Here is a 225,765-nt window from a genome sequence, read left to right as displayed (position 1 = left end):
CGCGGTGATCTCGCGCTGCTCGAGCCCCTCGGTGGTCTTGGGGTCGGTGCGGGGTGCGCGGATGCCGGCGGCGAGGGTGAGCACGCTGCCGAGCGTACGAGCCCGGCTCAGCGGTTCTTCGGCGGGCGGCCAGGCGTGCCCCACCGATCGGCCTGCCAGGTTTCGATCGTCGAGCGGAGCCAGAACGGCGTGCGGGCGTCGTGACGTCCGTCGGCCGCCGGCGCCGTCCCCCGCGCCACGTAGTCGCGCCACGTGCCGGGGACGACGCCGATCAGCTCGGCCACCTCCCTGGTGGTCAGGCGATCGTCGGGGCTCACGCGCGCACCCAGCTGGTCAGCGGGCCGACGAGCACCAGGCACACGTCGCACAGCTCGAAGTCGTCGCACTCGTAGACGGCGGCGCCGTTGCGGAGGTCGGCGCCGCAGGGCGCGGAGGCCGAGCCGCCCTGGTGGATCGCGGCCGGCTTGGCGGCGGGTCGAGCCAGCACGATCGCGGGAGCAGCGATCACCTCGGCGGTGATGGTGCGGACCGCGGTCTGCTGCTCGACGTCGTCCTGGCGGCGAGCGTGGGCGGCGCAGACGGCGAAGGGGCCGTCGAAGGCGGTGGCCTCGGCGGTGCAGGTGACGGCGGGACGTCCGGTGCGGCGGTCGCCGAGGTCGGTGTGGGTGCAGGTGCGGGAGGCGGTGGAGGTGGTCATGGCTCAATTAAACACTGCGCTACCGCAGTAATACAAGGCCCCGGACGCAACTTTCTCGACCCGGACACGAGAACGCCCCGCCCCTCCGTGGTGGAAGAGGCGGGGCGATGGTTCGGCGCCGGCAAGGCGCGGGGCGCGGCCGACGGTACGTGCGGGAGGCGGCGCTGCGCCTCCGTCCTGCTGGCTACCTGGTGCCGCGCAGGTCACGCTCCCGGCGGACCAGGTCGACTGACTCGTCGACTTCGGCGTCGGTGCTGTACGCGCTGCCGAACTGCACGTCGCCGTCGGGCTTGTGCTGGACGACGACCTCGGCGGACGGGGTGACGACGTAGCGGAGCGCGCCGATGCTGGCGGCAACGACCCCGAGGGCGACGGTGGCGCCGGCCTCGGTGAGCACGCCGGTGCCGGTGAGCACGGCGAACACAGCGGTGGCGAGGGCGAGCAGCGCTGCGGGTTCGCGCTGGATGCGCTCGAGGATGGTCATGGTCAGTCTCCTTCGTTGGTGAAGTGCGGGGTCGGGCACTTCGGGTCGTCGCAGTCGTGGGTGAAGTCGTGTCGGGAGTTGAACGAGACGTCCTCGCCAGCGTCGTAGCAGGAGTAGTCGTGCATCCGCCGATCGGTGCAGTGGGCGTCGCCAGGGCCGGGCTCGGCGCAGGTGCCGGGTCGGACGCGGCTCACCCGGGCACCTCGCGGAAGCGGGGGTCGTCGGTGCCCAGGCGGATCTGCCAGGGGCGCCAGGTGAGGCGGTAGACGGTCCAGGTCCACCAGTGGTCGAAGCCGGGCAGCCGGCCCATGACGACGGTGGGCTGGCTGGTCTCGACGTCGGTGAGCTCGGCGTCGATGACCCGGCCGCCGCGGTGCGTGCGCACCAGGCGCTTCGCGGCGACGCGGAGGTTCGGCCACCGGGAGCGGAGGTAGAGCACGGCCCACCCGAGCGCGAGGTGGATGTTCCAGTCGGCGCCGTAGGAGCGGCCGACGATGCGCCGGCGGATCTCCTTCGGCAGGCTGCGGCGCCACTTCCGCAGGGCTCGGGCGGCGCCGGCGGTCATCGCGCGGTGGACCTTGGACGGCCAGCCGCCTCGAAACCCGCCGGGGGTGGAGACCCGGGCGGGGGTGTGCATCTCGGCGATGAGCACCACCTGGCCGGTCTTGGTGACCTCGACGGCGGCGGCGAGCACGGTGAGCGGGGCGTCGCGGGAGGTGCGGAGCCGCATGTGGGTGGTCTCGAGCGCGTCGGCGCGCAGGAGGCGGGTGGTGCCGCGTCGGCCGAGGAGCGCGCACTCGCCTTCGCCGCGGCCGCGAGCGTGGAAGAGCCACCAGCCGTTGGCGCGGGCCCACTCCACGAGGGCCTGGCGGTGGGCGGGTGAGCCGACCTCGGTGAGCCGGAGGACGTCGGCCGGGCGCTCGCCACGGCCGTTGGCCATCGTCAACAGCGCGGCCTTGAGCTCGGCGGGGGTGGCGTCGTAGCGGCCGGAGATCCGCGCGGAGGCGAAGTGGGCGACGTCGTCGGCGGTGCGGGGCTCGCCGCAGCGGCGGCCCCAGCTGCGCACGGTGTGGAGCGCGGTGCCGATGGTGGTCACGGCCGCCGGCCGACCAGCGCGGTGACGCGGTCACGGATCGCGGCCATCCGGTTGCGGGTCGCGTCGCAGGGGCAGTCCTTCGCGGCGAACAGGCTGTGCGGGACGTAGTCGAAGCCCGGGGTGATGGCGCCGGCGTCGACATGGGCGGCGAGGAGCTCGCCGATCGCCATCTCGGCGCGCGGGGAGAGCCGGGTGCCGGGCTGGCCGATGACGGCGATCGCGCGGGCGACGAGGTTCTGGTCCTTGCTGTAGCCGGGCACGCCCTTGTCGTTGACGGTGTGGGTGCCCTTGGAGTCGAGCGGCTGGCCGGCGCAGACCTCGCCGGTGGTCATGTCGACGAGCCAGTTGTAGGAGACCCCGGAGCCGAAGCGCTCCATGCCGATCTGCTCGACGGTGCGGGCGTCGGCCCGGACGTCGCCGGAGGGGGTGGTGACGGTGATGTGCTGCACGACGGTGTCGGCGGGCTGGATGAAGCGGCCCCAGCGACCGCGGGCGGTGTCGCGGCGCCGGTCGGCGTAGACGCGGCCTTGACGGGAGCCCCACTGGCCGCGGCTGTAGACGGTGACGCCGCGGCGCCGGGCGGCACGGATGACGCGCTGGGTCGGGGTGCCGCGCAGCAGGCGCGAGACCGCGCCGGCGACGCGTGTGGCGATCTTGGGCATGACGAGTCCTCTCGGGTGGGCGTGCGTGTGGACCCGCCGTGGTGTGGGGCGGGCTGCTGTGGATGAGCGGGGGCGGGCGGCGGCCGGCGGGCGTACCGTCGCCGGGCGTGAGACCAGACAGCCCGTTCCGGTTTCCGCCGGGCCCCGAGCGGCGGGAGGCGCTGACGGCCGAGGGCTGGAACGTCTCCGACGTCGACTACACCGACGAGGAGCTCGACGAGTCGCGGCGCAGGGCGGACGCGATGTTCGCGCGGATGGACGCGCGGCGGCGGGCCCGTGGTGACGCCGTCGACCTCGCCTGAGTCCCGGCGCGAGCAGGAGGATCCGACGTAGGGTCCGGGGCGTGGACGAGAGCCGGACGAGCCTGCTGTGGCCCGTGCTTGGCGTCGTGGCGATGACCGTGCTCGCGCTGTTCACGCTCATCGCGGCGCTGGACGGCGAGTGGGGCGTCGCGGTCGTCGACGGCATCCTGGCCGGCCTCATCGCGGCAGCGCTCGTCCGACCGCGATGACCTGGACCCTCGCCGCAGGCCTGCTGCTCCTCCTGGCTAGCCCGGCGCTGCTACGACGGCGGTACGACCAACAGTGGCTGATGCGCCCCGTGTCCTGGCTGGCACTGACCGCCGTCGGCTACCAGGGCGTCTCCGAGGTCGTCATCCGGCTAACCGACGCCGACCAGCTCGTCGCTTACCGGCCGAGCCGCGCCGCCGTCGACAACGGGATGGTGGTCGCCGGGCTGGCGCTGCTCGCGCTGACCATCGGGTACCTCGTCGCGCACCCGCCCGCGCCGGTCGAGGTCGACGTCGACACCGGTGACCTCGCCCGAGCTCTCGACTGGCGGATCTTCGCCGTGCTCACCGTGCCGCTCGTCCTGACGACGGCCAGCGGCCGCGGCTACTCCAGCGGGCAGCCACTCGACACCCAGGGCGCGATCGACGCCGGCGGACTCGGGTCGCAGTTCTTCGTTCCGATGGTGATCCTGACCGCCTTCGCCTACCTGCTCCGACACCCCCGGCAGTACGCCTTCGTGCTCGTGGCGCAGAGCATCGGCCTGGCGGTCGCCGGGCAGCGGCTCGAGGTGCTGGTTGCCGCTGCGGCGCTCACCGCGCTGGCCATGCGCGTCGGACTTCGACCCGGCCGCCGCCAGCTGGTCGTCACGGTGGCCGTGGCCCTGGCCGCCGTCGTCGCGATCAACTCGGTGCGCACCACGGCCGGCCGCGAGGTGTTCCAGTCAGACTCCGGGTTCGCCGCCCGCTTCGACGCGCTCCGCGAGGGCCTGACGAACCCGACCGCGACCTCGGACCTTGGGCCCGGGGCGCTCGCCGAGGCCGCCCTACGACTGGACAGCGCGTCGTGGACGGGCGCGGTCTACGAGGCACTGCACGAGCCCGGGGTGAAGCCCGCCGGGGCGCACCTGATCCGCGGTGCCGTCCTCACGTCGGTGCCGAGCGTGCTGTTCCCGAGCAAGACGACGGTGCTGACCGAGCTCGATCGCAGCCCCGAGGCCGCGACGATCGTGGCCTTGCGCATGGAGCGGGTCGACTACCTCCCGGGCCACCTGACCCTCTTCTACGGCGCGCTCGGCCTGTGGGGTCTGCTGCTGTTCAACCTGCTGGTCGGCATGGCACTCGGGCTCCTCGAGCGTGCCGCGCTTCGCCGGGCCTCGCCGGTGGCGATCGTCGGACTGCTCACCCTGCTGCAGTCGGCGCTGTTCTACGAGCGTGGCATCGACTACTACCTGCTCGCCGGACGGTCCTTCTTCGTGCTCGCCGTGCTGGTCTACGTGCTCGGCGCGGTGGTCGGGTACCGAGCTGGCCCGAGAGCACAAGACCCCGGTCGCCTCGGGCCTACTGGATCGCCACGACGTCCCACACCAGCAGTGCGCCGACCGTCGGTACGGCCGCGGTCGTGATGTAGATGTTCGACGCGTTGGACTTCATCGGGATGTAGGCGTTCAGCGCAGCGGCCGCTGGGGTTCGTGGCGTGAGCGAGAACTTGGGGGTCGCGGCCCAGTTGATGCCGGGCGCCACGACCATCACGTCGCCAGCGGTGACGCCGGCGGCAGGGGTGACCGAGACCTGGAAGGCTGTGTCCGTCCCGGTAGCGGTAGCAGGCTCGAAGGCGGCTGCGGCGAGCCCCGTGGCGTTGCCGATGGCTCCCTTGCTGATCAGGTGTCGGCGGGAGACGCCGATCTCGACGACAGACCCGGCCTCGCCATCGATCGAGCCCCAGGAGAACGTGACCCCGGTCGCGGTCGCGGTGGCGAGCGCGGACAGTTCGACGCTCGTGGCCGAGATGTAGCGGGCGATCAGGGTGCCTGCCGGGATGCCGGCGCCCTTGATCGGCATGAACTCGTGCTGCCGGTTCCAGCCCGCGGTGGCCGAGGTGATGATCGGGCTCCCGCTGGTGGTCGCGCCGTTGGTCACGCTCTTGGCGGGAGCCGTGCGGAAGGCGACCTCCGGGAACGGTCCCCCCAGCGTCTCGATGATGCCTGCATCGCCTGAGGGAGCGAGGTTGGCGAAGCCCTGACCGAAAGCGCTGATCGCCATGATCGGGCCGCGGTGCACGGCGGTCTGCGGGTTGTAGGAGGCTCGCGCCTGGTTGGGCGTGATGACGGTGTTGTCGACCTTCGCCGGGCCGGCGGTGATGGGGTACTCGTCGGACTGAGCGCCGGAGACGACGAGGTTGAACTGGGCGCCGTCGTCGAGGTAGACCCCTGCCTTGGTGACGGCGGGGTTGGCGTCGTAGATGTTGTTGTGGCTGATCGTGCAGTTGATCGCATGGTGCAGCCTCACGGCGTACACGTAGCTGCCCACCATCTCGATCAGGTTGCCGGTGATGACGTTGCCGAGCGCGGACTGACCGCCGGTGCCGCTGGGCTGGCCGTCGATCTCGAAGGCTGCGCCACCAGGGAGGTCGGTGCCGCACTGGTTCCAGACGGTGTTGTCACGGATGACGACCCCGTTGAAGAACGCTCGGCCGTAGACGGCGCGGCGGATGTTGTTGAAGAAGCAGCCGGTCACGGTCGACCCGTAGCCCTGGAACCCGTCGTCCCAGCCGGCGCCGCCCTCGACCTGCTGGGTGCCCCCGCCTACGAACACGTCCTGGTCGCAGGCGGTGTGGGAGTTGCCGCCGATGAAGGACACGGTGTCGACGGCTCGGAACACGGTGTTGGTGACGTGGATGAAGTGGCCGTTGTCGACCTGCATCGTGAGGTCGTCGAGCTGGAACAGGCCGACGCCGTTGCCGCGGATGGCCGCGTGCGCGCCGGCGGGCCCGGTGAAGTGGAGCACCGTGCCGCCCTGCGGGTCGATCGCGCCGCGGGACGCCCACTGCGACCCCTGCCCTCGCAGCCTGAGGCTGTTCATCTTCGGCACGGGAGTCGCGCCGTCGGTTGGCAGGGTCAGGTCGTTGGAGGCGATGGTGACCGTGCCCGCGGGTAGGACCAGTGTTCCGCCGCCGGCCGCCTCGAGAGCGGTGAGTTCGGCGAGCAGCGTGGCGCGCTGGTTGGTGCCGTTGGTCTTGACCTTGGATCGAACCTCGCCGCCGCTCGTGAAGGCGGCGTCGAGCTGCTCGCGCGTGTCGCTGTTGGGTGAGGCGACGTAGGACGCGACTCCGGCGTCGGATCCGCCCGGCCCGACGGGCAGGTCGCCGGCGATGAACTCGCTGCCGTCCTTGAAGTCGAAGGCGAGCTTGCCGGCGGCGACTCGGATGTCGTCGATGGCGATGGGTACCTGCGGTGGCGGCGTGACCGGTCCGTCGGTCACGACGGTGACGGTGACCAGGAGCGGGTCGGCGCCAGCGGCGGTGATCTGGACTCCGTAGTTGCCGACCTGCTCGGTGGCCCAGGTCGCGGTCCAGACGCCGCCACCAGCGCTCGACGCCTTCAAGCGCCGCCCCCCGGGCGCCACGAAGCTGGGCAGCGTCAGGTCGTCGAGCATGACGGTGATCGAGACGACCTGGCCGATGCCGGTCTCGACGTTTGCGTCGGACACCAGGGTCAGGGTCGTCATGGTCGCGGTCCTTCCGTCGGCGGGCTGAGCTCGTCGGTCAGGTGTGGGTGGGGTCGGATGATGGCGACGCGCTCGCCGGCGGCCGAGCGGGCGATCTCGTCGACGACGACCATCCGGAGCGTCTCGAAGGCGTCGTGCAGCTCGTTCCACGCGCGCCGGCACCTGGCGTCCTGCTCGGCGATCTCGGTGCGGTGGCGGACACGGAGGGCGTCGAGCTCGGCCTCGACCTCGTCGGTGCGGTCGCGCCAGCGGACCTCGCCGGCCTCGGCCCGTTCGGCTCGACGCTCGGTGGCGTCGAGGGCCTGCTGGGTCTCGTCGAGGCGCTGCTTGTCGGAGAGCGCGGCGTCGGTGACCTGCTGCTGTCGGTTCTGGTCGGCGCGTCCGCGGCGGTTCTGGATGAGCGCGCCGGCGGCGGCGAGCAGACCAGCGACCGCGACGATGACGGCCGCGATGCCGTCGAGGTCCACACGTCACCGGCCCTTCGGGTGGTCGTACTCCTCGGCGAGTCGCTCGAACGGGGTGACGAGCGGTTGCCCGCACATCAGGAGGTCCTTGCCCATCAGCACCAGGAACGCGATCGTGCCGACCGGCGTGGTCGCGCCGCCCTCGGCGAACGAGCAGGCGAACGCGGTGGCCAGTACCGCCTCGAGAACGACCGAGACCACCATCCCCACGCGGGCCCGGTCCTCGCTGCGGCTGATCGCGGCGTGCAGCAGGAACGCCGAGCCGATGAGGAACAGCAGACCCCACACGGGGATGGGCATGATCGCCCGGGCCACCGAGTAGGCGGGGCCGGTGAAGCGGTCGGCGAGCACGATCGCGGACGAGCCGATCGCGGCGTGTCCGACCACGGTCAGCGCGAGGTAGGCGCGCGCACGGGAGGTCATCGTGCTGCCGGGGGCGGGCGCGTCGTGGCTCATCAGGCGGCTCGAATCAGGAAGTAGAGCGCGCGCCACGGCGGCACGGCGTCGTGGGTGTGGCCAGCACCGCCAACGTTGTCGGGGGTGCCGCTGGCGGTCGTCATGCGCGAGGTGGTCGACGGGGGCCCGGTGTTCACCGACCCGCCCGCGGAGCCGACCGCCTTGATGCCGGCGCCGATCGGGAAGCGGTCGGTCATGTTCGGCCGGATGGTGGCGTCGGTGTGCAGCCCGGCTGCGACGAGGGTCTGCAGGTGCGCCAATAGCTTCGGGAAGCGGGTGGTGTCGTAGGCCGCGCCGTTCATCACGATCCACCCGGGGTTGTTCGCCTCGGCCTGCGCGATGGTGCCGTAGAACGGCTTCACGTCGCCGATGCCCTCGGTCGACGGCGGCCGCGGCGTCGGGGACGGGGTGACCTGCGGCGGGGCGACGCTGCCGTCGGCGGCGAACCCGAGCACGAGCTGCCACTTCGTCGGGGTGATCCGGTGGGTGACCGAGACGACGCGTGCGTCCTCGTCGATCCCGGCACGGGTGTTGACGATGGTGACCAGGTCGTAGAGGTCGCGCAGCACGTGCGCCCCGAGCTGGGCCGTGGTGGCCAGGGTCAGCGTGATGCTGTTGACCTTCACGCCCGGCGTGGAGTTCGCGGCGAGGATCTCGGCGGCGTAGTCCGCGATCTGCGCGTCGCTGAGCCCGTGGACGGTGAACTCGGCCGGCCGGATGTCGTTCCACCGGCGCTGGCTGGCCAGGTCGTTGTACGGCCCGTAGGGCACCTCTTCGGTGTTCCCGTCGGTGCCGACGGTGAGGCGCTTGATCGTGACGGCGTTGATGAGGCGCGCGGGGTCGAAGTCGAGGTCGATGCCGTTGCTGGCGTAGACGTCCTCGGAGAGCACGTCGACGACCGCGTTGCTGATGAGGTCGCGGTCCCAGGCCTGCAGGACGCCCTTACGGTCGACCCAGGCGTACCCGAGGACGCTGTCGCGGGTGATCGCGACCTGATCGACGGCGGTGGCCTGCTCGACCTTCGAGACGTAGGTGACCGGCACGTCGGGGTCGAGCGCGTCGGTGGACCCGTTGCAGTTCCAGGGCACGCCGGTGCCGGCCAGCACCGCGGGCAGCTGCGCGATGGTGGCGACGCCGTCCGGGCGCGAGGTGGTGGCGAGGGTCGTGAGGTTGTCGACGGCGGTGAACGCGATGCGGGTGCGCTTCTCGTCGGCGACGTTCCTGGCCAACAGGTCGTAGGTGGTGCGCGCGGTCTGCACCGTGCCGCGGAAGATGGACTCCCACGCCCCGGCGACGAGGACCTGCGCGTCGATCGGGGTGCCCTTGCGCAGCGTGGTGTTGGCCGCGGGGTCGAGGCTCGCGGCGAGGACGGTGCCGGAGAGCGTGCTGAGCTGCAGCTCGTCGCGCTCGATGGTCAGGTCGTGGCTCGGCGCGAGGACGTCGACCACGGTCCGCTCCGCTGTCAGCGTCGAGGCGTTCACCTCGCCTGCCGCGCCGGCGATGAGGACCAGGTCGCGGATGACGAGCGCCTGGCCGAGCGTGACGCCCGCGGTGGCGACCGCGATGCTCACGCTGACGGCGTCGGCAGGCGCGTCGACCGCGAGCGTCGCGACCCCGTTCGCCGCGGTGGTGGTGCTCGAGTCGGCCGAGGTGACCGAGGTCCCGTTCGTGCGCCGGAACCGCAGCGTGAACTTCAGCGCCGCGCCGGCGGTCGAGGAGCCGGTGCGCCGGATCTGCGCGCGAACGCGGGTGTCGACGCCCGGGGCGAGCTTGATCGGGCCGTAGGTGGCCGGCGTCGCGCCGCCGCGGAGCAGCCGGAACCCCTGCGGCACCACGGTGATCTGGTAGCCGCTGTTCAGGCCCCACCCCGACCGTCCGCCGGCGCCGGAGGGGTTGGTGATGAGATTCGGCATCCCGGGCCACGGCTGCAGCGCTCGCAGCCGCAGCACGTCGGTGGTGGTGAACTCCTGCCGCGTGGCCATCAGGCGCCTCCGATCGCGAGCTTGCGAACGCCGACCAGGTGGGCAGCATCGACCTGCACCGAGAACTCCTTGCCGGCCCGCAGCCCAGCGATCGCGGCGGCGTCGGGGCGCACGATGACGGTGAGCGTCCCCACGCCCGCCCCGCTGGCGCCGTAGCCGAGGCGGGGGGCGAAGTCGTTGCGGCCGAACGGGGCGGTCATGTCGGCCGCGGTCTTGCGCATGATCTTCTGTACGCGGGTGTCGTCGAGTCCGATCGCGAGACCGGCCATCGTCTGCTCGCCGACGCTGCGGAAGACCCGCGACGGCGACTTGATCCCCAGCGCCTTGCGGATCGCCTGGGCGAGCCGGTCGCCGATGCGGATCGCAACCCGGTCCAGGCGTCGCTGCTCGCGCTCGAGCCCGGCCACGAGCCCAGCCGCGGCCTGGATGCCGGCCTGCTTGAACTCCTTGGCCATCGTCTGGCCGAGCCCGCCGCCGGCCGCCGCGATCTGCGCCTGCAGCGCGTTGATGTCGTTGATCGCAGACGCGCCGCCGGCGGCGATCGCCTCGGCGGTGGCCAGGGCAGCCTCGGGGCCCTGGTCGAGGAGCTGCTGGATCGCGGTCTCGGAGAGCTTGGGGCCCTGCTTGTCCCTGAAGGAGGCGATCAGTGCGGCGAACCGCTTCGCCCGCTCGGCCCGGTCCTCGAGCTGGTCGAGCAGCGAGCCGATCGACACCGAGCCGTCCTCGAGCTGCCCCAACCCGATGACACTGCCGTAGGAGACGAACGACTCCTTGATGGCCGCGGCGTAGGACTTGTACTCGTCGCGGGCCTGCTTCAGCTGGTCGGTGGCGCGCGCGAGCTTGGCGGCGTTGGCGTCCTGCTGCTTGCCGTTCGCCTTGAGCAGCCGCGACTCCTCCCGCAGCGTGGCCGCGGCGGCGGCGCCGGCCTCGCGGATCGCCTTGGTCCGCTTGCGCAGTGCACGCTCGGACTCGTTCTCAGCCGCGCGAAGCGCCTTCTCGAGCTTCTCGCCCTTGAGCCGCTCGCGCAGCCGGGCCTTCTCGGCCTTGAGCTCGGCGGCCGCGGTCCGCTCGGCGGCCCGCTCCCGGGCCTCGTAGGTCGACTCGATGAGGTTGCCGAGCTTCTCGATCGCCCCGCTGATGCCCTCGCTGCCGCCGGTGACGCCGCCGAGTGCCTTGGTGATCTGCGAGACCAGCCCGCTGGCCTTCGCCGAGACGCCCGGCGTGGACTTGTCGAGGCCGACGCCGAAGCCCTCGCCGAGCATGCGGCCGAGGTACTCGGTCTCCTTCGACGGCGACTGGATCTTGCCGGCGTTCCTGGCCGAGGCGATCGCGCCACGGACGGCGGCCGCGGCCTGCGACGAGAGCCGGTACTGCGCCGTCGCGAAGCCGCTGATGATGCCGGCCTCGAGCTGGTCGCCGACACCGACGCCGCCGCTGTACGCGATCCCACGTGCCGCGCCCGTGCCGGAGCGAAGCGACGAGTTCAGCGGGCCGCCGTCGAACTTCGCGCGGCGGCTGCCGTCCGTGAGCCGGGCAGCGACGTCGCGACCACCCCGCTCAGCCTCCTGGCGGAAGTCGCCGATGTGCCGCTCGAACGTCGACTTGAACTCGGTCAGCTTGGCCGGCTTCTTGTCGACCTCGTCGAGCCCGTCGACGATGCGCCGCAGGCTCTTCACGGTGGTGTCGACGCCGGAGGCCGCGATGAGCGCCTTGAGCGTCTTCCGCTTCTGGAACTCCTTCTGCTGGCTGACCAGGCGGGCGAGGCCGCGCTCGGTGACCGGCAGGCCCTCGCTGTCGTACTTCTGCACCAGCTTCTTCGAGATCAGACCGCGCAGCTTGCCGATCTCCTGGTTCACGCGCTGCTGCTCGCGGACCTTCTCGCCGTCGGCGCGGATGGACTTCTGCTGCGCTCCGAGGAACGCGCGCACGGAGCCGGCCGCCTTCGCCTCTTCGCGGGAGGTGTCGATGAGCTGGAAGCCGAGCTCCTCGAGCTTGCGGCGCTTCTCGGCGAACTGCCGCGTCCCTTGGCCGGTGAGCTCGATGATCTTGCCGTCGACGTTGCCGAAGCGCCCCGAGACGGTGACGGCGTTGCCGTAGGCGGCGGTGACCCGCTTGACGGCGCCCTCCTGGCCGAGCACGGCGCCGACGAGGTCTCGGGTGCTGATCCCGAGCCGGGCCGACTCGGTGAGCACGCCCTTCTCCTGCGCCTGTAGGAGGATCGCGCTGCGGGTGGCCCGGGTAGTGGCCCCGGAGACCTGATCGAGGGAGTCGGCGTAGGCACCTACCGAGGGGGTGGCGGCCTCGACGACGTTCTTGAACTCCTCGGTCAGCCTGAGGGTGGGGTCGATCTCGTTCTTGATCGCGCCGAAGGCGTCGCCGACCCGGTCGAACGCGTCGCCGAGGATGGGGATGTCGTCGACGACGTTGCCGATCTCGTCCTTGAAGGAGATGAGTGCGCCGACCACGCCGCCGACGATGAGGCCCGGGAGGCCGCCGAGGGCGAAGCCGAGGCCGGCGGCGCCGAGGCTGGTCTGCAGCTTGCCGGCGGCGGTGTCGGTCTCGCCGAGGCCACTCGACAGCGCGAGCAGGCCGCCCACTCCGGCGGCGGTGCCGGCGGCGGCCTTGAGCTTGCCCATGGCCAGCGCGGCGTTCTGGCTGTGCTGCGACCCGTAGCGCAGGGCCTGCCAGTAACCGGTGGCGTTGACGCGCGCGGTGGCCATCGCGCCGCTGACCCCGACGACCGCGCCACGGAGACGTGGCAGCACGGCCAGGAAGACCCCCGCCTGGAAGGCGAGGGACGCGACGTCGTCCGGGATGGCCTCAACGATGTCGGCGAGCAGCTCGAGGCCGTCGACGGCCAGACCGAGCGGTGAGAGCAGCGGGGAGAGCCCGTCGGCGGCGTCGAGGAACGCCGGGCCGAGCTTCTCCGCGATCCGGACCACCGAGTCGAGGCCGTCCTCGGCGTCGTCGAGGAGCGGGCCGATGTCGACGCCGGTGGCGCGCTCGAGCTGGTCGGCCAGGCCGCCGATGGCGCCTTCGAGTCCGCCGCTGCGGTAGTCCTGGCGGAGCTGCTCGACCAGCTCGTCGACGATCGGGAGGACCTTGCCGCCGACGACGTTGACGAAGGTCTGCTGGATCTCGCGCTTGAAGGAGGTCAGCCGGGACGAGGCGTTGTCGTTGAGGGTGTCGCCGGCGCGGTCGATGGCGCCCTCGAACTTCCCGAGGCCCTTCTGCCCGTCCTGGAGCGCACGGAGGAAGTCGGGGATCTTCGTGACGTTGAGGTCCTCGAGCGGGGTGCCGAACAACGCGATCGCCGCGTTGGCCTGCTCGGCGCCGGGCGGGAGCTTGAGCAGCCCCTCGAGGATGCGATCGGTCGCGCCACGGGCCCGCTTCCCGCCGGCCAGGACGTCGTCGGCGGCCTTCTGTGCGTCGACGCCGATCGTCTTGTACGCCGCGGTCGAGCCGGTCGACATGTCCGTCGAGAGGACTGTGAACTCCTTGACGGCGTCACCGATCTTGTCGATGCCGAACTCGCCCTGCTTGGCGCCGCGCACGAGGGCGGAGAACGCCTGCTCACCGTCGTAGCCGATCGAGCTGAAGAACTGCCCGTACTCGTCGGCGGCGTCGAGGATGTTCTCGCGCAGCGCCGCGGGGACCTTCTGCGCCGAGGCGGTGAGCAGGTCGAGCGCCTCGGTGGCGTCTTTGGCCAGCCCGGCCTTCACCACGGTCTGCGCGACCGACACCGCGCGGGGCACGTCGATCTCGAAGATGCCGGCGAAGTTGAGGGCCTGCTCGGTGACCTTCTTCAGCTCGGCCCCGGTGCCGAGTTCGCGGAACGAGGAGCGCACGGCGTCGATCGCCGAGACGACGTCGCCCATCTCTTCGCCGTAGGCGTCGGCGTACAGCGAGCCGGCGAGCTTGCCTAGGCGGCCCTGCTCCTTCGCGTTGGAGCCGAGGGCGGCGGCGAGCCGGTCGGTGAGCTTCTCCTGCTCGCCGAACTCCTTCGTCAGCGCCGCCGTGGCGGCCGCGGCCGCGGCGCCGACGCCGGCGGCCATCTTCCCGGCGCCGGCGACCACCTGCCGGAGGCCGACGCTGACCGGGCCGAGGTCGGCGTTCCCGCGGATGGTGATTTCGGGATCAGGCATGCGGGGTCACCTCCCTCGGTTGGCTTCCTGGACTGCTCGGTCGTGCTTGAACGCCGCCAGCTCGTAGCCGGTCAGCGCGTCGTACTCAGACGGCGGGACCCTCAGCGCCAGGCAGACGTTCGCCTTCCGCTCCGCCTGCGCCGTCAGCAGCGTCGACCGTGGGGGCCACCACGACGTCGTCCCCGGTGGCGGGCGCCAGGACCGTTCCGGCTCCGTCCACCACCACCTGGTCTCCGGCGGGAAACGTGGCGGCCTCGGTAACCGGTTCGGGCTCGGGCTCGGGCTCCGGCTCGGCGTCGTCCTCGAGCAGGAAGCGGCGGATTTCGCCCGTCTTCACGGTGCGGAGGTAGTCGTCGTACTCGAGCGCCGGCTGCGTGCGGCGCTCGAACTGCCACGCCAGGGCGCCCATCAGACCGACCTTCGGGGCGTCGTCGTCGAAGAGGCTGTCGTAGCTCATGCCGGCGGCCCTCTCGGCCTGCGCGACCTCGTAGGCGTTCAGCTCGCTGAGTCTGCTCATGGTGTCGAGTCCTCTCGGGGTGGGTGTGCGGTGTGCGGGTTGCGGGGGGTGGGTCAGTCGAGGCCGCGGCGGTCGGCGGCCTGCTGGATGCCGCGCTCGAGGTCGGCGGCTGCGTCTTCGGTGAGCAGCTCGACGGCGGGGCGGGAGAAGTAGGCGGGCTCGATGTTGTGGGCCCGCCAGCCGTTGTCGATGACGCGGGCGTACGGAAGCGACCCGCCCACGGACAGCTCGGCGGAGCTGCCCGTAGAGCGGGTCGCAAGGGTGCCGGCGAGCGCGCCGGACAGCACCGGGATGCGCGGGCGCACGCCGGCCTCCATCTGCCGGGCGATGCCCTCCCAGGTCTCGTCGAGGGCGTCGAGGTCTCCGGCGAACGCGGAGAGCGCGCGCCGGAGACCGTCGTCGTCGACCGTGAGGTCGAGCGGCTTGCCCATCGTCGAGTCCTGGTGCTCAGGCCGGCCGGGTCAGCTGGTGGCCATCACCGGGGCGGCGGAGAACGGGAAGTCGAAGTCCCAGGTGAACTTCGCCGTCCGCGACGCGTTGGCCTCGCCGCCGAGGAAGTCGCCGTCCGGCAGCGACAGGGTGACGTTGCCGGTGAAGGTCGGCTGGGTGGCCGAGGCGGTGGTGCCGCCGTTGGGGCGAAGCACGGCGGCCGAGGTGGTGCCGGGGCTGGTGAAGACCGAAGACCAGATCGAGCCGGTCGAGAGGTCCTGGGTGGCGGTGCCCTGCAGGCGCCACTCCTTCGCGCCGCCGGCGTTCGCGTCGGCGAAGGACACGAAGTCGGCGTCGGCGTCGCCGACGACCAGGCGGCAGTTGGAGATCTCGGCGGTCTTGTCGGTGCCCGCGAGCGAGAGCTTCAGCGAGTAGGTTCCGAGTGCGGCCATGGTGCTCAGCCCTCCAGCGGGGTCGCGGTGATCTTGAAGACCACGGGGGTGTCGTCGTCCTCGCCGGTGCTGACGGAGACGGTGTGCTCGCCGGGCTCGACGGGCACCCACGAGCAGCGGAACTCGCCGCTGACCGAGCTGGGGGCGACGAGGAGCGTGAGCCCGTCGGAGGACTCGGCCGTCGGCTTCTTGCTGCCCTTGACCGTGAAGATCAGGGGCGTGCCGACGGGGCACTTCAGGGTCTTGCTGCTGACCGCCTCGAGCGCGGCCTTCTGGGTCGAGGGCTTCGCCTCGGTGGTGTCGGTCGACACGGTCACTCCTTCTCGGGGTCGGTGCTGCTGGCGGTGCTGTGGTTGGTGGTCTGGTCGATCAGGGCGCGGATGCCGTCGGGCAGGTCGGGCATCTGCAGCTCGGGCTCGGGGACGTCGTCCCAGGCTTCGAGGACGTGCCAGGTGCGCTTCGTGGTCAAGGCCGGTCGGACGTCGTCGACCCGGACGGCGAGCAGCGGCTGACCGGCGAGGAACGCGATGGCGCTGCACTCGGTGACGTCGAGCCCGAAGGCGTCGTGGAGCGCCTTGATCGCGGTCCACTGCTCGTCGGTGTAGCGGACGGTGCGGGCGTGGCCGGCGGCGTGCTCGCGGACGGCGTCGGCCAGGGTGGCGTAGGCAGTGACGTCGTGCTGGGTCATGGTCGAGTCCTCCAGGGGTCGTCGAGTCGACCGCGCGCGGTGCGCGGCGCAGGAGGTGGTGCACCCCGCCCGGCCGGACTCGACTCGAGCCGGGCGGGGTGGCCGGTGTGGGTGAGGCGGGGGGTCAGTCGTCGCGGCCGTGCGCGTGCTCGATGAGCACGTCGATCGGCGCGGCGAGGTACGGCTTGCCGTTGATCCCGATGACCCCGGGCCCGCGGACGTCGCCGATGACAAACCCCTGGGCGCGCAGCGCCTCGAGCACGGGCAGCACACGGGCGATCAGGTCGTCGAGCTCGTCCTCGCGGGAATCGCCGTCGGCGGTGCCGGCCACCACGGTGACGACGTGGCGCACGATCTCGCAGCCGAAGTTCGCGCCGGTGCCGGTGATGTACGGGCTGCCGGGCCCGACGAACGCGCACGGTGAGGCGACGGACTTCGGCATCTTCGTGTAGGTCGCCAGCTCATCGGCCTTGAGCGCGGCCTTGATGGCCTCGCGCTGCAGCCGGTAGGCACTCACCACGAGCGCCAGCTCAGGCCGGACCAGGTGCTGACAGCGGGGTCGGGGTACTCCGACGCCGGCGGGAACGACCCGGCGGGGAGCGCGGCAACGCTCCCGGCCGGGTTCACGCTGGCGCGGACCTCGGCCAGGATCTCCTCGCGCCGTTCGTTGAAGGTCTCGGTCACGCCCTCGTAGGAGCTGCTGGCCTTGCCCGAGGGGTTCTCGTGGGCGATCGCTCCGAGCTCGATCGCCCACGAGAACAGCTGCTCGGTGACCGGCGTGGGCCGGTCCTCGACGCCGAGGATGGGCTGCAACCAGCCCCACACCACCCGCTCCCGCAGCGAGGCCGTGTCCTCGTCGACGTCGTGGCCGATCCACGTCGTCAGTTCGGCCGCGGTGAACAGCGGGGCGGGGGTGTCGGGCATGGCGGCAGGTCAGGCCTGGCGGGCCAGGAGCTTCTCGAGCGCGGCGGTCAGGCGCTCGCGCGCCTTCTCGCCCTTGGTGCTGCGCTCCCCGTCGAGGGCCATCCGGGCGCGGTCCTGGTCGTCACCGACCCAGCGCAGGACGTCCTCGATCTTGTCGCTGACGGGCCGCTCGTCCCCGCCGCCCTGGCCGCCCTGACCGGCGCTGCCGGCGGGGTCGACGTCGGGGACGTGGGGGACGGTGCCGGGGGCGACCTCGGCACGGACGTCCTCGGGCATGCCCGCGAGCGCGGCCTCGTAGGCCCGCTGTGCCTGCTCGGCCACGGCCTTGGCGTGCTCGAGCGCGGACCGCTCGAGCGCGCCCGGGGCGACGACGGCGCCGGCCGCGACGAGGCGCTTGGCGTCCTCGACGTTGAGCTCGACGACGTCGCCGCGGCGGTAGCGGGTGAAGTCCAGCGGCTCGCCCGGCTTGGAGGTGATGTGGTCCCAGGACAGGGCGACCAGCTGGTACTTGCCGGCCTTGACCTCGTTGAGCTCGCTCACGGGGTCACCACCCCGGTGATCCAGCAGGCGGCCTTGGGCTGGTCGATGCCCATGGCGCGCTTCATGGTCGCGTCGGTGCGGTGCGACTCGGTCGGGCCGCCGTTGGGGCCGTTGCCCTCGGGGTAGAGCGGGGTGACCTCGAGCGGCCGCGGGTCCGTGTAGAACCCGAGGGTCTTGCGCTGGGTGACCAGGACCCGGTCCTTGGGCCAGAACCGGGCGGTGAGGCCGAGCATCCCGAGGACGTCGGAGGGGAGCTTGCCCTTGTAGGCGATGTTCTCCCCGGCGAGGTTGCCGCGGTAGACCTTGATGAAGTCCTCGTTGTCGATGAGGACCGGGGTCAGCGAGGTCGGCAGCACGGTGGTGTCGGCCTCGTAGCCCTCGGTGGTCTCGTCGTCGACGTCGCCGGCGGAGTTCACGACCTCCATGGCGCGGGCGAAGTCACGACGGGGGCGGCCGTTGGAGGTGTCCCAGGCGGCGCCGGCGGCGATGGTGGGGATGGCCGGGTTGAGCAGCAGCTGCCGCATGGCGACGAACCGGGCGCGGATCATGGTGTTGACCAGCGCGAGGACCTGGCGGTTGACCTCGCGCAGGTTGTTCTCGCGCTTCATGTCCTCCGAGATCCGGACGCCGGCGCCCTTCTTGGTGCCGACGGCGAGCCGGGGCAGGCCGCGCTGGGTGCCGAGGACGGGGATCTCGTCGAACTCGATGAGCTCGTCGACGTCGCCGTCGAGGAACACCGAGGAGCTCTCCTCGAAGGCGACGGTGGAGGCGTCGCCCTCGTAGCGCAGGAGGACGTCGTCGATGAACTGCCCGTCGAGCAGCGAGAGGATCCGCGCCGGCAGCCACAGGGGGTTCTTGCGCAGGTCGTCGACGGTGATCTTGCGACCGCCGTCGAGGGTGAGCTGGGTCATCTGGGTGCTCCTCAGTAGATCCAGGCCAGGGCGACCGAGTCCACGACGGTCACGCCGCCGGGCTGGGTGCACTCGCCGACGATGGTGCGGGCGTCCGGGGTGGCCCCGGCGGGCGTCACGCGGCCAGCGGAGGCCGCGATCAGCTTGTCCCCGAAGTTCGCGGCGGCCGCGTACTTCACGGGGACCTCGACGTTCTTCTCGACGCCGACCCGGGTGCCGAGCGGCGCGGTGTCGAGGACCCCGCCGACCGGCTCGACGACCAGGGTCGCGACGGCATCGTTGCGCGCCACGCCGAGGACCTTGACCGACCCGGCGGCGGCGACGCCGGCCTTGGAGGCGGCGCGGCCCTCGACGAGCTGGCCGCCGACGATGGTCTCGGCGGCCGCGTAGGACCGGCCGCCGTGCTTGCGGCGGATGGGGATCGCGGGCATGTCAGCTCACCTTCCAGCTCTGGTAGCCCTCGTCGGCCTGGATCTCGGCGAGGGTGGTCGGGGTGGGGGCGTCGTCGCCGCTGCCGCCGTGGCCCTGCTCGGCGGTCGGCACGAGCGGCGCCGCGGCGGCGAGGTAGGCCTCGGTGCCCTCGGGGTCGCGCTGGAAGTCGGCCGACCACTTCGCCCGCGCCTCGCTGGTGGCGGGGAACTTCGTCTTGTGACGGTCCAGGAACGCGGTGGTCTGCAGCTTCTGCAGCTCGGTCGCGGCCTTGGCGCCGGCCTCGGCCTTGGCGGTGACGTCGTCGAGGACGGTGGCCGAGACCAGCTTCATGCCGGCCGGGACGGCCGTGCTGGTCGTGGGCTCGGCGCGCTCCTCGAGCGCCTCGGTGACGGCGGCGACGATGGCCTCGGCGTCCGCGTCCGCGGGGAAACCGACCTGCTCGCGCAGGGCCGCGATCTGCGTGTCGTTGAAGTCCACGACGGCAGCTCCTTCGGGTTGGGTGTTCCCGCCCGCGGACGCGGTCGGGGGCTTGGGTCGCTCGCCGCGCCACGCGGCGCGGGCGGCGGGATGGACGCACTGCTCGAGGACCTGCAGGTCGTGGGCGGCGTGGGCCCACTCGTCCTCGTCGTCGAAGTCGTCCTCGGGGGCGGTCGGCGGGCTCCCGGTGGCGGTGCGGGTGCCGACCTCGTCGGCCAGGCCGGCGGTGACCGCGCCCTCGGCGGTGTACCAGGTGCCGGTGCCGTCGTTGGCGAGCATCACGGCTCGCCACTGGTCAGCGGTGCCGCCGGCCTTGTAGGCGTAGACGCTGGCGTAGTTGGCGCTCTGGCCGTCGATCCACTCGGCCTGGCGGCGGAGCTCGGCGGCGTTGCCGTAGCCGTAGGTGGAGGCGTCGTGGAGCATCATCTGCGAGCCGGGGCACATGACGATCTCGTCGCCGGCGATCGCGATGACCGAGGCCGCGGAGGCGGCGAGGCCGTCGACGACCACGACGACCTTGGCGCGGTGGTTGCGCAGCAGGTTGCCGATGGCGATGCCGTCGGACGCGTAGCCGCCCGGGGAGTGGATGCGGACGTAGAGCACGTCGACGTCGCCGAGGTCGCGCAACGCCTTGGCGACCGACTCGGCGTTGAAGCCGAACCACCAGCCGCCAACGACGCCGTAGAGCCAGATCTCGGCGACCTTCGCGCCGGGCTGCGGGTCGGGGCCGGCATCGTCGGGGTCGACGGCAGCGAGCGCGACGAGGGAGCGGTTGCCGTCGAGGGTCTTGGCGTTGGCCTTGACCTTCGGGATGGTCAGCACGGCGGGTGCGGGTGCGGTGCCTGCCTTCACGCGGGCCTCCTTGCTCGAGTCGGTGCTCATGCGGCGTCGGGGACGTTCTCGCGGATGAAGGTGGCCATGTCCTCGTCGTCCTCGAGCCCGGCGAGCTTGCGGAGGTCGTCGAGGGCTTGCTGCGCGTCGCGGCGCGAGCCGATCTCGTCGAAGACGACTCGGGGCGCGGGGACGTTGCGGCCGAAGTTCCAGTCGACGAGGTCCTCGACGATGTGCGCCGTGGCGATGTCGCGGATCTCCTCGGCGATGGCCTGCAGGCTGAGGGTGAAGAAGTCGGCGAAGGTCGAGCCGAGGGCCCAGGACCCGGTCTGGGTGCCGAGGTTGAGGAAGTGGGCGAGCACGGCGCGAGCGATCTGCTCGTCGTGGTAGCGGACGAACTTGTCGGGGTCGATCAGCTGGCCCTTGACGCCGAGCAGGTCGAACGTCGCTCCGTTGGCGAGCGAGAGGCCGGCGTTGGAGCCGGCGCGGGCGCGGGAAGCCATCGTGAGACCGGCGTCGATCTCGGCTTGGCCGCCCTTGTCGCTGGCGGTGTGCACGGGCAGGCCCATCGAGTTGCGGGCGACGCCGATGGCCCAGGACCGGTTGCCGTCGTCCTTGAGCAACCAGTTCTTGTAGCAGGCCCGGAGCACCGAGACGCCGCGCCAGTTGGCGCCACGGCGGCCGTGTGCGTAGACGACGAGCCGGTCGATCTTCGTGGTCCGCGTGGTCGCGGTGAGAGCCGGGGTGACGACGCCGCCGATGCTCGCGCCACGGGGGTGCTGCTCGACCGAGATGAGCCCGCCGTCGTCGGCGATGTTCCACTTCGCGATCGTCGCCGGGGGTCGCCAGCCGAGTTTCCGCAGACGCCACTTGCTGATCTCGTCGTCCCAGCGTGCGACCTGGTTGAACACGCTGTGGCCCTGGGCGAGGAAGTCGCAGGCCTCGTAGAGGTGCTGGTTCCAGGAGAACCGGTCGCGGCCGCGCAGCTGTGCGGCGAAGTCGCGGCGCTCGGTGTCTCCGCGCAGCCGCAGCCCGAGGCTGGACGACGTCGTGACCGCGACCTCGTTGTCGCAGTGCCGGGCGTCGAGCCCCCAGCCGGTGCGGAGGATCGGCGCCATGACCGCCTGGAGCACGGAGGCGATCTGCGCGTCGGTCTGCATTCGCTGGTAGATCGGGATGCAGAACGGCCACTGCAGCTCGGGGACTTGCTCCCCGGCGATGGTGTCCCAGAAGCCGTCGGCACCGGGGTTGGCGTAGCCGACCTCGCGGCGCGGCACCTGGGTCACGGTCACTCGGTCACGCCCCCCTCAGACGGTCGGCAGGTGTCGGCTTCAGGTGGGTCACCACCGGACGGTGGCGATGTCGATCGCCTCGCGGCGCACGGCTGCTTCGTCCTCGCTGCGCGGCACCCCCGCGGGGACGACAGCGACCGCGGTCAGCGCACCGAAGCGGTGCAGCGCCGTGGCGGGCGCGACGATCGGGCCGACGTGGATGTCGGTGTCACGGCGGTCCCAGGTCGGGACCTCGTTGACGTAGCGGGTGCGGGCGAAGGCCGCGGCGGCGGTCATCTCGGCCTGGTCGGTGTGCACCAGCGTGCCCTCGTCGAGGCCGTCGAGCAGCGCGCTGCAGCCGGCGGTGTAGTCCTTCGACGGCAGCGTGACGTGGTCGATGCCGGCGGCGGTGAGCCGGGTCGAGAGCCCCGCGGTGCGGGTCGGGTGGAGCGCGACCTCGAGCACGCCATCGCCGAGACGCTCACGCAGCCGCTCGACGGCCGGGACCATCCAGGCCAGCCCGGGCTTGGTCTGCACCACGAGCAGCGTGCGGCCGGCAGGGCCGTCGCCGGCGACCCCGATCGAGCCGGCCGACTTGTCGGGCTCGACGTCGAGCACCACCGCGACCCGCGTCGACGCCGGAACCCGCTCGTCGACCAGCCGCCGCCAGGCCCGCAGGTCGACCGCGGTCGCGCCGGCGTCCTCCTCGTCGGACTCCCACCAGCCGAGGCACTCGCGCATGAACTCCTCGGCCGGCAGCGCCTGGCGGGTGTTCGCGATCTTCTCCAGCGTGATCCGGCCCGTCGACAGCGTCGGGTTGGCCTTCTCCCACAGCTCGACGCGGTTCAGCGCGCAGGCCGGGTCGCCGTTCTTCGGGTGCTGGCAGTCGGGGTCCTCGCACGGCGTACGCGGGGAGTGCCACTCGACGTAGGTCATCATCGGCGTCGACCCGGCGGTGCCGCGTTCGCGGATCTCGCCGAGCGCGTCGCTGTCGGCCATGCCGGGGCTCGAGGCGTAGACGACCTGGGGGTTCGTCATCGCCAGCATGATCGGGATCAGCGAGCCGAGCATCCGCGGCGTGAGCGCGAACGACTCGTCGAGGATGAGCTTCGGCCGCGCCAGGCCACGGCCGCCGGACTTGGTGCGGGCCTTGAACATCACCGTCTGCTCGAGGCCGGTGCGCGGGTCGCGCAGCTCGAGCCGCTCGCTGCCGTTGTCGGTGTAGACGCCGCGGTTGCGCTGCGGCAACACGCGCCGCGACAGCGCCGGCGACCCCTGGATCAGGTCGGCGAGCTCGGACTGCGCGTCGAGCGTCGTGCTCATCTCATGCGCAGACCACACGATCTCCGGCACGTCGAGGACGTAGAGCCAGCCGAGCACGATCATCTTCAGCACGCCGGTCTTGAGGTTCTGGCGGCAGCAGATGACGCAGATCTCGAACGAGGCCGGCGACCCGTCGGGCCGGAAGGCGAAGGCCAGGTCGAGGATCAGCTCCTGCTGCGGGTCCGGCACGTAGCCGGTCTTCGCGCAGACATCGGCGACCTCCGGGCCGAAGGTCTCGAAGGCCTCGGGCCGGACCCGCTTGCCATGCGGGCAGGTCCAGACGTCAGGCTCGATCAGCCGCCTGGCCGGCAGCGGCGAGCTTGGCTTCACGGGCCCTCCTGGCTGAGGTGACCTCGTCGTCCTCGGCCCCGTCTCCACCGGCGCCGCCGTCCGGGCCGGGCGCCGGCGGGGCGACGTGGGCGAGTGCCGCGGCCATCACGGTCCGGAGCTCCTTCGACAGCGCCGTCACCCCGGTCTCGTCCGGGTTGGCGATCTTCCGCGCGAGCTGCAGTGCCAGCTGGCCGGAGAAGCTCTGGTCGGCGCCGGCCTTGACCAGCTCGGCGCGCACCGCCTTGACCAGCTCGTGCTCGACCTTGCCGGCGGCCTGGTCCGCGTCGGTCGACTCGGCCGCGGCCTTGCGGGCGCGGGCGGCGCGCGACCGGCACGTCGTCGAGCAGAACCGGGCGGTCGACCGCTTCGCCTCGAACGCGCGGCCGCAGTCCTCGCAGGTGGCCTCGCTCGTGGCGCTGCGGCTGGGCCCGGCGACCGGCATCGTCGGCCTCCTTAGCGTTGCAGCGGGCTGCGACGCGGCGCAGAGAGAGGGACGGTGCCAGCTTGCTCGCTGGGCTCAGCGCGGTGCGCTGGATTTTCTGCTTGCTCGCTGGGCTCAGCGCGGTGCGCTGGATTTTCTGCGCCGCGCGGTCAGTCGAAGATCGACAGGGCCGGCGGCCGGGCCGCGGCGGCGTGGCGCAGCGCGCTGAGCGGGAGCCCGCCGCGCTTCTCGTTGCAGGGGGCGCAGGCGCCGCGGACGTTGGCGCGGACGAGCGCGAGCTCGGGGTGGTCGGCCACGGTCTCGAGGTGGTCACCGGTGGTGCTGACGCGCGTGCAGCCCTCGAGCTGCAGCCAGCACACCGGCTCCTCGCGGGCCGCGCGTTTCGCGAGCCGGCGCCAGGCCTGCGTGCCGCGCGGGTCGGGGATGCGGCGTCCGGTCGCGAGGGTGACGTAGCGAGTGGGCACGACTGCCTCCGGGTACGACAACGGCGGGGAGTCGTCCAGATCTGGAGACACCTCACCCGCCGAGCACAGGATGAGGGCTCGAGCCCGTGCGCGTCAAGCACTGGTCACGACGCGGCGAGTCGGGCGCCGACCGCGCGGACGCAGCGGGCCGAGCCGCAGGCCGGGCAGAGGTGCGCGAGGTCGGTGGGCTGGTAGTCCGGCAGGACCGAGCACGCGGGTGGTGGGGTGCGCGGCTCGTGCTCGTCCTCGGACTCGAAGCGGATGTGGTCGGCGAGCAGCCCGATGGTGGCCTCGTCCCACACGGTGCGGCAAGCGTCGTTGGTGCAGACGCCGATGCGGTCGGCCAGGCGGACACGGAGCGTGCCGCGCTCGGTGCACGCGGGGCAGGTGTTGTCCGGGATCCAGGCCGGCGCGTCCCACCCGGTGACGATGCGGGCGGCGATCCACCAGCGGCGGACGTCGTGCTCGATGGCTCGCCGTTGCACCGGATCGGCCGAGGCGGACAGCCCGTGCAGCAGACGGACACACGCGACGGTCCCCGACCCGGGCAACACGCGTCGCACCACGTGGTCACCGTGGCGGATCAACGTGCAGGACCGGTGGTGGCACGCACGGCAAGTCGGACCGACAGGGGCGGGGGTGCGGCTCACCTCGATGAGCTGGTCGCCCGGGTCATCGGCGCCGAGGTCGCGTACCCACCGTGCGGCCTCGACGTCGATGCGGATGGCGAGGTCGATGGCGTCGACGCGGGCCGCGGGCTTCGACGCGAACCCCGGCCGCGGTCCGGTCTCGACTGCGGCGGACGGGATGTCGTTGGCGATGAGCTGGTGCACGAGGGCGGGCACGGTGACCCGGTGGTCGTGCGGGATCCACGCCCCGTCGTCCCGCGTCGTGTAGTGCTCGCGGAGCACGTGGGTGTCGACGAGCTCGTGCACGTAGTCGGCCAGCGCCATGGGCTGGGTGCGGTCGCTGGTCATCAGCTGGAGTCCTTCCACTCGAAGCTGGGTTCGCTGGCCTCGGCCACGATCGGCACGCCGGCCAGCTCGGAGGTCATGCACCGCACCAGCTCGGCCGTGGCGTCCTCGGCCTCGTCGGCCGGGACCACGACCACGAGCTCGTCGTGGACCGGGAAGAGCGTGGCCGTGCCCCACCGGGTGCCGGACCAGCGCACGAGCGCGTCGATGAGCAGCTCGCGCGCCGTGCCCTGGATGCAGTAGTTGGGCGCGGCGTGCGGCGCGCGCTCGGGCAGGTGGATCACGCGGCCGCTGTAGGCGGGGAACCTCGTGCGGCCGGCCTCGACCGCGGCCTTGATCTCGTTCGACCAGGCGGCGAGCACCGGGGTCAGGGTGTCCATGGCGTCAATGACGCGCTGCGCGACGTCGTGGCGGACGCCGACGCCGTTGGCCACGGCGTTGACGCCGCCGCCGTAGATCCGGCCGAAGACGCCGCGCTTGATGGCGTAGCGGTCGGCCTTGGTGGCCTGGGGTCCGAAGGCCAGGCGGGCGACCTCCCAGTGCAGGTCGCGGTTGGCGTCGCCCATGATCGCGGCGAGGCCGGCGTCGCCGGACAGCGCGGCGGCCACGCGGAGCTCGACGCCGGCGAAGTCGACCGAGATCAGCTTGTGGCCGGGGTCGGCGGTGAAGCAGGCGCGCATGCCGCCGGTGCGGGAGACCTGCTGCACGTTGGGCCGGACGCACGACATGCGGCCGGTGTCGGCACCGAGGGTGTGGATCGTGGGCCGGGCGCGGCCGTCGCCGCGGGTGACCAGCTCGTGCCACGGCTCGAGCAGCAGGGTCAGCGCGGTGTTGTGGTGGCGCCAGGCGAGCACGCCGCGCACCAGGTCGCCGACCTGTCCCTCGTCCCGGCTGAGCTGCTCGATGGCGCCCTTGGCCACCGAGGGGTTGCCGGCCTTGGTGCGCGGCAGCGGTACGCCGAGCCGGTCGAAGGCCTCGGCCAACTGCTTGGGGCTGCCGGGGTTGCCGGCCTCGCCCAGTCGGCCGAGGTCGCGCACCCGTGCGGCCTGCTCGTCGCGGGCGGTGCGGTGCTCGTCGAGCAGTCGCGCGACCTGGTCGCCGTCGAGTCGGATGCCGCGGTGGCTGATGCGGGCGGTCATCCGCTGGGCGAGCAGCTCGCGCTCGAGGACCTCGGGCCCGGGGCGCGGCAGGCGGGCGGCGAGGGCGGCGTCGTCGAGGACGTCGGCCGCGTCGTAGCGGATCATCGTCTCGGCGTGGTGGTCGACCTGCGCCCAGCCGGACCGCGTCGTCGGAGTGTCGAGCTTGGTGTCGGTGAGCCAGCGGCCGGCCTTGAACAGCGCGGCCCGGGCCTCGTCGGCCACCGGCGAGAGCGCGTGCTCGCCGAGGACGTTCTTCGCCAGGTTCTTCAGGTCGGCGTCGTTGCCGGTCGAGGACGGGTCGGCGAGCTTGGCCAGCGTGCCGGTGTCGAGCATCTTGGCCCAGCCGGCGTCGGCGTCGATCAGGCCGGCGTGGGCGAGCGGGACCAGGTCGGCGCTGGCGGAGTGCGCGTGCAGCACGGTCGCCGCCTCGAGGTGGCGCCGGACGACGTCGGCTTGCTCCTGCTCGCCCGGGTCGAGGACCAGGGCGAAGTGCTCGCCGCCGAGCTGGACGGTGCGCAGGACGTGGTGCTCGTGGCCGACCGGGTAGCCGGTGTGCTCGACGTCGACGGTCAGCGCGCCGGCGGCCCGGTCGCTGCTCGGGCCCGTGATGGTGGCCAGCAGCCGGTCGGCGGCGTCGGCGTCGACGTGGGCGACGCGGCCGTCGCGGGTCACGAGGGCCGGCAGTCCGATGGTGGGCCCGGACGCCTCGGCGATCGCGGCCGCGCGCTGGGCCGCCTTGACCTCGGCCGCCCGGGCGGTGGCCTCGGCCGACTTGGCCTTGCGCCTCGGGCCCTCCTGCGGCTCGACGGGCGTCTTCTGCAGCGCGGCCGGCGGGTCGAAGAGGGCCGGTTCGCCGGGCTCCAACCCGTCAGGACCGAGTTTCCGCAGGTCAGAGGCCGAATCGGCCGGGTTCGCCGACGGATCTCCTGACGGGTTTGGAGCGAACTCCCCCCGCTGCTCACGCGTGGGCGCGGGTGCGCGCATATGCGTAGGGGGGTCTACCAACCCGTCAGACCCGTCAGGACTCACGGAAACGTTGGGCCTGACCTGCGGAAACTCACTGACGGGTAGGGGGTCGGAACCCGTCAGGAACCCGTCAGGCGATCCGTGCAACCCGTCAGGCGCGGGCGGAGCGGGCGGAGCGACCTGCACCGTCGGCTGGGTCACCGGCTGCGTGACGAAGCCTCCCTGCCGCAGCCTCAGCGCCCGGCGCTTCCCGTGCTCGGTGTGGAACGGCGGCAGGCCCAGGCGGGTCAGCGCGCGGCCCCACTTCGTCTCCGAGGGGATCTGGTCGACGCGCACGCCGTTGGCGCGGCTCGAGCGGCGGAACTCCTGGTAGAGCTCGCGGCTCGGGGTGCCGGGCTCGAAGGGCTCGGTCTCTTCGGTCACCCAAGCGGCGATGGGGTCCTGCTCGGCGCCGACGTGGTCGGCCAGGTGGCGGATGTGCTCGGGCGCGGCGCCCATGGCGGCGGTGGTCGGCTCGGCGAGCCAGCCGGCGGCCTCGGCCATCATCGAGGCCAGCACGCCGGGGGCCTCGGTGCGCCAGGCCGCGCCGCGCAGGTGGCCGATGGCGGCGCGGGTCGCGCGGATCTCCTCGGCGTCGCCCTCGCAGGGGATGAGCCGAACCCGGGACCGCACAGCCGGGTCGGTGAGCACCGGCTCGTCGTTGGTGGTCAGCACCAGGGTGTGCGTGGGCCGGAACGTGATCGGGTTCTGGTTCATCTGGTTGGCGGTCAGCTCGCCGCCGCCAGTCAGCTGCTTGAGCCGCTCCTGAGCCCAGCGGCCCTCGCGCGGGCCCTCGTCGATGAAGGAGAGCCGGCGGCCCTTGAGCGCGAAGACGATGCTCGCGTGGGCCTTCTCACCGGCCTCGCTCATCAGCCGGGGGTCGGCGGCGTGGGCGTAGGTGCCGAGCACGCTCATCAGCAGCGCGACGACCTGCGTCTTCCCGCGGCCGGTCTCGCCGAGCAGGATCGGCAGCGCGCGGTCGGCGTGTCCGGTCAGCGCGATCGAGAGCACCCGGACGGCCCAGGCGCGCACCTGCGGGTCGGGCCAGACGGCGGCGAGGAAGGCGTCCCACAGCGGGGTCGGCCGCGGGTCGGGGGTCACCGAGGCGGTGTGCAGGTGCGGGGTGGCCGGGTCGAGGTCGGCGAACGCCGGGCCGGTCACGCTCGAGCGAAGCGACCACGGCATCGAGCCGGCCCAGAGCACGTCGGGGTCGGCGTCGAGGTCGGCCAGCGCGATCGCGGCCGGGTGCATGCCGCCGGCGACGAGGTCGTCCATCTTCCCGGCGATCGCGCGGGCGCCGGCGGTGGACATCAGCCGGGTGCGGCGCTTGGAGCGCTCGTGCTGCTCGGTGCCCTTCTCGGCCGTCGGGTCGCCGAGCGGCATCAGGGTGGCCACCGTGGCCACGGCCCACGGGCTGAGCCGCTTGTGCAGCTCCCAGCGCTCGGGCGCGCGCAGCAGCCACGCCTCGGCGTCGTAGGCGAACCGCACGACCGGGTAGGTGCGCTCGAGCACGCGCTCGGCGAGCGCCTGGTCGAGGCCGGCGTTCGGGTCGAAGGCGTGCGCGCCGATGACCTCGCGCGAGCTGGCCCAGCGCGGCGGCTCGGCGGGCTCGAGCCCGGCCGCGGCCCCGTCGACCGCGTTGGGGTCGGCCGGCGCGAACGTGGTCGGCCAGGCGGGGCCACCGATGCCGCTGCCGACGCCGGTCAGGCACGGGTCGCGCGGCACGCGGTGCTGCCCGTAGGCGGTCACGGCCTTGCGTGCGGAGGTGAGCAGCATCCGCTCGAACTCGGCCTCGCGGCCCTCGGAGGCGGTCAGCCGCTGCCACAGCTCGCGCAACTCGAGCACGGCGTGCCCGCCGCCCGCGTGCCCGGCCGCGGCCAGGTGCACGACGTGGTGCACGCGCTCGGTCATGGTGTCGTGGCGGCTGCCGGCCTCGGCGTTGCCGACCTCGTCGACGGCGTACAGCCGCGCGCTGGTCAGCTCGGCGCACTCGACGGCGTAGTCCTCGCAGATCTGCTCGAGCATGCTGCCGCCGGCGGCGGGGTCCGCCGAGGCGACACCGGCCGCGGCCGCACCCTCGGCCAGCCCGGCCACCCAGGCCGGCGGCAGCTCGGCCAGCTCGCCGGGCGCCGGCACGCGGCCGGGCTCGGCGGGCGAGCCGTCGGGGGCGTACCAGCGGTAGACCGCCGTCGTGCCCGTGCTCTCGGCGACGACGCCGGAGTGCACGCTCGGCCAGACGACGGCGTAGCGGTGGTGGCGCTGGATGATCTCGACGTCGCCCGTGCCGTTGGGGCCGCCGGTGCTGAGGCGGGTCGCGTAGCGCTGCGCGGGCACCCGGAACAGCAGGATGCGACTCAGCCCGGGGCCGGCCTGGTCGCCGCGCGCCGTGCTCGACCAGGTCGGGGGCAGCGGCCCCCACTGCTGCTCGAACGACGCCAGCGTCTCGGCGCCGTGCTTGCTGACCTCGCCCTTCACGTACTGGTCGACGTCGATGCCGATGACGTGGTCCGGCATGCGCAGGGCGATCGAGCTGGTGGCGTGGCTCTTCAGCCAGGCCGCGAGCTGGTTGGGGTCGGTGTCGCGGCCCTCAGCGCCGGTGAAGCCGGTCGGCGGCGGGCTCTTGGTCTCGGGCGGCACCGGCAGGACGCACGGCCATCCGGCCTGGGCGTAGGCGAGGACCGCGTCACGGAACGGGGTGGCCGGTTGGCTGGGCTGATCCGGCTGGCCGTCTGGTGCATGGGTGGGGTCGGTGATGCTGTCGGTCACTCGGTGGTCTCCGGTCGAGCGGGTTGCCGGCGCTGTTCGGAGGTGCGTGAGCGGGTCGAGCGACGTGCTGATCAGACCTGTGCGATCCCGAGCAGCGTGCGGATCTGCGAGCGGTTGAGCTGGGTGACGTCCTCGGCCACTCCCATCTCGATGGCGTACCGGCGCCACTCCTCGACGTCGGCGTCCTTGGCCGGCTGAGACGCCTGTCCCGGTGCGACCACCGGCCCGGTCACCTCAGCCGGCCCGGTCACCTCAGCCGGCCCGGTCACCTCAGCCGGCCCGGACACCTCGGCCGGCGGGGCCGGGACCTCAGGGTTGGACCAGCGCGCCAGCGCCTCGCGCACGCTGTTCGCCAGCTTGCTCGTCGAGGGCTTCACGATCGCCTCGATCTCGTGCACCAGGTCGAGGAGCACGGCGTGCTTGGCGTCGAGGTCGTCGTACGCCTCACGTCGACGGTCGGCCTCGTCCTCCTCACGCTCGTGGCGCTCGAGGATCGCGAGCAGCCGCTCGAGCGAGTCCGCGATCGACTCCAGCGGCTGTCGGGGCATGACGGTCGCGGTGTTGTCGAGCATGCCGGGGGCCGCGGGCAGGCCGGCAACTGCGTGGGGCACCTGCGGCTCCTCGTAGTCGGCGTCGTCCTCGGGGTCGTGCTGCTCGGTCAGGAACTGCTCAACGGTGATCACTGGCGGAACTCCTTGCTCATCGGGTCGGGGATGCCGGCGTCACGGACGGCGGCGAAGAGGGCGTGGCGGGCGGCGTCGCGGGCGTGTTGCATGCCGGCGAGCGCCTTGAGCAGGCCGCCGTGTTTGCCGCCGAGCCGGTCGAGCCGGGCGTCGGTCGCCCATGGCTTGACCTGGCCGGCGCTGCGCAGGTGCACGACCCCGCCGCGCGGCAGGTACCCCGACAACTGACACAGCTGTTCGACCTGCACGACCTGGGCCGCGGTGATCTGCTGGGCGGTGTTGAGGCGGCCGCGGGTGACGAACCGCTCGACGGCGACGACGTCGTCCGGGCCGAGGTCCTCGAGCAGCGCGGGCAGCAGGACCGGCAGCACGCCGGCCGAGCACTGGACGACGTCGTGCTCGACTAGGCGCCCCCCAGCGGCCTGGTCGAAGGTCAGCCGGACGACGCCCGGCGTCGGGCCGGGGTCGATGCCGACGACCCTGGTGGGGCGGCCGCTCACTGCCCGGCCTCGCTGTCGGTGTCGGCGTCGTCGTCGGCGGCGTCGTCGTCGTCGGCCAGTGCGGCGCGGATGCTCTGGGCGGCGTCTCGGAAGGCGTCGATGCGCGGGCTCGAGCGAGTCTCGGCCCACCCCTCCCACTCAGCGGCTAGCGCCTCGATGGCGCACAGGCGCACCTGCAACGCGTCAGCGGCCGCGACTGCCGCCGGGCCGGTGACGAGCGTGCCCAGCGGCAGCCCGAGCGCGCGGCCGAGGTCCTGCAGACCCTCGAAGATCTCGGTCGCTTCGACCTTCCAGCGGAAGAGACGACCGCGCTCGCGGGCGGCGGCCACAAGCGCCGGCGCCGCGTTCCGGAGTGCGACGATCAGCCGAGTGTTCGAGGGCATCCCGTGCATGCCCCAGGCGCGTGGCTCGGCGGGGGTGCCGATCCACGCCCGTCCGTCCTCACGGATGTCGGCGACCCACGGCGCGTCCTCGGCGTACTCGATGAGCCGTGCGACCTCGTCGAGCTGCGCGTCGGTGATGGCCTCGGTCATGCTGCGCCGCTCTCGATGAGGGTCTGCAGCTGGTCGGCGCCAGCCCGGACGATGCCCATGTGCTCATCGGCCTCGTCGCGCTTCGACTTCGGCGCCAAGTCGTGCAGCCCCTCGGCCGCGGACTCGACCTCGTAGAGCAGGTCGGACATCTCGTCCGTGCGCTGGCGGGCGAGCCACGCGTCGAGGAAGGCGACCGTGGTCTCGAACGTGCCGTCGAGGGTCGGCGAGTTGTAGACCATCATGCGGCGCTCTCCTTGTAGGTGCTGGTGGGGCCGCTACCCCCCGGGTCCGGAGCGAATTCCTTACGCTCGGCCCGGTGCTCGGTCGAGCGGCTGCCGCCGAGGAGCTCGGCGACGATGCGTGGGTCCTGCACCAGGTCGGCCAGCTGGCCGGCGCGCTCGCGCAGGACGGCGCGGACGCGGGTGTCGATGGTGTTGCGCGCGACGATGTCGATGACCTCGATCGAGTCGTGTCGCTCGGAGCCGATGCGGTGGCAGCGGTCCTCGGCCTGGATCGACTCGACGATGGACCAGGGGCGCTGCAGGAAGACGACGGTGCGCGCGGCGGTCAGCGTGATGCCGACGCCGCCGGCGCTGGTGGTCACGCAGATGACGTCGAGGTCGCCGGCCTGGAAGTCGCGCATGTTCTGCGACCGCTCGGCGTGGCCCTGGCCGCCGACGATGTAGCCGACGCGGAAGCCGGCCCGGGCGGCCGCGGCGCCGGCCAGGCGCACGAGCTGCGCGCTGGGGGCGAAGACCACGACCTGCTCACCGGCTCCGTCAGCAGCGTCGTCTCGGCGGCGCTCCTCGAGCAGCTCGAGCAGGGCGTCGACCTTCCACGACGGGTCCTTGAGCGTGAGGTGCACGTGCCGCTTCGGCTCGTCGTGCGCGTCGAGGTCGGGGCCGTAGGTGATGTCGACGTCGGCCGCGGCCGAGGCGAGCCGGGTCAGGTGGCCGTACTTGCTCATCACGTCCATGACCGAGAGCTCGGTGGTCGCTCCGTCAGGTCCATCGGTGCTCGGCAGCTCGGCGTACATCTCGGACTCGAACTCGTCGTAGGCCTTGCGCCAGGCGGCGGGCATGTCGACGGTGCGGGTGCTGTAGACCTTCGGGGGCAGCTGGGTGAGCACGTCGGCCTTGGCCACGCGGCGGTGCTGGCCGAGCAGCGTGAGCCGGAACTCCGCCTCCGCGTGCGCGGCCAGGCCGAGGACGTCGACGTCGTAGTCGCCGGCCGGGACGGTGTCGCAGTAGCGCGCGACCCAGCGTTCGCGGGCGGGCGTGGCGTGGTGGTCGAGCGCGTTGAGGGTGGGCCAGAGGTCGCCGGGGTGGTGGGTGATCGGCGTGCCGGACAGGCACACGACGGCCCCACCGGCCTCGGTGGCGGAGAGGGTGAGGCGGCGCACGGCCTTCGAGCGCTCGGCCTTCAGGCTCTTGATGAGGTGGCACTCGTCGACGACGACCGCCCCCCAGCCGTCACGGCCGAGGTCGCGCAGCGGCGCGGGCTTCTTCAGCGTCGTGGGCGGGCAGTCGGTGCGGGCAAGGTCGTAGGAGGTGACGTAGACGTCGGCGGTGCTGATCAGCGCGGCGCGCTTCTTCGGGGTGCCGCGCCATGCGACGACCCGGACGTGCGGCGCCCAGGCCCGCCAGGCGTCGACCCAGGCGTCGATGACCGAGGCGGGGCAGACGACGAGGATCGGGCCGAGCTCGGAACCCCGCTCGACCCGCTCGGCGAGGCCGAGGATGGTGGTGATGGTCTTGCCGGTGCCGGGCTCGTCGGTGATGAGCGCGCGGCCGGTGGCGGCGATCATCGCGGCGCCCTCGACCTGCCACGGGTACGGCGTCAGCCCGGCGGGCGGGGCGTAGTAGAGCTGCGTGCTGGCGGCCAGCGTGGTGCGGGCGTTGACCTGCTCGGTGATCCACGCGCACAGCGCCGGGCCGGGACGCCAGACCCCGGGCGTTTGGCCGAACGTCGCCTGCAGCTGCACGACGGCGGACCAGGTGGCCCGGGTCGTCAGCGCGCCGGGCGGGTCGGACTTCGAGAACAGCGGGGTCAGCCGCTCGACCGCCTTGGCGGCCGGGGCGACCTCGTGCGCCGGCCCGACGGCCACCAGGACGAGGTCCCGGTGGCCGTCGGCGTTGGGCACGCCGATCTCAGCGTGGATCTGCACCATGGGACCGTCAGGCCCCCTGGCCGGTCAGCTGCGCGATGATCGCGGCCTGGTCCGCGTCGAGCCCGGACGGCGGCTGCGGCGCACCCTGCTGCGGCTGCTGAGCCTGCACCTGCTGCGGCGGGAAGGTCGGCTGCTGCACCTGCTGCGGCGGGAAGGTCGGCTGCTGCACCGGCGGCACCTGCTGGGCGGCCTCGGGAGCCGGGGAAGGCGCCCCCGTGACCGCCGTGGGGACCTGCTGGTTGGCCGCCGGTGCAGCGGCCTGCGGGTTCGCGGCCTGGTAGCGGATCGCGAACACGTTCATCGGCATCCCGCCGCCGCGGCTCGGCTTGCGCTGAACCAGCGTGACCTGGATGGCGTCGCCGCCCTGGGGGTCACGGCCGGCGCCGGCCTCGGTCATGGCGCGCACGAGCTCGTCGCGCATCTGGCCGCGCACGAAGAGCACGGCCTCGCCGTCGGGGAACTCCTGCGTCGGCTGCAGCTTGAGCGGGACCTTCATCACGAACTGCGGGCGGCCGTCGCGGTAGAACTTCGGCTGGCCGGTCTTGGGGTCGGTCTGCTGCTGGATGTCGGCGTTGAAGACGTCGCGGGCGACGAACCCGACGTAGCTGGTGCCTTCGGGCTTCGGCATGCCGTTGACCGACCACGAGATCGCGGGCCCACCGCCGGCACTCGGCTGGTTGTAGTAGTCGTCGAGGGAGCCGGTGGCGAGCGGCTGGGCCGGCTGCTGGGCCGGCTGCACCTGCTGCGGCGGGTACGGCTGCTGCGGCGGGTACGGCTGCTGCACCGGCGCGGGCTGGGCGTAGGGCTGCTGCACCTGCTGCGGCGGGTAGGGCTGGTGCGGGGCGTACGGCTGGGCCGGCTGGTGGTACGGCTGCTGGGTCATCTGGGGTGAGTCCTCTTGTCGGTGGTGCGGATGGGTGGTCCGGCGGACGGAGGCGTCAGCCGGTGGCCGGCACGACGGAACGCGCGCCGGTGGTCTGGGTGAGGAGTGCGTGCCCGACCCACTCGGTGTAGGCGGGCGGAACGGCCTCGGTGAGGTCCGGCCAGGTCATCCAGTCGATGCCCATGGCTCGACCTGCTTCGGCCACCGAGCGCGGGGCTCGCAGCTCGCTGCCATCAGTCCTGGTCCACAGGAGTCGGCCGTCGGGCCGGGCGCCGTATACACCCAGCGCCGGCCGTGTACGAGTCGTCACTGGCGCAAGGGGAAGCGATTCCGAGGCGTAGAAGAGCCGGGGTCGGTCGACCTCGAGACCGAACATGGAGCCGCGCAGCAGGCGGGCGTCGGGCATGTCGGGCCGGGCGCCGACGACGTTCTCGACCACCCAGCGACCGCCCCACGTCCGCAGGCGCTCGATGACTGCTGGGATCAGGTTGATGAGCGCATCGGTAGGACCGCCGCGTCCGCGGTAGCGGTTGCTCATGGTCGTGCGGGGCTGACACGGCGGGGACGTGTGCACCACGTCGAATTGGTCGAGGTACCAAAGGGACGACAGCACGGCCATGGCGTCCGCGCGGATGAACTGGCCGGGCGGGTATGGGTGGTCGACGATGTCGACCCCGGTGACGGTGAACCCAGCGCGTCGATAGCCCTCGCCCGCACCCCCGTCACCGCTGAACAGGTCCAGCAGCTTCACGACTGCACCGCCCGACCGTCGTCGACGACGCGCATCGGGAGGACCGAGACGAGCGCGGCCGCCTCGAAGCGCACGTGGTTGCCCGCCTGCACGAACCCAGGGCGTCGGGTGTCCCGCTGCCCCTTGGCGTAGGACCAGTCGGCTCCGAGCTCGACGACTTGCCAGGCGACACCGATGCGGTCGACCAGCACGGAGTTGATCGGCAGCGACCCGAGGTCTGTCACGTCGGTGATGACGACGGCCTCGTCGCCGTTCGTCGTGCTCATGCGCTCACCGACCCTGGGCAGCCGGTGCCGCCGTCGCGGGCGGCCTGGGGCCGGTAGAACGGGCAGAAGTAGCACTCGTCGGCGGACGGGTCGGCCGAGACGTCGAGCAGGCCCTGGCGACCGGCGACGATCTCGTCCGCCCAGGCGCGGCGCTGCTCGGTCTGCGCGAAGACCTCGGTCAGCAGCTCGACGACGTCGGGCAGGACGTTGCCGTGCTCGTCGGCGAAGGCGCGCTCCCACACGTAGAGGCCGTCGAGGCTGGCGGCGGTGCGCGGGTAGGCGGCCAGCGCGACGCGGCGAACGGGCAGGCCGAGGTTGCGGTAGCCGAGGCCGTAGAGCAGCAGCTGCACGACGTAGTGCCGCGGCGGGCCGGCTGCGCTGCGCACCTTGGCCAGCGAGGACTCGCCGAGGAACTTGTGGTCGACGACGGCGTGCTCGACGGCGTCGTACAGGTCGGCGGTGCCTGGGTGGTTCGGGTGCGGGGTCACCTTCTGCTCGGCGACCCAGCGCAGCACGCCGCTGCGGGCGTTGTCGGCCTCGAAGGCCTCGGCGGCCCAGGCATGGCAGGCGGTGCCGACGATCGAGGGCCACGGGTCGCTGACGTGGTTGGTTGCCGGCAGCGCGGCCATCTTCCCGGCGACCTGGCGGTCGCACACCGCGCCGAGCTCGCTGGGGCCGAGGTAGGACTGCAGCGTGCGCGGCGCCCGGGCGGCGTGCTCGTGGATGACGCGGCGCAGCGTGGTCGAGTAGGTCGAGGCCCAGGCGCTTGAGCCGCTGAGCGCGCGCACCGAGGACGGCGCCGCGGACATGAACTCGGCGACCGACTGCTGCACGGCCGGTGGGTACGCAGGGAGCGCGCCCATCAGTCCTGCACCCCCAGCCAGCCGAGCAGCGCGTGCACGCTGGGGGCGAGGAAGTCGACGCCGCGGTACATGAGCTCGGGCTCGACGGGGTCCTCGAGCAGGATCGCGGTGCGCTTGCCGGCGCCGATCGCGTAGCCGATCTCGAGGTGCGCGGACTTCCCGCAGGGCAGGACCATCACGAAGGTGTCGGCGCGTCGCATGGCGGCGAAGTCAGCCTCGTAGCCCTCGATGGCGCGGGGGTGGTTGACCATCCGGAGGTACTCGTCCACGGGTTCCCAGTCGGAGCCCTTGGCGCGGATGCCGTCGACGCCGATGCGAGGGCCGTCGTAGTCGGTCTTGACCTCGCGCCACGAGAACCCGGTGCCGCCAGGCGGGTTGCGGAAGTCGTAGTGGTCGATGTCTGCGGCCTTCAGCACCTCGCAGACGGCGGGCTGCATCGGGTTGCGCCACGAGCTGGCGACGTAGACGTAGTCGGGCTGCCGGCCGCTCATCGGGCACCCCCGGCCGCGACCAGGCGGTGGGCCAGCTCGACGACGGCCTCGTGCCACGACGGCACCACGGTGACCCGGGGAGCACCGAGCCGGTGGAAGACGTTCTCGGGCTCGCCGATCACGATGACCGGCACGTCGCGGGCGAGGGCGTAGCCGGTCTCGATGTGGCGACCGCCGCCGCCCTCGGCACCGCAGGCCTTGGCCGTGTAGAGCACCAACACGTCGGACCTGTCGATGTCAGCCATGTCCTGGCGGGCGTGCGCGCTGACGGCGTCGTCGTCGAGCGCGGTCGCGGCGCCCTCGGTGCCGGCGTTGATCTCGTGGGCCTCGTCGAGCCACGTCGAGGTGACCGTGAAGCCGATGCGCCACAGGTCGGCCGAGAGCCGCTTGATGGTGTCGCGGACCGCGTACGGGGCGGCGATGTAGACGCGCATCACGCACCGCCCGTCGCGGGGCGCAGGGTCCAGGACCCGGACGGCTTGCTGTAGGCGGCGTAGACCGCGGGCTGCTCGGCCTTGAGCCGGCGGGAGTCGACGCGCTGTGACTCGACGTAGGTCAGCTGCAGCGCCGGCGTACGGGAGTCGGCCGGGCCGGCGAGCTCGAAGCGCCGCTCCTCCGGCGCCAGCTGCGTCAGCTCGACCTTGATCGCGTCGGTGACGGCCTTGAGCTTCGACGCGGCGTCGTCGGCCGCGGCCTTCAGGTCGGGGTAGAGCGCGTGCAGCTGGGCCAGCCGGCTCTCGCCGTCGGGAGTGACGGTGAGCCGCTGCGGCTCCGGCTGCTCGGGTGCCTGGGTGGTCACGAGGCGGTCCTCTCGATGGTGTCGTCGGGCGCGGAGGTGGGGCGGCTCGTGTCGCACAGGACGCAGCGGCCGCGCTGCTCGGACTGGTCGTGCAGGTGCTGGCGCTCGTCGGCGCGGATGACGGACTCCCAGCACTCGCCGCAGGCGATGCCGCCGACCGACGCGGCGCCCTTCGCCCTGTGGCCGAGCTGCTGGCAGCGGGCCCGGGCGCGAGTGCCCAGGTCGTGATTGAGGTCGAAGTGCTGGGCCGACTTCTTGCCCTTCGCGGTCGGCCGGACGCGGCCGGCGTCGACGCGCGCCTTCGACACCGCGGCCGCGAGGGTGGTGGTGCCAGCCCGGACCTGCTCCTGCTCCTCGATGGGCAGCGACAGCAGCGCGAGGCGGTTGCCGACGTACATGGGCGACCGGCCGACCTTGCGCGCGATCTCGGAGTCGGCGACGCCGGCGGACTTGAGCCGGCGGAAGGCGCGGGCCTCCTCGATGGGGTCGAGACCGGCGCGCTGGCCGTTCTCGACGAGCATGGCCAGCAGCTCCTCGTCGGGCAGCATGTCGCGGCGCACGATGACCGGGACCTCGCGCATGCCCGCCTTCAGCGCGGCGGCGTGACGGCGGTGGCCGGCGACGATTCGCAGACCCGCTTCGCCGGGGATGCGCTGGGCGATGATCGGCTGGATCAGCCCGACCTCGCGGATGGACGACGCCAGGCCGTCGAGGTCGGTCAGGCGCTCGCGCGGGTTCTCCGGTGAGGGGTGCAGGTCGTTGAGCGCGACCATGGCGAAGCCGTTCAGCGGCTTGATCGCGGCGGTCACGCCCGAGCACCCCGCACGGCGGCCACCAGGCCGCTGCCCACGGCGAGCACGGCCCAGGCCGCGGGTACCGGCGCAACGAGCAGCGCCATCGCCCACCACTGGCCCGCGCTCACGGCATCCCTCCGGGAGCCTCGACGACGGCGCGCGTCAGCGCGAGCGTGGCGTGAACCTGGGCCGCGGCGATCAGCTGCGCGCGCCCGAACTGGTGGACTGCAGACGATCGCTCCGACGGCGGCAGGGCCGCGTCCGCAAGCAGCCGTTCGGCCTCGGCGTAGTGCTCGGCCCCGTTCACGACGCGCGCCCCGTCGGCGTGCGCGGGTCGGCGAGCCGGGGGTCGCGGCCGGTGACGACGCGCGCCACCGTGCGCCGGGTGCGGGCCAGCATGCCGCCCATCACCAGGCCGCCCGGGGGCAGCGGGACCGACGCGCCGGCGTGGTCGTGCGCGCAGCCGGTGCCGGCGCAGTGCCGGGGCTTGAAGTCGAGCGGGTGGGCGTAGGTCTTGACGACGCCGTCGTCCGCGCGGCGCTTCACAGCCACGACCCGGTCGTGGAGGCCGAGCGGATGGAGGCGAGCACCGAGGGGTCGTAGGCGATGGTGCAGATCAGGCGGACCGGCAGCTCGAGCACCTCGCCCTCGACGCTGTGCAGGTCGACGTTCGGGGTCAGCGCCTCGGTCTCGATCGACTTCTCGAGGTAGCGCGCCCACTCGGTGAGGTCGACGATGCTCTTCAGGTCGAGCCGGACGGCCGGGCCGCCGAGGCTGGCGACGTCGGGACCGAGCGTCGCCTGGAACGGGATCGGCAGGCCGATCTGCTGGGCGTGGGTCAGGACGTGCCCCAGGCCGACGACGTCGACGGGGTCCAGGTGGTCGCTGGGCATGCGATGCTTCCTCTCGTTCGGGACCGGCCCTGCTGTGCGAGCGGGTGGCCGGTCCTGGCCATGTCTGGCGGTGCTGTGTGAAGGGCGGGCCGGCGACCTCACGCGGGTCTGGGGGCGCCGTGCGCCGGCGGGGTCCGAACGCCCGGACCGGCCCGCCCGGTCAGTGGGGCGAGGCCCGATTGGCGGACCCGGTAGACGCTGGCGAGGCGCCGGGCTGCGACCTCGCCGCGCTGAGGCGGCTCTGGCCGGGGATCAGGGGAGTGGCGGTGGCGTCCGCGCCGCCGGCCTCGTGGCCGGTGATGATCGCCTCGACCTGGGCCGGCGTGTAGCGGATGGCGCGGCCGAGCTTGGTGAAGCGCCACCCGTTCTCGCGCCGGAGCGCGGCGGCCCGTGACTCAGTGATCTTGAGGACCTCGGCCAGCTCGGCCTCGGTGATGAGGTCGCCGGTCACGCGCTGTTCGCCCACTCACGCGGGACGAAGTCGGTGACGATGTCGCCGGGGTCCATGCCGTAGGCGATCGCCAGCGCGTCGAGCATCTGCTGCGAGGCGCCGCGCTGGCCGCTCTCGATCAGCGAGAGGGTGCCGCGCTGCACTCGCTTCCCCTCGGGCAGTCCGAGCGCGTCCGATGCGGCCTCGCAGACCTGCTCCAGCGTCATGCCGGTGGCCTTGCGTAGCCCTCGGAGCGAGACGTGCGGCGGGGTCTTCGACGGCCGCGGCTTGGGGTACTCGGGCATAGCGGCAAGTCAACGGCAAACAAGCCCCAACTTCAACCCAGAAACGCGGAAAACTTCTCTGACCTGCGGAACCACATGGCTGTGACTCGACTAAGCGGCAAATCCCCGGCATGTTGTTTGCCGAACGGCCCCGATGTTTTCCGAAGAATCGTGCGAGGTTGCCGCCATGTCTTCCGACCCCCAAGCGTTTGTGCGCACCGTCCTCGCCGCGTTCGAGGCCGCCGGACGTGCGACCGACGACGAGGTGGGCAGGGCCGGCGGGCCGAGCAACACGACGATGGCGAAGTACCGGAAGGTCGCCAAGGGCGAGATGACGATGGAAGAGCCGCGGGGCGACGTGCTCAAGCGCATCGACGTCGCCGCGAATTGGAAGCAGGGTTCGGCGCGTGCGCTCTGGCGCTGGCAGCGGGAGCCGCAACCAGCTTCGGCGGGGTCCGCCCTGTCCGAGGCGCTCGGGGTGGTGAGCCCCTCCGACCTCAACCGCGTGGTCCACCTCGAGGGTTTCGAGGGTTACGTCGAACGTCTCGCTGAGCGTCTGACGGAGGTCGAGGAGCGGCTCGATTTGCTCGAGGCCGAGCTGGGGCGCGGTGCCGCACACCGCCTTGAGGTCGCCGCTGATGACGCTGACCACGACATCGAGGACGCCCAGGAGCAGCGGCACGACACCTGAGTGTCGGACCCGTCCCGTAGAACGGTCGTCGTGACAGCGGCTCCCGATGGGGAGGGGCCGGTCGCCGGAGAAGCGGAGAGCCACGAGGCCATGACGGGGGAGTGACCCGCGACCGGTTCGACATCGCCGCGAGCCACAGCGCCGACCTGCAGCTCGACGTCGTCTGGCTGGACCTCGGACCGCGCCGGCGCGGCGAGTGCCGGTGGCGCGACGGCCAGGTGGTCATCAGCCCGCGGCTGACCCTCGTCGAAGCGGCGTGCACGCTGGCGCACGAGGTCGGCCACGCCGCGTTCGGTGACGACTACTCGACGCCGGCCGTCGAGCGGCGCGCGTGGGAGTACGCCGCCTCGCTGCTCGTCGAGCCGTGGGAGTACGCCCAGGCCGAACGCGTCGTCGGGCCGGACCCGCGCGCGCTAGCCCTCGAGCTCGGCGTGACCGTCCAGCTGGTCGAGGCGTGGCGCCGATGGTGGCAACGACGCGGCCGGCTGCTGCACCACGACCGCGCCTGAGACGACGGCGCCAGCCGCGGCCGGATCGAGCAGCGCGTCGAGGCTGTCGAGGACGGCGTCCGGGATGTCCTCGATCATGCCGCCGTAGACGTTCAACGTGGTCCCGATGTCGGAGTGGCCGACGCGGCGCTGCATCTGCGCCGGTGTCGCACCGGCCCGGTCGAGCAGCGCGACGTGCAGGTGGCGAAGCGCGTGCGGGGTCAGGTGCCGGTCGAGCCCGGTCTCGGCCTCGATGCGCCGCCAGGTCCGCGAGAGGAAGTTCTGCTGGTACCACTGACGTCCGACGGAATTGGTGAAGACCAGGTCGTCGGGCCCCTTGCCGACGATGCGCCGCCGCACGACCGCGGCGGCCGTGGGCGGCACCTTGTTGGACCGGAGCCCGGCCTGGGACTTGGCCTCGCCCTCGGCGATGACCAGGGCGTAGCTGCCGTCGCGGCGGAAGACCCGGGTCACCGAGGCGCGCATGACCTCGTCGTCGGCGACGTCGCGTACCGCGAGCGCTGCGGCCTCCGACCAGCGCCACCCGGTGGCGGCGATGAACAGCATCAGGTCGGCGGCGTCCGGCTCGACCCGGCGAGCCGCCTCCTGCAGCGCGAGGTACTCGGCCAGCGTCGCGCCCTTGGCGGTCCGCTTCTTCCGCTTCGGCAGGCTGGTCTCGGTGCACGGGTTGTAGTCGACGAGCCGGCGGGTCTTGGCCACGCCGAACTTGAACATCGAGTGCAGGAGCATGTGGCGGTCGGCCACCGACTTCGGCTCGAGCTCACGCGCGATGTCGTCGACGAAGCGCTGCACGTCGATCTCGTCGATGCTCGCGCACGGCCGGGTGCCGAGCCGCGGCTTGATCCAGCGCTCGTAGTCGCGCCGGTAGTCGGTCAGCGTGCGGGGCGTGACGTCGCCGGCCTTCCAGGCCAGGAACTGCTCGGCGAGCTCGTCGAGGGTGATGCTGCTGGCGGCGTCTGCCTCAAGCAGCGCGAGCGCCTTCGTGCCACCGAACTGCTCAACGAGGGCCTTGAACGCCTGGGCGTGCTTGTCCGGATGGCGGCCCGGCGCGGCGTCGAAGGTCTTCGACTGCTGCTTGCTGCCGACCCGGAAGAGCACGGCGTAGCGCACCGTCTTGCCCCCGTTGGACCGCCGTTCGCGCACGCTCGCCACTGGTCACTCCCGCTCGGGTGTCGCTCAGTTCTGTTGACGGGGTGTTGACGTCGAAAACGACAACTGCCCCCGGTCTGCGTTTCCGCAGGTCAGGGACAGTGTCTCATGGGGTGAGTAACGGGACTTGAACCCGCGACATCCGCGACCACAACGCGGCGCTCTACCAGCTGAGCTATACCCACCAAGGGCCCGGTGACCGGACCGAGGAGCAGTGTAGACGGATCGGGTCGGCGGGCCCGAATCGAATCCGCCGACCGTCGTGCACGACGCCGTCGGTGGGTCAGCCGGCGTGACCGGTCAGGCCCGTGAGCGACCCGCCGTGGCGGGCCGCGGCCTCGCGGGAGGTGTCGGTGTCGGGGCCGGGGGAGGGCACGAAGACGGTGTCGCGGTAGTAGCGCAGCTCCTCGATGCTCTCCTGGATGTCGGCCAGCGCCCGGTGGTTGCCCCGCTTGGCCGGCGCGGCGTAGTAGGCGCGGGGGAACCAGCGGCGGGCCAGCTCCTTGATCGAGGAGACGTCGACGATGCGGTAGTGCAGCAGCGTGTCGAGCTCGGGCATGTCACGGGCCAGGAACGCACGGTCGGTCGCCACGGTGTTGCCGGCCAGGGGCGGCCGCCCGTCGGTCGGGCAGTGCTCGCGCACGTAGTCGACCACCTGGCGCTGCGCCTCCTCGAGCGTCACGCCGCCCGCCAGCTCGTCGAGAAGGCCCGAGCTGGTGTGCATCGTGCGGACGACGTCGACCATCTGCTCCAGCGCCTCGTCGGGCGGGCGGATGATGACGTCGACACCGTCGCCGAGCACCTGCAGGTCGAAGTCGGTGACGAGGGCGGCCACCTCGACCAGGGCATCGGAACCGAGGTCGAGCCCCGTCATCTCGCAGTCGATCCACACCAGGCGCTCGTTCACGACCGACCACCCTACGGTCCCAGCCCGCGCGCGTCCCGCCCCCGGTCCGCGTCGCTCTCAGCGACGACTCAGCCCGACGGGCTACCGTGACGCACCGTGAAGCAGTGGGCGGCCCTCCTCGCGCGTCTCGTCGTGGGTGGCGTGTGGCTGTGGGCGGGCCTGGCCAAGCTCACCGATCCGCTCGGCAGCGTGCAGGCCGTCGCGGCCTACGACCTGCTGCCCCGCGCCCTCGTCGAGCCGATCGGCTACGCCCTGCCCCCGGTGGAGGTCGTCGTCGGTCTCGCGCTGGTCGTCGGCGTGATGACCCGCGGCGCCGCGTTCATCTCGGCGCTGCTGTTCGTGGCCTTCATCATCGGCATCGCCTCCGCCTGGGCGCGGGGGCTCGAGATCGACTGCGGCTGCTTCGGCGGCGGGGGCTACGACCCCGACGCCGCCTCGAAGTACCCGTGGGAGATCGCCCGCGACGCCGGGCTGCTGCTCGCCTCCGCCTTCGTGGTGTGGGCCGGTGCCGGGCGGCTGGCCCTCGACTCCCTGATCTTCCGTCGCCACCCCGAGCGCGACGACGAGCACGTCCACGACCTGGAAGGGGTCTGAGCACACGATGGCGAGCAAGGCGAGGGCGCAGGCGAAGGCCGAGGAGCGGGCGGAGAGGCTGGCCGAGCTGCGCGCCCAGGAGAAGGCGCGCGAGCGTCGCCGCAACGTGCAGGTCGGGGCGGTGGCGGTCGTCGTCCTGCTGCTCCTGGTGGGCGTCTTCTACCTCGTGAGCCAGCGCGGCGGCCCCGACACCGACGGCGTCGCCGCGGCCGGCCAGAGCGGCTACGGCGTCACCATCGGCTCGGAGGACGCGCCCCACAAGGTCGTCATCTACGAGGACTTCCTCTGCCCGTTCTGCGGCCAGCTCGAGGGTCAGACCCGTGAGCGGCTGCAGCAGCTGGCCGACGACGGCGAGGTCTTCGTCGACTACCGCCCGTTCGTGCTGCTCGACGCCGAGCAGTTCGACGACTACTCCCCGCGCGCGGTGAGCGCGTTCGGCGTCGTCCGTGACGAGGCCGGCGACGAGGTGGCCAAGCGTTTCCACGACCTGCTGTTCGAGAACCAGCCCGAGGAGACGGCCTCCTCGTTCCCGGACGCCGACGCGCTGGTCGACCTGGCCGTGCAGGCCGGCGCCGACGAGGCCGCCGTCCGCCCCGGCATCGAGGCCGGCGTGAGCGACTACGCCCAGGGCGCGACCGACGAGGCCCAGGAGGCCCGCGTGCAGTCGACCCCCACCGTCATCGTCGACGGCGAGGCGCTGGCCAACCCGACCGCCGATGCCCTCCTCGGGGCCATCGGGCAATAACGTCCGGCGGGTGAGCGAGCGCACCACCCCGCCCGGCGGGCCCACCGGTCCGACCAGCCCCGTCGCCGACTTCGTCGCCGGCCTGCCCAAGGCCGAGCTGCACGTGCACCACGTGGGCTCGGCGTCGATGCGCATCGTCGGCGAGCTGGCCGAGCGCCATCCCGGCACCGTCCCGTCGGAGCCGGAGGCGCTGCGGGCCTTCTACGAGTTCCGCGACTTCGCGCACTTCATCGAGGTCTACCTCGCCGTCGTCGGCCTGATCCGCACCCCGGAGGACGTGCGGCTGCTGACCTACGAGGTCGCGCGCGACCTGGCTGCCCAGAACGTGCGCTACGCCGAGCTGACCTGCACGCCGTTCACCTCCACCCAGCAGGGCATCGCGATCGAGGGCTACACCGAGGCCATCGAGGACGCGCGGGTCGCGGCCGAGCGCGACCTCGGCGTCGTCCTGCGCTGGATCTACGACATCCCCGGCGAGTCGGGCGTGCCCGCCGCCGACGCGACGCTGCGCTACGCCCTCGACCACGGCCCCGAGGCGCTCGTCGGCTTCGGCCTCGGCGGACCCGAGCAGGGCGTGCCGCGCGAGTGGTTCGTGCCGCACTTCGAGCAGGCGCGGGCGGCCGGGCTGCACTCGGTGCCGCACGCCGGCGAGACCACCGGTCCCGACACGGTCTGGGACGCCCTGCGCCTGCTCGGCGCCGAGCGCATCGGCCACGGCACGTCGTCGGTCCACGACCCGGCGCTGCTCGCCCACCTCGCCGAGCGGGCCATCCCGCTCGAGGTGTGCCCGACCTCCAACATCGCCACCCGCGCGGTCGCCTCGCTCGAGGAGCACCCCCTGCCGCGCTTCGTCGAGGCCGGCGTCGTGATCACCATCAACTCCGACGACCCGCCGATGTTCGACACCTCGCTCAACCGCGAGTACGAGGTGGCCGCCGAGCTGCTCGACCTCGACGAGCTCGGCCTCGCGCACCTCGCCCAGGCCGCCGTCGCGTCGTCCTTCGCCCCGGACGACGTCAAGCGCCGTCTCCACGACGAGATCACCGCCTACGCCGCGGGCTAGGCCCCGCGCCGGTCGGCACCCGGGGACGTCGAAGGCCCCGCGCTCTCATACAACGCGGGGCCGGTCCCTTCCTACCGAACGCAACGGCGGACGACGCGCAGGCTCGCCGCGCGTCGTCCGCCGTTGCGGGTGGTGCTGTGGGTGCGTCAGCCGACGTCGGTGCGCGTGTCGCGGACCGACTGCGTGCCGTCGCTGTGCGTGGTGGTGGTCGTGGTGCGCGCGCGGCCGCGGTCGAAGTTGGTGGCGATGGCCAGGCCGATGACGACCACGCCGACGCCGGCCATGATCCAACCGACCATCGTCAGGTCGACCGCGTCGACGCTGTCCTGCACGGCCAGGGCCAGCACGAGGCCGACCACGATGAGGAATCCGCCGAATCCGTAACCCATGATCTGCTCCTTGGTCAGGTGTGGATGCCCCGAGTCGCCCTCACTGTGATCCTCCCTCCGGCTGAGCGGACCACCCGAGAGGAGGGAGCCGCTAGCATCGCCGTATGACGATGACAGCGGTGCAGGCCGATCTCACCGAGGCGGCGTGCCTGTTCCGCGGCCTGGCAGACCCGAGCCGTCTCGCGGTGCTGCGCCACCTCAGCGAGGCCGGCGAGCAGCGCGTCGTCGACCTCACCGCACACCTCGGCCTCGCGCAGTCCACCGTCTCGCGCCACCTCGCCTGCCTCGCCGGGTGCGGGCTGGTGACCGTGCGGCCGCAGGGCCGCGCCTCGCTCTACGCGCTCGCCCACCCCGGGCCGACCCTGCAGCTGCTGGCCACGGCCGAGGCGCTGCTGGCCGCCACGGGCGCCGACGTCGTGCTGTGCCCCGAGTCGGGCCTCGCCTCGTGACCACCGACGTCGTCGTCCCCCCGGACGTCGCGCGCCTGCGCCGACGGGCGCGGCTGCTCGCCGCCACCTCGGTCGGCTACAACCTGGTCGAGGCGGTGGTGGCGGTCACGGCCGGCCTGGTCGCCGGGTCGATCGCCCTCGTCGGCTTCGGCCTCGACTCGGTCGTGGAGGTCTCGAGCGGCCTGGTCGTGCTCTGGCAGCTCTCCCACGCCCTGCCCGAGACCCGCGAGCGCACCGCGCTGCGGCTGATGGCCCTCGGCTTCTTCGCGCTCGCCGCGTTCGTGGGCGTCGAGTCGGTGCGCGCCCTCGTCGGCGGCTCCGAGCCCGACGCCTCGACGGTCGGCATCGTCCTCGCCGCGGTCTCGCTCGTGGTCATGCCGTTCCTCAGCTGGGCCCAGCGCCGCACCGGACGCGCCCTGGGCTCGAACGCCGTCGTCGCCGACGGCACCCAGACGCTGCTGTGCACCTACCTCTCGGCCGTGCTGCTCGGCGGTCTGCTGCTCAACGCGACACTCGGCTGGTCGTGGGCCGACCCGCTCGCCGGACTGGTCATCGCCGCGGTCGCGGTGCGCGAGGGCCTGCAGGCCTGGCGGGGCGAGGGCTGCTGCGGCCCGGTGGCGGCCGGCGTCCCGGCCCACGGTGAGACCGGCGGGGCCGGCGGGGCCGGCGGGGCCGGCGGGGCCGGCGGGTGCCGCGGCGGCTGCGCGTGCTGCAGCGGCCACGGCTGACCCGGGTTTTGACCCGCCCCCGGCCCGCGCCCATGATGCGGACGCCAGATCCGGATGACGAGACCGCTGCGGTCTCGAGGAGTCACATGTCGCGCCACCCGAGGCCCCGCCCCGCCGTCCCGACCACGCGGAGCCCCCGATGACCCAGCCGCACCAGCCGACCCCGCAGACCCCGCAGACCCCGCCGACCGGGCCGACCGGGCCCACCGGCCGCTACGTGCTCACCCTGTCGTGCCCCGACCGCCCCGGCATCGTCCACGCCGTCTCGGGCTTCCTCGCCGAGCGCGGCGGCGACATCGTCGAGAGCCAGCAGTTCGGCGACCGGCTCAGCGGCCGGTTCTTCATGCGCATCGACTTCCTGGTGCTCGGCGACACGACGGCCGAGGCGCTGCGCTCGCAGTTCGTCGCGGTCGCCGAGGAGTTCGGCATGGACGTCGAGCTGCGTGACGCCGCCGTGCCGGTCCGCACCGTGCTGATGGTCTCGACCCACCTGCACTGCCTCAACGACCTGCTGTTCCGCACCAGCACCGGCGCCCTGCCGGTCGACGTCGCCGCGGTCGTCTCGAACCACCGCGACGCCGAGCCGCTGGTCGCCTCCTACGGCCACGACTTCGTGCACCTGCCGGTGACGCCGCAGACCAAGCCCGAGGCCGAGGCGGCGCTGCTGCGGCTGGTCGAGGAGCGCGGCGTCGACCTCGTCGTCCTCGCCCGCTACATGCAGGTGCTCTCCGACGACCTGTGCCGGGCCCTGACGGGCCGCGTGATCAACATCCACCACTCGTTCCTGCCGAGCTTCAAGGGCGCCAAGCCCTACCACCAGGCCTTCGACCGCGGCGTGAAGCTCGTCGGCGCCACCGCGCACTACGTGACCGCCGACCTCGACGAGGGCCCGATCATCGAGCAGGACGTCACCCGCGTCGACCACGGCTTCACCCAGGACCGCCTCGTCACCGCCGGCCGCGACGTCGAGGCGCAGGTGCTCTCGCGTGCCGTGCGCTGGCACGCCGAGTCGCGGGTGCTGCTCAACCACGACCGCACCGTCGTCTTCCGCTGAGCCGAGCCGGCCGGTCGACGGGACGGCGTCCGGGGCGCCCCCGGCAGGACTCGAACCTGCAACCCGCGGATTAGAAGGCCGCTGCGCTATCCGTTGCGCCACGGGGGCCGTGCGTCAGCGCGCAAGTCTGCCAGCCGCGGGCCGCCGCCCGGCCCTCCGGCCGCGCGGCTGCCCGGCCGGCTCAGCCGAGCACCTGCTGCACCCGCGAGCCCTGCAGGGTGGCGAGGCTGTCGACGTCGACCGGCGTGTCGGGCGCGCCGAGCACCGAGGTGCCGCTGACCGACAGCGAGCCGTCGATGATGGCGGCGACGAGGGTGAGCGCGATCGGGAAGGTCTGGCCCTGGCCCGAGATCGTGCCGGTCAGCTCGACGCGGGCCTGCTCCTCGGCGCCCGGAACCGTGAGGGCGTCGTCGGTGGCGACCTTGAGGTCGAAGTCGAAGCCGTCGGGGGTCGAGGTCTTCACGCTGTCGCAGGCGGCGATGGTCTGCAGGTACTCGGGCAGCTTGGTCGCGACCGCCGCGGGGTCCTCGTAGATCGCGACCTTCGAGGTGACGGTGGTCTGGCTGCTGCCGGCGTCCTGCTCGAACTCGCTCTCGACCTCGACGACCGGCTCGCTGCCGAGCGCCTCGTCGAACTGCTGGACGTCGGCGAAGCAGGTGCCCTCGAACGGGTTGTCGCTCGAGTCGTCGTCGTCCGGCTCGATCTCGCGGAAGCCCGACGGGAGGTCGCCGGAGGTCAGCAGCGCCGGGACCAGGTCGCCCTCGCTCGGCCCCACCCCGGGCTCGCTGGGCTCGTCGGTGGGCTCGCTCGGCCCGTCCGTCGGCTCGTCGGTGCGGGCTTCGGTGGAGGCGGAGTCGGTGGCGGCGGGCTCGCTCGAGGCGGCCGCGCTGGTGGCGTCGCCCTCGGGGTCGTCGCCCTCGTCGTCCCCGCCGCAGGCGGTGAGCGCGAGCAGCAGCAGCAGCGCGGCGGGCGCGGCGACGAGGCGGCTCGGGCGGGACGGGCGGGACGGGCGGGACGGGCTGGGCACGGTGCGGCGGCGGGGCCGGGGCAGCGGGATGGTCACGCCGCGGAGGGTAGTCGGCCCGCCTGGGAGCCGACTGGGAACGGCGCCGGCCGGGCCGTCACGGCTCGGCCGGGACGACGTGCAGCCCGATCGCCGCGGCCAGCAGCGGTGCGAGCAGGGTGAGCTGCTGCTCGGAGACCGTCGCGCCGCGCAGTCCCTCGAGGCCGGCGACGGTCGACAGCTCGGCCCCGCGCAGGTCGACGTCGTGCAGCTCGGCGTGCTGCACGTCGAGCCCGGCGACGCGGGTGCGCTCCAGCGCCACCCGGCGCAGCACGGCCGAGCCGAGGTCGAGCTCGTCGACGACGCAGTCGGTCAGGACGACGTCGGTGAGCTCGGCGCTGCGCAGGTTGACGTAGCCGAGCCGGCAGCCGACCAGCCGCACCGACTGCAGCTCGCTCTCGTAGGCCTCCAGCACCCCGAGCCGGCCCGAGACCCGCACGCCGCGCCAGCGGCCCCGGGCGGCGCGCAGCGTGGTGACGTCGAGCCGGCCGAGGACGACGTCGCCCAGCCGCGCCCCGCGCAGGTCGAGGGTCTCGGCCCGCAACGCCTCGACGGCGACGGTGTCGAGCCGGGCCGAGGCCAGCTCGACGTCGTCGTCCGGCCGCTCGTGCCCGGCGTACCGCACGGCGTAGAGGTCGGCGTCGCGGGTCAGCTCGGCCGGGTCGCCGTCGGCGAGGTCGCCGAGCACCGGCTCGTCGACCGCCGGCGCCGCCGGGGGCGTCACGGCCGGTGCTGCGCCATCCAGGCCTCGACGTCGCCCGTGGTGCGGGGCAGCGAGGCCGACAGGTTGCGGTGCCCCTCGGGCGTCACCAGGATGTCGTCCTCGATGCGGATGCCGATGCCGCGCAGCTCTTCGGGCACCAGCAGGTCGTCGTCCTGGAAGTAGAGCCCGGGCTCGACCGTGAGCACCATGCCGGTCTCGAGGGTGGCGTTCTTGTAGGCCTCGGGCGAGGCCTGGCCGCAGTCGTGCACGTCGAGGCCGAGCATGTGGCTGGTGCCGTGCAGCGTCCAGCGCGAGTAGACCTTCGACTCCGGGTCGAGCGCCTCCTCGGCCGAGACGGGCAGCAGCTTGAGGTCCTCCAGCCCGTGCGCGAGCACGGTCATCGCGGCCTCGTGCGTGCCCGAGAACGGCTGCCCCGGGCGGACGGCGGCGATGCCGGCGTCCTGCGCGGCGAGCACCAGCTCGTAGAGCTCGCGCTGCAGCGGGGTGAAGGTGCCGTCGACCGGCAGCGTGCGCGTGACGTCGGCGGTGTAGAGGTTGCGCCCCTCGACGCCCATGTCGAGCAGCACCATCGTGCCGGGCGTGATGGGGCCGTCGTTGTCGATCCAGTGCAGCGTGGTGGCGTGGCCGCCGCCGCCCACGATGGAGTCGTAGCCGATGTCGTTGCCCATCGCGCGGGCGCGGCGGAAGAAGGTGCCCTCGATCCAGCGCTCGCCGAACTCGAGCACCCGCGGCCACTCGGCCACGGCGTCGGTGAAGCCGAGCGCGGTGACGTCGCAGGCCTGCTCCAGCTGGTCGACCTCCCAGTCGTCCTTGATCAGTCGCATCTCGGAGATCACGCGGGCCAGCTCGCCGTCGCGGGCCTGGTCGAGGGGCACCTGCCGGTCGACCTCGAGCGAGACGCCGCGGTGCACGCGGGTCTTGTGCGCGTTGCCCGACAGCGCGTCGGGCAGCCGGTCGATGTGGCGCACCGGCAGGCCGAGGGACGCCGACAGCTCGCCCAGCGAGGGACGCTTGCCCACCCACAGCTGGCCGTAGGCGCGGTCGCGGAAGAACTCGTCGGTGTCGCGTCCCGAGCGCGGGCGGGCGTAGAGCACGGCCTCGCCGTCGTCGACGACCAGGACGGCGTCGCTGGTCTGGTTGCCGCTGAAGTAGACGTGGGCGGTGTCGACCCGGAAGCGGTAGTCGGTGTCGTAGGAGCGCACCTTGAAGCCGCCGCCGGGCAGCACCAGACGCTCGCCGGGGAAGATCGAGGCCAGCCGGGCGCGGCGGCGCGCGGCCAGCTCGGCGACCGGGTGCGGCGGGACGTCGGCGTCGACGTCGTCCCAGCCCTGCCGCATGAACGCGGAGTAGGCCTCGGGCACCGCGGGGTCGTGGGACTCGGTGTGCAGCGTGGCGGCGGTCGTGTCGGGGTGATCCTGGCTCACGCTTCGACCATACGACGGCGCACGGGTGCAGGACCCTCTCCCGATAGGCTAGGCGCCGTGTCCGCCCGGCGTCTCGACAGTGCCACGTTCACGGTCGTCGTGACCGTGACGGTGGCTGCGGGCGCCCTGGTGATGCTGGGTCTGCTCGCGCTCTCCGGCGCGCCGGCCGTGACCTTCCTGGCCGCGCTGCTGGCCGCGCTGCCCGTCGTCCCGCTCGTGGCCTGCTACCTGTGGCTCGACCGCTACGAGCCCGAGCCGCGCTCGCTGCTGGTCAACGGCCTGCTGTGGGGCGCGTGCGCGGCCACCGCCATCTCGATCCTGGTGGGCGGCGTAGGCGGCCTGTTCGGCCCCGTCACCGACCACGTCTCGCTCGCGGTCGTGGCCCCGGTGACCGAGGAGGCCGCCAAGGGGCTGTTCCTGCTGTTCCTGCTGTGGTGGCGCCGTGGCGAGCTCGACGGCATCCTCGACGGCATCGTCTACGCCGGCATGGTCGGCATCGGCTTCGCCTTCACCGAGAACATCCTCTACCTCGCCGCGGCCTACGACGGCACCGACGGCGTCGGCCCCGGCGGCATCGCCGGCGTCACCGCCACGTTCGTCGTCCGCTGCGTCATCAGCCCGTTCGCCCACCCGCTGTTCACCACCTTCACCGGCATCGGCATCGGCATCGCGGTGGGCTCGCGCCGTCGCTCGGTGCGGGTGCTGGCGCCGCTCGGAGGGTTCACGGTCGCGGTGCTGGCCCACGCGGTCTGGAACGCCTCCACCGTCTTCGGCGCGGCCGGCTTCGCGGGGGTCTACGTCGTCCTGATGGTCCCCGCGCTGGTCGGGCTCGGCGCGCTGGCGCTGTGGGCGCGCCGGCACGAGGCCCGCATGCTCGGCGTCGCGCTGCACGACGCGGCCGCCCGCGGCCTGCTGCCGGCCACCGACATCGGCTGGGTGGTCGACCTGCGCGCCCGGCGCGAGGCGCGGGCCCACGCCCAGCGCACCGGCGGCGACGATGCGGCCACCGCGATGGGCGACTACCAGCAGGCCATGGTCGAGCTCGGCTTCCTGCACCACCGGCTGCTGCGCGGCACCGCGCCGCCCGACTGGCGCGAGCGCGGCGCCCGGCACGTCGAACGCATCCGCGAGGTGCGTCCGCGCATCGCCTTCCCCGGACAGGTGGTCCCGACCCGATGACGACGAGCACCCCGGCCGACCGCCAGATGGTCACCGCGCTGGTGCGGCTGCGGCAGGCCCTGGTCGACGCCGAGCTGCCGCTCGCCCTGCCCGGGCGCCCCGACCTGCGCTCCGAGCGCGCCGAGGTCATCGACCAGCTCGAGGACTACCTCATCCCGCGGCTCACCGCGCTCGAGGCCCCGCTGCTGGCGGTGGTCGGCGGCTCCACCGGCGCGGGCAAGTCGACGCTGGTCAACTCGCTGGTCGGCCACCGGGTCACCACCTCCGGCGTGCTGCGGCCCACCACCCGCTCGCCGGTGCTCGTGCACCACCCGGACGACGCCCACTGGTTCGGCCAGGACCGCCTGCTGCCCGAGCTCACGCGCGTCGCCCACGCCACCGACGACCCCGACTCGCTGCAGCTGGTGCCCACGACCGCCGTCCCGGCCGGGCTCGCCGTGCTCGACGCGCCCGACGTCGACTCGGTCGAGGAGCGCAACCGCGTGCTGGCCGGCCAGCTGCTCGCCGCCGCCGACCTGTGGCTGTTCGTCACCTCCGCCGCGCGCTACTCCGACCAGGTGCCGTGGAGCTACCTGCGCCAGGCCGCCGAGCGGTCGGCCGCCGTCGCGATCGTGCTCGACCGCACCCCCGACGAGGCCATCCAGACCGTCTCGACCCACCTCGCGCGCATGCTCGCCAGCCGCGGTCTGAAGGACTCCCCGCTGTTCGTGGTCACCGAGGGCAAGGTCGACGAGGAGGGCCTGCTGGCCGCCCACCACGTCGCCGACGTCCGCGGCTGGCTCGAGTCGCTCGCCGCCGACGTCGACGCCCGCACCGCCGTGGTGCGGCAGACGCTCGACGGCGCGGTGCGCACCATCACCCGGCGCGTGCACCCGGTGGCCGACGCGGCCGCCGAGCAGACCGCGGTGGTCGCCGGGCTGCGTGAGGCGGTCGGCCGCTGCTACGACGAGGCCCGCAGCGGCGTCGACGACGCGTGCGCCGACGGCACGCTGGTGCGCGGCGAGGTGCTGGCCCGCTGGCGCGAGTTCGTGGGCAGCGGCGAGCTGCTGCGCTCGCTCGACACCCGCGTCGGCGGGCTGCGCGAGCGGCTCGTCAACACCATCCGCGGCAAGCCGCAGCAGGCCGAGCGGGTCACCGTGGCCGTCGAGGCGGCGCTCGAGGCGCTGCTGCGCGAGCGGGCCGAGCGGGCCGCCGAGGCGGTCGTGGCCGCCTGGCACGACACCGAGGCCGGCGACGACGTCCTGGCCCGGCCCGGGGGTGCCGAGCTCGGTCGCGCCTCGCGCGACGTGCACCGGCGCGCCGAGCGCACGGTCCGCGCATGGCAGACCGAGGTGGCCGACCTCGTGCGCGCCGAGGGCGCGCACGTGCGCACCTCGGCGAACTTCCTGGCCTACGGCGTGCAGGGGCTCACGGTGGCCCTGATGGTCGTCGTCCTGGCCGAGCGGGCCGCGGGCGAGCAGCGCGAGTCGGTCGACCTCGGACGCCGTCTGCTCGACGCCGTCTTCGGCGAGGCCACGGTCGCGGCGATGGTCGCGCGCTCGCGCACCTCGCTGGCCGCCCGCACGGCCGCGGTCCTCGACGACGAGCGCGGCCGCTATCTTTCCCTCGTCGGTGGCCTGACCTGGCCGGCCGACGCGGCCGAGAGCCTGCGGACGGCGGCGCGACGCGTCGACGACCTGCGCTTCCAGGCCGCGCGGGCCGCGGAGCGAGCCGCAGGCCCCGCCCCGACCACCGTCCCCGGAGACCCGACCACGTGACGTCCCTGCTCGAAGGCGCCCGACAGCTGGTCACGCGCGGCACCGACCTCGGTGCGCGCATCGAGGGCCTCGAGGCCGCCTCGTCAGCCGCACGGGGGCGGGTCGACGACGCCGTCCTCGACCACGCCGACACCGTCGCCGCCCGCGCCGCGGGCCGGCTGCGGCTCTCGGCCGAGCACACCGTCGTCGCCGTGGCCGGCGCCACCGGCTCGGGCAAGTCCTCCACCTTCAACGCCCTCACCGGTCTCGACCTGTCCTCGACCGGCGTGCGGCGCCCCACCACGTCGTGGGCCACCGCGTGCGTCTGGGGCAGCACCGGCGCGGAGGAGCTGCTGGAGTGGCTGGGCATCCCGCCGCGCCACCAGACCATGCGCGACTCGCTGCTCGACCTCAGCACGCAGCAGGCCGACCGCGAGCTGGACGGCGTCGTCCTGCTCGACCTGCCCGACCACGACTCCACCGAGGTCTCCCACCACCTCGAGGTCGACCGGCTCGTGGTGCTCGCCGACCTGCTGGTGTGGGTGCTCGACCCGCAGAAGTACGCCGACGCCGCCATCCACGACCGCTACCTCGCGCCGCTGAAGACGCACGCCGGCGTCATGGTCGTGGTGCTCAACCACATCGACACCGTGCCCGAGGACCGCCGGGCCTCGATGGTCGACGACGTGCGCCGGCTGCTCGACCTCGACGGCCTGCACGAGGTGCCGCTCTACGCCGTCAGCGCCCGCGAGGGCCTCGGCATCGACGACCTGCGCAGCGAGATCGCGGGCCGGGTCGCGGCCAAGCGGCTGACCCGCGAGCGCATCGAGAGCGACCTGCGCTCGGCGGCCGGCGCGATCGACGAGGCCGTCGGGCGCGGCAAGACCCGCGAGCTGTCGGCCCACCGCGTGCGCGACCTCGACGGCGCGCTCGCCGACGCCGCCGGCGTGCCGGTGGTGGTCGAGGCCGTCGAGCGCACCGCCCGCGCCCGCGCCCGCCGCGCCACGACCTGGCCGGTGCTCGGCCTGCTGTCGCGGCGCCAGGACCCCCTCGACCGGCTCGGGCTCGACCTCGGCGACGCCGGGGCCGCGCTGTCGGGCCGGTCGGCGTCCGGTCGGGGCCCGACCACCGGCGTGACGCCGGTGCAGCGGGAGCGGGTCGAGACCGAGGCACGCACGCTCGCCGACGACGTCGGTGCCGGGCTCGGCCCGGCGTGGGCGGCCTCGGTGCGCCGGGTCGCCACCGCGCGCTCGGGCGAGCTGGCCGAGCGCCTCGACGCCGACCTGCCGCGCGTCGACGTCGGCTCCGGCCGGCTGCCCGCGTGGGCCGGCGCGGTGCGGCTGCTGCAGTGGCTGCTGCTCCTGGCCGCGGTGGCCGGCCTCGTCTGGACCGTCGTCGCGGCGGTCAGCGGCGGGCTCGGCGACACGCCGCAGGTCGTCGGGCTCGCGCTCCCGCTGGTGCTGCTGGTCGGGGGTGTGGTGCTGGGCGTGGTGGTCGCCGTGGCGTGCCGGGGTGCGGCCGACCGCGCCGCGCGGGCGCGCGCCGAGGCCGCCGACGAGCGGCTGCGCGACGCCGTCCACCGGGCCTCGGAGGAGGTGCTGGTCGAGCCGGTCCGCGCCGAGCTGGCCTCGCACGCCGCCGTCCGCACCCACCTCGCCGCCACGCTGCGCTGACCCGGCTGCGCCCGCCCCGGGGGCCGCTCGCCGCACGCGGAATGTCCCCTGACCGTCCACAGGCGGGGCTCGCGTCGCGGTTCTCCACAGGCTCGCCCGACTCTCGGCCGGACTGTCGGGACCGTCGCCTTGGCTGGGCACCTGCCCGTCGTCCGGCGGGCACCAGCCGAGGAGGACCAGATGTTCAACGAGACGACGGTGACGCTGCAGGGCAACGTGGGCGGCGACGTCCGGCTGCGCACGGTGGGTGACACGGTGGCGGCCAGCTTCCGGGTGGCGTGCACGCCGCGCCGCTACTCACGGCGCTCGGGGGAGTGGGCCGACGCCGCCACCCAGTGGTACACGGTCAACGTGTGGCGGGCGCTCGCCGAGCACTGCGCCGCGTCGCTGCACCGGGGCGACCCGGTGGTGGTGCACGGGCGCGTCGACGTGCGTCCCTACGTCGACAAGGCGGGCGTCGAGGTGGTCGACCTCGCCGTCGACGCCGTGGCGGTCGGCCACGACCTCGCCCGCGGCACGAGCACCTTCACCCGCGAGCGGCGTCAGCCGGCGGGCGAGCAGCCGGCCGCGGCGGAGGCGGGGGAGGCGGGGGAGGCGGTGCAGGCGACGACGGCGGCGTCGTCGGGGCAGGAGCAGGCGGCGTGAGCGGGTGAGCCGGCCGGTCGGCGATGTGGGGCGGCGGCCCGTGGCTGACTAGGCTCGCTGACCATGGCGGACTATGTCTTCACGCTGCGCAACGTGCGCAAGGCCCACGGTGACAAGGTCGTCCTCGACAACGTCACCCTCTCCTTCCTGCACGGCGCCAAGATCGGCGTCGTCGGCCCCAACGGCACCGGCAAGTCGTCGCTGCTGCGCATCATGGCCGGGCTCGACCACGCCAACAACGGCGACGCGATCCTCGACCCCGAGGCGACCGTCGGCATGCTGCAGCAGGAGCCGCCGCTCACCGAGGGCAAGACGGTGCTCGAGAACGTCGAGGAGGCCGTCGGCGACCTGAAGGCGAAGATGAAGCGCCTCGAGGACGCCTACATGGAGATGGGCGACCCCGACGCCGACCAGGACGCCCTCATGGCCGAGACCGGCGACCTGCAGACCGAGCTCGACAACGCCAACGCGTGGGACATCGACAGCCGGCTCGAGCAGGCGATGGACGCGCTGCGCTGCCCGCCGTCCGACTCGATCGTCGACCACCTCTCCGGTGGCGAGCGACGTCGCGTGGCGCTGTGCAAGCTGCTGCTGCAGCAGCCGTCGCTGCTGCTGCTCGACGAGCCCACCAACCACCTCGACGCCGAGTCGGTGCAGTGGCTCGAGGGGCACCTGGCCTCCTACCCGGGTGCCGTGCTCGCCATCACCCACGACCGCTACTTCCTCGACAACGTCGCGCAGTGGATCCTCGAGCTCGACCGGGGCAAGACGCACCCCTACGAGGGCAACTACTCCACCTACCTCGAGACCAAGAAGGAGCGTCTGAAGATCGAGGGCGCGAAGGACGCCAAGCGCGCCAAGATGCTCGAGAAGGAGCTGGAGTGGGTCCGCTCGAACGCCAAGGCGCGCCAGACCAAGAGCCGCGCGCGCCTGCAGCGCTACGAGGAGCTCGCGGCCGAGGCCGACCGCGCCCGCAAGATCGACACCTCCGAGATCAACATCCCGGCGGGTCCGCGCCTCGGTGACGTCGTCCTCGAGGCCGAGCACCTCGGCAAGGGCTTCGACGGCCGCACCCTGATCCACGACCTCGACTTCACCCTGCCGCGGGCGGGCATCGTCGGCGTCATCGGCCCCAACGGCGTCGGCAAGACCACGCTGTTCCGGATGATCACCGGCGCCGAGGAGCCCGACAAGGGGTCGCTGACGGTCGGCCAGACGGTCAAGCTCTCCTACGTCGACCAGAGCCGCGGCGGCATCGACCCCAACAAGAACGTCTGGGAGGTCGTCTCCGACGGCCTCGACTTCATCAAGGTCGCCAACTTCGAGATGAACTCGCGGGCCTACGTGGCATCGTTCGGGTTCAAGGGCCCCGACCAGCAGAAGAAGGCCGGCGTCCTGTCCGGTGGCGAGCGCAACCGCCTCAACCTGGCGCTGACGCTGAAGATGGGCGGCAACCTGCTGCTGCTCGACGAGCCGACCAACGACCTCGACGTCGAGACCCTGAGCTCGCTCGAGGACGCGCTGCTCGACTTCCCCGGCTGCGCGGTGGTCACCTCGCACGACCGGTGGTTCCTCGACCGCGTCGCGACCCACATCCTGGCCTGGGAGGGCGACGCCGAGGACCCGGCCAAGTGGTTCTGGTTCGAGGGCAACTTCGCGGCCTACGAGGAGAACAAGATCGAGCGTCTCGGCATCGAGGCGGCCCGGCCGCACCGTGTCACGCACCGGCGCCTGACCCGCGACTGACCCGCGACCGACCCGCGACCGACCGCCGCACCCCGGGAGGACGGGCCGAGGGCCCCTAGACTCGATCGGTGCCCAGCCGTCAGTTCCCCGTCCGGCCCGAGCCGAGGTGGCTCGACGCCGAGCAGCAGACGGCCTGGCGCGCCCTCGTGCTGGGCTCCACGCTGCTCTTCGACCGGCTCGACGACGACCTGCGCCGCCACCACGGCGTCTCGCTGGTCGAGTTCGAGATCCTGGTGCGGCTCTCCGAGCGCGAGGGCCAGATGCGGATGGCGCAGCTGGCCGACTCCCTCGCGCACAGCCGCAGCCGGGTCACCCACACCATCAAGCGGATGGAGGACGCCGGGCTCGTCAAGCGCGAGCACTCGGTCGAGGACGGCCGCGGCGTCGTCGCGGTCATGACCGACCGCGGTCGGCTGCTGCTCGAGAACGTCGCCCCCACCCACGTCAACGGCGTGCGCGACCACCTCGTCGACCTGGTCGACCCCGCCGACTACGCGGCGCTCGGCCGGGTGATGAACGCCGTCGCCGACCACCTCATCGCCGCCCACCCCGACATGGAGATGCGCTAGGCGCAGCCGGGCCGCGAGCAACGAGCGGTCGGCGTGGGCGCCAGCGGGTTGAGCTCGAGCGAGCAGCGGCGCGAGGGACGAACCCGCGACGGGCGTGACGAGACCACGCGAGGACCACGCGAACGTCCGCGCGGACCTAGGGCCCTTCGACAGGCTCAGGGTCCGTGTGGTCCCGTCGGCACGGAGGGCCGGTGGTCTCGAGGCTCGTCGCCAGGGCTCCTCGCCCCTCGACCATCGTCAGACCCGGCCGCGGACCCTGAGGTCGGTCGTCGGGCCGAGGTCCCGCAGCCGGGGACTCAGATGCGCTCGAGGATCAGCGCCATGCCCTGACCGCCGCCGACGCACATGGTGATGAGACCGGTCGTCTTGTCGTGGAAGTCGAGGCTGTTGAGCATCGTGTTCTGCAGTCGGGCGCCGGTCATGCCGAAGGGGTGGCCGACGGCGATGGCGCCGCCGTTGACGTTGAGCCGGTCGAGGTCGATGCCGAGGTCCTGGTAGCTGGGCACGACCTGGGCGGCGAAGGCCTCGTTGATCTCGACGAGGTCGATGTCGCCGATGCTCATGCCGGCGTGGGCGAGGGCGTTGCGGGTGGCCTCGACGGGCCCGAGGCCCATGATCTCGGGGGACAGGCCGCTGACGCCGGTGGCGACGATGCGGGCGAGCGGGGTGATGCCCAGCTCGGCGGCCCGGGTGTCGGACATGACGATCACGGCGGCGGCGCCGTCGTTGAGGGCGCAGCAGTTGCCGGCGGTGACGACGCCGTCGGGGCGGAAGACCGGCTGCAGCTGCGAGACGGCGTCGTAGGTGACGCCGGCGCGGGGGCCGTCGTCCGCGCTGACGACGGTGCCGTCGGGCGTGGTGACCGGGGTGATCTCGCGCTGCCAGAAGCCGTTCTCGAGGGCCTTCTCGGCGAGGTTCTGCGAGCGGACGCCGAACTCGTCGAGCTCGCGGCGGTCGAGACCGCGCAGCCGGGCGAGGTTCTCGGCGGTCTGGCCCATGGCGATGTAGACGTCGGGCAGGACGCCGTCCTCGCGGGGGTCGTGCCAGTCCTGGCCGCCCTGGGCCTGCTCGTCGGTGCGCGCCTTGGCGTCGTCGAAGCGGTGGTTGTGGGTGTCGGGCCAGTGGTCGGAGGTGCCCTTCGCGAACCGCGAGACGGTCTCGACCCCGGCCGAGAGGAACACGTCGCCCTCGCCGGCCTTGATGGCGTGGAAGGCCATGCGGGTGGTCTGCACCGAGGACGAGCAGTAGCGGGTGATGGTGGCGCCGGGCACGGTGTCGAGGCCGAGCAGCACGTTGACGACGCGGGCGAGGTTGTTGCCCGACTCGCCGCCCGGCAGCCCGCAGCCGAGGTAGTGGTCCTCGATGGTCGTCGGGTCGAGCTCGGGAACCTTGTCGAGCGCGGCCTGCACGATGGTGGCCGTCAGGTCGTCGGGCCGCAGGTCCTTGAGCGAGCCCTTGTTGGCGCGCCCGATGGGGGAGCGCGTGGCGGCGACGATGACGGCTTCGGGCATGGAGGTCTCCGATCGGCGGGTCGTGCTCGGGGTGGGTCCTTCTCGCAGGCTACCGACGGGTCGGGTCGGGCCCGGGGGCGCCCGTGACCGGCATCAGCAGCGAGAGGGCGTCGTTGAGGAAGGCGGTGCGCTCGGCCCCCTCGCGCAGCAGTGCGGCCAGCAGGACGCCGTCGAAGGCGGCGACGAGCGTCTGGGCCCGCTCGGTGGGGCGGTCGTGGTGGTGGTCGTCGACGACCGCCGCCACCAGGCCCACGACGCGCTCGCGGTCGTGGCGGATCGGCTCGGCCAGCTCGGGGTCGCGTGCGGCCTCCATCGTCAGCTCGACCTTGGCCACGAGCAGGTCGCGGTCCTCGACCCACCCGGTGAACAGCCGCACCAGCGCCTGCACGGCGGCGGGGTCGCCGTCGTCGAGGCAGCCGATCTCGGTGAGCACGCGGTCGACGTCGGTGCCGAGCCGATCGGCGACGTGCCCGGCCAGGCCGATCTGCAGCGCGCGCCGGGTGCGCAGGTACGCCGACGTGCTGCCCTCGGGCAGGCCGGCCGCGCGGTCGACCGCGCGGTGGGTCAGCCCCCGCAGCCCGTGCGTGGCGACCACCGACAGTGCGGCGTCGAGGATCGCGCGCATGCGGGGGCTCGGCTCGCTGCGGCGGTCGGGACCGGCGGCGGTGGTGGACGACATGGCACCTCTCGGCTGGCGGGTCGCGTGGTGGAGAGCGTGGTGGACAGCACAGTAACGCGGCTTGCGTCCGGCTCTTCTACAGTTGTAGATTCTACATCAGTAGAAGATCCCAACGAAGGAGATCGACATGAGCTTCGAGCTGCTGCCCCACCTGACCCCCTGGATCGTCGGCTTCGCCGTGCTGGCCCTCGCCGGCCTCGTCGTCGGCGCCGCCGCGGTGCGCGAGCTGGTCGTCGCCACCAGCCGGCGTCCGATCACCACCCCCGCCACCCCGGCCACCCGCGGCGCGGTGCGTGCCCACACCGGTCGGCTCGCCACCCACCACTGACCGCCCGGCCCTCCCGCCGGACCGGCCGTCGTCACGCCCGCGTGGCGAGGACGACGTGCTCGAGCCCGGGGCGGTCGGGGGCCTCACGCACCTCGCGCAGCACCAGCCCGCACGCGACGAGGTCGGCCCCGAGCTCGTCGAGCGTGCGGAACCGCAGCGTCGAGGTGCTCACCAGCGTGCGCTCCGGCACACCGGGCGGGTCGTCGTGGAAGGTCACCTCGACCTCGAAGGTGACCAGCGGCGGCGAGACGTCCGTGAGCCGGCGCCGCGTGCCGACCCGCCCCTCGCCCGGCACCTCGTGCACGTGCTCGCGGTCGTCGTCCCAGCGCTCCCAGTCGCGGGCCTCGGGCCGGCGGGTCTCGAAGACGAGGTGACCGCCGGGCCGCAGCGCGTCGCGCACCGCCCGCAGCGCCGCCCGCCACTCCTCGTCGGTGACGAAGACCTGCGCCACGTTGCCGGTCATCACGGCCAGGTCGGCCCCGAGCGCCGGCACGTCGGCCGCGCCGACGCACAGCCACTCGACGCCCTCGGCGCCCGGCTTGGCGCGCGCGACGTCGAGCGAGGCGGCCGCGGGGTCGGCGCCCACGACGTCCAGGCCCGCGGCGGCCAGCCGCAGCGCCAGCACCCCGGTGCCGCAGCCGACGTCGAGCACGCGGCGCGCCCCGAGCTCGGTGGCGAGGCGCTCGTAGGCGTCGAGGTCGTCGCGGCCGTCCTCGAGAGGGTCGTAGAGCGGCGCGAGGCGGGGGTGGGCGAAGGCGGCGTCGGGCACCCGCGGACGCTAGCCCGCCCGGCCGGCGGGTGCTGACAGGATCCTCGCGTGCGACACCTGTACCGGTGCCCCATGCGGTGGGCCGACCTCGACCTGCTCGGCCACGTGAACAACGTGGTCTACGCCGACTACCTGCAGGAGGCGCGCGCCGACCTGCTGCGCACCATGATGCCCGGCCGCGACCACCTCGCCGAGGCGATCGTGGTGGTGCGCAACGAGGTCACCTACCTGGCGCCGCTGCTGCTGCGCACCGAGCCCGTCGCGATCGAGTGCTGGGTGACGCACGTGCGTGCGGCCAGCTTCACCGTCGCCTACGAGATCTACGACGAGGTCGGCGACGACCTCGACCCGAGCGCGCCCGCCCAGCGGCGCGTCTACGTGCGCGCCAGCACGGTGCTGGCCCCCGTCGACCTCGCGGTCGGGCGTCCGCGCCGCGTCAGCGACGCCGAGCGCGAGGTGCTGGCCCGCTTCACCGACGAGCCGGCCGACGACCCCGCACCCCGCATCCCGCGCGTCGACCGTACGCGGGCGCACCGCTTCCCACTGCCGGTGCGGTTCTCCGACGTCGACCTCTACCGCCACGTCAACAACGTCGTCTACTTCGACTACCTGCAGGAGTCGCGCATCCGGATGCTCGACGAGGTCGTCGCCGAGGTCGGGGTCGAGCGGCCCCACATCGTCACCGCGCAGACCGACGTCGACTACGTGCGCCCGATCGTGCTGCGCGCCGAGCCCTACGACGTGTGGACGCAGGTGACCCGCGTCGGCAGCCGCTCCATGACCGTGGTCAGCGAGATCGCCGACCACGAGGGGGACGGCGTCGCCGCCCGCGCTCGCGTCGCCCTGGTGTTCTTCGACGTCGACGCCGGCCGCGCCATCGAGCCGCCGGCCGCGCTGCGCGACCGGCTGCTCGCGCAGCTGCCGGTTCAGGCGTAGCGATAGACCAGCACGCGGGCGTCGGTGATCTCCGGGGAGCAGGTCGACGAGCTGCGCTTGAAGAACATCCGCACGGTGCGCTCGGCGCCCGAGGAGCCGGTGACGAGCTCGGCCATCTCGATCGGCAGGTGCACGTAGTCGATGAACGCCTCCGGGTCGGTGGCGAGGTCGAGCCCGTTGGGCGCGCGGAACGACACGCCGGGCAGCGCGGTCTGCTGGTCCCAGAACCCGTGGCCGTTGTAGCTGACGCCGTCCGTGCGCTGCGGGCTGCTGGCCGAGATCACGCGGTCGCTGCCGTCGGTGATCTTCACGTCGAAGCCCCGGGGCGTCGCCGCGGTCGCCGAGCACGCGGCGGGGTACTCCACCCGGGCGAGGGCCACGACGACGTCGAGGGTCTCGGCCGGCTGCGTCCAGGTCGCCTCGACCTGCGCGCCCGACGACGGCGCCCCGGCGGGCCAGCTGCCGCTGCCGACGGTGAAGTCGGCGTAGGTGCGGTCGACGGCGAGGACGCCGCCGTTGAACAGCAGGTTCTTCACGCCCACGGTCATCCGGGCCGAGCTGATCGAGTCGGGGGCGACGTCCGCGCCCGTGATCGACCCGTCCTCGATGCGGGCGCCGTCGACGGCGCCGTCGGCCACCTCGCTCGCTCCGACGGCGTCGGCGCCCAGCTCGGCGGCCCCGACGGAGCCGTCGCCGATCGCTCGCGCGCCGACCGCCCCGTCGGCCAGGTCGCCGGGTCTCACCGCGCCGTTCGCGATGTGGCGCGCCTGCACGGCGTTGCTGGCGATGTTGGACGCCTTGACCGCGTTCGGGCCGAGCCCGGCGGCGTACGCCCCGCCGGTGCCGAGTGCGACGACGAGCGCCAGCGTCGCGGTCACGCTCGCGTAGGTGGGTCGTCGGGTGGGTCGTCGGTTGGATCGGGTGGGTCGTGGGGTGGAGGCCATGGTCGGCACCTCTCTCGTGGGGGAGCCGCCGGTGGCGACGGCGCCGCGACGCTAGACCCGGCGGCGCGGACGCCGACAGGCCCGGAATGACTACGCAGGGGTGGTCAGTCGAGGCGCACGTGGCGCAGGCTCACGGCGGTGCGCCGCAGCCAGGCGCGGGCGGGCCCGTCGGTGTCGGGGCGCATGCCGAGCCTGCCGACCCGGGCCACTTCGTCGGCCACGGCGGACACGCCGAGCCCGTCGGTGCGCACCTGGGTGGCGAAGGGCCGCGTGGCGAGTACGTCGAGGGCGCGGTCGAGCTGCGCTAGCGCGAAGCCCTCCCGCCGCAGCCCCGGCAGGCCGCGACCGCGCAGCCGGCGGACGACGGTCTCGCGCTGGGCGAGCAGCGAGACGTGGGCGACGCGGTGCCCACGCCGGCGCAGCCCGCCCACGAGCTCGTCGAGGTAGGCGGGGTCGAGCACCGTCATCGGGACGACGACCGGCCCGGTCTGCTCGCGCAGCACGAGGTCGAGCACCTCGACGACGCCCGAGCGCCACGCCGGCAGGTCCTGGAAGTCACCGCGCAGCGCCGGCGGCATCATGCGGTGCAGCCCGAAGCCGACGTGCTCGGGGTCGCAGACCACCGCGCGACCCGTCCGCTCGACGTCCAGGCGGCGGGCCAGCTCGTGCGCCACGGCGGTCTTGCCGACCCCGAACGGCCCGTTGACCCAGATCAGCACGGCGCGGTCACCTCGGCGGGCCTCAGTCGAGGGTGTTGACCATGAACTGGGCGGCGTGGGTGACGTAGTCCCAGAACCGCGCGTCCTGCTCGGGTGTCAGGTCGGCGTCGTCGAGCCCGGCGCGGAAGTGCACCAGCCAGCGCTCCTTGGCCTCGGGGTTCACCCGGAACGGCGCGTGCCGCATCCGCAGCCGCGGGTGCCCACGGGTGTCGGAGTAGGTCGTCGGCCCGCCCCAGTACTGCACCAGGAACAGCAGGAAGCGCTCCTCGGCGGGCCCGAGGTCGTCCTCGGGGTAGAGCGGCCGCAGCACCTCGTCGGTCGCGACCCCCTCGTAGAAGCGGTGCACGATGCGACGCATGGTCTCGAACCCGCCGATCTCGTCGTAGAACGTCGCCTCCTGCGTCACGCCCCCATTGTGCCGAGGCGCCCGTGCGAGACTCCGGCGGGTGAGCGCCGAGCCCACGCCGTACGGCACCACCCCCACCCCGCGCCCCCTCGCCGAGCTGCGCCTGGAGGCCGAGCGGCTCGCCCGCGCCGAGGACGACGCCGGGCTGCTCGCCCTCGCCGACCGGCTGCGTCGCGACGACCCGCGCCAGTGGCCGCACCTGTGGGCGCCGCTCGCGGCGCTGGCCGCCCGCCGCACCGGCGACGACCGCGCCTGGCCGTTGCTCGAGGAGGCGGTCGACCTCGGCTTCACCCAGCCCGACCTGCTCGCCCCCGACCTGCCCGAGGCGTTCGCGGACGACGACCGCTGGGCCCCGCTGGTGGCGCGGATGCGTCCGGCGCCGCCCGAGGTCGAGCTGCTGGACTGGCCCGACCCGCCGCCGCAGCAGCCCGTCGTCCTCGACCGCATCGCAGCCGAGCGCGAGCCGGCGCTGCGGGCCCGGGTGCCGGGCGACCTCGTCGAGCCCGGCCACCCGTGGGCGACGGCGGTGGCGCTGCTCCGCTGGGTGGCGCGCTCGTGGGACCACGCCAACGACCACGTCGACTCGCCCGACGCGCTCGAGGTGCTCGACCGGGTCGCCGAGGGCGAGCGCTTCGCGTGCGTCGAGTACAGCATCGTGCTCAGCCAGGTGCTCAACGCCGTCGGCGTCCCGGCCCGCCGGGTGCAGCTGCTGCAGGCGCCGCACCACGTCGGCCTCGGGCGCGGCCACGTCGTCTCGGAGGCGTGGCTCGACGACCTCGGGGCGTGGGTGCTGCTCGACGGCCAGAACGGCGCGTTCTGGGTCGACGAGGACGGCGCGCCGCTCGGCGTCCCGCAGCTGGTGGCGCGGCACCGTGAGGGCCGGCCGGCGACGATGTCGTGCCAGGTGCGGCCGCTCGACGACGCCGCCCAGGCGTTCTGGGCGACCTACGTCGCGACCGTGCTCACCACCGGCACCGGCGTCGTGGACGGCGACGGGGCCGGCTTCGCGCTGTCGTTCCAGGGCGTCTCGGTGCCGCGCGCCGACGTGCTGCGCCGCGGCACCCGACACACCCACCCGCGGCTCGACGACGTCACGGTCGGCGTCACGGGCACCGTCGACCGGCCCCGGCTGCGGTTCGGCACGCCCCACCCGCACGCGACCGGCTTCCGCGTGCGCGGCGCCGACGGCGCGTGGGTCGAGGACGCCGACCCCGACGGCACGTGGCCGCTGCGGCGAGGCGACGGCGCGCCGTCCGAGCACGTCGCCGAGGTAGCCGTCGTGACCCCGGTCGGCACCGGCCGCGGCCACCGGCTGCGCTGGCGGGGCTAGCCGGCCAGGACCGGTCAGGAGGAGGCGGCGTCCTCGTGCGCGCCGTGCGCCTGCTCGCTGCGGGTCCAGACCACGCGCTGCGGGAAGGGCATCTCGATGCCCTCGTGGTCGAAGCGGCCCTTGATGCGCTGGCGCATCTCGCGGGCGACGGCCCACTGCTCGCCCGGCGTGGTCTTGAGCACCACGCGCACCGTGATGCCGTCGATGCCGAGGTTCTCCACGCCCCACACCGAGGGCTCCTCGATGATCTGGCCCTTGAAGTCCTCGTCCTCCCACAGGTCGTGGGCGACCTCGCCGAGCACGCGACGCACCCGGGCGAGGTCCTCGTGGTAGGCCACGCTGACGTCGAGCACGGTGCGCGCCCAGTTCTGGCTCTGGTTGCCCACCCGCACCACCTGGCCGTTGGGCACGTACCAGACCGTGCCGTTGACGTCGCGCAGCCGCGTCATGCGCAGCGTGACCGCCTCGACGGTGCCGATCGCCTCGCCGAGGTCGACGACGTCGCCCACGCCGTACTGGTCCTCGATGATCATGAACACGCCGGAGAGGAAGTCCTTGACCAGCGACTGGGCGCCGAAGCCGAGCGCGATGCCGACGATGCCGGCGCTGGCGATGATCGGGGCGATGTCGACGCCGACCTCGCTCAGCATCATGGTGCCGAACACGGCGATCAGCAGGCCGGTGATGATCGAGCGCAGCAGGCTGCCCATGGCCTCGGCGCGCTGGGCCCGGCGCTGGGTGGCGACGAGATTGACCCGGTCGGGCAGCACGCCGTGGCTGGCGCGCTTGACCACGCGGGCGATCAGCTTGTGCAGCACCCATCGGATGACCATCGCCAGCGCGAACAGCCCGAGGACCGCCAGCGGCTTGCCGATCAGGACGTCGGAGTAGCGGGCCAGCGTGTTGTTGCCGGTCCAGTCGAAGGTGGTGTTGCAGACCGCCTCGTCGTCGGCGCACGGGTTCGCGGCGAGGACGGGCGTCACCACGGAGAGCAGGGTCGTGGGGTCGGGCATGCGTGCATGCATAACAGGTACGCCGCCGTCCTCTCGACCCGGCGACGGCGATAGACTCGGCTCCGTGAGAGCGCGCGTGACCAACCCCACCGCCCGCCGCGCCACGACCCTCGTCGCGGCGGTCGCCGGGGCGCTCGCGCTGAGCGCCGTGCCGGCGTCCGCCGACGTGCCCGAGGGCTGGCCGCAGAGCGACCCCGTCGACCCGTGGTTCGTCATCGGCGTCCTGGTGGTCGTGCCGGTGGTGCTCGCCCTCGTCATCGCCGCGTTCGTCTACGTGCCGGCCATGGTGCGCGGCGAGCGGGTCGCCCCGGGCGGGCCGCAGGGCGAGGACCAGTGGCTCGGCGGACCCCGCCGCACCGCCGGCGAGCTCGACGCCCCCGACCACGGAGCCCCGGCCGACGCCGAGCTCGACACCACGGGTGGTGCCGGTGGCCGCTGGTAGCCAGCCCCGCCCGTTCACCAGCGCCGAGCGGGCCCGGCTCGACGCCGCCATGCGCACGGCCGAGCAGACCTCCCGCGCGGAGTTCTCGCTGTTCGTCGGCCGCTCACGCGGCGACGCCCGCGAGTTCGCCACCAGCCTCCACGCCTCGCTGACCGCTCCCGAGCGCAGCGTGCTGATCATGCTCGACCCCGAGGAGCGCCTCGTCGAGGTCGTCACCGGCCCCCACGTGCGCCGCACGCTCTCCGACCGGCAGACCCAGCTCGCGGTCGCCACCATGACCAGCCACTTCCGCGACGACGACCTCGTCGGCGGACTGCGGGCCGGCATCCTCCAGCTCGGCGAGCACGCCCGCCCCCAGCGCACCCTGCACGCCGGCAAGCCCGCCTGACCCTCGGCTGGGCAGTTTCACCACGTAAGTGGTGAAACTGCCGGTTCTGCCACGAACCTTCGTCGCAGAACCGGGAGTTTCGTCGCGCCCCCGCGGCAAGCCGGGGCTCGCCGCGCGAGGGCGGGGCAGTGTCAGGCGCCGGTGCCGAGGCGGTCGCGCTGCTGCGCGGCCAGCGCGCGCGCCACCTCGGCGCGGCCCTCGCGCACGTAGCGCAGGGCGCCGGGGTTGGCCTCGGCGGTGGCGAGGAACTCGTCGACCCGGTCGAGCAGCGCCTGCGAGGCCAGGGCCTTGGGGAACAGGTGCTCGAGGGCGACGGCGCCGCGGTGCGCGCCGATGCGGTCCCAGGTGACGGGGACGGCGTCGAGGTAGCGCTGCACGAACGGCTCGAGGACGTCGTCCTGGCCCGGCACCATGAACGAGGTCACGATGCTGCGCGCGGTCTCGTTGGGGGTCGAGGCCTCCTCGACCGCGAGCCGCCAGGCGGTCTCCTTGGCCTCGGGGTCGGGCATGGCGGCGCGGGCCGCGGCGGCGTGCTCCTGGCCCGAGATGGTCTGGTCGCGCTCCAGCTCGGCGTCGATGCGCGCGTGGTCGGCGCGGCCGCGGGCGGCCAGGCCGGTGACCAGCACCCACCGCAGGTCGGTGTCGACGTCGAGGCCGTCGACGACGAGCGAGCCGTCGAGCAGCCCCTCGAGGTCGGCCAGCGCCTCGTCGCTGCGCGCGGTCGCGGCGTAGGAGCGCACAAACGTCAACTGCTGGTCGCTGCCGGGCTCGGCGGCCTCCAGGAGGTCGCGCAGCCCGCGCTCCCAGCGGTGGCGCAGCTCGGCGCGGTGGGCGGGGTCGGAGTAGGAGCCGACGGCCTGCGCGGCGTAGGCCGGGATGCGGGTCACGCCCCACGCGTCGGTCTCGTCGCCGATGTTGGCCAGCACGAGGGTGACGTAGTCGGTGGCGCTCATCTCGGCGTCACGGCACATGTCCCACGCGGCACCCCACACGAGCGCCCGCGCGAGCGAGTCCTGCAGGCCCGACAGGCCGCCGACGACCGTGGCGAGCGAGCGCTCGTCGAGGCGGATCTTGGCGTAGGCGAGGTCCTGGTCGTTGAGCAGCAGCAGGTCGGGCTGCTGCTGGCCGACGGCCTCCTTGACGTCGGTCGTCTCGCCCTCGACGTCGACCTCGAGGTAGTCGCGGCGCACCAGCGCGTCGACGCCCTGCTCGTCGGTCACCCAGTCGTAGAGGCCGATGCCGAGCCGGTGACGGCGCAGCGTCGGGTGGTCGGGGTGGGCGGTCTGGCGCACCGCGAGGCGGCGGTAGGTGCCGTCGTCGTCCAGCTCGAAGTCGGGCGTCAGCGTGTTGACGCCGGCGGTCTGCAGCCACTCGGTGGCCCACGAGCCGAGCTCGCGGCCCGAGGAGCGTTCGAGGGCGACCAGCAGGTCGTCGAAGGTGGTGTTGCCGTAGGCGTGGTCGGCGAAGTACTGCCGCAGGCCGGCGACGAACGGCTCGAGGCCCACCCACGCCACCAGCTGCTTGAGCACCGAGGCGCCCTTGGCGTAGGTGATCATGTCGAAGTTGACCTCGACGGCCTCGAGGTCGTGGTTGTCGGCCGCGATGGGGTGGGTGCTCGGCAGCTGGTCGGCGCGGTAGCCGGTCTGCTTGCGGGCGTTGGCGAAGCCGGTCCAGGCGTCGGTGAACTCGGTGGCCTCGGCCTCGCACCAGTAGCAGGCCCACTCGGCGAACGACTCGTTGAGCCAGAGGTCGTCCCACCACTTCATGGTCACGAGGTCGCCGAACCACATGTGCGCCATCTCGTGGGTGATCACCGAGCAACGGAACTCGTAGAACGAGCGGGGCTGGCGGCTGCGGGGGAGGTACTCGTCGCGCAGGGTCACGCACCCGGCGTTCTCCATCGCGCCCATGTTGTACTCCGGCACGTAGAGCTGGTCGTACTTCTCGAACGGGTAGGCCATCGCGAACTGCTCCTCGAAGAACGCGAAGCTCTGCTTGGTGATCTTCACCAGCTCGTCGCGGTCGAGGTGCTCCACCAGCGACTGGCGGCAGTAGTGGCCCAGCGGGATCTCGCCGAACGGGCCCTCGTAGGTGTCGAAGACGCCGTGGTACTCGCCGGCGACGACCGCGGTGACGTAGGTCGACATCGGCTTGGTCGTGGGGAAGTGCCAGGTGGCCGCGCCGTCCTCGCCGCGGGTCGGCTCGGGCGTGGGCGCGTTCGAGACGACGACCCAGTGCTCCGGCGCGGTGACGTGGAAGGTGAAGACGCCCTTGAGGTCGGGCTGCTCGAAGGTGGTGAAGACGCGGCGGGCGTCGGGCACCTCGAACTGGGAGTAGAGGTAGACGCGGTCGTCGACCGGGTCGACGAAGCGGTGCAGTCCCTCGCCGCTGTTGGAGTAGGGGCACGCGGCGCGCACGACGAGCACGTTCTCGGCGGCCAGCCCGGGCAGCGGGATGCGGGAGTCGGCGTAGCTCGCGGGGTCGAGCCGCTCGCCGTTCAGCGTGATCTCGTGCACCTGCGCGCCCACGAGGTCGGCGAAGGTCGACGCGCCGGGCTCGCGACAGGTGAAGACGAGCGTGGTGGTCGAGCCGAACGTCTCGGGTCCCGTGGTGAGGTCGAGGGCGACGTCGTAGGAGGTGACGTCGAGCAGCGCGGCGCGGGCGGTGGCCTCGTCACGCGTGAGGTTGGTTCCGGGCATGCGACTCATCCTGGCACCCCGGTGTGCCGATACCTCCATCGGCCAGTGAGCGCCGTCACGCCGCCGGACGACGTCGTCCGACCGGGTGCGCGGACGCCCCTCCGCGACGCCGCACGCCCCCGCGCGCCGCCGTCCGGTGAACGACACGCCTGTCATTCGAAATCGCACCGGATGTGGCTGAAGTGAGTTATGGGGAAATTGTTGCGAAACCCCACGGATGTGCTTGACAGTGGTCCGCGTGTCTCCCCACACGAGCCCTTCCCACCCGCCCTCGACGGCCGTCGCCGGGGCCCCCGCCCGGCGTGCGGGTCGCGTCCGCCGAGCCGCCCGCGGCCTCGCCGTCGGCACCGTCACCGCGCTCGCCGCCGCCACGCTGGTCGTGGCGCCGTCGTCCACCGACCCGGCGGAGGCCTCGTCGGTCTACCTGTGCACCGGCTACACCGGCTGCAAGGACAAGGGCTACAGCGACGCCGGCTACGGCGCGCGCAGCGGGCAGATGTACTGGCGCATGTACGCCGGCCACAACTGCACCAACTACGTCGCCTACCGGATGATCCAGGCCGGGATGTCGACCGAGCGGCCGTGGGACGGCTCCGGCATGGCCTACAACTGGGGCTACGCGATGAGCCGCATCACCGACCAGAAGCCGGCCGTGGGTGCGGTGGCGTGGTGGGACCGCGGGGTGGTCGGCGCCGGCTCGAGCGGCCACGTCGCCTACGTCGAGCAGGTCGTCAGCGCGACCGAGATCGTGATCTCCGAGGACTCCTGGAGCGGCGACTTCCACTGGCGCCGCATCTACAAGGACGGGCCCGGCTGGCCCACCGGCTTCGTCCACTTCGTCGACAAGCCGGTCAAGCCGGTCATCGAGGTCGTCACCGCGCCGAAGATCGCCGGGACGCCGCAGGTCGGCGTCCCGCTGCGGGCCTACCAGGCGCGGTTCAAGCCGGCCGCCGACCACGCCTTCCAGTGGTTCGCCGGCGCGACCCGCATCGAGGGCGCGACCGCGGCCACCTACACCCCGACCGCCGCCGACCGCGGCAAGCGGATCCGGGTGCGCGACCTCGCCACCCGCGACGGCCACACCGGCACGACCGGCGAGTCGCTGCCGACCGAGCCGGTGACCACGGGCGAGTTCGCCCGGGTCGCGCCGCCCACCGTCAGCGGCCTGCTGCACCGCGGCCAGACCCTCACCGCCGTGCCGGGCACGTTCTCGCCGGCACCCGAGTCGGTGGCCTGGCGCTGGAAGATCGGCGGCGTGTGGCAGAAGGACCGCGGCGGTCCCACCCTCACCCTCACCGGCGCCGACGTGGGCAAGCGGGTGCAGCTGCTGCAGGTCTCGCGGCGCGACGGGTTCCGCAAGATCATCGGCGCCTCCGGCCGCGTCGGCCCGGTCGTCGAGGGCGCGGTCGCCGAGACCACGCCGTTCACGGCGTCCGGCACGCCGCGCCTGGGCGAGACCCTCTCGTTCTCCGGCGCCTTCACCCCGGCCGGGGCGAGCGCCTCCTACACGTGGTGGCGCGACGGCGTCCCCATCCCCGGGACCGACGCACCCACCTACCGCGTCACGCAGGACGACGTCGGCCACGCGATCAGCGTGAACGTCGTCGTCACGCGGCCGCGCTGGCAGCAGCTGGTGCGCACCGCCGACTTCGGCACCGTCACCACGCCCACGAGGCTGCGCACCTACGCCGGCGGCCGCAAGCGCGCCGCCGAGGTGCGGGTGCGGGTCGTGGCGCCAGGGCTGCGCGCGCCGTCCGGCACCGTGACTATCAGCGTCGGCGACCACCGCGTCACGCGTCCGCTCGAGGCCGGCCGCGCGCTCGTCGTGCTCGAGGGTCTCGGCGTCGGCACCCGCTGGGTGCGCATCGGCTACTCCGGGGACGGCGTGGCCGAGGCCCGCTCGCAGGTGCGCAAGGTCGTCGTCAAGCAGTAGCCGAGCAGCCACCGGCCCCTCGCCCGAGGGGCGAGGGCGGCGTCCGGGCGACCCTGCTTCAATCGAGGCATGCCTGCCAATGCCGACTTCTGGTTCGACCCGCTGTGCCCGTTCGCCTGGATCACCTCGCGGTGGATCCTCGAGGTCGAGCAGGTGCGCGACGTCTCCGTCACCTGGCACGTGATGAGCCTGGCCTACCTGAACTCCTCTAAGGACATCTCCGACGACTACCGCGCCATCCTCGAGCCGGCGTGGGGCCCGGTGCGCGTGTGCATCGCGGCCGAGCAGCGCCACGGGCGCGAGGTGCTCCTGCCGCTCTACACCGCGCTCGGCACCCGCATCCACAACGACGGCCGCAAGCTGCACGAGCAGGACGACGCCGGCCGCGCGCTGGTCGCCGAGGCGCTCGCCGAGGCCGGCCTCGAGGCCGACCTCGTCGACGCCATGGACGACACCTCGCTCGACGAGGCCGTCGCCACGAGCCACCACGAGGGCATGGACCAGGTCGGCGACGACGTCGGCACCCCGACCATCGCCTTCGAGGGCTCCGCGTTCTTCGGCCCCGTGCTCTCGAGCATCCCGCGCGGCGACGACGCCGGCCGGCTGTGGGACGGCTGCCTCGCCGTCGCGTCGTTCCCGGACTTCTACGAGCTCAAGCGCACCCGCACCGGCGACCTCGACTTCAGCTGACGGGCTGACGGGCTGACGGGCTGACGGCCCGCGGGCTGTCGTGTGGCCCGGATCGTTCGATTGAACGGTTCTGGGCCGCCGGGACGGGTCTGAACGGGTCAGACCGTTCAATTGAACGGAACGGTCCGGCGCGGGTCCGACGCCCAGCGCCGACCAGCGCCGACCAGGGCGGTTGCCCGTGTGACTGCTGTGACGCATGATGAAGACGATGACGTCATGGGGAGGTCAGTCGGCTCGGGTGCGTGTGACGCGCGTCGGGCTGGTCGCCGCTGCGCTGGTGACGACCGCGGCCGGTGTCGCCGTCCCGGCGGCACCGACGGCCCTGGCGGCACCCACCGACCAGGCCGCGCCCGCCGAGCGCACCGCTCGTCTGGCCGCGGCTGGTGAGGGACTGCGGTCGGGTCGCACGCCGGTCGCCGACGGCGACGTCGTCGCCACGCCCGGCTCGGACGCCGTCCTGCTCGCCGTCACCTGGCGCGGCCGGCTCGACGGCCTGCGGCTGCGCACCCGCGACGCGGCCGGCGACTGGACGCCGTGGCGCGAGCCCGGCCTGCTCGCCGACGGCCCGGACGCCGCCGGGTCCGACCTCGTCGGCGCGGCCCGTGTCGACCCCGTGCGCGGCAGCGACCTGCTGCCGGTCGCGGACGCCGCGGCGGTGCAGGTCGACGTCCTCGGACCGACGCCGCGCGACCTGACCCTGGTGGTCCTCGCCCCCGAGCAGACCGCCGCCGACCGCGCGACGACCGCGGCGCGACCGACGACCGCCCGCCGCGGGCCGGCGTCGCGCAAGCCCGCGATGCGCACCCGCGCCGACTGGGGCGCGAACCCGCGCTGGCGCAGCGGCGCGCCGCGCTACAACCGCACGATCCGGCAGGTGCACGTGCACCACACGGTGAACGGCAACGACTACACGCGCGCCGAGGTGCCGGGGCTGCTGCGCGCCATCTACCGCTACCACACCCAGAGCCTCGGCTGGTCCGACATCGGCTACAACTTCGTCGTCGACCGGTTCGGCCGCACCTGGGTCGGTCGCGCCGGCGGCGCCTGGCAGGCGGTGCAGGGCGCCCACACCCTCGGCTTCAACTCCACCAGCACCGGCGTCGCCGTGCTCGGCACCTTCGAGGAGCGCGCGCCCCGCCGCGACGTGCTCAAGGCGCTCGCCCGGCTCGCGGCGTGGAAGCTCTACCGCCACCAGCTCAGCCCGCGGGGCCGCGTGCGGGTGCGCTCGGAGGGCTCCGACCTCTACGCGGCCGGGCGCGTCGTCCGGCTGCCCGCCGTCGACGGCCACCGCGACACGAGCCGGACGGCGTGCCCCGGCGAGAAGCTGTACGCCCACCTCGACGACGTCCGCCGCCGCGCCACCGCCCGGGTCGCCCGGTGGAAGGCCGCGCGCTAGCGCCGGCTCAGCTGGAGCCGCCGGCCGCGACGGCCGCGGTGCTCGCGGCGAGGACGGCGGTCGTGGTGGCCAGGGTGACCGCGGCGATGGCGTCGCCGACGGCCTCGGCGCCCCACGTGCCCTCGGCGAGGTCCTTCGCGCGGCGGCGCACCTCGCGCGCCGGCACGTCGCCGCGGTCGACCGTCTTCTCGGCCCGCGAGACGGCGTGCAGCAGCGCGGCGATCGCCACGGTGCGCTCGTCGGGCTCGGCCCCGTCGACCAGCACCGCCTGCAACCGCTCTCGCACCGCCGCCTCGTGCTCGCGGTCGGCGGCCGGCCACCGGGTGCGCGAGAACAGGCCGAGCACCTTCTCGTCCTCGCGCTCGAGCACGCCCCGGTCGACGAGCCGGTCAGCGAGGCGGGAGCGCAGCCCCTTGCCCAGGCGGTCGACGAGGTCGCTGGCCTCCCGCTCCTTCGCCGCGACCGTGGTCAGCGCCTCGGCCAGCACCGGGTCGGACGGCGGTGGCGTCGTCCCGGTGGCGCGCACCTTCGCGGCGCGCCACCGCGAGGTCTGCTCCGCGACCGCCACGTGCCCGCCGGAGGCGAGCTCGACCAGCACGGCGCCGCCGAGCACGGTGTCGACGGGCACCCCCGACGGTGGGGTGCCGCGCTCGTCGTCCAGCAGGAGCAGCAGCAGGTCCTCGGCGACCAGGAGCGGGGGCGTGGCCATGTCCCGACGCTAGCGCCGCGCACCACCTACGCTGCGGCCCGTGGAGGTCACCGCGCTGCACCGCTACCCGGTCAAGTCGATGCGCGGCGAGGGCCTCGACGCCGCCGACGTCGAGCCGTGGGGCCTGGCCGGCGACCGCCGCTGGATGCTCGTGGACGGCGGGGGCACCGCGGTCACCGCCCGCGAGGTCAACCGCCTGCTGCTGCTCGTGCCCGAGCTCACCGACGCCGGCCTGCGCATCACCGCCCCGGACGCCGGCGTCGTCCCGCTCGAGGTGGCCGTGCCCGACCCCGCCCACCAGGTGCCGGTCGCGATCTTCTCCTCGCGCCTGACGGCCGCGGCCGCGGGCGGGGACGCCGACCGCTGGCTCACCGACGTGCTCGGCCGCGAGGTGCGGCTGGTGCACCTCGACGACCCGGCGCGCCGTCCGACCGGCCCCGGCTACGGCGAGGACGCCGACGTCGTCTCGTTCGCCGACGGCTACCCCCTGCTGCTGACCAACGAGGGCTCCCTCGCGGCGCTGAACGACCAGGTGCTCGCCGGCGCCGACCACGGCCGCGACCCGCTGCCCATGACCCGGTTCCGCCCCAACCTCGTCGTCGGCGGCGCCGAGGCGTGGGCCGAGGACGACTGGCGCACGATCCGCGTCGGCGGCACCGACGACACCGACGACACCGACGGCGCGACCTTCCGGCTGGTCAAGGGCTGCGCCCGCTGCGTGATGACCACCGTCGACCCCGAGACCGCCGAGCGCGAGAGGGAGCCGATCGCCTCGCTGGCCCGCATCCGGCGCTTCGACCGCGCCACCTGGTTCGGGGTCAACCTGGTGCCCGACACCCCGGGCGCCACGATCCGCGTCGGCGACCGCGTCGAGGTGCTGGACGCCGTCGAGCCCGGCGGCGGCCCGCTGCGCTGAGGCCGTGGCCCGGAGCCCCCGACGGCCCGGTCGGAACCGCGTCGCGAACCGGCCACCCCGGCTCCTAGCCTTGGGGGCATGACGCACGTCTTGTCCTGCCCCGCCTGGCCCTACGCCAACGGCCCCCGGCACATCGGCCACGTCGCCGGGTTCGCCCTGCCCGCCGACGTCTTCAGCCGGTACTCGCGGATGGCCGGCCACGACGTGCTCATGGTCTCCGGCTCCGACGAGCACGGCACCCCGATCCTGATCGCCGCCGACGAGGCCGGCGTGACGCCGCAGCAGCTGGCCGACACCAATCACCGCCTGATCGTCGACGACCTCGTCTCGCTCGGCTGCAGCTACGACCTCTACACCCGCACCACCGCGCGCAACCACCACGCCGTGGTGCAAGAGCTGTTCACCGGCGTCCACGAGAACGGCTACTTCGTCGAGCAGACGACCTACGGCGCCATCTCGCCCTCGACCGGCCGCACGCTGCCCGACCGCTACATCGAGGGCACCTGCCCGATCTGCGGCGCCGCGGGCGCGCGCGGCGACCAGTGCGACACCTGCGGCAACCAGCTCGACCCGGCCGACCTGATCGACCCGGTCTCGCGCATCAACGGCGAGACGCCGGAGTTCGTCGAGACCCAGCACTTCTTCCTCGACCTGCCGGCGCTGGCCGAGGCGCTCGGCGCCTGGCTCGACGAGCGCGAGGCCACCGGCCTGTGGCGCCCGAACGTCATCCGCTTCAGCCAGAACATCCTCAAGGAGATCCGGCCGCGGGCGATGACGCGCGACATCGACTGGGGCATCGCGGTGCCCCTCGACGGCTGGCGCGAGAACCCGACCAAGAAGCTCTACGTGTGGTTCGACGCCGTCGTCGGCTACCTCTCGGCGTCGATCGAGTGGGCCCGCCGCACCGGCGACCCCGAGGCCTGGCGGGCGTGGTGGAACGACCCCGAGGCGCTGTCGTACTACTTCATGGGCAAGGACAACATCACCTTCCACAGCCAGATCTGGCCGGCCGAGCTGCTGGCCTACAACGGCCAGGGCAGCAAGGGCGGCACCCAGCACGAGCTGGGCGTGCTCAACCTGCCCACCGAGGTGGTCAGCTCGGAGTTCCTGACGATGGAGGGCCGCAAGTTCTCCTCGTCCAAGCGCGTGGTCATCTACGTGCGCGACATGGTGGCCCGCTACCAGCCCGACGCCTTCCGCTACTTCGTGGCCGCCGCCGGCCCCGAGAGCCAGGACAGCGACTTCACCTGGGCCGAGTTCGTGCGCCGCACCAACGACGAGCTGGTCGCCGGCTGGGGCAACCTGGTCAACCGCACGGCCAACCTCATCGCCAAGGGCTTCGGCGAGATCCCGCCGGCCGGTCCGCTCACCGAGGCCGACGAGGCCGTGCTCGCCGTCACCGAGCAGGCCTTCGACGTCGTCGGCGACCTCATCGGCCGGCACCGCCAGAAGGCGGCGATCGGCGAGGCGATGCGCGCCGTCGGCGAGGTCAACAAGTACGTCTCCGACACCGCCCCCTGGACGCTGAAGGCGGACGACGAGCGCGCGCGCCTCGGCACGGTGCTGCACGTCGCCGCGCAGTGCGTGGCCGACCTCAACCTCGTGCTCGCGCCGTTCCTGCCGTCCTCGGCCAACGCCGTCGACGCGGCGTTCGGCGGGGCGGGGGACGTCGCGCCGATGCCGCGCGTCGAGGACGTCGACGACCTCGAGGGCGGCGCCGGCTACCCCGTCATCACCGGCGACTACGGCTCGGCGCCGCCCTGGCGCCGTCGGCCGATCGAGCCCGGCACGCCCGTGGCCAAGCCGACGCCGGTCTTCACCAAGCTCGACACCTCGGTGGTCGAGGAGGAGCTGGCGCGGCTCGGCTCGTGAGTGCCGTGAGGGTCGGCCTGCACCTGCACCCCGACTGGCCCTTCCGGGGCGGCACGGTGCTGGCCGCGCTCGCCCGCGACGGCGTCTACCGCTCCCAGTTCGAGACCGGGACGTCGAACGGCGGGCTCACCGCGCACCCCGGCGGCGACCGGTGGCGCTGGGAGAGCCGGCTGTTCGAGGGCCGCTACGACGACGGCCCGGCCGCCGACCGGCCGGTCTACGGCGCCCTCGACCGGGGCGACCCCTACGGCCCGGCCGCCCGCTTCGGCTCGGCCCACCTGCGGCTGCGGCCCGAGGTGGGGGAGCGGACGACGTTCTGCTTCCCCGACTCCTACCTGCAGCCCGAGCGCGTCGTCGGTCCCGGTGACGCCGAGGGGGTCGCCGGGTTGGCGGCGCTGGCCGACGCGAGCGGCCACGACCTGCTCGACCACTACGTCGAGGCGCACGTGCACGGCGGCGTGCGCCTCGAGCGCGACGTCGAGGCCGTCGTCCTCGACCCGTGCTTCCGCGGCGGTCCGGTCGAGGACGCCGCCCGCGCCACCGGCTGCGCCGTCGCGTGGCACCCCGGGTTCCGGGTGGCCACGGCCGACCTGCCCGAGGACTACCGCGGCCCCGAGCCGCTCGCGCTGGCGCGCTCGCTCGGCGAGGTGCTGGTGCCCGCGACCGTCGGCGACGCCGCGCGGTCGGGGCGCCACGACCCCCAGACGCTCAAGCGCGTGTGGCACCTGCTGGCACGGTTCGGCCGCCGCGCAGCATGACCTCGACCCGGCCGAGGTCGGTGACGCGCTCGCGGGTCACCCGGACGCGGATCGGGCCGTCGGGCAGCGCGAACCAGTACGGCGTCCCGGGCTCGGCGAGCGCCGAGGACGACGTGAACGCATCGGCCACGCTCTCGGTGCGGCGGTAGAGCACGTCCTCGTCGAGCAGCCGGACGACGGCCGGGCCGGGCCGCAGCCGGCCGACCCGCACCGGACCACCGGGGCGCTGCCGCTCCGAGACCGTCGGGACCAGCCACAGCGGGTCGCCGCCGTCGGTGACCGACAGGCCGACCGGGGCGATGAGCGGGCGGTCCGTGCCGGCCCAGCGCAGCCGGGCCACGACCTCGCGCCCGACCGGGGCGGTGAGCACGGGCGACGGCGGGGCGCCCTCGCCGATCGTCAGCACGCTCGTGGTGGCGGCGTAGTCGCCGCTCACCGTCGAGCCGTCGCTGAGCGGCACGTAGGCCGAGCTGGTGGTGACGACGTAGCGGCCCGGGACCACGCCGTCCATGGTGAAGCGGCCCTGGGCGGTCGCGTTCGTGGTGAGGCCGGTGGTGGTGCCGTAGCCGCTGCCGCTGCGCACCTGCCGGGCCCGCAGCCACGGGTCGGCCGGCAGCGGCGTGAGCCGCACCTGCGCGCCCGGCGGTGCCGTGCCGCGCAGGACGACGGGGTCGCGGTCGAGGGTGAGGACGCCGAGGTCGACGTCCTCGCCGGCGGCGACGGTGATGCTGCGCGAGGTCCAGCGCAGCTCGGGGTCGTGCGGGCCGTCGATGCGGCGCGCGACGAGCGTGTAGCGGCCGGGCGCGACGCCTGGGAACGTCACCGCGCCGCCGTCGGCCTCGGAGGTGTCGCCCTTGAAGGTGTTCACCACCTGGCCGAGCCGGTTGCGCAGCTCGAGGTCGGACCCCGCCCCGGTCGGGTCGGCGACGCCGACGGTGACCGAGCCGCCGCCGTCGACCGCGAGGTCGAGCCGCGCCGGGCGGTCGCGCACGACGGTGACCTCGTGCCGCTGCGGCACGTAGGGGCTGGTGCCGTGCCCGATCGCGACCGTGTAGCGGCCGGGCCGCAGGGCACGCACCGACCAGCGGCCGCGCTCGTCGGTGCCGGTCTCGAGGGCGATCTCGCCGTCGTCGGCGAGGACCGTCAGCGGCTGGTAGGGCACCGGCGCGCCGTCGTGGGTCACGCGGCCGCCGACCGTGCCGGCGGGCCTGGCGGCGAAGGAGTGCGACGTGGTGCGGCCGGCCCGCAGCCGCAGCACCCGCGAGCGGTGCCCGGGCACGAGGGAGTCGTTCTCGGTGTAGGCGTAGTAGTCGGCCACGACCCGGTAGCGGCCGGGCGCCACCTCGAAGCGGTAGCGGCCCCGCTCGTCGGGGAAGGCCGTGGCGGCGCGCGACCCGTCGAGCCGCGCCAGGGCGACGGGCCGGAACTCCGCGTCGCGGAAGGTGCCGGTCAGCACGGCCGCCGCCCTCAGGCGCACCTCGCCGAGCGAGCGGCCGGCCGGCCGGGGAGCGAACCGGGCGGTCTGCTGCAGCCAGCTGTACGACGTCCCGCCGGGCCCGACGTAGGTGCGGGCGAAGCGCGTGACGGCGGGCTCCTCGGAGCACTCCGCGGTGTCGGGGTGGGGGTCGCAGAACCGCACCAGGTAGGGCTCGCGCAGCTGCGGCAGCCGGAAGCGGCCGTCGCGGCGGGTGCGAGCGCTGACGATGCGCTCCTCGGACTGGTCGACGGGCCGCTCGAGGTCGGAGAACCGCACGCCCACCACCAGCGCGCCGGCGACCGGCTCGCCCTGCGCGTCGACCGCGCGGCCGGTGACGACGCCGCGGGTCGGGGCGGGCTGCGGCGGGTCGGCCACCCGGGCCGCCGCGCCCACGGACGACGGGGCGGCGGCGACAGGGGTGGCGGGGGCGGCGTGGGTGGCGGGAGCGGCGTGCGCGGCCGGCGCGACCGCGACGACGAGCGCGGTCACGAGGAGGCCGGTGAGGCGGCGGTGCGGAGCGGGCATGGCGGGAGGGTGCCAGGCCCGGTGTCCCGAGGGGGCGTTATCGGTGTCCCGACTGATCCGGGACCTCGACCTCGTCGACCTCGACCGCCCGGAGCGCCACGGCCTGCTCCTGCGACGGGCCCGAGCCGCGGAAGGCGTCCAGGTCGGCGCGCGAGGCCCACCGCTCGTAGACGTTGACGCGGTCCGGGTCGACGAGGTCGGCCCCGAGGGCGAAGTCGAGGCAGCCGGGGGCGGCGCGGGCGAGGGTGACGACCTGCCCGCAGTCCCGGAGGTAGTCGGCGCGGGTGGCGGCGTCCACCACGAGGTGCCCGGCGACGATGATCATGGCGGTACCGACCCGGCGGACGGCGCCGACTCATCGCTCGCCGTCAGGCGTAGCCTCCGGCCATGACGCCGGCGTTCCTGCTCACCTCGTTCGTCATCGTGGCCACGCCCGGCACGGGGGCGCTCTACACGCTGGCCGCCGGGCTCACCCGCGGCGCCCGCGCCAGCGTGCTGGCCGCCTTCGCCTGCACGCTGGGCACCGTGCCGCACCTGGTCGCGGCGGTCACCGGGCTGGCGGCCCTGCTGCACGCGAGCGGCGTCGCCTTCGCCGTCCTGAAGTACGCCGGCGTGGCCTACCTGCTCTGGATGGCGTGGAGCACCTGGCGCGACACCGGCGCGCTGCGCGCGGACGACGACCGGGCGCCGACGAGCCGGCGGCGGGTGCTGGGCGAGGGCATCACCCTCAACCTGCTCAACCCCAAGCTGACGATCTTCTTCTTCGCGTTCCTGCCGCAGTTCGTGCCCGCCGGCAGCGACGGCGCGGTGCTGCACATGCTGGGGCTGAGCCTGGTGTTCATGGCCATGACGTTCGTCGTCTTCGCGGCCTACGGCGTCTTCGCCGCGACCGTGCGCGACCGGGTGCTGGCGCGGCCGCGCCTGGTCGACCGCCTCCGCAAGGGGTTCGCGGTCAGCTTCGCCGCGCTCGGTGGCCGGCTCGCCCTCGAGAGCCGCTGACGTGCTCTACCCCGAGGCCCGCGCCGCCCTCGAGCGCGCCGCCGGCGAGCCCGCCGTCACCGACCCCGCCCACGACGTCGCGGCCGAGCGCGCCGCCGCCCGCGAGGCCGCCCGCGCCGAGCCCCGCGAGGACGTCGCCGCCGTCGCCGACGTCGACCTCGGTGGCGTGCCGTGCCGGCGCTACGAGCCGGTGGACGCCGCGCCCGGCGTCGTCGTCCACGTGCACGGCGGCGGGTTCGTCTTCAACGACGTCGAGGTGCACGACGGCGTCAGCCGCCGGCTGGCCAACCGCACCGGCCGCACCGTCGTCAGCGTCGACTACCGGCTCGCGCCCGAGCACCGGTTCCCGGCCGCGGTCGACGACCTCGACGCGGTCGTCGGCGCGCTCACCGACGCGGGGGAGGAGGCGCTCTACGCGCACGGCGACAGCGCCGGGGCCAACCTGGCGCTGGTGGCCGCACTGCGCCACCCGGGCCGGTTCCGTGCACTGGTGCTGGTCTACCCGTTCCTCGACCCCGAGGCGGCGGGCGAGTCCCACCGCACCGAGACGCAGGGCTTCGACCCCGCCACCGTGGCCTGGTACTGGCGGCAGTACGCCGGCGACGACCCCGCCGCCGTCACGCACCCCGACCTCGCGCCGCTGCGCTCCGAGCGCCTGGCCACGCTGCCGCCGACGTTCGTGGCCACCGCCGAGCACGACCCGCTGCGCGACGAGGGCGAGCTGCTCGCCACCCGTCTCGTCGAGGCCGGCGTCCCCGTCGTCGCCGTGCGCTGCCTCGGGCAGCTGCACGGCTTCTGGCGCCACCTCGCCTTCCCCGCCGCCGAGCCCCTCATGGCCCAGACCGCGGCGTTCCTCCGCGCCCACTGAGGGTCTCGAGGCTCAGCCCCGACCGTCAGTCCACCGACGGTGGTCGAGGTGCGAGGAGCCCTGGCGACGAGCCTCGAGACCCCGGCCGGTCACGCCCGGCCGACCCCGCGGACCCCGCGGACCCCGAGCCACTCGACGGGCCTCAGGCCCCCTGGACGTCGACGCCGACCTCGCGCCCCACGGCCGCGCCCAGCCGCGCGGCCGCCTCGTCGAGCCCCGACCGCGGCACCCGGCCCGACCCCTCGAACCAGGTCACGCGCAGCGCCTCGCCCTTCAGCGTCCACGTGCCGGCGACGACGCCGCGGTGCAGCACCGGGTTGCCGTTCCGGCTGATCGCGCTGCGGTGCGCGGGCGGCACCACGCGCGGGTCGTCGGTGCCGGGCGCGGTGACCCACGGATCGCGGCCGGGCAGCAACGCCACCGACGACCCGGCCGGCGCGGCCCGCGCCGCGCGCAGGTCGTCGACGTCCTCGGCCAGCACGGCGACCTCGACGCCCTCGACGTCGAGCCGCACCACCCGCGGCTCGAGCGCCGCGAGCCACCGGACGACGTCGCGCCGCCTGGCGCCGAGCCCCTGCCCGAGCCACGCGCCGGCGCGCTCGAGCGGCGCCGGGCCGTGGACCCGCAGGTAGTGGTCGAGCACCCGCGCCGCGCCCGCGTCGGCGTCGGGGACGCCGGCCCAGCCCGGCACCGCGTCGAGCCGCTGGTAGGCCGCCTCGCCGTCGCGTCCCGGGGCGAAGCCGATGTCGCCGTGCCACGACAGCGGCTTGAGCAGCGTGTCGTTGCCGTCGGCGAGCAGGGGGCGCAGGTGCCGGTAGCGGCGGCTGCGGGCGAAGGCGTCGAGCAGCTCGCTGCGGGTGAGCGGCCCGTCGGCGAGCGCGTCGCGCACGTAGCGGCGGAAGGCGGGCCAGTCGTCGGGCGCGAGCCCGTAGTGGACAACCCAGCTGCGCAGCGCCCACATCCGGCTCGAGGCGCGGACGGCGAGGTAGGCGCCGGCGTCCTGCGGCGTCATCACGTGCGTGGCGCCGCCGAAGGCGTAGACGGTCACCACCTCGCCCGCCGCGAACGCCTCCGCCACGTCGCCCACCCGGCCGCCGGCCCGCCGCGCCGCGACGCCGTGCTCGGCGGCGGTGGCGGGCCACGCCGGCACCGAGCCGAGCCTCCCGACGACGTCGACCACGGAGGTGCCGGCCGCCCCGACCGGGTCGAGGAGCTGGCGCCCCAGCCGCCACGACAGTGCCCGCGCCCACGTCAGTGCCACACCGGCGACCCTAGGCGGCTTCGCGGACGATCGGCGTCCGCGCGGGCCGGGACGTCAGTCGAGGCCGAGCCGCGCGTACGCCGCCCGTGCGACCGACCGCTCGCCCTCGCCGTACACGTCGCGCAGCACCTCGTCGACGATGCCCTCGCCGTAGAGCACCCCGCGGCCACCACGCCGCTCGAAGACCCGCAGCATCCGCCGGAACCGGTCGAGGCCGTAGGTGTCGACGAGGTGCTCCACCGTCGCCTCGGCCAGCAGGTAGTCGCCGGCTGCCTCCTCGCCCCACCGGCCGGCGGGGGTCAGCCCGACCGGCCGCTCGTCCAGCTCGGCGAGCACGCCCTCGTCGAAGCGGAAGTCGGCCAGCCGGTTCGGGTGGTAGGCGGCGTACTCGGCGATGCCCTCGGTGGCCCAGTAGGGCGCCGAGGTGTCGGTGGCGAGCAGGAAGTGGGTCAGCTCGTGCCGCATCGTGTAGCGGTCCTCGACGATCGCGTCGACCAGGTCGGGGTTGAGCTTGATGGCCGCCCCGGCCCGCGCGGTGTAGGAGTCGGCGAGGTCGTCGGTGGCGTAGACGTCGAACGAGACGGCGGCGGCGTCGTCGCCGCTGCCCTCCCGCACGCCGTGCGGCAGCCCGTTCGACGTGGCGTCGACCAGCAGCCGCCCACCGCGCTCGTCGAGCAGCTCGCCGAGCGAGGCCAGCTCGGTGCGGACGCCGTCCAGCACCTCGGACGCCGGCAGCGGGCCGTCGCGGTCGGTGAGCGCGACCACCGAGCCGTCGACCGCGACGTCGAGCGGGACGCCGAACCACGGCCGCTCCTGGGGCTCGAAGGTCTCGTCGAGCACCTCGGCGCCGACCCGCCAGGTGCCGTCGCGCCGCACGAAGGTCATGGCCAGCTGGTTGCCGACCGGACGGCGCCACACCCCGCGCAGCGCGAGGTGCTCGGCCACCCGCGGCCGCAGCACCGGGTCGTCGCCGGCCACCTCGTCCGGGCGGTAGCCGTCGCGGCTGACCGCGTAGCGCAGCGAGGCCACCGGCAGCCGCCGCAGGTTCTCGAACAGCACGCGCTGCTCGCGCCGCAGCGCCGGGTTGCCGCGGTCGACCGTGGCGAGGAACGCGGCCCGGTCGCCGTCCAGCACGGCGGCGGCCCGCCGGTCGAGCAGCCGCTCGACGGCGGCGAAGTCGGCCTCCTCGGCCGAGAACGGCTCGTCCCCCGACGATGAGGGCTCCGAGGACGACGCCGGCGCCGTGGATGCCGGCGACGAGGCGCTCGCCGAGGGCTCGTCCGGCCCGTCCAGCGGCTCGTCGTCGCCACAGCCCGCCAGCACGACGGCGAGCAGGACCGCCAGGACGGGGCGACCGCAGCGGAGCACGGCTCAGGGTAGGTCGGCCGGCGCCCCGCCGTCCCGCTTTGCGCCCGTCGACCCCCCTCGGCCGACCCGGCCGGGTCTGCCAGACTCCGAAGCATGCGCGTGCACCTCGGGAGCGACCACGCCGGCCTCGAGCTCAAGCACCACCTCGCCACGTGGCTGGTCGAGCACGGCTACGAGCCGGTCGACCACGGTCCGCTCTCCTACGACCCCGACGACGACTACCCGGCCTTCTGCCTGCGCGCCGCCGAGGCGGTGGCCGCCGAGCGGGCCGAGGGGCGCGACAGCCTCGGCGTGGTCATCGGCGGCTCGGGCAACGGTGAGCAGATCGCGGCCAACAAGGTGGTCGGCGTCCGCGCGGCGCTCGCGTGGTCCGACGAGACCGCCACCTTGGCCCGCGAGCACAACGACGCCACCGTGCTCGCCGTCGGCGGCCGCCTGCACCCCCTCGACGACATGACCCGCTTCGTCGAGATCTTCCTGCGCACCGAGTTCTCCGGCGCCGAGCGGCACGCCCGCCGCATCGGCCAGCTCGCCGACTACGAGCGCACCCACGAGCTGCCGCCGCTGCCCGCCTCGGCCGAGCCGCCGGCCGGCGATGCCTGAGGGCCACACCCTCCACCGGCTCGCGCGCGACCTCGGCGTCGCCTTCGCCGGGCGCCGGGTGCGGGTCAGCAGCCCGCAGGGGCGGTTCGCCGCCTCGGCCGCGCTGCTCGACGGCCGGGTGCTGGTGGGTGCCGAGGCGTGGGGCAAGCAGCTGTTCGTCGAGCTCGAGGGCGACCCGCCGGGCGAGCTGGACGGCGAGCGGTTCGTGCACGTGCACCTCGGCCTGATCGGCACCTTCGACGTCCACACCGCGCCCGCCGGCGCCGTGGTGCCCGACCCCGTGGGGCAGGTGCGCCTGCGTCTCGTGGCCGACGACGCCGACGCCGACGGCACCGACGACGACGCCGCCACCACGGCCGGCCCCACCGCCTGGGCCGACCTGCGCGGCGCGATCGTCTGCGACCTCGTCACCGCCGCGCAGCGCGACGCGGTCGTGGCCCGCATGGGACCCGACCCGCTGCGCCCGGACGCCGACCCCGACCGCGCCTTCGAGGCCATCCGCCGCAGCCGCAAGCCCATCGGCGCGCTGCTGATGGACCAGTCGGTGCTGGCCGGCGTCGGCAACGTCTACCGCGCCGAGGTGCTGTTCCGTGACCGCCTGCACCCGCTGCGGCCCGGCAACACCCTGCAGCGCAGCCGCTGGCAGGCGCTGTGGGACGACCTCGTCGCGCTGATGCCGCAGGGCGTGGCCACCGGCCGCATCGACACGGTGCGGCCCGAGCACTCGCCCGTGGCGACCGGCCGGGCCCCGCGTCGCGACGACCACGGCGGCGAGGTCTACGTCTACCGACGCACCGGCCAGCCCTGCCTGGTGTGCGGACGGCGGGTGGCGACCGCCGTCCTCGAGGGTCGCAACCTGTTCTGGTGCTCGCGTTGTCAGCCCGTCTTCCGCTCCCGCGCCGTAGGGTGAGCCCCGCGTGGGCGACCACGCCCGACCACGCGTGCCCGCCGCACGCGCCCCGATCGAAGGCCGATGCCCTCCGTTGACCTCCATCACCTACACCGACCCGACCGACGGGCCCCGCGGGCCCGGGCGTCCTCAGCGCGCGCGATCCGCCTCGCTGCGCCGGCGCCTGCGCCGGGCGGCGTCGGTCAACGAGTACCGCCTCGCCGCGGCGCTGGTGCTGTTCTCGCTCACGGTCGCGGTGCTGGTCTCGGTCTTCCCCGAGCGGATGCCGTTCAGCGCGCTGACCCTCCCGGTGGTGGTGGGCAGCATCATGCTCGGACCCCGCACGCTGCCGTGGTTCGTGGTCTTCGACATGGCGGTGCTGACCTTCTGCGTCAGCCAGCAGATCCAGATCACCCCGCGCACCGTCGGCGCCGTGGTGGTGATGTTCACCATCGCGCTGGTCGTGCTGCTCACCAGCTTCCGGCGCGCCCGGCTCGGCGTCACGGCGCTGCGCGGCGAGACGATGTTCATCGACCTGCGCGACCGCATCCTGCACCAGGGCTACATCCCCGAGCTGCCCGACGGGTGGCTGGTCGAGTCGGCCCTGCACTCGGCCGGCGGGACGGCGTTCGCGGGCGACTTCGTGGTCGCCTCCCGCTCGCGTGACGGCGCCTCGCTCTCGCTGGTCGTGGTCGACGTCTCCGGCAAGGGCCAGGACGCCGGCACCCGCGCGCTGCTGCTCTCCGGCGCGATGGGCGGCCTGCTCAGCGCCCTGCCGCCCGCGGACTTCCTGCCCGCGGCCAACGACTACCTGCTGCGCCAGGACTGGGACGAGGGGTTCGCCACCGCCGTCCACCTGCACGTGCACCTCGCCACCGGTGACTACGAGGTCCGCGCGGCCGGCCACCCGCCGCCGGCGCACCGCCGTGCGGGCACCGGCGGGTGGACCGTGCTGCACACCGAGGGCCCGGTGCTCGGGCTGGTGCCCGACGCCGAGTTCGTCTGCGTCAGCGGCCACCTCGAGTCGGGCGACTCGGTGCTGCTCTACACCGACGGCATGGTCGAGGAGCCCAGCGTCGACATCGAGGTCGGCATCGAGCGGATGATCGAGCAGGCCAACAGCCTGCTGCGGGCCTCGGCGTCCGGGGCGGCCGCGCGGCTCGCCGGCTCGGTGGGCTCGAAGGACGACGACCGTGCCATGCTGGTCGTCAACCGCGACTGAGGCCGGGCCCGGGCTCGACGCCGTTTGGTGCGCGTTCGAACCGCTGTGGGAGGATTCCCAGAGCGCGGATGTAGCTCAATGGTAGAGCCCCAGTCTTCCAAACTGGCTACGCGGGTTCGATTCCCGTCATCCGCTCCAAGCAGGTGGCTGTGCGACCTCCCGGCCTGCCGGTGGGCGCCCCAGCCCCCGGCTTGGCGGGGCGTGGCGTAGTGGCTAGCGCGCCTGCTTTGGGAGCAGGAGACCGCAGGTTCGAGTCCTGTCGCCCCGACACCGTCCAAACCCGTGTACCAGAAGGAGTCTGTCTGTGAAGAGCGCCGTCGAGACCTTGAGCCCGACCCGGGTCAAGCTCACCGTCGAGGTGCCCTTCGACGAGGTGAAGCCGAACCTCGACAAGGTCTACCGCCAGCTCGCCCAGCAGATCAACGTGCCCGGCTTCCGCCGCGGCAAGGTGCCGCCGATGGTCATCGACCGTCAGGTCGGCCGTGAGGCGGTGCTCGAGCAGGCCGTCGCCGACACGCTGCCGGCGAAGTACTCCGAGGCCATCGAGGCCAACGACCTCACCCCGATCGCGCAGCCCGAGATCGAGGGCCCCGAGATCAAGGACGACGGCTTCGAGTTCTCCGCCGAGGTCGACGTCAAGCCCGAGTTCGAGCTGCCCGACTACCAGGGCGTCACCGCCTCCGTCGACGACGTCGAGGTCACCGACGCCGACGTCGAGGAGCAGGTGCAGGCGCTGCGCGAGCGGTTCGCCACCCTGAGCGACGTCGAGCGCCCGGCCGCCGACGGCGACTTCGTCGTCCTCGACCTGCGTGCCACCCAGGACGGCGAGCCCGTCGAGGGTGCCGAGGTCAGCGGCATGTCCTACCAGGTCGGCCGCGGCGGCATGATCGACGGCCTCGACGAGGCCCTCACCGGCCTCTCCGCCGGCGAGGACCGCACCTTCGACAGCCAGCTCGTCGGCGGCGACCTCGTCGGCCAGTCGGTGCAGGTCTCGGTCACCGTCTCGCAGGTGCAGGAGCAGGAGCTGCCCGAGGTCGACGACGAGTTCGCCGAGCTCGCCTCCGAGTTCGACACCGTCGCCGAGATGGACGCCGACATCCGCGAGCGCCTGGCCCGGGGCAAGCGCCTCGAGCAGGCCGCCTCCGCGCGCGACGCCGTCCTCGAGGCGCTGCTCGACCGCGTCGAGATCCCGCTGCCCGAGTCGATGGTCACCGACGAGCTCAACGCCCGCCGCCAGAACATCGAGCAGCAGCTGGCCTACGCCGGCGTCACGATGGAGAAGTACCTCGAGGACGAGGGCCAGACCGTCGAGGAGTTCGAGGCCGACCTCGACCGTCGCACCCGCGAGGCCATCGCCGCGCAGTTCCTGCTCGACGAGGTCGCCCAGCGCGAGGAGTACGACATCACGCAGGAGGAGCTCTCGCAGCACCTCGTGCGGCGCGCCCAGCAGTCCGGTCAGGACCCGCAGGAGTTCGCGAACCACATGTTCGAGCACAACCACATCCCCGACCTCGTGCGCGAGATCCTGCGGGGCAAGGCGCTCGCCACGATCGTCGAGGCCGCCACGGTCACCGACGGCTCCGGCCGCCCGGTCGAGCTGGCCAACCTGCGCCCCGACGGCACCATCGGCGAGCCGGAGGCCGAGGGTGACGACGCGGACGCCGGCGACGCGGGCGGCTCGACCACCTACGTGGCCGGTGGGGCCGACGAGACCGGCGAGGCCGACGAGGCCGACGAGGCCGACGAGACCGACGAGTCGGGCGAGTCGGGCGAGACCGAGGGCGACGAGCAGACCTCCTGAGGCCTCCTCGTGGGCCCGTTTCGCGGGTAGGCTGCAGGCATGGTCTCGGGAACCTGTACTCAGCCGACGTCTGACGACGCCTGGAGGCCACCGGCCTCGGCGCCCGCGGACGACGAGCAGATCGACGGCTTCACCGACCTGGCCCTGGTCGGGCGCGGCGGCGACTCGGTCGTCTACCGCGCCCGCCAGGTCTCGGTCGACCGCGAGGTCGCCATCAAGGTGCTCGACCTCGACTCGGCCGGCGACCCCGAGCGGGCGGCGCGGTTCGCGCGCGAGGTCCAGATCACCGTCGACCTCGGGCGCCAGCACCCCAACATCGTCACCGTGCTGGCCACCGGCACGACGGCGTCCGGCCGACCGGCCATCGTCATGGACTTCCACGACGGCGGCACCCTGCACGACCGGCTGAGGGCCCACGGCCCGCTGCCGCCCGAGGAGGTCGGGCGCATCGGCGAGGTGCTGGCCGACGCCCTCTCCTTCGCCCACGGCCGGGGCGTGCTGCACCGCGACGTCAAGCCGCAGAACGTGCTGCTGCTGCCCACCTCGTGGGTGCTCACCGACTTCGGCATCGCACGGCTGGCCGACTCCGACCACACGTCCTCGGCCGAGCGGTTCACCTACCGCCACGCCTCGCCGCAGATCCTCGACGGGCAGCGGCCCACGGCGTCCGACGACATCTGGTCGCTCGGCTCGACGCTCTACACGCTGCTCGACGGTCGGCCGCCGTTCGCCAGCGACGACCCCGACGACGACTCCGCGCTGAGCTACCTGCGGCGGGCCCGCACCGAGCCCAACCGGCCGCTGCACGTGCCCGGAGCCGAGCGGCTCTCCGCCATCATCGACCGCTGCCTGCGCAAGGACGTCGCCGACCGCTGGGCCACGGCCGCCGAGCTGCGCGACGCCCTGCACGCGCTGCGGGGCTCCGCCTGGGAGCCCGGCGGCGCGCCCGCCGCCGCTGCCGAGCGCGCGCCCGCGCCGGTGCCGCCGCTGCTGGCGAAGAGCCCCGCCCCTGCCCCCACCCCGGCGCCCGCGCCCGCACCGCGGCGCCTCGAGCACGCCGAGCCGGCGCCGCTGGCCGTCTCGGCCGTCTCGCACGTCGTCCGCGCGACCGACGCCGACCCCACGGGCACCGGCCTGCCCGACCACACCGGCTCCTCGCCCGCGGCCCCGGTGCCGCCGGCGGCCGCGCCCGCCGTGGCCGACGACGAGCCGCCGCGCCGCCGCCGGCTGCCGGTGCTGCTCGGCGCCGCGGCCCTCACGCTCGGCCTGGTGATCGGGCTGATCGCCGCCGTCCTGCGCGGTGGGCAGGGCGACGACGGCGGCCCGCAGCGCGAGGTCTCGCAGCAGAGCGCGGCCGGCACGGTGCTGCAGGAGCCGCCCGCCGACGCCCCGGCCTTCCGCGACCGGCCCAGCCGCGACCTGTCGGTGGTCTTCACCGACGTCGCCTACGACGGCGTCACGATGCACCTGGAGTGGACCGACCCGGCCGAGGCCGAGGGCGAGTTCTACCTGCTGCGCCTCGACCCCCAGAACCCGCAGGGGCTCCCGGTCGCCCAGATGGCCCCCGGCCAGACCTCCGCCGACCTCGAGATCTCCCTGCCGCTGGGCAAGAGCTGCTACTACATCGCGGTCTTCAAGGTCACCGGCGAGTACGGCGTCAGCAAGCGCCGCTGCCTTGAGTACCCCACCAACAACACCCTCGGCTGACCCGCGCCGAGGCCGGTAGTCCCTGACGAAGATCAAGGTCCCGACCCCGGTTCCCTTGATTGTCGTCAGGGACTACCGCTGGCGACCTATCGCGATAGTGCGGTCGGGGTAGTCCCGGACGTATGCGGGGTCGACACGCCGTCGGGGACCCCGCGAACGTCAGGGACTACCGCCGGGTGAGGACGCGGGGGTCGAGCCAGAACCACCAGCGGCGCCACAGGGGCAGCGACCGGCGGGCGGTGCGGCGGACGACGCCGACGTGGCGGCGCAGCTCGGCGGGCACGGCCCCACCGGGCGACCTGCCGGACGTCGCGCCGGCGGGCGGGCCGAACGCGGACGCCTCGGCGCGCGCGGCGACCGGGGTGGCGGAGGTGATGCCGAGCCGGGCGTCGGCGTCGGCGGCGACGACGTCGGCGGGGTCGTTGAGGGCGGGGCGCAGGCCGGCCAGGCGCAGCGGGTCGCCGATCTCGAACCAGACGCCGGCGGTGCCCTGCCGGCGGTGCTGCAGGCGGCGTCCGGTTCGCAGCAGCACGAGCAGCGCCACCGCCGCCGCCAGCGCGAGCCCGGCCAGGACGGCGGGGTCGGCGCCGCCGACCGCCCCGTCGGACGGCGGCCGCGCCTCGTCGGCGGCCGCGCCGGCCTCGGTGGGCAGCGGGTCGCCGGGGCGCTCGGTCTCGGTGCTCGGCGTCGCCGAGGGGGTGCCGGTCTCGGCCGGGCCGGGCAGCTCGGCCCGCTCGGCCTCGACCGGGCTGCGGGGGGCGAAGGTCTCGTCGTCGGGGGTGGGCGAGAACGGCACCCAGCCGAGGTCGGCGAAGTAGACCTCCGCCCACGCGAGCGCGTCGCCGCCGGCGATGACCCGGGTGCCGTCGTCCTGCTCCTCGCCGGGGCCGAAGCCGACCACGACGCGGGTGGGCAGGCCGTTGGCGCGGGCGAGCACGGCGAAGGCGGAGGCGAACTGCTCCGAGGTGCCGACGCCGCCGCCCGGCGTCTTCCGGCCGCCGAGCAGGAACTCCTCGAGCCGCCACAGGGCCGAGCCGGAGCGGCCCGTGGGCGAGAGCTCGTAGCTGCGGCGCACCTGGTCCTCGATGGCCACGGCCCGCTCGAAGGGCGTGGCGCCGCGGTCGCCGACGCGGCGGGCGTACTCGCGCAGCGGGTCGGGCAGCGGCGGCAGGTCGGTGTAGCGGCCGTCGTCGGGCAGCCGGGCGGTGGCCAGCGCCTGGTCGGGCGGGGAGTCGAAGACGCCGGAGACCTCGTAGGTCAGCCCGGCGGTGCCGTCGGGGGCGTAGAGGGTGCCGGTGCCGGGGTCGAGCAGCGCGTCGGGCAGCGCGATCGAGGTGGGCGTGCCCGGGCTGGGCAGCCAATTGCCGCCCAGCTCGCGGAACTGCACCTGCACGGTGCTGTCCTGGCGGTAGGCGCCGGCGCCGAGCCCGGTGCGGCCGTCGTCGGGCAGCTGCTCGTAGCGGGTGGACGCCGTCCACTGCACGCCGTCGTAGTCGTCGAGCACCACGAGCCGCAGCGGCACGGCGGGCCCGCGCACCTGCAGCAGGGGGGTGTCCTCGTTGGTGGCCCAGGCGCCGAGCTGGGTCATCGGGTTGCTGGCGACCACGTCGACGGTGGGCGGCTCGACGCGGTCGCGGGGCTCGAACGCGCTCGCCACCGGCAGGGTCGCGATCGCGGCGAGCAGGCCGGCGCCGATGACGGCGACGGGACCGGCGAGCGCGAGCCGTCCGGAGACCGGCTCGGCGTGGTGGTCGAGGAAGACCCAGCCCAGCAGCGCCACCACGAGCATCAGCACGGCGACGATGCCCCAGGGGTCGGCGGTGCCCGCGGTCAGCAGCATCCCGACCAGGTAGAGCGCGGCGCCGCCGGCGACCGGCTCGACCTTGAGCCGGCTCTCCAGCCGCAGCCCGACGAGCACGCTGACCAGCGCGGTGAGCAGCAGCGGACCCACGAGCAGGTCGGCGCGGGCGGCGTAGGGCTGGGGCGCGGTGAGCAGGCGCGGGACGACGTCCTGCACCGTCTGCTCGAGGGTCAGCCCGGCGCCGGTGGTGGCCAGGTAGGCCGCCATCACCGACAGCAGCACCAGCATCGAGCTGGCGAACCAGCGCGACAGGCCCACCCGGATGGCGCCGCGCAGCAGCAGCAGCGGCAGGGCCGCGACGAGCACGAACAGCAGCGAGACGGTCCACCGGTGCCACGCCGTCGCCGGCACGAGGGCGCCGAGCACCAGCAGCGAGACCGGCCACGCCAGGCGCGCCACCTTGGCCATCATGCGACGGCCTCCCGGGCGCTCATCGGGGTGTTCATGCCGCGCTCACCACGGCCTCGTCCCACAGCATCGACAGGCTCACCGAGGTGGCGCCGCGCAGCACGAGCACGCCGCCCTCCTGGTGGGCGCCGACGAGCGGGGCCGGGTCGACGACGGCCACGATGCGCACCGAGGCCTCGCCGAGGGCGAGGGAGATCTCGCGCAGGTCGGCGCCCGGGCCGGTGACGGCCACCGCGACGTCGAGGTTGGTGCCGCGCAGCTCGACGCGGCCCAGCGAGCCGGTGAGCCCGATCTCGGCGAACAGCCAGTCGAGCTCCTGCTGCTCGTGGCGTGGACGCCGGTCGGCCGAGCCGGGCACCACGACGCTGCTGCGGTCGCTGCCGGTGTGGAAGCGCACGGGCGAGCCGGCGTCGATGGCGACGTGGCACACGGCGGCCGCCATCTCGACGGCCTCCTCGAACAGCGCCTCGTCGCCGAGGTAGCTCGCCGCCCGGTCGTCGAGGACGACGCACACGTGCGCCTCGGACGGCTCGGCGTCCTCGCGCACCATCAGCCGGCCGCTGCGGGCGCTGGTGGCCCAGTGCAGCCGGCGCAGGTCGTCGCCCATCGCGTACTCGTGCAGGCCGACGAGGTCGGTGCCGCCGACCTCGGCGCTGAGGTCGCTGCCGGCGACGGCGCGGCGCCGTCCGCCGAGCATGCCGGCGAGCGGCACGTGGCGGGGCAGCACCCGCACCTGGTCGACGCCGCCTGACTCGGTGGAGCGCGCCGCCATCGCGGTCAGCCCGGCCAGGCGCACCTGCACGGGGCCGACGTCGACGAGCCCGCGGCGCGGCGTGGGGACCGGGTAGCCGACCTCGGCCGGCGCGGTGTCGGACTCGACGCGGTCGGGCAGCGCGACCGGCACCAGGGTGCTGTCGACGCGGTCGGCGACGTCGAGGCGCACCAGGCCGCGGCGCCGGCGTCCACGCACCCGCAGGTGACCGTGGCAGTGGTCGCCGCGCACCACGACGCGCGGGTCGATGCGCCGGTCGACCGAGACCGGCCGAGAGGTCAGGACGGCGACCAGCTCGGCGACCACGAGGCCGACGAGGCAGCCGCCGAGGCCGGCGACGAGCAGGTAGCGCCAGGCCAGCCCGGCGACGAGCAGCGCCAGGCCGAGCCCGGCGACCGCCTTGCCGCGGGCGGTGAGGCTGGTCCAGGCCGTCATCGGGCGCGCACCGCCTCAGCCGGCGTCGGGCTGCGGCGGCTGCACCGAGTCGAGCACCTCGTGCACGACGTCGGCGCTGCTGTGCCCGGCCAGGACGGCGTCGCGGGCGAGCACCGTGCGATGGGCCAGCACCGGCTCGGCCATGCGCTGCACGTCGCTCGGCACCACGTAGTGGCGGCCGCGGGCGGCGGCGTAGACCTGCAGGCACCCGACGAGCGCCTTGAGGCCGCGGGTGCTGACGCCGATGCGCACGCGCGGGTCGCGGCGCACCGCCACCCCGATCTCGCGCACGTAGCGCAGGATCGGGTCGGCCACGTGCAGCCGGTTGAGCTGCGCGCTCACGGCGGCGACCTCGGCGGGCGTGGTGACGGCGGCGACGTCGTCGACGTGGCCGGCCGTGCTGCCCGGCCGCAGCACCTCGATCTCGTGCTCGGCGTCGGGGTAGCCGAGCGAGGTGCGCACGAGGAACCGGTCGAGCTGTGCCTCGGGCAGCCGGTAGGTGCCCTCGAGGTCGACCGGGTTCTGCGTCGCGATCACCACGAACGGCGACGGGACGGCGTGGCCGGTGCCGTCGACGGTCACGGTGCGCTCCTGCATCACCTCGAGCAGCGCCGACTGGGTCTTGGCCGCGGCCCGGTTGATCTCGTCGGCCAGCACCACGTTGGCGAACACCGGCCCGGGGCGGAACCGGATCTGCCCGTCGCGGGGGTCGAAGACGGTGGTGCCGGTGACGTCGCTCGGCAGCAGGTCGGGGGTGAACTGCACCCGGCGGACCTCGCCGCCCAGCGCCTTGCCGAGCGCTCGCGCCAGCGTCGTCTTGCCGGTGCCGGGCACGTCCTCGAGCAGCACGTGCCCGCCCGCGAACATGCTGACCAGGGCGAGGTCGATCACGCCCCGCTTGCCGTGGACGGCGGTCTCGACGGCGTCGCCGAGCCGCTGGTGCAGCCGCCCGAAGGCGGCGATCTCGGTCTCGCCGGGGGCAGGGCTCGCGGCGGAGGAGTGGGACGACGTCACGACGGTCATCGTGGCCTCCTGCGGGCAGGCTGCGCCACCGACGGTCCAGCGGCGGTCACTGGATCTCGCAGGTCTGCGGGTACTCGACGCCGCAGGGCTGCTGCGGGTACTCGGGCGCGGGCTCGGTCGGGGCCGGCTCGGTCGGCACCGGCTGGGTCGGGGCCGGCTCCGGCGGGGGCGCCGGTGCCGGGTCGACCTGCTGGGTGGTGGTGAAGGCGTGCGAGGCGCTGCGCGCGGTGCCGCCCTCGTTGGTGGCCGTCATCGTCACGGTGTAGCTGACGGTGCCGGGCGCCGGGGCCTGGATGCGGCCGTGGGAGTAGGGCACGCGCACGCTGGTCTCGTCGCAGTCGACCACGCCGGTGGTGACGGTGGTGCCGTTGCTCAGCTCCCACCCGCAGGCGCCGCCGAAGCGCTCCCAGTCCTCCGGCGGGCGCAGGCGCAGCAGCACCGAGCCGGTGCCGTCGGCGGTGGCGGACGACGTCCGCGGGCCCTGGTCGATGACCCGCTGGTTCGAGTCGGGCAGCGGCGGCGGCGGCTGGTCGGGCGCGGTGCCGACGGCGGTGCCGGGCTTGCCGGAGCCGAGGTCGTTGTTGGCGATGACCGAGACGGTCCAGTCGCCGCCGACGGTGCAGTTGGCGTCGTCCCAGCGGTCGCAGGTCCACTCGAAGACCGCGCGCCGGTCGGTGGGCGCCACGCGGCGGCTCTCGCGGCCGTCGGGCGTCTGCACGGTGACGTCGTAGCTGTCGACGGACTCGCCGTTGGCGGGCGCCTCGCTCCAGGTGACGCCGACGACGAAGCGCTCGACGTCGTCGTCGCCGCGGTAGACGGCCTTGGTGCGGACGGCGGGGGCGCCGGGCCGGGCGGTGGTGACCACGGCGTCGGTGGCGTCGGAGGCCTCCTCGGTCTCGTCGAGCACGGCGACGACCACGAAGGAGGTCTCCTCGCCCGGCACGACGTCGACCATCGCGTTGCGCACCCAGCTCTCGTAGGTGCCGTAGACCTCGCCGTCGGTGGAGCGCACCTCGAACAGGTCGGGCTTGGGGAAGCCCGAGTGGCTCCACGAGATCTGCACCTGGCCCTCGGGCAGCGCGCTCGCCACGACGTTGCGCGGGGCGCTCAGCGGGGCGCCGGCGTCGCCGTCGTCGGTCTCGTCGGTGGTGCCGGGCTCGTCGGGGTCGCCGCCCTCGATGCCGGGGCACTCGTCGTCGAGGCCGTTGCCGTGACCGTCGCCGCGGTGGCCGCGTCCGCCCTTGTCGCCCTTGCCCTGGCGCATCGTCGCCTCGTCGTCGCACTCCTCACCCGGGTCGGTGGGGTCGGTCGGGTCGGTGGGGTCGGTCGGGTCCGTGGGGTCGGTGGGGTCGGTCGGATCGGTCGGGTCGGTGCCGGTGGTGCCGCCCGGGGTGGGGTCGGGCTCGCTCGGGGTCGGCGGCGTCGGCGGGGTCGGGGTCGGCGGGGTGGGCCGGTCGGGCTCGGGCTCGTCGGTCTCGTCGGGACCGAGCAGCGCGTCGAGGACGTCGTCGGGCGTCGGCAGCGGCGGCTGCGACGTCGGACCCGGCGTCTCGAGCGGCACCTCCTCGTCGTGGCGCACCAGCGCGGTGGTGCGGCCGTCGGAGTGGACGACGAGGCCGGCGTCGGCCCCGGGGGTGTTGATGATCAGGGTGTCGTCGTCGAGGACGAGCTCGGGGTTGTCGGCCTCGGTGGCGATCTCGTCGGCGCGCTGGCCGGTGCGGTCGAGCTGCACCACCTTGGCGTCGCCGCGGCACGGCACCCAGACCTGGCTGTTGTAGACCTCGGGGGTGCCGGGCTCGGCGCACGCGATGGTGCGCATGTCGACCTCGGTGATGCCCTCGGGCGAGAGGATGACGACCACGCCGCGATCGGCCGCCGAGACCGGCACCAGGTCGTTCGGCGAGCGCTCGGGGGCGTAGAGGTCGCCGGTGAGCACGGGGGCGTCGCCCTGGTAGTCGTGGTCGGTGCCCTGCTGGGCGACGATGCCCTGGTCGGGGCCGAAGACGGTGACGCCGCGGTCGTGGGCGACCATCACCGAGCCGGGACCGCTGAGGTCGACGGTGCTGGTGTCGTCGTCCTCGAAGGCCTGCTGGTCGGTCGACCAGCGCAGCTGGTGCAGGTCGCCGTTGTCCTCCAGCGCCCAGAGGGTGCCCTCGCCGTCGACGGTGGCGTCGGCCAGGCCCGAGCGGGCGACCCAGATGGCGCCGACGGCGTCGAGGGTGACCGGGTCGACGGCGGCGATGGTCGACTCCTCGGAGTCGACGAGGAAGACGCCGTCGTCGGTGGTGAGCGTGTCGACCGCGCCGCCCTCGCTGACGCGCCGCTGGCCGGAGACCAGCACGCTGCTGAGGTCGAAGGCCAGCATGCGGCCGCTGGTGTGGTCGGTGACGTAGAGCTGGTTGCCGAACTGGGCCGCGACGTCGAGGTCGTGGCCGGGGTCGCCCACCAGGCGGCGGACCTCGAGGTCGCCGGTGGCGGGGTTGACCTGGATGACCTCGCCGGAGGGGTCGTCGCTGAGCCAGGTGAGGCCGTCGGCGATGTCGACGGCGGTCTGGCTGATGCCCTGGCCGAAGAAGACGCCGGCGACCAGCGAGCCGCTGACCACGAGCACCGACAGCTCGGCCGCGCCGCGTGATCGTCGGCGCTCGGCCTTGCTGCGCCTGGACGCCGTGCCCCCGGCCGCCCCGGCGGCGTCACCCGTGGTGCGCCGCGGGGCCCGCAGGCCGGTGATGCTCTGACGGATCCGGGTCCCGAGCCCTTGCCGCGTCATCTGTTCTCCTTGTTCGACCGGGGCCTGGGCCCCGGGTTGCAGCTTCCCGACGACGCCTGGGACGGCCGGGGCCTCTCAACGGCTCCCACCGGTCACGACGCGGGGTGCGCGTCGGGCCCGGAGAGGGGCTGGCCGTTGATCAGCTGTGCCACCCAGGCGGTGCCGGCGTCGCACCACACTCCTCGCCCGGGTCCCGTGAGGGGCTCGGCGGTCTTGGTCGGCACCGCGGCACCGAGAGCGTCGCCGTCGGCCCACTCCGGTGAGAGCAGGAAGCCGCGACGCGATCGACGTGCGGTCTCGACCAAGCCCTCCGGCCCGCCTCGGGCCTTCGCCTGGGCGCTGTCGGCCGTGACCACCATGCCGATGCGGTGGCCATGGGTGCCGAGATCACCCAGGAGACGGTCCCGCGCAGAGCGTCGCGCTTCGTCGACTCCGACTCCAACATCCCACAGATGGGCGTCGTCGGCCATGACGAGCGCCCAGGAATCTTCCGAGGCAGCCCCCGGGCCGGCCAGCCACGCGGCCACCGCGTCGGCCGTGGCGGCGAGGTCGCGCTCGCGGATGACGGTGGGCGGGTTGTCGCCGCGGGCGACCAGCGCCTGCAGCCCGTCGAGGGCACCGGTGCGGCCGGTGCGGGCCCGGCCGGCGACCAGCACGGGGCCGGCGAGCAGGTCGACCTCGAGGACGGCGACGGCGTCGGCGTCCACGGCGACCGCGACGCGCGAGCCGCGCGGCGCGGGCAGCGAGACCTGGTCGAGGCGGGTCGGCATGGGCGGCACCGGGGCGGTGCTGCGGCCGGCGACGCGGGGCGCGAGCAGCTGGCCGATCGCGGCGACCCGCTCGGCCTGCACCGGGGTGCCGGCGCCACCGGTGGTGAGGACCTGCACGCTGCGCTTGCCGAGCAGCCCGGCGCCGGGGACGCTGTCGGCGTCCAGCACCTTGCCGGGCACGCCGAGCATCAGGTAGTCGTCGTCGGTGGTCATCCGCAGCACGATGCGGCGTCCGAACGTGGAGCCGATCGCGCTGGGGACGCCGGTGCGGCCCGGCGCGGTGGCCAGCACGTGGATGCCGACGCGGCGGCCGTTCTGCAGCACCGTCTGCAGCCGCTCGACGTGGGCCGGGGCGACACCGCCGCCGGTCTCGAGGGCGTCGACGAGGGCCGGCAGGTTGTCGACGAGCACGTAGACGCGCGGCAGGGCCGCGCCCTGGCGGGCGAGGTCGTCGAGGTCGGCGCAGCCGCGCGCGGCCAGCGCCTGCGCCCGCTCGTCCATCGTGCGGCGCAGCAGCCGGATCAGCCGCATGACCCGGCCGAGCTGCGACTCGCCCACGATGGCCTCGACGGTGGGCACGCCGCTGATGGCGGCGAGTCCGCCGCCGGCGAAGTCGATGCCGTAGACGTAGGGCGCGACGCCGTAGCGGCCGAAGGCGTCGCCGATCGAGACGCTCAGGGCGGCGCTGCGCAGCAGCTCGGTCTTGCCCGAGCCCGACGCGCCGTGCACGAGCAGGTGGCCGACGGCGGCGAGGTCGACGACGAGGTCGGGCTGGCGCTGGGCCTCGGGCTCGTCGATGCGGCCGAGGACGACCTGGCCGCTGGTGCGGCCGGTGGCGGCCTCCTGGATCGCGGCGGGCTCGAGCAGCAGCTCGGGCGGCAGCGCCGGCAGCCACGGCCGCTTGGGGTCCGGCGCGCCGGAGCGGTCGAAGGCGCTGCCGATGGTCTGCACGCAGCGCTCGAGGTCGGTGCGCGGGTTGAGCCGGTCCTCGGGGGCCGAGCCGTCGACGGCGGTCTGGGTGACGGCGCTGAACGGGTTGACCAGCACCGGCACCTCGGAGCCGGCCATCGGCTCGCGGGCGCCGGTCCACGCCGACTGCACCAGCTCGGCGGTGCCGTGGCCGGTGCGGCGGATCCAGGCGCGGCCGGGGGTGCGGCGCGAGATGCGGCACGCCTCGGGGCTGTCGATGACGTCGCGCGAGTCGTCGGCCGAGCTGACGCGCAGCGAGATGCGCAGGTCGGCGTTGGCCTTGATGTTGCCGGTGACGACGCCCGCGGGCCGCTGGGTGGCCAGCAGCACGTGCATGCCGAGCGAGCGGCCGCGCTGGGCGATGTTGACCATGCCGTCGACGAACTCGGGCACCTCGGAGGTCAGCGCGGCGAACTCGTCGACGCAGATGAGCAGGCTGGGCGGGGCGACGTCGGGCCGCTCGCGCTCGAGCTGCACGAGGTCCTTGACGCCGTACTCGCCCAGCAGCAGCTCGCGCGAGGCGATCTCGGCGCCGATCGAGGTGAGGGCCCGCTGCACCAGCGCCGGGGTGAGGTCGGTGATGTAGCCGACCGTGTGCGGCAGGTCGGCGCACTCGCGGAACGCGGCACCGCCCTTGTAGTCGACGAGCAGGAAGTTCATCCGCGACGGCGGGTTGTTCAGCGCGAGCGAGCACAGCAGCGACTGCAGCAGCTCGCTCTTGCCCGAGCCGGTGGTGCCGGCGACCAGCCCGTGCGGGCCGTCCTCGCGCAGGTCGAGGGTGACGACGCCGTCGACGCCGGCGCCGATCTGGGCGCGCAGGCCCGACGACTGCTGCCAGCGGGCCGCGACCGCGGCGACGTCGTCGAGGTCCTCGAAGTCGCTGCTCACCTCGGGCAGCCGCACCAGCGAGGGGATGGCGGTGCTCGGCGGCAGGACGGCGGCCTCGTCGACGTAGGCGGTCATCAGCCGGGCGGTGCGCCACGCGAAGTCGAGGGTGACGGCGTCGGCGGTGTCGATGTGGCAGATGCCCCGGCGGTCGGCGATGCCGACCTCACCGGTGTCGAGGTCGACGCGCAGCGACGTGGCGGCCGGCACCTCGGCGGCGTCCCGGCCGAGCCAGACCAGGTGCAGGCCGCGCTCGGCGGCCACCTGGGCGACCGACTCGACGGTGCGGCGGGCGATGCCGGCGTCCTCGTCGACGAAGCAGATGGTGTGGCCGCGGCCGACGTCCTCGGTGACCAGCTGGTCGAGCAGCACCGTGGCGGCGCGGGCGCCGACGGCCACGGGCGGCTCGCCGCCGACGCGGGCGGTGGCGTGCGGCAGCCACCGCAGCCAGGCCTCGTGGCCGCTGCGGGCGCGGCCGAAGCAGCCGGCGACCGAGAGGTCGGTGGGGGAGTGGTCGAAGGCCAGGCGCAGCATCATCGAGCGCACCAGCGCGTCGACGGCGTGCGGCTGGCCGGTGATGGCGACGAGCGGGTGCGCGGTGAGGTCGGCCAGCACCGGCATGTCGGCGAGGGTGTCGCGCTGGGTGAACTCCTCGGCGACCGTGCGGCGGCTGGCGCGGTCGCCGCCGTCGTTGATCGAGCCGCGCAGCATGGCCGGCACGGTGCCGATGCCCAGGCGCGTCACCAGGAAGGCCTGCCGGGTCTCGGAGCGGGCCCACAGGTAGGCGTCGCGGTTGGCGGCGCGGGTGCGCAGCGTCTCGGCGTCCGGGTAGTCGTCGTGCAGCTGCTGGCGCTGCCGCTTGGCGTGCTCGTCGATCTGGGTGAGGTAGTCGTCGACGTCCTGGCGCCAGTCGGCGAGGTCCTCCTGGAACTGCTTCTCGGCGGCGCGCTTCTGCTGTCGCCAGCCGAGGAAACCGAGGATCGGCCACGCCAGCATGTAGATGACGGCGTACATGCTGCGGGCGCGCATGAACAGCGCCACGCCCATCACCATCGGCAGCATCAGCATCGCCCAGGGCATGGGCGAGGGGCGGGTCTTGGACGGCGGCGCCGGCACCTCGAGGCACTCCTCGACCAGCGGCTCGCCGAAGCGCGGCGGCCGGAACACCGAGACGGCGGGCGCCTCGGTGGGCACCTCGCCGGGGTCGACGACGAGCGTCGAGCGGCCCAGGCGGATCGGGGTGCCCCAGTCGATCTCGCGGCCGGTGACCACGCGCTCGCCGCCGACCAGGGTGCCGTTGGCCGAGCCCTCGTCGTAGACGGTGGGCCGGGTGCCGAGCACGATGCGGGCGTGGCGCTGGGAGACCAGCGGGTCGGTCAGCCGCAGCGTGCACGACGAGCCGCGGCCGAGGGTGAGCGAGCTGCCGCGCACGTGCAGGCGCTGGCCGCGGTCGGGGCCGTCGGTGACGCGCAGGACGGCGCGCGGGCGCGCCGAGCTCGACGCGCGGCTCAACCACGAGGTGGGAGCCGTGACGACGTCGAGCAGGTCGCCGGTGCGCAGGCCGCACTCGGAGACGAGGCGGTCGGCCGGCCACGGGTGGTCGCCGTCGAGGGGGACCAGCAGCAGGTGCGGCTGGTCGGGCGCGACGTGGCGGCCGATGGCGCGGGCGAGGTCGGCGACGGTGGCCTCGTTGCGGGCCGTGACGCCGACGTCGACCGACGGCAGCCCGGTCTCGGCCGGGGTCCTGAGCGAGAGGGTCCACGTCTGCACGGACGGCCTCCTGGGTTCGGGTGGAGCGCGGGAGCGGGAGCGGTGCTGGTGAGGTGCTGGTCCTGGTTCTGGTTCTGCTTCTGGTTCTGGTTCTGCACGTGCTGTGGGGACGGCGACGGCCGCCGGGCACGAGCCCGGCGGCCGTCGAGTCCCGCGTGCGTGGTGACTGACCGCGCCCCCGAGAGGCGCGGTCGCCCACGTCAGTTGGAGACGGTCTCCTGCTCCTGCGCCTGGTTGTTGATCAGCGTGGAGAACTCCTGGAGCGACTGGGTGATCCGCTGGAGCTGGGTGACGTAGTCGCCGTTCCAGGTCTCGCGGGTGCGGTCGGCGTCGGGGCCGATCCAGTCGAAGCCCTGGATCACCTGGGTGAGGCGACCGGTGAGCGTCTCGAGCTCCTGCGAGCCCTGGTTGATCTGCTGCGACGCCTGGCGACCGGCCTCGACATCCATACCCTTCATGGCCATGGGAACTGCTCCTTCTCGTTGGTGATGTGCAGCGGTTGCTGCGATGGGTGCAGCGGTTGCTGCCGGGGTGGTGCGTCAGGTGGTGCGGATAGGTGGTGCGGTGAAGCGGGTGGTGCTCAGTTGCCGGAGCCCATGCGGGACCGGACGTGCTGGGTGGCCTCGGCGGCCGTGATGACGCCGTTGCGGTTGACGTCGAGCTCGCGGTTGGGCCCGTAGGCCCGGTCGCCCTGGGTGAACAGGGCGTCGTCGCCCGAGTGCGGGCTGCCGGCGAGGATCGAGGTGTAGACGCTCTCGAGGTCGCCGAGCCGGCCGCGGTAGGGCTCGAAGTAGCGCTCGACGTAGTCGAGCTGCTGCACCGGCGTCATCTGCGCGAGCTGGTCGGTGGTGGTGCCGAGGCCGCGGGCGGTGGAGTCCATGAACTGGATCAGGCCGGTGGCGCTGCTGCGCGGGTTGCGCACGTCGCTGGCGAAGGAGCCTCCGGTCTCGAAGCTCATCGCGGCCATGATGTGCTCGGGCTGCGCACCGAGCCGCTGGGCCATGCCCTCGACGCCGCGCAGGAACTCCGGCGTCACGTTCGCGTTGCCGCGCACGCCGGTGATCTGGTTGTAGTCGTAGCCGCTGGGCGAGGTGTAGCCCTGGCCGGTCTGCACCGGCAGCGGGTGGTCGGCGCGGTAGGCGTCGTAGGCGGCCTGCGTGTTCTTGCCCCAGGCGCCGTCGGCGCCCTTGGTGTCGTAGCCCGCGGCCGTGAGCCGCTCCTGCAGCTCGGTGACGCCCTCGCCGCGCGAGCCGCGGCCGTTGCTGCCGGCCAGCTGGTCGATGCGGGGGTCGGCACCGGTCGCGCCGCCCGCGCCGCGGGCCGCGAGGGCCGCACCGCCGAGACCGAGGGCGGCCGCACCGCCGGCGATGCCGGCCGCGGCGCCGTAGCTCGGCCCGCTGTCGTTGGCCGCACCGGTCGGCGTCGCCTCGCCCATGGTGGAGGAGCCGAGCGACTCCGCACCCGGGGTGGCGCCGCCGAGGCCGCCGTCGGCGACCGGCTGCGAGGAGGTGTTCGGGCCGCTGGAGTTCAGCTCGGTGGCCGGGTTGGCGTGGTTGACGCCGGGGTCGCCGATCGAGGGCGTGCCGAGCTGGGACGAGGTCGGCGCCGGCGAGCTGGTGGGCGAGCCGGTCGGCGTGCTGCCCGAGCCGGACGACGACGGGGTGCCGCCGGTGGTGCCGGCACCGGAGTCGCCGAGGCGCTCGCCGCCGACGCTGTGGTTGCCGGGCTCGAACGGCGTCCCGGTCGGCGCCGGGGCGGTGCCGCCGACGGCGGTCGGGGTCGGGCCGCCGGCGGTGGGCGAGGGCGCGGGGCCGCCGACGGTCGAGGGCCCGGTGGTGGTCGGCGTCGCGCCGGCTCCGGTGTCGGTGCCCGTGCCGGTGCCGGTGGCGGGCGCCGTCCCGTCGGGGCCGTCGAGGTCGATGCCGGTGTCGATCATCAGGTGGCCGTTCTCGCCGATGGTCAGCGAGGGGCCGGTGGTGGTGGCCGGGGAGGTGGGCTCGGTGCCGGGCGTGGCCGGCGTCGTGCCGTCGGTGGGCACCTGCGGGGCGGTGCTGCCCGGCGTCCCCCCGAGCGGCTCGCCCTGGTAGGGCGTGATCGGCGCCGGCAGCTGCGGGGTCTGGTAGGTGGGCAGCGAGCCCATGTCGACCGAGCCGCCGTCGCTGGCCTGGTCCTGGGCGTCGGCCTGGGTGCCGAGCACCTTGGCGAACAGGCCGAGCGCCTCCGAGATGCGCTCGAGCCACGGGACGACGGTGGTCTCGAGGTACTGGGCGTAGGCCGCGCTGGCACCGCCGCTGAAGAACGAGGCCGCCTTGAGGATGGCGATCAGGGCCTTGAGGAACATGATCACCTGGTCGGTGGTCTCCTTGCCCTCCTGGAACGCCTGGCCGACCTCTCGCAGCTCGTCGGTGTCTGCCCCGAGTAACGCCATGGTCGTGCTCCTGTCGTGTGTGCCGGTCGTGGCCGGCGGTCTGCGCCGAGAAGGTCTTCCTGCGGTGGTCGAGCACCGCGATGGCCAGGAACCTAGGCAGCGCGATCGACGCCGGTCGAGGGCGTCGCGGGTGGAAACTTCCTCCCCGTGGGCGGTGAACCGACCGCGCCGGAACCCCAGGCAGGGGTGGAAAAACACCAGAGCCACCGGCCGTGACCGGTGGCTCTGGGTGCGGTGCCCGACCGAGGCCGGACGCCGCGTTCGCGTAGCTCGCTCCCGTGGCTACACGTGCTGTGCGCGCCGCAGCGCGCAGTCTGGGGTGGTGCTGGGGATGATGCTAGCCCGGCGCCCGTCGTCGGTCAGGAGCTGACGGCGTCCTGCTCGTCGGCCTTGGCGCGAAGATAGCCCGCCTGCTCGTTGATCGACTCGCACGCGGCGTTCGCGTTGGGCAGGAAGCTGCTGCCGATGTCGTCGGTGATGCGGTCCTTGTCGGGGCCGATCCAGCTGGTGGCGGTGACGCGCTGCAGCAGCGCCGCGCACACGCCGGCCACCTGGCCCGCGTGCTGGTCCATCTGGCCCGAGACCTCGCGGGCGTGCTCGGTGTCCATCCCCTGCATGTTGCTGTTCGCCATGACGGCCTCCCTGCCTGGTGCTGTGTGGCTCGTGGTGGCTCGAACCTAGGCAGCGGGAAGGGGTGGCGACTAGGAGACGGCCGGTGGAACCTTCCGCTCTGCGGCGGCCCGTTCGACCCGCTCGAGGTCGTCGACGGTGACCAGTCGCACCTCGGCGGTGCGGCGTCCGATGGCGAAGCGCACGTTCTGGGCGCGGCCGCGGCCGGCGCGGAACGGGTCGTCCTTGGGTCCGAAGGCGAGCGCCGAGATGGCGCGGATGGCGTCGTCGACCCGCTGGGCCCGCTCGAGGTTCCAGGCGTAGCCGTGCCACTCGAGCACGCGCTCGTAGATCTCGCGGTTCGACGGCGGGCGCGGGTAGTCGTCGGTGCCGGTGAGCCACGGCTCGGACAGGGCGAGGGCGACGTACCACTCGCGCGAGAGCGGGGGCAGTCGCGGCGCCGGCGCGGTGACGGCGGCGTCGGCCTCGAGGTCGTCCTCCTCCGACGGGCGCGGGCGGCTGGCGCCGGCCGCCGCGGAGGTGGCCACGTCGACGACGATCGCGAGGTCGGCGTAGGTGTCGGGCCCGGTCTGGCGGCCGCGCATGACCAGCAGCTGGTTCTCGCCCTCGTCGAGCAGCAGCGACATGCCCTCGGCGACCGTGACGCGGCGGGCGCCGCCGGGGGCGTCGAAGAGGCTGGCGACCTGGGTCTCGCCCGAGCCGTGCCAGCGCAGCCGGGCGATCTCGTCGCCGACGACGAGCTCGCCGAGCAGGCGGCTGACGTGGGGGGCGCACCGGGGCAGGGCGATGGCGGTGACGCGCAGCGCGTCGTCGGGGTCGTCGTCGGGGACGGCGTGGTGCGGCGAGCGGCCGAAGAGCAGCGTCTCGCCGGAGCCCAGGGTCACCGTGGGCAGTCCCGCTCCGCGCAGCGTCACCCGCAGCATCGGAGGGTCCTGCGGGTCGTGGGGGCCCCCGCTGCCTGCATGGCTCGAATCCAACCACAGCCGTCTCACACCTAGGTGACGTTCGGACGACGGGCCGGGATCCCTCCCCCCGAGGTTGGTGCACAGTCGTTCACCCAGTGGCTACAGTGCCGGGATGTCGACGCCCGGGCCCCGCCTGCTCGACGCCCTCTCGCTGCTCTCCGAGGTGGGCGACTCCCTCGTGGTCGCCACCGTGCGCGACACCCACCGCGCGGTCGCCGACCGGCTGCACGGCGCGGTCAACCACGCCACCGGCGGGCTCGGCACGGTGCCGCACCTGGCGCACCGCGGCATCGCGGACGCCGTCTACGCCGGCCTCGGCGGCGGGCTGCGGCTGGCCTCGGCGGGCCTCGACCGTGCCGCCGGCGCCGGGCTCGGCCCGGGCCTGGAGGACAGCCGGCACGGCCGGTTCCTCACCGCCGCGGTCAACGGGCTGATCGGCGACCGGCTGCTGCGGGAGCGACCGCAGCTGGCCATCCCGACCGCGGTGCGGCTCGACGGCGCGGACGTCGACCCCGAGCCCGGCGAGCTGGCGCGGCGCTTCCCGGACGCGACCGGGCAGCTGGTCGTGATGGTGCACGGGCTGTGCGAGAGCGAGACCTGCTGGGGCATCCACCGCGACCGCACCGGCACCACCTACCCCGAGTCGCTGGCCGGGGCCGGCTGGTCGCCGCTGCTGCTGCGGGTCAACAGCGGGCTGCCGCTGCGCGAGAGCGGCGTGGCCATCGCGGCCCTGCTGCAGCGCGTCGTCGACGGCTGGCCGGTGCCGGTCGAGCGGATCGCGCTGGTCGGCCACTCGATGGGCGGCCTGGTGCTCCGGGCCGCGGGCGCGGTCGCCGCCGACCCGCGCACGCCGCCGTCGGTCGACTGGAACACCCTGGTCACCGACGTCGTCACCCTCGGCGCCCCGCACCTCGGCGCCCCCATCGCGTGGGGCGTGGGGCAGGGCAGCGCCGGGCTCGGCCGGCTGCCCGAGACGGCCGCCTTCGGCCGGTTCCTCGACTGGCGCTCCGAGGGCGTGCGCGACCTCGTCGTCGGCCTGACCGACGACGTCCCGCCGCTGCCGCACGCCCGCTACCACCTCGTGAGCGCGACGCTGACCGCCTCGCCGCGCCACCCCGTCGGCCACCTCGTGGGTGACCTGCTGGTGCGGCCGGCGTCCGCCTTCGGGCGCGACCGCCGCGGCCGCGAGCTGTTCCCCGGCGCCGACGTGCTGCACGTCGGGCGCACCGACCACTTCGGCCTGCTCAACCACCCCGACGTCCTCGCGGCGCTGCACGAGTGGCTCGCCCCGCGCGCCGGCGAGCGGGCGTCGTGAGCGAGGCGGTGGGCGGCGCCGGGCGCGAGCTGCGCGCCGAGCGGGTCGTCGAGGCGCCGCCCGAGGCGGTCTGGGCGGTGCTGGCCGACCTCGGCCGGATGCCGGAGTGGAGCCCCGAGCTGGTCGCCGTGCGCCCGTTGCTGCGCGGCGGGCTGCGGGTCGGTCAGCAGTACCTCGGCATCAACCGTCGCGGGGTGGTCGTGTGGCCGACGCGGTCGGTCGTCGTCGAGCTCGAGCCCGGACGGCGGCTGGCCTGGGACACCCGGTCCAGCGGCGCTCGCTGGGTCTGGGAGCTCGAGCCGCACGGGGACGACGCCACGCGCGTCGTCCACCGGCGACCGGTGCCGCGGCGGCTGACCCCGGCCAGCCGGCTCTTCGCCGCCGCGCTGCTCGGCGGCGTCGACGGTCACGCCGACGAGCTCGAGGCGGGCATGGGCACGAGCGTCGAGCGGCTGCGCGACGCCGTCCTCGCCGCGCGCTGACCCGCCTCGCTCCGCGCCGGGACCGTGCTCCCGGAGACCGGCTCGCGGCGGCTCTTCCGCTGTCGGCGAACAGCGGGGGAGAAGCCGTGGCAGCGTCGGTCCTTCGGGCTAGTGTCGGCGAGGTGAACGACTACACCTCCCACCCGACGATGGGTGCGTCCGGCGGGCTCAACGTGCTCGACGACCACATCTACCAGCGGCTGCTGCGCGAGCGCATCGTGTTCCTCGGCTCCGAGGTGCGCGACCAGAACGCCAACGCGATCTGCGCCCAGCTGCTGCTGCTCTCGGCGGAAGACCCCGAGGCCGACATCTTCCTGCACATCAACAGCCCGGGTGGCTCGGTCGACGCCGGCATGGCGATCTACGACACGATGAACTACATCCCCAACGACGTCGCGACCGTGGGCATGGGCCTGGCCGCCTCGATGGGGCAGTTCCTGCTCTGCGCGGGGGCCAAGGGCAAGCGCTACGCGCTGCCGCACGCGCGCATCATGATGCACCAGCCGTCCTCGGGCATGGGCGGCTCGGCGTCCGACATCAAGATCCAGGCGCAGCAGTCGCTGCACATCAAGAAGGTGCTGCTCGAGCTCATCGCCCAGCACACCGGCCAGAGCGTCGAGCAGGTCACCACCGACGCCGACCGCGACCGCTGGTTCACCGCCGAGCAGGCCCTGGAGTACGGCCTGGTCGACCAGGTCATCACCAGCGCCCGCGAGGCCGCCGACGAGGGCCGCCCGGCCCGTCAGAGCGACTGACCGCCCAGCCCGCTCATCCCGACCACCCACGACGCAACGACCGCGAGGACGACCGCATGACCTATCACATCCCGCAGTGGGAGGAGCGCACCTCCTACGGCTTCCGGCGCATCGACCCGTTCGCCAAGCTGTTCGAGGAGCGCATCATCTACCTCGGCACCCCGATCTCCGACGACGTCGCCAACGCCGTCATCGCCCAGCTGCTGTGCCTGCAGTCGATGAACCCCGACCAGGACATCAGCATCTACATCAACAGCCCCGGTGGCTCCTTCACCGCGCTGACCGCGATCTACGACACGATGCAGTTCATCAAGCCCGAGGTGCAGACCGTGTGCATCGGGCAGGCCGCCTCGGCCGCGGCGATCCTGCTGGCCGCCGGCGCCAAGGGCAAGCGGCTCGCGCTGCCCAACAGCCGCATCCTGATCCACCAGCCCTACACCGAGGGCACCTTCGGCCAGACCTCCGACATCGAGATCCAGGCCAACGAGATCCTGCGCATGCGCGAGCTGCTCGAGAAGATGATCAGCGACCACTCGGGCCGGTCGGTCGAGGAGGTCAGCCGCGACATCGAGCGCGACAAGATCCTCACCGCCGACCAGGCCGTCGAGTACGGCCTCATCGACTCGGTCTTCGCCTCGCTGAAGACCCCGGCCCTCGCCTGAGCCCAGCGCGCGCGAGAGCCGTGACGGGCCGTCGTGTCCGCCGCCGAGAGCGGCGGGCACGCGGTACCGTCTAGGGCGGCGAGACGCCACCCGCAGCTCGGCACCGGCACCAGTCGGAACCACCCGAACCACCCGGAACCACCCCCAGCAGCCTTGCTGGAGACCCCCCGCTCAACTCTTGGAGGACGGCCCGTGGCACGCATCGGCGACGGAGGCGACCTGCTGAAGTGCTCGTTCTGCGGCAAGAGCCAGAAGCAGGTCAAGAAGCTGATCGCCGGTCCCGGCGTCTACATCTGCGACGAGTGCATCGACCTGTGCAACGAGATCATCGAGGAGGAGCTCAGCGAGGGCGGTGAGGTCAGCCTCGACGAGCTGCCCAAGCCGCAGGAGATCTTCGAGTTCCTCAACTCCTACGTGATCGGCCAGGAGCAGGCCAAGAAGGCTCTCGCCGTCGCGGTCTACAACCACTACAAGCGGGTGCAGGCGGGCCTGCAGCCGGCCTCGGGCAAGCACTCCAAGGACGAGGTCGTCGAGGTCGCCAAGTCCAACATCCTCGTCATCGGGCCCACCGGCTGCGGCAAGACCTACCTCGCCCAGACGCTGGCCCGCATGCTCAACGTGCCCTTCGCCATCGCCGACGCCACCGCACTCACCGAGGCGGGCTACGTCGGCGAGGACGTCGAGAACATCCTGCTCAAGCTGATCCAGGCCGCCGACTACGACGTCAAGAAGGCCGAGACCGGCATCATCTACATCGACGAGATCGACAAGGTGGCCCGCAAGGCCGAGAACCCGTCGATCACCCGCGACGTCTCGGGCGAGGGCGTGCAGCAGGCGCTGCTGAAGATCATCGAGGGCACCACCGCCTCGGTGCCGCCGCAGGGCGGGCGCAAGCACCCGCACCAGGAGTTCATCCAGATCGACACGACCAACATCCTGTTCGTGGTGGGTGGGGCCTTCGCCGGGCTCGAGCACATCGTCGAGCAGCGGGTCGGCAAGAAGACCCTCGGCTTCACCGCCGAGGTGCGTGGCGCCGAGGAGCGCGCCCAGGAGGACCTGCTCGCCCAGGTCCGTCCCGAGGATCTCACGAAGTTCGGCCTGATCCCCGAGTTCATCGGCCGGCTCCCGCTCATCGCCAGCGTCAGCAAGCTCGACCGCGAGGCGCTCGTGCAGATCCTCACCGAGCCCCGCAACGCGCTGACCAAGCAGTACCGCAAGCTCTTCGAGCTCGACGGCGTCGACCTCGAGTTCACCGACGAGGCCGTCGCCACCATCGCCGACAAGGCGCTCGAGCGCGGCACCGGCGCCCGCGGCCTGCGGGCCATCATCGAGGAGGTCCTCCTCCACGTGATGTACGACGTCCCCTCGCGCGGCGACGTCGCCAAGGTCGTCGTCACCGACCAGGTCGTGCTCGGCGAGGCCACGCCCACGCTGGTGCTGCGCGAGCCCGAGGCCAAGAAGAAGAAGTCTGCCTGAGCAGTCGCGGGCGAGGAACGAGCCCGCGACTGCTCAGGCAGGTCGAGCAAGCGTGTGACCGAGGCACGAGGTCGCAACCGCGTGTCGAGACCACCGCAGCCGACCCACCCAGCGCGGGCCCACGCGTCGGCGTGAGAGGCCAGGGGTCTCGAGGCTCGGCCGTGGCCGGCCTCGCACCTCGACCATCGTCGGGGTCGCCCGGACGATGGTCGAGGTGCGAGGAGCCCTGGCGACGAGCCTCGAGACCGAGGCTCAGGCCTGCTCGGCCACCTCGGCGGTGACCCGCAGCTCGCCGTCGTCGGTCGGCGTCAGCACCAGGTCGCCGGTGATGCGGCCGGCGCCGCGCAGGTCGGACTCGGCCGCGCGGACGGCGTCCAGGGCGGCCTGCGGGCCGGTGACCTCGACCCGGGTCAGCTCGGTGCGCATCGAGACCTTGGCCTGCGACTTCACCCCGCGCACGCCGCCGAGCGCGGCGGCGACGTGCCCGACCAGCGCCTTGTCGGCGGCGGCCGCCGAGCCCAGCTCGGTGACGGTCGGCCACGCGGCGCGGTGGATCGAGCCCTCGCGCCACCACGACCAGACCTCCTCGGTCACGTAGGGCAGGAACGGCGCGAGCAGCCGCAGCTGGACGTCGAGCGCGATGGCCAGGGTGGCGCGCGCCGAGTCACGGCCGGTCGACTCCTCCTCGGCGTAGGCCCGCTCCTTGACCAGCTCGAGGTAGTCGTCGCAGAAGGCCCAGAAGAACGTCTCGGTGGCCTCGAGCGCGCTGGTGTAGTCGTAGGCCTCGAAGGCGTCGGTGGCCCGCGCGACGACGTCGGCCAGCCCGCCGAGCAGGGCGCAGTCGAGCGCGTCGGTGACCCGCACCGGGTCGGCGACGCTGGCGCCGACGTTGCCGAGCACGAAGCGCGAGGCGTTGAGCACCTTCATCGCCAGGCGGCGGCCGACCTTCATCTGCGTCTCGTCGAAGGGTGAGTCCATGCCGGCGCGCACGGTGGCGGCCCGCCAGCGGACGGCGTCCGCCCCGAACTTCTCGAGGATCTCGGTGGGCACGACGACGTTGCCCTTCGACTTCGACATCTTCTTGCGGTCGGGGTCGAGGATCCAGCCCGACAGCAGCGCGTGCGACCACGGGGTGACGCCCTGCTCGAGGTGGGCGCGCACGACGCGCGAGAACAGCCAGGTGCGGATGATCTCGTGCGCCTGGGTGCACAGGTCCATCGGGAAGACGCGCGAGAACAGGTCGTCGTCGACGCTCCAGCCGCCGGCGATCTGCGGCGTCAGCGACGACGTCGCCCAGGTGTCCATGACGTCGGGGTCGCCGAGGAAGCCGCCCGGCTTGCCGCGCTGGCTCTCGTCGTAGCCGCGCGGGGCGTCGGTGGAGGGGTCGACCGGCAGCTCGGCCTCGCTGGGCAGCAGCGGGTGGTCGTGGTCGGGCTCGCCCTCGTCGTCCAGCGGGTACCAGACCGGGAACGGGATGCCGAAGAACCGCTGGCGCGAGATGAGCCAGTCGCCGGTGAGGCCGCTGACCCAGTTGTCGAAGCGCACCTTCATGTGCGCCGGCAGCCAGGTGATCTCGGCGCCGTGGTCGAGCATCTCGGTGCGCAGCGCGGCGTCGCGGCCGCCGTTGCGGATGTACCACTGGCGGGTGGCCACGATCTCGAGCGGCTTGTCGCCGCGCTCGTAGAAGTTGGCCATGCGGGTGGTGGGCTTCGGCTCGCCGTCGAGGTCGCCCGACTCGCGCAGCAGCGTCACCATCTCCTCGCGCGCGGAGAAGATCGTCTTGCCGGCCAGGCGCTCGTAGGCCGCGGCGGCGTCGGGGGAGGCGAGCCACGCCGGCGTCTCGCGGGCCAGCCGCCCGTCGCGACCGATCACGGTGCGCACCGGCAGCGACAGCTCGCGCCACCACTGGACGTCGGTCAGGTCGCCGAACGTGCAGCACATGACCAGGCCGGAGCCCTTGTCCATCTCGGCCGCCGGGTGGGCGACCACCGGGATCTCGACGCCGAAGACCGGGGACGTCGCGGTGGTGCCGAACAGCGGCTGGTAGCGCTCGTCGTCGGGGTGGGCGATGAGCGCGACCGCGGAGGCGATGAGCTCGGGCCGGGTGGTCTCGACGTACAGCGGGGCGCCGGCGCCGTCGGGGGTGGCCGCGTGGTAGCTCACGCGGTGGTAGGCGCCCGGGTACTCGCGGGCCTCGATCTCGGCCTGGGCGACCGCCGTCCGGTCGGTGACGTCCCAGACCGTGGGCGCCTCGGCGAGGTAGGCCTCACCGCGGGCGAAGTTGCGCAGGAACGCGCGCTGGCTGATCTCGCGGGCCTTCGCGCCGGCGGTGGTGTAGGTCTGCGACCAGTCGACCGAGAGGCCGAGCGTGCGCCAGAGGTCCTCGAAGACCTTCTCGTCCTGCTCGACGAGCTCTTCGCACAGCGCGACGAAGTTGGGCCGGCTGATCGGCACCTGCTTCTTCGGGTCGGGCTTCTCGGGCGGGGTGAAGTCGGGGTCGTAGGGCAGCGACGGGTCGCAGCGCACGCCGTAGTAGTTCTGCACCCGGCGCTCGGTGGGCAGGCCGTTGTCGTCCCAGCCCATCGGGTAGAAGACGGTCTTGCCCGTCATCCGCTGGTAGCGGGCGATGAGGTCGGGGTGGGTGTAGGAGAAGACGTGCCCGACGTGCAGGCTGCCGCTCACGGTCGGCGGCGGGGTGTCGATCGAGTAGACGTTCTCGCGCGGCTGGGTGCGGTCGAAGGCGTAGGTGCCCTGCTCGCGCCAGACCGCCGCCCACTTCTCCTCGAGGCCCTCGAGGGCGGGCTTGTCGGGTACGACGACGGCACCGGGCTCGGTGCTCGTCGTGTCGCCACCCGCAGGCGCCTGGCTCTCGGAGATCTCGGTCATGCCCGAAATCCTAGGGCTGGGGCCGCGCCGACCCCGCATCGGTTTGGGGCTCCGGCGGAGCCCACGTCACCGCGCGCGGCCGCCGAGGACGTCGGCGAGCACCCGCTCGGCGTCCGGGCCGGGCTGCCAGTGGCCGTCCGGGGCGTCGAACTCGCCGCTGCACCGGTCGTCGACCAGCCGGAGCAGGCGGCCCTCCCGGTCGGCGAGGACGACCACCCGCGTCGGCCCGGCGTCGGCGCAGATCTGGGTGTGGCGCGGCTCGGCGGTGAACCGCTCGCGCAGGTCGGCCATCAGCACCTCGAGCTGCTCGGGGGTCGGGTTGCCCTGGTCCTCGCCGTACTGGCGGCGGCCCATCGGGTCGACGGTGAAGCAGACCACCGCCGCGGCGGCGTCGACGTCGGTCGTCGCGCCGGTGTAGGTGTCGGGGTCACCGGGCCCGCCGCTCGCGTCGGTGCAGGCGGGCTCGACGACGGGCGTCACCTCGGGGTCGACCGGGACGCCGGCGCCGTCGCCCGGCGGCTCGGCGGCGATCGCGTCGTCCACCAGGTCGAGCACCCGCTCGGCGCTGCGGCCGACCCCGTCGACGGTGACGACGCCGCAGAAGACCAGGCTGCTGCCGATCGTCGTCGTGGCGCCGCCGCCGTCGGCGACCGTGAGCGTCCAGGGCGTGGGCGCCAGCCGGACCGTGGCGCACTCGGCCGTGGGGTCGTAGGCGGGCAGCCCGCGGATCTGCTCCACGAGCGCGGGCGCGCCGGCCACCACGGGGGTGGAGTCGAACGCGACGGCGACCGCCGACCCGGGGTCGCCGTCGTCGACCGGTACGCCGGCACAGACCCGCGCCCACGTGGCGTCGGCCGGCAGTGTGGCGTCGGCGGGCAGGGTCGCGGCGTCGACCGGCGGGTCGGGGCAGGCCTCCGGGGTCACCGCGGGCGCCATGGACGGCGTCGGTCCGGCCGGGTCGGTCTCGGCCGCGTCGGTCGAGCCGTCGTCGTCCGCCCCGGAGAGCGCGAGCGGGACGCCGACCCCGACGCCGGCGACGGCGAGCACCGCGGCCGCGACGCCGAGGCGCACGGTGCGGGTCACCGCCCGGCCGCGGTCGCGGACGGCGTCGGCGCGGACCGACGGCGTGGTGCCGGGCTGGTCGGGCGCGGCGGCGGAGAGGAGGTCGCGGAGGTCGTCGTGGTTCTCGGGTCGGGTCATGGCTGGTCTCCGGGCAGTCGGGTGGCGAGCGAGGGGGAGGAGCGCAGGGCCGCGAGGGCGCGGGAGGCCTGGCTCTTGACGGTGCCGACGCTGATGCCCAGCACCTCGGCGGTCTGCCGCTCGGTGAGGTCGTCGAAGTAGCGCAGCACCACGACCGCGCGCTGGCCGCGCGGCAGGGCGGCCAGGGCGACGAGGACGTCGTGGCGCACCTCGACGCGGTCGGCGGCGTCGTCCACCAGGTCGAGGCCGCCGGAGCCGCCGGAGCCGCCGGGGCCGCCGGGCCGGTCGGGCAGCGTCGCGGTCGGCGTCTCGCCGCGCCAGCGCCGCCGCCACCAGTCGGTGTAGGTCGTCACCATCGCGCGGCGCACGTAGGCCTGGGCGGCCTCGCGCCGCTCGAGGCGGTCCCAGCGGCGCCACGCCTTGACGAGCGCGGTCTGCAGCAGGTCCTCGGCGCGGTGCGCGTCGCCGGTGAGCAGGAACGCGCTGCGCCACAGCGCGGTCGACGTCGCGGCGACGAACTCGTCGAACGACCGGTCGTGCTCTGGTGGTCGCGCCCGGGCGTCGCGGCCATCTCGGTCCATCACGGTCACTGTGCCTCACCCCTTCTCCCGCCACGACGAGGTGGCGGCCGCCGATGGTTGTCACGCGCGGCCCGCTCCTAGACTCGGGACGAGATGACCGAGACCAGCGACGACCCGACCCCGTCCGACGTGCCGACGCAGGCGCGGGCGGCCGAGACCTTCGACGAGGTCGAGGACGCGCTGCTCTCGCGCTGGCCCGAGACCCGCATGGAGCCGACGCTCGACCGCATCCGGGCGTTCTGCGAGCTGCTGGGCGACCCGCAGACGACCTTCCGCGCCGTGCACCTCACCGGCACCAACGGCAAGACGTCGACCGCGCGCATGGTCGACACGCTGCTCACCACCATGGGTCTGCGCACCGGCCGGTTCACCTCGCCGCACGTCGAGCGCATGAGCGAGCGCATCTGCCTCGACGGCGAGCCGCTCGACGACGAGGCGTTCGTGCGCGCGTTCAACGACGTCGCGCCCTACACCCACCTGGTCGACCAGGCCGAGCCGTTCCCGCTCAGCTTCTTCGAGACGATGGTCGGCATGGCCTATGCGGCCTTCGCCGACGCCCCGGTCGACGTGGGGGTCGTCGAGGTCGGCCTCGGCGGCGCGTGGGACGCCACCAACGTGATCGACGCCGACGTGGCCGTCGTGCTGCCGGTGGGCGTCGACCACGCGCACCTGCTGGGCGACTCGCCCGAGGTCATCGCGGGCGAGAAGGCCGGCATCATCAAGCCGGGCGCCACCGCCGTCCTCGCCGCGCAGGAGCCCGGCGTGGCCGAGGTGCTGCTGGCCCGGGCTCGGGAGGTGGGGGCCACCGTCGTGGCCGAGGGCGTCGACTTCGGCGTCGAGACCCGCACGCCGGCCGTCGGCGGCCAGCTGGTGACGCTGCGCGGGCTGCGCGCCCGCTACGACGAGCTGTTCCTGCCGCTGTTCGGCGCGCACCAGGCGCAGAACGCGGTGGTCGCCCTGGCCGCCGTCGAGGCGCTGGTGGGCGAGCCGCTGGGCGACGACGTCGTCCGGGAGGCCTTCGCCGAGGTCACCTCGCCGGGCCGCCTCGAGGTGGTGCGCCGCAGCCCCACCGTCATCCTCGACGCCGCCCACAACCCGCAGGGCGCGGCCGCCACGGCCGCCGCCCTCGAGGACTCCTTCCAGCTCTCGCCGCTCGTCGGCGTCGTCGGATTGATGAGCGACAAGGACGCCGAGGGCGTGCTGGCCGCCTTCGAGCCGCAGCTCGCGCACGTGGTGTGCACCCAGAACTCCTCGTCGCGGTCGATGGCGGCCGCCGCGCTCGCCGAGGTGGCGATCGAGATCTACGGCGAGCAGCGGGTGAGCGTCGAGCCGAGCCTGGCCGACGCCATTGACCAGGCCGCCACCCTCGCCGAGGCCGGTGAGGCCGTCACCGCCTCGCTCGGCTCGGGCGCGGTGCTCGTCACCGGGTCGGTGGTCACCGTCGGCGAGGCCCGCCGGCTGCTGGTGCGCGGCGAGGCCCGGGGCCGATGAGGCCGCCGCCGCAGGAGCGGGCCCGCTCGCCGCGCCGCGGCATGTGCGCCGCCGTCCTCTCGCTCGAGGCCGTGGTGCTGGGGCTCAGCACCCCGGTGATGATCGCGGTGGCCGACGTCGACCCCGGCACCGCGCTGCCGGTCGGGCTGGGCCTGATGGTCGCGGCCCTGCTCGTCGCCGGTCTGCTGCGCGCCGAGTGGGGCTACGCGCTCGGCTGGGCGGTGCAGGTGGGCGCGGTCGCCCTGGGCTTCGTGGTCACCACGATGTTCTTCCTCGGCGGCCTGTTCGCGGCGCTGTGGGCCACGGCCTACCTGCTCGGGCTCAAGATCGAGCGGGAGCGCGCCGCCGCCTACGCCGCCTACGCCGCCCACGACGAGACGCCCTAGGCTCCCCGCCATGACCCAGCGCACCCTGGTCCTGCTCAAGCCCGACGCGGTCCGCCGGGGCCTGGTGGGGCAGGTGCTGTCGCGCTTCGAGGCCAAGGGCCTGACGATCGTGGCGCTGGAGCACCGCACCATCGACGGCGAGATGGCCGACCGCCACTACGCCGAGCACGTCGAGCGCGACTTCTACCCGCCGCTGCGCGCCTTCGCCACGAGCGGCCCGCTGGTCGCGCTCGTGCTCGAGGGCGACGAGGCGATCGAGGTCGTGCGCGGCCTCAACGGTGCCACCGACGGCCGCAAGGCCGCTCCCGGCACGATCCGCGGCGACCTCTCGCTGTCGAACCGCGAGAACCTCGTGCACGCCTCCGACTCGCCCGAGTCGGCCGCGCGCGAGATCGCGCTCTGGTTCCCCGCCCTGGGCTGACCCGCGTTTTCCGGCGGGGGCAGCCGGGCAGCCTCCTCCCATGGGTGAACAGCTGTTCTCGGAGCTCCACCGCCGTCATCCGGACGTCGACCTCGTCGTCCTGCCGCCCGAGCCGCCGCTCGCGCCGGCCCCCGAGGCGAGCGAGGCCGACCTCGCCGCCGCGGCCATCGCCGTCGGCGCGACCGGCCGGCACCTCTGGACGACGCTCGCCCCCGACGCCGTCGACGACCCGGTCGTGCGGTGGTCGTTCGCGGCCGACCCCGGCCGGGTGCGCGTGACCGCCCGCGCGGTCGAGCGCCGGGCCGACGGGCCCGCGCCGCTGACGAGCCTGCGCCGCGAGCTCGAGGCGCACGGCTGGGCCGTCGCGCGGGCCGCCGCGCCCGGCGGCGCCGTCGAGCGGCTGGTCGGCCGGCTCGACGACCTCGAGGTCACCGCGACCTGGGCGGCCGGCGCCGGCGCCGTCGTCCTGACCGTCGCCTCGCGGCCGCTGGTCGTCGGCGTCGAGCGGGCCGCGACCCTGGCCGGACGGCGTCCGCGTGCCGTCGCCGGGGGTGAGGGCTGATGGAGGTCGTCCCCGTCTCCGTCGGCGAGGCCGCCCGCGCCTGGGACGAGCAGCACCTCGACCTGCAGGCCGCCTCGCGCCAGATCGGCGCCGCCGGCACCGGCGGGTTCACCGCCGCCGTCTCGGGCCCCGCGGCGCGGTTCGTCGCCGCCTGGGAGCGCCACACCCGCACCGTCGGCCAGACCTGCGACGACACCGCCGACGGGCTGCGCGTCTCGATCCGCGACTTCCTCGCCACCGACGACGCCACCGCGGCCGACCTGCTCGCGCTGACGCCGTACACCACCGAGGAGCGCTGATGGCGACCATCACGCTCCCGAGCCGGCCGCGGACGGTCCCGACGCTGACCGTCGACCCCGGCGCGATCCGCCGCTGCGGCACCGAGCTGCTCGCCGCCTCGGCGCAGGTCGACGACCTCGGCAGCTTCGTCGCCGGGTCGGCGCGCGTCGGCGACTGGACCGGCCGCGCGTCCACGGGCTACCACCAGGCCATCGCGCCGGTCGGCCACCAGGCCGACGCCATGTCACTGGCCCTGCGCGGCGTGGCCCAGCGGGTCGACGCGCACGCCGAGGAGATGACCGACCTGCAGACGCGGCGCACCGACCTCGTCGACCGCCGCGAGCACCTGACCCAGCAGGTCGCCACGCTCGAGCGGGAGGCGGCCGAGCCGCTGACCCCGCCCGAGGTCGAGCAGCTGCAGGCCGACTGCCGCCGGGTGCAGGGCTACGTCGACACCTTCGACACCGACGTCGTGACCTGGGCGGGCGACGTCGGCGCCGAGGAGCGCGCCATGACAGAGGCCTTCTCCCGCGTCATGGACCTCGACGCGGTCGAGCGGCTCTACGGCGGCGTGGAGGACCCCGCGGACGACGCGCTCGCGTCGCGGCCCCCGGCCGGCGCGAGCCCGCAGGAGGTCAACGCCTGGTGGGACGGGCTGACCCCCGAGCAGCAGCAGGCGATCATCGCCGCCGCGCCCGGCGCGATCGGCAACCTCGACGGCATCCCGGCCACCGCCCGCGACGCCGCCAACACCACCGCGCTCGCGCGCGACCTCGCCGACTGGGAGAACGCCGAGCGGGTCGGGGTGATCACCGACGACGAGCGGCAGTGGCTGCGCAACGCCCGGGCCGCGCAGGACGCGATCGACGACATCCACGAGCGCGTCGACCCGGTGACCGGCCTGCCGATCGAGACCCAGCTGTACCTCTACGACCCGGCCGCCTTCGACGGCGACGGCGCCGTCGCGGTCTCGGCCGGCAACGTCGACACCGCCGACAACGTGGCCGTCGTGACGCCCGGGCTGGGCACCGACGGCGAGAGCGCGCCCTACCAGGCCGACCGCGCCGCGACGCTCTACGAGTCGAGCCGCTTCCTCGACCCCGACGCCTCGAACGCCACGCTGTTCTGGATCGGCTACGACGCGCCCGACAACGTGCCGTGGGGTGACGACGGTGGCGCCGACGCCGCCGGCGTGGTCACCGAGGGCGCGGCCGAGGAGGGCGGCGGCCGGCTCGCCGACCTCGTCGACGGGCTGCGCGCCTCGCGCGACGGCGACCCGGCGCACGTCACCGCCATCGGCCACTCCTACGGCTCGACCACCACCGGCCACGCCGCGCACGACCACGGCCTCGACGTCGACGACCTGGTCTTCGTCGGCAGCCCCGGCGTCGGCGGCGACACCGACAGTGCCGCCGACACCGGCGTCGACCCCGACCACGTGTGGGCCGGCGCCAACAGCCGCGACCCGGTCACCTACTTCGCCAACCACGGCTGGGTGCACGGCGAGACGATCTTCGGCGCCGGGCTCGGCGACGACCCGGCCGAGGACGACTTCGGCGGCAACCGGTTCCAGGCCGAGGACGTCTCGCGACCGGGGTACCCCGACTTCGGCCAGCACTCGCTGTACTTCGAGCACGACACCGAGTCGCTCTACAACATCAGCCAGATCGTCAACGGCGACTACGACGCCGTGCTGGCCGCCGAGCACAACTACGACCCCTGGTACGCCGGCGTGCAGGACCCCGAGCTCGACCGCGACCCGACCACCCAGCCGACCCGATGAGGCGCCCGGTCGCCGGCCTCGCGCTCGTCGTGCTGCTGGGCTTGACTGGCTGCATGGACGACGGCAGGACGGGCGGGACGGGTGACCGCACGGACGGGTCGGACGGCGCGGCCACGTCCGGCGCCGCCGAGGCCGACCGCACGCGCGCCGGGGACGTGGTGCGCGACCTGCTGGCCGGCCTGCAGGCCGACGGTGGGCGACCGACGTCCGCGACGGGCAGCTTCCGGGGCTGTCGCGAGCGCTTCCCCGAGGGGGTCGCCGCCGTCGAGTACGTCGCCTCGGCGCGTGTCGACGGGGTCGACGACCTCGCCGCCGTCGCGCCGCGCCTGGCCGGCCTCGGGCTGGGGGAGCCCAGCGCCACCGACGTCCCCGGCGGACGACGGCTCGCGGTCTCGGACGGCGGCCTCACCGTCACCGCCACCCACCGCCCCGCCGCCGGCGCGTTCGTGCTGCTCGGGGTCGTGGGCGGCTGCCACGACGTCGCCGCCGACGACCAGGACTCCTGGCTCGCCCGCGCGCCCGACGACCTCACCCCCTGACCCGGCCCGCAGCGGCGAGGCGGCCGGGAGCACCGGTGTCGCAACACACCCACGCGCCTCCCGGGTCACATGAGTCCCACTGCTTACGCTCGCACCGGGCTCGCCTGCGTGCGCGTGCCGGCCCGCGGCTCGACTCTTCCCCTGAACGCGCACGGGCAGCGAGGCGCGCGCGCGTGAGATCGACATGAGGGCGAGAGGCATCATCGGCCGCGACATGGCGGTCGACCTCGGCACCGCCAACACGCTCGTCTACGTGCGCCGCAAGGGCGTGCTGCTCGACGAGCCGAGCGTCGTCGCGCTCAACGACACCACCGGCGAGGTGCTGGCCGTCGGCCACGAGGCCAAGCGCATGGTGGGCCGCACCCCCGACAACATCACCGCGCTGCGGCCCCTGCAGGACGGCGTCATCGCCGACTTCGAGGCCACCGAGCAGATGCTGCGCTGGTTCATCCAGCGCGTGCACCGCCGCCGCTACTTCGCCAAGCCCCGCATGGTCATCTGCGTGCCCAGCGGCATCACCGCCGTCGAGCAGCGCGCGGTGAAGGAGGCCGGCTACCAGGCCGGCGCCCGCCGGGTCTACATCGTCGAGGAGCCGATGGCCGCCGCGATCGGCGCCGGGCTGCCCGTGCACAAGGCCACCGGCAACATGGTCGTCGACGTCGGCGGCGGCACCACCGAGGTCGCGGTCATCTCCCTCGGCGGCATCGTCACCAGCCTCTCGATCCGCACGGCCGGCGACGCCCTCGACCGCGCGATCGTGTCGTGGCTGAAGAAGGAGCACGCGCTGCTGCTCGGCGAGCGCACCGCCGAGGAGGTCAAGATGACCCTCGGCTCGGCCTTCCCCGCCCACGACGAGCGCCCCGGCGAGATCCGCGGCCGCGACATGGTCAGCGGCCTGCCGCGCACGGTCGAGGTGACCCCGGCGCAGCTGCGCCAGGCCATCGAGGAGCCGCTGCACGCCATCGTGGACGCCGTCCGCGTGACCCTCGACCAGACCCCGCCCGAGCTGGCCGGCGACATCATGGACCGCGGCATCGTGCTCACCGGCGGCGGCGCCCTGCTGCGCGGCCTCGACGAGCGCCTGCGTCACGAGACCGGCATGCCGGTGCACGTCGCACCCGACCCGCTCACCTCCGTCGCGCACGGCGCCGGGCGCTGCGTGGAGGAGTTCGAGGCGCTGCAGCAGGTGCTGGTCGCCGACCGCAGGAGGCGGTGACGCGACCGTGAGGATGACCCGCCGCCGCTGGGGCCTGGCCCCCGGCGAGGACGACGGCACCGGCGCCGACCCGTCGGGCGGCCGCGGCACGCCGTCGCGCGCGCTGGTCGCGGGCCTGCTGATGGCCTGCGCCAGCCTCATGGTGCTCGACCACGGCGAGGACCGGCTGCTCGACCCCGCACGGCAGGCCCTCGGCGAGGTCGTCGGGCCCGCCCAGTCGGCCACCGCGAGCGCGGTGCGCCCCTTCGTCGAGCTGCCCGACTGGCTCGAGGACAAGGACGCCGCCCGCGCCCGGCTCGCCGCGCTGGAGGCCGAGAACGCCGAGCTGCGCGCCGAGATGCGCACCTCCGACTACGACCGCAACCGCCTCGCCGAGCTCGAGGGCCTCACCAGCGCCGCCGTCGACCTCGGTCTCGCGCTCGTGCCCGCCCGCGTCGTCGGCGTGGGACCCTCGCAGTCGTTCTCGAGCACCGTGACCATCGACGCCGGCTCGGAGGCGGGCCTGCGCCCCGACCTCACCGTCGTCAACAACGACGGCCTCGTCGGTCGCGTGCTGCGGGTCACCGCCACCACCGCGACCGTGCTGCTCGTCGTCGACCCCGACTCCACCGTCGGCGGCCGGGTCGCGCGCAGCATGGAGCTCGGCTTCCTCAAGGGTCGCGGCGACCTCGGCGGCGGCGCCCGCCTCGACCTCGAGCTGCTCGACGAGACCGTCGTCCCCGACCAGGGCGACACCGTCGTCACCTGGGGCAGCCGCACCGGCACCAGCCCGTACGTCGCCGGCGTGCCGGTCGGCGAGGTGGTCTCGGTCTACAACAGCGTGCGCGAGACCTCGCAGCGCGCCGTCATCGATCCGTACGTCGACTTCGCCTCCCTCGACCTCGTCGGGGTCGTCGTGCCCTCGGGCACCCGCAGCGACCGCGCCGTCGTCGAGGCCGACGGGAGCCTGCGATGAGCCTCACCACGTCAGCCACCCCTGCCCGCGTGCGCCCGCCGCTGCGGCGGGCCGGGTCGAGCCGCCCCCGCGGCAGCCGCCCCACCAGCGAGACCGCCGCCCGTCTGCTGCTCGTCGGCTGCGTCGGCTTCCTCGCGCTGCTGGTGCAGACGACGGTGCTGCCGCACGCGGCGTGGCACGGCGTCGTCCCCAACCTGATGCTGCTGGTCGCCGTCGCGGTCGGCCTGGCCCGCGGCGCGCAGGCCGGCCTGGTGGCCGGGTTCGCGCTCGGCGTCGTCCTCGACCTCGCCCCGCCCGCCGACCACGTCGCCGGGCGCTGGGCGCTCGCGCTGCTCGTGGCCGGCTACGTCGCCGGCCGGGTGCGGCAGGACGCCGCCACGCCCGGCGTGCTCGGCACGCTGGCCACCGTCGCGGGGTGCTCGTTCGCCGCGTCGTCGGTCTTCGCGCTCAGCGGCCTGGTGCTGCACGACCCCGGCGTGCCGGCGGCCGGGCTGGTGCCCGACCTGCTGGGCGTCGTCCTGGTCGGGGTGGTCTGCGACCTCGTCGCCGCGCCCTTCCTGCTGTCCGTGCTGCTGTGGCTGCTCGGCGAGCACGTCACCGACGGCCCCGCGCTGCGCGTCGGCGGCAGGCGCCCATGAGCGCCTCCGACGTCAGCCGGCTGCGGCTCATCGTCATCCAGGCGCTGGTCTTCTCGCTGTTCGCCACCTTGCTGGTGCGCCTGTACTACCTGCAGATCGTCAGCGGCGACGAGTACCAGAACCGCGCGGCCGCCCAGTCGGTGCGCGACATCGTCGTCCAGCCCACCCGCGGCCTCATCGTCGACGCGCAGGGCCGCCCGCTCGTGACCAACCGGCTCTCGTGGGTCGTCTCGCTCGACCGCACCGTGCTCGACCGGTTGGACGACGACCAGCGCGGCGTCCTGATGCGCCGCGTGCACCGCGCCGTCGGCGTCACCCCGAGCCGCATCGAGCGGCTGCTGACCACCTGCGGCGACGACGGCTCCGAGCCCGGCGTGTGCTGGAACGGCTCGCCCTACCAGCCGGTGCCGGTCGCGCAGGACGTGCGGCAGGGCCAGGCCCGCCGCATCCTCGAGCAGCCCGAGGACTACCCGGGCGTCGTGGTCTCGCAGCAGAGCGTGCGCGCCTACCCGCAGCCGTTCGGCATCAACGCCGCGCACCTGCTCGGCTACCTCAGCCCGATCACCGAGGACGAGCTCGACCACGCCGAGGACGACGGCGACCGGTCGGTCAACGGCTCCTCGGTCGTCGGACGCGCCGGCATCGAGCAGGAGTACGACGAGTGGCTGCGCGGCATGCCCGGCTACCAGCAGGTGAAGGTCGACTCGATGGGCCGCGTCATCGGCGACGACGCCAGCGTCGAGGCGCAGCCGGGCGACACCCTGGTCACCTCCATCGACGCCAAGGTGCAGGGCGTCGTCGAGAAGCAGCTGGCCGAGATGATTCAGACCGCCCGCGGCGACTTCGACACCGTCACCGGCCGCAACTTCGTCGCCGACTCCGGCGCCGCCGTCGTCATGGAGGCCGACACCGGCCGCATCGTGGCCATGGCCAGCCAGCCCACCTACGACCCCGGCGTGTGGGTCGGCGGCATCACCAAGAAGCAGCTGGCCCGGCTCTACTCCGCCAAGGCCGGGACGCCGCTGCTCGGCCGCGCGACCCAGGGCCAGTTCGCGCCCGGCTCGACCTGGAAGCCGTTCATGACCGCGGGGGCGCTCACCCACGGCTACGACACCGACGCGATGCTCGACTGCTCGTCGTCCTTCCGCGTCGGCAACCGCGACTTCAAGAACTACGAGTCCCGCCCCTACGGCTACATCTCCTTCGCCAAGGCGCTCGAGGTCTCGTGCAACACCTTCTTCTACCGGGTGGGCTACGACTACTGGCAGCGGCTCGGCTCCGACGTCGACGACGTCGACGCGCGCGACCCGCTCGTCGAGGAGGCCAAGCGGTTCGGCTTCGGGCGCGAGACCGGCGTCGACCTGCCGGGCGAGGCCTCGGGGCGCATCGCCGACCGGCAGTGGAAGCGCGCCTACTACCGCTCGATGAAGGACTACTACTGCGGCATCGCCGACAAGCCGCAGGACGACCCGGCCAACGACGGCATCAGCGACTTCGTCTACCGGTTCGCCGGCGAGTTCTGCGTCGAGGGCTACGCCTACCGCGCCGGCGACGCGGTCAACTTCGCCATCGGCCAGGGCGACACCATCGTCACCCCGCTGCAGCTGGCCCGCGGCTACGCGGCCCTCGCGAACGGCGGCACCCTCTACGCCCCGCGCGTGGCCCGCGCCGTCGTGGCCGCCGACGGCACCGTCGTCCGGCGGATCAAGCCGAAGGCGACCGGTCACGTGAAGCTGCCCGACCACGTGGTCGGCTACATCGACGAGGCCCTCAAGGGCGTGACCCGCGAGGGCACCATGGCCTGGCGCATGGGCGGCTTCCCGCTCGAGGAGGTGCCGATCCGGTCCAAGACCGGCTCGGCCGAGGTCTACGGCAAGCAGTCGACCTCGTGGGTGGCGTCGTACTCCGACGACTACGTCGTGGTCATGATGATCAGCCAGGGCGGCACCGGCTCGGAGGCCTCCGGCCCCGGCATCCGCAAGATCTGGGAGGCGCTGTACGGCGTCCGCGGCGAGAAGGTCGTGCCCGACCGCGCCGCCATCCCCGGCGTGACGCCGCCCGAGCGGCTGCCCGTCTTCTCCGGCGACGGCTCGATCCTGCCGCCGGCCCGCACCGAGGAGGAGGACTCGTGACCAGCACGTCCCGCGTTCCCGGCGTCGACCGGCTGCTGCTCGCGGCCGTCGTCGCGCTCAGCGTGCTCGGCTGCCTGCTGGTGTGGTCGGCCACCTCGGCGCGCAGCGACCTCACCGGCGGCGACCCGCGCGCCTTCCTGGAGAAGCAGATCCTCAACGTCGCCATCGGCCTCGGGCTGCTGCTCGTGGTGGTCGTGACCGACCACCGGTGGGTGCGCATCGTGACGCCGCTGGTCTACCTCGCCTCGATCGGCGGGCTGGTGCTCGTGCTCACCATGGGCACGGTGGTCAACGGCTCGCGGTCGTGGCTGATGTTCGGCGGGATGTCGATCCAGCCCTCGGAGTTCGCCAAGCTCACCGTCGTCATCGGCATGGCGCTGGTGGTGGCCGAGCGGGCCGAGAACCGCTGGCGCGCGCGCGTCGGCCTGGTGGACGTCGTCCTCATGCTGCTGGTGGCCGCGGTGCCCGCCACGCTCATCGTCCTGCAGCCCGACCTGGGCACGATGCTGGTGCTGACCGCCACCGTCTTCGGCGTGCTCGCCGCCTCGGGCGCCTCGGCGAGGTGGCTGGTGGCGCTCGGCGTCGGCGGGGTGGGCGCGGCGGTGGCCGCCGTCTCGGCCGGGTTGCTGGAGGACTACCAGGTCGACCGCTTCCTGGCCTTCCTCGACCCGACCCTCGACCCGCGCGGCGCCGGCTACAACGTCGAGCAGGCGCTCATCGCCGCCGGCAACGGCGGACCGTTCGGCCAGGGCCTGTTCGACGGCTCGCAGACCCGCTCGGGCTTCGTGCCCGAGCAGCACACCGACTTCGTCTTCACCGTCGCCGGCGAGGAGCTCGGCCTGCTCGGCGCCGGCCTGATCATCGCGCTGCTCGGCGTCGTGCTGTGGCGCGCTTTACGCATCGCGGCCCGCACCGACGACGTCTTCGGCCGCGTCGCCGCCGCCGGCATCGCCTGCTGGTTCGGCTTCCAGGCCTTCCAGAACATCGGCATGTGCCTGGGGATCATGCCGGTCACCGGCGTCCCGCTGCCGTTCGTCTCCTACGGCGGCAGCTCGATGTTCGCCTCGATGCTCGCCGTCGGCCTGCTGCTCAACATCTCCCGCCGGGCCGCCGTGGCCCCCGCCGCCCGCCTGCGCCCCACCACCGGCGTCCTCGTCCGCTCCTGACAGAAGTCATCCGTCCCCCGGACCGGATGGCCGCCGCCGGGCCGGCCGGGGCATGATGGGCGGGTGCTCAGGGTCCGGGTCCTGCCGCGCGGGCGAGTCCCGCTGCGTTCGGCCCTGGCCACCCTCGAGATCTGCACGGCGCTCGTCGTGGCCCACCTGCTGGCCGGCGGGGCGCTGCCCTCGCCGGTCTGGCTCGCGGTCACCGCGCTGCTCGTCTTCGGCGCCGGGCTGCTCGTGCTGCGCGGCCGGCTGCGGCTCGGCATCGCGGTGCCGGCGCTGGTCGTGGCGCAGCTGCTGCTGCACGCCTGGCTGACCGCGCTCGCGACCGACCCGGTGGTCACCACCGGCGGGCACGCGCACGGCACCGCCCACCCGGCCGAGACCGCGCTCGACCCGCTCATGCTCGGGCTGCACGTGGTCGGCGGGCTGCTCACGGCGCTGTCGTGGCACCTGCGCGCCCGTGCGGTCGACGTCGTCGTCACCTGGCTGCGTGCGGTGCTCGCGCCGGTCTCGCGGCCGCCGCGGGTGCCGGCGTCCGCCGTCGTGCTCGTCGCGCCGCGCTGGCGCGAGGTCGCGGCCGTCGCGCCGCGGCGCGGACCGCCGTCCGCGCTCCTCGCCGTCTGAGCCCGGGTCCGTCGCACGGTCCGGGGGTCGGACGGCGTCCTCGCCACCCATCTCCCGGACCCTCCGGACCACCCGGAGCACCGACCTCAGAACGGACACCCATGCCCATCAGCACCCGGGCGCGCGTCGGCGCGACCCTCTCGACCCTCGCCCTCGGCAGCGCCGCCGTCGTCCTCGGCGCGGCGGCGCCGGCCTCCGCGCACGTGACGGTGACGCCGTCCGACACCGCCGCCGGCTCCTACGTGATCCTCACCTTCAGCGTGCCGCACGGCTGCGACGGCTCGGCCACCACGGCCGTGGCCATCTCGATCCCCGAGGGCATCAACACCGTCACGCCCACCCGCAACTCCTTCTACGACGTCGTCAAGACCGCCGAGCAGCTCGACCCGCCGGTCACCGACGCCCACGGCAACGAGCTGACCGAGCGCACCAGCGTGGTCACCTACACCACCAACAAGCCGCTGCCCGACGGCATGCGCGACGCCTTCGAGCTCTCGCTGCAGCTGCCCGAGGACGCCGCCGGCAGCGACCTCGCGTTCCCGGTGGTGCAGTCGTGCGTCGACGGCGAGACCGGCTGGACCGAGATCGCCGCCGAGGGCCAGAGCGAGGACGACCTCGAGTCGCCCGCGCCGATCGTGAGCGTCACCGACGTCGCCGAGGAGACCACCACCGAGAACGACGGCGCCGCCGCGGTCTCCGAGGTCGCGGCCGGTGAGGAGCCGCAGCCCGCCGCCGAGGAGGCCTCCGACGACGACGGCGGCAACGGCCTGGCCGTCGCCGGCCTGGTCGTCGGCGCCGCCGGCGTGCTCGTCGGCGGCGTCGCCCTCGCCCGCACCCGCCGCACCGCCTGACGCCGTCGTGAGACGAGCGCTCGCCGTCCTCGTCGCCGCCGTGGCCTGCGCCGTGGCGGCGCTGGCGGCGGTGGTGGGGACGGCGGCGCCCGCCTCCGCCCACGCCACCCTCATCTCCAGCGACCCGGCCGAGGGCGACGTGCTGCCCGAGACGCCCGACGTCGTGACCTTCACCTTCGACGAGCCGGTCGCGCTCACGGGTGAGTCGGTGCAGGTCTTCGACGCGGCCGGCGACCCGGTCGAGGCCGAGTCGAAGGCCAGCGACGAGGTGGTCACGACCGACCTGCCCGACGAGCTGGACGACGGCAGCTACGTCGTCGTCTGGCGGGCCATCTCGGCCGACGGGCACCCGATCGCCGGCTCGCTGACCTTCGCCATCGGCGCCCCGAGCGCCGAGGTCGCCGCGCCCCAGGCCGCCGAGGCCGAGCAGGGCGACGTGCGCGCGGTGCTGAGCGTCGTCCACGGCATCGGCTACGCCGGCCTGCTGCTCGCCGGCGGCCTGGTGCTGTTCTGGGTCTGGGCCGTGCGCGACGTGCGCGTCGACGACCCGGTGCGCGCCCGCGTGCAGCGGGTCGCCTGGACGGCGGCCGGGGTCGCCGTGCTCGCCGGTGTCGTCGGCATCCCGCTCGCCGGCGCCTACCAGCAGGGCCTGCCGCTGACCTCGCTCGGCGAGAGCGCCGCGGTCGACCTCGCCCTCGTCGGCGACGACCTCGTCGTGCTCGGCCTGCAGGTCGCGGGGCTGCTCGTCGCGCTGCTGACGATGCTGCGCCGCCCCCCGGTGGCCGCGGCCGGCGCGACCGTGGCGGTGCTGTCGCCGGCGATCGTCGGTCACTCGCGCGCCATCGAGCCGGTGTGGCTGGTCACGACCACGGACGTCGTGCACCTGGCCGCCGGGGCCACGTGGTTCGGCGGGCTGGTCGGGCTGCTGCTCGTGCTGCGCCCGCTGGCCGGCCGCAGCGGTGACGCCGCCCGCGTGCTGGCCCGGTTCTCGGCCGTCGCCGCCGCGACCGTCGCCCTGCTCGCCGTCACCGGCGGCCTGATGGGCTGGCGGATCCTCGGCGGCTGGGCGCCGCTCGTCGACACCGGCTACGGCCGCCTGCTGCTGGTCAAGGTGGGGGTCGCGCTGCTCGTGGTGGCGGCCGCCGGGTGGAACCGGTTCCGGCTGCTGCCCACCGCCACCGCCGAGCGGGGCGGCCACGCCGAGCGCCGCCGCGGCGTCCTGGCCGTGCGCACCGCCGTGCGCGTCGAGGCCGTGATGCTGGTCGGGCTGCTCGGCCTGACCGGCTTCCTCACCAACACCTCGCCGCGCGCCGAGGCCGCGGCCGCCTCGGTGCCCGAGCCGTCGGGCGTCGAGGTCGGCGTCCTCGGCGAGGGCACCGGCGCCGGCGCCGCCGACGGACAGCCCACCGGCACCAAGGCGCTGGTGACGATGGCCCCCGGCACCCGCGGCCCGAACACGATCAGCGTGCAGGTGCAGGACGACCAGGGCGAGCCCGTCGACGGGTTCGCTGCGCCGACGGTCTCGGTGAGCGCGGTGGGCGGCGAGGGCACCGACCTCGGCGCCCTGCCGGTCGTGCCCACCGGCGCCGGCACGTACGCCGCCGACGTCACCATCCCCGCGCCGGGCACCTGGCAGGTGCAGGTCAGCGTGCGGCGCTCCGAGTTCGACAACCCGGTCACGGTCGTGACCTTCGAGGTGAGCTGAGATGACCCACCGACCTCTACGTCGTCCGCTGGTCGCCCTCGCCGCGGCGGTGGCCGCCGTCGTCCTGCTGGCCGGCTGCGGCGGCGACGACCCGTCCGAGCCGGTCGACCCCGGCCGCGAGGTGCTGGCCCCCGCGCCCGACGGCGCCCAGCACACCCACCTCACCTTCGTCGGCGACGGCACCACCGCCGACGCCGGCGGCTACCGCATCGCCGACCTCGTGGTGCCGGCGCAGGTCGGCACCCCCGGCCGGCTCGCGTTCCGCATCCTCGACTCCCGCGGCCAGCCGGTCGTCGACTACGTCGAGGAGCAGACCAAGCTGCTGCACCTCTACGTCGTGCGCGACGGCGACCGCCGCTTCGACGCGTTCCGTCACCTGCACCCCGTGCTGGGCGACGACGGCACCTGGTCGACCACGGTCGACCTCGCCGAGCCGGGCGACTACCGGGTGGTCGCGGAGTTCGTGCCCGCCGAGCGCTCCGACGGCGCCCACGTGGTGGTGGGGGAGCGGGCGCGCCTCGAGGCGGCGCCGGGCGCGACCTACCCCGAGCCGCAGGCGGTCGAGGCGGTCAGCACGGCGTCCGACGGCGTGGTGACGGTGGCCGGGCCGCCCACCATCCAGGCCGGCGTCGACGCCCAGTTCGACCTCACCGTCAGCGGACCCGGCGGCGGGACGCCGAACCTCGGCACCTACCTCGGTGCCTACGCGCACCTGACCGGCTTCGAGACCGGGTCGGGCGCCTTCATCCACGCCCACCCGCTCGGCGCCCCGACCCCGGGCGACGCCGGCAGCGTGATCTCCTTCCACACCGCCATCGACCTGCCGGGCACCTACCGGTTCTTCGTGCAGGTGCGCGTCGACGGGTTCGTGCACACGGTGCCGGTGACCACCACGGTGGCCTGACTGCTCCTACGCTGCCGCACGTGGAGCTCGAGTTCAGCGGCGAGGTGTTCGCCTGGCGCGGCCCGGCGCCGCACCACTTCGTCGCCGTGCCCGCCGACGAGGCCGCCGCGCTCGACGACGCCCGGCGCGCGGTGACCTACGGGTGGGGGATGGTCCCGGTCACGGTCGGCCTCGGCGACACCGCGTGGACGACGTCGCTGTGGCCCAAGGACGGCGGTTACGTCGTACCGCTGAAGGCCGCGGTGCGCCGCGCCGAGGGCGTCGAGCTCGGGGACGTCGTCACGCTGCGGCTGACCGTCGCGCTCTGAGCCGTCGGCTGTGCCCGTCGACCGGCGGGGCACCTCGACCACGGTCCGCGCGCCGGTCCGACGATGGTCGAGGTGCGAGGCCGGCCACGGCCGAGCCTCGAGACCTGGCGCCGACCACGCGAACCCGACCTCGCGACCGCTCGTGGACGTTCGCGGACGTTTGCGGACACTCGCGAGGAGGGGCCGGTGGTCTCGAGGCTCGTCGCCAGGGCTCCTCGCACCTCGACCATCGTCCACACCTGTCAACGCCGCGCACTCAGCCCTCGGGCCAGGGCGCCGGCGCGCCGCCGACCGGGCGCCACCCGGGCGGCGGGTCCTCGCCGACGCGGCCGTCGACGGCCTCGCGCAGCAGGTCGGCGTGGCCGCAGTGGCGGCCGTACTCCTCGAGGAGGTCGAACAGCAGCCGGCGCGCGCTCGCGTGGTCGCCCTCGCCGTTGTCGGCGTGGACGGCGGCGCCGAGCCCGCCCGTGGCCAGCACCGCGGCGAACCGGGCCCGTGAGCGCCGGACGGCGTCGTCCCACAGCCCGTAGAGCGTCGCGGGGGCGTCGGCGGCGGCGCTCTCGAGCTCCCACTCGTTGCTCGCGTCGTAGCCGAGGCTCTCCCAGGGCTCACCGATGGGGTCGCCGGTGAGCATCACGGTGCTCTTGAAGTCCTCGACGGCGGCCAGGTGCTTGAGCAGACCGCCGAGGGTCAGGGACGACGCGCCGACCCGGGCGCGCAGCCCGTCGGCGTCGAGGTCGTCGGTCTTGAAGCGGAACGTCGCGCGCATCCGGTCGAGCGCGCCGAGCAGGTGGGCCTGCTCGTCGGCGGCGAACGGCGGCTCCCACGGGGTCTCGGTCATGCCGCGCACGCTAGGGCCCGTCGCGGACGAACGGCGTCCGCGAGCGAGCGGCGTCCGGTCCGTCACCGCCGATCCCTAGACTGGCCCCACCGCGCCCGCCCTGCTCGCCCTCGAACCAGAAGGCTCGATCCTGCTCGCCCTCGTGCTCGCCCACGCCGTCGCCGCTGCTGTGGCGCCCGCGCTGGTGCGGAGGCTGGGTCGTCGCGCGTTCGCCGTGCTGGCGCTGGTGCCCGTCGCCGCCGTCGTGTGGGCGCTCGCGCAGACCGGCACCGTGCTCGACGGCGAGACCGTGTGGCAGCGCGTGTCGTGGATCCCGACGATCGACCTGCAGCTCGACCTGACCCTCGACGCACTGCGGTGGCTGCTCGTGCTCGTCGTGGCGGGCGTCGGCGCCGTCGTCCTGCTCTACTGCACCTGGTACTTCAGCGACGACAGCGCCGGTCTGGTCGCCTTCGCCAGCACCTTCATCGCCTTCGTCGGCGCCATGCTCGGCCTCGTCGTCAGCGACAACACGCTGGTGCTGTTCGTCTTCTGGGAGCTCACCACCGTCTGCTCCTTCCTGCTCATCGGCTTCGACCCCACCAACCGGGCCGCGCGGCTGGCCGCCATCCAGGCGCTCGTCGTCACCACGCTCGGCGGCCTGGCGATGCTCGTGGGCCTGCTGATGCTCGGCCAGGGCGCCGGCACCTACTCGCTCACCGCGCTGGTGGCCGACCCGCCGGGCGGCACCGCGACGTCGGTCGCGCTGTGGCTGGTGCTGGTGGGGGCGCTCAGCAAGTCGGCCATCGTGCCGTTCCAGTTCTGGCTGCCCGGGGCGATGGCGGCCCCCACGCCGGTCAGCGCCTACCTGCACGCCGCCTCGATGGTGAAGGCCGGCCTGATCCTGGTGGCGCTGCTCGCGCCCGGCTTCGCCGAGGTCGCCGGATGGCGCCCGGTGCTCACCGCGCTCGGCGCGCTCACCATGCTGCTCGGCGGCTGGCGCGCGCTGCGCCAGGTCGACATCAAGCTGCTGCTGGCCTACGGCACCGTCAGCCAGCTCGGCTTCCTGCTGGTGGTGCTGGCCGTCGGCACGCGCACCGCCGCGCTCGCCGGGGTCGCCCTGGTGCTCGCCCACGCGCTGTTCAAGGCCGCGCTGTTCCTCGTCGTCGGCGTCGTCGACCAGGCCACCGGCACCCGCGACCTGCACGTGCTCTCCGGGGTCGGACGCCGCCTGCCCTGGGTCGCCGTCGCGGCCGTGCTGGCGGGCGCGTCGATGGCCGGCATCCCGCCGCTGCTGGGCTTCGTGGCCAAGGAGACCATGTGGGCCGGCCTGCTCGAGCTCACCGAGCCCGACGGCCCCTCGGGCCTGCCCCCGTGGGCCGGCTGGGTGCTGGTCGTCGCCGTGCTGGCCGGCTCGTGCCTCACCGTCGCCTACACCGTGCGCTTCCTGTGGGGCGCGTTCGCGGCCAAGCCCGGCGTCGCGCCCACCGAGGTCGCGCGGGCCGGCGTCCCGTTCGTGGCCGGACCCGTGCTGCTGGCCGCGCTCGGCCTCGGGCTCGGCTTCGCCGGCGCCGCGCTCACCGACGCCGTGGGCGTCTACGCCGACCGGTTGCCCGCCGTCGGCCACGACGAGTACCTCGCGCTCTGGCACGGCTGGGAGCGGCCGCTGCTGCTCACCGCGGTCACCGTGGTCGTCGGCGGGGTGCTGTTCGTCGTCCGCGACCCGCTGTGCCACCTGCAGGTGCGGATGGCCTCGCCCGTCTCGGCCGTGCAGGTCTACCAGGCCGGGCTGCGCGGCGTCGACCGCGTGGCCGTCGAGGTCACCGGCTTCGTGCAGCGCGGCTCGGCGGCGCTGTACCTCGCGATCATCCTCGGCGTCATGGTCATCGGCCCGGGCGCGGCGATGGTCTGGGCGCTGGCCGGGCGCTCCGACCTCGACCTCGTCGCCTGGGACCGGCTCGGCCAGCCCATCGTCGGCGCGGTGATGATCGCCGCGGCCATCGAGACGGTGCGCTCGCGGCGCCGGCTGCGCGCGTTCATCCTGGCCGGCGTCACCGGCTACGGCTGCGCCGTGCTGTTCCTGCTGCACGGCGCCCCCGACATCGCGCTCACCCAGGTGCTGGTCGAGACGCTGGTGCTCGTGGTGATCGTGCTCGTGCTGCGCCGGCTGCCCGACTACTTCACCGACCGCCCGCTGCGCCCGATCCGGTTCGCCCGGATGGCGCTCGCCGGCGCGATGGGCATGGTGGTCACCGGCGCGCTCTACGTCGCGGGCAGCTCGCGCCTCGCCGTGCCCGACACGGCCGACCTCGTGCAGCGCGCCTACGACTTCGGCTACGGCCGCAACATCGTCAACGTCACGCTGGTCGACGTCCGCGCGTGGGACACCTTCGGCGAGATCTCGGTGCTCGTCGTCGCGGCCACCGGCGTGGCCAGCCTGATCTTCGTCGACACCCGCAGCGGGGGAGTGAGGCGGCTGGCCGACGCCCCGTCGCCCGAGCGGTTCGACCTGCAGCGCTCGCGGCCGACCTGGCTGGCCGCGCCCGGCACGCTGAGCCCCGACCGCCGCTCGATCGTCTTCGAGGTCGTGACCCGGCTGATCTTCCACGGCATGGTCGTCTTCTCGTTCTACCTGCTGCTCGCCGGCCACAACCTGCCCGGCGGCGGCTTCGCGGCCGGCCTGGTCACCGGCCTCGCGCTGATGGTGCGCTACCTGGCCGGCGGCCGCTACGAGCTCGACGAGGCGCTGCCGCTCGACGCCGGCGTGGTCATCGGCACCGGCCTGTTCGTGGCCGCGCTCTCGGGCCTCGGCCCGGTCGCCTTCGGGGGCGAGGTGCTGCAGACCGCCGACGTCTACCTGCGCCTGCCCTGGCTCGGCGAGCTGCACCTGGTGAGCTCGGTGGGCTTCGACATCGGCGTCTACCTCGTCGTCGTCGGTCTGGCCCTCGACCTGCTGCGCACCTTCGGCGCGCGGCTCGACCGGCAGATCCTGCGCGCGCAGCGCGAGGAGCGCACCGGCACGCCCGAGCCGAGCCCCGCCGACGACGAGACGGCGGCGAGCGCGACGTGACGATGAACCTCACCCTGCTGCTCGTGGCCGGCGCCCTCGCCGGCTGCGGGGTCTACCTGCTGCTCGAGCGCAGCCTCACCCGGGTGCTGGTCGGCCTGGTGCTGCTCAGCAACGGCGTCAACGTGGCGCTGCTCGTCTCGAGCGGGCCCGCCGGCGAGGCGGCGTTCTACGGCTCCGCCTCGATCGACGAGATGACCGACCCGCTGCCGCAGGCGCTCGTGCTCACCGCGATCGTCATCACCCTCGGCACCGTCGCCTTCCTGCTCGCCATGGCCCACCGCAGCTGGCAGCTCACCGGGCACGACGACGTCCAGGACGACACCGAGGACGCCCGCATCCGCCAGCTGGCCGACGACGACGCGACGTCCGACAGCTACGGCCTGACCACGGGCGGCGAGCCCGACGACGAGCCCGAGGAGGACGGCGCATGACCGCCACCGCACTCGTGCCGCTGCCGGTGCTGCTGCCCCTGCTGGGCTCGGGCGCGGCCCTGATGCTGTTCCGCTACCCGAAGGCCCAGCGCACGCTGAGCGTGGTGGTGCTCTCGGCCATCGTGGTGGTCGCGGCGGTGCTGCTCGTGCTCGCCGACCAGCGCGGCCCGCAGGTGGTGTGGCTGGGCGGCTGGAACGACCTCGGCATCGCGCTGGTGGCCGACCGGCTGGCCGCGTTGATGCTGCTCGTCTCGTCGGTCGTCACGCTCGCCGTCCTCCTTTACTCGCTCGGCCAGGGCATCAGCGACAGCGACCGCTCGGCGCCGGTGTCGATCTACCACCCGACCTTCCTGACGCTGGTCGCCGGCGTCTGCAACGCCTTCCTGGCCGGCGACCTGTTCAACCTGTTCGTCAGCTTCGAGATCCTGCTGTTCGCCAGCTACGTGCTGCTCACGCTCGGCGGCACCGAGGCCCGGGTGCGGGCCGGCACGATCTACGTCGTCGTCAACGTGCTGTCCTCGATGCTGTTCCTGGTCGCCATCGCCGCGGTCTACGCCGCCACCGGCACCCTCAACATGGCCCAGCTCGCCGAGCGGCTCGACGCGCTGCCGGCGTCCACGACGCTGCTGCTGCACCTGATGCTGCTGGTGACCTTCTCGATCAAGGCCGCGATCTTCCCGCTGTCGCTGTGGCTGCCCGACAGCTACCCGACGGCGCCCGCCCCCGTCACGGCGGTCTTCGCCGGGTTGCTGACCAAGGTCGGCGTCTACGCGATCATCCGCCTCGAGACGCTGCTGTTCCCCGGCGGCAGGCTCGGCACGCTGCTCATGGTGGCGGCCGGGCTGACGATGGTGATCGGCATCCTCGGCGCCATCGCGCAGTCCGACATCAAGCGCCTGCTGTCGTTCACGCTGGTCAGCCACATCGGCTACCTGGTCTTCGGCATCGGCCTGTCGAGCGCCGCGGGCATGGCGGGCGCCGTCTACTACGTCGCCCACCACATCACCATCCAGACCGCGCTGTTCCTGGTGATCGGGCTGATCGAACGACAAGCCGGCAGCACCGGGCTGCTGCGGCTCGGTGGCCTGGCGCGACTGTTCCCGGTGCTCGGCGTGCTGTTCTTCGTCGCGGCCATGAATCTTGCCGGCATCCCGCCGCTGTCGGGCTTCCTGGGCAAGGTGGGCCTGCTGCAGGCGGGCATCGACGACGGCGGCGCCGTGGCCTGGACGCTCGTCGGCGTCGGCACCGCGGTCAGCCTGCTCACGCTCTACGCGGTCGCCAAGACGTGGGCGCTGGCGTTCTGGCGCTCGCCGGCCGAGGCGCACGCGATGGCCGAGCAGCTGGCGCACGCCGACCTCGACCTCGACGGCCCCGGACGCCTGCAGTTCGCCTCCCGCGACGTCGGGCAGGCCAACGCCATCGTCGACGGCGAGGCGCCCGAGCGCGACCTGCTGCAGCGGCTCGACGACGACGGCCGCCCGAGCCGGCTCCCGGTGCTGATGGCCGGACCGACCGCCGGACTCGTCGTCTTCAGCCTCGCCCTCACCGTCTTCGCCGGCCCGCTGTACGCCTACACCAGCCGCGCCGCCGACGACCTGATGGCGCGCACGCCCTACCTCGCCGCGGTCGAGGAGGCGGGGCAGTGAGGTCGAAGGTGCGCCGGGTGGCGCGGGCCGGACGCCGCATCCAGTGGCTGATGGCCGGGTGGCTGACGCTGGTGTGGTGGGCGCTGTGGGGCACCTGGTCGGCGATGTCGCTCGTCGGCGGGCTGGTCGTGGCGACCCTGGCGCTGACGCTGTTCCCGCTGCCCGCGCTCAAGCTCGACGTCTCGGTGCGGCCGCTGGCGGTGGTGGCGCTGGTGCTGCGCTTCCTCCTCGACGTCGTCGTCGCGAGCGTGCAGGTGGCCGTCACCGTGCTGCGTCCGCCGCGCGACCTGCGCAACGCGATCGTGCGGGTGCAGCTGCGCTCGGACTCCGAGCTGACGCTGGTCATCGTGGCCGAGCTGGTCTCGCTGGTGCCCGGCAGCATCGTGGTCGAGGCCAACCGTGCCTCCCACACCCTCTACCTGCACGTGCTCGACGTGCGCGGTCCCGACGCCCTCGACGCCCAGCGGCGCCGGGTGCTGGCCCAGGAGGCCCGCGTGCTCAAGGCGCTGCCGCCCCGGCGGAGTCCCGAGCCCGACCCCGAGACCGACACCGACACCGAGCCCGACCCCGAGACGGAGGTGGCGCGATGAGCGTGCTGCTGGTGGCCGCGGCCTGCGTGCTGGGCGTGGCGGCCCTGCTCGCGACGGTGCGGATGACGATGGGGCCGACCATGCTCGACCGGGCCGTCGCCTTCGACGTCGTCGTGGCGATCACCATCGCCGCCGTCGCGGTCGACGCGGCGGCGCGCCGTACCGCCGAGAACCTGCCCCTGCTGCTCGTGGCCACGATGCTCGGCTTCGTGGGCTCCATCAGCATCGCCCGCTTCAGCCCCGGCAGCGACCACGTCGAGGCCAGTGACGACGACGAGGACGACGACGACCGCCTCGGCGGCCCGGCCCCCGGCGGCGAGCGTCGCGGCGACTCCGACGACGTCGACTCGACCGCGGAGCGCTCGCTGTGACCGCCTCGGAGGTGCTCGACCTCGCGGGCGCGGCGTCGCTGCTGCTCGGCGCGCTGTTCAGCCTGGTGGCCGCGATCGGCATCGTCCGGCTGCCCGACCTGCTCACCCGCATGCACGCCGCCACCAAGCCGCAGGTCCTCGGGCTGCTGCTGGTCGCGCTCGGGCTCACGCTCGTGCTGCGCGACTGGTCGGCGGTCGCCGTCCTGGCCCTCGTGGTCTTCGCGCAGTTCACCACCGCGCCCGTCGCGGCCCACATGGTCGGCCGCGCCTCCTACCGCGCGGGGCAGGTCCACACCGACCTGCTCGACGCCGACGAGCTCACCGACGCCGTCGACCCCGACACCGGCTACCGGCCCAACGGCTGACGACGAATCCGCGCGCGTCGGGCCCCGCTCGTAGGATCGGGGGATGCCCACCACCACCGCACCCGCCCGTGGCGAGAGCGTCTTCGCGCGCCTCGAGCCGCACCTGCCCTCGGTGAGCAAGCCGATCCAGTACGTCGGCGGCGAGCTCAACTCCACCGTGAAGGAGTGGGACTGCGCCCCCGACGGACCGACCGTGCGGTGGGCGCTGATGTACCCCGACGCCTACGAGGTGGGGCTGCCCAACCAGGGCGTGCAGATCCTCTACGAGGTGCTCAACGAGCGCGACTGGATCGTCGCCGAGCGCACCTACTCGGTCTGGCCCGACCTCGAGGCCGTGATGCGCGCCGGCGACGAGCGCGGCCCGATCCCGCAGTTCACCGTCGACGGCCACCGGCCGGTCGGCGACTTCGACGTCTTCGGCCTCAGCTTCTCGACCGAGCTGGGCTACACCAACATGCTCAACTCGCTCGACCTGGCCGGCATCCCGCTGCACGCGGCCGACCGCGGTGACGCCGACCCCGTCGTCCTCGCCGGCGGCCACGCCGCGTTCAACCCCGAGCCGATCGCCGACTTCCTCGACGCGGCTGTGCTCGGCGACGGCGAGGAGGTCGTGCTCGCCATCTCCGAGGTGGTGCGCGAGTGGAAGGGCCAGGACCGCCCCGGTGGGCGCGACGAGCTGCTGCGCCGGCTCGCGGTCACCGGCAACGTCTACGTGCCGCGGTTCTACGACGTCACCTACGGCGCCGACGGCGCGATCACGGCCGTCGTGCCGAACCGGCCGGGCATCCCGGCGCGGGTGCGCAAGCACACGCTGATGGACCTCGACGCCTGGCCCTACCCGGCCAAGCCGCTGGTGCCGCTCGCCGAGACCGTGCACGAGCGCTTCAGCGTCGAGATCTTCCGCGGCTGCACGCGCGGCTGCCGGTTCTGCCAGGCCGGCATGATCACGCGGCCGGTGCGCGAGCGCAGCATCGAGACGATCGGCGCGATGGTCGAGAACGGCATCCGCAAGAGCGGCTTCGAGGAGGTCGGGCTGCTCTCGCTGTCGAGCGCCGACCACTCCGAGATCGCCGAGGTGGCAGAAGACCTCGCCGACCGCTACGAGGGCTCCAACGTGAGCCTCTCGCTGCCGAGCACCCGCGTCGACGCCTTCAACATCACCCTCGCCAACGAGTTCTCGCGCAACGGGCGCCGCTCCGGGCTGACCTTCGCCCCCGAGGGCGGCAGCGAGCGCATGCGCAAGGTCATCAACAAGATGGTCAGCGAGGACGACCTGATCCGCACGGTCGCTGCGGCCTACTCGCAGGGCTGGCGGCAGGTGAAGCTCTACTTCATGTGCGGCCTGCCCACCGAGACCGACGACGACGTCCTGCAGATCGCCGAGCTGGCCAAGCGGGTCATCGCCACCGGTCGCGAGGTCTCCGGGCGCAACGACGTCCGCTGCACCGTCTCGATCGGCGGGTTCGTGCCGAAGCCGCACACGCCGTTCCAGTGGGCCTCGCAGCTCGACGTCGAGACCACCGACGAGCGGCTGCGCAAGCTGCGCGACGTCGTCCGCTCCGACAAGCGCTACGGCCGCGCCATCGGCTTCCGCTACCACGACGGCAAGCCGGGCATCGTCGAGGGACTGCTCTCGCGCGGCGACCGCCGCGTCGGCCGCGTGATCGAGGCGGTGTGGCGTGACGGCGGCCGCTTCGACGGCTGGAGCGAGCACTTCTCCTACGAGCGCTGGATGGCCTCGGCCGAGACCGCCCTCGCGGGCACCGGGGTCGACCTCGACTGGTACACGGTGCGCGAGCGCGGCTACGACGAGGTGCTGCCCTGGGACCACCTCGACTCCGGTCTCGACAAGGACTGGCTGTGGGCCGACTGGGAGGACGCCCTCGCCGTCGCCACGGGCGAGTCCGACGTCGAGGTCGACGACTGCCGCTGGACGCCGTGCTACGACTGCGGCGTCTGCCCAAGCCTTCAGACTGAGACGCAGATCGGACCGACGGGACAAAGGCTGCTACCACTTTCTGTGGTCTGACCTGCGGCAACGTGGGTTCTGCTCCTGCCGCTGACGATTGGCATACTCGTGATTGTCAAAGTGAGGATGACAGGAGCGATCGTTGCCAGCCCGTACGAAGGTGCGCGATCTACCTGAGGCGCTCGAGTGGTTGCGCCAAGGCCGCACTTACCAGTGGATCGCGGACGAGTACGTGCGGAAGTACGGCGTCGAGACCACCGTGTCGATGTGGGCGGTGCTGCGACGAAGGCACGGAATCGAGCCCAGAATCGTTCGTGATCGATCGCTGATTCCTTGGGAGGTTCGACCTGAGCATCGTCACGGTCATGCGGTAGCAATGCTCCGCGCCGAGGCCCGACGGAGGACGGGGGTTCGACTGAAGCCAAAGGTTGCGGCTGACTTGAACGCATGGCTTGACCGGCTCAAACGCGACGGGGCGGTTGTGCTCTACGACCGATCTGCGCCCGGGGGATGGCGGTACGTGCCTCGACGTGACGGCGTTGATCTGGACCTGATCCGGGAGCCGGAGGCCGCGATGCTCTTTCGCCAGGGTTGCGACGATCGAGTTACCTCCCAGATCGTCATCGTCTACGACGACGGCACGGAGGCGCCATTTGATCCCCTGCTCCTGGAGTCGACGGGCTCGTTCGGCGAGGCCGAGGGCGGCATGGCCGTTTCGCGGTGTTGCACCAAAGACGGTCGCGGTGGAGATAGGGTCCTCGGACGCAACCCTTACTGAGGAGTTCGAGTGTCGACTGCCAACAGCGAATTGATTCCCATTAAGTCCACGACTCGAACGGTTCAAGATTGTTTCCGGTCGTGCTTGTACGTAGTCCCAAACTTTCAGCGACCCTATAGTTGGGACATCGACGAGTTAGAGGACTATTGGGATGACGTGGTGCTTGCAAAAGGGGATTTCTTTTTTGGTTCGACAGTCACGTGGGAGAGCGAATCTCGGGAGCTATTCAACAATTCATACTCCATCATCGACGGTCAGCAGCGTCTGACTACGAGTGCCATCATTCTGTCTGTCATCCGCGACTCGTTTACGAGGATCATCGACGGTCTCAGTGAGGCGGAGCCCTCTGACGAGGTCACGGCCCTGCTGGTGCAAGCGCAGACCCAAGCGGACAATACGCAACGGTACTTGATAACCGTCGACGACGACGGCAATAAGTTTGCTGTTATCAAACGTGATGAACCAAATTTCAGAGAAGTCGTCCAGAACCCAAGCGCTATACCGTCGGGCAAGAAGTGGAATGGGAGCGCGAGACAGATCGGGACGGCGCGCATTTTCTTTGAGAATCGACTGACCGATAGCGTCAAGGATCAGTCGGCTGCCGAAGCCATTGAGACCCTGAAGGCAATCCGCAGTAACGTACTCAAGGCGAGGCTCATTCAGGTTGAATTGACCTCTGAAGAGGACGGGTTCCTTATCTTCGAGACCCTAAACACTCGCGGTGCCGACCTTCGGTTAGCTGACCTTGTCAAGAACCTACTTGTCCGTGGCGGGGCTTCGGATCCACAAGATCGCCAGACAATCTCTGATAGGTGGGAGCGACTAGTAAGTCTTCTGCAAGCGGCACCGGGATCGGCTGGAGCCATTGATCAGTTCATCTGGCAGTCTTGGAACTCTCGCCGCGCAGCGGTCACTGAAGCGGAGCTCTACAAGAACATCACTAAGACCGTCGAGGGTGACGCTGCTCGCCATATCTCGTACCTTGAAGAACTTGAGTACGACGCGCTCACCTATCAGTACATCGACGACGTCGACCTCATCATTGATAAAAGTGAGTTGGGGGTCAAGAGTGCATTGAAGGTCCCCGAGGTTGTCGACACCTTGAGAGCGCTATCGTTGTTCAATGTTTCGGTTGCAAACTCTGCTCTTCTCGCTGTTGTTCGTAAGTATGAAAAGTCATCGGCACTGCTAAAGCGAGATTTGATTGATGTATGCCGTGCAATCGAGAACTTTCATTTCCAATTCACGGCGCTATTGAACAGTGGTTCAACGGGTGGCACCCGCAGTCGCTACAACAAGTTTGCGGTTGAGTTAGAGGGCGCCGCTTCTAAGCCTGACGTTAAGACGTCTATCAATTCTTTTAAGGCCAAATTGGCTGGCAGTCTGCCGTCGGACAGTGACTCGAAGGATGCGTTCGCCGAACTGTTTTACGCTCCGAATGTTCGGCTTACGAACGCTCAGAAGCGGCGTTCGCGAAAGCACTTCATCGCTTATGTCTTGCTTCGATTCGCGCAGGATGGCAACGCATTGCCTCGAGGTCAGGACCTGACTACATGGACAATCGAGCACATTCGGCCGCAGAGTAGAGCCTCGGGCGCGGTTGGTAGTCCAGAATATTCGATCGGAAACTTGGCACTCTTGACGAGTGGAGCCAACGTCACACTCGGTGATGGCAATCTTAGTTCGAAGCAGGACGGGTTAAAGACCCTCGTGCCATGGAAGGATTCGGATTTGTCCGGCTGGCTGGACGACAGCACGAAGATCGAAGTGACCGCCGCCGATATCTCCGCGCGGGCGAAAGCGCTTGCGGAAGTCGCCGTCGACACCGTCTGGGCAGTGAAGTAGGTAGTCGTCCGGCAGTCGCCGTGTCTGACTGTGGGTGCTGATCTGGATATAAGTGCGGTTCGGTCTGCCCCGAGATGAGCACCGAGATCCAGATCGGCCCGACGGGCAAGCGGCTGCTGCCGCTGTCGGTGGTCTGAGTCACCGGGCGGCGAGCCGACCGATCGAGTCGGCCGTCGCGGCCACGAAGGCGGCGCGGCGATCGGCGTCCACGAGGTCGAGCGACAGGTAGGGGTTGAGGTCCTCCAGCTCGACGAGCAGCAGGTCGCCGTCGCTCGTGCGGCAGGCGTCGACCCGCTGGATGCCGTGGTCGACGTCGTTCCAGTCGACGAACCGCTGCGCGAACGCGAGGTCGGCCGGCGTCGGCTCGTAGGGCTCGAGGCCCCACCGCACGTCGGGGTCCGGCGCGAACAGGGCGTACTGGAAGGACCGGTCGACGAAGTAGAACGAGACCTCGTGCTCGAAAGCGACCCGCGGCTGCACCAGCATCCCGGCCAGGTCGGTGCCGGGCAGGTCGTCGCGCCCGACGGTGCGCAGGCCGATCGAGTCGGCGCCGTTGCGCGGCTTGACGACGTAGGTGCCGGCGTCCGGCAGGCGGTCGATGTCGGCGGCGTCGTCCACGGTCGGGATGACGGGGTACCCGGCCGCGGACAGCTCGACGAGGTACCCCTTGCCCACCTGGTCGCCCTTGCCGCTGAGCTCGGTGAACACCTTCACGCCCGTCGACAGGGCCTCGTCACGGAACCGGCGGTAGTCCGCCTCGTAGTGCACGACCGGGCCGCTGTTGCGCACGACCACCACGTCGGCGTCGGCCATGAGCGACGCGGCGTCCAGCGGGTGGCACAGGCTCACGGTGAAGTGCTCGCGCAAGGCGTCGGAGAGGTGGATGTCCTCGTCGCAGTACCGCCGCCCCCGCGCCTGGTAGGTCAGGTCGGTGACGAAGAGGACGCGGATCGGCACGAGCGGATCGTCCCACCCGCGGCCGACGCGGTCGTGTTCCACTGGGCCCGTCGACGACGAGGCGGCGAAGGCCCTGCTGCGGGCGACCCTCGACTCCGGGCGCGACGCCGTCCTGAGCAAGCTCGAGGGGCTCGACGACTACGACGTCCGGCGGCCGCTGACCCCGACCGCCACCAACCTGCTCGGGCTCGTGAAGCACCTCGCGACCTGGGAGTCGCGCTACCTCGGGCACGTCCTCGGCCGGCCGTGCGCCGAGCCGGTGCCGCCATGGGAGGACCGCTCGGCACGCGGCACCGACTCGTGGGTGGCCGAGCACGAGACCCGCGACGACGTGCTCACGCTCTTCGCACGGGTGCGGGAGCACGCCGACGCCACCATCGCGGCGCTGCCGCTCGACGCCCCCGGCGAGGTGCCGTGGTGGCGTCCGCGTGAGACCACGCTCTTCGACGTACTGGTGCACCTGGTTGCCGAGACCAGCCGCCACGCGGGCCACGCCGACATCCTGCGCGAGACGCTCGACGGCGTCATCGGCACGGACGCGGCGCGGTCAGTGCGAGTCGCGGACGACGCCGACTCGTGGGCGGAGCGATGGGCGACGGTCGAACGCACCGCACGGGCCGCGAGGGGTGCCTAGCGCCCGAGGATGGGACGCGCCGCCGCTTGACGTCGACCTCCCGATGGACCGACCCCACGGACGGGCCGGGTGGTCTGAGGCTCCTCGCATCTCGACCGCCTCAGGCGGAGCACGGTGGTCGAGGTGCGAGGCCGGTCACGGCCGAGCCTCGAGACCCCGGAAGGTCAAGGCGAACCCGACCCGATGGACCCTGAGCTTGTCGAAGGGCCCCAACGCACGCCGGTAGCCCCGCGGGGGGCGGGGTGTGGGGCGGTCAGGGTCGGCGGCGGCGGTCGACGGTGAAGGTGCGGCCGGTAGGGCTGGTCCACTCGTACAGCCCCTGCCCTATGGGCTCATAACGCCAGCGGCTGAACGTCTTGGCGCGGTGGTGCCGTCGGCAGAGCGGGGCGAGGTTGGACGTCGAGGTCGGTCCGCCGGACTCGTGCGGGTGGATGTGGTCGAGGTCGACCCGTCGTCTGGTGCAGCGCGGGAAGACGCAGTGGCGGTCGCGGAGCAGCACGTGCTCGGTGATGGCGGGGCTCGGACGGTAGGCGTCGCTGGACTTCTCGACGTTCAGGTCGATCACAGGACGGACGGTGACCTTCGTGCCGGCGGTTTCGCACCACTGCTTGATCTGTTTGATGAGCACGGGGGTCTGGGTGTTGTCGAGGACGGCGACGTCGGTGGCGTCGAGGTGCGCGTACAGCGTCACCCCACGCCCCGAACCGGGCTCGGTGTCGAGGTCGAGGGCCAGCTGCGCGCGGGCCATCTCGCCGAGCGCTTGGGAGCGGCGGACGTCGAGGGTCTCGGTCGAGCCGAGGTCGGCGAGCTGCTGCGCGCCGGCCTTAAGGGCGGCTTCGAGGTCGATCGCGTCGGCGGCATCGAGGGTGGCGGCGATCTCGACGGTGCCGTTGATCGGGACGTCGAGCCCGTTGAGCCGGATGTCGACCTTGCGGTTCTCGGCTGCTTCCTGGCGTCGGCGTTCTGCTTCGGCGGGGTCGAACCGGGCGATGGCGGCGGCGGTGGTCCGTTCGATCTGGGCGAGGGAGAGGTCGTGGGCGAACGGGGCGAGGGCCTGGTCGACGAGCGCGGCGCCGACCTTGCTGAGGATGACGGTGTGCTCGGCGACTCGGAACGCTCGCCACACCGGCACCTCGCCGGCCTCCACGCGGGCGTGGAGGCGGGGGAGGCGGTGGCGCAGCTCGAGGGCGTGGCCGAGGTAGCGGAGTCCGGAGTCGGTGGAGACGCCCATGACCGCTGCGAGGTCGAGCGCGGCCCATTCGTGGACGACCGGGGCGCCGGGGCCGGCGACCTCGAGGCCTGGCTCGGCCAGGGCGTCGGTGATGTAGTCGGCGTCGGTGGTGGTGTGGTCGGCCGCCCAGGCGAGCACGACGCGGAGCTTGGTGACGTCGATCCGCGCCTGTTCGGCCACCACGGACTCGACGGCGTCGAGCAGCGGGTCGCTGCTCACGCGGGGAGTCTTGGTGGTGGTCGGCATGGGCCGATTCTATCGCCGACCACTGACAACCGCTGCTGTGTTCGAGGGTCTGTGGAGAACTCCGGAAGGCCCTTCGACAGGCTCAGGGTCCGTGGGGTCGGGCTGGGCTGTGAAGGCCGGTGGTTTCGACGACGCTCGCTGGGGCTCGCTGCCCAACCACCGGTTGCAGCGTCCGGGCCCCTCGACGGGCTCAGGGTCCGTGTGGTCGGTCTGGGCTTGGCGGGGCCGGTGGTCTCGAGGCTCGTCGCCAGGGCTCCTCGCACCTCGACCATCGTCACGAACGCGAACGCGACCGCACGGACCCTGAGCTTGTCGAAGGGCACCCCGGCGAACCTCTGCGCGGTGGTGGCGGCGTCAGGCGTCGCGGAGGGTGGTGAGGATCTTCTCGACGCGGCGGGTGCGGGTCTCGTCGGTCCGGGCGTCGGCGACGGAGGTGGCGTGGGCCTTGCGGCGGCTGGGGGCGAGGGCCGTGGCGAGCGCGTCGGGCACCTCGACGGTGCGCGGGGCGTCGTCCACCTCGAGGCGGATGGTGGCCTCGTCGCCCCCGCCGAGGCCGGTGGCGGCGCGGGTCTCGGCGTTGAACGAGATCAGGAACCGGCCGCCCATCGAGGAGATCGTGTTGCGGTAGGAGTAGCCGTCGTCGACGGTGACGACGACCGGCACCCGCTTGCCCCGACCGAAGGCCGCGACGACCTCGTCGGGGACGACGATGCCCACGTTGGTGCCGCTGGTGGACCGCAGCGTGGTGCGGAAGGTCTGCACGGTCTCGCTCACGGCGCGGCTCAGAGGATCGCGAGGACGACGAGGACCACGCCCGCGACCAGCGCGCCGAGCACTCCCACGAGCGCGAAGACGAGGCCGATCCTCGCCGTCTTGTTCATCTTCTTGGTGAGGCCGAGCCGCTGCGCCTGCTCGTCGATGAGCCGGTTGCCCTCGGCGGAGTCGAAGGAGTAGTCGACGACGGCGCCGACGTTGCCGTCGTCGTCCACGCCGAGCTCCTTGCGGAACGACTTCGAGCGGAAGGTGCCCTGGCTGAAGCCGGCCTGCGCCTTCAGGGTCGGCCTCGGGACGCCGCCGCCGACGTCGGCGCCGGCGGCCCACTCGACCGTCGCGCTCTTGTCGGTGACGTCGTAGGTGCCGGCCTCGGCATCGACCCTGACGACGTGCCGGAACGTCTGCGACAGCGACCTGCGGTACATCAGCGTCCACCACTTCTGGTCGACGACGTCGATCTGCACCGTGAACCCGTCGGGGGTCTCGTCGGTGACCGTGTAGGGAGTCTCCTCCGTGGCGCGGCGGACCTCGGCAGCGAGCTGGGCGGCGTCGACCATGGCGTCAGGCTACGGGCGGGTCAGAGCACGGCCTCGTCGAGCGAGCCGGAGGTCGGCTCGACGTAGCAGGCGAACTTGTCGTCGGGGTCGATGTTGTCGGGGTCCTCGATGACGACGCTGAACTGCAGGGTGCGGCCGGTCTCGTCCTGCCACTGGTTGACGGCGTCGATGTCGGCCTGGTCCATCACCTGCGCGCACACGTCGGTGGTGAGCACCGAGTCGTCGAGCACGCCCTCGTAGTCGCCGGCCTCCGCGACGGCGACGATCTCGGCGTCGTGCGACTCGCCGCACTCGGCCTTGGTCAGGCCGATCTGGTCGCGGTCGTCGTCGTCGACGTCGACGCACTGGCCGACCTCGGCGTTGTCGGGGGTGACGACCTGGTCGATGCCCCAGACGACGAGGATGGTCAGGCCTATCGCGGCCAGGGTGCCGATCGGGCCGATGATCGAGGCGGCGATGGCCGCCCACCGGGCGCGCCGCTGGCCGTTCTTGGTGCGCTTGAGGCCGATGAAGCCGAGGATGGCGCCGACGATCGAGAGGCAGCAGGTCAGGCTGAGCACGAAGCCGGTGATCGAGACCGCGTCGTTGGGCGCCGGCTGCGGGTTGCCGCCGTAGCCCTGGCCGTAGGGGTTGTACGGGCCACCCGGCCCACCCGGCCCACCCGGCCCGCCTGGCACCGACGGTCCGCCGTACGGGTTGCTGCCGTAGGGGTCGTTGCCGCCCGGCGGCTGGTAGGGCTCGTAGGGGTTGCTCATCGGTCGTCGGCGTCCTTGCTGGCCTCGGTGGGGGTCGTCGCGAGCGCACAGTGTGTCAGCCGGGACGCCGAGCGCGGCGGGGAGTTTGTGAGGATGGCCCCGTGCGCCTGGTGACCGACGACGAGCGACGCGCCCGCCTCGGACGCCGTCACGCCCTCGCGGCCCCCGACCGCGCCGCGGACGCCGAGGCGGCGACGCGCGCCGTCACGGTGCTCCACTCCACCGAGCCGGCCACCGTGTACCTCTCCTGCCACGCCCGCGTCGACGACCTCGCCGTCGCCGACGTCGACCACGCGCTCTACGACGACCGCACGCTCGTCAAGCAGCTCGCCATGCGCCGCACCCTGTTCGTCTTCCCGCGCGACCTGCTGCCCGCGGCGTGGGGGTCGGCGTCCGCGCGCGTCGCCGCCGCCGAGCTCAAGCGGATGGCCAAGGACGTCGAGAAGGCCGGCATCGCCACGGACGGCGAGCGGTGGGTGCTCGAGGCCCGGACCGCCGTCGGCGACGCCATCGCCCGGCGACCCGACGGCCTCACCGCCGTCGAGGTGCGCGAGCTGCTGCCCGAGGTCGCGGTGAAGTTCGACGTCACCGCGGGCTCGGTGTGGAACCACGGCCGGATCCTCACCCACCTCGGCCTCACCGCCGAGATCGTGCGCGGCACCAACACCCAGCACTGGCGCCTCTCGCGGCCCCGCTGGACCACGATGGCCGACTGGCTCGGGCCCGACGGTCCCGCCGCCGACGACCAGCCGCTCGACGCCGCGGCCGGCTACCGCGAGCTCGTCGGACGGTGGCTGCGCTCGTTCGGTCCGGGCACCGAGGACGACCTCGTGTGGTGGCTCGGCGCCACCAAGGCCGCCGTCCGGGGTGCCCTCGCCGACCTCGACGCCGTCGCCGTCGACCTCGAGGGCGGCGGCACCGGCTGGCTGCTGCCCGACGATCTCGACGAGGTGACCCCACCGCCGTCGTGGGCCGCGCTGCTGCCGGTGCTCGACCCGACGGTCATGGGCTGGCGCGACCGCGCCTGGTACCTCGGCGACCACGGCCCCGCGCTGTTCGACCGCAACGGCAACGCCGGCACCACCGTCTGGGTCGACGGCCGCGTCGTCGGCACCTGGGTGCAGGACGACGCCGGCGTCGTCCACACACGCCTGCTCGAGCCGGTGCCGGACGCCGCCGCCCGGGCCGTCGACGCGGAGGCGCGGCGGCTCACCGAGTGGCTCGACGGCGTCCGCGTCGGCACCGTCTATCCCTCGCCGGCCATGAAGGCCGCCCGCACGGAGGTCACCGCGTGAGTCGTCAGCAGCCCGAGCAGCAGGCCCCGCCGGTGCAGCGGCTGCGCGTCCGCTACGCCAAGCGCGGCCGGCTGCGCTTCGCCAGCCACCGCGACTTCAGCCGGTCGTTCGAGCGGGCCGTCTTCCGCGCCCGCATCCCGATGGCCTACTCCTCGGGCTTCAACCCGCACCCGCGCATCTCCTACGCCGGCGCCGCGCCCACCGGTGCGGCCAGCGAGGCCGAGTACCTCGAGATCGCGCTCGCCGAGGTCTGCGCGCCGGACGACGTCCGCGCCAGCCTCGCCGAGGCGATGCCCGACGGACTCGACGTGCTCGCGGTCGCCGACCCGGCCGCCGGCGGCGGGGCGCCCGCCAGCCTCTCCGACCTGCTGCAGGCCAGCCGGTGGACGCTCGAGGTCGCCGCCGCCCCCGACGAGACCCGCGCCGCCGTCGAGCGGCTGCTCGCCGAGGAGTCGGTGGTCGTCGAGCGCATGACCAAGAAGGGCCTGCGGGCCTTCGACTGCCGGGCCGCCGTGGTCGCCGTCGGCGTCGTCGAGGGCGACCCGGACCGCGCCGGCGCCCGGCTCGACCTCGTGCTGCAGCACACCGTGCCCGCCGTGCGACCGGACGACGTCCTCACCGGCCTGACGCGGCTGACCGGCCTGGAGGTGGGCCCGGCCCCGCTGCTGACCCGGGTCGAGCAGGGCCCGCTCGTGGACGACGGCGACGGCCCGCCGCGGGTGGGGGATCCCTTCGCCGGGTGAGCCGCGGGTGAGTGGCCGGTGAGTCGCCGGTGAGTCGTGCGGCCCTGCCTTGGGGAGGGGTGTGCGATACTCGGCCTCGGACGAGCACCTCCACGGAGGTACTCGGCAACAGACCGCGACGTGGTCCGGGCCCGGTGACAGCGAGCCCCACGACCGGCGACCGCGGCAGCTGCCGGGAGATCCCGCGCCGAACCCGGCGTGCGGGCCCTCGTGCACCGCCCACCAGACTTCGTGCCGCCGCGCGGCCAGCCCGCATCGCGGCACCCAACACCCCGACCGTCCCGGTCGGGCGAGGAGCAGCAGCCGATGGCTGACGACGAGCAGCAGGACCCCACCCTCCCCATCCCGGCCGCCGAGCCGGACACCGAGCCGGGCACCGAGCCGGACGGGGCCGCAGCGCCCCCGGCGAAGAAGGCGGCCCGCAAGACCGCCGCCAAGCGCACCACCAAGAAGGCCGCGGCCGCGAAGACGGCCGCCGCCGACTCCGAGACCCCCGCCGACGCGCCGGTCGACGCGCCGGTCGACCAGCCCGCCGGTGAGCCGGAGGCCGCGCCGGCGAAGAAGGCCGCCAAGAAGGCGCCGGCCAAGAAGGCCGCGGCGAAGAAGACGGCCGCCAAGAAGACGGCCGCGAAGAAGACCACCAGCAAGAAGGCGGCCAAGAAGACCGCCGCCCCCGAGGCTGCCGACACCACCGACGCCACTGAGCCCACCGAGGCCGAGGTCGTCGTCGAGCCCGTCGCCGAGGAGGTCGAGCCGGCCGACGCCGGCACGGCGCCCGCCGCCGCGATGCCGCTGTTCCAGGCCCCCGAGGTCGTCGCACCCGTCAAGCGCAGCCGCAGCCGCCGCAAGGCCGCCCCGGTCGAGGAGCCCGCGGCCCCGCCCGCGCCGCCCGTCGGCGACGAGGCCACGCCGGACGACGAGGCCGAGCCCACCGACGAGCAGGCCCCCGAGGCCGAGACCGCCGAGGTCGAGACGCCCGAGGCCGAGACCCCCGAGACCCCCGAGGCCACCGAGACCCCCGAGACAGGGGCCTCCGACGACGAGGCCGAGTCGGCCGGCGACGGCGAGGACGCCGCGCCCCGCCGTCGGCGCCGCCGGGGCGGCCGGCGTCGCCGCAAGAGCGGCGACGGTGGCGAGGCGTCGTCCGACGACGACGGCGACGACGAGGGCGACGACAAGTCGGACACGTCGGAGAAGTCGGACAAGTCCGAGAAGTCGGAGAAGTCGGAGAAGTCCGAGAAGTCCGACCGGGCCGACGACAAGGACGGCCAGGGCGAGGGCAGCGGGTCGTCGCGCCGTCGCCGCCGGCGCCGTCGCGAGGGCGACAGCGAGAACGGCACGGGCGACGACCCCAGCAACACCACCACCCGGGTGCGCCGGTCGCGCTCGCCCGAGGACGAGATCACGGCCGTCGCCGGGTCGACCCGTCTCGAGGCCAAGAAGCAGCGCCGCCGCGAGGGCCGTGAGGCCGGACGCCGCCGCGCCCCGATCGTCAGCGAGGCCGAGTTCCTCGCCCGCCGGGAGTCGGTCGAGCGGGTCATGGTCGTGCGCCAGCGCGACGAGCTGACCCAGATCGGCGTCCTGGAGGACAAGGTGCTCGTCGAGCACTACGTCGCCCGCGAGTCGCAGACCTCGCTGATCGGCAACATCTACCTCGGCCGGGTGCAGAACGTGCTGCCCTCGATGGAGGCGGCGTTCATCGACATCGGCAAGGGCCGCAACGCGGTGCTCTACGCCGGTGAGGTCAACTGGTCCGCGCTCGGCCACAAGGACGGCAACCCGCGCAAGATCGAGTCGGTGCTGTCGTCGGGCCAGACGGTGCTGGTGCAGGTCACCAAGGACCCCGTCGGCCACAAGGGCGCCCGCCTGACCAGCCAGATCAGCCTCGCCGGCCGGTTCCTGGTCTACGTGCCCGACGGGACGACGTCCGGCATCTCGCGCAAGCTGCCCGACACCGAGCGCAACCGCCTCAAGACGCTGCTCAAGGAGATCGTCCCCGACACCGCGGGCGTCATCGTGCGCACCGCCGCCGAGGGCGCCAGCGAGGACGAGCTGACCCGCGACGTCGAGCGGCTCAAGGCGCGCTGGGAGGACATCGAGGCGAAGTCGAACGGGCGCGGCAAGAACCCGCAGCTGCTCTACGGCGAGCCCGACCTGACCCTCAAGGTCGTCCGCGACCTGTTCACCGAGGACTTCGCGCGGCTCGTCGTGCAGGGCGCCGACGCCTGGGACCTGGTCAGCGGCTACGTCTCGCACGTCGCCCCCGACCTCGCCGACCGGCTCGAGCGCTACGAGCCCGCCGAGCACAACGACGTCGACCTCTTCGCCGCGCACCGCGTCGACGAGCAGATCGCGAAGGCGCTCGACCGCAAGGTCTTCCTGCCCTCCGGCGGCTCGCTCGTCATCGACCGCACCGAGGCGATGACCGTCGTCGACGTCAACACCGGCAAGTTCACCGGCTCCGGAGGCAACCTCGAGGAGACGGTGACCAAGAACAACCTCGAGGCCGCCGAGGAGGTCGTGCGCCAGCTGCGGCTGCGCGACATCGGCGGGATCATCGTCGTCGACTTCATCGACATGGTGCTCGAGTCGAACCGCGACCTGGTGATGCGCCGCATGGTCGAGGTGCTCGGGCGTGACCGCACCCGCCACCAGGTGGCCGAGGTGACCTCGCTCGGCCTGGTGCAGATGACGCGCAAGCGCATCGGCACCGGCCTGCTCGAGTCGTTCAGCGAGCCCTGCTCGCACTGCAACGGCCGCGGCGTGGTCGTGCACGAGCTGCCGGTCGAGCCCAAGCACGGCCAGGACGACGGCGAGCGCCGCGGCGGACGTCGTCGGGGCGGCCGGGGCCGGGGCGAGGACGCCGACGGCAACGGCGGCAACGGCGGCAACGGGAACGGCGGCAACGGGAACGGTGGCTCGCGGGCCGCCGAGCCGACCCCGCCGGCCCACAAGCCGACGCCCGCCGAGTTCGCCGCCATGGCGAAGGCCGAGAAGCGCGAGGCCGACGAGGCGCAGGCCGCGGCGCAGGCTGAGGCGGACGCCGTGACGACGGTCGAGCCCGACGCCCCGGTCGAGGCCGCGGCCGAGCCCGAGACGCCGGTCGAGGCGGTCGAGCCCGAGACGCCGGCCGAGCCCGAGACCCCGGTTGAGCCGGAGGCCCCGGTCGAGCCGGCCGCCCCCAAGGTCGTCACCCGCGCGCGCCGCGGCGTCACCCGCACCGCCGCCTCCACCCCGGCGGTCGCGCTGACGCCGGTCGCCATCGAGGCGCCCGCCCCCGGGTCGACGGGGCCGGCCGAGACCGAGGTCGTCGCGCCCGCCGCGCCGCCCAAGGTCGTCACCCGCACCCGCGGTGGGTCGCGACGTCGTCCCGCCGCGAGCGCCGAGCCGACCGACGTCCCCACGCTGCCGGAGATCCCGGAGGCGTCCCCGGCCGAGAGCAGCATCGGCGCCGTGGGCACCCTCGGCGAGCCGCCGACGTCCGGAGTCGTCGAGCCCGGCGTGGTCTCGGTCGAGCCCGCCACCGGGCCCGCGGACGCCGACGGGTCTGCGGACGGCGGCGACGCGGGCGGCACGTCCGACGAGCCCGCCGAGGCGCCCGAGCTGCACGTGCCGGTGAAGAAGCGCGGCTCGCGCAAGCGCTGAGCGGCCTCGGTTTGGCGGCACCCGGTGCGGGTCCGTACGATGGGACGTCGGTGCGCTGCCGCGCGCCGCTTCGCCCGACACCTCTCGGCCCGCTCGACGCGGGTGTCGCGGCTTCACTGATCTGAGCAGGACGACGAAGGAGACCGCGGTGTACGCGATCGTGCGCGCAGGCGCCAAGCAGGAGAAGGTCGCTGTCGGCGACGTCATCCGGATCGACCGGGTGCAGACCCCGGTCGGCGAGACGCTGACGCTGCCCGTGCTGATGGCGGTCGACGGCGACTCGGTCACCTCCAGCGGCCTCGACAAGGCCGCGGTGACCGTCGAGGTGCTCGGCGACACCAAGGGCCCCAAGATCGTCATCCAGAAGTTCAAGAACAAGACCGGCTACAAGCGCCGCATGGGTCACCGCCAGAAGTACACCCAGGTGCGCGTCACCGACATCTCGGTCTGACAGCCGACCCAGCGAGCGAAGGACTACCGACATGGCACACAAGAAGGGCGCGGCGTCCACCAAGAACGGCCGCGACTCCAACTCCCAGCGTCTCGGCGTGAAGCGGTTCGGCGGCCAGGTCGTCGGCGCCGGCGAGATCATCGTCCGCCAGCGCGGCACCCACTTCCACCCCGGCAGCGGCGTCGGCCGCGGCGGCGACGACACCCTGTTCGCCCTGCAGCCCGGTGCGGTGCAGTTCGGCGTCAAGCGCGGCCGTCGCGTCGTCAACGTCGTCCCCGCCGAGTGAGCTGACCGGCTCGAGCACGACACGCACGTGAGGGCGTCCCGGGTCCCCCGGGGCGCCCTTCGTCGTTCCAGGCGGGCGCCGGGCCGGCAGGAGTCACCGGTGCACCGGTGACTCCGGCCCTTCTCAGCCGTTGCAACGGCCGAGAACGTCAGGAGTCGCCGGGTAACCGGTGACTCCGACCGCCGCCCCAGCCCCACCCCACCCCACACCACACCACCAGCCCCAGGAGACACACCGTGGCCGTCCCGACGTTCGTCGACCAGGTGACGCTGCGCGTCACGGCGGGTCGGGGTGGCAACGGGGTCGCCTCGGTGCACCGCGAGAAGTTCAAGCCGCTCGGCGGGCCGGACGGCGGCAACGGCGGGCCGGGCGGGTCGGTGATCCTGCGGGTCGACCCCGGCGTCACCACGCTCGTCGACTACCACCACAGCCCGCACCGGCGCGCCACCCACGGCGGCCACGGCAGCGGCGCGCACCGCAACGGCGGGCACGGCGAGGACCTCGTGCTGCCCGTGCCCGACGGCACCGTGGTCACCCGCCTCGACGGTGAGCCGATCGCCGACCTCGTCGGCCCGGGCACCGAGCTCGTCGTCGCCGAGGGCGGCCGCGGCGGCCTCGGCAACGCCGCGCTGGCCAGCGCCAAGCGCAAGGCGCCCGGCTTCGCGCTCCTCGGCGAGCCGGGGGAGGAGCTCGACGTCGTCCTCGAGCTCAAGGTCGTCGCGGACGTCGGCCTGGTCGGCTTCCCGAGCGCCGGCAAGTCGAGCCTGATCGCCTCGATCTCGCGGGCGCGACCGAAGATCGCCGACTACCCGTTCACCACCCTCGTGCCGAACCTCGGCGTCGTCACCGCGGGCGAGACCACCTTCACCGTGGCCGACGTCCCGGGCCTGATCGAGGGTGCCAGCGAGGGCCGGGGTCTCGGCCACGACTTCCTGCGCCACATCGAGCGCTGTGCGGCGATCGTCCACGTGCTCGACGCCGCCACCTTCGAGCCGGGCCGCAACCCGGCCGACGACCTCGACACCATCGAGCGCGAGCTCGCGAGCTACGGCGGCCTCGACGACCGGCCGCGCCTGGTGGCGTTGAACAAGGTCGACGTGCCCGACGGTCGCGACATCGCCGAGATGACCGCCGACGACCTGCGGGCCCGGGGTCTGCGGGTCTTCGAGGTCAGCGCCCTGTCGGGCGAGGGCACCCGTGCGCTCACCTTCGCGATGGCCGAGATCGTGCTGGCCGCGCGCGCCGAGCGCGAGACCGTCGCCGCGCAGCGCATCGTGCTGCGCCCGCCGGGCGTCAGCGGTCCCGAGTTCGCCGTCACCGAGGTCAAGGACGCCGCCGGGGAGCGCCAGTGGCGGGTGCGCGGCACCAAGCCCGAGCGCTGGGTGCGCCAGACCGACTTCAGCAACGACGAGGCCGTCGGCTTCCTCGCCGACCGGCTCGACCGGCTCGGCGTCGAGGCGCGGCTCGTCGAGCTCGGCGCCGTCGAGGGCGAGGCCGTGCTCATCGGCCACCCCGATGACGCCGTGGTCTTCGACTTCCGTCCCGGCGTCGACGCCGCCGCCGAGATCCTCGCCCGCCGCGGCGAGGACCAGCGCTTCGACGAGCGCCGGCCGGCCGCCGAGCGCCGCCGCCGCATCCAGGAGGAGATGGCCTCCCGCGGCGAGGGCGAGGAGCGCGCCGACGTCGCCCGCCGGCTGCGCGAGTCCGGCGGCCAGAGCACCGAGTGGGGCCCGTCCGGCTACGAGATCGGCTCGGACGACGACCCCGATGCGCTCCCCGATGCGCCCTGAGGTCACCGCCGCCCGCCGGGTCGTGGTCAAGGTCGGCTCGTCGTCGCTGACCACGGCCGCGGGCGGCCTCGACCCCGATCGGCTGCGCGCGCTCGTCGACGTCCTGGCGGCGGCGCGGGCGCGTGAGGTCGAGGTGGTGCTCGTCAGCTCGGGCGCGATCGCGGCGGGGCTCGCGCCGCTGGGGCTGACCCGTCGTCCGACCGTGCTGGCCTCGCAGCAGGCCGCCGCCGCCGTCGGCCAGGGCCTGCTGGTGCACCGCTACACCGACGAGCTGGCCCGCCACGGCGTCGTGGCCGGCCAGGTGCTGCTCACCGCCGACGACGTCACCCGCCGCAGCCACTACCGCAACGCCCACCAGACGCTCGCGCGGCTGCTCGAGCTGGGCGTGCTGCCGATCGTCAACGAGAACGACACCGTCGCCACCAGCGAGATCCGCTTCGGCGACAACGACCGGCTGGCCGCGCTGGTGGCCCACCTGGTGCACGCCGACCTGCTCGTGCTGCTCTCCGACGTCGACGGCCTTTACGACGGCAGCCCCGACGAGCCGGGCAGCCGGCTGGTCGAGGAGGTCGCCGCCGACGCCGACCTGGCCGGGCTGCGCATCGGACGACGCTCCGGCTCGGGCGTGGGCACGGGCGGCATGGCCACCAAGGTCGAGGCGGCCCGCATCGCCACCGGCGCCGCCGTCCCGGTCGTGCTCACCTCGGCCGCCAACGCGGGTGCCGCGCTAGCCGGCCGGCCGGTGGGCACCCTGTTCCGGCCCACGGGCCGCAAGCGCCCCACCCGGCTGCTCTGGCTCGCCCACGCCACCGAGCCGCGCGGCGCGCTGAGCCTGGACGCCGGCGCCGTGCGCGCGGTCGTCGAGCGGCGGGCCTCGCTGCTGGCCGCCGGCATCACCGCGGTCGAGGGCCGGTTCGTGGCGGGCGACCCGGTCGACCTGGTCGGGCCCGACGGCGTGCCCGTCGCCCGCGGCCTGGTCAACTTCGACGCCGACGAGCTGCCCGCCCTGCTCGGCCGGTCGAGCCGCGAGCTCGCGGCCGACCTCGGCGCGGCCTACGAGCGCGAGGTCGTGCACCGCGACGACCTGGCGCTGCTGACCTCCCCGGTCTGAGCCCGGTCCGGACGACTCAGGCGTCGAAGCTCGACCGCAGCACGACGTGCCCGTCGCGGGCGCGCACCTCGAAGCCGCTGGCCTGGTCGCGCAGCACCGAGGAGTTGAGGTTGCAGACCATCTCGGCGGAGCCGGTGCCCACGAACTCACCGGCCGGGAACCGGCTGCCGTCGGCGCCGAGCACGTCGACGCGGTAGCGGCCGCCGGCGGCGAACCCGCTGCCGCTCAGGCGCACCTCGACGCCCCAGGTGTGGTTGACCAGCTCGGCGTCGGCCGCCACCCCGGCGTCGCGCACGCTCACCTCGACCGCCTCGGTCGGCACGGCGGGCGGGGCGTCGTCGGGCCGGGTCAGCACCAGGCCGGCGACGAGGACGGCGGCGGCCGCGGCCCCCGCGACGGCCGCGACGCCGGCGCGACGCGCCCACGACGTCCGGCGCTCCTGGCGCGACTCCTCGGCCAGCCGGGCCAGCAGGGCCGGCTCGAGCCCGGCCGGCGCGTGGACGTCGTCCGCGGTGCCGGGGACGTCGGCACGCCTGAGCTCGCCGAGCACCGAGGCGGCCGGCAGCAGCGCGTCGCGCTCGGCACGGCAGGCCGCGCAGCCGCGCAGGTGCGCCTCGACCGCGGCGGCGTCGGCCGGGCCGAGCCCGCCGAGCACGTAGGCGCCGAGGTCGGTGCGCAGCCGGTCGTGCGCGGGGTCGTGCGGGTCGTGGTCGCTCACGGCGTCACCTCCATCTCCTCCATCACCACGCGCAGCGCCTTGAGGCCGTAGAAGACGCGGCTGCGCAACGTCGACTCGGGGATGCCGAGCTCGGCCGCCACCTCGGGGTAGGGCCGGTCGGCCAGGTAGGTCTGCGTCAGCGCCTCGCGGTGGTCGGCGCCGAGCCGGGTCAGCGCCTCCTCGACCAGCACCCGCCGCATCAGCCGCTCCCAGCCGTCGTCGACCCACGGCGCGACGATGTCGAGGCGCTCGTGGTCGGCGAGGTCACGCAGCCAGGGTCTCGCACCCCGGGCGCGCTGGGCGTCGACCACCACGTGCCGGGCGATCTCGAACAGCCAGGTGCGCAGGCTGGCGCGGGCGGGGTCGTAGCGGGCGCCGTGCCGCCACGCGCGCACGAACGTCTCCTGCACGACGTCCTCGGCGGCGCCGCGGTCGCCCAGACCGCGTAGCGCGAGCCGGAACAGCTCGTCGCCGTGGGCCGCGTAGGCCGCGCGGACGCCGTCCTCGTGCGTCAGGCGTGGGTCCGGCGCCGCACCGCGGGAAGCGGTGCGGCGCCGGCGCAGGGTGCGAGCCACGGGGGTCGTTCGTCGTGCGCGTCGGGCCGGACGGGTCGGTCCGGCCGATCAGCGGTGGACGACGGCGAGGTCGGTCACCTTCATGGGGAACTTCCCGACGCGCGTGGCCTCGCCCGAGAGCAGGCCGACCTCGTAGAGGGCGTAGCCGCTCTTGCCGCCGAGGGTGGCGAAGCCGACGTTGGTCACGGTGCGGTCCTTCGCGATCCGCGAGCAGACGTCGAACCCGGCGACCCAGCTCGTGCCGCGGCCGAGCGCGCCCTGCGGCGTGATGACGCCGGCGTTGGCCGGCACCTGCAGGACGACGGAGTCGGTGGCGGTGTCGATGCCGAACAGCGCGGTGCCGGTGGCGTCGGAGGTGTCGTTGTTGGTGTAGGCGACGGCGGTGACGCCGCGCTTGCGGCTGGTCTCGCCGGTGGCGGAGTCGGTGATGTTCAGCGGCGCGTCGGCCGTGGTCACGTTGCCCGCGAAGGCGTGGCGCAGGTTCTGGCCGGTGTTGCTGACCACGCGCAGCGCGTCGGCGGCCGGGTTGACGTCGACGCCGAACGACCCGCCGCGCAGCGGCACGTCGAAGGTGCCGACGCGCGTGGCCCGGGCCGTCTTCGGGTTGATGGTGAACAGCCCGCCGCCGCGGCCGACGCCGTAGATCTTGCCGTTGGCCGGGCGGATGTCGATGCCGACCAGCTTCTGGCCGCGCAGGTTGGTGATTGTGCCAACGGTGCGCGCGGCACGCGGGTCGCGCAGGTCGAAGGTGACCAGCTTCCCGGCGGCGGTGAGGCCGTAGGCGCGCTCGGACGCCGTCCTGGCCTCGGCGCCGCCGGGGAGCAGCGTGACGGCGGCGGTGCCGGCCACGAGGGTCCCGGCGACGGCGCCGGCCAGGGTGCGGCGCAGTCGGGTGGAGGCGGGCAGCAGGTTCATCGGTGTGCTCCTGACGTCGTTGGTCGGGGGGAGTCACCGGGTGTACGGAGCGGGCGCCGCCGGTGTTGAACGCGCCGCGGGATTTCTTTTCTGGCGGGGGCTCAGTCCTGCACGACGGCCAGGTCGGCGACGGGCATCGGGAAGGTGCCGACGCGCTCGAGGTGCCCGGTGAGCGGGTCGGCCGTGAACAGCCCGTAGCGGCCCTGGCTGCCGACGGTGGCGTACAGGGTGTTCAGGGCCGTGCGGGTGCGCCGCGTGCCGCGCAGGTAGGTGGAGTGCACGTCGAGGCCGGCGCGGAAGCTCACCGAGCGGTCGAGGCCCCCCTGCGGCGTGATGATCCCGAGGTTGACCGGCGCCTGCAGCACCAGCCGGTCCTTCGCGGTGTCGATGCCGTAGAGCGCCGTACCGGTCACCGAGGCCGCGTCGTTGTTGGTGAAGGCGATGGCGGTGACGCCCTCGACGCGCGTGTTGTAGCCGACCTGGTTGGTGTAGTTGAGCGGCCGTCCGGACGCCGTCGAGCGGTCGGCGAAGTCGAACCGCAGGTTCTGCGAGCGGTTGCTGACCACGACCAGCTGGTCGGTCACCGGGTCGATGTCGACGCCGAACGACGCGCCGCGGAGCTGCTGGTCGATGCGGCCGACGCGGGTGGCGCGCGCCGTCCGCGGGTCGATCGTGAACACGCCGCCCTCACGGCCGACGCCGTACAGCCTGCCGTTCGCGGGGCGGACGTCGATGCCGACGAGGTCCTGCCCGCCGAGGTTGGTCACCGTACCGACGTAGCGGGCCTCCTGCGGGCGGCGCAGGTCGAAGGTGACGAGCTTGCCGGCGGTCGTGAGGCCGTAGGCGGGCCGGGCGTCGGGCCGGGCCTCGGCGCCGTCGGGCGCGACCACGGCCGCGGTGGTGCCGGCGGCGATCGTGGCGGCGACGACGCCGACGAGGGTGCGGCGCAGGCGGGTGGTGGGGACGAGCGTCATGCGGACTCCTGGAGCGGTCGGAGGGAGGGTCGGCACGGAGACGCAGTCTCGATGCGAAAGGTTGCAGGCCTCTTACGCTGGCTCAGTGCCGAACGAGTTCCGTGACGACGAGGAGTTCTTCCGCTGGTACGGCGACTGGGCGCCGCTGACGCCCGCGACGGTCGGCGAGGTGATGGCCGGCTTCGACCGGCCGTGGTGGGTGGTCGGCGGCTGGAGCGTCGAGGCGGCCACCGGCGTGTCCCGCGCGCACGACGACCTCGACGTCTCGCTGCTGGCCCGCGACGTCCCCGCCTTCGCGGCGTTCCTGGGCGAGCGCTGGACGGCGTGGAACAACGCCGGCGGCGTGCTGCGTCCGCTGCGGCCGGAGTGGCCGCCGGTGGAGCCCGACAGCCAGCTGTGGGTGCGCCGCGACTCCCGCTCGCCGTGGGTGCTCGACGTCCCGATCACGCCCGACCGCGACGGGCTCTGGACCAACAAGCGGCTGCCCGAGCACGTCGCCCCCGTCGAGGAGGTGACCTGGGTCGCCGCGGACGGCGTCCGCTACCTGCGCCCGGAGGTGGCGGTGATGATGAAGGCCCGGCTCGACCGGCCCAAGGACCGCGCCGACCTGGACGCCGTCCTGCCGGTGCTCGACGACGACCGCCGGGCCTGGTTGTTCGACACCGTCGAGCGCGCGCACCCGGGTCACCCCTGGCTGCGGCACCGCTGAGGCACCGGGAGCCGTAGGCTGGAGGACGCGATGAGCGTCACCGACCCCCCGGCCCCGCAGCCGGTCCACTTCCTCGACCACGCCGCCACCACGCCGATGGTGCCCGCGGCGGTCGAGGCGATGACGCAGCACCTGGCCGACGCCGGCAACCCCAGCTCGCTGCACGCCTCCGGACGCCGCGCCCGCCGCGTCGTCGAGGAGTCGCGCGAGACCATCGCGCAGGGCCTGAACTGCCGCCCCGGCGAGGTCGTTTTCACCTCCGGCGGCACCGAGGCCGACAACCTCGCCCTCAAGGGCTTGTACTGGTCGCGCCGCGGCGCCGACGACCGCCGCCGCCGGGTGCTCACCACCCGGGTCGAGCACCACGCCGTCCTCGACCCCGTGCACTGGCTCGGCGAGCACGAGGACGCCGAGGTCGAGCTGCTGCCGGTCGACCGGCACGGTCGGCTCGAGGTCGAGGCGCTGCGCGCGAGCATCGAGCGCGACCCCGGCAGCGTCGCGCTGGTCAGCGTCATGTGGGCCAACAACGAGGTCGGCACGCTGCAGCCGGTCGAGGACGTCGTCGCGCTGGCCCGGCCGCACGGCATCCCGGTGCACACCGACGCGGTGCAGGCGCTCGGCTCGGTGCCGCTCGACTTCGCCGCCTCCGGGGTCGACGCCATGACGGTCTCGGGCCACAAGATCGGCGGCCCGCACGGCGTCGGCGCGCTCGTGCTGCGGCGCGAGGTAGACGTCGTCGCGCTCGCCCACGGCGGCGGCCAGGAGCGCGACGTGCGCAGCGGCACCCTCGACACCCCCGCGGTGGCCGGTCTCGCCGCCGCCGTCGAGCTGGCGGTCAAGAACCAGGCCGAGCACGCCGCCCACGTGTCCGCGCTGCGCGACGAGCTGGTGCGCCGGGTCGTCGAGGTCGTGCCCGACGCCCACCTGCACGGCGCGCCGCTCAGTGCCGCGGACGGCGTCCCCGGTCGGCTGCCCGGCAACGCCCACCTCGGCTTCCCCGGCTGCGAGGGCGACTCGCTGCTGATGCTGCTCGATGCCCGCGGCATCGAGTGCTCCACCGGCTCGGCCTGCTCGGCCGGCGTCGCGCAGGCCTCGCACGTGCTGCTGGCGATGGGCTGCGACGAGGAGGCGGCCCGCCACTCGCTGCGGTTCTCCTTCGGACGCACCTCGACGCCCGCCGACGTCGACGCGGTGGTCGCGGCGATCGGTCCGGTCGTCGAGCGGGCGCGGGCCGCGCGGCGGTGACCGCACCCGGGCCCAGCACCGCGCCGCGCCGCGTCGTGGCCGCCATGTCGGGCGGCGTCGACTCCGCGGTGGCCGCCGCGCGCGCCGTCGACGCCGGGCACGAGGTGACCGGCGTCCACCTGGCGCTGTCGCGCAACCCGGCGTCGTACCGGTCGGGGGCGCGGGGCTGCTGCACGATCGAGGACGCCAACGACGCCCGGCGCGCGGCCGACGTCATCGGCATCCCGTTCTACGTCTGGGACCTCAGCGAGCGCTTCCACGACGACGTCGTCGAGGACTTCATGGACGAGTACGCCGCCGGCCGGACGCCGAACCCGTGCCTGCGCTGCAACGAGAAGATCAAGTTCGCCGCCGTGCTCGACCGGGCCCTGGCGCTCGGGTTCGACGCCGTCGCGACCGGCCACTACGCGCGGCTGGTCGAGACGGCGTCCGGCGTCGAGATGCACCGCGGCGTCGACGACGGCAAGGACCAGTCCTACGTGCTCGGCGTCCTCGACCAGCGGCAGCTGGCCCACTCGCTGTTCCCGCTCGGCGGGTCGACGAAGGCGCAGGTGCGCGCCGAGGCCGCCGAGCGCGGGCTGCTGGTGGCCGACAAGCCCGACAGCCACGACATCTGTTTCGTCGCGGACGGCGACAACGCCGGCTGGCTGCGCGAGAAGCTCGGCGACCGCGCGCCCAACCACGGCGGCGACATCGTCGACGATGCCACCGGCGAGACGCTGGGGCGCCACGAGGGCACCTACGGCTTCACCATCGGCCAGCGGCGCGGGCTGCGCATCGGGCGCCCGGCGCCCGACGGCCGGCCGCGGTTCGTGCTCGACATCGAGCCGGTCTCGGGCACGGTGCGGGTCGGTCCGCGTGAGCGGCTGGCGGTGCGGAAGCTCACCGGCGTCCGGCCGCGGTGGTGCGGCACGCCGCCGACCGCGCTGCGCGGGCCCGGGGTGACGGTGCAGCTGCGCGCGCACGGCGCCGAGCTGCCCGCGGCGGTGACGGTGAGCGGCGACGAGGTCGACGTCGAGCTGCTCGAGCCGGCCTTCGGCATCGCCCCCGGCCAGGCCGCGGTGGTCTACGACGGCACCCGGGTGGTCGGGTCGGCGACGATCTCGGCCACGGACCGGTGAGGGCGCGATGACCTGGGCCACCGGCGTCGGGTCGATGCCCGGCGACGACGCCGTAGGGTTCCGCCAGGCGCAGGAGACCGTGCTCGGCGAGCTGCCCGACCTGCCGCACCTCGTCGAGCTGCCCGGCCGTGGCATCGAGGCCGGGATGGTCGGTCGGGCGCTGGCCCTGGTGACCGACCTCGGCATCGACCTGCAGCCCGCCGGCTGGCGGCTCACCGGCGAGCCCGGCGCCTCGGGCGTCGACCACCGGCGGGCGCGCAGCCTGCTCGCGCACGACCTCGACGTCCTCGAAGAGCTCACGCAGGGCTACGACGGCGCGTTCAAGGTGCAGGTGGCCGGGCCGTGGACGCTCGCCGCCACCGTCGAGAAGCCGCGCGGCGACAAGGTGCTCAGCGACGTCGGCGCCCGCCGCGACCTCGCCCAGGCGCTGGCCGAGGGCGTGCGGCAGCACGTCGCCGAGCTGCGCCGGCGCGTCGCCGGGGCCGGGCGGCTCGTCGTCCAGGTCGACGAGCCGGGCCTGGCGGGCGTGCTGGCCGGCCGGGTGCCCACGGCGTCCGGCTTCGGCAAGCACCGCACGGTGCACCCGCCCGAGGCGTCCGAGGCGCTGGGCTGGGTGCTCGACGCCGTCGCCGGCGAGGGGGCCGAGCCGTGGGTGCACTCGTGTGCCCCCGAGACGCCCCTCGACCTGGTGCGCGGCGCCGGGGCGCGCGGCCTGGTGGTCGACCTCGACGTCGTCGACGCCGCCGGGCACGACGTCCTGGCCTCGATTCTGGAGGGCGTGGACGGCGGCGAGGTGGTCGCGGTGGGGGTCGTGCCCTCCACCGACCCCGGCTCGCCGCCCACCGCCACGCAGGTGGCCGAGCGGGTGCTGCGCTGGCTCGACGTGCTCGGCCTCGACCCGGACGTCGCCGGCGACCGACTGCTCGTCGTCCCCACCTGCGGACTGTCCGGCGCCACCCCCGCCTGGTCCCGCACCGCCCTCGACCTCGCCGTCTCCGCCGCCCGCGCCCTCACCTGACGCCGACCCGTCGGACATGTCTGACGGGTCACCGTGAAAACGACGCTGACCCGTCAGACATGTCTGACGGGTCAGCGAACGAGTTGTCGCTCACGGGCGACGGGTGGGTGGGATCAGATGCCGACGCCCTCGGGGGCGTCCTCGGTGGCGAGCTCGTCGGCCTTGACGTTGAGCAGCGACCAGATCACCGCGGACGCGGCGAGCATCATCACCGAGCCGATGAGGAAGGCGTTGGTGGCGCCCTCGGTGAAGGTGGCCTGGAAGCCGGCGTTGCCGAGGAACTCCTGCAGCTTGTCCGGGCTCAGGCTCTGGGCCAGCCCCGACTGCTGGGCCGCGGCGACGAGGCCGTTGCCGACCTCGTCGGCCTTGTTGTTGGAGAAGTGCAGCGCGACGGTGCTCAGGGTGGCGAGGCCGAGGGCGCCGCCGACCTGCTGCATCGTGTTCAGCACGCCCGAGCCGATGCCGGAGTCGGCGGCCTTGACGTGGTGGACGGCGGTCAGCGTGAGCGGCACGAAGGTCAGGCCCATGCCGATCGACATGAGCACGATCCACGGGAAGATCGCGGTCCAGTAGTTGACGTCGGCGGCCGCCGTCGAGCCCGAGGCCAGCGCGCTGACGACCGCGCCGGGCGAGTCGTCGATGTCGATGCGGGAGAACATGAACAGCGACAGCGCCGCCGCCAGCGTGCCGAAGCCGGCCAGGTAGCGGGAGTCGACGCGGCTGACCAGGCTCGAGGCCAGGCCGGCGCCGATGACGATGCCCACCGAGAACGGCAGGAACGCGAAGCCGGCGTGCAGCGGGCTGTAGCCCATCAGCTGCTGGATGAACAGGCTGAGGAAGTAGAACATCGCGAACATCGCCGCGGGCGCCAGCATCATCGCCAGGAAGCTGGTGGCGCGGGTGCGGTTCTGCAGGATGCGCAGCGGCAGCAGCGGGTGCTCGGCGCGACGCTCGACGACGAAGAACACCGCGAGCAGCACGAACCCGACCACGAGGCTGGCGATCGTCCAGGTGTCGTCCCAGCCGTAGCGCTCGTCGCCGGCGCGGGTCAGGCCGTAGACGACGCCGACCAGGCCGAGGGTGCCGGTGAGGGCGCCGGGGATGTCCATCTCGCCGGGGTGCGACTCGCTCTCACGCAGGAAGCGCGGGGCGAGGGCGGCGGCGATCAGGCCGATCGGCACGTTGATGAGGAAGGTCAGGCGCCAGCCGCTGATGTCGAGGCCGACGACCGAGTCGAGACCGGTGAGCCAGCCGCCGAGGATCAGGCCGACGGCCGCGCCGGCGCCCGACATGGCGGCGTAGACGGCGAAGGCCCGGTTGCGGGCGGGGCCCGGCGGGAACGTCGTGGTGATCAGCGCCAGGGCGGCGGGCGAGGCGAGTGCGGCGCCGAGGCCCTGCAGGCCCCGGGAGGCCAACAGCATCGGCTCACTGACCGCGAAGCCGCCGACGAGCGAGGCGATCGCGAACAGGGTCAGTCCGGCGATGAAGATGCGGCGACGTCCGTAGAGGTCGGCCAGCCGGCCGCCGAGCAGCAGCAGGCCACCGAACGCCAGGGCGTAGCCGGTGACGATCCACGACAGGTTCGCCTGGTTGATGTCCAGGTCCTCGCCGATGTAGGGCAGGGCGATGTTGGCGATGCTCGCGTCGAGCACGACCATCAGCTGGGCGATGGAGATGACGACCAGAGCCCAGAGCAGGCTGCGGTCCTTCGGGCCGGTGGCGTCGCCACCGGTCGGCTCGGGAGGCGGGTGGGCCTCGGTCTTGGTCAGGTCGCTCATGACGGGTCCTTCTGGTCTCGGGCGTGCGCGTCGGGTTCGGGTTCGGGTTCGTGACTGGCAGGGGAGGGGGAGCAGGCGGCGGGAGGGGTGCCGCGGGCGTGGACGGCGGGCATCAGCACCTCGTCGATCACGCGGGCGATGAACTCGGTGTCGGGCGCCTGACCCAGCAGGAACTGCCGGTGCAGGACGACGCCGGGCAGGATCGGGCCGATGAAGGCGACGTCGACGTCGGGGTGGATCTCCCCGCGCTCCTTCGCCCGGGTGTAGATCTGGTCGGTCAGGGCGACCTTCGGGCCGATGAAGTCGCGGTGGAAGGCCTCGGCGAAGTCGGCGTCACGCGCGATGGCGGTGAGGACGCCGGCGAGGACGGCGACCTGCCGCTGGTCGGTGAGGCCGCCCATGCCGCAGAACGCGCTCACGAGGTCGCCGCGCAGGGTGCCGGTGTCGGGCAGGTGCGGCGGGTCCTTCTCCGACAGCAGCGCGTCGATGACCAGCTGGGCCTTGGTGCTCCAGCGGCGGTAGAGGGTCGCCTTCGAGGCCCGGGCGCGGGCGGCGACGGCGTCCATGGTGAGCCGGTCGTAGCCGGACTCGATGAGCACGTCGAGGGTGGCCTGCAGGATCTCGAGCTCGCGCTCGCCCTCCACGCGCGGGCGCGCCCCGGCGTCCTGGGGGGTCTCGACCTCGGCCATGTGGGTCCCTGTGTGTCGCTCGTCACGGATGGAACGGAACTGTTTCGTACCGTCCAAGAGAGTACGGATCCGTTTCATTCCCGCGCAAGCACATTTCTCGAAAGTTCTCGTGAACGGCTTCGCGGGGGCCGCGACGGCGGAGGGGCGGCGGCGGGGCGGCGGCGGGGCGGCGGCTAGGCCAGCAGGTCGAGGCAGGCGCGCGCGGCGACGTCGTTCCACGCCGGCACCCGGCGCAGCATGTAGTGGCCGACCCGCCCCATGTCGTGCAGCTCGGTGCGCGACGCCACGGCCTCGGCACGACGCAGGTAGGCGCGCGTGAACCGGGCGAGCGTGATCTTGTCGGTGCGGCCGTGCGCGGCGACGACGGGCTTGCCGCGCAGTGCGGTCACCGGGTCGTCGGGCATCCACCACGGCGCGAGACCGACCACGCCGACGACCGAGGGGTCGTCGGCCACCTGGACGGCGGTGCGCGCCCCCATGCTGTGCCCGAGCAGGACGACGGGCACGTCGCCGAGCTCGGCGCGGACGGCGTCCAGGGCGGCGCGCGCGTCGACCACCGGGGCGCCGTGGTTCCACCCGCGCACGCGGAAGCGCAGCAGCCAGGTGGCGACGTCCGCCTCGTGGAGGGTGGGGGCGATCGCGCGTTGCAGGGCCGCCATCCGGCGCCACGACAGGCTGCGGTCGTCGACCGGACGGCGGCTCGCCTGCTTGCCGCCGTGCAGCGCGAGCACCAGGCCGCGGGGGGCGTGCGGGCCCGGGACGTCGAGCCGGGTGAGGGAGGCGTCGCGATCGGGGTCGAGGGCGCGGTCGGACGTCACGCGGGTGCTTCGGTGTCGGGAGCGGCCCCGGATGGGTGTCGGTGGTCACGGGCAGAATGAGCGCGTGAGCGACCCGAAGACGGCGACGCCCGAGGCCCGCGACGAGCACGCCCGGCTCTCGGAGGAGATCGAGGACGCGCGGTGGCGCTACTACGTGCTCGACGACCCCACGCTCGACGACCACGACTTCGACACCCGGCTGCGGCGGCTCGAGGCGCTCGAGGAGGAGTTCCCCGAGCTGCAGACCCCCGACTCGCCGACGCAGAAGGTCGGCGGTGCGGTGTCGACCGAGTTCACCTCGGTCGACCACCTGCGGCCGATGGAGAGCCTCGACAACGCCTTCACCCACGACGAGCTCGAGGCGTGGCACGCCCGGCTCGGTCGCGAGGGCGTCGAGTCCGCCGACCTGCTCTGCGAGCTCAAGGTCGACGGCCTGGCCATCAACCTGCTCTACGAGCAGGGCCGGCTGGTGCGGGCGCTGACCCGCGGCGACGGCCGCACCGGTGAGGACGTCACCCCCAACGTCAAGACCATCGACTCGATCCCGCACCGGCTCACGGGCACCGACGAGTTCCCGGTGCCGGCGCTGGTCGAGGTGCGTGGCGAGGTGTTCCTACCGGTCAAGGCGTTCGAGCGGCTCAACGAGTCGCTGCTCGAGGCCGGCAAGCAGCAGTTCGCCAACCCCCGCAACTCCGCGGCCGGCTCGCTGCGCCAGAAGGACCCGAAGGTCACCGCGAGCCGCGCGCTCGGCATGGTCTGCCACGGCATCGGGGCCCGCGAGGGGTTCGAACCGAAGGCGCAGTCGCACGCCTACGAGGCGCTCGCGGCGTGGGGGCTGCCGACGTCCGACCAGGTGAAGGTGGTCGCCTCGCTGGCCGACGTCGAGGCCTACGTCGAGCACGCCGGCGAGCACCGCCACACGATCGTGCCCTACGAGATCGACGGCGTCGTGGTGAAGGTCGACGACGTCGCGCTGCAGCGCCGGCTCGGCTCCACCAGCCGCGCGCCGCGGTGGGCGATCGCGTTCAAGTACCCGCCCGAGGAGGTCAACGCCAGGCTGCTCGCCATCCGGGTCAACGTCGGCCGCACGGGCCGGGTGACGCCCTTCGGGGTGATGGAGCCGACCAAGGTGGCCGGCTCGACGGTCGAGAACGCGACGCTGCACAACGCCCACGAGGTCGAGCGCAAGGACGTCCGCCCCGGCGACACCGTGGTGCTGCGCAAGGCCGGCGACGTCATCCCCGAGATCCTCGGCCCGGTGCTCGCGCTGCGACCCAAGGGGCTGCGCCGCTGGCGCATGCCGACGACGTGCCCGGCCTGCCGCACGCCTCTGGCCCAGCAGAAGGAGGGCGACAAGGACCTCCGCTGCCCCAACCACGAGCACTGCCCCGCGCAGGTGCGCGAGCGGGTCTACCACGTGGCCGGCCGGGGCGCCTTCGACATCGAGGGGCTCGGCTACGAGGCCGCGGCCGCACTGCTCGACGCGGGGGTGATCGACAACGAGGGCGACGTCTTCGACCTCGACGAGGCCGGGCTGCTGCGCACCGAGCTGTTCACCCGCGCGGCCAAGAAGACCGAGACCGGCGACGAGCACGGCCGCGTGGTCTCCGCCAACGGACGCCGGCTGCTCGACCACCTCGCCGAGCGGCGGCAGGTGCCGCTGTGGCGGGTGCTGGTGGCGCTGTCGATCCGCCACGTCGGCCCGACCGCCGCCCGCGCGCTGGCCCAGCAGTTCGGCTCGATGGCCGCCATCCGCGCCGCCTCGCGCGAGCAGCTGGCCGACGCCGAGGGCGTCGGCCCCACCATCGCCGACGCCGTCATCGAGTGGTTCGAGGTGCCGTGGCACGCCTCCATCGTCGAGCGGTGGGAGGCGGCCGGCGTCTCGATGGCCGACGAGCGCGACGAGTCGGTGCCCCGCACGCTCGAGGGCCTCACCGTCGTCGTCACCGGCTCGCTCGAGGGCTACAGCCGCGACTCGGCCAAGGAGGCGATCCTCGCCCGCGGCGGCAAGGCGGCCGGGTCGGTCTCGAAGAAGACCGACTACGTGGTGGTGGGCGAGAACGCCGGCTCGAAGGCCGACAAGGCCGAGCAGCTCGGCGTCCCCGTGCTCGACGAGGCGGGGTTCACCGCGCTGCTCGAGTCGGGGCCGCCGCCCGCCCCCGAGGAGCCCGAGGAGCCGGAGGAGCCGGAGGCCGACGCGGGGGAGTGACTACCCGGCGCTGTAGGTGAGGCAGTCGGCGACGTCGGCGCCGGGGCCGATCTCGACGCTCTCGGCGCCGCACTCGAGCGAGGTGTTGTGCACGCACTCGGCCCGGTGGCAGGCGCCGACCTGCGCGGTGGCGTCGACGCCGGCCTTGGCGGCCTCCTCGACGTAGGTGCCGCACGAGCTGGTGGTGCCGGTGATGGTGATGGCGGCGGCGTGGCAGTCGTGGTCGTGGTTGTAGGAGCAACCGGCGACGCTGCAGGTGCTGACGATCGGCAGGCTCATCGTGCTCATGGGGTGACCTCCGGTGGCGATCTGGACGGTGGCGGACGAGCTCGTCGACCCACCGTGCACCTGTCGCGCGGCGACGTCCAGACCGGCAAGCCTTGCCTTACCCGTCCACCCGCCGCGCACCGGACGTCGCCGCCCGCAGCCCTCACTACGATGCGGCGCGTGAGCACCCCACCGGCCCCCGGGCGGGACCCGATCGCGGAGGCGCGGCGGCAGTGGCGGGTGCACGGGTGGGACGACGCCGCCGACGGCATGGCCGCGGTGACCTCGGTGATGCGTGCCCACCAGCTGCTGCTCACCCAGATCGACACGCTGCTGCGGCCCTTCGACCTCACCTTCGCCCGCTACGAGCTGCTGCGGCTGCTCAGCTTCGCCTCGAACCGGCGGATGACGATGCTCAAGGCCGGCCACCGGCTGCAGGTGCACCCCACCTCGCTCACCAGCCTGGCGAAGCGGCTCAAGGACGACGGCCTCGTCAACCGCCACCGCAACCCCGCCGACGGCCGCTCGGCGATCCTCGAGCTGCGACCGGAGGGGCTCGAGCTGGTCGAGCGGGCGACCGCGGTGCTGAACGCCGAGGTCTTCGAGCGGGTCGGGCTCGACGACGACGACGTCGAGGCCCTGGTCGACGTGCTCGGTCGGCTGCGCGCCGGCCGGGGCGACTTCACGCCGTCCGGCTGAGCCCCGACGCGAGCCGGGGGTCGCTCCTGGGGGTGAACGCTCACCCCCGGCTCTCACCCCTCCGGGGGCCCCAGTCACCCGCCCGTATGACTCCACCCCGGCCCGGGGGCCGACAGGCTCGCGACATGCCCGGTTCACCTCGCACCCCCAGCCCGGGAGCCTCCACCCGCCGTCCCGTCCCGTCCACCGACGCCCGGACGGCGTGAAGGCCGATCCGGCCGACGCGACCACCGTCCCGCGTGAGGCATCCCGACCCCGACCGCTCGACGTCGTCGCGGTCCCGGCGTCCCATCCCTACGTCCGCAGCCTGATCCCCACGGGGTCGCGGCCGGACGGCGGGTTCGTCGTGCGACCCGACCCCGACCCCGACGACCCGAGCCGCGTGGCCGGGGCCCGCTGGTGGCCGCCGGTGGCCCTCGACCCCGACTGGCTGGGTGCGCAGGACTGCGACCTGCTGCACGTGCACTTCGGCTTCGACGACCGCACGCCGGCCCAGCTCACCCGGTTGCTCGATGTCGCCCGCGCCCGGGGGGTACCGGTCGTCCTGACCATCCACGACCTGCGCAACCCCCACCACGACGAGCCGGACCTGCTCGAGGCCCAGCTCGCCGTGCTGGTGCCGCGCGTCGACGCGCTGCTGACCCTCACCGACTCCGCGGCCCGCGAGGTCGCGACGCGGTGGGGACGCCGCGCGCACGTCGTCCCGCACCCGCACCTGGTCGACCTGCCCACCATGCGGCGGGTGCGCGCCGAGCGCGCGGCCGCGCCGCCTGGCGGCCCGCGCGTCGTCGGACTCGCCGTCAAGGAGCTGCGCCGCAGCAGCGACCCGCTGCGCCTGCTGCCGCGCCTGGAGCAGACGGTGCGCGAGGACGGCGACGCCCGGCTGCAGGTCACGGTGCACCACGAGGTGCGTCCCCGCACCGACGAGCGGGCACGCCGGCTGATCGAGTGGCTCGACGCCGCGCCCGCCCGCGGCATCGAGGTGGTCTGGCACGACCCGTGGAGCGACGACGAGCTGTGGCAGCGCCTGGCCGCGCTCGACGTCGCCGTGCTGCCCTACCGCTACGGCACCCACTCGGGCTGGCTCGAGGCCTGCCACGACCTCGGCACCCGCGTGCTGGCCCCGAGCCACGGGCACTACGCGGCGCAGGGCGCCGACGGCCTCTACGACTCCGACGAGGCCGGCGTCGACCTCGCGTCGCTCGACGCGGGGCTGCGGCGGCTGCTGGGCCTGAGCCGGGCGGGCGCGCCGCTGCCCGGCCTGGACGCCGACGCGCGGGCCGCCCAGCGCGAGGACGTCGCCGCCTTCCACGCCCGTCTCTACGACCGCCTGGTGGGTGCGACCCGGCAGGAGCAGGCCGGATGACCGCGGCGCCGCGCCCGCTGAGGATCTGCGTCATCGCCTCCTCGCGGTTCCCGATCGCCGAGCCGTTCGCCGGCGGGCTCGAGGCCCACACGCACGCCCTGGTCAGCGAGCTGCGCCGCCGCGGGCACGAGGTCTCGCTGTTCGCGGCGCCCGGCAGCGACCCCGACCTCGGCGTGCTCGAGCTGTCGGTCGAGCCGTTCAGCAGCAGCGACGCCGCGCGCGAGGACATCGCCGCGCCGCCGGAGTGGTGGATGCGCGAGCACCACGCCTACCTCGACCTGATGCTCGACCTGACCCGCCGGCCGGGCCGGTTCGACGTCGTCCACAACAACTCGCTGCACCACCTGCCGATCGCGATGGCGCCGAGCCTCGACGTGCCGGTGGTGACGACGCTGCACACCCCGCCGGTGCCGTGGCTGGAGTCGGCGATCGGGCTCGCGAGCGGCCGCGGCGGGTCGTGCCGGTTCGTGGCCGTCAGCGACGCGACCCGCCGCCAGTGGGCGCCGCGGGTGGCGGCGTCGGTGGTGCACAACGGCGTCGACCCCGAGCGCTGGCCCGCGGGCCGCGGCGGACGACGCGCGGTCTGGTCGGGCCGGCTGGTGCCCGAGAAGGCGCCGCACGAGGCGGTGCGCGCCGCGCTGCTGGCCGGCGTCCCGCTCGACCTGGTGGGTCCGCTCGGCGACCGCGGCTACGTGGCCCGCGAGGTCGCGCCGCACCTCGGCGACCCCGACGACCCGCACGCGCCGGTGCGCTACCTCGGCCACCTCGACCAGCGCGCGCTCAGCGCCGTGGTGGGGGCGGCCGCGGTCGCCGTGGTGACCCCGGCGTGGGAGGAGCCGTTCGGGCTCGTCGCCGCCGAGGCCATGTGCAGCGGCACCCCCGTGGCCGCCGTGGCCCGGGGCGCCCTGCCCGAGCTGGTCACCGGGGCCACCGGCCGGCTGGCCGCGCCCGGCGACGTCGAGGCGCTCGCACGCGCCATCCGCGAGGCGGCCGGGCTCGACCGTGCGGCGGTGCGCGAGGAGGCGGTGGCGCGGTTCGGGCTGGTCGCGATGGTCGACGCCTACGAGCGGGTCTACCGCGACGTCGTCCGGCAGGCCGACGCGGCGTGATCGGCTACTACGCCCACCACCACGGCAGCGGCCACCTGCGCCACGCGCTGACGCTGGCCGAGCGGCTCGGCGACGTCACGGTGCTGAGCTCGCTGGCCCGGCCGGACGGCGTCCGGGTGCCCTGGCTCGAGCTGCCGATGGACGCCGACCCGGCCGACCCCGCCCCGCGCGACCCGACCGCCGGGGGAGCGCTGCACTGGGCGCCGCTCGGGCACCGCGGCCTCGCCCGCCGCACGGCGGCGGTGTCGGCGTGGCTCGAGCAGGCCCGGCCCGACGTCGTGGTCTGCGACGTGTCGCAGGAGGTCGCGCTGCTGTGCCGGCTGCACGGCGTGCCGGTGGTCTCGGTCGTGCCGCCCGGCCACCGCGACGACGCCGCCCACCACCTCGGGCTGCGCGCGGCCACCCGGCTGTGCGGGTTCTGGCCGGCGTCCGCGGACGGCGTGCTCACCGGTCTGCCCGACGACGTCGCCGCGCGGGTCGAGCCGCTGGGCGCGCTGTCGCGCCTGGCGACCCGGTCGTCCGGGCGGCGGCCGGGTGGCGGACGGCGGCTCGTCGTCCTCGGCGGCCGCGGCGGCGACGCGTGGACGACCGAGCAGGTGCGCCGGCTGGAGGCCGACGCCACCGGGTGGCAGGTCGACGTGCTCGGCCCCGGCGGCACCTGGGTCGACGACCCCGCGCCGCTGCTCGCCGCGGCCGACGTCGTGGTGGTGCAGGCGGGCCAGAACGCGGTGGCCGAGGCGGCGGCGTGCCGGGTGCCGACGATCGCGGTCGCCGCGGCGCGGCCGTTCGACGAGCAGGTCGCGACCGCCGCGGTGCTCGACCGCGGCCCGTGGCCCGTCGTGGCGCTGCCGCGGCTCGAGCACGACGACTGGCCCGCGCTGCTCGACCGCGTGGCCGTGCTGGACGGCGACGCCTGGGCCACCTGGTGCGACGGCGGGGCGGCCGACCGCTTCGCCGCGCTGGTGCGCGAGACGGCCGGCGCCCTCACCGGGACGGCGGCGTGAGCGCCCCCGGCCGGGTCGGGGTGGTGACCGTCGTCCACGGCCGTCACGAGCACCTCGCCCTGCAGGAGGCCGGCCTGGCCGCCTCGCACCGCCCGCCCGACGTGCGGGTGCGCGTCGCGATGGCCGACCCCGACGTCACCGGCCCCGACGTCGTGGCGCTCGACGTCGCCCCGGGCCGGCCGCTGCCGGTCGCGGCGGCGCGCAACCTCGGCGCCCGCACCGCGCTCGACGGGGGCGCCGACGTGCTGGTGTTCCTCGACGTCGACTGCGTACCCGCGCCCGGCGCGCTCGCCGCCTACGCCGAGGCGGTGGCCGACGAGCCCGGCACGGTGTGGTGCGGGCCGGTGACCTACCTCGAGGAGGCCGACCGGCCCTACCGCCTCGCCGACCTCGCACGGCTCGACGCGCCGCACCCCGCGCGACCGGCGCCCGCGCCGGGGGAGCGGCGGCACGACGACCGCTGGGCGCTGTTCTGGTCGCTGTCGTTCGCGGTCGGCGCCGCGGCCTGGGAGCGCTGCGGCGGCTTCGACGAGGCCTACGAGGGCTACGGCGGCGAGGACACCGACCTCGGCCAGCGCGCCGCCCGCGCCGGCCTGCGGCTGGGGTGGCTGGGCGCCGCCCGCGCCTACCACCAGCACCACCCGACGTCCGACCCGCCGGTGCAGCACGTGGCCGACGTCGTGCGCAACGGCCGGTTGTTCCGCGACCGGTGGGGCTGGTGGCCCATGGGCGGCTGGCTCGAGGCGTTCGAGGCCCGCGGGCTGGTGCGCCGGGTCGGTGACGACGGTGACGACTGGGTGGTCGCGACGTGACCGCGCTCGACGCCGGACGCCGCGCGCACTACGCCGGCTTCTACTCCGACGACGTCGGCCACCCGCTCGTCGTGGTCGGCAACTGCCAGGCCGAGTCGCTGCGGCTCCTGCTCGACCCCACGGACGAGCGCAGCGTCCGCGTGCCTCCGGTCTTCGAGCTGGACGCCGCCGAGGCCGCCCGGCTGCACGAGCTGGTGCGCCACGCGCGGGCGCTGGTGGTGCAGCCGGTGCGCGACGGCTACCGCGGCCTGCCGCTCGGCACTGAACAGCTGCGGGCGTCGCTGCCCGCGGGGGCGCGGTGCGTCGTCGTCCCCATCGTGCGGTTCACCGGACTGCATCCCACGCAGCTGGTGCACCACCCGGCCGAGGGCGCCGAGCCGATGCCGCTCGTGCCCTACCACGACCTGCGCGTGGTGCGGGCCGCGCTGACCGGCCGGGACGACGTCCCGGCGCTGGAGCGTGGGCACGTGCTGGCGGTGGCGGCGGCGTCGGTCGCCGAGCTGCGGCGGCGCGAGCGGCACACCGACGTCGCGGTCTCCGACCTGCTCGCCGAGCCCCGCCCCGACGACTTCCGCACCGTCAACCACCCCGGCAACCGCGTGCTCGTGGGCCTGGCCTCGCGCGTGGCCGCGGCGCTCGACCGGCCGCGGGCCACCGACCCCGGCGTCGGCCTGCTGACCTCGGTGCGCGCGCCGGTCGAGCCGGTCGTGGCGCGCACCTGGGGCTTCGGGTGGCGCCCCGAGCACGCCGACTGGTGGGTCGAGGGCGAGCGGCTGCCGGCGTCCGACGTGGCGGCCGCGCACCGCGCGCACTACGCGGCCCACCCGCCGCTCGCCACCGAGGTGTGGCAGGCCCACCTCGCCACCGCGCGCGACCTCGGGCTCGCACCGTGGGGGCCGCCCCGATGAGCGCACCGGCCCACCTCGTGGTCGCGGGCACCGCCCGCCACGGGGTCTCCCTGCTGGCCACCCAGCTCGCCGACCGCCTCGGCGCGCCGGTGGTCGACGACCTCGACGAGGCGGCCGCGCTGCCCGCCGTCCACGTGCACCTGACCGACACGCTGTTCGGCCGCACCCCCGGCGAGGCCGCCGGCGTGCTGCGGCGGCTGTGCGGGTCGACGCGGGTGACGCTGACGCTGCACGACGTGCCGCAGCCCACCGACGGCGACGGCTTCGCGCGGCGACGCGCCTGCTACGCCGACGTGCTCGGCACCGGGGCGCGCTGGGCGACCAGCTCGCGGTCGGAGCGGCTGCTGGTCGAGCGCTGGTGCGCCCCGGGCACGGACGGCGCGGTCGTGCCGCTGCCGGTCGTCGAGGTGGACGCCGCCCCGCAGGCCGCCGTCCGACCCGGACCGGTGCCACCCGGCGACGCCACGATCGGCGTGCTCGGCTGGGTCTACCCCGGCAAGGGCCACGAGCTGGCCCTGGCCGTCGCCGCCCGGCTCGGCACGTCGGCGGCGGAGCGGCCGCGGGTGGTCGCGCTCGGCGCCGTCGCCCCCGGCCACGACGACCTCGCCGAGCACCTGCGCGCCGAGGCCGACCGGCTCGGCGTCCGGCTCGAGATCAGCGGGTGGCTCGACGACGCCGCGCTCACCGCGCGGGCCGCCGCGGTCGACGTCCCGCTGGCCGGGCACCGCAACGTCTCGGCGTCCGGGTCGATCAACAGCTGGCTGACGGTCGGACGGCGTCCGCTCGTGCGGGCGTGCGACTACACGCGCGAGATGGCCGGGCTGCGGCCCGGCACCCTCGAGCTGTTCGACGCCGAGGCCGAGGACGACCCGGCCTCGCTCGTGGCGCAGGTGGCGGCGCGGCTGCGGTGGCCCGAGCTGGGCGTGGTGGCCGACGGCGCGCTGCTGCGCCCGACGCTCGACGACGTCGCCGGGCTCTACCGGGCGTGGTGGGCGTCGTGAGCCGTTCGCCGTGCGACGTGTGCCCCGGCCACGAGCCGCCGCCGCGGCTGGACGACGCCAGCACGGTCTCGGTGGTGGTGACCCACTTCGAGCAGCCCGACGACCTCGCCCGCACGCTGCGCTGCCTGGAGCAGCAGACGGTGGCGCCGGTCGAGGTGATCGTGACCGACGACGGGTCGGCCACGCCGCCGCGGGTGCCGGCCGGCGTCCGGCTGCTGACCCAGCCCGACCAGGGGTTCCGGGCCGCGCTGGCGCGCAACCGGGCGGTCGAGGCGGCGCGCGGCGACCTCGTCGTCCTGCTCGACGCCGACACCGCGCCCGAGCCGACGCTGGTCGAGCGGCTGACGGCGCCGGTGCGGGCCGATCCCGACGTGCTGGCCGGGGGACGCCGTCGGCACACCACCTACGGCGCGCCGGCGCTCGACCCGGCCGCCCCGCTGCGCGGAGCGCTCGAGCACGCGCTGCCCGAGCCGGCCTGGCTGGCCGAGGGGTGGGCCGGGTCCGACGACCTGCGGGCGGCCGACGACGGGTCGTTCCGCTACCTGTTCGGCGCCATCCTCGCCGCCTCGGCGTGGGGCTGGCGGCGCATCGGGGGGTTCGACCCCACGTTCTCCGACTACGGCGGTGAGGACTGGGACCTCGCCCACCGCTGGTGGCGCGACGGCGGCCGGCTGCGGCACGTGCCCGACGCCGTCGCCTGGCACCACGGCGCCGACGCCGGGCTCGAGCCGCGGGCGTGGGGCGAGACCGGCGTGGTCGACGACCGGCTGCTGGTCGAGTCGCTCGCCGTCGCACGCCGCATCCACGCCGCGCCGGTGGCCTTCCGCGGGCTGCGCTCCGGGCCGCCGCGGGTCGTCGTCACCCACGACGACGACCTGCCCGACCGCGAGCTGGTGATCGCCGTCGACGGGCTGCTCGCCGGGCTGCCGCACGCCGTCGTCGTGAGCGACCGGGCGGTGTGGGCGGGGGTCGGTGACGACCGCGTGCGCGCCGACGCCGGGCCGCTGCGGACGGCGTCCGTGGGGCTGCACCTGCACCGCGGCCTCACCGGCGACCCCGCCGCCTGGGTGCCGCTGGCGCACCCGGACGACGTCCGCGTGTGCCACGAGGTGGACGACGCCCCCGCCGTGACGGCGACCGACCTGCGCCGCCTGCGCCGCACCCACCTCGGCCTCGAGCCGGAGTCCGCGACCACCCGCCCGGTCCCCGACGCCCTCCGCCCGGTCGGCGACACCACGCTCGCGGCGTGGCTGGGCGGCTGGGGCTGAGAGGTGCCTCGAACTGCCGCGCGGGCGCAGATCGTGGGGCCGGGTCAAGTGGTGCGGGTTAGTTCGGCGCGCTGTGCTGGCGTGCGCGACACGCTGGTTCCGGTCACGGCGGTCATGGCCGTAGCGGAAACCAATCGGCGCTACCGCGATCATGCGGTGGGGGCTTCGGACCGGTGAGCTTTGGCTTGAGGAACTCGACAATGTCACGGCTGCTGGCAAAGGACGGGAAGACTCGAGCCTCGTCTGCGACGTCCCACACCATGGACGTGTACTCACTGAGTGCGCCCTTAGCTGGGTCCTCAGTGGTGCCCTCTGCATAAAGCACGACGAGGCGGGCGATGCGCCCATCCGTCTTGAGTCGAAGGACTCGGCCCATTCGCTGAATCATCTGCCGCCGACTATTGCTGGCGCTGACGACTACACCGAGGTCTGCCTCGGGTACGTCGATCCCCTCGTCCAACACGCGCGGAGCAGCTAGTGCAGTTCGCACGCCCGAGCGGAACGCGTCGAGCATCTGCTCGCGCTGCTCTCCGTCGAGCTCGCCATAAATCGCGCCCGCGGGGTGACCCAAGTTGCTGAGAAGTTGAGCCGCATCCACCGCAGCATTCTTGGTCTGGGTGAAGATCAGCGTGCCCTTTGCCTGCGCGATCGCTGGTTCTAGGTCTCGCAGGCACTGCCTCTTGGCGTCCGTGTCCGCCAGCAGGGCGCGTCGCTTGTTGAAACTCCCGACGAGGCGGCGGGCCGCCTGCTGCACATGGGGATCGGCATGCCCCTTGGCTGCCGCGCTTGCTTGCCTCATCAGTTCGTCGTGGCATTTCGAGAAGCCGTGTTGTTCAAGGACCTTCCGGGCCTGCCCGCCGCGACGAGAAAGCTGGTCGTATTGTGCCTGCTCGCTTTGTGATAGTCGGACGCCGATGAAAGCAAGCCTGAAGGATGTGACTACCTCTTCGCGGATCGCTCGTCGATAGTCGATTTCAAAGACGGGCTCAGGGCCGAAGTATTTGGCAAGCCGGGCGTCTCCATCGTCTCCGCGGGCGTAGGTAGCCGATAGTCCCAGTCGGGCCTCGAATTGGGTGTTCAAGTGCTCGCTCCACGACTCCGAGCCGTAGCGGTGACACTCGTCCGCGATGAGCAGGCCGGAACTGCCATCGAGAGGCACGAAGGGGGCGCTGTGGACGGTAGTCACGACTATGTCCTTCACACACAAAGTATCGCGATGACCGTCCCCACGTCGACCCACGCGCGCCGCGCCGAAATACTCGACGAGACTCCTATCCCATTGCCGAACCAGGGCCCGCGTCGGGACTACGACCAGTACCTTGCCGCCGCGGGCCAGTTCGGCGTGCGCAGCCTCGATGCCGACCATGGTCTTGCCGGTGCCGGTGACCGCTTGCACCACGCCTACACGACCCGCCTCTTCCCACTTCTCCAAGGCGTCGAGCTGCCAGGGCCGAAGCGGAAAGCCAGTGCGCTCAAAGGACCCGTGAGAACGGCCCCTAACAAGCTCTGCCGAAGCCAAAGCCGATCGCAAACTGAGGGACGCCGATTGCGGTGCGGTCAGGCACCATTGCGGTGGGGCTTCACCACGATGCCGAACCTCGCCTGCCCGTTCCAACTGATAGAGGCGGGAGTTGAGTTCGCGGGTACCGCCGTCCACACCAAGGCCGAGATCTCGCACCTGACGCAGGATCTCGCGCTTGTCGGACCATGGGTTGCTGGCAAGTGCGACCTTGATGGCGTGATCGAGCGACGCCGTCTCTGGTTCACCGGACTCGTTCCTGCGGAGGGGTCGAAGTGGGTGCGCTTCAGCGGTGACGGCTGCAGACATGTGCTCTCCGTTGGGGGCGGGGACATCTCAGATGGAGGGGAGGATTACTGACTCATCGGATGCTGTGTCAGCTGACTTGCGCCTTTGGTCGAAGATTGCTTGCTCGCACCTGATCGAGACGGACACCGCGGTTGTCACCTCGGTACTCGCAACCCCTACCGGTTGGTCCCTCGAAGGACGAGCAGCTGCATCGCTCATTCCGGGGCCTGGATTTGTCGGAGGTCGCTGGCACCGTGCCCCCATGACCGACCAACACGACCACCCCTGGCCCGGCCCCCTCGTGGTCGGCGCGTGCAGCACCGGCAGCCTGGCCTTCGTGCCCGAGGGTTACGCCGTTGGCGCGGCTGCCGAGCTCGACGGCTGGCGTGCTGCGACGACGTGGCGGGAGGCGCGCGAGCTGGCACGCACCGCCGAGCACCTCGGCGCGCCGTTCCACCTCGACGACCTGGAACCCGAGGAGGACGGTGAGGCCGCCTTCGACGTTCGCGAGGTCGGCGTCGTGGCCGACGGTGACTGGCCGCCGATGTCGTCCGCGGTGAGTCTCGAGCTGGTCGAGCGGTACTGGCCCGGGCGGGCGGCGTTCGCGCCCGGCTCGGCCGCCGAGACCGTGCTGAACGGCCCGTACCTCGAGGTTGACCCTGCCGAGGAGGCAGCGCTCGTCGCCGAGCTCGAGCGCGCTGGCTGCACGGTGCGCATCGACCACGACCTGATGCGCCGGGCTGGGCAGGTATGACCCCACTGTCGTTCGAGGTCGTGCCGGGCGACGCCGCCTCGACGGTCGTGCTGCACGTGCCGCACTCCTCGCGCACGGTCCCGCCCGACGTCCGGCGCGGCATCCTGCTGGACGACGCCGCGCTCGAGCGCGAGCTCGACGCGATCACCGACGCCCGCACCGACGAGATCGCCCTCGGCGCCGCCGAGGCGGCGGTGGTGCGGCCGTGGGTCTTCGTCAACCGGCTCTCACGGCTCGTCGTCGATCCCGAGCGCTTCCCCGACGAGCGGGAGGAGATGAGCGAGGTGGGCATGGGCGCGGTCTACGAGCGCACGACCGGGCTCGAGGTGCTGCGCCGTCCGACCGACGGCGAGCGGGCGTCGCTGCTGGCGGCGTACTTCGAGCCGTACGCCGACGCCCTCGCCCGCCTGGTGCGTGAACGACTGGCGGCCGTCGGCCGGGTCACCGTGCTCGACGTCCACTCCTACGCCCGCGACGCCCTGCCCTACGAGCGGCACGGCGACGGGCCGCGCCCCGAGGTCTGTCTCGGCACCGACGCCTTCCACACCCCGCCGTCCCTCGTCGCCGCCGCCCGCGCCTGCTTCGAGCCTCACGTCGACGACCTCGGCCTCGACTCGCCGTTCGCCGGTTGCTACGTGCCGCTGGAGCACTACGGCGTCGAGCCCGCCGTCACCGGCCTGATGCTCGAGCTGCGGCGCGACGTCGTCGCGGCCCGGCTCGACCGGCTCGCGTCCGCGACGGGCGCGCTGGTCGACCGCGTCGAGGACGACCGCCCGCGGTGACGCTCAGGCGCCGAGCAGCTGGCGCGCCATGACGACGCGCTGCACCTGGTTGGTGCCCTCGTAGATCTGGGTGATCTTGGCGTCGCGCATCATGCGCTCGGCCGGGAAGTCCTGGGTGTAGCCGGAGCCGCCGAGCAGCTGGACGGCGTCGACGGTGATCTCCATGGCGACGTCGCTGGCGTAGCACTTGGCGGCGGCGCCGAAGAACGAGAGGTCGGCGTCGTCGCGCTCGGACTTGGCGGCGGCGACGTAGACCAGCTGGCGGGCGGCCTCGAGCTTCATCGCCATGTCGGCGAGCATGAACTGCACGCCCTGGAACTCCGCGACCGCGCGGCCGAACTGCTGGCGCTCCTTGACGTAGCCGGTGGCGAGGTCGAGGGCGCCCTGCGCGATGCCGACGGCCTGCGCGCCGATGGTGATGCGGGTGTGGTCGAGGGTGCGCAGCGCCAGCTTGAGGCCGGTGCCGGGCTCGCCGATCATCCGGTCGGCGGGGATGCGGGCGCCGTCGAGCAGCACCTCGCGGGTGGGGGATCCCTTGATGCCGAGCTTCTTCTCGGGCGCGCCGAACGAGACGCCCTCGTCGTCCTTCTCGACCACGAACGCCGAGATGCCGCGGCCGCGGCCGGCGTCGGGGTCGGTGACGGCGAGCACGGTGTAGAACTGCGAGACGCCGGCGTTGGTGATCCACGCCTTCTGGCCGTCGAGCACCCAGTGGTCGCCGTCGCGCACGGCCCGGGTGCGCATCGAGGCCGTGTCGGAGCCGGCCTCGCGCTCCGAGAGCGCGTAGGAGAAGCCCTCGCCGGCCGCCAGTCGCGGCAGGTAGCGGCGCTTGAGGTCGTCGGAGCCACCGAGGATGACCGGCATCGAGCCCAGCTTGTTGACCGCCGGGATCAGGGACGACGACGCGCAGCCCCGCGCGACCTCCTCGATGACGATGCAGGTGGCCAGCGCGTCGGCACCGACGCCGTCGTAGTCGTCGGGCACGTGCGGGGCGTGGAAGTCGGAGGCGACCAGCGCGTCGTGCGCCTCCTGCGGGTAGCGCGCCTCGGCGTCGACGGCGGCGGCGTACGGCGTCACCTTGTCGGCGACGAGGTCGCGGACGGCGGCCCGCAGCTCGTCGTGGTCGTCGCTGGTGCGGAACAGGTCGAACGTCATCCGGGGCACTCCTGGGTCGGCTCGTGACGGCTTGCTACTCACGAGTATCCCGCGCCGTGGTCACGGTTCCCAACCGAGCGATCGCTCGGCTCGTGGACGCGGAACGGCCCGGCGGCCGCACGTGCCGAGCGATCGCTCGGTTCGTGCGGCGGCCGGGCCGCCGGGTTGCTCAGGTGCGGGTCGCGGCTGGCCTCAGCCCAGGCGACCGGCGATGTCGAGGACGCGGGTGACCAGGTGGTCGAGCGCGGCGAGGTCGGTCTCGTTCAGCTCGGACCCGCCGCCGGTGACCTTGCCGACGCCGTAGGGGTTGCCGTCGTTGAACTTGATCTGGTCGGTGTAGCCCGGCGGCACGATGATGCCGCCCCAGTGGGCGAAGGTGGTCATGAGCGAGAGCAGGGTGCTCTCCTGGCCGCCGTGCAGGGTCTGGCTCGAGGTGAAGCCGGCGTAGACCTTGTCGGCCAGCTTGCCCTCGCCCCACAGCGGGCCGAGGGTGTCGATGAAGCCCTGCAGCTGGCTCGAGACGTGGCCGTAGCGGGTGCCCGAGCCGATGATCGCGGCGTCGGCCCAGTCGAGGTCGGTCGGCTCGGCGACCGGCTGGCCCTCCATCTCGGCGACGTGGGCGGCCCAGGCGTCGACCGACTCGACGGCCTCGCGCGGGGCGGTCTCGCGCACGTGGCGCAGCCGCACCTCGGCGCCGGCCTTCTCGGCGGTCTCCGCGAGCCGGGTCGCCATCGCGTGCCCGGTGCCCTGGCTGGAGTAGTAGACGATCGCGAGCTTGGTCATGTTGAACACTCAATCATCCGGACGCCGTTCGACCCACACCCGTTCGGGTTGGCTCCGGAGGGGTGCCGGTCCGGCGCGTCGCGGCTCCACCACGGCCGGACCGAGAGCCGGGGGAGCGGACCGTCACGCTCCTCCTCCGCCGACCCTCCTAGGGTTGGGCCCATGGCTGATGCACCACGGATCTCGCGCGAGGAGGTCGCCCACCTCGCGACCCTCGCCCGGATCGACCTCGACGACGCCGAGCTCGACCACCTCGCCCCCCAGCTGTCGGTGATCCTCGACTCGGTGGCCTCCATCGCGGGCGTGGCCGGCGACGACGTCCCGCCGACGTCGCACCCGCTGCCGCTGACGAACGTCTTCCGCGACGACGTCGTCGTCCCCGGGCTGAGCGCCGAGCAGGCGCTCTCGGGCGCGCCCGAGCAGGACCAGCAGCGCTTCTCGGTGCCGCGCATCCTCGGGGACGAGCAGTGAGCGCCCTGGTGCGGCGCACGGCGGCCGAGCTCGCCGACGCCCTCGCCGCGGGCGAGACCAGCTCGGTCGAGCTGACCCGGGCGCACCTCGACCGCATCGGCGAGGTCGACGGCGCCGTCCACGCCTTCCTGCACGTCGACGCCGAGGGCGCGCTCGCCCAGGCCGCGGCCGCCGACGAGCGCCGCGCCGAGGGCACCACGCTCTCGCCGCTGGACGGCGTCCCGATCGCGGTCAAGGACGTGCTGGCCACCGAGGGGCTACCCACCACGTGCGGCTCGAAGATCCTCGAGGGCTGGGTGCCGCCGTACGACGCCACCGCGGTCGCGCGGCTGCGCGCGGCCGGCCTGCCGATCCTCGGCAAGACCAACATGGACGAGTTCGCGATGGGCTCCTCCACCGAGCACTCCGCCTACGGCCCCACCCGCAACCCGTGGGACCTCGACCGCATCCCCGGTGGCTCCGGCGGCGGGTCGGCCGCGGCCGTCGCCGCCTTCGAGGCGCCGCTCGCGCTGGGCACCGACACCGGCGGCTCGATCCGTCAGCCGGGCGCCGTCACCGGCACCGTCGGCGTGAAGCCGACCTACGGCGCCGTCTCGCGCTACGGCCTCGTGGCGCTGGCCAACTCGCTCGACCAGGTCGGCCCGGTCACCCGCACCGTGCTCGACGCCGCGCTGCTGCACGAGGTGATCGGCGGGCACGACCCGCGCGACTCCACCTCGATTCAGGCGCCCGTGCCCGACCTCGTGGCCGCCGCCCGCCGCGGGGCCGACGGCGACCTCACCGGCGTCCGCGTCGGCGTCGTCAAGGAGCTCGGCGGCGACGGCTACCAGGACGGCGTCCTCGCCCGGTTCACCGAGACCGTCGACCTGATGGTCGCCGCGGGCGCCGAGGTGGTCGAGGTCTCGTGCCCGAGCTTCGTGCACGCCCTCGCGGCCTACTACCTGATCCTGCCGGCCGAGGCGTCGAGCAACCTCGCCAAGTTCGACGCCATGCGCTACGGCCTGCGGGTGCTGCCCGACGGCGTCGCCGACCCGAGCGCGGAGGAGGTCATGCGGGCCACCCGCGACGCCGGCTTCGGCGACGAGGTCAAGCGCCGCATCATCCTGGGCACCTACGCGCTCTCCAGCGGCTACTACGACGCCTACTACGGGCAGGCGCAGAAGGTGCGCACGCTCATCACGCGCGACTTCGACGCCGCGTTCGAGCGGGCGGACGTGCTGGTCAGCCCCACGGCGCCCACCACGGCGTTCCGGCTCGGCGAGAAGGTCGACGACCCGCTGGCGATGTACCTCAACGACCTCGCCACCATCCCCGCCAACCTCTCCGGCGTGCCCGGCATCTCGGTGCCGAGCGGGCTCGCCGACGAGGACGGCCTGCCCGCCGGCCTGCAGGTGCTGGCGCCGGTGCAGGCCGACGACCGCTGCTACCGCGTCGGCGCGGCGGTCGAGGCGATCCTGACCGAGAAGTGGGGCGGGCCGCTGCTGGTCCAGGCCCCCGACGTCCCGAACGGAGCCCGCGCATGACCACGACCGCGCACGGCGAGACCCTCGTCCCCTTCGACGACGTGCTGGCCCGCTACGAGCCCGCGCTCGGCCTCGAGGTGCACGTCGAGCTGAGCACCGCCACCAAGATGTTCTGCGGCTGCCCCGCGACGTTCGGCGGCGAGCCGAACACGCAGGTGTGCCCGGTGTGCCTGGGCCTGCCGGGCGCGATGCCGGTGGTGAACCGGGCGGCGGTCGAGTCGGCCATCCGCATCGGGCTGGCGCTCAACTGCTCGATCGCCGAGTGGTGCCGCTTCGCGCGCAAGAACTACTTCTACCCCGACATGCCGAAGAACTTCCAGACCTCCCAGTACGACGAGCCGATCGCCTTCGACGGGTGGCTCGACGTCGAGCTGGGGGACGGCGAGACCGTGCGCGTCGAGATCGAGCGCGCCCACATGGAGGAGGACACCGGCAAGTCGACCCACGTCGGCACCACGGGCCGCATCCACGGCGCCACGCACAGCCTCGTCGACTACAACCGCGCCGGCATCCCGCTCATCGAGATCGTCACCCGGCCGATCCTCGGCATCGGCGAGCGGGCACCCGAGGTGGCCGCGGCCTACGTGCGCCAGCTGCGCGACCTGATCGTGGCGCTCGGCGTCTCGGAGGCCCGCATGGACCGCGGCAACCTGCGCGCCGACGTCAACCTGTCGCTCTCGCCGCGCGACGGCGAGGGCGCGGGCGTGCTCGGCACTCGCACCGAGACCAAGAACGTCAACTCGTTCCGCTCCGTCGAGCGGGCGGTGCGCTTCGAGATGCAGCGCCACGCCGCCGTGCTGGACGGCGGCGGGTCGATCCTGCAGGAGACCCGCCACTGGCACGAGGACACCGGCGTGACCACCTCGGGCCGCGAGAAGTCCGACGCCGAGGACTACCGCTACTTCCCCGAGCCCGACCTGGTGCCCGTCGCGCCCGACGTCGCCTGGGTCGACGAGCTGCGCGGCACGCTGCCCGAGAACCCGGCCCAGCGGCGCACCAAGCTGCAGGCCGAGTGGGGCTTCACCGACCTCGAGATGCGCGACACGGTCGGCGCCGGGGCGCTCGGGCTGGTCGAGGAGACCGTCGCCGCCGGCGCCGCCCCGCAGGCGGCCCGCAAGTGGTGGCTCGGCGAGCTCGCACGGCGCGCCAACGACACCGGCGCCGACATCGCCGACCTCGGCGTCACGCCGCAGCAGGTGGCCGGCGTCCAGGCGCTGGTCGACGCCGGCACCATCAACGACAAGCTGGCCCGCCAGGTCATCGACGGCCTGCTGGCCGGCGAGGGCACCCCGGAGCAGATCGTCGAGGCCCGCGGCCTGGCCGTCGTCTCCGACGAGGGCGCGCTCGGTGCCGCCGTCGACGAGGCCATCGCCGCCAACCCCGACGTCGCCCAGAAGATCCGCGACGGCAAGGTCGCCGCCGCCGGCGCCCTCATCGGCGCGGTGATGAAGCAGATGCGCGGCCAGGCCGACGCCGGCCGGGTCCGCGAGCTCATCCTCGAACGCCTCACCTGACCCTGTCGGACGGCGGTAGTCCCTGACGCAGATCAAGGTCGCGGGCCCGACAACCTTGATTTACGTCAGGGACTACCGCTACTGACCTATCGCGATAGTCCGGCAGGGGTAGTCCCTGACGTTCGGGGGGTCCGGACAGCCGTTCGACCCCGCAAACGTCCGGGACTACCGGGCTCGGCCCCCCGGCGAAGCGGGGCCGACGGTGGGTTGGGTCTAGGGTCGGCGCGACAAGTCCATCAACGCCCGAGGTGGGGAAAGCCGGTCGAAGTCCGGCGCTGACCCGCAACCGTAGGCGGCGTCCCCGGTGTGAGCCGGGGGCCCGTGAGCCGGAGCACCCGTCCGTGGCGTCCTCACCACATCGCTGTCGTGGAACAACGGCGGGTGGCCCGGCCCCTCGCCGTGCCCTCCCGCCGTGTGCAGCGGGAAGGAACCCCGTGTCCCACCGTCCCAAGCGCCTCGGCGCCCTCGTCGCCGCCGCTGCGGCCGCCACCCTGGTCGTCACCGGCACCGTCGGCGGAGCCGTCGCCCCGGCGCAGGCCGCCAAGGGCCCCGCCGGCGCCGCCGGCTGGCTCGGCAACCAGCTCACCGAGGGCCTGGTCTACAACGGCCAGTTCCAGTTCAACGACTACGGCCTCACCGCCGACGTCGGCATCGCCCTCGACCGCCTCGGCGGCCAGCCGGGCAAGGAGGCCGCCGTCCGCAAGGCGATGGCCCGCAACGTCGAGAGCTACATCACCGGCGTCGACTTCGGCAGCAAGGACCGCTACGCCGGCCAGACCGCCAAGGCGCTCGTGCTCGCGCAGGCCACCGGCGGCAACCCGCGCTCCTTCGGCGGGGTCAACCTGGTCACCCGCCTCGGCTCGCTGACGCAGTCCGAGGGCACCACCGCCGGCCGCATCCGCGACCGCGGCGCCAGCGACTTCTCCAACAGCATCGGTCAGTCCTTCGCCGCCCGCGGCCTGTCGGTCGCCCGCTCGCCCAAGGCCGCGGACGCCGTCGCGTTCCTGCTCAAGCAGCAGTGCAGCGAGGGCTTCTTCCGCCTCGGCTTCGCCCCCGAGGGCAAGCGCCGCCAGTCGTGCGACCAGGGTGACGCGAACCTGAGCGTGCCCGACACCGACACGACCGCCCTCGCCGTCATCAACCTCTCGGCGATCGGCAAGAAGTCGCCGGCGGTCAAGCAGGCCATCGCCGACGGCGTCGGCTGGCTCCGCAAGGCCCAGAAGAAGGACGGCAGCTTCGGCGGCGGCCCGACCACCGAGGGCAGCAACTCCAACAGCACCGGCCTGGCCGCGTGGGCCCTCGGCGAGAACGACGCCTGCACCGCGGCGGCGAAGGCCGCCACCTGGGTCGGCAAGCTGCAGCAGGGCCGCGGCGCCATCGCCTACGACCGGGCGGCGTTCGACGCCGGCCGCGACGGCATCGGCACCGCCGAGAAGGACCAGTGGCGTCGCGCGACCGCGCAGGCCGCGCCCGCCCTGGTCTACCGGTCCACCGCCGCCTGCCGCGGCTGACCGTGCGTCGCGCGCTCGCGCACGCGCTGACGGTGGCCGTCCTGGCCACCGTCGGCGCGGCCGCGCTCACCACGACGACGACGGCCCCCGCGGCCGCGGCCGGCCCGTGCACCGGCCGGGGTGTCACCGTCATCGTCGACTACAACAGCCTCGGCGGCGGGGTGCAGGGCACCTGCGTCACCGGCGGTGGCGGCCGGACGGCCGCGTCGTCGTTCACCGCCGCGGGGTTCCCGCTGCGCTACGCCCAGCGCCAGCCGGGCTTCGTGTGCCGGGTCTCGAACAAGCCGACGTCCGACCCGTGCGTCAACACCTCGCCGGCCAGCGCCTACTGGGGCCTGTGGTGGACCAACGGCAAGACCGGCACGTGGGTCTACTCCAGCCTCGGCGTCACCTCGCTGAAGGTGCCCAACGGCGGGTCGGTCGCGTTCTCGTGGGACGACAAGGCGGGCAACCAGCCGCCGACCTACCCCGCGCCGAAGACCCAGCGAGCCGAGCCGGAGCCGTCGGAGGAGCCCACGCCGACGCCGGACACGACGCCGACGCCGGACCCGACCCCCACGCGGACGCCGGACCCGGCGCCCACCGAGCAGCCCGACCCGACGACCCCGGCGGAGCCGACCCCCACGGCGGACGACGCGACCCCCACCGCGCCCGGCCCGTCCGACGCCGGCGGGTCGTCACCGTCCGCGATCCCGTCCGCGGGCCCGTCGGAGGAGGCGCCCTCGGCGAGCCCGTCCGGGACGCCGAGCGGCCGCCCCTCCCGGGGGCCGCGCGGCCCCCGGGAGTCGGCCGAGCCCGAGCCGTCGGCGTCCGGGTCGGACGAGCCGGCGGCGTCCGGTGACGAGCAGACGCTCCCGCCGCTCGCCGAGCCCGAGCCGGTCGAGACCACCGAGGCGGCCGACACGACCGACGGCGGCCTGCCCGGCTGGCTCGCCCCCGGGCTGATCGCCGTGGTCTTCGCCGGTGCGGGCGCCGCGTGGCTGCTGCGCCGCCGGGGCGCCGAGCACTGATCGAGGGAACGACGACGTGAGGACGCTGCCGCGCGACCTGCACCCCGTGGCCTGGTGGCTGTGGGCGATCGGGCTCGCGACGGCGACGTCCCTCACGACCAACCCGCTGGTGCTGCTGCTGCTCGTCGGGGTGGTCGGCGTCGTCGTGACGCTGCGCCGCACCGACCACCCGTGGGCGCGCTCGTTCCGGTTCTACGTCTGGCTCGGCGTGGCCGCCGTCGTGCTGCGCGTGCTGTGGCGCGTGCTGCTCGGCGGCGGCTACCCGGGCACCGTCGTCCTCGACCTGCCCGAGGTCCCGCTGCCCGACTGGGTGCTCGGCATCAGCCTGCTCGGCCCGGTGACCCGCGAGGCGCTGCTCGCCGGCCTGTACGACGGGCTGCGGCTGGCCGCCATCGTCATCTGCGTCGGCGCGGCCAACAGCCTGGCCAACCCCAAGCGGCTGCTGCGCAGCCTGCCGCCGGCGCTCTACGAGCTCGGCACCGCGCTGGTCGTCGCGGTGACGGTGCTGCCGCAGTTCACCCAGAGCATCCGCCGGGTGCGCGCCGCGCAGGCGCTGCGGGCCGGCGAGACCGGCCGCGTGCGCCGGCTGCGTCGCTTCCTCGTGCCGGTGCTCGAGGACACCTTCGAGCGCTCGCTCGCGCTCGCCGCCGGCATGGACACCCGCGGCTACGGCCGCTCCGGCGACGCCGGCCGGGTCGAGCGACGCGTCACCGGCGGCCTGATGATCGCCGGGCTGTGCGGCGTCGTCGTCGGCGTCTACGCGCTGCTCGACCAGACCGCGCCACGGCTGCTGGCCGCGCCCATGCTGCTGCTCGGCGTGCTGGTCGCGGCCGCCGGTCTGCTCAACGCCGGACGACGGGTCGGCCGCACCCGCTACCGGCCCGACCGCTGGCGCGCGCCCGAGCTCGCCGTCGTCGGCGTCGGCCTCGCCGTCGCCGTGGTCGGCTGGTGGGTCAACCGCCACCAGGTGCCCATCGCCTACCCCGACGTCACCGTCGCCCCCGAGGTCAGCCTCGCCGCGCTCGCCGCCGCGATGCTCGGGCTGCTCGCCGTCGTGGTGACCCCGCCGCCCAGCAGCGTGGCGCCCGCGCCGCGCGAGCCGGCGCGCGCCCAGCGGCCGGAGCGCCCCGAGCGCGAGGTGGAGGCGGCGCGATGACCCTGCTCGAGCTGCGTGGCATCACGCTCGACTACCCCGACGACGTCCGGGTGCTCGACGCCGTCGACCTCGACCTCGACGAGGGCGAGCTGATGGTGGTCAGCGGCCCCACCGGCGTCGGCAAGTCGAGCCTGCTCGGCGTCGTCACCGGCCTCGTGCCGCGGTTCTCGGGCGGCACGCTGCGCGGCGACGTGCGCCTGGACGGCGAGAGCATCGTCGTCCTGCCGCCGCGCGAGCGGGCCCACGCCATCGGCTACGTCGGCCAGGACCCCGCGGCCGGGTTCGTCACCGACACCGCCGAGGACGAGCTGGCCTACGGCATGGAGCAGCTCGGCCTGCCGCCGGCCACGATGCGCCGCCGCGTCGAGGAGACCCTCGACCTGCTCGGGGTCGCCGACCTGCGCCGCCGCGACCTGCACACCCTCTCCGGCGGCGAGCAGCAGCGCATCGCCATCGGCTCGGTGCTCACCATGCACCCGCGGCTGCTCGTGCTCGACGAGCCCACCTCGGCCCTCGACCCCACCGCCGCGGAGGACGTGCTCGCCACCCTCACCCGGCTCGTGCACGACCTCGGCGTCAGCGTGCTGCTCGCCGAGCACCGCCTCGAGCGGGTCGTGCCGTTCGCCGACCGGATGGCGCTGCTCACCGGCGGCGGGCGCGTCGAGACCGGCGACCCGGCCGACCTGCTGGCCCGCTCGCCCGTCGTCCCGCCGCTGGTCGAGCTGGGCCGGGCCGCCGGGTGGACGCCGCTGCCGCTCAGCGTGCGCGAGGCCCGGCGGGCGGCCCGGCGGCTGACCCTCGCCCCGCCGCCCGCGGACCCGCCCGCGCCGGCCCCCGCACCGCTGCTCACCGCCACCGGCGTCGGGGTGACCCACGGCCCCGTCGTCGCCCTGCGCGAGGTCGACGTCACGCTCGACGCCGGCCGGGTCACCGCGCTGATGGGACGCAACGGCTCGGGCAAGTCGACCCTGCTCTGGACCCTGCAGGGCACCCGCAAGCGGCGCACCGGCCGCGTCGAGGTCGGGCGGCCCGGCGCCGACGGTCGCGACCCGGCCGCGCTCGACCCCGCCGGGCGCCGCGCCCTCGTCGGCCTGCTGCCGCAGACCGCCGGCGACCTGCTCTACCTCGAGACGGTGGCGCAGGAGTGCGAGGCCGGGGGAGCGGGCACCCGGGCGCTGCTCGAGCGCCTCGTGCCCGGCATCGACGACGACGCCCACCCCCGCGACCTCTCCGAGGGGCAGCGCCTGGCCCTCGCCCTCGCGCTCGTGCTGGCGGCCCGCCCGCGCGTCGTCCTGCTCGACGAGCCCACGCGCGGCCTCGACTACACCGCCAAGGCCGCGCTGGCCCGCATCCTGCGCGAGCTGGCCGTCGACGGCCACGCCGTGCTCGTCGCCACGCACGACGTCGAGTTCGTGGCCACCGCCGCGGACGACGTCGTGGTGCTGGCCGAGGGCGAGGTCGTCTCGGCGGGCCCGACCCGTCGGGTCGTGCTCGAGTCGCCGGCGTTCGCCCCGCAGGTCACCAAGGTGCTCGGCCCGCCGTGGCTCCGCGTCGACGAGGTGGTGGCGGCCCTGTGAGCACCGTGTCCCGAGGCCCGGCGCACGTCGCGTCGACGTCACCGCGCGCCATCCCGCTGTCGTGGCGCTCGCGCGTCGTGCTGGCCGTCGCGTCGCTGGCCGGCCTGATGATGCTGTGCTGGCCGCTGCTGGTGCGCGTCGGGCCCGGCGACCGCATCGACCCGCCGTTCCTGTTCCTCGTGCTCCTGCCGGTGGTCATCGCGGTGGTGGTGGCCGAGCTCAGCGAGGGCGGCATCGACTCGCGGGTGCTGGCGATCCTCGGCGTGCTGTCGGCGGTCAACGCGCTGATGCGGCTGCTCTCGGCCGGGACGGCGGGCGTCGAGCTGGTCTTCTTCCTGCTGATCCTCGCCGGGCGGGTCTTCGGCCCCGGCTTCGGCTTCGTGCTGGGCGTCACCTCGCTGTTCGCCTCGGCGCTGATGACCGCGGGCGTCGGCCCGTGGCTGCCGTTCCAGATGCTGTGCGCGGCCTGGGTCGGCATGGGCGCCGGGCTGCTGCCGCGGCGCGTCACGGGCCGCTGGGAGGTCGCGATGCTGGCGGCGTACGGCGTGGTGGCCGCCTACGCCTACGGCCTGCTGATGAACCTCTCGGGCTGGCCGTTCCTGCTCGGCGTCGCGGTGCCGGGCGCCGAGGGCAACCTGACCTACGTCGCCGGCGCCCCGCTGCTGGAGAACCTGCGGACCTTCCTCGTCTACACGCTCATCACCTCGACCGGCAGCTTCGACACCGGCCGCGCGATCACCACCGCGGTCGCCGTGGTCGTCCTCGGGCCGGCGGTGCTGACCACGCTGCGCCGGGCCGCCCGGCGCTCGATCGTGACCCCATGATCACTCCGGGCCAGGCCGGCTAGCCCGGTCGGTCGACGGCGTCTGACCCGGTCGGACCACCTGTCCCCAGGGCCCCGTCCGAGTTGTCCGAAGGCCGGTCGCGAGTTCTCCTCTCGTTCACGTCCGGAGCCCGCTGCGTTGGGCCCCGACCCCCACGCTCCTCGTGGCCGGCGGGGGACGCCGCGCCACCCGTACATGGGGACCAGGGGAATCAGGGACACGTGACCACCACGACGCCCGACCTCGACGCCGACGGCGTCGAGGTCGATGTGAAGCCGCGCGCCATCTCGCGCCGCACGACCGGCAGCGACCGGGTCTTCGTCTACGGCGCCCGCACGATCGGCGCCTCGGTGCTGGTCATCACCGGCGGCGTCGGCCTCTTCCTCGGCTGGCAGGCCCGGCCGACGCTCGAGCGCTACGGCCTGCGGTTCTTCCTCGAGCAGCAGTGGTCGCCCGACACCGACGTCGTCGGCATCGCCGCGGTGCTCGTCGGCACGTTCCAGGTCGCGCTGGTGGCGATGGTCATCGCCTTCCCGCTGGCGCTGCTGACCGCGCTCTACATCAGTGAGTACGCGCCGGAGCGGATCAGGTCGACGCTGGTCTCGCTCGTCGACCTCATGGCCGCGGTGCCCTCGGTGATCTACGGCCTGTGGGGCGCGCTGCTGATCATGCCCCACGCCGCCGACCTCGCCATCTGGTTCGACCGCCACCTCGGCTGGCTGCCGATCTTCGCGGTGCCCGGCGGCCGCGCCGACAGCCCGCTGCCCGCGCTGAGCCAGTACGGCTTCAGCGCGTTCTGCGCCGGCATCCCGGTCTCGATGATGGTCATGCCGATGGCCTGCGCGGTGATGCGCCAGGTCTTCTCGCAGACGCCGCCGGGGGAGAAGGAGGCCGCGCTCGCGCTCGGCGCGACCCGGTGGGGCGTCGTCCGCGCCGTGGTGCTGCCCTTCGGTCGCGGCGGCATCATCGGGGGCACGATGCTCGCCCTCGGGCGGGCGCTGGGCGAGACCATCGCGGTGCTGCTGATCCTCTCGCCGGCCTTCGAGATCAAGTGGAGCCTCACCGAGAAGGGCGGCAACACCGTCAGCGCCCTCATCGCGGGCCAGTTCAACGAGGCCACCGCCTCGCAGCTCTCGGCGCTGCTCGCGGCCGGCTTCGTGCTGTTCCTCATCACGCTGCTGATCAACACGCTCGCCGCGACGGTGGTCAACCGCAGCCGGTCCGGGGCGGAGACGGGCTGATGACGACGACCGCCCCCGACCCGCGGCTGGACGACGCCGTGGTGCCCGCCGCGCCGCGGACCCACCTGCCGAGCCGCGACGCCGACGCCCCGCCCGCCCAGCCACGCACCTCCCTCGGCCGCATGTCGCCCGACGAGCTGTTCGTGCGCGCCGGGTCGTGGGTCGCCGGGCTCGGCCTGGCCTGGCTGATCACCCAGCGACTGCTGCCGCTCACCGGCCTGCCCTGGTTCCTCGTCGTGTGGTTCTGCAGCGGCCTCCTCGTGACGGTCGTGGCCACCGCCATGACCGGCACCGCCGTCGAGGTGCGCGACCGGGTGGCCGCCGCGGTCGTCACCGCCGCCGCGCTGTTCGTCGGCGCCGCGCTCGTCAGCGTGGTCGTCTACGTGGCGGTCAAGGGCTGGCGCCCCGTGCTCAACCTGAACTTCTTCCTCGACGACATGTCGGGCGTCGGCCCCAAGGACCCCTTCGACGAGGGCGGCATCCGCCACGCCATCGTCGGCTCGCTCATCCAGATCGGCATCGCCGTCGCCATCACCCTGCCGCTCGGCGTCGGCACGGCCGTCTTCATGACCGAGGTCGGCGGGCGGTTCGCGCGCGTGGTTCGCACCATCGTCGAGGCGATGACCGCGCTGCCCTCAATCGTGGCCGGGCTGTTCATCTACACCGTCTGGATCCTCGCCCTCGGCCAGCCGCGGTCGGGCTTCGCGGCCGCGCTCGCGCTGTCGGTGATGATGCTGCCGATCATCGCCCGCGCCGCCGACGTCGTGCTGCGCGTCGTCCCCGGCGGGCTGCGCGAGGCCAGCCTCGCCCTCGGCGCCAGCCGCTGGCGCACCGTGTGGCACGTCGTGCTGCCGACCGCCCGGCCGGGCCTGGCCACCGCGCTCATCCTCGGCGTCGCCCGCGGCATCGGCGAGACCAGCCCGGTGCTGCTCACCAGCGGTGCCGCCGACTTCACCAAGCTCAACCCGTTCGACGGCTCGATGAACTCGCTGCCGCTGTTCATCTTCGGCGGCGTCCGCAGCGGCAACGCCATCGCCATCCAGCGGGCCTACGGCGCCGCCCTGGTGCTGCTCGTGCTGGTGCTCGTGCTGTTCGTCGTCGCCCGCCTGCTGGCCCGGCAGCGCTCCACCGGACGCCGGCCCCGGCGCCCCGGGCGAGCGCCCCGACCCGCCCGCCCCGCCCGCCGATCCCTGCGCCCGTCCCGGAGGACCCGATGACCCGCCACCGCCGACTGCTGGCCGCCCTCGCCGCGGGGGCCGCCCTGGCCCTCGCGACGCTCGGGGCCGGCGCCGCCTCGGCCGACCAGCACCCCACCAGGGACGCCGGGGACACCGGAGACGCCGCGCACGCCGGGGACGCCGCCGTCCCCGCCGTGGCCGCCGCCGGGCCCACCCCGGTCGCCCGCGCGGCGTACGCCACGATCGAGGGCACCGGCTCGACCTGGTCCGAGCTGATCGTCAAGCAGTGGATCGCCGACGTCGACGCGATCGGCATCAAGGTCGTCTACACCGGCGGCGGCTCGTCGAAGGGCCGCAAGGACTTCGCCCAGAACACCACCGACTTCGCGATCTCCGAGATCCCCTACCAGGGCCGCGACGAGGCCGGGCAGGCCGACACCAGCAACGGCCGCGACTTCTCCTACCTGCCGATCGTGGCCGGTGGCACGGCGTTCACCTACCAGCTCAAGGTCGGCGACGACCTGGTGCGCAACCTGCGCCTGTCGGGCGAGACGATCGCGAAGATCTTCACCGGGCAGATCACCAACTGGAACGACGCGCAGATCACCGCCGACAACAACGGCCGCTCGTTCCCCGACAAGACGATCGTGCCGGTGGTGCGCTCCGACGGGTCGGGCACCACCGCGCAGCTCACCAGCTGGCTCGACGCCGCCTACCCCTCGATCTGGCGGCCCTACTTCGGGCGCGCGGGGCTGACGTCGTACTACCCGAGGAAGGGCGACACGATGATCGCCCAGGCCGGCTCCGACCAGGTCATGAACACCGTCTCGGGCTTCGCCGGCGACGGCACCATCGGCTACGTCGAGTACTCCTACCCGATCGACAAGGACTATCCGGTCGTCAAGGTGCTCAACCGGGCCGGCTACTACGTCGAGCCGACGCAGTACAACACCGCCGTCGCGCTCACCAAGGCCCGGATCAACCGGGACCGGTCCGACCCCACCCGCTACCTCACGCAGATCCTCGACGGCGTCTACAACAACCCCGACCCGCGGGCGTACCCGATCTCCTCGTACTCCTACATGATCATCCCGACCGCGGCCGACGACCGGCGGATGACGACGGCCAAGCGGCAGTCGCTCGCCGACTTCCTCTACTACTCGCTGTGCAGCGGGCAGACCAAGGCCGGCCCCTACGGCTACTCGCCGCTGACGCTCAACCTGGTCGAGGCCGGGTTCGAGCAGGTCGCCCAGCTGAAGAAGGCCGACCCGGCCGTCGACCTCACCGACCGCGACGTCCGCTCCTGCAACAACCCGACCTTCGACGGCAAGGACCCCAGCCGCAACCGCCTCGCCGAGATCGCCGCCATGCCGCCGGCCTGCGACCGCCAGGGCGAGGGCCCGTGCGGTGGCGACACCGGCCAGAACGTCAACAACGACGGCTCCACCGACCCGGGCACCACGGACCCGTCGGACCCCGGCACCACCGACCCCGGCACCACCGACCCCGGCAGCACCGACCCGGGCACCGGTCCCGGAGGCGTCGACCCCGGCACCACGGGCCCGGACGGCGTGGTCCCGCCGCCCGGCTCGACCGGCCCCGGCGGCACCGACCCGACGACCGACGGCACCCGCCCCGGCGCCCCGGTGGTCTCGACCGACCCCGAGACCGGCGAGCAGGTGCTCGTGGGCGCCGAGACCACGAGCGGGCTGGACGACCCCGCCGCCGAGGCGATCTTCGCCAACGCCCAGACCCTCGACGAACGGCCACCGGACTCCCGCACCTTCGGCATGGTCGCGGTGCTCGAGCTGCTCGCGCTCGTGCTGCTGCCCGGCGCCTTCCTCGCCTTCTACCGCCGCCGCGGCGTCGGCCCGAGGACGCGGTCGTGACGCCGCGACGAGGCCGCGCGCTGGTCGCGGCGGCCGCCGCCCTCCTCGCCCTCGGTGCCACCGCGCTCTCCGGCGCCACGACCGCGACCGCCGACGTCGCGACGGCCGGCGCCGCCGTCCGCAGTGCCGCTCCACCGGCGCCGGCCACGGACGACGGCTACCGCCGCACCAGGACCCTGCAACGGGTCTTCACCGAGGCCGACGGCACCCGCACCACCGTGGCGAGCTACGAGGTCACGGTGCGCGCCGACCAGACCCGCAACCTGCGCGGACGCCAGCGCATCCGCATCTCGTGGACCGGCGCCCAGCCGTCCGGCGGCCGGGCGAGCAACCCCTACGGCGAGCGCGGCCTGACCCAGGAGTACCCCGTCGTCGTCCTGCAGTGCCGCGGCCGTGACGACGCCCGCCTGCCGCTCGCCAGGAGGCTGCGGCCCGAGACGTGCTGGACGGCGTCGGTCGCCCAGCGCTCGCAGGTGCTGCGCTCGGAGGGCGAGTCGATCTGGCGCCACGACCTCCACGCCGCGGACGCCGACCGGCAGCCGGTCAGCGGCACCGACCCGGCGCCCGCCGCCGAGGCCTGCCCCGACCTGTCGATCCCCGGCTACAGCACCCACCTGACCCAGTTCGTCGCCCGCTCCGGCACCGTCTACCCCGCCTGCGACGCCGACTCCATGCCGCCCGAGGCGGCCGTCGACGCGGCCTTCCCGCCGGCCGAGATCGCGGCGTTCACCGACGAGACCGGCCGCGGGTCGGTACAGCTCGAGGTGCGCAGCGACGTCGAGAACGAGTCGCTCGGCTGCAGCCACGAGGTCGCCTGCTCGGTCGTCGTGGTGCCGATCGTCGGTCTCAGCTGCGACCGGCCGGCCGTGCCGATGACCCTCGACGACAAGGCGTGCCGCGCCTTCGGCCGCTTCGCCCCCGGCTCGAGCAACGGCATCGGCGAGGGCATCGACCAGGCGGTCGGCCCGGCGCTGTGGTGGTCGGCGTCCAACTGGCGCAACCGCTTCACGGTGCCGATCACCTTCGGCCTGCCGCCCGACACCTGCGACCTGCTCGACCCGCGGCCGCCGACGGGGTTCTACGGCTCCGAGCTGCTCGCGCAGGCCGCCCTGCAGTGGTCGCCGGCGTACTGCCTCGACGAGAAGCGGTTCAAGTTCCAGCTCAACCAGATGAGCGACGCCGCCGGCTTCAACCTGATGGAGGACGGCACCGGCCCGGCCGCGATCGTCTCGAGCGAGCACGAGCGCGACGGCGACGACCCCGTCGGCTACGCGCCGACGGCGGTGACCGGCTTCGCGATCGGCTACGAGATCGACCGCCCCGACAACGCCGGCGAGCTCGAGCGGCTGCGGCTCAACCCCCGGCTCGTCGCCAAGCTGCTGACCCAGAGCTACCTCGGCTCCGACCTCGGTCGCGGCCACCCCGGCATCGGCGAGAACCCGCTGGCGATCATGAACGACCCCGAGTTCCAGCGCCTCAACCCCGGGCTGTCGACGACCACCCAGGAGGCGGGCGCGACGCTGCTGTCGCTGTCGAACGACTCCGACGTCGTCACCCAGCTCACCGAGTACCTCGCCCGTGACCGCGAGGCCATGGCCTTCATCGGCGGCGAGCCCGACCCGTGGGGCATGCGGGTCAACCCGTCCTACCGTGACATCGAGCTGCCACGCGCCCAGTGGCCGCTGCTCGACGCCTACGTGCCGAGGACGTCGAACTCCTGCCGCCAGCAGAACCCGTCGGTCTACTTCAACCAGCTCGCCGCCCCGGTGACCACGCTGCGCAAGATCTCCGAGGCGCTGCTCGACGGCTGGCCCAACGTGCAGACGCGCTGCGAGTACGACCCCAACACCAAGCTGTTCAAGATCGGCCGCGTCGACCGTCAGTCGTACGGCGCCCGCTTCGTGCTCGGCCTGGTGAGCCTCGGCGACGCGTCCCGCTTCGGCCTGCGGCCCGCCGCGCTCGAGACCTCGCCCGGCCGCTACGTCGCGCCGAACGACGCCTCGCTCGCCGCCGCGGTCGGGCTGACCGAGCAGGCCGGCCCGCGGCGTCCGTTCGTGCTCGACCAGCGCGACGTCGCCCGCGCCGGCGACGCCTACCCGGGCACGATGGTCGTCTACACCGCGGCCCGGCTGCGCGGCCTCGACCCCGAGGTCGCCGACGACGTCGCCTCGTTCGTGCGCATCTCGACCACCGAGGGCCAGCGCCCCGGCAGCGGCAACGGCCAGCTGCCCGCGGGCTTCCTGCCGATCCGCGACTCCGGGCCCACCGCGCGGCTGCTGCGCTCGGCCCGCGACGTCGCCGACGCGATCGAGGCCCAGACGCCCGCCCCGGCCGACCCGGACCCGACCGACGACCCCGACCCGACCGACGTCCCTTCGCCCATCGACCCGACCGACGTCCCGGCGCCCACCGACCCCCCGCCCGGCCTCCCGCCGGGACCCGGGCCCGGCCCCGGCCCCGACGGCATCGACGTGACCGTGCCCGAGGGCACCGACCCGACGAGCGACCTCGACGACCCCGGGCCCGGTCGCACCCCGGCCACCGACGACGCCACGACGGTCGACACGCTGCAACCGGTCGCCGAGCTCGCGGACGCCGTCCCGGTGAGCGCCACCGAGTCGGTCGGCTCGCGCGCCGCCGGCGCCCTGGTGCCGGTGCTGCTCGGGGTCGCGCTGCTCGGCGGGCTGGTGCGCCTCGGCACGCGGTTCCTCGTGCGACCGCCGCGGAGGCTCACGTGACGATGACCGAACCCACCCCGACCTCCACCACCCCGGCCACCCCGGCCGCCCCGGCCGACGCGCCCGTCGTCCCCGAGCGTCCGGTGCGCGCCCCGCGGCCCACCCCCGTCGGCACCGCCGCGGTCGTCAGCACCGCCGGCGTCATGGTCAGCCTCGTGGCGCTGTGGCTGGTGGCCCAGCTGCTCGTGCTCAGCGACCTCGCCCACGACCGCGCCCAGGCCATCCTCTTCCGCGACTTCCGGGTGCAGCTGGCCGAGACGACGGCGCCCCTCGGGCCCGTCGTGCCGACCGGCGACCCGGTGGCCATCCTCCGCATCCCCGCGATCGACCTCGAGGAGGTCGTGGTCGAGGGGACGTCGTCGGGCGAGCTGCTCGCCGGACCCGGTCACCAGCGCGACACCGTGCTCCCGGGCCAGGAGGGGCAGTCCTACGTGCTCGGCCGCGCCGCCACCTACGGCGCGCCGTTCGCCGACCTCGGCGACCTCGAGGTGGGCGAGCCGGTCGAGGTGACCACCTCGCAGGGCGTCGCGGTGCTCACGGTCACCGGCGTGCGCCGCGACGGCGACCCGCGGCCCGCCCCGCTGGCCGCCGGGTCGACCCGGCTCACCCTCGTCTCGGCCGAGGGCGAGGGGCGGTTCTCGTCGCTGACGCCCGAGCGCACCGTCTACGTCGACGCCGAGAGCGCCGACGCCTTCCCCGCCCCACCGCGGGCCGGCGGCGCCATCGAGGAGTCCGAGCGCGCCATGGCCACCGACCCCACCGCCCTCCCGCTGCTCGCCCTCTACCTCGCCCTGCTCACCGCCCTCGTCCTCGCCGTCGTCGCCGCCCGCCAACGGTGGGAGGCGCTCCTGGTCTGGACGATGGCCGGCCCCCTCGCCATGGCGCTCGCCTGGCTCACCACCGACACCGTGATGCGACTGCTGCCCAACCTGGTCTGACCCGCCCTCACCCGATCCCCGGCCGGCCCACCCGGCCCGCCGGACGCTGCGCCCTGCCCACACCGACCCACCCCGACCCACACCCGACCACCCCGACCACCACGCACCACCCACCACCGCGAAGGAGCACCACCACCATGTCCGCTCGCCTGTCCGCCCGCACCGCCGTCGCCGCGGTCACGACCGCGCTGCTCGCCGCCTCGGCGCTCGCGCTGTCCGCCGGCGCCGCCCACGCCGACCCCGACGACACCGCGTTCACGCCCGCCACGGGCGACGTCATCGGCGTCGGCTCCGACACCAGCCAGAACGCGATGTACCGCCTCGCCGAGGCCTACAACGCCACCGTGCCCGCCGGCAACCCGCGCCTGGCCACCTTCGCCGCCGTCGGCAGCGCCCAGATCACGCTGCCGAGCGGTGCGATCAACCGCCCGAACGGCTCGGGCGCCGGCAAGACCCAGCTCTACAACCCCAGCAACCCCGACATCGACTACGCCCGCTCGTCGTCCACGCTGAGCACCACCGAGATCAGCGCCGGCCTGCAGCAGTTCCCCTTCGCGCTCGACACCCTCAAGCTCGCCGTCTCCGGCGACACCGCCTCGAAGGCGCCCGACGTGATCACCGCCCAGCAGATGGTGGGCATCTACGACGGCTCCGTCGACGACTGGAGCGACATCGGCGGCCAGCCGGGCGCCATCGTCCCGATGATCCCGCAGGCCGGCTCGGGCACCCGCTCGTTCTTCGTGGCCCAGCTCAAGGCCGCCAACAACAACGTGGACGTCGCCCTGGCCAGCACCGTGGTCGAGGTCCAGGAGCACGACGCGGCCCCCGTGCGCGGCAACGCCACCGCCGTCGCCCCGTTCTCGGTCGGCCGCGCCGCGCCGTTCGGCTCCTCGCTGCGCCTGACCGGCGGGTTCTCGGCCACCCGCGCCCTCTACAACGTGGTGCGCTCGACCGACCTCGGCAACGCCACCATCCAGGGCCTCTTCGGCACCAACGGCTTCCTGTGCTCCGACGGCGCCCAGGACGAGATCGCGGCGGCCGGGTTCCTGCAGCTGGCCCGGCCCGCCAACGGCGGCGCCTGCGGCCAGTCGACGCAGAGCGCGGTCAGCAACTTCACCCTCAACGGCCCGGTCGCCCCGGTGAGCACCACCACCACCGTCACCGGCACCAGCCCCTCGCCGCGCGCGGTCAGCCTCAAGGCCACCGTGTCCGGCTCGCCGACCCCCACCGGCCGGGTCACCTTCACCGACGCCACCAGCGGCGCGAGCCTCGGCACCGCCAACCTCATCGGCGGCGTCGGCACCCTCAACCTGTCGAACCGCGCGCCGGGCAGCTACCGGGTCACCGCGGCCTACGCCCCGCCCGCCGAGAGCACCTTCGTGGCCTCCCAGGGCACCGGCACCGTCGTCGCCAAGGCGGCCTCGACCATCACCGAGAGCCTCCCGGCCAGCGTCGCCAAGACCAAGGCCTCGGCCAAGGGCGCCGTCACCGTGACCTACGTCGGCACCACCACCAAGCCCCAGGGCAAGGTGACGATCAAGAAGGGCGCCAAGACCGTCGGCTCCGGCACCCTCGTCGCCGGTCGCGTCACCGTCACCGTCCAGCGCTCGGCGGTCGGCTACGGCACGAGCACCCTCAAGGTCGCCTTCCCCGGCGACGCCCGCGGGTTCGGCTCGACCACGACCTTCACCCTCACCTTCCGCAAGAAGTAGCCCCCGCGGCCCCGCCGCCCCCGCCCGGCCCGGGCGGGCGCCCGTGCGCCCGCCCGGGCCGGCACCGCGACACCCGAGACGAACGGACCCACCGTGACCACGCTGCAGCAACCCGCCCAGCCCGCCCAGCCCGCCCAGCCCCCGGCCGACCCGGCCGCCCGGCCGCTCGCCGAGCTCGAGGCCCGCGACATCAGTGCCTGGTTCGGCCAGCACAAGGTGCTCGACCGGGTCTCGCTGGTGATGCCGGCGGGCGGCATCACCGCCCTCATCGGCCCCTCCGGTTGCGGCAAGTCCACGTTCCTGCGCATCCTCAACCGGATGCACGAGCTCGTGCCGTCGGCCGCGCTGGCGGGTGAGGTGCTGCTCGACGGCACCGACCTCTACGACCCGGCGCGCCGGCTCATCGACGCCCGCCGCGCGGTCGGGATGGTCTTCCAGAAGCCCAACCCGTTCCCGGCGATGTCGATCCGCGACAACGTGCTGGCCGGCCTGCGGCTCACCGGCACCAAGGCCGCCAGGGCCGACAAGGACGCGCTCGTCGCCTCCTGCCTGACCAAGGCCGGTCTGTGGAACGAGGTCAAGGACCGGCTCGACGATCCCGGCGGCGGCCTGTCGGGCGGGCAGCAGCAGCGGCTGTGCATCGCGCGCTCGCTCGCCATCAAGCCGCGGGTGCTGCTGATGGACGAGCCCTGCTCGGCGCTCGACCCCACCTCGACGCGGGTGATCGAGGAGACGATGCTCGAGCTGGCCCGCGAGGTCACGATCGTCATCGTGACCCACAACATGCAGCAGGCGGCCCGGGTCTCCGACCAGTGCGCCTTCTTCCTGGCCTCCCACGGCACCCCCGGCGTCATCGTCGAGCACGGTGACACCACGGCGATGTTCGGCAGCCCCCGCGACCAGCGCACCAGCGACTACGTCAACGGCCGCTTCGGCTGAGCGGACCGCCCGGGCCGCGTCCCGGCGATGCGGTCCGCGGACGACGAGAGCGCCCCGGCCGACCGTGGAGGTCGACCGGGGCGCTCGTCGTCCGGACCGGCTGTGCCCTTCAGCGCGTCTGCGCGTCAGCGCATCAGCGCATCGAGGTGCCGTCGTCGTAGACGGCGACCTCGGTGAGGTCCATGTAGGTGCACCCGGCGAAGGCGTCGGGGCACTGGGCGAAGTCGGGCACCTGCGGGCTCAGCATCGTGAACCGCACGTGCGTGGTGCCCGGCGCGACGGCCGCGAGCTCGACCATGCGGCCCTGGTCGTCGGGCGTGAACTCACCCGAGGCGGCCTCGGTCCACGGCCCGGTGGCCGAGGTGCCGGTCTCGATGCGGTACTCGCCGGTGGAGGCGCTGCCCGGGTCGCCGCAGGTGGCGCTGGGGTCGACGCCGAAGGAGGTGATGTCGACCGCCTGCGGCAGGGCGATGACGATCGACTTGGGCTCGACGTCGCCCTCGCTGGTCGCCGGGGTGCCGTCGGCCGTCGTCTCGCTGCCCCAGCCGGTGCCGCGGGAGAGGTCGATCGCGCCGCCCGGACCACAGCCGAACGGCGTGTAGTCGGGGCCGGTGTAGGAGGCGATCTCGGCGCCGCCGGAGGACGCCGCCCAGTCGCGCCGCAGCTCGAAGGACTTCGCGGTGGTGGCACCGCGACGCACGGTGACGCCGGTGGTGGCGCCCTCGTGGCCGTCGGCCATCGCGACCATCTTCGGGTAGCGGCCGGCGACGACGTCGGTGATGCGGAAGCGGCCGTCGCCACCGGTGACGTCGGAGTAGGTGCCGAGCGCGCCGGAGGTGTGGCCGGCGATGAAGACCACCGCACCCGCGACCGGGTCGCCGTTGCCGTCGCGCACGACGCCGGTGACGGCGCCGCGCGGGGCCGAGGCCGGCGGCGGCACGTGGAAGTCCTCGGCCGGCTGGGGGTCGGCGCCGTCGATCGAGGCGGCGTAGAACCCGAAGCCGCGCGCGGCGAACCGCTTCCACAGCAGCGCGGTGTGCTTCTTGCCGTAGATGACCTTGTCGGCGGTGATGATCGCGTCGCGCATGTCGAGCATCGACGGGTCGTCGGGCGAGAGGGTCATCGCGGAGGTGACCAGGCGCATCGTGACCTCGTGGCCGAGGCGCTCGTGGATGGCCCACAGCGTCTGGGCCCACACCTCGCCGGCGGAGTGCACCTCGGTGCCGAGGATGCCGTTGATGTCGCCGTAGGTGTAGCCGCCCTTGCCGACCACGTTGCCGTCGCCGTCGACCTGCAGGCACAGCCGGGCGCGCTGCCCGATCTTGCAGTCGATCGCCTGGCTGCGCGTGTAAGTGCGGTTCTTGCTCAGGTAGCGGTCGTACATCAGCTCGCCGGAGACCTTGGGACGGTTCTTCATGAACCCCTTGGTGACCAGGTAGTCGAAGGAGTAGAAGTCGCTCCAGCCCTCGCCCATGCCACCGCCCTGGTAGCTGTTGAGCGTGGAGGCGCCGGAGGAGTCGACGACCAGGCGGTTCGACAGGCCGTGGGTGTACTCGTGGCCGATGTTGTCGAAGGCGTTGGTCGAGCTCGCCGCGAGGTAGCCGTCGCGGTTGAGGTACATCTGCATCGTCGGCGGGGTGCCGTCGGGCGGGGTGTTGAAGTTGGCGTTGTTGACGTGGTTGCCGTCGGGCAGGCCGTTCGCGGTGTCGGCGCCGTCGATGGTGTGCACGTTGACCGCGTCACCGCCGGAGCGCTCGAAGTTGCCGAGCGAGGGCGTGAAGCCGAACGGCGGACGACGCAGCCACTGCGCGTACTTGCTGGTCAGGTAGAGGCCCTGCACGCCGTCCTGGTCCATGTTGCGCTTCCAGGAGTAGCGCTTGTTGGGGTTCCAGGTGCACTGGTAGCGCGCCTTGCACGTGGCCTGGTTCTTGGCCGTCTTGAACCGGTGCAGCGGGAACTGCGGCTGCTTGGCGCCGCCGGGCACCGCGGTCTTCTCGCGCGGCTGCACCTGGTTGTCGTCGTTCAGGTCGGCCCAGACCGAGGCCCAGCGGCCGCGCATCCACGTGGCGCTGCGGGGCAGGTAGCCGAGCTTGTAGAGGTTGACGACGTGGGGCTGGCCGCCGGAGACGTCCTTGCCGCCCGCGCCGGGGTAGTTCTCGTGCACCAGCGCGTCGCCGGGGCGCGTGCCGGGGTCGCTCTCGAAGTTGACGGTGCTGCGCCGGAACAGCACGCGGCCGGTGGTGGCGTCGACGACGTGCTGGAAGCCCTGGGCGGCGCCGGGCGTGGTGTAGGTGAGCCAGGCCGCGCGCAGGCCGCCGGAGCCCGCGAACCACACGCGCTCGGCGGTGGCGTCGGGGCCGGCGGTGGCGCCGGGCGTGCGGGCGTCGTCGACGGCGGCCCGCAGCGCGGCCCGGGCGTCGAGGCGCGGGGCGGCGGAGCGGGACGCGAGGCGCTGGACGCCGGCGACCGGGGAGCCCTGGACGGCGATCAGCCGGCCCTGGCGGTCGACGTGGGCACGCAGGCCGTTGCCGAAGACGGGGCTGCCGTCGACGACCTGCTGCCAGAACACGTGGGTGATGCCGTTGAGGTCGGTGACCTGCCGGACCCGGCGCAGCGAGCCGAGGTCGGCGGTGCTGAGGCCGAACCCGGCACGGTTGGCGCGCACGAAGTCGAGCGCCACCTTCGCGGCGGGCCGGCCGCTCGGCGCGGTGAGGAAGCCGGTGCGCGAGGCCACCTGGCTCAGCGTGCCGGTGGCCGGGTCGAGGGCGACCTCGGCGTCACCGCCGATGCGCTCGGCCAGCGCGGCCACCTCGTCGCCGCGTGAGCGCAGCACCGTGGCCGAGCGGCGGGCCTGGGCCTGGGTGGTGGGTGCGGTGCGTGAGTCGTAGTTGGCCAGCACCTCGCGGCTGCTGCCGGCCACGGCGGTGCCGCCGGCCTTGACCGTGGGCCCCGGTCGCGGGTCGGCCGCGGCGGGTGGCGCCGCGGACGGGGCGGACCCGGCGGTGGCCGTGGCCAGGCCGGGGGCGAGCAGCGCCAGGCCGGCGGCCGCGACCGCGGCCAGCCGGAGACGGCGGGTGGAGGAGGGCGTCATCGGTGCTCCTGCGTACGAGTCGGCCGCGTGGGATCGCGACCTGCGGCACCCTAGACCCGCTCGCCGACAGAGGCGAGGGGCCCGGCGACGGAAGGGTCCGGCAGTCACAAGCAGTGGTGCCGCGCGCGTGGCCGGCCACGCGCGGGAACCCGCGCCCGGCGCCGGCGCGTCAGACGGGCATGAGCACCCCGAGGCAGCCCGTGCGTCCGCGGCACCCGATCGACCGGCGCGGCGCGCTGCGCCTGCTGACCCTCTCGGCGCTGGCCGTCACCGCGGCCGCGCCGCTGGCCGCGTGCGGCAGCGAGTCGGGCGGCGCCCGCCACGAGGGCAGCTACGAGCCGATGCCCGGCGGCGTCGACGTCGAGCCGGTGGCCGCCGACGTGCCCCGGGCCGACGGCGACGCGGACGCCGTCTCCGACGTCGTCGCGGCGCTGCGGTCGACCGGAGGCGCGCTGCTCGGGCTGCTGGGCGAGCAGCCGGGCAACCTCGCGATCTCGCCCTACTCGGTCCTGGTGGCGCTCGCGCTGACCCTGAACGGCGCCCGCGGCGCGACCCTCGAGCAGCTGCTCGGCCTCTACGACGGCCTCGACGTCGGGCGGCTCAACGGCGGTCTCAACGCCCTCACCGCCGAGGTGGAGGGGCAGACCGGCGAGGTCGAGAAGGCCGACGGCACCCCGACCGAGCTGGTGCTCGACGCCGCCAACGGGCTCTTCGGCCAGCGCGGCACCGCCTGGGAGCAGGCCTTTCTCGACGTGCTGGCCGCCCAGTACGGCGCCGCGCTGCAGACCGTCGACTGGGCGGGCGACACCGAGGCGGCGCGGCAGGCGGTCAACGCGTGGACCGCCGAGCGCACCCGCGACAAGATCCCCGAGATCCTCCCGGCGGGCGCGGTCGACGCGCTCACGCGGCTGGTGCTCGTGAACACGCTGTACCTCGAGGCCCCGTGGGAGCGGCCGTTCTCGGCCGGCCTCACCGAGGACGCCGACTTCACCCGGCCCGACGGCAGCACGGTCGGCGTGCCGATGATGCGGTCGGCCGAGCCGGTGGACGTCGCGTGGTCGCGCGGTGAGGGGTGGCAGGCCGTGCGGCTGCCCTACGCCGGCGGCACCACGGCGATGACGGTGGTGCTCCCGGACGCCGGCCGGCTCGCCGACGTGCAGGCCGACGTCGCCGCCGGCGGCCTGACCCGCTACCTCGAGGCCGGGACGACGGAGCCCGTCGACGTGCGGATGCCGTCGTTCACGTTCCGCACCGGCGCCGGCCTGGTCGAGCCGCTGCGGCGCCTGGGCGTCACCGACGCCTTCGACGAGGGCCGCGCCGACCTCACCGGCATGACGACCGAGGAGCGGCTGTTCGTCTCGGGCGTGCTGCACCAGGTCTTCGTGGCCGTCGACGAGGAGGGCACCGAGGCGGCCGCCGCCACCGCGGTCGCGGTCGGCGCGACCTCGGCCCCGGCCGCCCCGCGCCCGTTCACCGTCGACCGGCCGTTCCTGTTCGTCGTCCACGACGTCGAGCACGGCACGCCGCTGTTCCTCGGCCGCGTCGACGACCCGACGGCGGGGGAGTAGGGGCCGCACCCGGCCCCGGCCCGCCACGGATGGGGGATGTCGGTGCGGGCTCCTAGACTCGAGGACGCGAGCCCCCGTCGTCCGCGGCGTGGGGCGTTCGCGCTGCCCTGCCGCCGCTGCACCCGCTGCTCGACCCGCCTCGGAGCCCTCGTTGTCGCTGCCCGACCTCGCCCGTCTCGTGCTCGCCTCGCCGCCCTACGTGCGGTTGACCGAGCGCGCCCGCGACGGCCGTGAGCCCACCCTCGACCTGACCGGGCCCGGCGCCCTGCGGCCGTTCGTCACCACCGCCCTCGCCGAGGCCGGTCGCACCGTGCTGGTGGTCACCGCCACCGGCCGCGAGGCCGAGGAGCTGGTGGCCGAGCTGGGCGACCTGCTCGGACGCGACGCCGTGGCCTACTACCCGAGCTGGGAGACGCTGCCGCACGAGCGGCTGAGCCCGCGCAGCGACACCGTCGGCACCCGGCTGGCCGTGCTGCGGCGGCTGCGCCACCCCGACCACGACGGCGCCACCGGCCCGCTGCGGGTGGTCGTCGCGCCGGTGCGCTCGGTGCTGCAGCCGCAGGTCAGGGGCCTCGGCGACCTCGAGCCGGTCGACCTGCGACCCGGCGACACCGTCTCGCTCGACGACCTCACCTCCCGCCTGTCGGGGGCGGCCTACTCGCGCGTCGACCTGGTCGAGAAGCGGGGCGAGTTCGCGGTGCGGGGCGGCATCGTCGACGTCTTCCCGCCCACCGAGGAGCACCCGCTGCGCGTCGAGCTGTGGGGCGACGACGTGGAGGAGATCCGCTCGTTCTCGGTCGCCGACCAGCGCACCCTCGACAAGGCCGAGCGGGTCTGGGCCCCGCCGTGCCGCGAGCTGCTGCTCACCGACGAGGTGCGCGCGCGGGCCGCCGAGCTCGGCCGCGCCCACCCGCAGCTGGTCGAGCTCACCGACAAGATCGCCGCCGGCATCGCCGTCGAGGGCATGGAGTCTCTCGCCCCGGTGCTGGTCGACGAGATGGAGCTGCTCGTCGACCTGGTGCCCGACAGCACCCACGTTCTGGTCCTCGACCCCGAGCGGGTCCGCACCCGCGCCCACGACCTCAACGCCACCAGCGAGGAGTTCCTGGGCGCCAGCTGGGCCGCGGCCGCCGGGGGCGGCACCGCCCCCATCGACCTGGGCGCGGCGTCCTTCCGCGAGCTGGGCGAGGTCCGGCAGCACGCGCTCGGGCGGGGGCTGGCCTGGTGGGCGCTCAGCCCGTTCGGCCTCGACGCGCCCCAGGGCCCCGACGTCGAGCACGACGTCGTCCTGCCCGCGACGCCGGCGCCGACCTACCACGGCGACGTCGAGCAGGCGATGACCGACCTCGAGCGGTGGCGGGCCGACGGCTGGCACGTCGTCGCCGTCCACCCCGGCCACGGGCCGGCGAAGCGGTTGGTCGAGGCGCTGGGCGAGCGCGACGTCCCGGCGCGGCTGCAGGACCCCTCGACCGGCTCGGGCGCCGACGGCGCGGTCGAGCCCGGCGTCGTCACCGTCACCTGCGGCGCGCTCGTGCACGGCTTCGTCGACGACACCGCCCGCATCGCGGTGCTCACCGGCGACGACATCACCGGCCAGCGCGGCGCCTCCACCCGCGACATGCGTGCCATGCCGGCGCGTCGCAAGCGCCAGATCGACCCGCTCGAGCTCAAGGCCGGCGACTACGTCGTCCACGGCCAGCACGGCGTCGGGCGGTTCGTCGAGATGCGCCAGCGCGAGGTGCAGGGCGCCACCCGCGAGTACCTCGTGCTCGAGTACGGCTCCAGCAAGCGCGGCGCGCCCAACGACCTCCTCTTCGTGCCGGCCGACGCGCTCGACCAGGTCACCCGCTACGTCGGCGGCGAGGCGCCGAGCCTCGACAAGCTCGGCGGTGCCGACTGGGCCAAGCGCAAGGGCCGCGCCCGCAAGGCGGTGCGTGAGATCGCCGCCGAGCTGATCAAGCTGTACGCCGCCCGCCAGGCCACCAAGGGCTTCGCCTTCGGCCCCGACACGCCCTGGCAGCGCGAGCTCGAGGACGCCTTCCCCTTCACCGAGACCCCCGACCAGCTGAGCACGGTCGAGGAGGTCAAGGGCGACATGCGCCAGGTCGTCCCGATGGACCGGCTGGTCTGCGGCGACGTCGGCTACGGCAAGACCGAGATCGCGGTGCGCGCGGCGTTCAAGGCCGTGCAGGACGGCAAGCAGGTCGCCGTCCTCGTGCCGACCACGCTGCTGGTCACCCAGCACCTCGGCACCTTCGCCGAGCGCATGGCCGGCTTCCCGGTCGTGGTGAAGGGCCTGAGCCGCTTCCAGACCGAGAAGGAGGCCCGCGAGGTCAGCGAGGGCCTGGCCGACGGCAGCGTCGACATCGTGATCGGCACCCACCGGCTGCTCAACCCCGACATCCGCCTGAAGGACCTCGGGCTGATCATCGTCGACGAGGAGCAGCGCTTCGGCGTCGAGCACAAGGAGCAGATGAAGCGGCTGCGCACCTCGGTCGACGTGCTCTCGATGAGCGCGACGCCGATCCCGCGCACGCTCGAGATGGCGGTCACCGGCATCCGCGAGATGTCGACCATCACCACCCCGCCCGAGGAGCGGCACCCGGTGCTGACCTACGTCGGCGCCTACGACGACCGGCAGGTCACCGCCGCGGTGCGCCGCGAGCTGCTGCGCGACGGCCAGGTCTTCTTCATCCACAACCGGGTGCAGTCGATCGACAAGGCGGCCGCGCGCATCCGCGAGCTGGTGCCCGAGGCCCGCGTGGCCACCGCCCACGGCCAGATGGGCGAGCACCAGCTCGAGCAGGTGATGCTCGACTTCTGGGAGAAGCGCTTCGACGTGCTGGTGTGCACGACCATCGTCGAGTCGGGGCTCGACGTCTCCAACGCCAACACGATGCTCATCGAGCGGGCCGACACCCTCGGTCTCTCCCAGCTGCACCAGCTGCGCGGGCGCGTGGGCCGCAGCCGCGAGCGGGCCTACGCCTACTTCCTCTACCCGGCCGAGAAGCCGCTCACCGAGACCGCCCACGAGCGGCTGGCCACCCTGGCCCAGCACTCCGACCTCGGCGGCGGCATGGCCATCGCCATGAAGGACCTCGAGATCCGCGGCGCGGGCAACCTGCTGGGCGGCGAGCAGTCCGGTCACATCGCCGACGTCGGCTTCGACCTCTACGTGCGGCTGGTCGGCGAGGCCGTGCGCGACTTCAAGGGCGAGGTCGACGACGAGCTCGACGAGGTGCGCATCGAGCTGCCGGTCGACGCCCACCTGCCCCACGACTACATCCCCTCCGAGCGGCTGCGCCTGGAGATGTACAAGCGCTTCGCCGAGGTGCGCAGCGACGACGACGTCGACCAGATCGCCGACGAGCTCGTCGACCGCTACGGCGAGCCGCCGAACGAGGTGGTGGCGCTGCAGCTGGTGGCCCGGTTCCGGGCCCGGGCCCGGCAGGCCGGCATCGGCGAGGTCACCATCGCGGGCAAGAACGTGCGGTTCGCCCCGGTGAGCCTGCCCGAGTCGCGCCAGGTGCGGCTGCAGCGGCTCTACCCGAAGTCCATCGTCAAGCAGCAGCTGGGCACGGTGCTCGTGCCGCGGCCCGGCCAGCCCCGCGCCACCGGCCGCCCGATCGAGGGCGTGGCCCTGCTTGAATGGGCGCGGGGCGTGATCGACAGCGTCCTCGACCCGAAGGAGCCAGCCGCGTGACCCGCGTGACCCCGTCTGTTCTGCGCCGTCCGACCGGTGCCGCCGCGTGCCTGGCCGGGCTCGCCGCGGCCGTGCTGCTCAGCGGGTGCGGCGTCGCCGAGACCCAGCCCGCGCCCGGCACCGCCGCCCGCGTGCAGGACGTCAGCGTCGAGTCGAGCACCGTCGACGAGGCCGCCACCAACGGCTGCAGCTTCCTGGCCGACAACCCGGCGGCGGGGGCGCAGGAGTCGCCCCGCTCCTCGCTGCGGCAGCGCATCACCGCCCAGCTCATCCAGCGGGCCGCCGTCGAGCAGATGCTCGACGAGACCGGCATCGCGATGCGCAGCCAGTACGACGCCGACGTCGCCGACATCGACAACCAGCTCGCGCTGCAGTACGTCGACGCCACGCCCGAGCAGGCCGACGCCGTCCGCCTGTCCGAGGAGGCCGGCGCCTACGTGCGCAACGGGCTGATCTCGATCGGCGAGTCGCTGCTGCGCGACGAGACCGACGAGGAGCCGGTCGACCAGGACTCCGGCACGCGCGGCGAGCAGGAGCTGCGCGAGTGGCTGAGCAGCCACGACGTGCAGATCAACCCGCAGTACCGGCTCTCGATCGACGACGAGGGCAACATCGTCGACGACTCGGTCGACCAGTCCGCGCAGCTGTCGGTGCCCGTCTCGAGCGCCGCGCCCGACGACGTCTCGGGCCTGCCGGCCGAGCAGCGCTGCGGCTGACGGCCCACCTCGGCCCGGCCGTGAGCGCCGCGTGAGCGAGCCCCTCGAGGAGTTTCGCGAGGTCATGCGCCGGCTGCGGGCCGAGTGCCCGTGGAAGCGCGCCCAGACCCACCGCTCGCTGGTGCGCTACCTGATCGAGGAGGCGCACGAGACCGCCGAGGCGATCGAGACCGGCACGGCCGCCGACGTCCGCGACGAGCTCGGCGACCTGCTGCTGCAGGTCTACTTCCACGCCGCCATCGCCGAGGAGACCGGCGCGTTCACCCTGGACGACGTCGCCTCCGGCATCGTGGCCAAGATGCGGCGCCGCAACCCGCACGTCTTCGGCGACGCCGAGGTCGCGGCCGACCCGGCCGCGGTCAACGAGCTGTGGGAGTCGGTCAAGGCCGGCGAGCGGGAGCGCCGCGACGTCGCCGACGGCATCGCGGTGACGCTGCCGGCGCTGCTGCGCGCGGCCAAGGTGCTCGAACGGCTCGAGCGGGCCGGTCGCGGCGGCTCGGGCGAGGGTGACGGCACCGCCGACGGCCCGGTGCTGCTGCTCGTGCCCAGCCCGCTGCTCGGCCCGGCCACCTGGGGCCCGGTGGCGTGGTGGCTGCGCGGCCGTGGCCACGAGGTCGTGGTGGCCGACCCCACCGCCCACCCGCCGACCCCCGCCGGCGTGGTCGAGTCCGTGCTCGCCGCGGCCGCCGGACGCGCCGTCGTCCTCGTCGTGCACAGCAACGCCGGGCTGTTCGCACCGCTGCTCGCCGAGCGCCTCGACGTGCGCGCCACGGTCTACGTCGACGCCGCCCTGGCCGACGGCGAGGGCGGGGTCGCGGCCGGCACGCCGCTCGCGCCGCCCTGGCTGCTCGACCGGGTACGGGCGCTCGCCGGCCCCGACGACGTGCTGCCCCCGTGGACGGCGTGGTGGGACGACGACGCCGTGGCCGCGCTGCTGCCCGACCCGGCCACGCGCGCCGCGGTCGAGGCCGAGCAGCGCCGGCTGCCGCTCGCCTACCTCGCCTCGACCGTGCCCGTGCCCGACGGGTGGACGACGGCGCCCGCGGCCTACCTCGCCCTCGGCGACGGCTACGCCGACGAGCGCGAGCAGGCCGGTGGCCACGGCTGGCCCGTCGCGACGCTGCCCGGCGGCCACCTGCACCAGCTGGTCGACCCGGCGGCGGTGGGCGGCGTCGTCCTCGACCTGCTCGAGCGCGCCCTCGACCTCCCGCCCGCCGACGCGCTCGGCGACCGGCTGCTCGGGCTGGTCGCGCAGGCCAACGAGCGCGGCGTCGACCCCGAGCAGGCGCTGCGCGACGCCGTCCGCCGTCGGCTGGCCGCCGCCGGCTGAGCGCCGGCTGTCAGGCGGTCGCGCGATCAGGCAGTCAGAGCGGGTCGTCGCTCAGCAGCACCGTCCGCGAGCCCACGGTGAACGACGCGTAGCCGTCGCCGACCCGGAACAGCGTCTGGTCGGGCTCCTCTGACAGCCGGACGGCGGTCACCTCGCGCGGCTCGCCGTCGGCGACGTCGAGGACCCTCACCGTGAGCCCGGTGCGGGCGTAGACCAGGTCGCCGCACAGGGCGGCGTACTCGTCGGCCTGGATCCCGACCGGGTCGCCGCCGGCGGCGTCGGTGACGGCGGCGGCCCCGGTCTCGGGGTCCTGGTAGAGCGTGCGCGTGGCCGAGACGCCGCTGCGCAGCAGGTCGGCGCCGTCGAACGTCACCAGCAGCGGGCGGGTGTCGGGGTCGGCCGGCCCGGGGTCGGTGGGCTCGCCGGTGGCGGCGTCGACGAACGCGTCGTCGACCTCCACGACCGGGTAGGGCGCGAGCAGCTCGGCACCGTTCTGGGCGGGCACGCTCCAGACCGTCGTCCCGTCGAGGGCGACGCGGAGCACCTCGTAGGGGCCACGACCGGTGAGGACGACGACGTCGCCGTCGACGGCACCGAGCACCTCGGGGTCGTCGAGGTCCTCGACCAGCGGCGTCACCGTGCCGTCGCGCAGCAGGTCGACGGAGTCGAAGGTGTCGTAGACGACGGTGCCGTCGACCACGGCGACCCCGTCGGCGTCCGCCTCGAGCGTCACCGACTCGTCGAGCTCGGTCGGGCAGTCGGGCGACGCGGCCTCGGTGGGGGAGGAGCCGGTCGCCGCCGGGGCGCCGGTGTCGTCGGGAGCGGCGGGAGCATCGGGGTCGCCGTCCGGGTCGTCGCCGCAGCCGGCGAGGGTCAGGCACAGGACGGCGCCGGCGACCCCGGCGACGAGGGCGGGCGGACGACGCACGGGGGAGCGGGGCACGCCCCCCGCATGCCCACGGGCGGCGCCGGCGAACCGTCGTCCGGACGCACACCGGCCCCCGGACGAGCGAGTGCTCGCCGGGGGCCGGGCGTGAGGTGGAGCGGTGCGGTCAGCCGTAGATCTCGGCCACGCCGGTCGCGTCGTCCGCCGAGAAGCTGAGGTCGTCCGACGTCCCGTTGCACTGGGGGTAGTGCATGATCGAGTTCGAGTCGTAGGCGGTCAGCGGGCGCCAGTTGTTGTCCTCGAAGCAGACGCCGCCGGCCTCGGGCCGGGTGTGCTCGTGGCGGAAGCCCAGCGTGTGCCCGAGCTCGTGGCCCAGGATGTTGCTGGGCGCCCAGCCCGAGCTGACCAGCGCGGTCGGGTTGACCAGCACGTTGCGCTCGTAGTCGCCCGAGCTCGGGAAGAACGCGCGGGCGATGTACTGGTTGGTGCTGGTGGGCTCGACCGAGAACAGCACCGAGTTGTTGCTCGTCGTGCAGTTGCTGTCGGCCGAGGAGACGTAGGTGAAGTTCACGCTCGAGGAGGCGTTCTCCCACAGGGCGGCACCCTGCGCCATCGCGTTGACCACCGTGGTCTTCGAGCTGCCGAAGGAGTTGCTCACGCAGTAGGTGAGGTTCTGGGCCTGCGAGGCGCTCCACACGTCGTCGCCGAAGCCGTCCTGGTTGACGATCAGGCCGTTCTCGGGCCCGCCCTTGCCGTCGGCGTGGTTGACCATGCGGCCGTAGTAGGCGCGCAGCTCCTCCAGGCTGCCGAGCGCCTCGTCGCCGTTGACGATCCACTGACCGTCCTTGTCGCGGAACGTGTCGGCCTTGAACTCCTGGAAGGAGGGGATGTCGTAGCCCGGCTTGACCACGCCGCTCTTGCCTCCCGACGTGTCGTCCGCGCCGGACGCCGCGGGGGTCAGGCCACCGCCGAGGCCGGCGGCGACGACCGCGACGGCGGCGAGGCAGATCGAGGTACGGCGAGGGTGCTTCATGGGGATCTCCTTGTGGGTTTTCGGTCCATGACGGCCGGTCCGGCCGCGGCGTGGCGCCGCGGCCCGGACCGGCCCCACCACGGTGCCGAGGGCAGGTGACCCGCGGGTAGGGGGAGAACCCTTGTCGTCGCCGTCCGGGTGCGGAGGGTTCCGGGTGGCGGCCACCAGACGGGCCGCGGTCGTGCGGACGTCGTCCGGTCACTAGCCTGGGACCGCCCGTCAGACCGCTGAGCCCAGACCGTCCCAGACCGTCCCCAGACCCCAGGAGCACCCCCGTGGCATCCATCGAAGCCGTCGGCGCCCGCGAGATCCTCGACTCGCGCGGCAACCCCACCGTCGAGGTCGAGGTCCTCCTCGACGACGGGGCGTTCGCCCGGGCCGCCGTGCCCAGCGGCGCCTCCACCGGGGCCTTCGAGGCGGTCGAGCTGCGCGACGGCGGCGACCGCTACCTCGGCAAGGGCGTCGGCCAGGCCGTCGAGGCGGTGCTCGACCGCATCGCCCCCGCGGTCATCGGCCTCGCCGCCGACGACCAGCGCCTGGTCGACCAGGCGATGATCGACCTCGACGGCACCCCCAACAAGGCCGAGCTCGGCGCCAACGCCATCCTCGGCGTCTCGCTCGCCGTCGCCCGGGCGGCGGCCGACTCCGCCGGCCTGCCGCTCTACCGCTACGTCGGCGGCCCCAACGCGCACGTGCTGCCGGTGCCGATGATGAACATCCTCAACGGTGGCGCCCACGCCGACTCCAACGTCGACGTCCAGGAGTTCATGGTCGCGCCGATCGGAGCCCCCACCTTCCGCGAGGCGCTGCGCTCGGGCGCCGAGGTCTACCACGCGTTGAAGTCGGTGCTGAAGAAGAAGGGCCTCTCGACCGGGCTCGGCGACGAGGGCGGCTTCGCGCCGAACCTCGAGAGCAACCGCGCCGCGCTCGACCTCATCGCCGAGGCCGTCGAGGCGTCGGGCCAGACGCTCGGCACCGACATCGCGCTCGCCATGGACGTCGCCGCCACCGAGTTCGCCGACGGCGGCACCTACACCTTCGAGGGCACCCCGAAGAGCAGCGACGAGATGGTCGCCTACTACGCCGGCCTGGTCGACGCCTACCCGATCGTCTCGATCGAGGACCCGCTCGACGAGGAGGACTGGGACGGCTGGAAGGCCCTCACCGACCAGCTCGGCAGCCGCATCCAGATCGTCGGCGACGACCTGTTCGTCACCAACGTCGAGCGGCTGCAGCGCGGCATCGACGGCGGCAACGCCAACGCCATGCTGGTGAAGGTCAACCAGATCGGCTCGCTCACCGAGACCCTCGACGCCGTCGACCTCGCCCACCGCGCCGGGTTCCGCAACATGATGAGCCACCGCTCCGGCGAGACCGAGGACACCACGATCGCCGACCTCGCCGTGGCCACGAACTGCGGCCAGATCAAGACCGGCGCGCCCGCCCGCTCCGACCGCGTCGCCAAGTACAACCAGCTGCTGCGCATCGAGGACGAGCTCGGCGACGCCGCCCGTTACGCCGGAGCCGGCGCCTTCCCGCGTTTCGTGCGCTGATCCGGGCCTCCCGCGGGGGAGGATGACGGGCATGGCACGGCAGTCGGGTCCCTCGCGTCCGTCGCCGCGACGCACCGGCCCCGCCCGGCCGGGTGCGTCGCGGGGGCGGCGCAGCCCGGCCCGCCCGTCGAGCACCTCGACCGGCGCCGCGGTGCGCGGGGCCACCGAGGCGCGGGGCGCCAGGGGCGTCGTGGACGGCGGGCCGACCGGCCGCCGTCCCCGCCCGACGCCGCGGCAGCCCGCCCGGCCGCCCCGGCGCTCGCGGCCGCGGCTGACCAGCCGGGCCGCGGTGCTGCTGATCCTGGTGGCCGTGCTCGCGGTCTCCTACGCCTCCTCGCTGCGGGCCTACCTCGACCAGCGCTCGCACCTCGACGACGTGCAGGCGCGCATCGCCGACAGCCGCGCGGCCATCGAGGCGCTCGAGCGCGAGAAGGAGCGTCTCGACGACCCCGCCTACGTCGAGCAGCAGGCGCGCGAGCGGCTCAACTACGTCATGCCCGGCGAGAAGCCGTTCGTGGTGCTGCGCGACGGCGAGCCCATCGAGGTCGAGAGCCGGCTCACCGACCCCTCCACCATCGACCCCCAGCAGCCGTCGCCGTGGTGGGACGACGCCTGGGACTCCATGCTCGTGGCCGGCGACCCGCCCCGGCGCACCGACCCGCTGCCGCGCGAGCGCATCAGCGACCCCGAGGGCGCCCCCACCGACGACGACGCCGCCGACGCCGACTAGCCACCCGGGCTCCACGGCGCACGACGGCGGGGCCGATGATGGGACCGTGATCGATCCCGAGGACGCCGAGGCCGTGCGCGCCCAGCTCGGTCGGCCGGCGCGCGGCGCGGCCGCGGTCGCGCACCGGTGCCCGTGCGGCAACCCCGACGTGGTGGCCACCGAGCCGCGGCTGCCCGACGGCACCCCGTTCCCGACCACCTACTACCTGACCTGCCCGCGCGCGGCGTCGCGCATCGGCACCCTCGAGGCGTCGGGCCTGATGGCGCAGATGCAGCAGCGGCTCGGCGAGGACGACGACCTCGCCGCCGCTTACCGCGCCGCCCACGAGGCCTACCTCGCCGACCGCACCGCGCTGGGCGAGGTCCCCGAGATCGCGGGCGTCTCGGCCGGCGGCATGCCCGACCGCGTCAAGTGCCTGCACTCGCTCGTCGGCCACGCGCTGGCCGCCGGCCGCGGGGTCAACCCGCTCGGCGACGAGGTGCTCGACGAGCTGGGGGAGTGGTGGGCGAGCGGGCCGTGCGTCCAGGCGTGACCGGGGCGCCGCTCGCGGCCGTCGACTGCGGCACCAACACCATCAAGCTGCTCGTCACCGGGCCCGACGGCGAGCAGGCCCGCGAGATGCGCATGGTGCGGCTCGGCCAGGACGTCGACCGCACCGGCCGGCTCGCCGACGCCGCGCTCGAGCGGGCGGCGTCCGCGCTGGAGGAGTACGCCGCGATCATGCGCGACCACGGCGTGGAGCGGCTGCGCTTCTGCGCCACCTCGGCCACCCGCGACGCCGCCAACGCCGACGTCTTCGCCGCCCTGGTGCGCGAGCGGCTCGGCGTCGACCCCGAGGTGCTCCCGGGCGCCGAGGAGGCCGCGCTCGCCTTCGCCGGCGCCGTGCGGGGGCTCGGCGACCGCATCGACCCCACGGCCGGGCCGGTGCTCGTCGTCGACGTCGGGGGCGGCTCGACCGAGCTGGTGCTGGGCGACGGGTCGGTGCCCACCGCCGCGGTCTCGATGGACGTCGGCTCGGTGCGACTGCACGAGCGGCACGTCGCCCACGACCCGCCGTCCGCCGCCGAGCTGGCCGCCGTGCGCGCCGACGTCGACGCCGCGCTCGACGCGGCCGGCGACGAGCACGGGGTGGACCCGGCCGTGGCCGTCACCGTGGTGGGTGTCGCGGGCACGGTCACCACCGTCGCCGCCGGCGTCCTCGGTCTGCCGGCCTACGACCGGGCCGCCCTCGACGGCGTCCGGCTCGCGGTCGCCGACGTGCGCGAGCACGTCGAGCGGCTCGTGGCGATGACGGTGGACGGGCGGCGCGCCCTGCCGTGGATGCACCCCGGCCGCGCCGACGTCATCGCGGCCGGTGCCGTGCTGCTGGTGCGCGTGCTCGAGCGCGCCCGGGCCGAGCAGCTGCTGGTCTCCGAGCACGACATCCTCGACGGCATCGCGTGGTCGATGGCATGAGCGCCGAGGCCGAGCTCGCCGCCCTCGACGAGCGCATCAGCGAGTGCCGCGCCTGCCCGCGGCTCGTCGAGTGGCGCGAGAGGGTGGCCCGCGAGAAGCGAGCCGCCTTCGCCGACCAGACCTACTGGGGCCGCCCGGTGCCCGGCTTCGGCGTCGCTCAGCCCGCCGTGCTCGTCGTCGGGCTGGCGCCCGCCGCGCACGGCGCCAACCGCACCGGCCGCATGTTCACCGGCGACCGCTCGGGCGACTGGCTCTACGCCTCGATGCACCGGGTCGGGATCGCGAACCAGCCCACCTCGGTCAGCGCCGACGACGGCCTCGCGCTGCGCGGCACCCGCGTGACCGCCCCCGTGCACTGCGCCCCGCCCGACAACAAGCCGACCACCGAGGAGAAGCAGCGCTGCTCGTCGTGGCTCGACGCCGAGCTGGCCCTGCTCGCCCCGAGCCTGCGGGTCGTCGTCGCGCTCGGCGGCATCGGCTGGGACGCCGCCCTCGGCGCCGTGCGCCGCGCCGGCTGGACCGTCCCCCGCCCCAAGCCCCGCTTCGGCCACGGCGCCGAGGCCGTGCTCGGCGCGCCGCACGGCGACGTCGTGCTGCTCGGCAGCTACCACCCCAGCCAGCAGAACACCTTCACCGGCCGCCTCACCGAGCCGATGCTCGACGACGTCCTCGGCCGCGCGGCTGCGATGATCGGCGCCTGATCCACCCTGGGTCAGCCAGCCGCCCCCGTATCCCAATCGGCAGAGGAAGCCGTCTTAAACACGGCGCAGTCTGGGTTCGAGTCCCAGCGGGGGCACCTCGCCCCGCCGACTTGTCCTCAGGTCGACCTGAAGTGACACCGTGCTCGGCATGAGCCACGGACACGACCACCAGCACGCCCACGCCCACGACGAAGGCCCCGACGACCTCGAGGCCCGCTGGGGCCAGGCGGCGTGGGACGAGCGCTACGCCGGGTCCGACCGCGTCTGGAGCGGCAACCCCAACCGGCGGCTGGTCGAGCAGGTGGAGGGCCTGACGCCCGGGCGCGCGGTCGACGTCGGCTGCGGCGAGGGCGCGGACGCCGTGTGGCTGGCCCGGCAGGGCTGGGAGGTCACGGCGGTCGACGTCTCGGAGGTGGCGCTCGGCAAGACCCGGGCGCACGCCGAGGAGGCCGGCGTGGCGGTGCGCACCGAGCGGGTCGACCTCGTCCGCGGCGACGCCCTGCCCGGGGGCGCCGGCGCCTTCGACCTGGTGAGCGTGCAGTTCCTGCACCCGCCGCAGCAGATGTTCGCCGAGATCCACGCCCGCCTCGGCCGGGCCGTCGCGCCCGGCGGACGGCTGCTCGTCGTGGGCCACCACTCGGTCGACTTCGACTCCGGCGCCCGCACCGGGCACGGCCCCGACCACATGTTCACCCCCGAGGACCTCGTCGCCGTCCTCGACCCCGAGGTGTGGCAGGTCGAGCTCGCCGAGGCCCAGGACCGCACCCAGGACCTGCCCGGCCACGGCCCGATCCGGGTCGTCGACACGGTGGTGCGCGCCGTCCACCGACCCGTCGGCTGAGGACTTGCTGAGACCGGGACCGCTCGGAACTATCCACGCCCTTCGGGGCGTTTACCCCGGTGAGGAGCCGTCTAGGATTGGTTCCGAACCAGGGGACCGTCACCGCGACGGCCACCAGGCCTCCAAGGAGGAGACCATGCAGAGCAACAATCCGGTGTTCCGGCGCTCGGAGGAGTTCAACCGGACCGCCACCTCGAACCAGACCTACGCGGGCTACGGACAGCCCTCCCAGTGGGGCACCGGACAGCCCAACGGACTCGGCTACAACGACGTCCGCGACGCGCCCACCTCCGGCGGCACCGGTCGGATGACGATCGACACCGTCGTCCAGAAGACCACGATCAGCCTCGGCGTCGTGATCCTGTCGGCGCTGGCCACCTGGGTGCTCACCGCCGACATCGACGCCTCGCGCTACGACGCCAACCTCGGCGGCCTGTACGCGGCGGCGACGATCGGTGCGCTCGGCGCCTTCGTGCTCTCGATGGTGAACTCGTTCAAGCGGGTCGTCAGCCCCGCGCTGGTCATCGCCTTCGCCGTCCTCGAGGGCGTGGCGCTCGGCGCGATCAGCAAGCTGTTCAACGCCATCTACGAGGGCAACGTCGTGATGGGCGCCGTCATCGGCACCTTCGCCGCCTTCGCCGGCACCCTGGCCGCCTACAAGTTCTTCAACATCCAGGTCGGCCAGAAGTTCAAGATGTTCGTCATCGCCGCCGTCTTCGGCATGATCGGCCTGAGCCTGGTCGAGCTGGTGCTCAGCCTGTTCGACGCCCAGATCGGCCTGTTCGGCGTGAGCGGCCTCGGCATGGTCACCGCCGTCATCGGCCTGGTGCTCGGTGTGTTCATGCTGATCCTCGACTTCGACTTCGTCGAGCAGGGCATCCGCAACGGCCTGCCCGAGCGCGAGTCGTGGCGCGCCGCGTTCGCGATGACCGTCAGCCTGGTCTGGATCTACACCAACCTGCTGCGCATCCTGGCCTTCTTCAGCCAGGACTGACCCACCGGTCGGGCGCAGCGCCCGCCTGACACCGCACCACCGCGAGGGCCCCGGGACGACGTCCCGGGGCCCTCGTGCGTGCCCGGCACCACCGCGCACCGGCCGGCCGGCGCCCCCGGAGCGCGCTAGGAGACGCTCTGGCCGCCGGCGTCGTGGCCGGCGTCCTCGCTGGTGCCCGGTGCCTCGCCCTCGGTCTGCGGACGACGCCGCCGGCGCCGCAGCTGCACGAACCGCTCGCGGACGCCGGGGCGGGCGTCGTCGAGCATGCTGCCGTCGAGCTCGGTGCCGGGCTCGTTGACGGCGTGCTGGGCGGCGCGGGTGACCGGGAGGACGCTGGCGCCGCGGGTGACCTCGAGGTGCGGCTCGTCGTCGGGCGCGAGGCCGACCGCGGCCAGCACCGTCGGCAGCAGCAGCCGCACCAGCGCGCGGTAGCCCTCGGCGGAGGGGTGGAACTGGTCGGGGCCGAACAGCAGGGCCGGGGCGGCGGCGAACTCCGGTCCCAGGATCGAGCCGAGCGAGATGGTGCGCCCGCCCTCCTCGAGGACCGCGACGGTCTGCGCGGCGGCCAGGCGCCGCGACCAGGCCCGGGCCACCTGCTTCAGGGGCGGCGCGATGGGCTTGATGGTGCCGAGGTCGGGGCAGGTGCCG

At 73.9% G+C, this 225,765-nt stretch carries 213 protein-coding genes and 5 tRNA genes (2 of these 218 only partly in view); 118 read left to right on the top strand and 100 right to left on the bottom strand.

The features are described from left to right. The 7 genes from ABEA04_RS19525 to ABEA04_RS19495 all read right to left on the bottom strand — a co-directional run. On the bottom strand, positions 1–84 hold the 5' portion of the coding sequence (locus tag ABEA04_RS19525) for a hypothetical protein (RefSeq protein WP_345462720.1). It extends 96 nt beyond the left edge of the window; only the first 84 of its 180 coding nucleotides appear in the window; its start codon is at positions 82–84; its stop codon lies off the left edge, out of view. 23 nt (positions 85–107) lie between these two features. Continuing rightward, the gene (locus ABEA04_RS19520; RefSeq protein ID WP_345462717.1) at positions 108–317 is read right to left on the bottom strand and encodes a helix-turn-helix transcriptional regulator; all 210 of its coding nucleotides are present in this window, start codon (positions 315–317) and stop codon (positions 108–110) included. After that, a complete protein-coding gene (locus tag ABEA04_RS19515; protein WP_345462714.1) occupies positions 314–697 on the bottom strand; it encodes a hypothetical protein in 384 nt (127 codons plus the stop codon). Before ABEA04_RS19515 ends, ABEA04_RS19520 begins: the two co-directional genes overlap by 4 nt. A 184-nt stretch (positions 698–881) precedes the next feature. After that, a complete protein-coding gene (locus tag ABEA04_RS19510) occupies positions 882–1,181 on the bottom strand; it encodes a hypothetical protein (protein WP_345462711.1) in 300 nt (99 codons plus the stop codon). Positions 1,182–1,183: 2 nt separating this feature from the next. Beyond that, entirely contained in the window at positions 1,184–1,375 is a 192-nt protein-coding gene (locus tag ABEA04_RS19505) for a hypothetical protein (protein WP_345462708.1), read from the bottom strand. Beyond that, a complete protein-coding gene (locus ABEA04_RS19500; RefSeq protein ID WP_345462705.1) occupies positions 1,372–2,277 on the bottom strand; it encodes a hypothetical protein in 906 nt (301 codons plus the stop codon). The genes ABEA04_RS19505 and ABEA04_RS19500 overlap by 4 nt, the downstream gene beginning before the upstream one ends. Then, positions 2,274–2,939, bottom strand: coding sequence for an N-acetylmuramoyl-L-alanine amidase (locus tag ABEA04_RS19495; RefSeq protein WP_345462702.1), 666 nt, complete (start codon positions 2,937–2,939; stop codon positions 2,274–2,276). Before ABEA04_RS19495 ends, ABEA04_RS19500 begins: the two co-directional genes overlap by 4 nt. Positions 2,940–3,046: 107 nt before the next feature. Between ABEA04_RS19495 and ABEA04_RS19490 the strand changes: the two genes are divergently transcribed. The 3 genes from ABEA04_RS19490 to ABEA04_RS19480 all read left to right on the top strand — a co-directional run bounded on the left by ABEA04_RS19490 (position 3,047) and on the right by ABEA04_RS19480 (position 4,850). Then, positions 3,047–3,241 (top strand): hypothetical protein, encoded by a 195-nt coding sequence (locus ABEA04_RS19490; RefSeq protein WP_345462699.1) that lies wholly within the window; start codon positions 3,047–3,049, stop codon positions 3,239–3,241. A gap of 41 nt (positions 3,242–3,282) precedes the next feature. Then, complete coding sequence (locus tag ABEA04_RS19485) at positions 3,283–3,450, top strand: hypothetical protein (RefSeq protein ID WP_345462696.1); 168 nt, start codon at positions 3,283–3,285, stop codon at positions 3,448–3,450. 80 nt (positions 3,451–3,530) lie between these two features. After that, positions 3,531–4,850: a hypothetical protein gene (locus ABEA04_RS19480; RefSeq protein WP_345462694.1), complete on the top strand. Its 1,320-nt coding sequence runs from the start codon at positions 3,531–3,533 to the stop codon at positions 4,848–4,850. On the opposite strand, the gene ABEA04_RS19475 is transcribed toward ABEA04_RS19480, so the two are convergent. The 39 genes from ABEA04_RS19475 to ABEA04_RS19285 all read right to left on the bottom strand — a co-directional run bounded on the left by ABEA04_RS19475 (position 4,786) and on the right by ABEA04_RS19285 (position 40,274). Continuing rightward, complete coding sequence (locus ABEA04_RS19475) at positions 4,786–7,113, bottom strand: hypothetical protein (RefSeq protein ID WP_345462691.1); 2,328 nt, start codon at positions 7,111–7,113, stop codon at positions 4,786–4,788. The genes ABEA04_RS19480 and ABEA04_RS19475 overlap by 65 nt on opposite strands. 308 nt (positions 7,114–7,421) lie before the next feature. Further along, positions 7,422–7,871: a hypothetical protein gene (locus ABEA04_RS19470; RefSeq protein WP_345462688.1), complete on the bottom strand. Its 450-nt coding sequence runs from the start codon at positions 7,869–7,871 to the stop codon at positions 7,422–7,424. Next, positions 7,871–9,853 carry a hypothetical protein gene (locus ABEA04_RS19465; protein WP_345462685.1) on the bottom strand — a complete coding sequence of 661 codons (1,983 nt, stop codon included), beginning with the start codon at positions 9,851–9,853 and terminating at the stop codon, positions 7,871–7,873. Before ABEA04_RS19465 ends, ABEA04_RS19470 begins: the two co-directional genes overlap by 1 nt. Then, complete coding sequence (locus ABEA04_RS19460; protein WP_345462682.1) at positions 9,853–13,998, bottom strand: phage tail tape measure protein; 4,146 nt, start codon at positions 13,996–13,998, stop codon at positions 9,853–9,855. The genes ABEA04_RS19465 and ABEA04_RS19460 overlap by 1 nt, the downstream gene beginning before the upstream one ends. 85 nt (positions 13,999–14,083) lie before the next feature. Then, positions 14,084–14,515, bottom strand: a complete 432-nt coding sequence (locus ABEA04_RS19455; protein ID WP_345462679.1) for a hypothetical protein — start codon at positions 14,513–14,515, stop codon at positions 14,084–14,086. Positions 14,516–14,568: 53 nt separating this feature from the next. Then, positions 14,569–14,946 carry a hypothetical protein gene (locus ABEA04_RS19450; RefSeq protein WP_345462676.1) on the bottom strand — a complete coding sequence of 126 codons (378 nt, stop codon included), beginning with the start codon at positions 14,944–14,946 and terminating at the stop codon, positions 14,569–14,571. 30 nt (positions 14,947–14,976) lie between these two features. Beyond that, entirely contained in the window at positions 14,977–15,396 is a 420-nt protein-coding gene (locus ABEA04_RS19445) for a hypothetical protein (RefSeq protein ID WP_345462673.1), read from the bottom strand. 5 nt (positions 15,397–15,401) lie between these two features. Beyond that, entirely contained in the window at positions 15,402–15,707 is a 306-nt protein-coding gene (locus tag ABEA04_RS19440) for a hypothetical protein (protein WP_345462670.1), read from the bottom strand. 2 nt (positions 15,708–15,709) lie between these two features. Then, a complete protein-coding gene (locus ABEA04_RS19435; RefSeq protein WP_345462667.1) occupies positions 15,710–16,084 on the bottom strand; it encodes a hypothetical protein in 375 nt (124 codons plus the stop codon). A 124-nt stretch (positions 16,085–16,208) separates the two neighbouring features. Beyond that, positions 16,209–16,604, bottom strand: coding sequence for a hypothetical protein (locus tag ABEA04_RS19430; protein WP_345462664.1), 396 nt, complete (start codon positions 16,602–16,604; stop codon positions 16,209–16,211). Beyond that, positions 16,598–17,008 (bottom strand): hypothetical protein, encoded by a 411-nt coding sequence (locus tag ABEA04_RS19425; protein ID WP_345462661.1) that lies wholly within the window; start codon positions 17,006–17,008, stop codon positions 16,598–16,600. The genes ABEA04_RS19430 and ABEA04_RS19425 overlap by 7 nt, the downstream gene beginning before the upstream one ends. A gap of 9 nt (positions 17,009–17,017) precedes the next feature. Next, complete coding sequence (locus ABEA04_RS19420) at positions 17,018–17,548, bottom strand: hypothetical protein (protein ID WP_345462658.1); 531 nt, start codon at positions 17,546–17,548, stop codon at positions 17,018–17,020. Continuing rightward, on the bottom strand, positions 17,545–18,459 hold the full coding sequence (locus ABEA04_RS19415) for a hypothetical protein (protein ID WP_345462654.1): 915 nt from the start codon (positions 18,457–18,459) through the stop codon (positions 17,545–17,547). The genes ABEA04_RS19420 and ABEA04_RS19415 overlap by 4 nt, the downstream gene beginning before the upstream one ends. Before the next feature lie 11 nt (positions 18,460–18,470). Further along, a complete protein-coding gene (locus ABEA04_RS19410; protein ID WP_345462651.1) occupies positions 18,471–18,890 on the bottom strand; it encodes a hypothetical protein in 420 nt (139 codons plus the stop codon). Position 18,891: 1 nt separating this feature from the next. Continuing rightward, positions 18,892–20,250, bottom strand: coding sequence for a head maturation protease, ClpP-related (locus tag ABEA04_RS19405; RefSeq protein WP_345462648.1), 1,359 nt, complete (start codon positions 20,248–20,250; stop codon positions 18,892–18,894). Further along, a complete protein-coding gene (locus ABEA04_RS19400; RefSeq protein WP_345462646.1) occupies positions 20,247–21,491 on the bottom strand; it encodes a phage portal protein family protein in 1,245 nt (414 codons plus the stop codon). Before ABEA04_RS19400 ends, ABEA04_RS19405 begins: the two co-directional genes overlap by 4 nt. Before the next feature lie 48 nt (positions 21,492–21,539). Continuing rightward, on the bottom strand, positions 21,540–23,123 hold the full coding sequence (locus ABEA04_RS19395; RefSeq protein WP_345462644.1) for a hypothetical protein: 1,584 nt from the start codon (positions 23,121–23,123) through the stop codon (positions 21,540–21,542). After that, on the bottom strand, positions 23,077–23,565 hold the full coding sequence (locus ABEA04_RS19390) for a hypothetical protein (RefSeq protein WP_345462641.1): 489 nt from the start codon (positions 23,563–23,565) through the stop codon (positions 23,077–23,079). Before ABEA04_RS19390 ends, ABEA04_RS19395 begins: the two co-directional genes overlap by 47 nt. A gap of 149 nt (positions 23,566–23,714) precedes the next feature. Beyond that, positions 23,715–24,029 carry a hypothetical protein gene (locus ABEA04_RS19385; RefSeq protein WP_345462638.1) on the bottom strand — a complete coding sequence of 105 codons (315 nt, stop codon included), beginning with the start codon at positions 24,027–24,029 and terminating at the stop codon, positions 23,715–23,717. 104 nt (positions 24,030–24,133) lie between these two features. Beyond that, on the bottom strand, positions 24,134–25,006 hold the full coding sequence (locus ABEA04_RS19380) for a DUF7341 domain-containing protein (RefSeq protein ID WP_345462635.1): 873 nt from the start codon (positions 25,004–25,006) through the stop codon (positions 24,134–24,136). After that, positions 25,006–29,913, bottom strand: coding sequence for a DNA polymerase (locus ABEA04_RS19375; protein WP_345462633.1), 4,908 nt, complete (start codon positions 29,911–29,913; stop codon positions 25,006–25,008). Before ABEA04_RS19375 ends, ABEA04_RS19380 begins: the two co-directional genes overlap by 1 nt. A gap of 71 nt (positions 29,914–29,984) precedes the next feature. Further along, positions 29,985–30,596 carry a hypothetical protein gene (locus ABEA04_RS19370; RefSeq protein WP_345462630.1) on the bottom strand — a complete coding sequence of 204 codons (612 nt, stop codon included), beginning with the start codon at positions 30,594–30,596 and terminating at the stop codon, positions 29,985–29,987. Then, positions 30,593–31,096 (bottom strand): hypothetical protein, encoded by a 504-nt coding sequence (locus ABEA04_RS19365; RefSeq protein WP_345462627.1) that lies wholly within the window; start codon positions 31,094–31,096, stop codon positions 30,593–30,595. The genes ABEA04_RS19370 and ABEA04_RS19365 overlap by 4 nt, the downstream gene beginning before the upstream one ends. Further along, complete coding sequence (locus tag ABEA04_RS19360; protein WP_345462626.1) at positions 31,093–31,629, bottom strand: hypothetical protein; 537 nt, start codon at positions 31,627–31,629, stop codon at positions 31,093–31,095. The genes ABEA04_RS19365 and ABEA04_RS19360 overlap by 4 nt, the downstream gene beginning before the upstream one ends. Continuing rightward, the gene (locus ABEA04_RS19355; RefSeq protein ID WP_345462623.1) at positions 31,626–31,871 is read right to left on the bottom strand and encodes a hypothetical protein; all 246 of its coding nucleotides are present in this window, start codon (positions 31,869–31,871) and stop codon (positions 31,626–31,628) included. Before ABEA04_RS19355 ends, ABEA04_RS19360 begins: the two co-directional genes overlap by 4 nt. Then, positions 31,868–33,796 (bottom strand): DEAD/DEAH box helicase, encoded by a 1,929-nt coding sequence (locus ABEA04_RS19350; protein WP_345462620.1) that lies wholly within the window; start codon positions 33,794–33,796, stop codon positions 31,868–31,870. Before ABEA04_RS19350 ends, ABEA04_RS19355 begins: the two co-directional genes overlap by 4 nt. A 10-nt stretch (positions 33,797–33,806) precedes the next feature. Further along, positions 33,807–34,682 (bottom strand): hypothetical protein, encoded by an 876-nt coding sequence (locus ABEA04_RS19345; protein ID WP_345462617.1) that lies wholly within the window; start codon positions 34,680–34,682, stop codon positions 33,807–33,809. A gap of 55 nt (positions 34,683–34,737) precedes the next feature. Continuing rightward, positions 34,738–35,433: a DNA cytosine methyltransferase gene (locus ABEA04_RS19340; protein ID WP_345462614.1), complete on the bottom strand. Its 696-nt coding sequence runs from the start codon at positions 35,431–35,433 to the stop codon at positions 34,738–34,740. Continuing rightward, positions 35,430–35,699: a hypothetical protein gene (locus ABEA04_RS19335; RefSeq protein WP_345462610.1), complete on the bottom strand. Its 270-nt coding sequence runs from the start codon at positions 35,697–35,699 to the stop codon at positions 35,430–35,432. The genes ABEA04_RS19340 and ABEA04_RS19335 overlap by 4 nt, the downstream gene beginning before the upstream one ends. Beyond that, positions 35,696–36,532: a hypothetical protein gene (locus ABEA04_RS19330; protein WP_345462608.1), complete on the bottom strand. Its 837-nt coding sequence runs from the start codon at positions 36,530–36,532 to the stop codon at positions 35,696–35,698. The genes ABEA04_RS19335 and ABEA04_RS19330 overlap by 4 nt, the downstream gene beginning before the upstream one ends. A gap of 29 nt (positions 36,533–36,561) precedes the next feature. Further along, a complete protein-coding gene (locus ABEA04_RS19325) occupies positions 36,562–37,053 on the bottom strand; it encodes a hypothetical protein (RefSeq protein WP_345462605.1) in 492 nt (163 codons plus the stop codon). Further along, positions 37,050–37,490: a hypothetical protein gene (locus ABEA04_RS19320; protein WP_345462602.1), complete on the bottom strand. Its 441-nt coding sequence runs from the start codon at positions 37,488–37,490 to the stop codon at positions 37,050–37,052. The genes ABEA04_RS19325 and ABEA04_RS19320 overlap by 4 nt, the downstream gene beginning before the upstream one ends. After that, positions 37,487–37,852, bottom strand: a complete 366-nt coding sequence (locus ABEA04_RS19315) for a hypothetical protein (protein WP_345462599.1) — start codon at positions 37,850–37,852, stop codon at positions 37,487–37,489. Before ABEA04_RS19315 ends, ABEA04_RS19320 begins: the two co-directional genes overlap by 4 nt. Next, positions 37,849–38,661 carry a ParB/RepB/Spo0J family partition protein gene (locus tag ABEA04_RS19310; RefSeq protein ID WP_345462596.1) on the bottom strand — a complete coding sequence of 271 codons (813 nt, stop codon included), beginning with the start codon at positions 38,659–38,661 and terminating at the stop codon, positions 37,849–37,851. The genes ABEA04_RS19315 and ABEA04_RS19310 overlap by 4 nt, the downstream gene beginning before the upstream one ends. 109 nt (positions 38,662–38,770) lie before the next feature. Further along, on the bottom strand, positions 38,771–38,953 hold the full coding sequence (locus tag ABEA04_RS19305) for a hypothetical protein (RefSeq protein WP_345462593.1): 183 nt from the start codon (positions 38,951–38,953) through the stop codon (positions 38,771–38,773). Next, positions 38,950–39,198, bottom strand: coding sequence for a hypothetical protein (locus ABEA04_RS19300; RefSeq protein ID WP_345462591.1), 249 nt, complete (start codon positions 39,196–39,198; stop codon positions 38,950–38,952). The genes ABEA04_RS19305 and ABEA04_RS19300 overlap by 4 nt, the downstream gene beginning before the upstream one ends. Further along, positions 39,189–39,539: a hypothetical protein gene (locus tag ABEA04_RS19295; RefSeq protein WP_345462589.1), complete on the bottom strand. Its 351-nt coding sequence runs from the start codon at positions 39,537–39,539 to the stop codon at positions 39,189–39,191. The genes ABEA04_RS19300 and ABEA04_RS19295 overlap by 10 nt, the downstream gene beginning before the upstream one ends. A gap of 160 nt (positions 39,540–39,699) precedes the next feature. Continuing rightward, positions 39,700–39,990 carry a hypothetical protein gene (locus ABEA04_RS19290; protein ID WP_345462587.1) on the bottom strand — a complete coding sequence of 97 codons (291 nt, stop codon included), beginning with the start codon at positions 39,988–39,990 and terminating at the stop codon, positions 39,700–39,702. Then, the gene (locus ABEA04_RS19285) at positions 39,987–40,274 is read right to left on the bottom strand and encodes a helix-turn-helix domain-containing protein (RefSeq protein ID WP_345462585.1); all 288 of its coding nucleotides are present in this window, start codon (positions 40,272–40,274) and stop codon (positions 39,987–39,989) included. Before ABEA04_RS19285 ends, ABEA04_RS19290 begins: the two co-directional genes overlap by 4 nt. A gap of 166 nt (positions 40,275–40,440) precedes the next feature. On the opposite strand from ABEA04_RS19285, the gene ABEA04_RS19280 reads away from it, so the two are divergent. Both ABEA04_RS19280 and ABEA04_RS19275 read left to right on the top strand, forming a co-directional pair. Then, positions 40,441–40,944 carry a hypothetical protein gene (locus ABEA04_RS19280; protein ID WP_345462582.1) on the top strand — a complete coding sequence of 168 codons (504 nt, stop codon included), beginning with the start codon at positions 40,441–40,443 and terminating at the stop codon, positions 40,942–40,944. Positions 40,945–41,045: 101 nt separating this feature from the next. Continuing rightward, positions 41,046–41,453, top strand: coding sequence for an ImmA/IrrE family metallo-endopeptidase (locus tag ABEA04_RS19275; protein ID WP_345462580.1), 408 nt, complete (start codon positions 41,046–41,048; stop codon positions 41,451–41,453). Here ABEA04_RS19275 and ABEA04_RS19270 read toward each other — a convergent pair. The 3 genes from ABEA04_RS19270 to orn form a co-directional block, all read right to left on the bottom strand. After that, positions 41,358–42,596, bottom strand: a complete 1,239-nt coding sequence (locus tag ABEA04_RS19270) for a tyrosine-type recombinase/integrase (RefSeq protein WP_345462577.1) — start codon at positions 42,594–42,596, stop codon at positions 41,358–41,360. The genes ABEA04_RS19275 and ABEA04_RS19270 overlap by 96 nt on opposite strands. A gap of 115 nt (positions 42,597–42,711) precedes the next feature. Further along, positions 42,712–42,787 (bottom strand) — tRNA-His (locus ABEA04_RS19265). 98 nt (positions 42,788–42,885) lie between these two features. Further along, positions 42,886–43,509 (bottom strand): oligoribonuclease, encoded by a 624-nt coding sequence (orn, locus tag ABEA04_RS19260; RefSeq protein ID WP_345462574.1) that lies wholly within the window; start codon positions 43,507–43,509, stop codon positions 42,886–42,888. A 96-nt stretch (positions 43,510–43,605) separates the two neighbouring features. On the opposite strand from orn, the gene ABEA04_RS19255 reads away from it, so the two are divergent. Genes ABEA04_RS19255 through ABEA04_RS19245 form a run of 3 tightly spaced genes read left to right on the top strand, consistent with a single transcriptional unit; the run spans position 43,606 to position 45,911 of the window. Continuing rightward, positions 43,606–44,103: a MauE/DoxX family redox-associated membrane protein gene (locus ABEA04_RS19255; protein ID WP_345462571.1), complete on the top strand. Its 498-nt coding sequence runs from the start codon at positions 43,606–43,608 to the stop codon at positions 44,101–44,103. 7 nt (positions 44,104–44,110) lie between these two features. Beyond that, the gene (locus ABEA04_RS19250) at positions 44,111–44,848 is read left to right on the top strand and encodes a DsbA family protein (RefSeq protein WP_345462569.1); all 738 of its coding nucleotides are present in this window, start codon (positions 44,111–44,113) and stop codon (positions 44,846–44,848) included. Positions 44,849–44,858: 10 nt separating this feature from the next. Beyond that, the gene (locus ABEA04_RS19245) at positions 44,859–45,911 is read left to right on the top strand and encodes an adenosine deaminase (protein ID WP_345462567.1); all 1,053 of its coding nucleotides are present in this window, start codon (positions 44,859–44,861) and stop codon (positions 45,909–45,911) included. A gap of 146 nt (positions 45,912–46,057) precedes the next feature. Here ABEA04_RS19245 and ABEA04_RS19240 read toward each other — a convergent pair whose 3' ends face one another. Next, positions 46,058–46,300: a DUF6458 family protein gene (locus ABEA04_RS19240; protein ID WP_345462565.1), complete on the bottom strand. Its 243-nt coding sequence runs from the start codon at positions 46,298–46,300 to the stop codon at positions 46,058–46,060. 104 nt (positions 46,301–46,404) lie between these two features. On the opposite strand from ABEA04_RS19240, the gene ABEA04_RS19235 reads away from it, so the two are divergent. From ABEA04_RS19235 to purU, 3 genes are all read left to right on the top strand, one after another. Further along, a complete protein-coding gene (locus ABEA04_RS19235; RefSeq protein ID WP_345462563.1) occupies positions 46,405–46,749 on the top strand; it encodes an ArsR/SmtB family transcription factor in 345 nt (114 codons plus the stop codon). Continuing rightward, positions 46,746–47,477, top strand: a complete 732-nt coding sequence (locus ABEA04_RS19230; protein WP_345462560.1) for a cation diffusion facilitator family transporter — start codon at positions 46,746–46,748, stop codon at positions 47,475–47,477. Before ABEA04_RS19235 ends, ABEA04_RS19230 begins: the two co-directional genes overlap by 4 nt. A gap of 139 nt (positions 47,478–47,616) precedes the next feature. After that, positions 47,617–48,531 (top strand): formyltetrahydrofolate deformylase, encoded by a 915-nt coding sequence (gene purU, locus ABEA04_RS19225; RefSeq protein ID WP_345462557.1) that lies wholly within the window; start codon positions 47,617–47,619, stop codon positions 48,529–48,531. Between the two features lie 35 nt (positions 48,532–48,566). Here the strand turns inward: purU and ABEA04_RS19220 are convergent. The 4 genes from ABEA04_RS19220 to ABEA04_RS19205 all read right to left on the bottom strand — a co-directional run bounded on the left by ABEA04_RS19220 (position 48,567) and on the right by ABEA04_RS19205 (position 51,742). Beyond that, a tRNA-Arg gene (locus ABEA04_RS19220) sits at positions 48,567–48,639 on the bottom strand. 73 nt (positions 48,640–48,712) lie between these two features. Then, positions 48,713–49,594, bottom strand: coding sequence for a hypothetical protein (locus ABEA04_RS19215; RefSeq protein ID WP_345462554.1), 882 nt, complete (start codon positions 49,592–49,594; stop codon positions 48,713–48,715). 58 nt (positions 49,595–49,652) lie between these two features. Next, positions 49,653–50,318, bottom strand: a complete 666-nt coding sequence (locus ABEA04_RS19210) for a pentapeptide repeat-containing protein (RefSeq protein ID WP_345462551.1) — start codon at positions 50,316–50,318, stop codon at positions 49,653–49,655. Next, positions 50,315–51,742, bottom strand: a complete 1,428-nt coding sequence (locus ABEA04_RS19205) for an aminopeptidase P family protein (RefSeq protein WP_345462548.1) — start codon at positions 51,740–51,742, stop codon at positions 50,315–50,317. The genes ABEA04_RS19210 and ABEA04_RS19205 overlap by 4 nt, the downstream gene beginning before the upstream one ends. 57 nt (positions 51,743–51,799) lie before the next feature. On the opposite strand from ABEA04_RS19205, the gene ABEA04_RS19200 reads away from it, so the two are divergent. The 6 genes from ABEA04_RS19200 (at position 51,800) to ABEA04_RS19175 (ending at position 59,290) form a co-directional block, all read left to right on the top strand. Further along, positions 51,800–52,921, top strand: coding sequence for a PrsW family intramembrane metalloprotease (locus tag ABEA04_RS19200; RefSeq protein ID WP_345462545.1), 1,122 nt, complete (start codon positions 51,800–51,802; stop codon positions 52,919–52,921). Then, positions 52,918–54,678 carry a dynamin family protein gene (locus ABEA04_RS19195; protein WP_345462542.1) on the top strand — a complete coding sequence of 587 codons (1,761 nt, stop codon included), beginning with the start codon at positions 52,918–52,920 and terminating at the stop codon, positions 54,676–54,678. Before ABEA04_RS19200 ends, ABEA04_RS19195 begins: the two co-directional genes overlap by 4 nt. Further along, positions 54,675–56,330, top strand: coding sequence for a GTPase (locus tag ABEA04_RS19190; protein ID WP_345462539.1), 1,656 nt, complete (start codon positions 54,675–54,677; stop codon positions 56,328–56,330). The genes ABEA04_RS19195 and ABEA04_RS19190 overlap by 4 nt, the downstream gene beginning before the upstream one ends. Positions 56,331–56,510: 180 nt before the next feature. Next, complete coding sequence (locus tag ABEA04_RS19185) at positions 56,511–56,975, top strand: single-stranded DNA-binding protein (RefSeq protein ID WP_345462536.1); 465 nt, start codon at positions 56,511–56,513, stop codon at positions 56,973–56,975. A 63-nt stretch (positions 56,976–57,038) separates the two neighbouring features. After that, positions 57,039–58,721, top strand: a complete 1,683-nt coding sequence (ettA, locus tag ABEA04_RS19180) for an energy-dependent translational throttle protein EttA (protein ID WP_345462533.1) — start codon at positions 57,039–57,041, stop codon at positions 58,719–58,721. Between the two features lie 68 nt (positions 58,722–58,789). Then, a complete protein-coding gene (locus tag ABEA04_RS19175; protein ID WP_345462530.1) occupies positions 58,790–59,290 on the top strand; it encodes a MarR family winged helix-turn-helix transcriptional regulator in 501 nt (166 codons plus the stop codon). 296 nt (positions 59,291–59,586) lie between these two features. Here the strand turns inward: ABEA04_RS19175 and ABEA04_RS19170 are convergent, their stop codons facing one another. Together ABEA04_RS19170 and ABEA04_RS19165 are read right to left on the bottom strand one after the other, a co-directional pair. Beyond that, on the bottom strand, positions 59,587–60,801 hold the full coding sequence (locus ABEA04_RS19170; protein ID WP_345462527.1) for an acetyl-CoA C-acetyltransferase: 1,215 nt from the start codon (positions 60,799–60,801) through the stop codon (positions 59,587–59,589). 49 nt (positions 60,802–60,850) lie between these two features. Beyond that, the gene (locus tag ABEA04_RS19165; RefSeq protein WP_345462524.1) at positions 60,851–61,480 is read right to left on the bottom strand and encodes a TetR/AcrR family transcriptional regulator; all 630 of its coding nucleotides are present in this window, start codon (positions 61,478–61,480) and stop codon (positions 60,851–60,853) included. A gap of 127 nt (positions 61,481–61,607) precedes the next feature. On the opposite strand from ABEA04_RS19165, the gene ABEA04_RS19160 reads away from it, so the two are divergent. Continuing rightward, on the top strand, positions 61,608–61,808 hold the full coding sequence (locus tag ABEA04_RS19160; RefSeq protein WP_345462520.1) for a hypothetical protein: 201 nt from the start codon (positions 61,608–61,610) through the stop codon (positions 61,806–61,808). 31 nt (positions 61,809–61,839) lie between these two features. Here the strand turns inward: ABEA04_RS19160 and ABEA04_RS19155 are convergent, their stop codons facing one another. Then, the gene (locus ABEA04_RS19155) at positions 61,840–62,577 is read right to left on the bottom strand and encodes a class I SAM-dependent DNA methyltransferase (protein ID WP_345462517.1); all 738 of its coding nucleotides are present in this window, start codon (positions 62,575–62,577) and stop codon (positions 61,840–61,842) included. Positions 62,578–62,625: 48 nt separating this feature from the next. Between ABEA04_RS19155 and ABEA04_RS19150 the strand changes: the two genes are divergently transcribed. Further along, entirely contained in the window at positions 62,626–63,513 is an 888-nt protein-coding gene (locus ABEA04_RS19150; RefSeq protein WP_345462514.1) for an acyl-CoA thioesterase, read from the top strand. On the opposite strand, the gene ABEA04_RS19145 is transcribed toward ABEA04_RS19150, so the two are convergent. The 3 genes from ABEA04_RS19145 to ABEA04_RS19135 form a co-directional block, all read right to left on the bottom strand. Continuing rightward, the gene (locus ABEA04_RS19145; RefSeq protein ID WP_345462511.1) at positions 63,504–64,391 is read right to left on the bottom strand and encodes a hypothetical protein; all 888 of its coding nucleotides are present in this window, start codon (positions 64,389–64,391) and stop codon (positions 63,504–63,506) included. The genes ABEA04_RS19150 and ABEA04_RS19145 overlap by 10 nt on opposite strands. A gap of 170 nt (positions 64,392–64,561) precedes the next feature. Next, a complete protein-coding gene (locus ABEA04_RS19140; RefSeq protein ID WP_345462508.1) occupies positions 64,562–65,176 on the bottom strand; it encodes an AAA family ATPase in 615 nt (204 codons plus the stop codon). A 22-nt stretch (positions 65,177–65,198) separates the two neighbouring features. Further along, a complete protein-coding gene (locus tag ABEA04_RS19135; RefSeq protein WP_345462505.1) occupies positions 65,199–65,582 on the bottom strand; it encodes a globin in 384 nt (127 codons plus the stop codon). 40 nt (positions 65,583–65,622) lie between these two features. Here ABEA04_RS19135 and ABEA04_RS19130 point away from each other — a divergent pair, with 40 nt between their 5' ends. Further along, complete coding sequence (locus ABEA04_RS19130) at positions 65,623–66,912, top strand: transglutaminase domain-containing protein (RefSeq protein WP_345462502.1); 1,290 nt, start codon at positions 65,623–65,625, stop codon at positions 66,910–66,912. 14 nt (positions 66,913–66,926) lie between these two features. On the opposite strand, the gene ABEA04_RS19125 is transcribed toward ABEA04_RS19130, so the two are convergent. Beyond that, the gene (locus tag ABEA04_RS19125; RefSeq protein WP_345462499.1) at positions 66,927–67,925 is read right to left on the bottom strand and encodes a mechanosensitive ion channel family protein; all 999 of its coding nucleotides are present in this window, start codon (positions 67,923–67,925) and stop codon (positions 66,927–66,929) included. 64 nt (positions 67,926–67,989) lie between these two features. Here ABEA04_RS19125 and ABEA04_RS19120 point away from each other — a divergent pair, with 64 nt between their 5' ends. Both ABEA04_RS19120 and ABEA04_RS19115 read left to right on the top strand, forming a co-directional pair. Then, a complete protein-coding gene (locus ABEA04_RS19120) occupies positions 67,990–68,367 on the top strand; it encodes a hypothetical protein (RefSeq protein WP_345462495.1) in 378 nt (125 codons plus the stop codon). Further along, entirely contained in the window at positions 68,354–68,755 is a 402-nt protein-coding gene (locus tag ABEA04_RS19115; protein ID WP_345462492.1) for a DUF5130 family protein, read from the top strand. Before ABEA04_RS19120 ends, ABEA04_RS19115 begins: the two co-directional genes overlap by 14 nt. 131 nt (positions 68,756–68,886) lie before the next feature. Here the strand turns inward: ABEA04_RS19115 and pepN are convergent, their stop codons facing one another. Further along, the gene (pepN, locus tag ABEA04_RS19110) at positions 68,887–71,454 is read right to left on the bottom strand and encodes an aminopeptidase N (RefSeq protein WP_345462489.1); all 2,568 of its coding nucleotides are present in this window, start codon (positions 71,452–71,454) and stop codon (positions 68,887–68,889) included. 238 nt (positions 71,455–71,692) lie between these two features. Between pepN and ABEA04_RS19105 the strand changes: the two genes are divergently transcribed. The 3 genes from ABEA04_RS19105 (at position 71,693) to ABEA04_RS19095 (ending at position 75,473) form a co-directional block, all read left to right on the top strand. Then, positions 71,693–73,387, top strand: a complete 1,695-nt coding sequence (locus ABEA04_RS19105; RefSeq protein ID WP_345462486.1) for a CHAP domain-containing protein — start codon at positions 71,693–71,695, stop codon at positions 73,385–73,387. A gap of 69 nt (positions 73,388–73,456) precedes the next feature. Beyond that, entirely contained in the window at positions 73,457–74,077 is a 621-nt protein-coding gene (locus ABEA04_RS19100) for a DsbA family protein (protein ID WP_345462483.1), read from the top strand. A gap of 238 nt (positions 74,078–74,315) precedes the next feature. Next, positions 74,316–75,473, top strand: a complete 1,158-nt coding sequence (locus tag ABEA04_RS19095) for a peptidoglycan recognition protein family protein (RefSeq protein WP_345462480.1) — start codon at positions 74,316–74,318, stop codon at positions 75,471–75,473. 7 nt (positions 75,474–75,480) lie between these two features. Here ABEA04_RS19095 and ABEA04_RS19090 read toward each other — a convergent pair whose 3' ends face one another. After that, entirely contained in the window at positions 75,481–76,182 is a 702-nt protein-coding gene (locus ABEA04_RS19090) for a GOLPH3/VPS74 family protein (RefSeq protein WP_345462478.1), read from the bottom strand. 40 nt (positions 76,183–76,222) lie between these two features. Between ABEA04_RS19090 and ABEA04_RS19085 the strand changes: the two genes are divergently transcribed. From ABEA04_RS19085 to ABEA04_RS19075, 3 genes are all read left to right on the top strand, one after another. Then, a complete protein-coding gene (locus ABEA04_RS19085) occupies positions 76,223–77,098 on the top strand; it encodes an MOSC domain-containing protein (protein ID WP_345462475.1) in 876 nt (291 codons plus the stop codon). A gap of 78 nt (positions 77,099–77,176) precedes the next feature. Further along, entirely contained in the window at positions 77,177–78,970 is a 1,794-nt protein-coding gene (gene metG / locus ABEA04_RS19080; protein ID WP_345462472.1) for a methionine--tRNA ligase, read from the top strand. Continuing rightward, a complete protein-coding gene (locus ABEA04_RS19075) occupies positions 78,967–79,728 on the top strand; it encodes a DUF3626 domain-containing protein (protein ID WP_345462469.1) in 762 nt (253 codons plus the stop codon). Before metG ends, ABEA04_RS19075 begins: the two co-directional genes overlap by 4 nt. Here the strand turns inward: ABEA04_RS19075 and ABEA04_RS19070 are convergent. Both ABEA04_RS19070 and ABEA04_RS19065 read right to left on the bottom strand, forming a co-directional pair. Beyond that, entirely contained in the window at positions 79,679–81,730 is a 2,052-nt protein-coding gene (locus ABEA04_RS19070) for a carboxypeptidase regulatory-like domain-containing protein (protein WP_345462466.1), read from the bottom strand. The two genes, ABEA04_RS19075 and ABEA04_RS19070, sit on opposite strands and share 50 nt — an antisense overlap. A gap of 37 nt (positions 81,731–81,767) precedes the next feature. Beyond that, positions 81,768–82,055, bottom strand: coding sequence for a putative quinol monooxygenase (locus ABEA04_RS19065; protein ID WP_345462463.1), 288 nt, complete (start codon positions 82,053–82,055; stop codon positions 81,768–81,770). A 62-nt stretch (positions 82,056–82,117) separates the two neighbouring features. Between ABEA04_RS19065 and ABEA04_RS19060 the strand changes: the two genes are divergently transcribed. Beyond that, positions 82,118–82,729, top strand: coding sequence for a LysE family translocator (locus ABEA04_RS19060; protein WP_345462460.1), 612 nt, complete (start codon positions 82,118–82,120; stop codon positions 82,727–82,729). A gap of 1 nt (position 82,730) precedes the next feature. Further along, positions 82,731–83,597 (top strand): alpha/beta hydrolase, encoded by an 867-nt coding sequence (locus ABEA04_RS19055; RefSeq protein ID WP_345462457.1) that lies wholly within the window; start codon positions 82,731–82,733, stop codon positions 83,595–83,597. Between the two features lie 142 nt (positions 83,598–83,739). Here the strand turns inward: ABEA04_RS19055 and ABEA04_RS19050 are convergent, their stop codons facing one another. Both ABEA04_RS19050 and ABEA04_RS19045 read right to left on the bottom strand, forming a co-directional pair. Further along, a complete protein-coding gene (locus ABEA04_RS19050; RefSeq protein ID WP_345462454.1) occupies positions 83,740–84,858 on the bottom strand; it encodes a DNA glycosylase AlkZ-like family protein in 1,119 nt (372 codons plus the stop codon). A 54-nt stretch (positions 84,859–84,912) separates the two neighbouring features. After that, positions 84,913–86,226 (bottom strand): hypothetical protein, encoded by a 1,314-nt coding sequence (locus ABEA04_RS19045; protein WP_345462451.1) that lies wholly within the window; start codon positions 86,224–86,226, stop codon positions 84,913–84,915. Between the two features lie 93 nt (positions 86,227–86,319). On the opposite strand from ABEA04_RS19045, the gene ABEA04_RS19040 reads away from it, so the two are divergent. From ABEA04_RS19040 to ABEA04_RS19010, 7 genes are all read left to right on the top strand, one after another. Next, entirely contained in the window at positions 86,320–86,829 is a 510-nt protein-coding gene (locus tag ABEA04_RS19040; RefSeq protein ID WP_345462448.1) for a ribose-5-phosphate isomerase, read from the top strand. Beyond that, positions 86,822–87,739: an Fpg/Nei family DNA glycosylase gene (locus ABEA04_RS19035; RefSeq protein WP_345462445.1), complete on the top strand. Its 918-nt coding sequence runs from the start codon at positions 86,822–86,824 to the stop codon at positions 87,737–87,739. Before ABEA04_RS19040 ends, ABEA04_RS19035 begins: the two co-directional genes overlap by 8 nt. Positions 87,740–87,812: 73 nt before the next feature. Further along, positions 87,813–88,940 carry a PP2C family protein-serine/threonine phosphatase gene (locus ABEA04_RS19030; RefSeq protein WP_345462442.1) on the top strand — a complete coding sequence of 376 codons (1,128 nt, stop codon included), beginning with the start codon at positions 87,813–87,815 and terminating at the stop codon, positions 88,938–88,940. Positions 88,941–89,004: 64 nt separating this feature from the next. Next, a tRNA-Gly gene (locus tag ABEA04_RS19025) sits at positions 89,005–89,078 on the top strand. 57 nt (positions 89,079–89,135) lie between these two features. Next, positions 89,136–89,208: transfer RNA gene (locus tag ABEA04_RS19020), tRNA-Pro, on the top strand. A gap of 36 nt (positions 89,209–89,244) precedes the next feature. After that, positions 89,245–90,741 carry a trigger factor gene (gene tig, locus ABEA04_RS19015; protein WP_345462439.1) on the top strand — a complete coding sequence of 499 codons (1,497 nt, stop codon included), beginning with the start codon at positions 89,245–89,247 and terminating at the stop codon, positions 90,739–90,741. Positions 90,742–90,780: 39 nt separating this feature from the next. After that, positions 90,781–92,448 (top strand): serine/threonine-protein kinase, encoded by a 1,668-nt coding sequence (locus ABEA04_RS19010; protein ID WP_345462435.1) that lies wholly within the window; start codon positions 90,781–90,783, stop codon positions 92,446–92,448. A gap of 166 nt (positions 92,449–92,614) precedes the next feature. On the opposite strand, the gene ABEA04_RS19005 is transcribed toward ABEA04_RS19010, so the two are convergent. From ABEA04_RS19005 to ABEA04_RS18965, 9 genes are all read right to left on the bottom strand, one after another. After that, the gene (locus ABEA04_RS19005; protein WP_345462432.1) at positions 92,615–94,720 is read right to left on the bottom strand and encodes a transglutaminase TgpA family protein; all 2,106 of its coding nucleotides are present in this window, start codon (positions 94,718–94,720) and stop codon (positions 92,615–92,617) included. A 31-nt stretch (positions 94,721–94,751) separates the two neighbouring features. Further along, positions 94,752–95,924 carry a DUF58 domain-containing protein gene (locus tag ABEA04_RS19000; protein ID WP_345462429.1) on the bottom strand — a complete coding sequence of 391 codons (1,173 nt, stop codon included), beginning with the start codon at positions 95,922–95,924 and terminating at the stop codon, positions 94,752–94,754. A gap of 15 nt (positions 95,925–95,939) precedes the next feature. After that, on the bottom strand, positions 95,940–96,947 hold the full coding sequence (locus tag ABEA04_RS18995) for an AAA family ATPase (protein WP_345462426.1): 1,008 nt from the start codon (positions 96,945–96,947) through the stop codon (positions 95,940–95,942). Positions 96,948–96,993: 46 nt separating this feature from the next. Beyond that, positions 96,994–99,717 (bottom strand): NHL repeat-containing protein, encoded by a 2,724-nt coding sequence (locus ABEA04_RS18990; RefSeq protein WP_345462423.1) that lies wholly within the window; start codon positions 99,715–99,717, stop codon positions 96,994–96,996. Positions 99,718–99,809: 92 nt separating this feature from the next. After that, the gene (locus ABEA04_RS18985) at positions 99,810–104,111 is read right to left on the bottom strand and encodes a type VII secretion EssC family protein (RefSeq protein WP_345462420.1); all 4,302 of its coding nucleotides are present in this window, start codon (positions 104,109–104,111) and stop codon (positions 99,810–99,812) included. Between the two features lie 200 nt (positions 104,112–104,311). After that, on the bottom strand, positions 104,312–104,575 hold the full coding sequence (locus ABEA04_RS18980) for a hypothetical protein (RefSeq protein WP_345462418.1): 264 nt from the start codon (positions 104,573–104,575) through the stop codon (positions 104,312–104,314). Between the two features lie 116 nt (positions 104,576–104,691). Next, positions 104,692–106,539, bottom strand: a complete 1,848-nt coding sequence (locus ABEA04_RS18975; protein ID WP_345462415.1) for a peptidoglycan-binding protein — start codon at positions 106,537–106,539, stop codon at positions 104,692–104,694. A gap of 359 nt (positions 106,540–106,898) precedes the next feature. Next, positions 106,899–107,171 (bottom strand): hypothetical protein, encoded by a 273-nt coding sequence (locus ABEA04_RS18970; RefSeq protein ID WP_345462413.1) that lies wholly within the window; start codon positions 107,169–107,171, stop codon positions 106,899–106,901. A 69-nt stretch (positions 107,172–107,240) separates the two neighbouring features. Beyond that, positions 107,241–108,092, bottom strand: a complete 852-nt coding sequence (locus tag ABEA04_RS18965; RefSeq protein ID WP_345462411.1) for a hypothetical protein — start codon at positions 108,090–108,092, stop codon at positions 107,241–107,243. Positions 108,093–108,246: 154 nt separating this feature from the next. On the opposite strand from ABEA04_RS18965, the gene ABEA04_RS18960 reads away from it, so the two are divergent. From ABEA04_RS18960 to clpX, 5 genes are all read left to right on the top strand, one after another. Next, on the top strand, positions 108,247–109,449 hold the full coding sequence (locus tag ABEA04_RS18960) for an esterase/lipase family protein (protein WP_345462408.1): 1,203 nt from the start codon (positions 108,247–108,249) through the stop codon (positions 109,447–109,449). Continuing rightward, positions 109,446–109,931 (top strand): SRPBCC family protein, encoded by a 486-nt coding sequence (locus ABEA04_RS18955; RefSeq protein WP_345462405.1) that lies wholly within the window; start codon positions 109,446–109,448, stop codon positions 109,929–109,931. The genes ABEA04_RS18960 and ABEA04_RS18955 overlap by 4 nt, the downstream gene beginning before the upstream one ends. Positions 109,932–110,080: 149 nt before the next feature. Beyond that, on the top strand, positions 110,081–110,686 hold the full coding sequence (locus ABEA04_RS18950) for an ATP-dependent Clp protease proteolytic subunit (protein WP_345462907.1): 606 nt from the start codon (positions 110,081–110,083) through the stop codon (positions 110,684–110,686). Next, the gene (locus tag ABEA04_RS18945; RefSeq protein ID WP_345462904.1) at positions 110,683–111,348 is read left to right on the top strand and encodes an ATP-dependent Clp protease proteolytic subunit; all 666 of its coding nucleotides are present in this window, start codon (positions 110,683–110,685) and stop codon (positions 111,346–111,348) included. The genes ABEA04_RS18950 and ABEA04_RS18945 overlap by 4 nt, the downstream gene beginning before the upstream one ends. A gap of 192 nt (positions 111,349–111,540) precedes the next feature. Next, entirely contained in the window at positions 111,541–112,824 is a 1,284-nt protein-coding gene (gene clpX / locus ABEA04_RS18940; RefSeq protein WP_345462401.1) for an ATP-dependent Clp protease ATP-binding subunit ClpX, read from the top strand. A gap of 252 nt (positions 112,825–113,076) precedes the next feature. Here clpX and valS read toward each other — a convergent pair whose 3' ends face one another. The 3 genes from valS to ABEA04_RS18925 form a co-directional block, all read right to left on the bottom strand. Next, positions 113,077–115,710 carry a valine--tRNA ligase gene (gene valS, locus ABEA04_RS18935; protein ID WP_345462398.1) on the bottom strand — a complete coding sequence of 878 codons (2,634 nt, stop codon included), beginning with the start codon at positions 115,708–115,710 and terminating at the stop codon, positions 113,077–113,079. 66 nt (positions 115,711–115,776) lie between these two features. Further along, positions 115,777–116,910 carry a hypothetical protein gene (locus ABEA04_RS18930; RefSeq protein WP_345462396.1) on the bottom strand — a complete coding sequence of 378 codons (1,134 nt, stop codon included), beginning with the start codon at positions 116,908–116,910 and terminating at the stop codon, positions 115,777–115,779. Then, a complete protein-coding gene (locus ABEA04_RS18925) occupies positions 116,907–117,491 on the bottom strand; it encodes a SigE family RNA polymerase sigma factor (protein WP_345462393.1) in 585 nt (194 codons plus the stop codon). The genes ABEA04_RS18930 and ABEA04_RS18925 overlap by 4 nt, the downstream gene beginning before the upstream one ends. Before the next feature lie 93 nt (positions 117,492–117,584). Between ABEA04_RS18925 and ABEA04_RS18920 the strand changes: the two genes are divergently transcribed. The 17 genes from ABEA04_RS18920 (at position 117,585) to ABEA04_RS18840 (ending at position 133,451) form a co-directional block, all read left to right on the top strand. Then, on the top strand, positions 117,585–118,982 hold the full coding sequence (locus tag ABEA04_RS18920; protein ID WP_345462391.1) for a bifunctional folylpolyglutamate synthase/dihydrofolate synthase: 1,398 nt from the start codon (positions 117,585–117,587) through the stop codon (positions 118,980–118,982). Beyond that, complete coding sequence (locus ABEA04_RS18915) at positions 118,979–119,368, top strand: DUF4233 domain-containing protein (RefSeq protein WP_345462388.1); 390 nt, start codon at positions 118,979–118,981, stop codon at positions 119,366–119,368. Before ABEA04_RS18920 ends, ABEA04_RS18915 begins: the two co-directional genes overlap by 4 nt. A gap of 10 nt (positions 119,369–119,378) precedes the next feature. Beyond that, positions 119,379–119,789 carry a nucleoside-diphosphate kinase gene (gene ndk, locus ABEA04_RS18910; protein ID WP_345462385.1) on the top strand — a complete coding sequence of 137 codons (411 nt, stop codon included), beginning with the start codon at positions 119,379–119,381 and terminating at the stop codon, positions 119,787–119,789. Between the two features lie 40 nt (positions 119,790–119,829). After that, on the top strand, positions 119,830–120,351 hold the full coding sequence (locus tag ABEA04_RS18905; protein WP_345462382.1) for a hypothetical protein: 522 nt from the start codon (positions 119,830–119,832) through the stop codon (positions 120,349–120,351). Then, positions 120,351–120,650: a hypothetical protein gene (locus tag ABEA04_RS18900; protein ID WP_345462380.1), complete on the top strand. Its 300-nt coding sequence runs from the start codon at positions 120,351–120,353 to the stop codon at positions 120,648–120,650. The genes ABEA04_RS18905 and ABEA04_RS18900 overlap by 1 nt, the downstream gene beginning before the upstream one ends. After that, positions 120,650–122,413: an alpha/beta hydrolase gene (locus ABEA04_RS18895; RefSeq protein ID WP_345462377.1), complete on the top strand. Its 1,764-nt coding sequence runs from the start codon at positions 120,650–120,652 to the stop codon at positions 122,411–122,413. Before ABEA04_RS18900 ends, ABEA04_RS18895 begins: the two co-directional genes overlap by 1 nt. Continuing rightward, complete coding sequence (locus ABEA04_RS18890) at positions 122,410–122,952, top strand: hypothetical protein (RefSeq protein ID WP_345462374.1); 543 nt, start codon at positions 122,410–122,412, stop codon at positions 122,950–122,952. Before ABEA04_RS18895 ends, ABEA04_RS18890 begins: the two co-directional genes overlap by 4 nt. Before the next feature lie 184 nt (positions 122,953–123,136). Then, a complete protein-coding gene (locus ABEA04_RS18885; protein WP_345462372.1) occupies positions 123,137–124,168 on the top strand; it encodes a rod shape-determining protein in 1,032 nt (343 codons plus the stop codon). Positions 124,169–124,181: 13 nt separating this feature from the next. After that, positions 124,182–125,123 carry a rod shape-determining protein MreC gene (gene mreC / locus ABEA04_RS18880; RefSeq protein ID WP_345462900.1) on the top strand — a complete coding sequence of 314 codons (942 nt, stop codon included), beginning with the start codon at positions 124,182–124,184 and terminating at the stop codon, positions 125,121–125,123. Further along, positions 125,120–125,761 (top strand): rod shape-determining protein MreD, encoded by a 642-nt coding sequence (mreD, locus tag ABEA04_RS18875; protein WP_345462369.1) that lies wholly within the window; start codon positions 125,120–125,122, stop codon positions 125,759–125,761. The genes mreC and mreD overlap by 4 nt, the downstream gene beginning before the upstream one ends. Then, positions 125,758–127,893, top strand: a complete 2,136-nt coding sequence (gene mrdA, locus ABEA04_RS18870) for a penicillin-binding protein 2 (RefSeq protein WP_345462366.1) — start codon at positions 125,758–125,760, stop codon at positions 127,891–127,893. Before mreD ends, mrdA begins: the two co-directional genes overlap by 4 nt. Next, positions 127,890–129,059 carry a rod shape-determining protein RodA gene (rodA, locus tag ABEA04_RS18865; protein ID WP_345462363.1) on the top strand — a complete coding sequence of 390 codons (1,170 nt, stop codon included), beginning with the start codon at positions 127,890–127,892 and terminating at the stop codon, positions 129,057–129,059. Before mrdA ends, rodA begins: the two co-directional genes overlap by 4 nt. Before the next feature lie 63 nt (positions 129,060–129,122). Continuing rightward, positions 129,123–129,683, top strand: coding sequence for a cell division protein FtsQ (locus ABEA04_RS18860; RefSeq protein ID WP_345462360.1), 561 nt, complete (start codon positions 129,123–129,125; stop codon positions 129,681–129,683). Positions 129,684–129,784: 101 nt separating this feature from the next. Then, positions 129,785–130,534, top strand: coding sequence for a YcnI family copper-binding membrane protein (locus tag ABEA04_RS18855; RefSeq protein WP_345462357.1), 750 nt, complete (start codon positions 129,785–129,787; stop codon positions 130,532–130,534). 7 nt (positions 130,535–130,541) lie between these two features. After that, complete coding sequence (locus tag ABEA04_RS18850; RefSeq protein ID WP_345462354.1) at positions 130,542–132,239, top strand: copper resistance protein CopC; 1,698 nt, start codon at positions 130,542–130,544, stop codon at positions 132,237–132,239. 1 nt (position 132,240) lies between these two features. After that, complete coding sequence (locus tag ABEA04_RS18845) at positions 132,241–133,143, top strand: hypothetical protein (RefSeq protein WP_345462351.1); 903 nt, start codon at positions 132,241–132,243, stop codon at positions 133,141–133,143. 20 nt (positions 133,144–133,163) lie between these two features. After that, positions 133,164–133,451 carry a DUF1905 domain-containing protein gene (locus ABEA04_RS18840; RefSeq protein WP_345462348.1) on the top strand — a complete coding sequence of 96 codons (288 nt, stop codon included), beginning with the start codon at positions 133,164–133,166 and terminating at the stop codon, positions 133,449–133,451. A 256-nt stretch (positions 133,452–133,707) separates the two neighbouring features. On the opposite strand, the gene ABEA04_RS18835 is transcribed toward ABEA04_RS18840, so the two are convergent. Beyond that, complete coding sequence (locus ABEA04_RS18835; protein WP_345462345.1) at positions 133,708–134,292, bottom strand: mycothiol transferase; 585 nt, start codon at positions 134,290–134,292, stop codon at positions 133,708–133,710. A 142-nt stretch (positions 134,293–134,434) separates the two neighbouring features. Here ABEA04_RS18835 and ABEA04_RS18830 point away from each other — a divergent pair, with 142 nt between their 5' ends. From ABEA04_RS18830 to ABEA04_RS18790, 9 genes are all read left to right on the top strand, one after another. Next, positions 134,435–137,341, top strand: coding sequence for a Na+/H+ antiporter subunit A (locus tag ABEA04_RS18830; RefSeq protein ID WP_345462343.1), 2,907 nt, complete (start codon positions 134,435–134,437; stop codon positions 137,339–137,341). Between the two features lie 2 nt (positions 137,342–137,343). Next, positions 137,344–137,772 carry a Na(+)/H(+) antiporter subunit C gene (locus tag ABEA04_RS18825; protein ID WP_345462897.1) on the top strand — a complete coding sequence of 143 codons (429 nt, stop codon included), beginning with the start codon at positions 137,344–137,346 and terminating at the stop codon, positions 137,770–137,772. Beyond that, positions 137,769–139,418: a Na+/H+ antiporter subunit D gene (locus ABEA04_RS18820; RefSeq protein WP_345462340.1), complete on the top strand. Its 1,650-nt coding sequence runs from the start codon at positions 137,769–137,771 to the stop codon at positions 139,416–139,418. The genes ABEA04_RS18825 and ABEA04_RS18820 overlap by 4 nt, the downstream gene beginning before the upstream one ends. Beyond that, a complete protein-coding gene (locus ABEA04_RS18815; protein ID WP_345462338.1) occupies positions 139,415–140,008 on the top strand; it encodes a Na+/H+ antiporter subunit E in 594 nt (197 codons plus the stop codon). The genes ABEA04_RS18820 and ABEA04_RS18815 overlap by 4 nt, the downstream gene beginning before the upstream one ends. Then, positions 140,005–140,379, top strand: a complete 375-nt coding sequence (locus ABEA04_RS18810; protein WP_345462335.1) for an MrpF/PhaF family protein — start codon at positions 140,005–140,007, stop codon at positions 140,377–140,379. Before ABEA04_RS18815 ends, ABEA04_RS18810 begins: the two co-directional genes overlap by 4 nt. Then, positions 140,376–140,744, top strand: a complete 369-nt coding sequence (gene mnhG / locus ABEA04_RS18805) for a monovalent cation/H(+) antiporter subunit G (RefSeq protein WP_345462332.1) — start codon at positions 140,376–140,378, stop codon at positions 140,742–140,744. Before ABEA04_RS18810 ends, mnhG begins: the two co-directional genes overlap by 4 nt. A gap of 43 nt (positions 140,745–140,787) precedes the next feature. Then, complete coding sequence (locus ABEA04_RS18800) at positions 140,788–142,773, top strand: TIGR03960 family B12-binding radical SAM protein (protein WP_345462329.1); 1,986 nt, start codon at positions 140,788–140,790, stop codon at positions 142,771–142,773. A gap of 82 nt (positions 142,774–142,855) precedes the next feature. Continuing rightward, entirely contained in the window at positions 142,856–143,491 is a 636-nt protein-coding gene (locus ABEA04_RS18795; protein WP_345462326.1) for a hypothetical protein, read from the top strand. A gap of 9 nt (positions 143,492–143,500) precedes the next feature. After that, positions 143,501–145,336 carry a GmrSD restriction endonuclease domain-containing protein gene (locus ABEA04_RS18790; protein ID WP_345462323.1) on the top strand — a complete coding sequence of 612 codons (1,836 nt, stop codon included), beginning with the start codon at positions 143,501–143,503 and terminating at the stop codon, positions 145,334–145,336. A gap of 138 nt (positions 145,337–145,474) precedes the next feature. Here the strand turns inward: ABEA04_RS18790 and ABEA04_RS18785 are convergent, their stop codons facing one another. Then, a complete protein-coding gene (locus tag ABEA04_RS18785; protein WP_345462320.1) occupies positions 145,475–146,293 on the bottom strand; it encodes an ATP-grasp domain-containing protein in 819 nt (272 codons plus the stop codon). Between ABEA04_RS18785 and ABEA04_RS18780 the strand changes: the two genes are divergently transcribed. Then, a complete protein-coding gene (locus tag ABEA04_RS18780) occupies positions 146,268–146,927 on the top strand; it encodes a DinB family protein (RefSeq protein WP_345462317.1) in 660 nt (219 codons plus the stop codon). The two genes, ABEA04_RS18785 and ABEA04_RS18780, sit on opposite strands and share 26 nt — an antisense overlap. A 253-nt stretch (positions 146,928–147,180) precedes the next feature. Here ABEA04_RS18780 and ABEA04_RS18775 read toward each other — a convergent pair whose 3' ends face one another. The 4 genes from ABEA04_RS18775 to ABEA04_RS18760 form a co-directional block, all read right to left on the bottom strand. After that, entirely contained in the window at positions 147,181–148,404 is a 1,224-nt protein-coding gene (locus tag ABEA04_RS18775; protein WP_345462314.1) for an HNH endonuclease signature motif containing protein, read from the bottom strand. A gap of 354 nt (positions 148,405–148,758) precedes the next feature. Continuing rightward, positions 148,759–149,178: a DUF1905 domain-containing protein gene (locus ABEA04_RS18770; RefSeq protein ID WP_345462311.1), complete on the bottom strand. Its 420-nt coding sequence runs from the start codon at positions 149,176–149,178 to the stop codon at positions 148,759–148,761. 8 nt (positions 149,179–149,186) lie between these two features. Next, positions 149,187–149,735, bottom strand: coding sequence for a hypothetical protein (locus ABEA04_RS18765; protein ID WP_345462309.1), 549 nt, complete (start codon positions 149,733–149,735; stop codon positions 149,187–149,189). A 20-nt stretch (positions 149,736–149,755) separates the two neighbouring features. Then, complete coding sequence (locus tag ABEA04_RS18760) at positions 149,756–150,490, bottom strand: hypothetical protein (protein WP_345462306.1); 735 nt, start codon at positions 150,488–150,490, stop codon at positions 149,756–149,758. Between the two features lie 101 nt (positions 150,491–150,591). Between ABEA04_RS18760 and ABEA04_RS18755 the strand changes: the two genes are divergently transcribed. The 7 genes from ABEA04_RS18755 (at position 150,592) to proB (ending at position 159,811) form a co-directional block, all read left to right on the top strand. Continuing rightward, a complete protein-coding gene (locus ABEA04_RS18755; RefSeq protein WP_345462303.1) occupies positions 150,592–151,785 on the top strand; it encodes a winged helix DNA-binding domain-containing protein in 1,194 nt (397 codons plus the stop codon). After that, positions 151,782–152,528 carry a TIGR03936 family radical SAM-associated protein gene (locus tag ABEA04_RS18750; protein WP_345462300.1) on the top strand — a complete coding sequence of 249 codons (747 nt, stop codon included), beginning with the start codon at positions 151,782–151,784 and terminating at the stop codon, positions 152,526–152,528. Before ABEA04_RS18755 ends, ABEA04_RS18750 begins: the two co-directional genes overlap by 4 nt. 306 nt (positions 152,529–152,834) lie before the next feature. Next, entirely contained in the window at positions 152,835–156,173 is a 3,339-nt protein-coding gene (locus ABEA04_RS18745; protein ID WP_345462297.1) for an Rne/Rng family ribonuclease, read from the top strand. 148 nt (positions 156,174–156,321) lie between these two features. Continuing rightward, positions 156,322–156,624 (top strand): 50S ribosomal protein L21, encoded by a 303-nt coding sequence (gene rplU / locus ABEA04_RS18740; RefSeq protein ID WP_345462294.1) that lies wholly within the window; start codon positions 156,322–156,324, stop codon positions 156,622–156,624. Between the two features lie 31 nt (positions 156,625–156,655). Next, on the top strand, positions 156,656–156,910 hold the full coding sequence (gene rpmA / locus ABEA04_RS18735) for a 50S ribosomal protein L27 (RefSeq protein ID WP_345462291.1): 255 nt from the start codon (positions 156,656–156,658) through the stop codon (positions 156,908–156,910). Positions 156,911–157,146: 236 nt separating this feature from the next. Next, on the top strand, positions 157,147–158,700 hold the full coding sequence (gene obgE / locus ABEA04_RS18730) for a GTPase ObgE (protein WP_345462288.1): 1,554 nt from the start codon (positions 157,147–157,149) through the stop codon (positions 158,698–158,700). After that, positions 158,690–159,811: a glutamate 5-kinase gene (gene proB, locus ABEA04_RS18725; RefSeq protein WP_345462285.1), complete on the top strand. Its 1,122-nt coding sequence runs from the start codon at positions 158,690–158,692 to the stop codon at positions 159,809–159,811. The genes obgE and proB overlap by 11 nt, the downstream gene beginning before the upstream one ends. Positions 159,812–159,827: 16 nt before the next feature. Here proB and ABEA04_RS18720 read toward each other — a convergent pair whose 3' ends face one another. The 4 genes from ABEA04_RS18720 to ABEA04_RS18705 form a co-directional block, all read right to left on the bottom strand. Then, a complete protein-coding gene (locus ABEA04_RS18720) occupies positions 159,828–160,529 on the bottom strand; it encodes an anti-sigma factor family protein (protein WP_345462283.1) in 702 nt (233 codons plus the stop codon). Next, the gene (locus tag ABEA04_RS18715) at positions 160,526–161,104 is read right to left on the bottom strand and encodes a sigma-70 family RNA polymerase sigma factor (RefSeq protein WP_345462280.1); all 579 of its coding nucleotides are present in this window, start codon (positions 161,102–161,104) and stop codon (positions 160,526–160,528) included. Before ABEA04_RS18715 ends, ABEA04_RS18720 begins: the two co-directional genes overlap by 4 nt. A 48-nt stretch (positions 161,105–161,152) precedes the next feature. Beyond that, on the bottom strand, positions 161,153–162,019 hold the full coding sequence (locus ABEA04_RS18710) for a DUF4394 domain-containing protein (protein ID WP_345462277.1): 867 nt from the start codon (positions 162,017–162,019) through the stop codon (positions 161,153–161,155). A gap of 101 nt (positions 162,020–162,120) precedes the next feature. Further along, positions 162,121–162,993 (bottom strand): DUF4394 domain-containing protein, encoded by an 873-nt coding sequence (locus tag ABEA04_RS18705; RefSeq protein WP_345462274.1) that lies wholly within the window; start codon positions 162,991–162,993, stop codon positions 162,121–162,123. Between the two features lie 85 nt (positions 162,994–163,078). Between ABEA04_RS18705 and ABEA04_RS18700 the strand changes: the two genes are divergently transcribed. The 4 genes from ABEA04_RS18700 to ABEA04_RS18685 are packed head-to-tail and all read left to right on the top strand — an operon-like array spanning position 163,079 to position 167,086. Beyond that, on the top strand, positions 163,079–163,702 hold the full coding sequence (locus ABEA04_RS18700) for a nucleotidyltransferase domain-containing protein (protein WP_345462271.1): 624 nt from the start codon (positions 163,079–163,081) through the stop codon (positions 163,700–163,702). 30 nt (positions 163,703–163,732) lie between these two features. After that, on the top strand, positions 163,733–164,947 hold the full coding sequence (locus ABEA04_RS18695; protein WP_345462268.1) for a cysteine desulfurase family protein: 1,215 nt from the start codon (positions 163,733–163,735) through the stop codon (positions 164,945–164,947). Between the two features lie 44 nt (positions 164,948–164,991). Further along, complete coding sequence (gene mnmA, locus ABEA04_RS18690) at positions 164,992–166,068, top strand: tRNA 2-thiouridine(34) synthase MnmA (protein ID WP_345462894.1); 1,077 nt, start codon at positions 164,992–164,994, stop codon at positions 166,066–166,068. Between the two features lie 7 nt (positions 166,069–166,075). After that, complete coding sequence (locus ABEA04_RS18685; protein ID WP_345462265.1) at positions 166,076–167,086, top strand: uroporphyrinogen decarboxylase/cobalamine-independent methonine synthase family protein; 1,011 nt, start codon at positions 166,076–166,078, stop codon at positions 167,084–167,086. A 113-nt stretch (positions 167,087–167,199) separates the two neighbouring features. Here ABEA04_RS18685 and ABEA04_RS18680 read toward each other — a convergent pair whose 3' ends face one another. From ABEA04_RS18680 to ABEA04_RS18670, 3 genes are all read right to left on the bottom strand, one after another. After that, positions 167,200–168,864, bottom strand: coding sequence for an MFS transporter (locus tag ABEA04_RS18680; protein ID WP_345462262.1), 1,665 nt, complete (start codon positions 168,862–168,864; stop codon positions 167,200–167,202). Continuing rightward, positions 168,861–169,553, bottom strand: coding sequence for a TetR/AcrR family transcriptional regulator (locus tag ABEA04_RS18675; protein WP_345462259.1), 693 nt, complete (start codon positions 169,551–169,553; stop codon positions 168,861–168,863). The genes ABEA04_RS18680 and ABEA04_RS18675 overlap by 4 nt, the downstream gene beginning before the upstream one ends. A gap of 173 nt (positions 169,554–169,726) precedes the next feature. Next, entirely contained in the window at positions 169,727–170,371 is a 645-nt protein-coding gene (locus ABEA04_RS18670) for an alpha/beta hydrolase (RefSeq protein ID WP_345462256.1), read from the bottom strand. Between the two features lie 64 nt (positions 170,372–170,435). Between ABEA04_RS18670 and ligA the strand changes: the two genes are divergently transcribed. Further along, a complete protein-coding gene (gene ligA, locus ABEA04_RS18665) occupies positions 170,436–172,580 on the top strand; it encodes an NAD-dependent DNA ligase LigA (protein ID WP_345462253.1) in 2,145 nt (714 codons plus the stop codon). Here the strand turns inward: ligA and ABEA04_RS18660 are convergent, their stop codons facing one another. Then, a complete protein-coding gene (locus ABEA04_RS18660; protein ID WP_345462251.1) occupies positions 172,581–172,868 on the bottom strand; it encodes a DUF1540 domain-containing protein in 288 nt (95 codons plus the stop codon). It abuts the gene before it with no gap. Positions 172,869–173,027: 159 nt separating this feature from the next. Here ABEA04_RS18660 and ABEA04_RS18655 point away from each other — a divergent pair, with 159 nt between their 5' ends. The 8 genes from ABEA04_RS18655 (at position 173,028) to ABEA04_RS18620 (ending at position 181,014) form a co-directional block, all read left to right on the top strand. After that, entirely contained in the window at positions 173,028–173,546 is a 519-nt protein-coding gene (locus ABEA04_RS18655) for a MarR family winged helix-turn-helix transcriptional regulator (protein ID WP_345462249.1), read from the top strand. Between the two features lie 202 nt (positions 173,547–173,748). Further along, entirely contained in the window at positions 173,749–174,912 is a 1,164-nt protein-coding gene (locus ABEA04_RS18650; RefSeq protein WP_345462247.1) for a glycosyltransferase, read from the top strand. Further along, positions 174,909–176,021 (top strand): glycosyltransferase, encoded by a 1,113-nt coding sequence (locus ABEA04_RS18645; RefSeq protein WP_345462245.1) that lies wholly within the window; start codon positions 174,909–174,911, stop codon positions 176,019–176,021. The genes ABEA04_RS18650 and ABEA04_RS18645 overlap by 4 nt, the downstream gene beginning before the upstream one ends. Beyond that, positions 176,018–177,025: a hypothetical protein gene (locus ABEA04_RS18640; RefSeq protein ID WP_345462243.1), complete on the top strand. Its 1,008-nt coding sequence runs from the start codon at positions 176,018–176,020 to the stop codon at positions 177,023–177,025. The genes ABEA04_RS18645 and ABEA04_RS18640 overlap by 4 nt, the downstream gene beginning before the upstream one ends. Then, positions 177,022–177,837, top strand: coding sequence for a glycosyltransferase family 2 protein (locus ABEA04_RS18635; RefSeq protein ID WP_345462241.1), 816 nt, complete (start codon positions 177,022–177,024; stop codon positions 177,835–177,837). Before ABEA04_RS18640 ends, ABEA04_RS18635 begins: the two co-directional genes overlap by 4 nt. Then, positions 177,834–178,745: a WcbI family polysaccharide biosynthesis putative acetyltransferase gene (locus ABEA04_RS18630; protein ID WP_345462239.1), complete on the top strand. Its 912-nt coding sequence runs from the start codon at positions 177,834–177,836 to the stop codon at positions 178,743–178,745. The genes ABEA04_RS18635 and ABEA04_RS18630 overlap by 4 nt, the downstream gene beginning before the upstream one ends. Continuing rightward, positions 178,742–179,746 carry a glycosyltransferase family protein gene (locus tag ABEA04_RS18625; RefSeq protein WP_345462236.1) on the top strand — a complete coding sequence of 335 codons (1,005 nt, stop codon included), beginning with the start codon at positions 178,742–178,744 and terminating at the stop codon, positions 179,744–179,746. The genes ABEA04_RS18630 and ABEA04_RS18625 overlap by 4 nt, the downstream gene beginning before the upstream one ends. Then, a complete protein-coding gene (locus tag ABEA04_RS18620; protein ID WP_345462234.1) occupies positions 179,743–181,014 on the top strand; it encodes a glycosyltransferase in 1,272 nt (423 codons plus the stop codon). Before ABEA04_RS18625 ends, ABEA04_RS18620 begins: the two co-directional genes overlap by 4 nt. 112 nt (positions 181,015–181,126) lie before the next feature. Here ABEA04_RS18620 and ABEA04_RS18615 read toward each other — a convergent pair whose 3' ends face one another. Further along, positions 181,127–182,842, bottom strand: a complete 1,716-nt coding sequence (locus ABEA04_RS18615; protein WP_345462231.1) for a DEAD/DEAH box helicase family protein — start codon at positions 182,840–182,842, stop codon at positions 181,127–181,129. 241 nt (positions 182,843–183,083) lie between these two features. On the opposite strand from ABEA04_RS18615, the gene ABEA04_RS18610 reads away from it, so the two are divergent. Both ABEA04_RS18610 and ABEA04_RS18605 read left to right on the top strand, forming a co-directional pair. Then, positions 183,084–183,575, top strand: a complete 492-nt coding sequence (locus ABEA04_RS18610) for a hypothetical protein (protein WP_345462228.1) — start codon at positions 183,084–183,086, stop codon at positions 183,573–183,575. Then, complete coding sequence (locus tag ABEA04_RS18605; protein ID WP_345462225.1) at positions 183,572–184,357, top strand: N-formylglutamate amidohydrolase; 786 nt, start codon at positions 183,572–183,574, stop codon at positions 184,355–184,357. Before ABEA04_RS18610 ends, ABEA04_RS18605 begins: the two co-directional genes overlap by 4 nt. A 3-nt stretch (positions 184,358–184,360) precedes the next feature. On the opposite strand, the gene ABEA04_RS18600 is transcribed toward ABEA04_RS18605, so the two are convergent. Together ABEA04_RS18600 and wrbA are read right to left on the bottom strand one after the other, a co-directional pair. Beyond that, the gene (locus ABEA04_RS18600) at positions 184,361–185,512 is read right to left on the bottom strand and encodes an acyl-CoA dehydrogenase family protein (protein ID WP_345462222.1); all 1,152 of its coding nucleotides are present in this window, start codon (positions 185,510–185,512) and stop codon (positions 184,361–184,363) included. Between the two features lie 192 nt (positions 185,513–185,704). Beyond that, positions 185,705–186,295: an NAD(P)H:quinone oxidoreductase gene (gene wrbA, locus ABEA04_RS18595; RefSeq protein WP_345462219.1), complete on the bottom strand. Its 591-nt coding sequence runs from the start codon at positions 186,293–186,295 to the stop codon at positions 185,705–185,707. A gap of 162 nt (positions 186,296–186,457) precedes the next feature. On the opposite strand from wrbA, the gene gatC reads away from it, so the two are divergent. The 15 genes from gatC to ABEA04_RS18520 all read left to right on the top strand — a co-directional run bounded on the left by gatC (position 186,458) and on the right by ABEA04_RS18520 (position 206,516). Continuing rightward, positions 186,458–186,766, top strand: a complete 309-nt coding sequence (gene gatC, locus ABEA04_RS18590) for an Asp-tRNA(Asn)/Glu-tRNA(Gln) amidotransferase subunit GatC (protein ID WP_345462216.1) — start codon at positions 186,458–186,460, stop codon at positions 186,764–186,766. Further along, on the top strand, positions 186,763–188,289 hold the full coding sequence (gene gatA / locus ABEA04_RS18585; protein ID WP_345462212.1) for an Asp-tRNA(Asn)/Glu-tRNA(Gln) amidotransferase subunit GatA: 1,527 nt from the start codon (positions 186,763–186,765) through the stop codon (positions 188,287–188,289). Before gatC ends, gatA begins: the two co-directional genes overlap by 4 nt. Then, entirely contained in the window at positions 188,286–189,803 is a 1,518-nt protein-coding gene (gene gatB / locus ABEA04_RS18580) for an Asp-tRNA(Asn)/Glu-tRNA(Gln) amidotransferase subunit GatB (protein ID WP_345462209.1), read from the top strand. Before gatA ends, gatB begins: the two co-directional genes overlap by 4 nt. Positions 189,804–190,237: 434 nt before the next feature. Further along, positions 190,238–191,314, top strand: a complete 1,077-nt coding sequence (locus tag ABEA04_RS18575) for a prenyltransferase/squalene oxidase repeat-containing protein (RefSeq protein ID WP_345462206.1) — start codon at positions 190,238–190,240, stop codon at positions 191,312–191,314. 2 nt (positions 191,315–191,316) lie between these two features. Continuing rightward, positions 191,317–192,324, top strand: coding sequence for a hypothetical protein (locus ABEA04_RS18570; RefSeq protein WP_345462203.1), 1,008 nt, complete (start codon positions 191,317–191,319; stop codon positions 192,322–192,324). A 16-nt stretch (positions 192,325–192,340) separates the two neighbouring features. Next, positions 192,341–193,480: an energy-coupling factor transporter transmembrane component T gene (locus tag ABEA04_RS18565; protein ID WP_345462200.1), complete on the top strand. Its 1,140-nt coding sequence runs from the start codon at positions 192,341–192,343 to the stop codon at positions 193,478–193,480. Next, on the top strand, positions 193,477–195,057 hold the full coding sequence (locus ABEA04_RS18560; protein ID WP_345462198.1) for an ABC transporter ATP-binding protein: 1,581 nt from the start codon (positions 193,477–193,479) through the stop codon (positions 195,055–195,057). The genes ABEA04_RS18565 and ABEA04_RS18560 overlap by 4 nt, the downstream gene beginning before the upstream one ends. Next, complete coding sequence (locus ABEA04_RS18555; protein WP_425577056.1) at positions 195,054–195,881, top strand: ECF transporter S component; 828 nt, start codon at positions 195,054–195,056, stop codon at positions 195,879–195,881. Before ABEA04_RS18560 ends, ABEA04_RS18555 begins: the two co-directional genes overlap by 4 nt. Before the next feature lie 221 nt (positions 195,882–196,102). After that, entirely contained in the window at positions 196,103–197,122 is a 1,020-nt protein-coding gene (pstC, locus tag ABEA04_RS18550; RefSeq protein ID WP_345462196.1) for a phosphate ABC transporter permease subunit PstC, read from the top strand. Next, positions 197,122–198,339, top strand: a complete 1,218-nt coding sequence (pstA, locus tag ABEA04_RS18545) for a phosphate ABC transporter permease PstA (protein ID WP_345462194.1) — start codon at positions 197,122–197,124, stop codon at positions 198,337–198,339. Before pstC ends, pstA begins: the two co-directional genes overlap by 1 nt. Beyond that, complete coding sequence (locus ABEA04_RS18540) at positions 198,336–200,189, top strand: phosphate ABC transporter substrate-binding protein PstS (protein WP_345462191.1); 1,854 nt, start codon at positions 198,336–198,338, stop codon at positions 200,187–200,189. The genes pstA and ABEA04_RS18540 overlap by 4 nt, the downstream gene beginning before the upstream one ends. After that, complete coding sequence (locus ABEA04_RS18535; protein WP_345462188.1) at positions 200,186–202,927, top strand: hypothetical protein; 2,742 nt, start codon at positions 200,186–200,188, stop codon at positions 202,925–202,927. The genes ABEA04_RS18540 and ABEA04_RS18535 overlap by 4 nt, the downstream gene beginning before the upstream one ends. Before the next feature lie 2 nt (positions 202,928–202,929). Further along, complete coding sequence (locus ABEA04_RS18530) at positions 202,930–203,865, top strand: sortase (protein WP_345462185.1); 936 nt, start codon at positions 202,930–202,932, stop codon at positions 203,863–203,865. Between the two features lie 137 nt (positions 203,866–204,002). Further along, positions 204,003–205,577 (top strand): substrate-binding domain-containing protein, encoded by a 1,575-nt coding sequence (locus tag ABEA04_RS18525; protein ID WP_345462182.1) that lies wholly within the window; start codon positions 204,003–204,005, stop codon positions 205,575–205,577. Positions 205,578–205,766: 189 nt separating this feature from the next. Further along, positions 205,767–206,516, top strand: coding sequence for a phosphate ABC transporter ATP-binding protein (locus ABEA04_RS18520; RefSeq protein WP_345462888.1), 750 nt, complete (start codon positions 205,767–205,769; stop codon positions 206,514–206,516). A gap of 133 nt (positions 206,517–206,649) precedes the next feature. On the opposite strand, the gene ABEA04_RS18515 is transcribed toward ABEA04_RS18520, so the two are convergent. Next, positions 206,650–209,607, bottom strand: coding sequence for a M36 family metallopeptidase (locus ABEA04_RS18515; RefSeq protein WP_345462180.1), 2,958 nt, complete (start codon positions 209,605–209,607; stop codon positions 206,650–206,652). A 179-nt stretch (positions 209,608–209,786) separates the two neighbouring features. Here ABEA04_RS18515 and ABEA04_RS18510 point away from each other — a divergent pair, with 179 nt between their 5' ends. From ABEA04_RS18510 to ABEA04_RS18495, 4 genes are all read left to right on the top strand, one after another. Continuing rightward, positions 209,787–211,175 carry a serpin family protein gene (locus ABEA04_RS18510; RefSeq protein ID WP_345462178.1) on the top strand — a complete coding sequence of 463 codons (1,389 nt, stop codon included), beginning with the start codon at positions 209,787–209,789 and terminating at the stop codon, positions 211,173–211,175. Positions 211,176–211,326: 151 nt separating this feature from the next. Further along, positions 211,327–214,878 carry a transcription-repair coupling factor gene (gene mfd, locus ABEA04_RS18505; RefSeq protein WP_345462177.1) on the top strand — a complete coding sequence of 1,184 codons (3,552 nt, stop codon included), beginning with the start codon at positions 211,327–211,329 and terminating at the stop codon, positions 214,876–214,878. Then, on the top strand, positions 214,875–215,594 hold the full coding sequence (locus ABEA04_RS18500; protein ID WP_345462174.1) for a hypothetical protein: 720 nt from the start codon (positions 214,875–214,877) through the stop codon (positions 215,592–215,594). The genes mfd and ABEA04_RS18500 overlap by 4 nt, the downstream gene beginning before the upstream one ends. Before the next feature lie 31 nt (positions 215,595–215,625). Beyond that, positions 215,626–216,924 carry a MazG nucleotide pyrophosphohydrolase domain-containing protein gene (locus ABEA04_RS18495; protein WP_345462171.1) on the top strand — a complete coding sequence of 433 codons (1,299 nt, stop codon included), beginning with the start codon at positions 215,626–215,628 and terminating at the stop codon, positions 216,922–216,924. 34 nt (positions 216,925–216,958) lie between these two features. Here the strand turns inward: ABEA04_RS18495 and ABEA04_RS18490 are convergent, their stop codons facing one another. Together ABEA04_RS18490 and ABEA04_RS18485 are read right to left on the bottom strand one after the other, a co-directional pair. Next, positions 216,959–217,867 carry a hypothetical protein gene (locus ABEA04_RS18490; RefSeq protein ID WP_345462168.1) on the bottom strand — a complete coding sequence of 303 codons (909 nt, stop codon included), beginning with the start codon at positions 217,865–217,867 and terminating at the stop codon, positions 216,959–216,961. A 109-nt stretch (positions 217,868–217,976) separates the two neighbouring features. Further along, positions 217,977–218,843 carry a zinc metalloprotease gene (locus ABEA04_RS18485; protein WP_345462165.1) on the bottom strand — a complete coding sequence of 289 codons (867 nt, stop codon included), beginning with the start codon at positions 218,841–218,843 and terminating at the stop codon, positions 217,977–217,979. Positions 218,844–219,118: 275 nt separating this feature from the next. Between ABEA04_RS18485 and eno the strand changes: the two genes are divergently transcribed. The 8 genes from eno (at position 219,119) to ABEA04_RS18445 (ending at position 225,117) form a co-directional block, all read left to right on the top strand. Then, the gene (gene eno / locus ABEA04_RS18480) at positions 219,119–220,396 is read left to right on the top strand and encodes a phosphopyruvate hydratase (RefSeq protein ID WP_345462162.1); all 1,278 of its coding nucleotides are present in this window, start codon (positions 219,119–219,121) and stop codon (positions 220,394–220,396) included. 31 nt (positions 220,397–220,427) lie between these two features. Further along, positions 220,428–221,126: an FtsB family cell division protein gene (locus tag ABEA04_RS18475; protein WP_345462159.1), complete on the top strand. Its 699-nt coding sequence runs from the start codon at positions 220,428–220,430 to the stop codon at positions 221,124–221,126. Between the two features lie 46 nt (positions 221,127–221,172). Continuing rightward, on the top strand, positions 221,173–221,658 hold the full coding sequence (locus ABEA04_RS18470; RefSeq protein WP_345462156.1) for a DUF501 domain-containing protein: 486 nt from the start codon (positions 221,173–221,175) through the stop codon (positions 221,656–221,658). Further along, on the top strand, positions 221,655–222,581 hold the full coding sequence (locus tag ABEA04_RS18465; RefSeq protein ID WP_345462154.1) for a Ppx/GppA phosphatase family protein: 927 nt from the start codon (positions 221,655–221,657) through the stop codon (positions 222,579–222,581). Before ABEA04_RS18470 ends, ABEA04_RS18465 begins: the two co-directional genes overlap by 4 nt. Further along, complete coding sequence (locus tag ABEA04_RS18460; protein WP_345462151.1) at positions 222,578–223,282, top strand: uracil-DNA glycosylase; 705 nt, start codon at positions 222,578–222,580, stop codon at positions 223,280–223,282. The genes ABEA04_RS18465 and ABEA04_RS18460 overlap by 4 nt, the downstream gene beginning before the upstream one ends. Positions 223,283–223,303: 21 nt before the next feature. Next, positions 223,304–223,377, top strand: a tRNA-Leu gene (locus ABEA04_RS18455). A 53-nt stretch (positions 223,378–223,430) separates the two neighbouring features. Further along, positions 223,431–224,123 (top strand): class I SAM-dependent methyltransferase, encoded by a 693-nt coding sequence (locus tag ABEA04_RS18450; RefSeq protein ID WP_345462148.1) that lies wholly within the window; start codon positions 223,431–223,433, stop codon positions 224,121–224,123. 136 nt (positions 224,124–224,259) lie between these two features. Further along, positions 224,260–225,117 (top strand): Bax inhibitor-1/YccA family protein, encoded by an 858-nt coding sequence (locus tag ABEA04_RS18445; RefSeq protein ID WP_345462145.1) that lies wholly within the window; start codon positions 224,260–224,262, stop codon positions 225,115–225,117. A gap of 125 nt (positions 225,118–225,242) precedes the next feature. Here the strand turns inward: ABEA04_RS18445 and ABEA04_RS18440 are convergent, their stop codons facing one another. Beyond that, on the bottom strand, positions 225,243–225,765 hold the 3' end of the coding sequence (locus ABEA04_RS18440; RefSeq protein WP_345462142.1) for an SGNH/GDSL hydrolase family protein. The gene runs 527 nt beyond the window's last position; the window shows 523 of its 1,050 coding nt (coding positions 528–1,050); its start codon lies off the right edge, out of view; the stop codon is at positions 225,243–225,245.

The sequence above is a fragment of the Nocardioides marinquilinus genome, from assembly GCF_039543705.1.
GTDB lineage: Bacteria > Actinomycetota > Actinomycetes > Propionibacteriales > Nocardioidaceae > Nocardioides > Nocardioides marinquilinus.
The sequence above is the reverse complement of the archived record's forward strand: the minus strand, read 5'-3'. Positions and strand labels throughout refer to the sequence as shown.

What these genes read in the sequence shown, in the direction of transcription:
- ABEA04_RS19515 (WP_345462714.1), bottom strand. Translation starts at nt 697, where the DNA reads ATGACCACCTCCACCGCCTCCCGCACCTGCACCCACACCGACCTCGGC.
- ABEA04_RS19510 (WP_345462711.1), bottom strand. Translation starts at nt 1,181, where the DNA reads ATGACCATCCTCGAGCGCATCCAGCGCGAACCCGCAGCGCTGCTCGCC.
- ABEA04_RS19495 (WP_345462702.1), bottom strand. Translation starts at nt 2,939, where the DNA reads ATGCCCAAGATCGCCACACGCGTCGCCGGCGCGGTCTCGCGCCTGCTG.
- ABEA04_RS19480 (WP_345462694.1), top strand. Translation starts at nt 3,531, where the DNA reads ATGCGCCCCGTGTCCTGGCTGGCACTGACCGCCGTCGGCTACCAGGGC.
- ABEA04_RS19470 (WP_345462688.1), bottom strand. Translation starts at nt 7,871, where the DNA reads ATGAGCCACGACGCGCCCGCCCCCGGCAGCACGATGACCTCCCGTGCG.
- ABEA04_RS19465 (WP_345462685.1), bottom strand. Translation starts at nt 9,853, where the DNA reads ATGGCCACGCGGCAGGAGTTCACCACCACCGACGTGCTGCGGCTGCGA.
- ABEA04_RS19460 (WP_345462682.1), bottom strand. Translation starts at nt 13,998, where the DNA reads ATGCCTGATCCCGAAATCACCATCCGCGGGAACGCCGACCTCGGCCCG.
- ABEA04_RS19455 (WP_345462679.1), bottom strand. Translation starts at nt 14,515, where the DNA reads ATGAGCAGACTCAGCGAGCTGAACGCCTACGAGGTCGCGCAGGCCGAG.
- ABEA04_RS19450 (WP_345462676.1), bottom strand. Translation starts at nt 14,946, where the DNA reads ATGGGCAAGCCGCTCGACCTCACGGTCGACGACGACGGTCTCCGGCGC.
- ABEA04_RS19445 (WP_345462673.1), bottom strand. Translation starts at nt 15,396, where the DNA reads ATGGCCGCACTCGGAACCTACTCGCTGAAGCTCTCGCTCGCGGGCACC.
- ABEA04_RS19435 (WP_345462667.1), bottom strand. Translation starts at nt 16,084, where the DNA reads ATGACCCAGCACGACGTCACTGCCTACGCCACCCTGGCCGACGCCGTC.
- ABEA04_RS19425 (WP_345462661.1), bottom strand. Translation starts at nt 17,008, where the DNA reads ATGCCCGACACCCCCGCCCCGCTGTTCACCGCGGCCGAACTGACGACG.
- ABEA04_RS19415 (WP_345462654.1), bottom strand. Translation starts at nt 18,459, where the DNA reads ATGACCCAGCTCACCCTCGACGGCGGTCGCAAGATCACCGTCGACGAC.
- ABEA04_RS19410 (WP_345462651.1), bottom strand. Translation starts at nt 18,890, where the DNA reads ATGCCCGCGATCCCCATCCGCCGCAAGCACGGCGGCCGGTCCTACGCG.
- ABEA04_RS19405 (WP_345462648.1), bottom strand. Translation starts at nt 20,250, where the DNA reads ATGAGCACCGACTCGAGCAAGGAGGCCCGCGTGAAGGCAGGCACCGCA.
- ABEA04_RS19390 (WP_345462641.1), bottom strand. Translation starts at nt 23,565, where the DNA reads ATGCCGGTCGCCGGGCCCAGCCGCAGCGCCACGAGCGAGGCCACCTGC.
- ABEA04_RS19380 (WP_345462635.1), bottom strand. Translation starts at nt 25,006, where the DNA reads ATGACCAGCGACCGCACCCAGCCCATGGCGCTGGCCGACTACGTGCAC.
- ABEA04_RS19360 (WP_345462626.1), bottom strand. Translation starts at nt 31,629, where the DNA reads ATGACCGAGGCCATCACCGACGCGCAGCTCGACGAGGTCGCACGGCTC.
- ABEA04_RS19355 (WP_345462623.1), bottom strand. Translation starts at nt 31,871, where the DNA reads ATGATGGTCTACAACTCGCCGACCCTCGACGGCACGTTCGAGACCACG.
- ABEA04_RS19345 (WP_345462617.1), bottom strand. Translation starts at nt 34,682, where the DNA reads ATGACCCAGCAGCCGTACCACCAGCCGGCCCAGCCGTACGCCCCGCAC.
- ABEA04_RS19335 (WP_345462610.1), bottom strand. Translation starts at nt 35,699, where the DNA reads ATGAGCACGACGAACGGCGACGAGGCCGTCGTCATCACCGACGTGACA.
- ABEA04_RS19325 (WP_345462605.1), bottom strand. Translation starts at nt 37,053, where the DNA reads ATGAGCGGCCGGCAGCCCGACTACGTCTACGTCGCCAGCTCGTGGCGC.
- ABEA04_RS19295 (WP_345462589.1), bottom strand. Translation starts at nt 39,539, where the DNA reads ATGCCCAGCGACCACCTGGACCCCGTCGACGTCGTCGGCCTGGGGCAC.
- ABEA04_RS19285 (WP_345462585.1), bottom strand. Translation starts at nt 40,274, where the DNA reads ATGCCCGAGTACCCCAAGCCGCGGCCGTCGAAGACCCCGCCGCACGTC.
- ABEA04_RS19280 (WP_345462582.1), top strand. Translation starts at nt 40,441, where the DNA reads ATGTCTTCCGACCCCCAAGCGTTTGTGCGCACCGTCCTCGCCGCGTTC.
- ABEA04_RS19250 (WP_345462569.1), top strand. Translation starts at nt 44,111, where the DNA reads ATGGCGAGCAAGGCGAGGGCGCAGGCGAAGGCCGAGGAGCGGGCGGAG.
- ABEA04_RS19240 (WP_345462565.1), bottom strand. Translation starts at nt 46,300, where the DNA reads ATGGGTTACGGATTCGGCGGATTCCTCATCGTGGTCGGCCTCGTGCTG.
- ABEA04_RS19235 (WP_345462563.1), top strand. Translation starts at nt 46,405, where the DNA reads ATGACGATGACAGCGGTGCAGGCCGATCTCACCGAGGCGGCGTGCCTG.
- purU (WP_345462557.1), top strand. Translation starts at nt 47,617, where the DNA reads ATGACCCAGCCGCACCAGCCGACCCCGCAGACCCCGCAGACCCCGCCG.
- ABEA04_RS19195 (WP_345462542.1), top strand. Translation starts at nt 52,918, where the DNA reads ATGACGACGAGCACCCCGGCCGACCGCCAGATGGTCACCGCGCTGGTG.
- ABEA04_RS19185 (WP_345462536.1), top strand. Translation starts at nt 56,511, where the DNA reads ATGTTCAACGAGACGACGGTGACGCTGCAGGGCAACGTGGGCGGCGAC.
- ettA (WP_345462533.1), top strand. Translation starts at nt 57,039, where the DNA reads ATGGCGGACTATGTCTTCACGCTGCGCAACGTGCGCAAGGCCCACGGT.
- ABEA04_RS19170 (WP_345462527.1), bottom strand. Translation starts at nt 60,801, where the DNA reads ATGCCCGAAGCCGTCATCGTCGCCGCCACGCGCTCCCCCATCGGGCGC.
- ABEA04_RS19165 (WP_345462524.1), bottom strand. Translation starts at nt 61,480, where the DNA reads ATGTCGTCCACCACCGCCGCCGGTCCCGACCGCCGCAGCGAGCCGAGC.
- ABEA04_RS19160 (WP_345462520.1), top strand. Translation starts at nt 61,608, where the DNA reads ATGAGCTTCGAGCTGCTGCCCCACCTGACCCCCTGGATCGTCGGCTTC.
- ABEA04_RS19125 (WP_345462499.1), bottom strand. Translation starts at nt 67,925, where the DNA reads ATGCCCGACCCCACGACCCTGCTCTCCGTGGTGACGCCCGTCCTCGCC.
- pepN (WP_345462489.1), bottom strand. Translation starts at nt 71,454, where the DNA reads ATGCCCGGAACCAACCTCACGCGTGACGAGGCCACCGCCCGCGCCGCG.
- ABEA04_RS19100 (WP_345462483.1), top strand. Translation starts at nt 73,457, where the DNA reads ATGCCTGCCAATGCCGACTTCTGGTTCGACCCGCTGTGCCCGTTCGCC.
- ABEA04_RS19090 (WP_345462478.1), bottom strand. Translation starts at nt 76,182, where the DNA reads ATGGCCACGCCCCCGCTCCTGGTCGCCGAGGACCTGCTGCTGCTCCTG.
- metG (WP_345462472.1), top strand. Translation starts at nt 77,177, where the DNA reads ATGACGCACGTCTTGTCCTGCCCCGCCTGGCCCTACGCCAACGGCCCC.
- ABEA04_RS19070 (WP_345462466.1), bottom strand. Translation starts at nt 81,730, where the DNA reads ATGCCCGCTCCGCACCGCCGCCTCACCGGCCTCCTCGTGACCGCGCTC.
- ABEA04_RS19065 (WP_345462463.1), bottom strand. Translation starts at nt 82,055, where the DNA reads ATGATCATCGTCGCCGGGCACCTCGTGGTGGACGCCGCCACCCGCGCC.
- ABEA04_RS19060 (WP_345462460.1), top strand. Translation starts at nt 82,118, where the DNA reads ATGACGCCGGCGTTCCTGCTCACCTCGTTCGTCATCGTGGCCACGCCC.
- ABEA04_RS19040 (WP_345462448.1), top strand. Translation starts at nt 86,320, where the DNA reads ATGCGCGTGCACCTCGGGAGCGACCACGCCGGCCTCGAGCTCAAGCAC.
- ABEA04_RS19035 (WP_345462445.1), top strand. Translation starts at nt 86,822, where the DNA reads ATGCCTGAGGGCCACACCCTCCACCGGCTCGCGCGCGACCTCGGCGTC.
- ABEA04_RS19010 (WP_345462435.1), top strand. Translation starts at nt 90,781, where the DNA reads ATGGTCTCGGGAACCTGTACTCAGCCGACGTCTGACGACGCCTGGAGG.
- ABEA04_RS19005 (WP_345462432.1), bottom strand. Translation starts at nt 94,720, where the DNA reads ATGATGGCCAAGGTGGCGCGCCTGGCGTGGCCGGTCTCGCTGCTGGTG.
- ABEA04_RS19000 (WP_345462429.1), bottom strand. Translation starts at nt 95,924, where the DNA reads ATGACGGCCTGGACCAGCCTCACCGCCCGCGGCAAGGCGGTCGCCGGG.
- ABEA04_RS18995 (WP_345462426.1), bottom strand. Translation starts at nt 96,947, where the DNA reads ATGACCGTCGTGACGTCGTCCCACTCCTCCGCCGCGAGCCCTGCCCCC.
- ABEA04_RS18990 (WP_345462423.1), bottom strand. Translation starts at nt 99,717, where the DNA reads ATGACGCGGCAAGGGCTCGGGACCCGGATCCGTCAGAGCATCACCGGC.
- ABEA04_RS18980 (WP_345462418.1), bottom strand. Translation starts at nt 104,575, where the DNA reads ATGGCCATGAAGGGTATGGATGTCGAGGCCGGTCGCCAGGCGTCGCAG.
- ABEA04_RS18975 (WP_345462415.1), bottom strand. Translation starts at nt 106,539, where the DNA reads ATGGCGTTACTCGGGGCAGACACCGACGAGCTGCGAGAGGTCGGCCAG.
- ABEA04_RS18970 (WP_345462413.1), bottom strand. Translation starts at nt 107,171, where the DNA reads ATGGCGAACAGCAACATGCAGGGGATGGACACCGAGCACGCCCGCGAG.
- ABEA04_RS18965 (WP_345462411.1), bottom strand. Translation starts at nt 108,092, where the DNA reads ATGCTGCGGGTGACGCTGCGCGGAGCGGGACTGCCCACGGTGACCCTG.
- ABEA04_RS18960 (WP_345462408.1), top strand. Translation starts at nt 108,247, where the DNA reads ATGTCGACGCCCGGGCCCCGCCTGCTCGACGCCCTCTCGCTGCTCTCC.
- ABEA04_RS18950 (WP_345462907.1), top strand. Translation starts at nt 110,081, where the DNA reads ATGGGTGCGTCCGGCGGGCTCAACGTGCTCGACGACCACATCTACCAG.
- valS (WP_345462398.1), bottom strand. Translation starts at nt 115,710, where the DNA reads ATGACCGAGATCTCCGAGAGCCAGGCGCCTGCGGGTGGCGACACGACG.
- ABEA04_RS18930 (WP_345462396.1), bottom strand. Translation starts at nt 116,910, where the DNA reads ATGACCCGACCCGAGAACCACGACGACCTCCGCGACCTCCTCTCCGCC.
- ABEA04_RS18925 (WP_345462393.1), bottom strand. Translation starts at nt 117,491, where the DNA reads ATGGACCGAGATGGCCGCGACGCCCGGGCGCGACCACCAGAGCACGAC.
- ABEA04_RS18920 (WP_345462391.1), top strand. Translation starts at nt 117,585, where the DNA reads ATGACCGAGACCAGCGACGACCCGACCCCGTCCGACGTGCCGACGCAG.
- ABEA04_RS18915 (WP_345462388.1), top strand. Translation starts at nt 118,979, where the DNA reads ATGAGGCCGCCGCCGCAGGAGCGGGCCCGCTCGCCGCGCCGCGGCATG.
- ndk (WP_345462385.1), top strand. Translation starts at nt 119,379, where the DNA reads ATGACCCAGCGCACCCTGGTCCTGCTCAAGCCCGACGCGGTCCGCCGG.
- ABEA04_RS18905 (WP_345462382.1), top strand. Translation starts at nt 119,830, where the DNA reads ATGGGTGAACAGCTGTTCTCGGAGCTCCACCGCCGTCATCCGGACGTC.
- ABEA04_RS18900 (WP_345462380.1), top strand. Translation starts at nt 120,351, where the DNA reads ATGGAGGTCGTCCCCGTCTCCGTCGGCGAGGCCGCCCGCGCCTGGGAC.
- ABEA04_RS18895 (WP_345462377.1), top strand. Translation starts at nt 120,650, where the DNA reads ATGGCGACCATCACGCTCCCGAGCCGGCCGCGGACGGTCCCGACGCTG.
- ABEA04_RS18890 (WP_345462374.1), top strand. Translation starts at nt 122,410, where the DNA reads ATGAGGCGCCCGGTCGCCGGCCTCGCGCTCGTCGTGCTGCTGGGCTTG.
- ABEA04_RS18885 (WP_345462372.1), top strand. Translation starts at nt 123,137, where the DNA reads ATGAGGGCGAGAGGCATCATCGGCCGCGACATGGCGGTCGACCTCGGC.
- mreC (WP_345462900.1), top strand. Translation starts at nt 124,182, where the DNA reads ATGACCCGCCGCCGCTGGGGCCTGGCCCCCGGCGAGGACGACGGCACC.
- mreD (WP_345462369.1), top strand. Translation starts at nt 125,120, where the DNA reads ATGAGCCTCACCACGTCAGCCACCCCTGCCCGCGTGCGCCCGCCGCTG.
- mrdA (WP_345462366.1), top strand. Translation starts at nt 125,758, where the DNA reads ATGAGCGCCTCCGACGTCAGCCGGCTGCGGCTCATCGTCATCCAGGCG.
- ABEA04_RS18855 (WP_345462357.1), top strand. Translation starts at nt 129,785, where the DNA reads ATGCCCATCAGCACCCGGGCGCGCGTCGGCGCGACCCTCTCGACCCTC.
- ABEA04_RS18845 (WP_345462351.1), top strand. Translation starts at nt 132,241, where the DNA reads ATGACCCACCGACCTCTACGTCGTCCGCTGGTCGCCCTCGCCGCGGCG.
- ABEA04_RS18835 (WP_345462345.1), bottom strand. Translation starts at nt 134,292, where the DNA reads ATGACCGAGACCCCGTGGGAGCCGCCGTTCGCCGCCGACGAGCAGGCC.
- ABEA04_RS18825 (WP_345462897.1), top strand. Translation starts at nt 137,344, where the DNA reads ATGAACCTCACCCTGCTGCTCGTGGCCGGCGCCCTCGCCGGCTGCGGG.
- ABEA04_RS18820 (WP_345462340.1), top strand. Translation starts at nt 137,769, where the DNA reads ATGACCGCCACCGCACTCGTGCCGCTGCCGGTGCTGCTGCCCCTGCTG.
- ABEA04_RS18810 (WP_345462335.1), top strand. Translation starts at nt 140,005, where the DNA reads ATGAGCGTGCTGCTGGTGGCCGCGGCCTGCGTGCTGGGCGTGGCGGCC.
- ABEA04_RS18800 (WP_345462329.1), top strand. Translation starts at nt 140,788, where the DNA reads ATGCCCACCACCACCGCACCCGCCCGTGGCGAGAGCGTCTTCGCGCGC.
- ABEA04_RS18775 (WP_345462314.1), bottom strand. Translation starts at nt 148,404, where the DNA reads ATGCCGACCACCACCAAGACTCCCCGCGTGAGCAGCGACCCGCTGCTC.
- ABEA04_RS18765 (WP_345462309.1), bottom strand. Translation starts at nt 149,735, where the DNA reads ATGGTCGACGCCGCCCAGCTCGCTGCCGAGGTCCGCCGCGCCACGGAG.
- ABEA04_RS18760 (WP_345462306.1), bottom strand. Translation starts at nt 150,490, where the DNA reads ATGAGCAACCCCTACGAGCCCTACCAGCCGCCGGGCGGCAACGACCCC.
- ABEA04_RS18745 (WP_345462297.1), top strand. Translation starts at nt 152,835, where the DNA reads ATGGCTGACGACGAGCAGCAGGACCCCACCCTCCCCATCCCGGCCGCC.
- rpmA (WP_345462291.1), top strand. Translation starts at nt 156,656, where the DNA reads ATGGCACACAAGAAGGGCGCGGCGTCCACCAAGAACGGCCGCGACTCC.
- proB (WP_345462285.1), top strand. Translation starts at nt 158,690, where the DNA reads ATGCGCCCTGAGGTCACCGCCGCCCGCCGGGTCGTGGTCAAGGTCGGC.
- ABEA04_RS18710 (WP_345462277.1), bottom strand. Translation starts at nt 162,019, where the DNA reads ATGAACCTGCTGCCCGCCTCCACCCGACTGCGCCGCACCCTGGCCGGC.
- ABEA04_RS18705 (WP_345462274.1), bottom strand. Translation starts at nt 162,993, where the DNA reads ATGACGCTCGTCCCCACCACCCGCCTGCGCCGCACCCTCGTCGGCGTC.
- ABEA04_RS18695 (WP_345462268.1), top strand. Translation starts at nt 163,733, where the DNA reads ATGAGCGTCACCGACCCCCCGGCCCCGCAGCCGGTCCACTTCCTCGAC.
- mnmA (WP_345462894.1), top strand. Translation starts at nt 164,992, where the DNA reads ATGTCGGGCGGCGTCGACTCCGCGGTGGCCGCCGCGCGCGCCGTCGAC.
- ABEA04_RS18685 (WP_345462265.1), top strand. Translation starts at nt 166,076, where the DNA reads ATGACCTGGGCCACCGGCGTCGGGTCGATGCCCGGCGACGACGCCGTA.
- ABEA04_RS18680 (WP_345462262.1), bottom strand. Translation starts at nt 168,864, where the DNA reads ATGAGCGACCTGACCAAGACCGAGGCCCACCCGCCTCCCGAGCCGACC.
- ABEA04_RS18675 (WP_345462259.1), bottom strand. Translation starts at nt 169,553, where the DNA reads ATGGCCGAGGTCGAGACCCCCCAGGACGCCGGGGCGCGCCCGCGCGTG.
- ABEA04_RS18660 (WP_345462251.1), bottom strand. Translation starts at nt 172,868, where the DNA reads ATGAGCACGATGAGCCTGCCGATCGTCAGCACCTGCAGCGTCGCCGGT.
- ABEA04_RS18645 (WP_345462245.1), top strand. Translation starts at nt 174,909, where the DNA reads ATGACCGCGGCGCCGCGCCCGCTGAGGATCTGCGTCATCGCCTCCTCG.
- ABEA04_RS18625 (WP_345462236.1), top strand. Translation starts at nt 178,742, where the DNA reads ATGAGCGCACCGGCCCACCTCGTGGTCGCGGGCACCGCCCGCCACGGG.
- ABEA04_RS18615 (WP_345462231.1), bottom strand. Translation starts at nt 182,842, where the DNA reads ATGTCTGCAGCCGTCACCGCTGAAGCGCACCCACTTCGACCCCTCCGC.
- ABEA04_RS18610 (WP_345462228.1), top strand. Translation starts at nt 183,084, where the DNA reads ATGACCGACCAACACGACCACCCCTGGCCCGGCCCCCTCGTGGTCGGC.
- ABEA04_RS18605 (WP_345462225.1), top strand. Translation starts at nt 183,572, where the DNA reads ATGACCCCACTGTCGTTCGAGGTCGTGCCGGGCGACGCCGCCTCGACG.
- ABEA04_RS18600 (WP_345462222.1), bottom strand. Translation starts at nt 185,512, where the DNA reads ATGACGTTCGACCTGTTCCGCACCAGCGACGACCACGACGAGCTGCGG.
- wrbA (WP_345462219.1), bottom strand. Translation starts at nt 186,295, where the DNA reads ATGACCAAGCTCGCGATCGTCTACTACTCCAGCCAGGGCACCGGGCAC.
- gatC (WP_345462216.1), top strand. Translation starts at nt 186,458, where the DNA reads ATGGCTGATGCACCACGGATCTCGCGCGAGGAGGTCGCCCACCTCGCG.
- gatB (WP_345462209.1), top strand. Translation starts at nt 188,286, where the DNA reads ATGACCACGACCGCGCACGGCGAGACCCTCGTCCCCTTCGACGACGTG.
- ABEA04_RS18560 (WP_345462198.1), top strand. Translation starts at nt 193,477, where the DNA reads ATGACCCTGCTCGAGCTGCGTGGCATCACGCTCGACTACCCCGACGAC.
- pstA (WP_345462194.1), top strand. Translation starts at nt 197,122, where the DNA reads ATGACGACGACCGCCCCCGACCCGCGGCTGGACGACGCCGTGGTGCCC.
- ABEA04_RS18540 (WP_345462191.1), top strand. Translation starts at nt 198,336, where the DNA reads ATGACCCGCCACCGCCGACTGCTGGCCGCCCTCGCCGCGGGGGCCGCC.
- ABEA04_RS18530 (WP_345462185.1), top strand. Translation starts at nt 202,930, where the DNA reads ATGACCGAACCCACCCCGACCTCCACCACCCCGGCCACCCCGGCCGCC.
- ABEA04_RS18525 (WP_345462182.1), top strand. Translation starts at nt 204,003, where the DNA reads ATGTCCGCTCGCCTGTCCGCCCGCACCGCCGTCGCCGCGGTCACGACC.
- ABEA04_RS18515 (WP_345462180.1), bottom strand. Translation starts at nt 209,607, where the DNA reads ATGACGCCCTCCTCCACCCGCCGTCTCCGGCTGGCCGCGGTCGCGGCC.
- ABEA04_RS18510 (WP_345462178.1), top strand. Translation starts at nt 209,787, where the DNA reads ATGAGCACCCCGAGGCAGCCCGTGCGTCCGCGGCACCCGATCGACCGG.
- ABEA04_RS18485 (WP_345462165.1), bottom strand. Translation starts at nt 218,843, where the DNA reads ATGAAGCACCCTCGCCGTACCTCGATCTGCCTCGCCGCCGTCGCGGTC.
- ABEA04_RS18475 (WP_345462159.1), top strand. Translation starts at nt 220,428, where the DNA reads ATGGCACGGCAGTCGGGTCCCTCGCGTCCGTCGCCGCGACGCACCGGC.
- ABEA04_RS18460 (WP_345462151.1), top strand. Translation starts at nt 222,578, where the DNA reads ATGAGCGCCGAGGCCGAGCTCGCCGCCCTCGACGAGCGCATCAGCGAG.
- ABEA04_RS18450 (WP_345462148.1), top strand. Translation starts at nt 223,431, where the DNA reads ATGAGCCACGGACACGACCACCAGCACGCCCACGCCCACGACGAAGGC.
- ABEA04_RS18445 (WP_345462145.1), top strand. Translation starts at nt 224,260, where the DNA reads ATGCAGAGCAACAATCCGGTGTTCCGGCGCTCGGAGGAGTTCAACCGG.